Source organism: Paenibacillus pini JCM 16418 (assembly GCF_000576305.1).
In the GTDB taxonomy this organism is placed as follows: Bacteria; Bacillota; Bacilli; order Paenibacillales; family Paenibacillaceae; genus Paenibacillus_AQ; species Paenibacillus_AQ pini.
Map to the genome: position 1 here is coordinate 56,656 of NZ_BAVZ01000001.1, position 230,686 is coordinate 287,341.

General features: G+C 42.0%; 194 protein-coding genes, 4 tRNA genes, 23 pseudogenes, 1 riboswitch and 1 other annotated feature (1 of these 223 cut by a window edge). Of the genes and pseudogenes, 173 read left to right on the forward strand and 48 right to left on the reverse strand.

The annotated features are described in order from the left end of the window. Positions 1–21 precede the first annotated feature (21 nt). On the reverse strand, positions 22–945 hold the full coding sequence (cysK, locus tag JCM16418_RS00310; protein ID WP_036645070.1) for a cysteine synthase A: 924 nt from the start codon (positions 943–945) through the stop codon (positions 22–24). Between the two features lie 83 nt (positions 946–1,028). Next, positions 1,029–1,757: a YwaF family protein gene (locus JCM16418_RS00315; protein WP_036645076.1), complete on the reverse strand. Its 729-nt coding sequence runs from the start codon at positions 1,755–1,757 to the stop codon at positions 1,029–1,031. A gap of 188 nt (positions 1,758–1,945) precedes the next feature. Between JCM16418_RS00315 and JCM16418_RS00320 the strand changes: the two genes are divergently transcribed. The 4 genes from JCM16418_RS00320 (at position 1,946) to JCM16418_RS00335 (ending at position 7,824) form a co-directional block, all read left to right on the forward strand. Next, complete coding sequence (locus JCM16418_RS00320) at positions 1,946–2,830, forward strand: DUF72 domain-containing protein (protein WP_036645078.1); 885 nt, start codon at positions 1,946–1,948, stop codon at positions 2,828–2,830. A gap of 253 nt (positions 2,831–3,083) precedes the next feature. Next, the gene (locus tag JCM16418_RS00325; RefSeq protein ID WP_036645080.1) at positions 3,084–5,975 is read left to right on the forward strand and encodes a 2-oxoglutarate dehydrogenase E1 component; all 2,892 of its coding nucleotides are present in this window, start codon (positions 3,084–3,086) and stop codon (positions 5,973–5,975) included. 5 nt (positions 5,976–5,980) lie between these two features. After that, positions 5,981–7,258 (forward strand): 2-oxoglutarate dehydrogenase complex dihydrolipoyllysine-residue succinyltransferase, encoded by a 1,278-nt coding sequence (odhB, locus tag JCM16418_RS00330; protein ID WP_036645082.1) that lies wholly within the window; start codon positions 5,981–5,983, stop codon positions 7,256–7,258. 179 nt (positions 7,259–7,437) lie between these two features. Beyond that, entirely contained in the window at positions 7,438–7,824 is a 387-nt protein-coding gene (locus JCM16418_RS00335; protein WP_036645085.1) for a rhodanese-like domain-containing protein, read from the forward strand. Positions 7,825–8,022: 198 nt separating this feature from the next. Here the strand turns inward: JCM16418_RS00335 and JCM16418_RS25270 are convergent, their stop codons facing one another. After that, positions 8,023–8,181, reverse strand: coding sequence for a hypothetical protein (locus JCM16418_RS25270; protein ID WP_162832466.1), 159 nt, complete (start codon positions 8,179–8,181; stop codon positions 8,023–8,025). Positions 8,182–8,295: 114 nt separating this feature from the next. On the opposite strand from JCM16418_RS25270, the gene JCM16418_RS00340 reads away from it, so the two are divergent. From JCM16418_RS00340 to JCM16418_RS00355, 4 genes are all read left to right on the forward strand, one after another. Continuing rightward, positions 8,296–8,937 (forward strand): NUDIX hydrolase, encoded by a 642-nt coding sequence (locus JCM16418_RS00340; RefSeq protein WP_242403664.1) that lies wholly within the window; start codon positions 8,296–8,298, stop codon positions 8,935–8,937. Between the two features lie 70 nt (positions 8,938–9,007). Beyond that, positions 9,008–9,940 (forward strand): AEC family transporter, encoded by a 933-nt coding sequence (locus JCM16418_RS00345; protein ID WP_036645087.1) that lies wholly within the window; start codon positions 9,008–9,010, stop codon positions 9,938–9,940. Positions 9,941–10,101: 161 nt separating this feature from the next. Next, complete coding sequence (locus JCM16418_RS00350) at positions 10,102–10,392, forward strand: DUF6509 family protein (protein ID WP_036645089.1); 291 nt, start codon at positions 10,102–10,104, stop codon at positions 10,390–10,392. A 44-nt stretch (positions 10,393–10,436) separates the two neighbouring features. After that, positions 10,437–10,973, forward strand: coding sequence for a hypothetical protein (locus tag JCM16418_RS00355; protein ID WP_036645091.1), 537 nt, complete (start codon positions 10,437–10,439; stop codon positions 10,971–10,973). 84 nt (positions 10,974–11,057) lie between these two features. On the opposite strand, the gene JCM16418_RS00360 is transcribed toward JCM16418_RS00355, so the two are convergent. Then, complete coding sequence (locus JCM16418_RS00360) at positions 11,058–12,065, reverse strand: RluA family pseudouridine synthase (protein WP_036645093.1); 1,008 nt, start codon at positions 12,063–12,065, stop codon at positions 11,058–11,060. Between the two features lie 201 nt (positions 12,066–12,266). Here JCM16418_RS00360 and recQ point away from each other — a divergent pair, with 201 nt between their 5' ends. Together recQ and JCM16418_RS00370 are read left to right on the forward strand one after the other, a co-directional pair. Continuing rightward, a complete protein-coding gene (recQ, locus tag JCM16418_RS00365) occupies positions 12,267–14,132 on the forward strand; it encodes a DNA helicase RecQ (protein ID WP_036645095.1) in 1,866 nt (621 codons plus the stop codon). A 16-nt stretch (positions 14,133–14,148) separates the two neighbouring features. Continuing rightward, positions 14,149–15,927 (forward strand): B12-binding domain-containing radical SAM protein, encoded by a 1,779-nt coding sequence (locus JCM16418_RS00370; protein ID WP_036645097.1) that lies wholly within the window; start codon positions 14,149–14,151, stop codon positions 15,925–15,927. Positions 15,928–16,104: 177 nt separating this feature from the next. On the opposite strand, the gene JCM16418_RS00375 is transcribed toward JCM16418_RS00370, so the two are convergent. From JCM16418_RS00375 to mnmL, 4 genes are read right to left on the reverse strand one after another with little or no spacing between them, the layout of a single operon-like run. Beyond that, positions 16,105–17,055, reverse strand: coding sequence for an alpha/beta hydrolase (locus tag JCM16418_RS00375; protein ID WP_036645100.1), 951 nt, complete (start codon positions 17,053–17,055; stop codon positions 16,105–16,107). A 60-nt stretch (positions 17,056–17,115) separates the two neighbouring features. Further along, on the reverse strand, positions 17,116–18,084 hold the full coding sequence (locus JCM16418_RS00380; protein ID WP_036645103.1) for a type I phosphomannose isomerase catalytic subunit: 969 nt from the start codon (positions 18,082–18,084) through the stop codon (positions 17,116–17,118). A gap of 48 nt (positions 18,085–18,132) precedes the next feature. Continuing rightward, entirely contained in the window at positions 18,133–18,714 is a 582-nt protein-coding gene (mnmM, locus tag JCM16418_RS00385; protein WP_036645105.1) for a tRNA 5-(aminomethyl)-2-thiouridylate-methyltransferase MnmM, read from the reverse strand. Position 18,715: 1 nt separating this feature from the next. Continuing rightward, positions 18,716–19,672 (reverse strand): tRNA modification radical SAM protein MnmL/YtqA, encoded by a 957-nt coding sequence (gene mnmL / locus JCM16418_RS00390; RefSeq protein WP_036645107.1) that lies wholly within the window; start codon positions 19,670–19,672, stop codon positions 18,716–18,718. Positions 19,673–19,957: 285 nt separating this feature from the next. Between mnmL and JCM16418_RS00395 the strand changes: the two genes are divergently transcribed. Further along, positions 19,958–20,155 carry a hypothetical protein gene (locus JCM16418_RS00395; RefSeq protein ID WP_036645110.1) on the forward strand — a complete coding sequence of 66 codons (198 nt, stop codon included), beginning with the start codon at positions 19,958–19,960 and terminating at the stop codon, positions 20,153–20,155. A 190-nt stretch (positions 20,156–20,345) separates the two neighbouring features. Further along, a pseudogene (trmB, locus tag JCM16418_RS00400) lies at positions 20,346–21,088 on the forward strand (tRNA (guanosine(46)-N7)-methyltransferase TrmB). Positions 21,089–21,115: 27 nt separating this feature from the next. Here the strand turns inward: trmB and JCM16418_RS00405 are convergent. The 3 genes from JCM16418_RS00405 to JCM16418_RS00415 form a co-directional block, all read right to left on the reverse strand. Beyond that, on the reverse strand, positions 21,116–22,249 hold the full coding sequence (locus JCM16418_RS00405; protein ID WP_036645117.1) for a UDP-N-acetylglucosamine--LPS N-acetylglucosamine transferase: 1,134 nt from the start codon (positions 22,247–22,249) through the stop codon (positions 21,116–21,118). A gap of 51 nt (positions 22,250–22,300) precedes the next feature. Further along, positions 22,301–22,828 (reverse strand): phosphatase PAP2 family protein, encoded by a 528-nt coding sequence (locus JCM16418_RS00410; protein ID WP_036645118.1) that lies wholly within the window; start codon positions 22,826–22,828, stop codon positions 22,301–22,303. A gap of 483 nt (positions 22,829–23,311) precedes the next feature. Next, positions 23,312–24,085 (reverse strand): LytTR family DNA-binding domain-containing protein, encoded by a 774-nt coding sequence (locus JCM16418_RS00415; protein WP_036645120.1) that lies wholly within the window; start codon positions 24,083–24,085, stop codon positions 23,312–23,314. A gap of 574 nt (positions 24,086–24,659) precedes the next feature. On the opposite strand from JCM16418_RS00415, the gene JCM16418_RS00420 reads away from it, so the two are divergent. From JCM16418_RS00420 to JCM16418_RS00490, 15 genes and pseudogenes are all read left to right on the forward strand, one after another. Beyond that, the gene (locus JCM16418_RS00420; protein WP_036645121.1) at positions 24,660–25,142 is read left to right on the forward strand and encodes a thioredoxin domain-containing protein; all 483 of its coding nucleotides are present in this window, start codon (positions 24,660–24,662) and stop codon (positions 25,140–25,142) included. Further along, positions 25,126–26,916: an ATP-binding cassette domain-containing protein gene (locus tag JCM16418_RS00425; RefSeq protein WP_036645122.1), complete on the forward strand. Its 1,791-nt coding sequence runs from the start codon at positions 25,126–25,128 to the stop codon at positions 26,914–26,916. The genes JCM16418_RS00420 and JCM16418_RS00425 overlap by 17 nt, the downstream gene beginning before the upstream one ends. Positions 26,917–26,918: 2 nt before the next feature. Continuing rightward, entirely contained in the window at positions 26,919–27,314 is a 396-nt protein-coding gene (locus JCM16418_RS00430; RefSeq protein WP_036645123.1) for a hypothetical protein, read from the forward strand. After that, positions 27,311–27,832, forward strand: coding sequence for a MauE/DoxX family redox-associated membrane protein (locus tag JCM16418_RS26795; protein WP_036645125.1), 522 nt, complete (start codon positions 27,311–27,313; stop codon positions 27,830–27,832). Before JCM16418_RS00430 ends, JCM16418_RS26795 begins: the two co-directional genes overlap by 4 nt. Beyond that, a complete protein-coding gene (locus JCM16418_RS00440) occupies positions 27,825–28,235 on the forward strand; it encodes a hypothetical protein (protein WP_036645126.1) in 411 nt (136 codons plus the stop codon). The genes JCM16418_RS26795 and JCM16418_RS00440 overlap by 8 nt, the downstream gene beginning before the upstream one ends. Positions 28,236–28,263: 28 nt before the next feature. Then, positions 28,264–28,656: a hypothetical protein gene (locus JCM16418_RS00445; protein ID WP_148298712.1), complete on the forward strand. Its 393-nt coding sequence runs from the start codon at positions 28,264–28,266 to the stop codon at positions 28,654–28,656. Between the two features lie 434 nt (positions 28,657–29,090). Beyond that, a complete protein-coding gene (locus tag JCM16418_RS00450; protein WP_036645130.1) occupies positions 29,091–30,329 on the forward strand; it encodes a glycosyltransferase family 2 protein in 1,239 nt (412 codons plus the stop codon). Positions 30,330–30,598: 269 nt separating this feature from the next. Beyond that, the gene (gene infC / locus JCM16418_RS00455; protein ID WP_036645131.1) at positions 30,599–31,096 is read left to right on the forward strand and encodes a translation initiation factor IF-3; all 498 of its coding nucleotides are present in this window, start codon (positions 30,599–30,601) and stop codon (positions 31,094–31,096) included. Between the two features lie 18 nt (positions 31,097–31,114). After that, the gene (gene rpmI / locus JCM16418_RS00460) at positions 31,115–31,315 is read left to right on the forward strand and encodes a 50S ribosomal protein L35 (RefSeq protein WP_036645133.1); all 201 of its coding nucleotides are present in this window, start codon (positions 31,115–31,117) and stop codon (positions 31,313–31,315) included. Positions 31,316–31,346: 31 nt separating this feature from the next. Continuing rightward, complete coding sequence (gene rplT, locus JCM16418_RS00465; protein WP_036645135.1) at positions 31,347–31,706, forward strand: 50S ribosomal protein L20; 360 nt, start codon at positions 31,347–31,349, stop codon at positions 31,704–31,706. Positions 31,707–32,133: 427 nt separating this feature from the next. Then, positions 32,134–33,153 (forward strand): BMP family lipoprotein, encoded by a 1,020-nt coding sequence (locus JCM16418_RS00470; RefSeq protein ID WP_036645137.1) that lies wholly within the window; start codon positions 32,134–32,136, stop codon positions 33,151–33,153. A gap of 119 nt (positions 33,154–33,272) precedes the next feature. Beyond that, a pseudogene (locus JCM16418_RS00475) lies at positions 33,273–34,807 on the forward strand (ABC transporter ATP-binding protein). Beyond that, complete coding sequence (locus JCM16418_RS00480) at positions 34,807–35,886, forward strand: ABC transporter permease (protein ID WP_036645139.1); 1,080 nt, start codon at positions 34,807–34,809, stop codon at positions 35,884–35,886. The pseudogene JCM16418_RS00475 and the gene JCM16418_RS00480 overlap by 1 nt, the downstream one beginning before the upstream one ends. Beyond that, positions 35,887–36,849, forward strand: a complete 963-nt coding sequence (locus tag JCM16418_RS00485) for an ABC transporter permease (RefSeq protein ID WP_036645142.1) — start codon at positions 35,887–35,889, stop codon at positions 36,847–36,849. Positions 36,850–37,001: 152 nt separating this feature from the next. Continuing rightward, positions 37,002–37,382 carry a hypothetical protein gene (locus JCM16418_RS00490; RefSeq protein WP_036645144.1) on the forward strand — a complete coding sequence of 127 codons (381 nt, stop codon included), beginning with the start codon at positions 37,002–37,004 and terminating at the stop codon, positions 37,380–37,382. 15 nt (positions 37,383–37,397) lie between these two features. Here the strand turns inward: JCM16418_RS00490 and JCM16418_RS00495 are convergent, their stop codons facing one another. Continuing rightward, entirely contained in the window at positions 37,398–37,841 is a 444-nt protein-coding gene (locus JCM16418_RS00495) for a GNAT family N-acetyltransferase (RefSeq protein WP_036645146.1), read from the reverse strand. A 591-nt stretch (positions 37,842–38,432) separates the two neighbouring features. Between JCM16418_RS00495 and ilvB the strand changes: the two are divergent. From ilvB to JCM16418_RS00570, 15 genes and pseudogenes are all read left to right on the forward strand, one after another. Further along, positions 38,433–40,174: pseudogene (gene ilvB / locus JCM16418_RS00500) on the forward strand (biosynthetic-type acetolactate synthase large subunit). 2 nt (positions 40,175–40,176) lie between these two features. After that, complete coding sequence (gene ilvN / locus JCM16418_RS00505; RefSeq protein ID WP_036645148.1) at positions 40,177–40,662, forward strand: acetolactate synthase small subunit; 486 nt, start codon at positions 40,177–40,179, stop codon at positions 40,660–40,662. Positions 40,663–40,809: 147 nt separating this feature from the next. After that, positions 40,810–41,802 carry a ketol-acid reductoisomerase gene (ilvC, locus tag JCM16418_RS00510; RefSeq protein ID WP_036645150.1) on the forward strand — a complete coding sequence of 331 codons (993 nt, stop codon included), beginning with the start codon at positions 40,810–40,812 and terminating at the stop codon, positions 41,800–41,802. A gap of 112 nt (positions 41,803–41,914) precedes the next feature. Then, positions 41,915–43,456, forward strand: coding sequence for a 2-isopropylmalate synthase (locus tag JCM16418_RS00515; protein ID WP_036645152.1), 1,542 nt, complete (start codon positions 41,915–41,917; stop codon positions 43,454–43,456). 294 nt (positions 43,457–43,750) lie between these two features. Beyond that, a complete protein-coding gene (gene leuB / locus JCM16418_RS00520; RefSeq protein ID WP_036645154.1) occupies positions 43,751–44,830 on the forward strand; it encodes a 3-isopropylmalate dehydrogenase in 1,080 nt (359 codons plus the stop codon). Positions 44,831–45,100: 270 nt separating this feature from the next. Further along, a complete protein-coding gene (locus JCM16418_RS00525; protein ID WP_036645156.1) occupies positions 45,101–45,649 on the forward strand; it encodes a peroxiredoxin in 549 nt (182 codons plus the stop codon). 217 nt (positions 45,650–45,866) lie between these two features. Further along, the gene (locus JCM16418_RS00530; RefSeq protein ID WP_036645158.1) at positions 45,867–46,274 is read left to right on the forward strand and encodes a hypothetical protein; all 408 of its coding nucleotides are present in this window, start codon (positions 45,867–45,869) and stop codon (positions 46,272–46,274) included. Between the two features lie 325 nt (positions 46,275–46,599). Beyond that, complete coding sequence (locus JCM16418_RS00535) at positions 46,600–47,718, forward strand: ATP-binding protein (RefSeq protein WP_036645159.1); 1,119 nt, start codon at positions 46,600–46,602, stop codon at positions 47,716–47,718. 122 nt (positions 47,719–47,840) lie between these two features. Next, complete coding sequence (locus tag JCM16418_RS00540) at positions 47,841–49,379, forward strand: leucyl aminopeptidase (protein ID WP_052019949.1); 1,539 nt, start codon at positions 47,841–47,843, stop codon at positions 49,377–49,379. Positions 49,380–49,600: 221 nt separating this feature from the next. After that, a complete protein-coding gene (locus JCM16418_RS00545) occupies positions 49,601–50,572 on the forward strand; it encodes an aldolase catalytic domain-containing protein (RefSeq protein ID WP_242403665.1) in 972 nt (323 codons plus the stop codon). Between the two features lie 201 nt (positions 50,573–50,773). Next, positions 50,774–52,873, forward strand: coding sequence for a bifunctional diguanylate cyclase/phosphodiesterase (locus JCM16418_RS00550; RefSeq protein WP_036645164.1), 2,100 nt, complete (start codon positions 50,774–50,776; stop codon positions 52,871–52,873). Positions 52,874–52,984: 111 nt separating this feature from the next. Beyond that, a tRNA-Pro gene (locus JCM16418_RS00555) sits at positions 52,985–53,058 on the forward strand. 9 nt (positions 53,059–53,067) lie between these two features. Beyond that, a tRNA-Gly gene (locus tag JCM16418_RS00560) sits at positions 53,068–53,141 on the forward strand. A gap of 400 nt (positions 53,142–53,541) precedes the next feature. Then, positions 53,542–54,504 carry a helix-turn-helix transcriptional regulator gene (locus JCM16418_RS00565; protein WP_036645166.1) on the forward strand — a complete coding sequence of 321 codons (963 nt, stop codon included), beginning with the start codon at positions 53,542–53,544 and terminating at the stop codon, positions 54,502–54,504. Positions 54,505–54,590: 86 nt separating this feature from the next. Continuing rightward, positions 54,591–55,219: pseudogene (locus JCM16418_RS00570) on the forward strand (type 1 glutamine amidotransferase family protein). On the opposite strand, the gene JCM16418_RS00575 reads toward JCM16418_RS00570, so the two are convergent. After that, positions 55,199–55,501, reverse strand: a complete 303-nt coding sequence (locus JCM16418_RS00575; protein WP_036645169.1) for a hypothetical protein — start codon at positions 55,499–55,501, stop codon at positions 55,199–55,201. The pseudogene JCM16418_RS00570 and the gene JCM16418_RS00575 overlap by 21 nt on opposite strands. 500 nt (positions 55,502–56,001) lie before the next feature. On the opposite strand from JCM16418_RS00575, the gene JCM16418_RS25525 reads away from it, so the two are divergent. From JCM16418_RS25525 to JCM16418_RS00595, 5 genes are all read left to right on the forward strand, one after another. After that, positions 56,002–56,310: an ATP-binding cassette domain-containing protein gene (locus JCM16418_RS25525; RefSeq protein ID WP_242403666.1), complete on the forward strand. Its 309-nt coding sequence runs from the start codon at positions 56,002–56,004 to the stop codon at positions 56,308–56,310. After that, the gene (abc-f, locus tag JCM16418_RS00580; protein ID WP_242403667.1) at positions 56,307–57,767 is read left to right on the forward strand and encodes a ribosomal protection-like ABC-F family protein; all 1,461 of its coding nucleotides are present in this window, start codon (positions 56,307–56,309) and stop codon (positions 57,765–57,767) included. Before JCM16418_RS25525 ends, abc-f begins: the two co-directional genes overlap by 4 nt. Positions 57,768–57,928: 161 nt before the next feature. Further along, positions 57,929–58,204: a binding site (T-box leader), on the forward strand. 63 nt (positions 58,205–58,267) lie between these two features. After that, positions 58,268–59,302, forward strand: a complete 1,035-nt coding sequence (pheS, locus tag JCM16418_RS00585) for a phenylalanine--tRNA ligase subunit alpha (protein WP_036645172.1) — start codon at positions 58,268–58,270, stop codon at positions 59,300–59,302. Between the two features lie 24 nt (positions 59,303–59,326). Further along, positions 59,327–61,780 carry a phenylalanine--tRNA ligase subunit beta gene (gene pheT, locus JCM16418_RS00590; RefSeq protein WP_036645175.1) on the forward strand — a complete coding sequence of 818 codons (2,454 nt, stop codon included), beginning with the start codon at positions 59,327–59,329 and terminating at the stop codon, positions 61,778–61,780. Between the two features lie 112 nt (positions 61,781–61,892). Beyond that, the gene (locus JCM16418_RS00595; protein WP_036645177.1) at positions 61,893–64,154 is read left to right on the forward strand and encodes a cell division protein ZapA; all 2,262 of its coding nucleotides are present in this window, start codon (positions 61,893–61,895) and stop codon (positions 64,152–64,154) included. A 130-nt stretch (positions 64,155–64,284) separates the two neighbouring features. Here JCM16418_RS00595 and JCM16418_RS00600 read toward each other — a convergent pair whose 3' ends face one another. Then, on the reverse strand, positions 64,285–64,671 hold the full coding sequence (locus JCM16418_RS00600) for a cupredoxin domain-containing protein (RefSeq protein WP_036645178.1): 387 nt from the start codon (positions 64,669–64,671) through the stop codon (positions 64,285–64,287). A 217-nt stretch (positions 64,672–64,888) separates the two neighbouring features. On the opposite strand from JCM16418_RS00600, the gene JCM16418_RS23425 reads away from it, so the two are divergent. Next, the gene (locus JCM16418_RS23425; protein WP_052019950.1) at positions 64,889–66,007 is read left to right on the forward strand and encodes a GGDEF domain-containing protein; all 1,119 of its coding nucleotides are present in this window, start codon (positions 64,889–64,891) and stop codon (positions 66,005–66,007) included. Positions 66,008–66,104: 97 nt separating this feature from the next. On the opposite strand, the gene JCM16418_RS00610 is transcribed toward JCM16418_RS23425, so the two are convergent. Next, a complete protein-coding gene (locus JCM16418_RS00610; RefSeq protein ID WP_036645181.1) occupies positions 66,105–66,455 on the reverse strand; it encodes a phage holin family protein in 351 nt (116 codons plus the stop codon). A 154-nt stretch (positions 66,456–66,609) separates the two neighbouring features. On the opposite strand from JCM16418_RS00610, the pseudogene JCM16418_RS00615 reads away from it, so the two are divergent. The 3 genes and pseudogenes from JCM16418_RS00615 (at position 66,610) to JCM16418_RS00625 (ending at position 70,074) form a co-directional block, all read left to right on the forward strand. After that, positions 66,610–68,975: pseudogene (locus JCM16418_RS00615) on the forward strand (endonuclease MutS2). A gap of 25 nt (positions 68,976–69,000) precedes the next feature. Next, on the forward strand, positions 69,001–69,420 hold the full coding sequence (locus JCM16418_RS00620; protein WP_036645183.1) for a DUF350 domain-containing protein: 420 nt from the start codon (positions 69,001–69,003) through the stop codon (positions 69,418–69,420). Positions 69,421–69,522: 102 nt separating this feature from the next. Further along, positions 69,523–70,074, forward strand: coding sequence for a hypothetical protein (locus JCM16418_RS00625; RefSeq protein ID WP_052019951.1), 552 nt, complete (start codon positions 69,523–69,525; stop codon positions 70,072–70,074). Between the two features lie 79 nt (positions 70,075–70,153). Here JCM16418_RS00625 and JCM16418_RS00630 read toward each other — a convergent pair whose 3' ends face one another. Next, positions 70,154–71,407: an NAD(P)/FAD-dependent oxidoreductase gene (locus JCM16418_RS00630; protein ID WP_036645189.1), complete on the reverse strand. Its 1,254-nt coding sequence runs from the start codon at positions 71,405–71,407 to the stop codon at positions 70,154–70,156. Between the two features lie 153 nt (positions 71,408–71,560). Here JCM16418_RS00630 and JCM16418_RS00635 point away from each other — a divergent pair, with 153 nt between their 5' ends. The 14 genes and pseudogenes from JCM16418_RS00635 (at position 71,561) to JCM16418_RS00695 (ending at position 81,318) form a co-directional block, all read left to right on the forward strand. After that, complete coding sequence (locus JCM16418_RS00635) at positions 71,561–71,797, forward strand: hypothetical protein (protein ID WP_036645191.1); 237 nt, start codon at positions 71,561–71,563, stop codon at positions 71,795–71,797. Positions 71,798–71,821: 24 nt separating this feature from the next. After that, on the forward strand, positions 71,822–72,217 hold the full coding sequence (locus JCM16418_RS00640) for a spore coat protein (protein WP_036645193.1): 396 nt from the start codon (positions 71,822–71,824) through the stop codon (positions 72,215–72,217). A 181-nt stretch (positions 72,218–72,398) separates the two neighbouring features. Next, positions 72,399–72,899 carry an Lrp/AsnC family transcriptional regulator gene (locus JCM16418_RS00645; RefSeq protein ID WP_036645196.1) on the forward strand — a complete coding sequence of 167 codons (501 nt, stop codon included), beginning with the start codon at positions 72,399–72,401 and terminating at the stop codon, positions 72,897–72,899. Between the two features lie 22 nt (positions 72,900–72,921). Further along, positions 72,922–74,126 (forward strand): annotated as a pseudogene (locus JCM16418_RS00650) (aminotransferase class I/II-fold pyridoxal phosphate-dependent enzyme). A gap of 118 nt (positions 74,127–74,244) precedes the next feature. Further along, positions 74,245–74,508, forward strand: a complete 264-nt coding sequence (locus JCM16418_RS00655; protein ID WP_036645198.1) for an aspartyl-phosphate phosphatase Spo0E family protein — start codon at positions 74,245–74,247, stop codon at positions 74,506–74,508. A 93-nt stretch (positions 74,509–74,601) separates the two neighbouring features. After that, complete coding sequence (locus JCM16418_RS00660; protein ID WP_052019952.1) at positions 74,602–75,138, forward strand: type 2 periplasmic-binding domain-containing protein; 537 nt, start codon at positions 74,602–74,604, stop codon at positions 75,136–75,138. Between the two features lie 24 nt (positions 75,139–75,162). Next, a pseudogene (locus JCM16418_RS00665) lies at positions 75,163–75,734 on the forward strand (cob(I)yrinic acid a,c-diamide adenosyltransferase). Further along, positions 75,731–76,705, forward strand: coding sequence for an RluA family pseudouridine synthase (locus tag JCM16418_RS00670; protein WP_036645200.1), 975 nt, complete (start codon positions 75,731–75,733; stop codon positions 76,703–76,705). Before JCM16418_RS00665 ends, JCM16418_RS00670 begins: the two are co-directional and overlap by 4 nt. Before the next feature lie 57 nt (positions 76,706–76,762). Beyond that, positions 76,763–77,122, forward strand: a complete 360-nt coding sequence (locus JCM16418_RS00675; protein WP_036645202.1) for an arsenate reductase family protein — start codon at positions 76,763–76,765, stop codon at positions 77,120–77,122. A 130-nt stretch (positions 77,123–77,252) separates the two neighbouring features. Continuing rightward, complete coding sequence (locus tag JCM16418_RS00680; protein WP_036646016.1) at positions 77,253–78,113, forward strand: 5'-3' exonuclease; 861 nt, start codon at positions 77,253–77,255, stop codon at positions 78,111–78,113. Further along, the gene (locus JCM16418_RS00685; protein WP_036645205.1) at positions 78,113–79,225 is read left to right on the forward strand and encodes a phosphodiester glycosidase family protein; all 1,113 of its coding nucleotides are present in this window, start codon (positions 78,113–78,115) and stop codon (positions 79,223–79,225) included. Before JCM16418_RS00680 ends, JCM16418_RS00685 begins: the two co-directional genes overlap by 1 nt. A gap of 55 nt (positions 79,226–79,280) precedes the next feature. Further along, a pseudogene (locus JCM16418_RS00690) lies at positions 79,281–80,161 on the forward strand (ROK family protein). 151 nt (positions 80,162–80,312) lie between these two features. Continuing rightward, complete coding sequence (locus JCM16418_RS26535; RefSeq protein WP_306304732.1) at positions 80,313–80,441, forward strand: hypothetical protein; 129 nt, start codon at positions 80,313–80,315, stop codon at positions 80,439–80,441. Position 80,442: 1 nt separating this feature from the next. Further along, positions 80,443–81,318, forward strand: a complete 876-nt coding sequence (locus JCM16418_RS00695; RefSeq protein WP_306304733.1) for an HRDC domain-containing protein — start codon at positions 80,443–80,445, stop codon at positions 81,316–81,318. 96 nt (positions 81,319–81,414) lie between these two features. Here the strand turns inward: JCM16418_RS00695 and corA are convergent, their stop codons facing one another. Beyond that, positions 81,415–82,350 carry a magnesium/cobalt transporter CorA gene (gene corA / locus JCM16418_RS00700; protein ID WP_036645208.1) on the reverse strand — a complete coding sequence of 312 codons (936 nt, stop codon included), beginning with the start codon at positions 82,348–82,350 and terminating at the stop codon, positions 81,415–81,417. Between the two features lie 445 nt (positions 82,351–82,795). Next, a riboswitch (SAM riboswitch) is annotated at positions 82,796–82,927 on the forward strand. Positions 82,928–83,053: 126 nt separating this feature from the next. Here corA and metA point away from each other — a divergent pair. The 20 genes and pseudogenes from metA (at position 83,054) to JCM16418_RS00800 (ending at position 105,836) form a co-directional block, all read left to right on the forward strand. After that, positions 83,054–83,988, forward strand: a pseudogene (gene metA, locus JCM16418_RS00705) (homoserine O-acetyltransferase MetA). 41 nt (positions 83,989–84,029) lie between these two features. Further along, positions 84,030–85,220, forward strand: a complete 1,191-nt coding sequence (locus tag JCM16418_RS00710; RefSeq protein WP_036645211.1) for a PLP-dependent transferase — start codon at positions 84,030–84,032, stop codon at positions 85,218–85,220. After that, positions 85,213–86,394: an aminotransferase class I/II-fold pyridoxal phosphate-dependent enzyme gene (locus tag JCM16418_RS00715; protein ID WP_036645214.1), complete on the forward strand. Its 1,182-nt coding sequence runs from the start codon at positions 85,213–85,215 to the stop codon at positions 86,392–86,394. Before JCM16418_RS00710 ends, JCM16418_RS00715 begins: the two co-directional genes overlap by 8 nt. Before the next feature lie 164 nt (positions 86,395–86,558). After that, positions 86,559–87,691, forward strand: a pseudogene (gene mqnC / locus JCM16418_RS00720) (cyclic dehypoxanthinyl futalosine synthase). A 212-nt stretch (positions 87,692–87,903) separates the two neighbouring features. After that, complete coding sequence (ytxC, locus tag JCM16418_RS00725; RefSeq protein WP_036645216.1) at positions 87,904–88,809, forward strand: putative sporulation protein YtxC; 906 nt, start codon at positions 87,904–87,906, stop codon at positions 88,807–88,809. Between the two features lie 401 nt (positions 88,810–89,210). Continuing rightward, positions 89,211–91,151 carry a threonine--tRNA ligase gene (gene thrS, locus JCM16418_RS00730; RefSeq protein WP_036645218.1) on the forward strand — a complete coding sequence of 647 codons (1,941 nt, stop codon included), beginning with the start codon at positions 89,211–89,213 and terminating at the stop codon, positions 91,149–91,151. A 419-nt stretch (positions 91,152–91,570) separates the two neighbouring features. After that, entirely contained in the window at positions 91,571–92,086 is a 516-nt protein-coding gene (locus JCM16418_RS00735) for a 3D domain-containing protein (protein WP_242403695.1), read from the forward strand. Between the two features lie 163 nt (positions 92,087–92,249). Continuing rightward, the gene (locus JCM16418_RS00740) at positions 92,250–92,438 is read left to right on the forward strand and encodes a hypothetical protein (RefSeq protein ID WP_036645222.1); all 189 of its coding nucleotides are present in this window, start codon (positions 92,250–92,252) and stop codon (positions 92,436–92,438) included. Between the two features lie 185 nt (positions 92,439–92,623). Further along, a complete protein-coding gene (gene liaF, locus JCM16418_RS00745; protein WP_036645224.1) occupies positions 92,624–93,754 on the forward strand; it encodes a cell wall-active antibiotics response protein LiaF in 1,131 nt (376 codons plus the stop codon). Between the two features lie 5 nt (positions 93,755–93,759). After that, positions 93,760–94,791, forward strand: a complete 1,032-nt coding sequence (locus JCM16418_RS00750) for a sensor histidine kinase (RefSeq protein WP_036645226.1) — start codon at positions 93,760–93,762, stop codon at positions 94,789–94,791. 25 nt (positions 94,792–94,816) lie between these two features. Then, positions 94,817–95,475: pseudogene (locus JCM16418_RS00755) on the forward strand (response regulator). Between the two features lie 144 nt (positions 95,476–95,619). Continuing rightward, on the forward strand, positions 95,620–97,251 hold the full coding sequence (locus JCM16418_RS00760; RefSeq protein WP_036645228.1) for a S1C family serine protease: 1,632 nt from the start codon (positions 95,620–95,622) through the stop codon (positions 97,249–97,251). A gap of 133 nt (positions 97,252–97,384) precedes the next feature. After that, the gene (locus tag JCM16418_RS00765) at positions 97,385–98,074 is read left to right on the forward strand and encodes a response regulator transcription factor (protein WP_036645229.1); all 690 of its coding nucleotides are present in this window, start codon (positions 97,385–97,387) and stop codon (positions 98,072–98,074) included. 2 nt (positions 98,075–98,076) lie between these two features. Continuing rightward, positions 98,077–99,534 carry a sensor histidine kinase gene (locus tag JCM16418_RS00770; protein ID WP_036645230.1) on the forward strand — a complete coding sequence of 486 codons (1,458 nt, stop codon included), beginning with the start codon at positions 98,077–98,079 and terminating at the stop codon, positions 99,532–99,534. Positions 99,535–99,581: 47 nt separating this feature from the next. Continuing rightward, a pseudogene (locus JCM16418_RS00775) lies at positions 99,582–100,531 on the forward strand (4-hydroxy-3-methylbut-2-enyl diphosphate reductase). A gap of 252 nt (positions 100,532–100,783) precedes the next feature. Next, positions 100,784–101,842, forward strand: a complete 1,059-nt coding sequence (gene aroF / locus JCM16418_RS00780) for a 3-deoxy-7-phosphoheptulonate synthase (protein WP_036645231.1) — start codon at positions 100,784–100,786, stop codon at positions 101,840–101,842. A gap of 252 nt (positions 101,843–102,094) precedes the next feature. Beyond that, on the forward strand, positions 102,095–103,519 hold the full coding sequence (gene glnA, locus JCM16418_RS00785) for a type I glutamate--ammonia ligase (protein ID WP_036645232.1): 1,425 nt from the start codon (positions 102,095–102,097) through the stop codon (positions 103,517–103,519). Positions 103,520–103,708: 189 nt separating this feature from the next. Then, positions 103,709–104,797, forward strand: a complete 1,089-nt coding sequence (gene serC / locus JCM16418_RS00790) for a 3-phosphoserine/phosphohydroxythreonine transaminase (RefSeq protein ID WP_036645233.1) — start codon at positions 103,709–103,711, stop codon at positions 104,795–104,797. 136 nt (positions 104,798–104,933) lie between these two features. Beyond that, positions 104,934–105,398 carry a tRNA (uridine(34)/cytosine(34)/5-carboxymethylaminomethyluridine(34)-2'-O)-methyltransferase TrmL gene (gene trmL, locus JCM16418_RS00795; RefSeq protein ID WP_036645234.1) on the forward strand — a complete coding sequence of 155 codons (465 nt, stop codon included), beginning with the start codon at positions 104,934–104,936 and terminating at the stop codon, positions 105,396–105,398. Positions 105,399–105,581: 183 nt separating this feature from the next. Continuing rightward, the gene (locus JCM16418_RS00800; protein WP_036645235.1) at positions 105,582–105,836 is read left to right on the forward strand and encodes an AbrB/MazE/SpoVT family DNA-binding domain-containing protein; all 255 of its coding nucleotides are present in this window, start codon (positions 105,582–105,584) and stop codon (positions 105,834–105,836) included. Positions 105,837–106,110: 274 nt separating this feature from the next. Here the strand turns inward: JCM16418_RS00800 and JCM16418_RS00805 are convergent, their stop codons facing one another. Together JCM16418_RS00805 and JCM16418_RS00810 are read right to left on the reverse strand one after the other, a co-directional pair. Continuing rightward, positions 106,111–107,178, reverse strand: coding sequence for a phosphodiester glycosidase family protein (locus JCM16418_RS00805; protein WP_036645236.1), 1,068 nt, complete (start codon positions 107,176–107,178; stop codon positions 106,111–106,113). After that, positions 107,175–107,582, reverse strand: a complete 408-nt coding sequence (locus JCM16418_RS00810) for a uroporphyrinogen-III C-methyltransferase (RefSeq protein WP_036645238.1) — start codon at positions 107,580–107,582, stop codon at positions 107,175–107,177. The genes JCM16418_RS00805 and JCM16418_RS00810 overlap by 4 nt, the downstream gene beginning before the upstream one ends. 294 nt (positions 107,583–107,876) lie before the next feature. Between JCM16418_RS00810 and JCM16418_RS00815 the strand changes: the two genes are divergently transcribed. Together JCM16418_RS00815 and JCM16418_RS00820 are read left to right on the forward strand one after the other, a co-directional pair. After that, the gene (locus JCM16418_RS00815) at positions 107,877–108,545 is read left to right on the forward strand and encodes a response regulator transcription factor (RefSeq protein WP_036645239.1); all 669 of its coding nucleotides are present in this window, start codon (positions 107,877–107,879) and stop codon (positions 108,543–108,545) included. Between the two features lie 115 nt (positions 108,546–108,660). Next, positions 108,661–109,882 (forward strand): annotated as a pseudogene (locus JCM16418_RS00820) (aminotransferase-like domain-containing protein). On the opposite strand, the gene JCM16418_RS00825 reads toward JCM16418_RS00820, so the two are convergent. After that, positions 109,879–110,649 carry a DUF2161 domain-containing phosphodiesterase gene (locus JCM16418_RS00825; protein WP_052019953.1) on the reverse strand — a complete coding sequence of 257 codons (771 nt, stop codon included), beginning with the start codon at positions 110,647–110,649 and terminating at the stop codon, positions 109,879–109,881. The pseudogene JCM16418_RS00820 and the gene JCM16418_RS00825 sit on opposite strands and share 4 nt — an antisense overlap. A gap of 316 nt (positions 110,650–110,965) precedes the next feature. On the opposite strand from JCM16418_RS00825, the pseudogene JCM16418_RS00830 reads away from it, so the two are divergent. The 4 genes and pseudogenes from JCM16418_RS00830 to JCM16418_RS26190 all read left to right on the forward strand — a co-directional run bounded on the left by JCM16418_RS00830 (position 110,966) and on the right by JCM16418_RS26190 (position 115,207). Beyond that, positions 110,966–112,860 (forward strand): annotated as a pseudogene (locus JCM16418_RS00830) (PrkA family serine protein kinase). A gap of 214 nt (positions 112,861–113,074) precedes the next feature. Next, entirely contained in the window at positions 113,075–114,082 is a 1,008-nt protein-coding gene (locus JCM16418_RS00835; RefSeq protein ID WP_036645240.1) for a globin-coupled sensor protein, read from the forward strand. Between the two features lie 115 nt (positions 114,083–114,197). After that, on the forward strand, positions 114,198–114,749 hold the full coding sequence (locus tag JCM16418_RS26185; protein ID WP_256203018.1) for a LacI family DNA-binding transcriptional regulator: 552 nt from the start codon (positions 114,198–114,200) through the stop codon (positions 114,747–114,749). A 50-nt stretch (positions 114,750–114,799) separates the two neighbouring features. Next, positions 114,800–115,207: a substrate-binding domain-containing protein gene (locus JCM16418_RS26190; protein ID WP_256203019.1), complete on the forward strand. Its 408-nt coding sequence runs from the start codon at positions 114,800–114,802 to the stop codon at positions 115,205–115,207. Between the two features lie 89 nt (positions 115,208–115,296). Here the strand turns inward: JCM16418_RS26190 and JCM16418_RS00845 are convergent, their stop codons facing one another. Both JCM16418_RS00845 and JCM16418_RS00850 read right to left on the reverse strand, forming a co-directional pair. Further along, positions 115,297–116,733: a SpoVR family protein gene (locus JCM16418_RS00845; RefSeq protein WP_036645241.1), complete on the reverse strand. Its 1,437-nt coding sequence runs from the start codon at positions 116,731–116,733 to the stop codon at positions 115,297–115,299. 100 nt (positions 116,734–116,833) lie between these two features. Continuing rightward, positions 116,834–117,718 carry a TetR/AcrR family transcriptional regulator gene (locus tag JCM16418_RS00850; RefSeq protein ID WP_036645243.1) on the reverse strand — a complete coding sequence of 295 codons (885 nt, stop codon included), beginning with the start codon at positions 117,716–117,718 and terminating at the stop codon, positions 116,834–116,836. Positions 117,719–117,899: 181 nt separating this feature from the next. On the opposite strand from JCM16418_RS00850, the gene JCM16418_RS00855 reads away from it, so the two are divergent. The 3 genes from JCM16418_RS00855 (at position 117,900) to JCM16418_RS00865 (ending at position 120,527) form a co-directional block, all read left to right on the forward strand. After that, positions 117,900–119,390 carry an MDR family MFS transporter gene (locus tag JCM16418_RS00855; protein ID WP_373280682.1) on the forward strand — a complete coding sequence of 497 codons (1,491 nt, stop codon included), beginning with the start codon at positions 117,900–117,902 and terminating at the stop codon, positions 119,388–119,390. A 183-nt stretch (positions 119,391–119,573) separates the two neighbouring features. Beyond that, positions 119,574–119,963, forward strand: coding sequence for a PH domain-containing protein (locus tag JCM16418_RS00860; protein ID WP_158442398.1), 390 nt, complete (start codon positions 119,574–119,576; stop codon positions 119,961–119,963). 111 nt (positions 119,964–120,074) lie between these two features. Beyond that, positions 120,075–120,527: a UPF0158 family protein gene (locus tag JCM16418_RS00865; RefSeq protein WP_081765277.1), complete on the forward strand. Its 453-nt coding sequence runs from the start codon at positions 120,075–120,077 to the stop codon at positions 120,525–120,527. 102 nt (positions 120,528–120,629) lie between these two features. On the opposite strand, the gene yhbH is transcribed toward JCM16418_RS00865, so the two are convergent. Next, positions 120,630–121,790: a sporulation protein YhbH gene (gene yhbH / locus JCM16418_RS00870; protein WP_036645246.1), complete on the reverse strand. Its 1,161-nt coding sequence runs from the start codon at positions 121,788–121,790 to the stop codon at positions 120,630–120,632. A 519-nt stretch (positions 121,791–122,309) separates the two neighbouring features. On the opposite strand from yhbH, the gene JCM16418_RS00875 reads away from it, so the two are divergent. From JCM16418_RS00875 to JCM16418_RS00980, 25 genes and pseudogenes are all read left to right on the forward strand, one after another. Further along, positions 122,310–123,269, forward strand: a complete 960-nt coding sequence (locus JCM16418_RS00875) for a copper amine oxidase N-terminal domain-containing protein (protein WP_242403668.1) — start codon at positions 122,310–122,312, stop codon at positions 123,267–123,269. 5 nt (positions 123,270–123,274) lie between these two features. Next, positions 123,275–126,547, forward strand: a complete 3,273-nt coding sequence (locus JCM16418_RS00880) for a DUF5704 domain-containing protein (protein WP_036645248.1) — start codon at positions 123,275–123,277, stop codon at positions 126,545–126,547. 526 nt (positions 126,548–127,073) lie between these two features. Then, a complete protein-coding gene (locus JCM16418_RS00885; RefSeq protein WP_052019955.1) occupies positions 127,074–128,270 on the forward strand; it encodes an ROK family transcriptional regulator in 1,197 nt (398 codons plus the stop codon). Positions 128,271–128,284: 14 nt separating this feature from the next. Beyond that, positions 128,285–129,282, forward strand: a pseudogene (locus tag JCM16418_RS00890) (asparaginase). A gap of 163 nt (positions 129,283–129,445) precedes the next feature. Further along, positions 129,446–131,098, forward strand: coding sequence for a peptide ABC transporter substrate-binding protein (locus JCM16418_RS00895; RefSeq protein WP_242403669.1), 1,653 nt, complete (start codon positions 129,446–129,448; stop codon positions 131,096–131,098). Between the two features lie 106 nt (positions 131,099–131,204). After that, a complete protein-coding gene (locus JCM16418_RS00900) occupies positions 131,205–132,140 on the forward strand; it encodes an ABC transporter permease (RefSeq protein WP_036645250.1) in 936 nt (311 codons plus the stop codon). Between the two features lie 4 nt (positions 132,141–132,144). Next, positions 132,145–133,071: an ABC transporter permease gene (locus JCM16418_RS00905; protein WP_036645253.1), complete on the forward strand. Its 927-nt coding sequence runs from the start codon at positions 132,145–132,147 to the stop codon at positions 133,069–133,071. Positions 133,072–133,087: 16 nt separating this feature from the next. After that, positions 133,088–134,095, forward strand: coding sequence for an ABC transporter ATP-binding protein (locus tag JCM16418_RS00910; RefSeq protein ID WP_036645254.1), 1,008 nt, complete (start codon positions 133,088–133,090; stop codon positions 134,093–134,095). Next, the gene (locus JCM16418_RS00915) at positions 134,095–135,102 is read left to right on the forward strand and encodes an ABC transporter ATP-binding protein (protein ID WP_036645257.1); all 1,008 of its coding nucleotides are present in this window, start codon (positions 134,095–134,097) and stop codon (positions 135,100–135,102) included. The genes JCM16418_RS00910 and JCM16418_RS00915 overlap by 1 nt, the downstream gene beginning before the upstream one ends. Before the next feature lie 20 nt (positions 135,103–135,122). Continuing rightward, positions 135,123–136,331, forward strand: a complete 1,209-nt coding sequence (locus JCM16418_RS00920; RefSeq protein WP_306304734.1) for a Sapep family Mn(2+)-dependent dipeptidase — start codon at positions 135,123–135,125, stop codon at positions 136,329–136,331. Continuing rightward, complete coding sequence (locus JCM16418_RS26540; RefSeq protein WP_306304735.1) at positions 136,328–136,567, forward strand: M20/M25/M40 family metallo-hydrolase; 240 nt, start codon at positions 136,328–136,330, stop codon at positions 136,565–136,567. The genes JCM16418_RS00920 and JCM16418_RS26540 overlap by 4 nt, the downstream gene beginning before the upstream one ends. Positions 136,568–136,613: 46 nt before the next feature. Beyond that, on the forward strand, positions 136,614–138,071 hold the full coding sequence (locus JCM16418_RS00925) for a leucyl aminopeptidase family protein (protein WP_036645259.1): 1,458 nt from the start codon (positions 136,614–136,616) through the stop codon (positions 138,069–138,071). Beyond that, positions 138,068–138,761: pseudogene (locus tag JCM16418_RS00930) on the forward strand (copper homeostasis protein CutC). Before JCM16418_RS00925 ends, JCM16418_RS00930 begins: the two are co-directional and overlap by 4 nt. Before the next feature lie 19 nt (positions 138,762–138,780). Further along, positions 138,781–139,782: an ROK family protein gene (locus JCM16418_RS00935; RefSeq protein WP_242403670.1), complete on the forward strand. Its 1,002-nt coding sequence runs from the start codon at positions 138,781–138,783 to the stop codon at positions 139,780–139,782. A 194-nt stretch (positions 139,783–139,976) separates the two neighbouring features. Continuing rightward, positions 139,977–141,038: an SIS domain-containing protein gene (locus JCM16418_RS00940; protein WP_036645261.1), complete on the forward strand. Its 1,062-nt coding sequence runs from the start codon at positions 139,977–139,979 to the stop codon at positions 141,036–141,038. A gap of 28 nt (positions 141,039–141,066) precedes the next feature. Further along, positions 141,067–141,873, forward strand: a complete 807-nt coding sequence (locus JCM16418_RS00945) for a DeoR/GlpR family DNA-binding transcription regulator (protein ID WP_036645263.1) — start codon at positions 141,067–141,069, stop codon at positions 141,871–141,873. Positions 141,874–141,887: 14 nt separating this feature from the next. Beyond that, positions 141,888–142,865 carry an ROK family protein gene (locus tag JCM16418_RS00950; RefSeq protein ID WP_036645264.1) on the forward strand — a complete coding sequence of 326 codons (978 nt, stop codon included), beginning with the start codon at positions 141,888–141,890 and terminating at the stop codon, positions 142,863–142,865. Positions 142,866–142,909: 44 nt separating this feature from the next. Next, positions 142,910–143,776 (forward strand): class II fructose-1,6-bisphosphate aldolase, encoded by an 867-nt coding sequence (gene fba / locus JCM16418_RS00955; protein ID WP_036645266.1) that lies wholly within the window; start codon positions 142,910–142,912, stop codon positions 143,774–143,776. Between the two features lie 186 nt (positions 143,777–143,962). Next, positions 143,963–144,418: a hypothetical protein gene (locus JCM16418_RS23430; RefSeq protein ID WP_052019957.1), complete on the forward strand. Its 456-nt coding sequence runs from the start codon at positions 143,963–143,965 to the stop codon at positions 144,416–144,418. Positions 144,419–144,437: 19 nt separating this feature from the next. Further along, positions 144,438–145,070 (forward strand): DUF4349 domain-containing protein, encoded by a 633-nt coding sequence (locus tag JCM16418_RS23435; protein ID WP_242403671.1) that lies wholly within the window; start codon positions 144,438–144,440, stop codon positions 145,068–145,070. A 154-nt stretch (positions 145,071–145,224) separates the two neighbouring features. Then, entirely contained in the window at positions 145,225–145,911 is a 687-nt protein-coding gene (locus JCM16418_RS00965) for a Na-translocating system protein MpsC family protein (RefSeq protein ID WP_036645268.1), read from the forward strand. 101 nt (positions 145,912–146,012) lie between these two features. Continuing rightward, positions 146,013–146,414, forward strand: coding sequence for a response regulator (locus JCM16418_RS00970; RefSeq protein ID WP_036645270.1), 402 nt, complete (start codon positions 146,013–146,015; stop codon positions 146,412–146,414). Positions 146,415–146,644: 230 nt separating this feature from the next. Continuing rightward, positions 146,645–147,385, forward strand: coding sequence for a delta-lactam-biosynthetic de-N-acetylase (gene pdaA / locus JCM16418_RS00975; protein WP_242403696.1), 741 nt, complete (start codon positions 146,645–146,647; stop codon positions 147,383–147,385). 153 nt (positions 147,386–147,538) lie between these two features. Beyond that, positions 147,539–147,670: a hypothetical protein gene (locus tag JCM16418_RS26195; protein WP_256203020.1), complete on the forward strand. Its 132-nt coding sequence runs from the start codon at positions 147,539–147,541 to the stop codon at positions 147,668–147,670. Positions 147,671–147,755: 85 nt separating this feature from the next. Continuing rightward, positions 147,756–148,901, forward strand: coding sequence for a phosphodiester glycosidase family protein (locus JCM16418_RS00980; RefSeq protein WP_036645276.1), 1,146 nt, complete (start codon positions 147,756–147,758; stop codon positions 148,899–148,901). Between the two features lie 93 nt (positions 148,902–148,994). Here the strand turns inward: JCM16418_RS00980 and JCM16418_RS00985 are convergent, their stop codons facing one another. Both JCM16418_RS00985 and JCM16418_RS00990 read right to left on the reverse strand, forming a co-directional pair. Then, the gene (locus JCM16418_RS00985) at positions 148,995–149,852 is read right to left on the reverse strand and encodes a DegV family protein (RefSeq protein WP_036645278.1); all 858 of its coding nucleotides are present in this window, start codon (positions 149,850–149,852) and stop codon (positions 148,995–148,997) included. 65 nt (positions 149,853–149,917) lie between these two features. Next, complete coding sequence (locus JCM16418_RS00990) at positions 149,918–150,373, reverse strand: hypothetical protein (RefSeq protein WP_052019959.1); 456 nt, start codon at positions 150,371–150,373, stop codon at positions 149,918–149,920. Between the two features lie 174 nt (positions 150,374–150,547). On the opposite strand from JCM16418_RS00990, the gene JCM16418_RS00995 reads away from it, so the two are divergent. Continuing rightward, positions 150,548–150,928, forward strand: coding sequence for a DUF423 domain-containing protein (locus tag JCM16418_RS00995; protein ID WP_081765280.1), 381 nt, complete (start codon positions 150,548–150,550; stop codon positions 150,926–150,928). An 83-nt stretch (positions 150,929–151,011) separates the two neighbouring features. On the opposite strand, the gene JCM16418_RS01000 is transcribed toward JCM16418_RS00995, so the two are convergent. Next, positions 151,012–151,545 (reverse strand): hypothetical protein, encoded by a 534-nt coding sequence (locus JCM16418_RS01000; protein ID WP_036645284.1) that lies wholly within the window; start codon positions 151,543–151,545, stop codon positions 151,012–151,014. Positions 151,546–151,753: 208 nt separating this feature from the next. On the opposite strand from JCM16418_RS01000, the gene JCM16418_RS01005 reads away from it, so the two are divergent. Further along, a complete protein-coding gene (locus JCM16418_RS01005; protein WP_373280683.1) occupies positions 151,754–152,062 on the forward strand; it encodes a YunC family protein in 309 nt (102 codons plus the stop codon). Positions 152,063–152,268: 206 nt separating this feature from the next. On the opposite strand, the gene JCM16418_RS01010 is transcribed toward JCM16418_RS01005, so the two are convergent. The 3 genes and pseudogenes from JCM16418_RS01010 to mtnK form a co-directional block, all read right to left on the reverse strand. Further along, positions 152,269–152,871, reverse strand: a complete 603-nt coding sequence (locus tag JCM16418_RS01010; RefSeq protein WP_242403672.1) for a hypothetical protein — start codon at positions 152,869–152,871, stop codon at positions 152,269–152,271. A gap of 212 nt (positions 152,872–153,083) precedes the next feature. After that, entirely contained in the window at positions 153,084–154,166 is a 1,083-nt protein-coding gene (gene mtnA / locus JCM16418_RS01015) for an S-methyl-5-thioribose-1-phosphate isomerase (RefSeq protein ID WP_052019960.1), read from the reverse strand. Further along, positions 154,163–155,385: pseudogene (gene mtnK / locus JCM16418_RS01020) on the reverse strand (S-methyl-5-thioribose kinase). The gene mtnA and the pseudogene mtnK overlap by 4 nt, the downstream one beginning before the upstream one ends. 280 nt (positions 155,386–155,665) lie before the next feature. Here mtnK and JCM16418_RS01025 point away from each other — a divergent pair. The 7 genes from JCM16418_RS01025 (at position 155,666) to JCM16418_RS01055 (ending at position 162,827) form a co-directional block, all read left to right on the forward strand. Continuing rightward, positions 155,666–156,133 carry a Dps family protein gene (locus JCM16418_RS01025; protein WP_036645290.1) on the forward strand — a complete coding sequence of 156 codons (468 nt, stop codon included), beginning with the start codon at positions 155,666–155,668 and terminating at the stop codon, positions 156,131–156,133. A gap of 655 nt (positions 156,134–156,788) precedes the next feature. Then, entirely contained in the window at positions 156,789–157,571 is a 783-nt protein-coding gene (sufC, locus tag JCM16418_RS01030) for a Fe-S cluster assembly ATPase SufC (RefSeq protein ID WP_036645293.1), read from the forward strand. Between the two features lie 26 nt (positions 157,572–157,597). Continuing rightward, the gene (gene sufD, locus JCM16418_RS01035) at positions 157,598–158,902 is read left to right on the forward strand and encodes a Fe-S cluster assembly protein SufD (protein WP_036645296.1); all 1,305 of its coding nucleotides are present in this window, start codon (positions 157,598–157,600) and stop codon (positions 158,900–158,902) included. 7 nt (positions 158,903–158,909) lie between these two features. Continuing rightward, a complete protein-coding gene (locus JCM16418_RS01040) occupies positions 158,910–160,118 on the forward strand; it encodes a cysteine desulfurase (RefSeq protein WP_036645299.1) in 1,209 nt (402 codons plus the stop codon). After that, on the forward strand, positions 160,108–160,536 hold the full coding sequence (sufU, locus tag JCM16418_RS01045) for a Fe-S cluster assembly sulfur transfer protein SufU (RefSeq protein ID WP_036645302.1): 429 nt from the start codon (positions 160,108–160,110) through the stop codon (positions 160,534–160,536). The genes JCM16418_RS01040 and sufU overlap by 11 nt, the downstream gene beginning before the upstream one ends. A gap of 17 nt (positions 160,537–160,553) precedes the next feature. Then, on the forward strand, positions 160,554–161,957 hold the full coding sequence (sufB, locus tag JCM16418_RS01050; protein ID WP_036645305.1) for a Fe-S cluster assembly protein SufB: 1,404 nt from the start codon (positions 160,554–160,556) through the stop codon (positions 161,955–161,957). A 294-nt stretch (positions 161,958–162,251) separates the two neighbouring features. Further along, positions 162,252–162,827, forward strand: coding sequence for a TMEM175 family protein (locus tag JCM16418_RS01055; RefSeq protein ID WP_036645308.1), 576 nt, complete (start codon positions 162,252–162,254; stop codon positions 162,825–162,827). A 290-nt stretch (positions 162,828–163,117) separates the two neighbouring features. On the opposite strand, the gene JCM16418_RS01060 is transcribed toward JCM16418_RS01055, so the two are convergent. The 3 genes and pseudogenes from JCM16418_RS01060 to JCM16418_RS01070 form a co-directional block, all read right to left on the reverse strand. Further along, a complete protein-coding gene (locus JCM16418_RS01060; RefSeq protein WP_036645311.1) occupies positions 163,118–163,354 on the reverse strand; it encodes a hypothetical protein in 237 nt (78 codons plus the stop codon). A 124-nt stretch (positions 163,355–163,478) separates the two neighbouring features. Further along, positions 163,479–164,536, reverse strand: a pseudogene (locus tag JCM16418_RS01065) (HD-GYP domain-containing protein). A gap of 88 nt (positions 164,537–164,624) precedes the next feature. Then, a complete protein-coding gene (locus JCM16418_RS01070) occupies positions 164,625–165,353 on the reverse strand; it encodes a molybdenum cofactor biosynthesis protein MoaE (protein WP_036645314.1) in 729 nt (242 codons plus the stop codon). Between the two features lie 130 nt (positions 165,354–165,483). Between JCM16418_RS01070 and JCM16418_RS01075 the strand changes: the two genes are divergently transcribed. The 11 genes and pseudogenes from JCM16418_RS01075 (at position 165,484) to JCM16418_RS01125 (ending at position 177,120) form a co-directional block, all read left to right on the forward strand. Further along, positions 165,484–166,920 (forward strand): bifunctional metallophosphatase/5'-nucleotidase, encoded by a 1,437-nt coding sequence (locus JCM16418_RS01075; protein WP_036645317.1) that lies wholly within the window; start codon positions 165,484–165,486, stop codon positions 166,918–166,920. A gap of 26 nt (positions 166,921–166,946) precedes the next feature. Beyond that, positions 166,947–167,774 carry an undecaprenyl-diphosphate phosphatase gene (locus JCM16418_RS01080; RefSeq protein ID WP_036645320.1) on the forward strand — a complete coding sequence of 276 codons (828 nt, stop codon included), beginning with the start codon at positions 166,947–166,949 and terminating at the stop codon, positions 167,772–167,774. 124 nt (positions 167,775–167,898) lie between these two features. Then, positions 167,899–168,984, forward strand: a complete 1,086-nt coding sequence (locus JCM16418_RS01085) for an HD-GYP domain-containing protein (RefSeq protein WP_036645323.1) — start codon at positions 167,899–167,901, stop codon at positions 168,982–168,984. Positions 168,985–169,021: 37 nt separating this feature from the next. After that, positions 169,022–171,253, forward strand: coding sequence for an MMPL family transporter (locus tag JCM16418_RS01090; protein WP_036645326.1), 2,232 nt, complete (start codon positions 169,022–169,024; stop codon positions 171,251–171,253). A 115-nt stretch (positions 171,254–171,368) separates the two neighbouring features. Then, positions 171,369–172,502 carry a radical SAM/CxCxxxxC motif protein YfkAB gene (gene yfkAB / locus JCM16418_RS01095; protein WP_036645328.1) on the forward strand — a complete coding sequence of 378 codons (1,134 nt, stop codon included), beginning with the start codon at positions 171,369–171,371 and terminating at the stop codon, positions 172,500–172,502. A 70-nt stretch (positions 172,503–172,572) separates the two neighbouring features. Next, positions 172,573–173,874, forward strand: a complete 1,302-nt coding sequence (locus JCM16418_RS01100) for a hemolysin family protein (protein ID WP_148298714.1) — start codon at positions 172,573–172,575, stop codon at positions 173,872–173,874. 11 nt (positions 173,875–173,885) lie between these two features. Next, the gene (ytvI, locus tag JCM16418_RS01105) at positions 173,886–174,911 is read left to right on the forward strand and encodes a sporulation integral membrane protein YtvI (RefSeq protein WP_036645331.1); all 1,026 of its coding nucleotides are present in this window, start codon (positions 173,886–173,888) and stop codon (positions 174,909–174,911) included. A 195-nt stretch (positions 174,912–175,106) separates the two neighbouring features. Beyond that, positions 175,107–175,337 carry a spore coat associated protein CotJA gene (locus JCM16418_RS01110; protein WP_036646044.1) on the forward strand — a complete coding sequence of 77 codons (231 nt, stop codon included), beginning with the start codon at positions 175,107–175,109 and terminating at the stop codon, positions 175,335–175,337. After that, the gene (locus JCM16418_RS01115; protein WP_306304736.1) at positions 175,330–175,647 is read left to right on the forward strand and encodes a spore coat protein CotJB; all 318 of its coding nucleotides are present in this window, start codon (positions 175,330–175,332) and stop codon (positions 175,645–175,647) included. Before JCM16418_RS01110 ends, JCM16418_RS01115 begins: the two co-directional genes overlap by 8 nt. A 52-nt stretch (positions 175,648–175,699) precedes the next feature. Beyond that, a pseudogene (locus tag JCM16418_RS01120) lies at positions 175,700–176,268 on the forward strand (manganese catalase family protein). Between the two features lie 168 nt (positions 176,269–176,436). Next, positions 176,437–177,120: an HAD family hydrolase gene (locus JCM16418_RS01125; protein ID WP_036645332.1), complete on the forward strand. Its 684-nt coding sequence runs from the start codon at positions 176,437–176,439 to the stop codon at positions 177,118–177,120. 95 nt (positions 177,121–177,215) lie between these two features. Here JCM16418_RS01125 and JCM16418_RS01130 read toward each other — a convergent pair whose 3' ends face one another. From JCM16418_RS01130 to JCM16418_RS01150, 5 genes and pseudogenes are all read right to left on the reverse strand, one after another. Beyond that, positions 177,216–178,310, reverse strand: coding sequence for a YheC/YheD family endospore coat-associated protein (locus JCM16418_RS01130; RefSeq protein ID WP_036645333.1), 1,095 nt, complete (start codon positions 178,308–178,310; stop codon positions 177,216–177,218). A 42-nt stretch (positions 178,311–178,352) separates the two neighbouring features. Next, positions 178,353–179,480: a YheC/YheD family endospore coat-associated protein gene (locus JCM16418_RS01135; protein WP_036645334.1), complete on the reverse strand. Its 1,128-nt coding sequence runs from the start codon at positions 179,478–179,480 to the stop codon at positions 178,353–178,355. Continuing rightward, positions 179,477–180,852: pseudogene (locus JCM16418_RS01140) on the reverse strand (YheC/YheD family endospore coat-associated protein). Before JCM16418_RS01140 ends, JCM16418_RS01135 begins: the two are co-directional and overlap by 4 nt. Beyond that, positions 180,849–181,982, reverse strand: a complete 1,134-nt coding sequence (locus tag JCM16418_RS01145; RefSeq protein ID WP_081765281.1) for a YheC/YheD family endospore coat-associated protein — start codon at positions 181,980–181,982, stop codon at positions 180,849–180,851. The pseudogene JCM16418_RS01140 and the gene JCM16418_RS01145 overlap by 4 nt, the downstream one beginning before the upstream one ends. A 15-nt stretch (positions 181,983–181,997) precedes the next feature. After that, complete coding sequence (locus JCM16418_RS01150) at positions 181,998–183,365, reverse strand: YheC/YheD family endospore coat-associated protein (protein ID WP_036645335.1); 1,368 nt, start codon at positions 183,363–183,365, stop codon at positions 181,998–182,000. A 200-nt stretch (positions 183,366–183,565) separates the two neighbouring features. Between JCM16418_RS01150 and JCM16418_RS01155 the strand changes: the two genes are divergently transcribed. The 3 genes from JCM16418_RS01155 (at position 183,566) to JCM16418_RS01165 (ending at position 185,719) form a co-directional block, all read left to right on the forward strand. Further along, complete coding sequence (locus JCM16418_RS01155) at positions 183,566–183,910, forward strand: YlbF/YmcA family competence regulator (protein WP_036645336.1); 345 nt, start codon at positions 183,566–183,568, stop codon at positions 183,908–183,910. Positions 183,911–184,001: 91 nt separating this feature from the next. Then, the gene (locus JCM16418_RS01160) at positions 184,002–184,286 is read left to right on the forward strand and encodes a hypothetical protein (protein ID WP_036645337.1); all 285 of its coding nucleotides are present in this window, start codon (positions 184,002–184,004) and stop codon (positions 184,284–184,286) included. Between the two features lie 98 nt (positions 184,287–184,384). Beyond that, positions 184,385–185,719 carry a DRTGG domain-containing protein gene (locus tag JCM16418_RS01165; RefSeq protein WP_036645338.1) on the forward strand — a complete coding sequence of 445 codons (1,335 nt, stop codon included), beginning with the start codon at positions 184,385–184,387 and terminating at the stop codon, positions 185,717–185,719. 62 nt (positions 185,720–185,781) lie between these two features. On the opposite strand, the gene JCM16418_RS01170 is transcribed toward JCM16418_RS01165, so the two are convergent. From JCM16418_RS01170 to JCM16418_RS01180, 3 genes are all read right to left on the reverse strand, one after another. Further along, on the reverse strand, positions 185,782–186,084 hold the full coding sequence (locus JCM16418_RS01170; protein WP_036645340.1) for a YtpI family protein: 303 nt from the start codon (positions 186,082–186,084) through the stop codon (positions 185,782–185,784). A 61-nt stretch (positions 186,085–186,145) separates the two neighbouring features. After that, on the reverse strand, positions 186,146–186,634 hold the full coding sequence (locus JCM16418_RS01175) for a sporulation membrane protein YtrI (protein WP_036645341.1): 489 nt from the start codon (positions 186,632–186,634) through the stop codon (positions 186,146–186,148). Between the two features lie 4 nt (positions 186,635–186,638). Continuing rightward, positions 186,639–186,965, reverse strand: coding sequence for a YtrH family sporulation protein (locus tag JCM16418_RS01180; protein WP_036645345.1), 327 nt, complete (start codon positions 186,963–186,965; stop codon positions 186,639–186,641). 160 nt (positions 186,966–187,125) lie between these two features. Between JCM16418_RS01180 and JCM16418_RS01185 the strand changes: the two genes are divergently transcribed. The 25 genes and pseudogenes from JCM16418_RS01185 to JCM16418_RS01305 all read left to right on the forward strand — a co-directional run bounded on the left by JCM16418_RS01185 (position 187,126) and on the right by JCM16418_RS01305 (position 215,197). Continuing rightward, positions 187,126–190,839 carry a DNA polymerase III subunit alpha gene (locus JCM16418_RS01185; protein WP_036645347.1) on the forward strand — a complete coding sequence of 1,238 codons (3,714 nt, stop codon included), beginning with the start codon at positions 187,126–187,128 and terminating at the stop codon, positions 190,837–190,839. Between the two features lie 135 nt (positions 190,840–190,974). Next, on the forward strand, positions 190,975–191,481 hold the full coding sequence (locus JCM16418_RS01190; protein ID WP_036645348.1) for a phosphatidylglycerophosphatase A family protein: 507 nt from the start codon (positions 190,975–190,977) through the stop codon (positions 191,479–191,481). 132 nt (positions 191,482–191,613) lie between these two features. Then, positions 191,614–191,802, forward strand: coding sequence for a hypothetical protein (locus tag JCM16418_RS01195; protein ID WP_036645350.1), 189 nt, complete (start codon positions 191,614–191,616; stop codon positions 191,800–191,802). Between the two features lie 81 nt (positions 191,803–191,883). Further along, positions 191,884–192,777, forward strand: coding sequence for an acetyl-CoA carboxylase, carboxyltransferase subunit beta (gene accD, locus JCM16418_RS01200; RefSeq protein ID WP_036645351.1), 894 nt, complete (start codon positions 191,884–191,886; stop codon positions 192,775–192,777). Further along, positions 192,778–193,782, forward strand: coding sequence for an acetyl-CoA carboxylase carboxyltransferase subunit alpha (locus tag JCM16418_RS01205; RefSeq protein ID WP_036645354.1), 1,005 nt, complete (start codon positions 192,778–192,780; stop codon positions 193,780–193,782). A gap of 93 nt (positions 193,783–193,875) precedes the next feature. Then, positions 193,876–195,300, forward strand: a complete 1,425-nt coding sequence (gene pyk, locus JCM16418_RS01210; RefSeq protein WP_036645357.1) for a pyruvate kinase — start codon at positions 193,876–193,878, stop codon at positions 195,298–195,300. A gap of 157 nt (positions 195,301–195,457) precedes the next feature. Further along, positions 195,458–195,982, forward strand: a complete 525-nt coding sequence (locus JCM16418_RS01215) for an acyl-CoA thioesterase (RefSeq protein ID WP_036645359.1) — start codon at positions 195,458–195,460, stop codon at positions 195,980–195,982. Further along, complete coding sequence (locus JCM16418_RS01220) at positions 195,975–196,367, forward strand: FxsA family protein (protein ID WP_036645362.1); 393 nt, start codon at positions 195,975–195,977, stop codon at positions 196,365–196,367. The genes JCM16418_RS01215 and JCM16418_RS01220 overlap by 8 nt, the downstream gene beginning before the upstream one ends. A 225-nt stretch (positions 196,368–196,592) precedes the next feature. Then, on the forward strand, positions 196,593–197,705 hold the full coding sequence (citZ, locus tag JCM16418_RS01225; protein ID WP_036645365.1) for a citrate synthase: 1,113 nt from the start codon (positions 196,593–196,595) through the stop codon (positions 197,703–197,705). A 38-nt stretch (positions 197,706–197,743) separates the two neighbouring features. Beyond that, positions 197,744–199,038: pseudogene (gene icd / locus JCM16418_RS01230) on the forward strand (NADP-dependent isocitrate dehydrogenase). A 15-nt stretch (positions 199,039–199,053) separates the two neighbouring features. After that, positions 199,054–199,995, forward strand: coding sequence for a malate dehydrogenase (gene mdh / locus JCM16418_RS01235; protein ID WP_036645367.1), 942 nt, complete (start codon positions 199,054–199,056; stop codon positions 199,993–199,995). A 135-nt stretch (positions 199,996–200,130) separates the two neighbouring features. Next, positions 200,131–200,556: a hypothetical protein gene (locus JCM16418_RS01240; RefSeq protein WP_036645372.1), complete on the forward strand. Its 426-nt coding sequence runs from the start codon at positions 200,131–200,133 to the stop codon at positions 200,554–200,556. A gap of 201 nt (positions 200,557–200,757) precedes the next feature. Beyond that, complete coding sequence (locus tag JCM16418_RS01245; protein ID WP_036645373.1) at positions 200,758–201,627, forward strand: SDR family oxidoreductase; 870 nt, start codon at positions 200,758–200,760, stop codon at positions 201,625–201,627. A 174-nt stretch (positions 201,628–201,801) separates the two neighbouring features. Then, positions 201,802–202,812, forward strand: a complete 1,011-nt coding sequence (locus JCM16418_RS01250) for a bile acid:sodium symporter family protein (protein WP_081765282.1) — start codon at positions 201,802–201,804, stop codon at positions 202,810–202,812. A gap of 56 nt (positions 202,813–202,868) precedes the next feature. Then, positions 202,869–204,665: a two-component system histidine kinase PnpS gene (gene pnpS, locus JCM16418_RS01255; protein ID WP_036645375.1), complete on the forward strand. Its 1,797-nt coding sequence runs from the start codon at positions 202,869–202,871 to the stop codon at positions 204,663–204,665. Between the two features lie 130 nt (positions 204,666–204,795). Beyond that, positions 204,796–205,530, forward strand: a complete 735-nt coding sequence (locus JCM16418_RS01260) for a response regulator transcription factor (protein WP_036645377.1) — start codon at positions 204,796–204,798, stop codon at positions 205,528–205,530. Between the two features lie 122 nt (positions 205,531–205,652). Then, the gene (locus JCM16418_RS01265) at positions 205,653–206,801 is read left to right on the forward strand and encodes a methyl-accepting chemotaxis protein (protein ID WP_036645379.1); all 1,149 of its coding nucleotides are present in this window, start codon (positions 205,653–205,655) and stop codon (positions 206,799–206,801) included. A gap of 160 nt (positions 206,802–206,961) precedes the next feature. Then, a complete protein-coding gene (gene pstB / locus JCM16418_RS01270) occupies positions 206,962–207,717 on the forward strand; it encodes a phosphate ABC transporter ATP-binding protein PstB (RefSeq protein ID WP_036645381.1) in 756 nt (251 codons plus the stop codon). 52 nt (positions 207,718–207,769) lie between these two features. Next, complete coding sequence (gene phoU / locus JCM16418_RS01275; protein WP_036645382.1) at positions 207,770–208,429, forward strand: phosphate signaling complex protein PhoU; 660 nt, start codon at positions 207,770–207,772, stop codon at positions 208,427–208,429. A gap of 297 nt (positions 208,430–208,726) precedes the next feature. Continuing rightward, on the forward strand, positions 208,727–209,362 hold the full coding sequence (locus JCM16418_RS01280; RefSeq protein ID WP_052019961.1) for a T6SS immunity protein Tdi1 domain-containing protein: 636 nt from the start codon (positions 208,727–208,729) through the stop codon (positions 209,360–209,362). A 145-nt stretch (positions 209,363–209,507) separates the two neighbouring features. Further along, positions 209,508–212,174 carry a DNA polymerase I gene (gene polA / locus JCM16418_RS01285; RefSeq protein WP_036645383.1) on the forward strand — a complete coding sequence of 889 codons (2,667 nt, stop codon included), beginning with the start codon at positions 209,508–209,510 and terminating at the stop codon, positions 212,172–212,174. Between the two features lie 69 nt (positions 212,175–212,243). Then, on the forward strand, positions 212,244–213,074 hold the full coding sequence (mutM, locus tag JCM16418_RS01290) for a DNA-formamidopyrimidine glycosylase (RefSeq protein WP_036645385.1): 831 nt from the start codon (positions 212,244–212,246) through the stop codon (positions 213,072–213,074). Positions 213,075–213,213: 139 nt separating this feature from the next. After that, entirely contained in the window at positions 213,214–214,023 is an 810-nt protein-coding gene (locus tag JCM16418_RS01295) for a manganese efflux pump (RefSeq protein WP_036645387.1), read from the forward strand. 14 nt (positions 214,024–214,037) lie between these two features. Next, the gene (coaE, locus tag JCM16418_RS01300) at positions 214,038–214,634 is read left to right on the forward strand and encodes a dephospho-CoA kinase (RefSeq protein WP_036645390.1); all 597 of its coding nucleotides are present in this window, start codon (positions 214,038–214,040) and stop codon (positions 214,632–214,634) included. Beyond that, on the forward strand, positions 214,631–215,197 hold the full coding sequence (locus JCM16418_RS01305; protein ID WP_036645392.1) for a lytic transglycosylase domain-containing protein: 567 nt from the start codon (positions 214,631–214,633) through the stop codon (positions 215,195–215,197). The genes coaE and JCM16418_RS01305 overlap by 4 nt, the downstream gene beginning before the upstream one ends. A gap of 82 nt (positions 215,198–215,279) precedes the next feature. Here the strand turns inward: JCM16418_RS01305 and JCM16418_RS01310 are convergent, their stop codons facing one another. Then, positions 215,280–215,501, reverse strand: a complete 222-nt coding sequence (locus JCM16418_RS01310) for an alpha/beta-type small acid-soluble spore protein (RefSeq protein ID WP_036645394.1) — start codon at positions 215,499–215,501, stop codon at positions 215,280–215,282. 118 nt (positions 215,502–215,619) lie between these two features. Here JCM16418_RS01310 and nrdR point away from each other — a divergent pair, with 118 nt between their 5' ends. From nrdR to JCM16418_RS01325, 3 genes are all read left to right on the forward strand, one after another. After that, a complete protein-coding gene (nrdR, locus tag JCM16418_RS01315) occupies positions 215,620–216,096 on the forward strand; it encodes a transcriptional regulator NrdR (protein WP_036645397.1) in 477 nt (158 codons plus the stop codon). Between the two features lie 303 nt (positions 216,097–216,399). Then, positions 216,400–216,475: transfer RNA gene (locus tag JCM16418_RS01320), tRNA-Ala, on the forward strand. 8 nt (positions 216,476–216,483) lie between these two features. Further along, a tRNA-Lys gene (locus JCM16418_RS01325) sits at positions 216,484–216,556 on the forward strand. Positions 216,557–216,694: 138 nt separating this feature from the next. Here the strand turns inward: JCM16418_RS01325 and JCM16418_RS01330 are convergent. The 7 genes and pseudogenes from JCM16418_RS01330 to JCM16418_RS01355 form a co-directional block, all read right to left on the reverse strand. Then, positions 216,695–217,879 carry a TerD family protein gene (locus JCM16418_RS01330; protein ID WP_036646055.1) on the reverse strand — a complete coding sequence of 395 codons (1,185 nt, stop codon included), beginning with the start codon at positions 217,877–217,879 and terminating at the stop codon, positions 216,695–216,697. 195 nt (positions 217,880–218,074) lie between these two features. Then, positions 218,075–219,276: pseudogene (locus tag JCM16418_RS01335) on the reverse strand (MFS transporter). A 25-nt stretch (positions 219,277–219,301) separates the two neighbouring features. After that, positions 219,302–219,883, reverse strand: a complete 582-nt coding sequence (locus JCM16418_RS01340) for a TetR/AcrR family transcriptional regulator (protein WP_036645400.1) — start codon at positions 219,881–219,883, stop codon at positions 219,302–219,304. A gap of 174 nt (positions 219,884–220,057) precedes the next feature. Further along, on the reverse strand, positions 220,058–221,737 hold the full coding sequence (locus JCM16418_RS01345) for a type 2 periplasmic-binding domain-containing protein (RefSeq protein ID WP_036645402.1): 1,680 nt from the start codon (positions 221,735–221,737) through the stop codon (positions 220,058–220,060). A gap of 99 nt (positions 221,738–221,836) precedes the next feature. Continuing rightward, the gene (locus tag JCM16418_RS01350; RefSeq protein ID WP_242403673.1) at positions 221,837–222,934 is read right to left on the reverse strand and encodes an AraC family transcriptional regulator; all 1,098 of its coding nucleotides are present in this window, start codon (positions 222,932–222,934) and stop codon (positions 221,837–221,839) included. A 61-nt stretch (positions 222,935–222,995) separates the two neighbouring features. After that, positions 222,996–223,451 (reverse strand): response regulator, encoded by a 456-nt coding sequence (locus JCM16418_RS25530; RefSeq protein WP_242403674.1) that lies wholly within the window; start codon positions 223,449–223,451, stop codon positions 222,996–222,998. 1 nt (position 223,452) lies between these two features. Next, a complete protein-coding gene (locus JCM16418_RS01355) occupies positions 223,453–225,267 on the reverse strand; it encodes a cache domain-containing sensor histidine kinase (protein WP_036645404.1) in 1,815 nt (604 codons plus the stop codon). 143 nt (positions 225,268–225,410) lie between these two features. Between JCM16418_RS01355 and JCM16418_RS01360 the strand changes: the two are divergent. The 3 genes and pseudogenes from JCM16418_RS01360 to JCM16418_RS01370 all read left to right on the forward strand — a co-directional run. Beyond that, positions 225,411–226,359: pseudogene (locus tag JCM16418_RS01360) on the forward strand (ABC transporter permease). Positions 226,360–226,374: 15 nt separating this feature from the next. Further along, the gene (locus tag JCM16418_RS01365; RefSeq protein ID WP_036645406.1) at positions 226,375–227,247 is read left to right on the forward strand and encodes a carbohydrate ABC transporter permease; all 873 of its coding nucleotides are present in this window, start codon (positions 226,375–226,377) and stop codon (positions 227,245–227,247) included. 97 nt (positions 227,248–227,344) lie between these two features. Then, positions 227,345–230,686, forward strand: partial view of a GH36-type glycosyl hydrolase domain-containing protein gene (locus JCM16418_RS01370; protein WP_036645408.1) — the 5' portion only. Its footprint extends 3 nt past the window's final position; 3,342 of the gene's 3,345 nt are visible here — the first part of the coding sequence; it begins with the start codon at positions 227,345–227,347; the stop codon falls past the right edge of the window.

The window sequence follows — 230,686 nt, forward strand, 5'->3', positions numbered from 1 at the left end:
TGGAAGCCTTTTTATACAATTTCAAAAGATATCCATGCTCAAATATCTTTCACCTGTATCCGGTGCAATGCAGAGTACACGCTTGCCAGGACCTAGCTTACGTGCAACTTGAAGTGCAGTCCAAACAGATGCACCTGAGGAAGGACCAACAAGAATTCCTTCTTCGCGCGCTAATCTTCTTGTTGTTGTAATAGCGTCTTCATCTGAGACTTGATAAATTTCATCATACACATCTGTGTTTAATATGGTTGGGATGAAGCCCGGGCTCGTTCCCACAAGCTTATGGGGACCTGGTTCACCGCCAGATAGTACAGGTGAACCCTTCGGCTCAGCCACATAAATTTGAATGCCAGGAATCCGCTCACGAAGTACTTCACCCGTTCCCGTAATCGTTCCACCCGTGCCTGCGGTAGCAACGAAGGCATCTAAACGTCCATCCATTTGTTCAATAATTTCAATTGCGGTTGTTACGCGGTGGATATCAGGATTGGCTTTATTCTCAAATTGCTGCGGAACGAAGCTATCTGCAATTTCCGCGTGCAATTGTTGAGCTTTTTGAATAGCTCCCGGCATACGCTGTGCGGAAGGTGTGAGTACGACTTCAGCTCCATATGCTTTAAGCAAATTGATCCGTTCCTTAGTCATATTGTCTGGCATGATCATAATTGCACGGTAGCCTTTGGCAGCAGCATTCATTGCTAATCCAATACCGGTATTCCCACTGGTCGGTTCAATAATAGTAGAACCTGGTTTAAGTAGGCCATCACGTTCTGCCTGTTCAATCAAGTTAAAAGCAGCTCGATCCTTCACGCTACCACTTGGATTAAAAGATTCTAGCTTCACATATACTTCTGCGTCTTGTTCACCAGTCAGGCGATGAAGCCGAACAGCAGGAGTATCTCCGATTAACTCCGTAATATGATTAACAATCTTGTTGTGACTCATAAGGGATAGGCTCCTTTTTCAATAATCTATTAAACCTATAGGGTTGTAGGAATATTATAAGCGTTGTTGAATATGATCTCAATTCAAACATTTATTTGTTTAGGTCTTTGTTTTCTCCTAAGTTGACTAGGTATGACGAAGAATAGGAGATACATGAGTACAAAAATGAATCCAGCGAGGAGCTCTTCTACAAATAAGTAATAAGGATAGGGTCCCAGGAAATCAAGAATAGAAGGGGTATCTGGCTTGGACATTAGAAACATGTAGTTAGATCCTAAGAGGTAATCAGCCGTACCAATAATAACGGCTAGGATGTTGAGGAATATCATCGTGAGTCCAATCGATTTCCATGTTGGCCTGTATCCTTCAATCCAAGTCATATAAAGGGAGGCAAGTACGATAAATATATGTGCGATGAAAAACTGTAGAAAGCGAAAATGTGGGTATCCGTAACCGATATTCGGTGTAATTAGTGCTTGCAGCGCACCGCCAATCCCAGCAAAGAAAAGAATTTGATATAATATATGGTTGCGTGTAATCATCATGACGATGGATAGCAGTAGAGAGATACTGCACAATTCAAGGGGAAGAGTATAGCGGATGCTCCAGCTTCCGTTTAGAATATTCCATCCATCTAGACCGATTTCAGACAACATAAGAATGCCAATTATTGTATAACGTAGTGTTCTTTTAGCAATAGAGCTATGTTGAATGATGGATTTGAAAGTGAGCATGAATACCGAAACCAATAGCAGTGCAAGAAGAAAAACCAGATGAGGTGTGGAGAAAAGCACGAATGAATTCGTCGTCATGGTACGACCTCCCGTGGCTTGAGCAATTTTATTCCAATTATAGCAAATGCTAATGATAACGGGATACACTTAAATATGATATTTGAATAGATACATAAGTGCTTTTGTGTGTATACCTAACGTATATAGGTTAAGAGTTAGATAGAGTCCAAATAGGTCATAATAATAGGACAATGGAGTCGATTGAAATGAATCAAGAAAATTTATTTAACGGACATGTTCAGATTGGATTAACGGGTTGGGGAGACCATGACGATATTTATCCAAAAGGGATTAAATCTGGACAGAAGCTCCATGACTACAGTGTTCAGTTTCCTTTAGTAGAATTGGACAGTTCTTTCTATGGTATTCCATCTCCTGAGCGGATGCTTAACTGGAGCTTACAAACGCCAGAGCACTTTGGATTTATTGTAAAGGCTTATCAAGGAATGACTGGGCATGCGCGAGGTGAAAGTCCATATCCTGATTCTAAAACGATGTTTATGCGATTTCGTGAGTCGGTAGAAGTTATGCAGCAACAAGGGAAACTGAAAGCCGTCTTATTTCAATATCCACCGTGGTTTGATTGTCAGCATAAACATGTGGATATTCTTCGGCGTACACGAGAGTGGATGAAAGGCTTGCCGCTTGCTCTGGAATTCCGCAATCAGAGCTGGTTCAGTGAAGATATGCGTGAACGTACGCTTCTTTTTATGAGGGAAGAGGAATGGATTCATACCATTTGCGATGAGCCTCAGGCAGGGGAAGGTTCGGTGCCAACGGTGCTCGTACCTACACGTGATGATATCACGTTAGTACGTATGCATGGAAGGCATACAGCAGGTTGGCATGCTAGTGGACAACCTAACTGGAGGGAAATCAGATACCTGTATCGTTATAGCGAGCAGGAGCTGATAGAGTGGAGAGACCATATACGCGAATTACTCCGTTCAACTCGGGAATGTTGGGTCGTTTTTAATAATAATTCGGGAGGCGATGCTGCTTCCAATGCAAGACAGCTTATGTCGTTGCTTGGAATGGAACTGCCTCAGCTCCCGCCGGCCCAATTATCTCTTTTTGATGATCATAATTAGAGAAAAACATGAATTCAGCTCTTTTTATAGAGATATTTATCTTGATTGATCTGTTTTTTAGATCATAACTATATTAAATGGTTATTTTAGGTATGGTGACGTTACGTTTATAATAGAGGATGAAGCTGCTTGCAGTTTTGTGGAACGGCTTACAAGATCCTTATTCTGATTGTCCGTCTAACAGCTGTAAATTGAACGGATTATTCATTTCATATGACTATTAAAAAATCTATGCGGAGGTATCACGTTAACGATGATAACCAATAAGCAAGACACGAAGCAAGACACACAAGCGCAAGGACAATGGGAAAATTATTACGGTCCCAATTTGGGTTATGTTCAAGAGCAGTACGAACGTTTCGTAAACGATCCTCAGTCTGTTGATGAGGCGTACCGCAAAGTCTTTACACTTTGGGGAGCTCCCCCTTCAGATACGACTGTTGCATCTGTACCGGTAGCCCCAGTCAGCCAACTGCAAGCAGATAGTAATCTGCTGAAGAAGGGCGTTGATGCCGGGAAACTGGTATGGAACATTCGGGCTTATGGACATTTAGCAGCAGACATTGATCCAATTGGCATTATTCCGGCTGCGGATACACGTTTGCTTGAACCTGAGCAATACGGTCTGAGCCAATCAGATCTAGCAGCATTCCCTGCATCCATGATCTGGGATTTAGCACCTGATGATGTACAAACAGGTTGGGATGCTATTCAGAAGTTGCGTCAAATTTATACAGGCACGATTGCCTATGAATTTAGTCACGTACACGAAGTAGAAGAGCGGATCTGGCTTAATCGCAAAGCAGAATGTGGAACGACTCCTGCACCACTTGATGCTGGGGAGAAGAAAGCTCTGCTTGAAAGACTTCTTGAAGTTGAACAGTTTGAAGAATTCTTGCATCGTACATTTGTAGGACAGAAGCGTTTCTCCATTGAGGGTAACGATGTTCTTGTACCAATGCTAGATGAAGTTGTACGTAACATGATTGATGGCGGAGCAGAGCATGTCCTGATGGGTATGGCGCATCGGGGTCGCTTGAATGTTCTAGCTCACGTTTTAGGTAAACCATACGATAAGATTTTTGCTGAATTCCAGCACTCCCCTAACAAGAAGCTGTTCCCATCTGAAGGTTCAATGGGTATCAATTTCGGATGGACAGGGGACGTGAAGTACCACTTAGGCGCTAAACGCGTATTTAAAGACGGTAGTGAAATTCAGGCTCGTATTACACTGGCTAATAATCCGAGTCACTTGGAATTTGTTAATCCTGTCGTTGAAGGATTCGCTCGTGCTGCGCAGGAAGATCGTACGCAGCCTGGTTACCCTCTACAGGATGTAAACAAAGCTGCTACGGTTCTGATTCATGGCGATTCAGCATTCCCAGGTGAGGGTATTGTTGCTGAGACCTTGAATTTCAATAAACTGGCAGGATTCCAGAACGGCGGAACCATTCATATTATTGCCAATAATAATATTGGTTTTACAACAGAAAGCAGAGATTCACGTTCTACGCATTATGCAAGCGATTTGGCTAAAGGTTACGAGATTCCAATTGTTCACGTAAACGCGGACGATCCGGAAGCTTGTATTACGGCGATGCGGATGGCAAGTGAATATCGTAATAAATTTAAGAAAGACTTCTTGATTGATCTTGTGGGATACCGTCGTTACGGACACAACGAAACAGATGATCCAGATACAACTCAGCCTTTGATTTATCAGAAGGTGAAGAATCATCCGCGTGTTGCGAGTATTTATGCGGACTCCTTGAAGAAGGAAGGTTCTGTATCTAAGGAGCAAGCAGATCAGTTGCTGCAGGAAGTTCAGACTCGTCTTAAAGACGCTTACGATTTAATCAAGGACAAGGAACAAGAGCCAGCGAGTACGAATATCCAGACGCCTAGTGGTGAACGTGTTGCTGCAATTAAGACAGCCGTGTCACTGGATAAGCTACGCGAAATGAATACAGAGCTGCTTAAACGCCCTGATTCATTTAATGTATATCCGAAGCTGCAACGTATTCTTGAGCGGCGTGAAGGTGCGCTTAATGAAGGCGAGAAGGTGGATTGGAGTTTAGCGGAGACATTGGCTTTCGCTTCCATTCTGGCAGATGGCAAACCTATTCGATTAACAGGTCAAGATGCTGAGCGTGCAACGTTTGCACATCGTAACTTGGTGCTTCATGACACTGAGAATGGTGGAACATACTGTCCTTTGCATAAATTGCCGCAAGCTCGTGCTTCCTTTGCAATCTATAACAGCCCATTATCTGAAGCGTCTGTGCTCGGATTTGAATATGGCTATAACGTATATTCACCAGAGACTATGGTCATCTGGGAAGCTCAATTCGGAGATTTCTCCAACTGTGCACAGGTTATTACGGATCAGTTCATCTCGGCAGGTCGTTCGAAGTGGGGTCAGAAATCTAGCTTGACTATGCTACTACCTCACGGTTATGAAGGACAGGGACCAGAGCATTCAAGTGCTCGTCTGGAACGCTTCCTACAACTCTGTGGTGAAGAGAACTTCACGGTTGCTAATGTAACGACTGCCGCGCAGTATTTCCATTTGCTCCGCCGTCAGGCTGCATTAACGGAAAGTGAAGATGCTAGACCACTAATTGTGATGTCTCCGAAGAGCTTAATTCGTAATCCACGTGTTGCTTCAGATCGCTTGGCATTTAGTGAGGGTGGATTCAAGTCTGTACTGGAACAGCAAGGAATGGGTGAGAAAGCTAAGCTCGTAGAACGCATTGTATTGTGTAGTGGTAAAATTGCTGTAGAACTGGAAGAGGCGCTGGATAAAGAAGAGAAGAAGGGCTTGAATTGGCTTCACATTATTCGTGTGGAACAATTGTACCCGTTCCCTGAACAAGAAATCAGCGATATCTTAGCCCGCTACAGTAATTTGAAAGAAATTTTGTGGGTTCAAGAAGAACCTGAAAACATGGGTGCATGGCGCTATGCTGAATCAAACATTCGTAAAATTGCTCCTAAAAATGTAGCAATTAACTATAACGGTCGCCCAGAACGTTCGAGTACCGCTAGTGGTTTTTCACAAGTGCATAGTTTCGAACAGAATCAAATTGTTTCAACAGCTCTAAATCAAAATTCTATTCAACATAATATTACCTTGGGGAGGTAGCCGCATTGAGCGACATTACAGTACCAGCAATGGGAGAGTCCATTACAGAAGGAACAATATATAAATGGCATGTACAGGAAGGTGCAGCTGTCAGTCAAGGAGACGTACTTTTAGAACTTGAGACAGATAAAGTAAACTTGGAGATCAGTGCAGAACAAGATGGAGTTATTCAGAAAATCCTTCGTCAAGAAGGAGATACTGTTCTCATCGGTGAAGTGATTGGTCGTATCGGAGCAGCGGGTGAATCAGCTGCTGCGCCTAAGGCAGAAGAAGCTCCTGCTCCGCAGGCGGCACCAGCTTCAACTCCAGCACCATCACCAGCTCCAGTAGCTGCTGCTGAACCAGCGCGCACCTCGGATCAAGGCGACTCTTTCTTGGCTGCTTCACCAGCAGCTCGAAAGCTTGCTAGAGAACATGGTATTGATCTTGAGCAAGTATCAAGCCGCGATACAAAAGGCCGTATTTACCAAGAAAACGTGAAGAACTTTGCTGAAGGTAAAGCGGAGCCAGCTCCTGCGCGTCCTGCGCAAACACCAGCTCCAGTAGCTTCAGCTGCTTCGCAGCAAGCAGAAGTTCCAGGCAAACCAGCGGAACGTACGAAGATGTCTCGTCGTCGTGCAACGATTGCTAAGCGCTTGGTAGAGGCTCAGCAAACAGCAGCGATGCTTACGACATTTAACGAAGTTGACATGACTGCGATTATGGATGTTCGTAAACGTCGTAAAGATTCTTTTAAAGAGAAGCATGAGATTGGTCTTGGCTTTATGTCATTCTTCACCAAAGCAGTTGTAGGTGCGCTGAAGAAATTCCCGCATCTGAATGCTGAAATTGATGGGGAAGATATTATCGTCAAGAAATACTATGATATCGGTATTGCTGTTTCTGCTAAAGAAGGACTCGTTGTTCCTGTTGTGCGTGACGCAGACCGTCTCGGATTTGCAGGTATTGAGAAGGAGATTGCTTCTTTGGCTGGCAAAGCTCGTAACAACTCGCTTGCATTGTCTGAGCTTCAAGGCGGAACCTTCACAATTACAAACGGAGGTACATTTGGTTCGTTGTTATCTACTCCGATCCTAAATGCTCCACAAGTTGGTATTTTGGGAATGCACAAAATTCAACTTCGTCCTGTAGCCATTGATGCAGAACGTATGGAGAATCGTCCAATGATGTATATTGCTTTGTCATACGATCACCGTATTGTTGATGGTAGTGAAGCTGTTCGCTTCTTGGTAGCTGTCAAAGAAATGCTGGAAGATCCAGAATCACTATTACTTGAAGGTTAATCTTTCAATATAACGAATGATACTAGAAAAGCTAAACGTTCAATTGACGTTTAGGCTTTTCTTTGGTATGTAAGTAAATGATGAACATAGAGAATGTTTGACTTGGAGAGCAAATTGAACTATTCTTTACATATATAATATACCCCATAGGGTATATTGAGTGCGGGGGAGGAAAATGAGTGAGTACTGGAACAATCGTAAATATATTGTTAGTGCTGTTTGTAGTCTGGATGTTGTATAGGATGTTTGCACCGATTAAAGGTCTCAACCAATTACAGGACGAGCCTTTTCGAAGTAAAATGGAGCAGTCTAAGAATAAGCAACTGATTGATGTAAGAGAAGTACATGAATTTAAGAAAGGTCACATTTCTGGCGCTGTGAATATACCGTTAGCGCATATTGAGGGCAGATCTGCGGATATTTCCAAAAATGGTGATGTGTTCGTGTATTGCCAAAGTGGCATGAGAAGTAAGCAAGCAGCAAAGATTTTGTTGAAGAATGGTTGTAAGGAAGTGAATAATCTGAGTGGAGGTATATCCTCTTGGACAGGCTCACGTAATAAATAACAAGCTATTGATTTGCTAATCCTGTTTCTTCTACGCAACTATAAGAAGCAGGATTTTTTAATGTGTATCAAGAAGAAAGAGAAAAAGTACTGAAAAAACACAAAAAAGATGGAATTCAAGCTCGCCATCTTTTTAAAATACGGTAATCGTGTTTATATATATGTGTACTTACAAATGTTTAAATTATGTTATAGCCTATTAGCAAAGCGACGGATGTGTTGACGAATTATTCAATCTTTCGAGTTTGCGCATAATTTCTTTCTGCCATTTGATGTCTTGTAGTTCTTTTGCAAGATTAAGCAAATCTAGATAATCATCAACGCGCAGAGAAGCGTATTGAGTTGGGGCTTTCACCATGGTCGTCGACTCCTTATTCGTATGTTATGAATAGTATTGTATCACATTCTCTTTCTAATTGATAATGTTTCTCATTATTTTTTTATAAATATAATTCACAGAGGAGAAATTATAATGAAATTAAATATGGACGTGAGGGAACCTGTGCGTTGGCTCGAATGGGCTAAACAAATACAGGCTATAGCTCAAACGGGGATAACTTATACTGCTGATGTCTACGATCAAGAGCGGTATGAGCAATTACGTGAATTAAGCGTAGAAATTATGGAGCAATATACAAACGTAAATGATAGCAAGCTTACGGAATTGTTTGCGAGTGAACGAGGTTATGCGACTCCGAAGGTAGACGTTCGCGGCGTGATTTTTCGCGGTGAAGATGAAATTTTATTAGTTCGTGAAAAGAAAGAAGGCGTATGGTCGTTACCGGGGGGATGGGCTGACATTGGATTTTCTCCATCGGAAATTGCAGTTAAGGAAGTTCATGAGGAATCTGGCTACGAAGTAAAGCCCTTACAACTTCTTGCTGTTCTTGATAATCACAAGCATAATCCGCCAGGACCTTATCAAGCGTACAAAATGTTTATTTCATGTGAAATAACGGGTGGACAAGCTAAGATTGGAATAGAAACGAGTGGGGTGCAATTTTTCAAGGAAAATGATTTACCGAAGCTTTCTCAGGATCGAAATACCGATGCACAGATACATATGATGTTTCAATTGAAGCGTCAACCCGAACAGATCCCATTGTTTGATTAATGGAATGATTTTGAAGACCACTGCGTACGCAGTGTTACCAAACCAGACATCCAGAAAGTAGTGGTGTAGGATGCTCCAAACATTCATTTCAACGGTTTACCATGTTTTTTTGCCTATTTCACTTCCAGTCATAGGTGGGGCATTGATCAGAAAGTTTAAGAAGATAGATACAAAACCACTTTCCGTTCTCTCACTTTATATACTCAGCCCAGCACTTATTTTGGATACATTATTAAAAGCTAATATTACGTATGGTGATGTGACTCAAACCACACTATTCTGCATCATTAATTTATTGTTACTGTGGGGAATTTCAACAGGTGTAGGAAAGATATTGTCGCTGCCTCCAGCAGAACGATCTGGACTTACACTGATCACACTGTTTACGAATTGTGTAAATTATGGGCTGCCGCTTGTCTTACTTGCATTAGGGCAGGCAGGGCTGGATAAGGCCTCGGTATACGTCATTATTCAAATTATTATAGTGAATACGATAGGCGTTTACTTTGCTGCTAGATCTCATTTCTCTATGAAGCAAGCGACGCTATCCGTTTTTAAGCTCCCATCGATTTATGCTGCTGCAATAGCTATGATCCTTAGGATGACAAATGTAGAGTTGCCACAAGGCTTAGATCAAGGCGTTTCGATGTTAGCTGGGGCTTACGCTTCAATGGCACTTATTGTGCTGGGAGCCCAAATGGTAAGTGCGAACAAACAGGAGTCAGCAACATTAACGTCTTCTATGAATAAAGCCTTTTACGCGGGTCTCGTACTGCGGATGATTCTATCACCACTTGCTTCTGCTCTTATTCTATACATTATGGGAGTGCGAGGGATCTTGTTTGATGTTCTCCTCATCTTGAGTTCAATGCCTGCCGCAGTAAATGCAGTCATTTTAGCCGAACAGTTTGATGCTGCGCCGAAGGTCGTGACGAAGTGTATCTTGTGGACGACGCTTGCTTCTTTCATCATGCTGCCATTGATGATAGGTTGGATGCAGTAAATCACAATTACTTGGGGAATACATATATAATGAATCCATATATGAGGAATACATATCAAGATGTTATCTGTTAGAATAGAAGTGATGGAAATACTGTTATTTCGGTATGACTGTAGTGCAGAATGTACATACTTTTGAAGCAGATAAGAAGGGACGAAATTATGCTAATCATTAATGAATATCAGGTGGAGGCTGTTAAAGATCCTTTTCATATTTTGACAGGCGACCGCTACGAATTTACACTTCAAATTGAGGTTGCAGAAGATGATGAGATATTTACAGAGAATGGACTATATGTGAGAGTAATATACCGTGTGGAAGATGACAACTTCGGTATTGTGAAGTATGAGGTGTATGAGAAGGGTACAGATAAGTACCAGGATCTAGAGTTAGAAGATGATGAAATTGCAATGATTGATCTATTTTGTAAAGAACATCTGTCTGACGAATAGTTTGCAGTTAACCGAATGACATTGCTTAGGAGGTGGAATGTTACATGAGACATCAAGTTCAGTCCGTACCTTTCGGATACAAGCCTCCAGCAGCAGAGAAGAACAGAGGCACACTAATTTTTTATGACACGTTTGAACATACATCGGATGCTGAGTTAGATGCTGCTATGCTTTGTGCAGAGAAGCTCACGTTTACCAAAATGGTGCTGTATCCTCTTCATGAAGAAACCGTAAGGCGTATGATGAAGGAGCCTGTAAGTGCTCTGTATAAACGTGAGAAGCGTTTGTTGGAATGGATGGAGGAGCATGAGGGTACCGGGCGTGTTCCGGTAGTTATGGAAGGTTGGGAAAGTAAAAGAAAGAAGTATACCCCGATCGATACCACCTTGCGGTTCGTTACGGAGAAGTACGCTTCACCATACTTTTTATACGTTACACCCGACATGGCTAATCTCTTTGCATCATTTGCTTCGTTTGAAGAGTGGATCGTGAAAATCAGGCTTGTGCTCTCTGAGGAACCAGCTGCTTCAAGGCTCCATCCCAAGCTTCAACAATATAGCCACCGCTGGCAAGTAAGTTAGGAAAGCCATGAGTAATAATGAGCAATAAAAAGCGATAGCCACTGGATATGGGAGAATATTGACCCGGTTCCAGCGGCTATCGCTTTATTTAGATTCTTCTGGTTGTGATGATTTTAGAAAAGATTTAGGCGCAGGGATTTCAAACCGCATCGGTTGGCCTGTAACAGGGTGTTCAAATGCGAGAACGGCTGCGTGAAGGCCGAGTCTGTTGACCATCTTCGTCTGTGCACCATATTTTTTGTCACCGGCAATGGGATGCCCCATATCCTGCATATGGACGCGGATCTGATTCTTTCGTCCTGTTTCGAGCTGGACTTCAAGTAAAGAGAAATTACGATTGGACTGAATTGTTTTATAGTGAGTCACAGCTTTCTGGCCGTCGTTTTCGTGATGACTGGAATACATTTTGAATGTACTCGTTTCCTTGAGCCATGAGGTGATGGTATTCTCGGGTCTCTTCACCTTACCTTCAACGAGGGCGATATACGTACGTTCATGCACCATGTCCTGCCAGTTGCTCTGAAGTTTCTGTTGTACTTCTTCGCGCTTGGCAAACATCATCACGCCAGAAGTATCGCGATCTAGCCGATGAACCACAAAAATGCGTTGCTTCGGGTTGGATTGACGGACATGTGCAGTTAACTGGCGATATGCTGTGATTTCATTTTCATCTTTTGTCGCAATAGATAACAATCCCGCATCTTTGGAGATTACGATGACGTCGTCATCTTCATATAGAATGCTAAGTCCAAGCAGTGGCGTTTCCTCAACAATCTTTTCCTTGCTTACCTTTACGATTTGCCCCGGCTGAAGGGGATGATTATATGCAGTAACACTGCTACCATTCACGGAGATTTGTCCCCGAGCTAACATGGATTTAAGGGCATTACGTCCTTCGCTAGATACATGCTTGATCAGGAAGGGCAGCAATTCGCCCACTTCCAACACGGTGTAGTCTTTGGACTTATCTTTACTCTCATGCGGCGCAGTTGGATTTCCTTTGGAATGGCTTCTTGGTGTAGCAGAACGATTACCGGAAGTACGTTTGCTATACGATGCCTGTCCTTGCTTAGGACGCGGTTTGTTCGTCATGTTTCTTAATTCTCCATCCTGATTAGTATTTGTTCAATATACCATGAGTGAACAGGTATTGCCATGAATCTACGCTCTGCTAAATCCAAACGAGTTCTATAAACTTATGGCTGTGGTTGCCCATTTAGACAAAGGCCGTTAAACTTAGAAATAGTGAAAATGTACATGTGATAAAGAGTTTGTAGTAAGGAGCCAATTGTAATGAATATGGAAGCTTTAACATTGGATCAAGCACAGCATATGCTGCAAAAATATTACGGTTATCCCGATTTTCGGGAAGGTCAGAAACATATTGTATCTAGTCTGCTAGAACAACGGGATACGCTTGGCATTATGCCGACAGGCGGAGGTAAATCCGTCTGTTATCAGATTCCGGCATTATTATTACCAGGATTAACGCTAGTTGTTTCCCCACTTATTTCACTCATGAAGGACCAAGTGGATGCACTCACCACGATGGGAATAGCTGCTGCTTACATTAATAGTACTCTCAGCGGCAAAGAAGTAAATGATCGAATTCGTGCAGCCAAACGCGGGGAGCTCAAGCTGCTCTACGTTGCGCCAGAGCGGTTGGAACTAGACTGGTTCCGTGATGAAATGGCGACACTGCCAATCTCCTGCGTTGCCGTGGATGAAGCTCACTGTGTATCGCAGTGGGGACATGATTTCCGCACAAGTTATCTGGCCGTGGCACCATTTGTTGAAGGATTGCCTCAGCGTCCTATTGTTGCGGCTTTTACCGCGACAGCTACGCCAGAGGTCACGGACGACATGCTTCGACTGCTGCGTTTGCAGGAGCCGCAGGTCTTTGTTACAGGCCTCGGGCGTGACAATTTAGCCATGTCTGTACTGCGTGGGGAGAATAAACGGGATTTTGTGAAGAGTTATATCTCATCCAACAGCCATCAACCTGGCATTATTTACGCGGCTACTCGCAAAGATGTAGATGACCTCTACCAGCGGCTTAGTGGAGCTGGAATTGCGGTTGGCCGTTATCACGCAGGCATGAGTGATCATGAGCGGGCAGCGAGTCAGGAAGGTTTTCTATATGATGATATTCGGGTGATGGTTGCTACAAATGCATTTGGGATGGGGATTGATAAGTCCAATGTCCGTTATGTCATCCACTACAACATGCCTAAGAATATGGAGGCATATGTACAAGAGGCTGGGCGTGCAGGACGTGACGGGGAGCCCAGTCAATGTATTTTGCTGTTTAGCGCACAGGATATTATGACCCAGAAATTCCTACTTGAGCAGAATCCATTGGAGTCAGAGCGTAAACATAACGACTACCGAAAGCTCCAGCAAATGGTAGACTATTGTTATACGACACGCTGTCTTCGTAATGCAATGCTCGATTATTTTGGAGAAGAACATACGGACGAGCCATGTGGAATATGCAGTTCCTGTACGGATGAACGTGAGTTAATTGATATGACCGTTGATGCTCAGAAAATTTTCTCATGTATACACCGAATGCGAGAGCGCTTTGGGGTATCGATGGTAGCATCCGTTCTCAAAGGATCACGTAACAAAAAAGTACTTCAATACGGATTTGATAGCTTATCTACCTATGGAGCCATGGCGAATCGCACAGAGAAAGACATTTCTGAAATCATCAATGTGATGGCCTCGGAAGGTTATTTGTCCCTCTCAGAAGGACAGTATCCTGTACTACGTCTTCAGCCACTAGCGGCTGATGTGCTGAAGGGTCAGAGACAAGTCATGCAGCGGATGGTCCGTCCATCGGCATCAGGATCGGGGACATCTGCACGCTCTAGAGGAACACGAGGTGGAGATCACTCACCATCGGCTGTGAATGAGACTGTATTCGAGCAACTTCGCCTTATTCGGCGTGAGCTTGCGGGGAAGGAGCATGTTCCTTCTTACATTATTTTCAACGATGCTACTCTGCGTGAGATGAGTGTGGTATGCCCACGTACAGAATATGAAATGCTGAATGTAAAAGGCGTCGGCGAAGTGAAGTTCCGCAAGTACGGCCAACCGTTTCTTGATTTCTTCACCCAACAGAGCGATGACAGCTATGACGGTAATTATGAATAGAAGAAGGTCGTGACCCATGAAGGTTATTTTATCTACACTAAATGCCAAGTACATCCATACTTCCTTAGCCATTCGTTTATTAAAAGCGTATAGCCAGCATGAGTTTGATATTGAACTTACAGAGTACACGATTAAAGATCCTGTAATGAATATTGTTTCGGATTTGTTCCAACGCAAACCTGATATGATTGGTTTCTCTTGTTATATTTGGAATATCGAAGAGACGATTAAAGTGATTGAAATTGTCAAAAAGGTAATGCCCGAAGTTACCATTGTACTTGGTGGACCTGAGGTGTCCTATGACACCTATGAATGGATGCAGCGTATCCAAGGCGTAGACTTCATCGTCATGGGTGATGGGGAAGAGACTCTTCATCATCTGATGCAGGTCATGAATGGTGAACAGAAGTATCACTTTGTTTATGGAGTTGCTTACCGTAAAGAGGGAGAAATCATCATTAATCCTCCTCGGCCGAAAAGTGAGTTGGACTCGCTCCCGACCCCCCACCGTTTTGCCGAAGATATTCCGGATCTTGGTAAACGAATTGTTTATTTTGAAACGAGCCGCGGCTGTCCTTTTCAATGCCAGTTCTGTCTATCCAGTATTGAATCTGGCGTACGGTATTATGATATAGAACGTGTGAAAGCGGATATTACGTATCTGATAGACCATGGCGCCAAAATCATTAAATTCTTAGATCGAACTTTTAATATAAACCGCACCTATGCGATGGAGATGTTTGAGTTCCTCATTGAGCATAACCGTGGTTGTGTGTTCCAATTTGAAATTACGGCGGATATTATGCGGCCAGAAGTGCTGCAATTTTTGGCGGATAATGCACCTCCGGGTATCTTCCGTTTTGAAATTGGTGTTCAGTCTACGAACGATCCAACCAACGTACTTGTGAAACGCCGTCAAAACTTTGAGAAGCTGTCTCGTACCGTTAATATTATCAAGAACAGCGGCAAGATTGATCAGCATCTAGACTTGATTGCGGGTCTGCCAGAAGAAGATTATGCTACATTCCGTAAAACGTTTAATGACGTATTTGCGCTTGGCCCTGAGGAACTTCAGCTTGGGTTCTTAAAAATGTTACGTGGTACTGGTTTACGTCGAGATGCTGAGAAGTATAATTACACCTATATGGATCAGGCTCCGTATGAAATTTTAGGGAGTCATAAGCTTCCGTTCGGAGATATTGTACGTTTGAAAAGGCTTGAGGACGTCTTAGAGAAGTATTGGAATGCACATCGAATGGACCACACGGTTACTTATTTAATTAAGTATGAGTTCGAATCTCCATTTGATTTCTTCCAGCAGTTCGGTGATTTCTGGGAAGGTCAAGGCTGGCAGAAGATTGGTCATCAGTTAGAGGATTTGTTTACGCGTCTCACGGCGTTTCTGCATAATAGGGAAACCACAAATATGGAGATCATACTAGGCTTGATGAAGCTGGATTACTTCATGAATCACAAGTACAAGCCACGTAAGATTTGGTGGGAGGAACCCCTTCGTAAGGAGGAGTGGAGTGTATGGATGAAGAAGCTAGCTGAGAACCCTGAGCAGGTATCGACTTCTTTCGCAGCGCTTGGTTTGAGTGAACGTGATCTCCAGAAGCATGCTGTGTTAGATGTGCTTCCGTTCTCACTGGATCATATGATAACCGACTCTGATATAGACACGTCTATCCCAAAGGCATCGAGTACACTACTTATCGTCTTGTATCAGCAGCAAGAGAACGGACAGCCGATTTACTTCACAATGAAGCTACAACAAGCAGTTAGTTTGTTGTAGAACATAAGTCCGTAAACATGAAGAAGGGGCCGCGATTACAAACTGGATTAACCTTCTTTCATATCAAAAAGTCACCGTATCTAATAGATGATGGAATCATCTGTTAGGCTCGGTGACTTTTTTGTTATACATCTATGGGGAGAGATGCTAATATGCCGCGATGTTCAACCGTTGTCATTACTCCTCTAAGATGACATCTGTTCTCAGATGCCGATCCAGCCAATCTATAACATCATTGGTGACCTCATCACGATTAATTTCATTTAGCATTTCATGTCGACCTTCGGGATATAGACGGCATTCGACATCCTCGATAGATAAGTCTCGGTAAATGGATTCAAGTCTGCGCACACCTTTACCTGACATGCCGACAGGATCCTTTTCTCCGCTGAACATATAGATTGGTTTATTTCTAGCAATACGTGAACGAGTTTCAACTTGTTGTATATCTTGCAGTAGACCGAAGAAGTCTCGGAAGAAACCAGCTGCGCAGATCGCGCCGCAGTATGGGTCTTCGATGTATTTATCTACTTCCTTAGGATCACGGGATAGCCAGTCAAAGTCGGTGCGAGAGGGAGAGAAGCTGCGATTAAAAGCACCAAAGACGAGACCATTCATCAGCAGACTACGATGGCCTTCCCCGAGCATTCGGGCTTGGAGCCTAGCAAGAGACTTGCCAAGCATCAGCCTACTTTGCGGACCATTGGTTCCGGAAAGGATGAACCCATCGTATTTGTGACTACCCTGCATGCTCATTACTTTTTGTACTAAAAAAGATCCCATACTATGGCCCATTAAGAATAGTGGAACATTTGGATGCTGTTCAGCAGCGAATTCACCTAGCTGAATAATATCGGTAGCCATTCGGTTGAAACCATCCACGCCGGCATTACCTAGTTGACTGAGGGAGCCTGCTGTAAGTCCATGACCTCGCTGGTCATGTGCATAAATAGTATAACCGGCAGAAGTAAGCTTTTCTGCGAAGCGAGTATATCGTTCGGCTGTCTCGCACATCCCATGAGCGATTTGCAGAACGCCCTTAATGGCTACGCTGGAGTCCGGAAGCCATTGATACACGTGAACGTGAAACCCCGTAGGGTCGGTCATGATAAATGATTGTTCAATCAACTTCCGATCACTCCTCAATGTAAACAAGAAGATATGAACCTACAAATATATATTCGTATATTATGGCAAGTATGAACGAAGCACTGTGGAGTGTCCTTCTAGTTGATATTGTCCCAGATTAGCAGGGAGAAGGAAGCATTGGCCGGCGGAGTATGGCATGGAACCACCTTGCCATTTCAGCATTCCGCTCCCTTCACAAATGACGAAGATTGTAAAACTGTCAGGTGTTGTTGCCATTGACCAACTACCAGAGACGATACCTTTTTCCACGATGAAATAAGGTGATTGGGCGAGCTGTAACCATTCACCAGGCCCAATATGATCCGTCTTCATCATCGTGGCACCTGAGCCATCATAAGCAGTTACATTAAGAGAATCCTCAATATGTAGTTCGCGTGGCTTTCCATCAAGACCTGGACGATCGTAGTCATAGAGGCGATACGTAGTATCTGAGTTTTGCTGAATTTCGGCAACAACAACGCCGGCACAAAGCGCATGTACCGTACCGGCAGGAATATAGAAGGTGTCCCCTGCTTCAACAGTGACTTCGCGTAGGCTATCCATCACAGTCCCTTGTTCAATAGCTTCCTGCAGATGCGCTCTTGTGACTCCATCGTTTAAACCATATATGATTTTAGCTCCCGGTTTTGCATCGAGCACATACCACATTTCGGTTTTGCCAAGCTCACCTTGCGGAAGGCCCTCATATTTGTCGTTAGGATGGACCTGAACGGATAGATTATCGTTACAATCTAGAAGTTTGATCAATAGTGGGAAGCGATCGTTCTTCTCCAAGGAGACTTTACTGCCGAACCATTCTGCACCGTATTGCTTTCTAATTTGGTCTAGACCTTGTCCTGCTAGTTCACCATTTAGGACGCTAGTTGTGCCATTGGGATGATCGGCAATCATCCAGCCCTCCCCGATATGGCCATCAGGAATATCGAGACCAAACTGCTCTAATGCACGGTCTCCCCATACACGTTCTTTAAATTCAGGTTGGAATTGTAGTGGATATGATTGTGTCACTTCTGCATCTTCCTCTCATCATTTTGCTGGTGGTATCAGTATATGGATCTATCTTTTTTCGATAGCAATTACATAAGGTGCGTCCATTCGTTGCAGCTGTCTGTACACAATGGATTGAGCTTGAACTTGGGGTAAAGATGTAGCCCACTCCGTAACCGCAGTCGCTTCCAAATCTCCACCGGCATGTCCAGGATAGAGTACGGCTGTTATAATACCGCGCGGTTTAAGGAGCGAGAGAGCTACTTCTAACGCTGCGAGCGTACTACTGCTCTCTGTGATCGTGCTTCGGTCTGAGCCTTCCGTGGGCAAGTAGCCCAGATTAAACATAACCGCAGCAAGGCGGCCATAAATGGCTGCTGGAAGGTAGGCCTGCATTTGGTCATGGCTATGGTGAAGAAGGGAAAGGGAGGCCAAGGGTACATCCTGTTCCCGAGCTAAGCGGGCTTTAGTAAGTTTCAGAGCCTCTTCCTGCACATCGAAAGCATACACATGACCTTTTCGTCCTACCTGTTTAGCGAGAAATAATGTATCTATACCGGTTCCCGCAGTTGCATCCACAGCATGATCACCGGGCTGTATCCGCTCGGAAATCAGATGATGCGCAAAGCTGAGCACTGATAAAAACCCCATATTATGACTTCCTCCAATATTTTCCTTGCCAAGTATCTCGGAATTTTAATTCATAATCAATGGCATTGAGTACTTCCCACTTCTTGAGACTCCACATCGGACCGATGAGTAAATCACGCGGAGCATCCCCAGTTAGGCGATGAACAATCATCTCAGGCGGTAGCATTTCGAGCGTATCAACAATTAGTTTTACATATTCATCTTTCTCTAGGAAGCGCAGCAGACCGGCTTCATACTGTTGTACCATCGGTGTCTTGCGCATTAAGTGAAGCAGGTGGATCTTAATACCTTGTACATCCATATTGGCAACTGCACGGCCAGTTTCTAACATCATTTCATGTGTTTCTTGTGGAAGACCATAAATGATGTGGGCACAGACACGAATATTATGCTTGCGAAGCTTCTCCACTGCATCAAGGAAACATTGAGTATCATGGGCACGATTAATGAGTTCTGATGTGCTATCATGAACGGTCTGAAGTCCCATTTCTATCCATAAATAGGTTCGCTCATTGAGCTCAGCCAAATATTCGATGACATCATCAGGTAGGCAATCGGGACGAGTAGCAATAGATAATCCGACGACACCAGGCTGCTCCAAAATAGTTTCGTAATGTTCACGAAGCTCTTCTACTGGGGCATACGTGTTCGTGTAGGCTTGGAAGTAGCCAATATATTTGGCATTTGGCCATTTTTGATGTTGTTTCTCTTTAATCGTATCGAATTGAGTAACTAGGTCATTATGACGTCTGCCTGCAAAGTCACCAGAACCTCTAGCGCTACAAAACGTGCAGCCACCTCTTGCAATAGAACCGTCGCGGTTGGGGCAGGTGAAACCTGCATCCAGCATAACCTTAAAGATTTTATTGTTAAACTGTTCATGCATTTCGTAGTTCCAGGTATGAAAACGTTTATCTTTCCACAGTTGTGGAGAGGATAATGTTGGATTATTTTTCATGTGATGCAAAGCTCCTCTTATATGAACATCTGAAGCGGTAAGTTGTTATAATCTTATGCAAGGCTTATTGTAACAAAAAATACTGTTAAAAGGTATGCAGAGTAGGGCAGTGGGAGTTAATCGCTGCTTTTACAGGCTTATGTTCTCTTGAAATAACTTACACGAAGCGTTATATTTAAAATATAAATCAAACCGTTTCATACCTAAAAATTTAGGGTAATACGGTTTATAGAATTCAGCATAATATTGACGAATACCCACATAATAACCCGTGAGGTGGTAATCATGAATTCTTGGGAACGTAACATTGAAGCAAAGAGTACGATTTCTGTTCAACTGACTCCTGATGAGGCATTGGCATTGACAGGCGTGAAGTTTAATGGGAATGCGGAAGTAGGAGCGACGGCTCGTCGTAAAATACGTGCCGCCTTTGAAAAGAAATTTGATTTTCAGCATCAAGATAAGGTAGACTATCAACAATGAATCCGTTGGACCCCAATTCCAAATAGATTATGAAAAAGAATTTTAAGCTCTATCTCCATTTCGAGATAATGCCTGAAATTCTTTTTCTGTATGTCCTCTTTACATTTGGACAAGGTTTCGGCACAATATTGTAGTTGCCGTTTTATTGAGAACCTAAACGGCTTTAAGTATAAACATGCGGAGGTATGAGATGCGTTTACGCGGTAGAAAAGGAATTCGAGAAAGTATAGAAGGGCAGCAAGGCTTTGTCATTCTAGACCCTCGGTCGTATAAAGGGAAATGGTCTACATTATTTGGTAATGACAATCCAATTTATGTTGAATTCGGTATGGGTAAAGGCCAGTTTATTAGCCAAATGAGTGTTCGCAATCCTAATATTAATTTTATAGGCGTTGACATGTATGACGAATTAATTCGCAGAGCTAGCGACAAGGCTCATCTAGCTTGGGCAGAGCAGAATGGGGACACTCCACCTAATTTAAGGTTGGCACTGGCGAACATTGATTATGCAGAAGAGGTATTTGAAACGGGAGAGATTGAGAGAATATTTCTTAACTTCAGCGATCCATGGCCTAAGAGCAAGCATGCTCGTCGCAGATTGACCCATCCACGTTTTCTTGATAAGTATCGTGGACTTCTGAACACAAACGGCGAGATCCATTTGAAGACTGACTCACAAACGTTATTTGAATTTTCATTGAATTCATTTGCAGATTATGGGCTCCAGATGACGAATATTTCATTGAACCTTCATCGTGAAGGTGTGAATGAAGAACATGTTATGACGGAATATGAAACGAAGTTTGTCGGAAAAGGGGTTAATATTCATGCTGTGAAGCGATTGTCGGAGAGCAGGCACTTCAACGGTATAACGAGCACCGTCTTGATGCTTACCGTATGGCTGAGAAGCCCGCAGCTATGGATGAAAATTAGATAGTTAAAATAAATAAAGTGCCTTCCTTAGGAAGGCACTTTATTTGTTTCTAACATATCAACGATGACCTGTGCACTCTGCATAGGGTGATACCGAGCGATGCTGTCCAGATGTTCTTGCCGCATTCGTTTTATATCTGCGTGTTCATTAATCAGCTTGTTCATCCACCTAATTATCACATCTAGCGAAGATATGGGTTCTCCCAGCCCCATCGCTGTGAAATAGTGGCAGTTCTCCTCTTCCTGACCAGGTAGAGGGTGATGGAATAGCATCGGCATACCCTTGGCCAAGCCCTCCGTACAAGTCATTCCACCAGGTTTTGTAACGAGCAGATCCGAAATCTCCATAAGTTTATCGATTTCGCGAGTGAAGCTAATTAAACGAATATTGGGATGATTATAACGGGAATCTTGTTCCAGTTTACGAAGAATTTTATCATTGCTGCCCACACAGAAAATGATCTGAATTTCATCACTCCACCGCGTAAGAAAGTTATTAATGACCTCATCGCTCATCATTCCCCACCCACCGCCCATGACGAGAACAGTAGGTAAATCCTTAAGGTGGAGCTTTTCTCTAATCTCTTCTTTGCCAGGATGCTCCCAAAAATTTGGATGAATAGGAATACCGGTTACATGGATTTTGGAGACGTGAACCCCTCGCTGCATTAGCTTATATTTCACCTCGGGGGTGGAGACCAGAAAACGATCCACTTCCGGGCTAATCCATGTACCATGAGCATCGTAATCTGTAATCACAGTACACAAAGGTGTATCCACGCCAAGGCGCTTGAGTCTGGATATCACAGCGCTTGGGATTGGATGCGTGCATACGATAATATCAGGGCGTAGCTGATTAACAACATTTTGGGTATGAGTATAGAAAATTCGATGAAGTGCGAGCGTTGTAAGTCGATTAAGCGATTTTTTATATTGATGTCGGTACATCATCCCAACCAGCCTCGGCTGATTGAGGATTGTTTTTTTGTATGCGGTAATAATCAAAGGAGCTACTTTAGGATTCAGAAAACTTCCGAGTTCAAGTACTTTTGTCTGTATGTTCGGCGAGAGTTTTCGTAAATGGCTGGAGAGTGCGTATGCTGCTTGAGTATGCCCTGCGCCGAAACCTTCAGATAATAACAATATCCTTTTTTTACTCAACTGGCATCTCACCTATCCTGCATGTTTTTCCGTATCTTCAAGATATCGACTTTAGCTCCATAATGCAACTGTTGCAGTTGCGACTGAGCTACCGATTACGGCTCCCGCAAGCACATCGGACGGATAATGAAGTCCCAAGTAAATGCGTGAGAAGCCCACAATTAAACTGAGTGGCAAAAAGAGTGCAGCCCATTCTGGATGTGCCATTATAAATGGTAGTGCCAAAGAAAACGCTGCCGTGGTGTGCCCTGAAGGGAAAGAATGGTCACTCAGTGGATTGCGGAAGGTATTGGTTTCTGGCATCGCCATATACGGGCGAATACGCGGATACAGTTTTTTAGCAATCGCCACGGGAATATGACTTACAGCCAGCGCTACAGCGGCTTGAGCTCCTGCAACACGCCATGACTGAGAAGCAAGTATCCAGCAGAGTAGGCTTGTGCATATCGTAAATGTAGCTCCGCCTAAATGAGTTAGATAATATAGGCAAAAATTCAGAAAACGGTTATGAAGACTTCCGTTGATCCATTGAAAAAGCTGCCGGTCCCATAATTGTAATTTAATGAACAAACGTATCACTCCATCCTCCGGTAATGCCGGCACAAGGAGCGGCCGGGCAGGCTGAATTTTCGGGTATTTCAATTATGTCCTTAATTCATCATATTTTTAATCGTAAATGATTTCAAGGGCTGTTACTAATAACACTCTAACAAAAAAATGAAATCGATTAATTTAATAGCAATAGTCTTTTTTATTAATAAAAAAAGAAAAGAAAAACATTTGAACATTCCGTAAGAAGGTTGTATAACCAATCCAACTTGGGAAATGACAAATGCATAACTAGTATACCGATTTTTTATTTAATTTACCATAGCAGTAATCTCGCTATTCTAGAAGTAAATAAGCGATGCAAGGCAGTACTTATTATTAAGTTTACTCAACCATGTATCAAATTTGCAAATAACGTTGTTCTTCATTTTTGTGCTATTAAAGCCTAAATTAATAGGGATAATTCTCTGAACCTTATGTGTCCAGAGAATTATCCCTATTAAAAAACAATTTTTAATTAAATGTGCCAATAGATTTAAGAATGTTTCTTGCAACAGTAAAGTGAGGGAAGAATCCCTTTGAGAGAGGAATGTTAAGTTCATTCTCCAATGTAATAAGATGAGTATTACATTCACTCGGTGAAATTGACTTTATATATTTAATGTTTACTAAAAAGCTCTTATGAGATTGAAAAAGTAAGGGAGATGACTGATTAACTATTTCTTTTAAATTTGAAGTGCTTTGAATTTTATTATTATTTGATAATGTTATATCAACCGAATTCTTACTTACCTTTTCCACACATTTAATGAGATTTTCAATAATTATAAGATTTTTATTATTATATTTCAAAGTTAGATAATTCATAGTTGTTAGTTCTTTTTCAGCAATTTTCGCTAAATATTTTTCGATAATTCTTTTTGTTGCTAATTGAATAGAAGTTAGTAAAGTTTCATACTTTGAAAAGTGTATAAAAAAGGGATTTGTATTTGCGTGAAAAATCGTTTTCTTTAGAAGTTCAGCGTCAATTTGATTATTACAAAGAAAGATCAAATGAGTATCGGATTCTTTTTTAGATAGCTGTGAGAAGATCGCCTGGAGCTGACACACAATATTATTTGTTAACTCTAAAATAAGTACTAAACCATTGTTTTTACTAGCGGCTTCTTGCAATTGTTTAATGTTCTTTAAATTAAAAACTCTATTGTTTCTAAAATGAGGCAATAAATCCGCTATTAAAGAATATTTTGTAGTATAAATAGCGATATCTGGATAAAAAGATAACAAAGTGTATAACCTCCTCTTTGGTTGTATAAATATGATCATACACTATATAACCCTAAATACTGGAATAAGTGACAATATAATAAAATAAATTATGATATTTTACATTTTGCTTGGTTAATACCAAGATATCCCTTAATTTTGATATCTTACTCCTAAATTTACATTTTTTTTAAGAATTACAGTAAGATGATTCTTGTAGGTGCTTACTTATTGCCTGGCCGGCAAAAAAAAAGGAGGTTTTTAATATGGTATGTGCAAATAATTGTCCAAGTGGAATGACAGGTGGTTCTCCTCAACCAGGTGCTGATAGCGGATGTGCGTCAAGCAGTGATTGCGTTAGAACTCGTTATCTTACTCAATACTATACGCCATGTTCTATGAACGGAACTATTCAGGTATGGAAATACTGTAACTCTTCTTGGGGAGCATGTTGCTAATAATTCTCAAAGGTGCCCAAATTCTTGGGCACCAAATTTAAGTATTGAATTAATTGTGCGCCCCTTGGGCGTTTATTTTTCTATATTGGTGTTATTAATCCCTTTCTTATTAAATTAACGAAAAGGAATGAAATGAAATGGAAGAAAAACAGTACATGAAATTTCTTAAAAGGCGGCCCATATCTCAATTACCGATTGGTGAAAGGATGAGTAATGATTTCTTAATCGATCGAACTGATAAGAGAGTGAACATAGAATACGGATCGACAGGTACTATTGTATTTTTTATGAGTAAAACATGCGAAAAATGTGATTTCACAATTATTAGTCAATATTCTAAAATTCTTTATTTTAAAACATATATCTTCCTAGATGCTGATGAACAATTCGTTAATGATATTCAACAGCAGTTCCCTTCTTTTCAGATCCAAAAATCAAATTTAACAGTTTTAAATAAAGAATTAAATGTTGAGGCTGTTCCAATGGTTTACGCCTTAAATAAAGTGGGGCAAATCGTAGGTGCAGGTATATTTAATACCTACGATAGTTTGCTAAGAAAAATATCCCCATTAGTAGAGGTTTTTGGAACAGGGAGACTTTCTCATGAAAGCATTTCTTAAAGGATTCAACCTATTTGTTTTTTCCTTTAAAGAAGTTTGGAAGGTAGATAAAAAGTATTTTTTATTGAATTTAATGCTGCTCATTGTAACGCCTATTCAATTAAATGCCTCGATATATTTAGGTTCAAAGTTAATTAACAACCTGTCAACTATGTCCTTTAAGCTGATGGATGTGGTTCAACTATTACTTATGATAATTAGTATTGAACTATTGATTACAATATTTACTCAAATACAAGTAAAACATAACCTTTCTTTTACAGAAAAATTTAGCATAAGACAAAATAATAGATTGTTAGATTACTTTTACGGTATGGATATGGTGGAGAAAGAAAACCCATCTTTTCATGGTAAAGCCAATTATAATGAGTTTGCTTTATCCAAAATTGAAAGTAATTATCAATCATTCTTAACTTTGGTTTCCGTATTAATCAGTATTAGCTTATCTATAGCTTTACTTCATAAATTGAATATTCTTGTAATAGTGGGCTTATTAATATTATGTATGCTAAGAGGACTTCTCGAGTTGAGAACAATTCGCAATCGTGTCGAGGTAACTAACATATTGCAAACTTCTCATCGTACACATGGTTATTTATTTCAGATGTTAAACAACTTTTCTGTTCATAAAGAACTTATGATTAATCAATCTTTTGAATTCTTAAAAAAACTTTGGATTAAAAAGAAACGTCATGCTTTTGAACTGCAATTTAATCTTGAAAAGAAAACAATTAATTATATTACCATAAGTAAAATCTTATCAGCTGGATGCAAACTATCTCTTTCTTTATTTTGTATTTATTATATTTATAAAGGAAATTTGACGATCGGTGATTATATGGCTATCACAATGGCAGCGCCACTTATTGAATCGAATGTTTTAAGTCTGTTTAATGTGTGTGGAAAATTTTACGAAAATACTAGTTATTTAAAATTTGCAAATGAAATGTTATCTAATGAAATTAATGAAAATGATTCCACTAGGGATGAAATTTCGGAGATAGACAGCATTGAGGTTAGGAATCTTTCGTTTAAATATCCTAATAGAGATAAAAATGCCTTGAACCATATTAATTTAATGATTAATAAGGGCGAAAAGATTGCAATTGTTGGTGACAATGCTTCAGGAAAAACTACACTTATTAAGATTATTTTGGGATTATACCAATCAGAACAAAGCGATAACGTATTTTACAATGGAAAAGAAATTAAGGATATTGACTTGCATTCTCTTTGGAGGAAAACTAGTGTGATTTTTCAGGATTTCACTAAATTCGAGCTTGATATTAGACATAATATTGCTATGTCCAATGTATCAGAGATTAATAATGATGAGAAAATTAATAATGTTATTAAGCTTTTCGGTGTCTCGAATATATTAAATCCAGAAAAAGGCCTTGCTACTGAATTAGGTTATCTTACCGATGAATCAATCAATCTTTCGGGTGGACAGTGGCAACGGATAGCTTTGGCTAGGGCATTATTTAAAGAAGCGTCGTTAGTTGTTTTAGATGAACCTACTTCAGCTATTGATCCTAATAGTGAATTAGATCTGTTGAAAAATCTTATCGAGGTGTCTGATGATAAAACCTTAATAATTATTACTCATAGAATTGGTATAGCAGCTAATGTTGATAAAATTATTGTTATGAAAGAAGGAGAAATAAAGGAAATAGGCACTCATTATGAATTAGTTAAATCCAGAGGTTATTATTTCGAAATGTGGACTCAACAAAAAGAATTATATAATAAGCAAGAAGTGGAGGCTGTATAAATATGCAGGGAATGAATGAATACAAAGAAGTAGTTGATTTTAAGGGAAATAAGATTGAATTTCCAAGTAATCAGGTACAATTATTTCTCTTTGTCTCTTTATATTGCAATCATTGTGTAGAATTCTTACCCCAAATAAATGTTTTGCGAAGTAAAGTTCCTAACATACAGTTAGTTTTATTCTGTAATGGAGATGAAGAAGAACATCAAGATCTAAGTGATTATTTTCATTGGGATTTTCCAATTGTTTTTATTGAACCGGAGAATGCCACTTTGACGTATGATATTGAAACATTTCCATACATGATCTTAATCAAACAACATCAGAAAGTATTTGCTACTTCCTTAACAGAGTGGGAGAAATATGAAGAACTATTGATTGCGGAGTGTGCGGTATGAATTTACCTTTTATCGCGCAGCTACTACTCGCTTTAATATTTCTAGTATCGTCCATATCAAAATGTCTGGAGATTAACGATTTTCGGTCTAGCATACGAGAATTTGGGATAATGAAAAATAATTATCTAATTAAAATAAGTGCTATTCTAATGATTTTCATTGAGATGACTACTTCATTATTAATTATATTTTTCTTCCAACACTTATTTACCAGTTTAATTGCAATTTGTATGATGCTTTTATTTATTGGAATGTTTATTAAGGTCTCTTTGGAGAAGAAAGAAATACGTTGCAATTGTTTTGGAAAAAGTAATAAACCTACCAATAAGTTATACGCTATTATAAGAAATATGTTGATTATAGCTCTAACTATGTTTGCCTGGTATTATCGAACAGATAATCATCAATTTATTATTTCTGAGAAAACGATGCTATTTACTATTCTAATAAACTCAGCATTTTTTATACTTTTAGTTAAAGAGCAATGGTATAAAAGGAGGCAGGCAGTGTATGCATAACATACTAAGCTATATACTTTGCTTTACCTCACTTGTACTCATAATAATATGTTTAATGAAGTTCAAACAAAATAATGTTCTTGAAAATATAATTAGTGTTATTGAGATAATTAATAACAATCAAATAAAAATTACTGAATTAGGAAGCTCTTTCAACCTAATTTTTCTTGATGCCGAATCAGAGCAAGCATTTTTGAAAAATGTGAAGATAATTAATTCAAAAGATAAGTCAATAATTTTCTATCGTGCACCTGAGTATAAGATTAAAATGTTCGAAAAAAAAATTCCTGAGAATATGGTGGTATGTTTAGATAATGATCTAAGCAAAATGATAAATATAACTAGATATCCCAGTTTGTTTGAACTAAATTATTTGAAAAAAACTATGAAAAAAATAGATTAAGGGTGATCAAATGAAAACTTCCTGTTTTATGGTCGATAGTTGCGAAATACAACAGTCAGAAAACGAGAAAAAACTCATCTATTCTTCACCTATAACCTCGTTGAATGTTGAAACTCTTCCTTATGTCAGTAACATTAATGTTGTTGTGCACCTAAAGGATATTAAGATTAACGATACAATTATGATCGAGTTACAAATCTTCAATGAAAAAGGGGAGATTATTGCCTTCACTGAAAAAAATAGCATTGTTGCTAACAAGAATGAATTGAAGACGTATTGTAAAATACAAACCGTTCATTGTAGTGAAGGTGAGTTTAGAATGGTTCTTTTTTGTAATGGTGAACCAAGCTTTGAATTTAATTACATTGTTTTGTGTGAAGATAAGAATATCTATTTTGATGAAATTTCTATACCAGTTTGATAGACGAATATATAAAAATTCGGACCCATATAAGAGTTGCCTTCTAAGTAGAGAGTAACACTTTTACAGGTCCATTTTATATTTATTAATAGAATATTTAGATTTAGGAAAATTAAGTTTTTTGACTTCGATATAAGAAGAGATTAAAATGATTCAAGGGAGAAATTGTGGGTTAAAAAGTTTTATATAAAAAAACTTGTTCATGTTCTGTTTTTTAACTTATTATAAATTTTTTAATTAAAAGATCATAAATAAGTAAAAACTAAAACTAAAGTCAGATGATAATTCAAATAACTGTCTTTTTATTGACGTCGATATACTTCTAACTTAAGTTGAATTTTTTCAAATGCCGATAAAAAAAGAAAACGGCATGCATCATAATTGAAAAGGGATATATTGTATTAAAAAAGGGTTACAGGGGGTTAAAAAGAGAAATGTTTGATAAAATTATGATTGTTCTTCAAGTTTTTTTTGGGCTTATTGGATTGTACCAAGTAGTTCTTTCGTTTTTTGGATGGTATAGAAAAAAAGAAAATGTGTCTCATTCGCCACAAAAAACATTTGCAGTTCTTGTTGCTGCCCACAATGAAGAAGAAGTTGTTGGGGCGCTATTGGAAAATTTGCAAAAGATGAAGTATCCACGAGAAATGTATGATATTTTTGTTATTTGTGATAATTGTACGGATAAGACAGAGGCTATCTCAAGAAGTTATGAAGGAGTTACACCTTGTGTTAGAACAAATCCTGAAGAAAGAGGCAAAGGATTTGCTTTAGAATGGATGTTAAATAAGCTTTGGGAAATGCCTAAGTCTTATGATGCTGTAGTTGTATTTGATGCTGATAATTTAGTTGATGTTGAGTTTCTACAATACATGAACAATGATCTTTGTAACGGAACCAAGGTTATTCAAGGATATCTAGATACTAAAAATCCTGGTGATTCATGGATTAGTGCATCTAATGCTATTAACTATTGGTTCTGTAATCGTTTGTGGCAGTTACCCCGTTACAACTTAGGACTTTCTAATTTTCTTGGCGGTACAGGTATGTGTTTCGAGAGTAAGCTTCTGAAAGAAATGGGTTGGGGTGCTACAAGTCTTGTCGAAGATTTAGAGTTTACAATCCGTTGTATTCAACGTGATGTTTATCCTAAAATTAATTTCGATGCTCGGGTCTATGATGAGAAGCCTCTTACTTTTAGAGCTTCAGCAAGACAACGTCTAAGATGGATGCAGGGACATTTTGAAGTAACTAGAAAATTCCTCTTTCCACTTATTAAACAAGGAATTAAGGAGAGAAGTTTGACTAAGATTGATGCAGCTTTGTATGTTTTCAACTCATACAATTTCTTATTCGGCTTCTTATTGACAATTATATACTACATCAATTTCGTCCTTCCAATGGATATGAATATAACTTCGCTATATGGATACTTCCCTTTATGGGTGGCAATTCCATTATCGATTTATGGGGTAGCACAGCTACCACTTGCAATGTACTTAGAGAAGGTTCCGTTGAAAATGTACTGGAGAATAATCACCTATCCTATATTTCTAATATCTTGGTGGCCGATTACTGTGCATGCATTTTTTACGCAGAACAACAAGCAGTGGAGTCATACCAAACATACTCGTGTGGTTCGTTTGGAAGAGGTCCAAAGCAAACAAGTTTAATTTGATTAAAATAGTTGACAAATTCAATTGGATATGTTAAATTATTTGAGTGTGTTAAACATGAAATGGATTCAAAGCAGGAGCACCAGCTTCTCACCTGTTCTGACGAAAGTTAGCGGGTTGTTGATCCAATGATTTATGAATGTAATTACTTCATGAAGAATTGATCATTAGGGATGCTGGGTGATAAATCCAGTATCCCTTTTTATTATTGTATTGCAAGGTATTACAATTAGCTCTGGAGGTGGACGGTTATCAGTAAGGAACATATGATTAATGACGAAATTCGGGCTAAAGAGGTTCGTTTAGTTGGTGCAGAAGGTGAGCAAATTGGTATCACACCAATTCGTGAGGCTCTGCAAATGGCAATAGATCTTAATCTTGATTTAGTTAATGTAGCACCACAGGCAAAACCGCCGGTATGTCGCATTATGGATTATGGTAAATTCCGCTACGAACAACAAAAGAAAGACAAAGAAGCCCGGAAGAACCAGAAAATCGTTGATATTAAAGAAGTATGGTTCCGAGCGAACATCGACGAGCATGATTACCAGACTAAGCTTCGCAATGTCGTCAAGTTTTTGAAAGAAGGCGACAAGGTTAAATGTTCCGTTCGTTTCCGTGGCCGTGAAATTGCACATGCAAGCATCGGTCAAAAGATTCTGGAGCGTGTGAAGGAAGAAGTTGCTGAGCACTCCAGTATCGAGCGTTTTCCAAAACTGGAAGGACGCAGTATGATAATGATTTTGGCTCCAAAAGCCCAATGAACCTGAGGAGGAAGTACAATGCCTAAAATGAAAACACATAGCAGCCTTAAAGGCCGCTTCAAAATTACCGGAACTGGTAAAGTAATGCGTTATAAAGCTTACAAAAACCATTTGCTTTCACACAAGTCCAAACGTGCTAAGCGCGTATTGTCTGGTAATCCGGAGATGGCACCAGGGGACGTAAAACGCTTGAAACAAGGCTTAGCTAACTTGAAATAGTTAACAACACAATTTTGGGAGGTTTATTATTATGGCAAGAGTAAAAGGCGGATTCGTTGTTCGTCGTCGACATAAGAAAGTATTGAAACTTGCAAAAGGTTATTTCGGTTCGAAACACCGCATTTTTAAAACAGCTAATGAGCAAGTAATGAAATCATTGGTATATGCATACCGTGACCGTCGTAACACGAAACGTAACTTCCGCAGATTGTGGATTGTTCGTATTAACGCTGCAGCTCGTTTGAATGGCTTGTCTTACAACAAAATGATGCACGGCTTGAAATTGGCTGGTGTAGACATCAACCGTAAGATGCTTGCTGATCTAGCTGTTAATGATATTAACGCATTTAACTCTATCGCAACTGTTGCGAAAGAGAAAATTAATGCTTAATTAATTTCATCTATTATACACATTTAAAAAACCGCCCTAACCCGGCGGTTTTTTTGAGGGAAAGAATGATGAAGTTATCATGAATTAGTGATACACACGCATATATTGCATAATAATGGAATTATTTTGCAATAATATGAATATAAGAAGAATGTTTACGTGAAGAATGTGACAATAAACATAACATGGTAATAACAACTTATGTCAACTGTCTTTGGATAAAGCGCTTTCTTTGTTGTTTTGAAAGTTTTTGTGTTTTCAGTGGAATTCCTCTGGATTTTGACGAGGGTAGAATGTATAATCTGTTCAGTGGAGTGTCCAACATCTAGATGAGCTTCAGAATTGCAATTAATTGACCATAGATCAATTGCTAAAGAGTCTTGTTTAGATGAAAGGATATAATTCATCCGTAGGGGGACAAAAGATAATGAAAAAGATAGTAAAGCTTTCACTAGTTACGGTTTTGGCGTTTTCAGTAGTACTAGCTGGTTGTGGTAAGAAAGAAGATACGAATGCATCCGGTGGCGATGTAGCTAAGTCGAGTGTTAAAGTAGGTCTGGTAACTGACGTAGGTGGAGTTAATGATAAATCATTTAACCAATCGGCATGGGAAGCTTTGGAAGGCCTTCAGAAAAATAAAGGAATTACTGCTAAATATCTACAAAGTAAATCCAAAGAAGACTATGTTCCAAACTTGAACAAATATGTTAAAGATAAATATGATCTGACTTGGGGTATTGGTTTTGACCTTGGCGAAGATATAAAAACAGTAGCTAAACAGAATCCGGATGCTAAACTGGCAATCATTGATGCTATTGTAGATGAACCAAATGTTCATTCCGTTACATTTGCTGAGAACGAAGGAGCATTCTTAGTAGGTGTTGTTGCTGGATCTATGACTAAAACAAACAAAGTTGGTTTTGTTGGTGGCGCTGAAATCCCAGTTATCAAACGTTTCGAAGTTGGTTTCAAAGCAGGCGTTCTAGCGGCTAATCCTAAGGCTGAAGTAACAATTAACTATGCAGGTGCTTTCGATAAGCCAGACCAAGGTAAAGCGTTGGCAGCTAGCTTGTACAATGCCGGAAATGACATTCTTTTCCACGCATCAGGTCAAACGGGTACTGGTGTATTTAACGAAGCTATCGATCGCAACAAATCCGGTAAAAAAGTATGGGTAATCGGTGTGGATAAAGACCAATCTCTTGAGTTCGGCGACGATGTAACTTTGACTTCAATGGTTAAAGGCGTATCCACTGCTGTTGATAAAATTACGAATGAAGTAATCGATGGTACATTTAAGGGTGGATCTGAGACTCTTGGATTGAAAGAAAATGGTGTGGGTCTTGCAGATACTTCTAGCAAAAACGTACCAGAAGATGTTCTTAAAAAAGTTGAGGATTACAAACAAAAAATCATCAGCGGAGAAATTAAAGTTCCGACTGAATAATAGGTATCCGTTTATTTAAATGGAATAGTTAGAGGTAGCAAACGGCAAGGCTGGTTGATATAACTAGCCTTGTCTTACGTTCTGGCCAGAGGCCGAAAATATGATATAAGGGTGATCTTATGGATGCAGCAACCCCTGTCGTTGAGTTGAAGCAAATTACGAAGCGATTTCCAGGTATCGTGGCCAACGACTCTATAAGCTTGAAGCTGCACAAGGGTGAAATACTTGCATTGCTTGGTGAAAATGGTGCAGGTAAATCAACTTTGATGAACATCGTTTTTGGATTATACCAGCCTGAAGAAGGTAGTATAGAGGTCAAAGGAAAACCTGTTGTGATTGACAGTCCAAACAAAGCGATCGAATTGGGCATTGGAATGGTGCATCAGCACTTTAAGTTAGTTCAACCTTTTACAGTTACAGAAAATATCATTCTGGGCATGGAGCCTAAGAAAATGGGAGCGCGTATTGATTACAAAACTTCGGTTGCGAAAATCAAACAGCTTTCGGACCAATATGGTTTGAAAGTGAATCCCAATGCGAAAATTCATGATATATCTGTAGGGATGCAGCAACGCGTCGAAATTTTGAAGACGCTTTATCGTGGCGCAGATATTCTTATTTTTGATGAACCTACGGCTGTGCTGACTCCTCAAGAGATCGGTGAACTTATGGTCATTATGAAACGACTTGTGGCCGAAGGAAAGTCCATTATTCTGATTACGCATAAGCTTAAAGAAATCATGCAAATTTCTGATACCGTTACCATCATCCGTCGAGGTAAAGTGATTGACACACTTAAGACAGCCGAGACGAATCCCAATGAATTGGCAGAAAAAATGGTTGGACGTAGTGTAACTTTCAAAGTGGACAAGCAGGCTTCAGTTCCTAAAGAAATCGTACTCGATGTGAAAAATCTGGTTTCTAAGAACAAAGAGGGAATCTCAGTTCTGAGTGGTCTTAATTTGCAGGTTAGAGCTGGAGAGATACTGGGTATTGCAGGTGTTGATGGAAACGGTCAGAGTGAATTGATTGAGGCAATAACGGGCCTTCGTAAAGTTGATAGTGGAATTATTGAGGTTAGAGGCAAAGATACCACCAATAAGAATCCGCGTCATGTTACGGAAAGTGGGGTCTCCCATATTCCAGAAGATAGACATAAACATGGTTGGTATTAGACTTTTCAATGAGCGAGAATATGGTTCTTGAAACTTATTATAAGGCACCATACAATAAGGGCGGATTTTTGAACAAAAATGCAATCGACAAGCAAGCAGAGCGATTGATTAAGCATTTTGACGTTCGCACACCGAGTATTGAGACAAAAGCTCGTTCTTTGTCAGGCGGTAACCAACAAAAGGCAATTATAGCCCGGGAAATAGACAAAAATCCAGATTTACTGATTGCTGCCCAGCCAACCCGCGGCCTTGACGTAGGGGCAATTGAGTTTGTGCAAAAACAACTGATTGCACAGCGTGATCAAGGGAAAGCAGTTCTGTTGATTTCTTTTGAACTTGATGAAATTATGAATGTTTCTGACCGTATAGCTGTTATTTATGAAGGACAAATTGTTGGTGAGGTACTCCCTGAAGAGACGAATGATCAGGAATTGGGTCTAATGATGGCGGGAAGCAAGCGCACAGGAGGTACAGCATAATGAATAAGTTTTTCAAAATATTCTCGTTTAATAGCCTTGTAGTTCCGCTTGTTGCCATCCTTTTCGGTCTCATTGTAGGTGCCATTATTATGTTGATTGGAGGATATAATCCTCTACTCGCATATAGTTCTTTGTTTAGCACTGTTTTCGGAAATTTATATGATTTTGGTGAGGCGATTCGTGAAATAACCCCATTGATTATGACAGGACTAGCGGTTGCATTTGCTTTCCGCACGGGTCTATTCAACATTGGTGCTGAAGGGCAGTACATTATCGGTATGACTGCTGCTTCTGTTGTGGGTATTAAGGTCACGGGTCTTCCTATTGTCGTTCATGCTGTAGTTGCTATTATAGCTGGAGGAGTCGCAGGGGGACTATGGGCTGGTATTACGGGTTATCTCAAAGCCAAGCGGGGAGTAAACGAAGTTATTATCTCGATCATGCTTAACTGGACAGCTCTATATTTCAGTAACTATATCGTGAGAAACTTCTTGCTTATTAAAGGTCAGCAAAGATCTGAGGATATTCAAGATACAGCTTCCATATCCATTGGCTGGTTATCAACCATGTTCAGTGATGCGCGTATGCACTGGGGAACGTTAATAGCGGTGCTCGCAGCTGTATTCTTTTATATTTTCATGTGGAAGAGTAAGCAAGGTTATGAACTTCGTGCAGTTGGGCACAATGGTGACGCAGCGAAGTATGCAGGGATGAATGTGAAGAAAAATATTATAAAAGCCATGTTTATCAGTGGTGTTTTTGCAGGATTAGGTGGAGCATTCCAAGTACTTGGGGTATTCCACAATCAAGCGTTATTTACGGGATCTCCAGGGGTAGGTTTTGATGGAATCGCTGTAGCGCTTATTGGTATGAATCATCCATTTGGTATTCTGCTATCAGCTATTTTGTTTGGTACTCTAACTTATGGTTCAGCAGGAATGTCCTTTGGTGCAGATGTACCACCGGAAATTATTCGAATTGTTATTGGTTCAATTATATTCTTCATCGCCGCACAAGGAATTGTGCGCTGGGTGCTTAAGCCTTTTTATCTCAAGCGCAAGAAAGAGAAGGTGTTGTAAATGGATTGGATAACAACGATCGGCCAGCTAATTAATACGACGCTGGTATTCTCAACTGCGCTCATATTTGCAGCCATGGGCGGCATCTTCTCTGAACGTTCTGGTGTTGTAAATATTGGTATTGAAGGTCTTATGACATTTGGTGCTTTTGCAGCTGGAGTTGCAACCTATTTTGCTGAGCAAGCAGGAATGGGAGCAGCCTCTCCATGGATTGGCATGCTGGCCGCATTAGTTATGGGGATACTCGCATCACTCATACATGCAGTGGCATCCATAACATTTAAAGCAGATCAAGTCATAAGTGGTGTAGTTATTAACTTTCTGGCAACTGGAAGTACGCTTTACATGGTTAAATTGATTTTTGACGGTGCTGGAGAGACCACACTACTGAAAGAATCATTTAGCAAATGGGCAATTCCATGGTTATCGGAAATACCAATTATTGGGTTTGGATTGTTTACTAACTATCCAACGACCTATGTCGCAATTATATTAGTGTTTGTATCATACTTTGTGCTGTTTAAAACTACATTCGGTTTACGACTGCGTTCGGTGGGCGAGCATCCGAGTGCTGCAGATACGGTCGGAATTAAAGTAGTTCGCATGCGTTATATCGGTGTTTTGATCAGTGGAGCACTGGCTGCGTTGGGTGGAGCTACCATTACTCTAACTACGACAAGCATGTTCTCTCATAATACAATTTCAGGGCAAGGTTTTATCGCTATTGCTGCGATGATCTTTGGTAAATGGAATCCACTTGGTGCGTTTGGTGCGGCGGTATTCTTCGGATTATCTCAAGCAGTAGGTAACTATTTTCAATTATTTGAATGGTCCAAAAGTATTCCGCAGGAATTTATTTACATGCTACCATATGTACTCACGATTATTGTTCTCGTAGCTGCGGTTGGTCGCTCGTCAGCTCCATCAGCACTTGGTGAAGCATATGATCCAAGTAAGCGTTAATTTCATGAATTTGTATTGGAAAAAGCAGCATTCCTCTTAGGAATGCTGCTTTTTAAATTTCACCCATCTTCCTCTTCTAGCGGGCTATGGAACAAGCGACCCTTACTCTCAGAGAATAGACTGTCATGAGTACATGTTGGAGGAGGGATAATATGCATAAAACAGTGACTCGAAAACAGGCTGAGGCATTGGTGGGACAACATATCGTCGCTGCGAAGAAAGATGGAAGTGTCGTCACTGGTACACTGGTTCGGATATCCGGTAATCGTTTGATTCTTCAGCGTAGCAAAGGTAAGAATGTACACACAAAGGCCATTATACCTCTCGTATTATTTGACCTGCTTGCCATTGGAACGGCGCCATTTGCTGGAGGATTTGGATTTGGTGGATTTGGTGGCGGATATGGTGGGGGTCAACCCCCGAGACCAGGAGGTTTCAATGGTGGTTACGGTGGATATGGTGGAGGATACGGTCCCGGACCTGGATATGGACCTGGGCCAGGTGGACCTTACCCACCTGGGGGATTCTACTAAATATTTGTTGTTGAATTAGAAATGTTTTTCTAGTTCGTAGCACTGATTTAGCGCATGATATCTCAAGTTTGCGTACCCCAACTTTTGATAAAATGATAATCCTTTATTGTTACCAGAATCAACCATGACTTTGGACCGTTTGCACCCACGTGAGGCAGCAAAACGCTCTGCTTGAAACATAAGCATGTTACCCCATTTTTTGCGCTGTGCTTCGGGTGCAACGGCCAGCATATCAATATATAGCAGGTCACCATGAAGCATGCAATGAACAAAGCCTATGGGGTCTTCTTCATAATTTTTTGAAGCAACGAGTGTCACCCCGCTCCTTAATCTTTGAGGCATTTCCTGTCTGATATGATCCAGTTGGTCATTGCCTAAATGGGACAATGGGACCAACTGGGTTTCAATTAATTTCCTGATAACAGTATCATCTTGTTTAGGTCTGCGATACCTGATCATGATGTCTGTCCTCCCTTCATACATAAGGTTCAAGCAGAGGTGAATGTATGTCATCATATGTTGAAGAGGGAGGGTGATGTTACAGTTACAGACATACTTTAACTATTCCAAAATAGGAACCTTCTTAATATTTATTCCAACATGGGTATTGACTATCGTTTGGATGAATCATATAATGTGTCTAAACATTTTAACGAGTTATACAATGATCAGCTATGAAGAGGACGAAGTTTAAAGGGCCCTTTTGCTCAGAGAGTGGTAGGATATATTGCTGTAACCTCCACCAAAATCCCTTTTATACGAGCTCACCTCGGAGCTGTTCTCCTGAAAAGCGCTAAAGCTTATTAGGGAGAATCGTAAGAGTCCACGTTACGGACTGAAGGTATGGAAACGGCTGCATTTATAATCTGCCGATATACATTTCTGTACCTAATGAGGCTCTAGATTGCGAAATGTAGAGCAAACATGGGTGGTACCACGGAAGCTTAAACCTTTCGTCCCTCACACAGAATTATTCTGTGATGACGGATGGAAGGTTTTTTTGTTATATCAGCTTTGGAAATGGATGTAAATTTGAGAGGGGGATGACTGATGAGTGCGCAAATTCCTGAAGTGCGGTCTACAGAACAACTACGTGAGAAATGGATGAAGCCGGAAGTCATTACCGGCTCGGAGATTTTGCTTCGCAGCCTACTACTTGAAGATGTTGAATGTGTTTTTGGATATCCTGGGGGAGCAGTACTTTACATTTACGATGCAATGTATGGTTTTGAGGATTTCAAACATCTCTTAACAAGACATGAACAAGGAGCCATCCATGCAGCAGATGGATATGCACGTGCAAGTGGTAAAGTTGGCGTCTGCATAGCAACATCAGGACCAGGAGCAACCAATCTGGTGACAGGTATCGCCACCGCTTATATGGATTCCGTTCCATTGGTTGTTATTACTGGCAACGTGGCCACGACGCTAATCGGAACAGATGCTTTCCAAGAAGCAGATATTACAGGAATCACAATGCCGATTACGAAGCATAGCTATCTGGTAAGAGATGTAAAAGATCTTCCGCGGATTATTCATGAGGCATTCCATATTGCTAATTCGGGCCGTAAAGGACCAGTTCTGATCGATATTCCGAAGGATGTATCGGCAGCGACAACATTGTTTGAACCAGGTAATACCATTAATCTTCGGGGATATAACCCTTGTAAGGTACCGAATAAATTACAATTAGATAAATTGGCAAACGCGATTAATGAAGCAGAACGTCCTTTCATCCTCGCAGGAGGCGGAGTTATTTATTCCGGTGCTCATGAAGAGTTACATGAATTCGTTAAGAAAACAGGTATTCCAATTACGACAACGCTTCTTGGACTAGGTGCTTTTCCAAGTGGAGATGACCTTTGGACAGGGATGCCGGGAATGCATGGTACGTATACATCAAACATGGCCATTCAACAAGCAGACCTACTGATCAACATCGGTGCACGATTTGATGACCGTGTAACGGGGAACTTGAAGGGATTCGCACCACATGCCAAAATTGTTCACATTGATATTGATCCGGCAGAGATCGGTAAAAATGTACCTACAGATATTCCAATCGTTGGCGACGTTAAAACAGTACTTCAAATGATTAATAACGATGTTCAATATGCATCCAAAGCGGATGATTGGAGAGCACAGCTTCTACAGTGGAAAGAAGAACAGCCTTATAAATATGTTGATTCGGATACAGTACTCAAACCGCAATGGGTAATTGAGCTATTGAATGAAACAACTAAAGGCGAAGCATTGTGACTACGGATGTAGGACAGCATCAAATGTGGGCAGCGCAATATTACAAATTTAATCAGCCACGCTCATGGGTCACTTCTGGTGGACTTGGCACAATGGGATTCGGATTACCATCAGCAATTGGCGCTCAAATGGCAAATCCAGATCGACTCGTTATTTCAGTTAACGGTGACGGCGGTATGCAGATGTGCTCCCAGGAGTTAGCAGTATGCGCTATCAATAATATTCCGGTCAAAGTCGTCATCATTAACAATCAGGTACTTGGTATGGTACGTCAGTGGCAGGAGCTCATTTACGAAAACCGTTACAGCCACATCGACCTGGAAGGAAGTCCTGATTTTGTCAAACTGGCTGAAGCATATGGAGTGAAGGGTCTACGGGCAACAAACAAAGAAGAAGCGCGACTGGCATGGCAAGAAGCGCTCGATACTCCGGGACCAGTAGTTGTTGAGTTTGTGGTTAACAAGGGAGAAAATGTATATCCGATGGTTACTCAAGGCTCAACGATTGATCAAATGTTGTTAGGGGATGCGTAACTATGAGTATCAGACATACCATTGCCGTACTAGTAAATGACCAGCCGGGCGTATTGCAGCGAGTTTCTGGATTATTCGGGCGACGCGGCTTTAACATTGAGAGTATCACCGTTGGACAATCTGAGGAACTCGGTCTTTCACGTATGGTCATCGTTACCATCGGGGACGAACAGACACTAGAACAAATCGAGAAGCAGCTCTATAAGCTTATCGATGTTATCAAAGTTACTGATCTTGGATCAAAACCGATGGTTGGACGGGAACTGGCTTTGATTAAAGTAAGTGCAGGACCAACAGAGCGCCCAGAAATTATGGGCGTGGTTGAAACGTTCCGAGCATCTGTAGTAGATATTGGAAGTACCAGCCTTATGGTTCAAGTTGTAGGTGATACCGATAAAATTGATGCAATGATCGAACTCTTAAAACCTTATGGTATTCGTGAATTATCACGTACTGGAGTCACTGCAATGATTCGCGGAAATGCATAAAAATACAAAAATCATTTACTGAAATGCCCCGTAAAGAGCGGGGGTTTGAGAGGATCATACTTCTGATTTTTTAGCCATAACAGGGTCTTCTGAAACACCCGCTCTTTATGAAGGTTCTTTTTCAAAATAAAAGGAGGATTTATTAACATGGCAGTTACAACTTATTACGAGCAGGATTCAGATCTAAACGTACTTAAAGGTAAAACAATCGCAGTAATCGGATACGGTAGCCAAGGACATGCCCAAGCGCAAAACTTGCGTGATAGCGGAATTAACGTCGTTATCGGTCTTCGCGAAGGTAAATCTTTCGATAAAGCTAAAAACGATGGCTTTGAAGTTCTGTCGGTTGCTGACGCAACTCGTAAAGCTGATGTTGTACAAATCTTGATGCCTGATGAAACACAAGCTTCTGTATACAAGAATGACATTGAACCAAACCTTAAAAAGGGTGCAGCTTTGATGTTCTCTCACGGTTTCAACATCCATTTTGGACAAATCAATGCTCCGGCTGAAGCAGACGTATTGCTTGTAGCTCCTAAATCCCCTGGACACATGGTTCGTCGTACGTATGTTGAAGGATTTGGCGTACCTGGTTTAATCGCTATCGAGCAAGATGCTACTGGTAATGCGAAAGCAATCGGTCTGGCATATGCAAAAGGTATCGGTTGTACTCGTGCAGGTGTTATCGAAACTTCATTCCGTGAAGAAACAGAAACGGATTTGTTCGGTGAACAAGCTGTTTTGTGTGGTGGTGTAACTGCATTGATCAAAGCTGGTTTCGAAACATTGACTGAAGCAGGATATGCTCCGGAAATGGCATACTTTGAATGTTTGCACGAAATGAAGCTTATCGTAGACATGATCTATGAAGGCGGTATGGCTAACATGCGTGATTCAATCTCTAACACAGCTGAGTATGGTGACTATGTTACTGGACCTCGCGTTGTAACAGATGAGACGAAGAAAGCAATGAAGGCTGTATTGTCTGACATTCAACAAGGTAAATTCGCTCGCGACTTTATCCTTGAGAATCAATCCCATGGTGCATTTATGAATGCAACACGTCGTAACGAAGCTAACCACCCAATCGAGGTTGTTGGAGCACAATTGCGTGAAATGATGCACTGGATTAAGAAATAATATATAATTTCTAGCAAATTTTATGATTGATTTATCCAATGCGGCCGTGCTTATGCGTGAGCCGCATTGGAATTTTATACGAGTCTATGTATGTTGAGGGAGGTACTTGAACTTGCGGAAAATCTATGTTTTTGATACAACGCTGCGTGATGGTGAACAATCTCCAGGTGTGAATTTGAATACGCGTGAGAAATTGGAGATTGCTTATCAACTGGAGAAACTAGGTATTGACCGGATGGAAGCTGGCTTTCCTGCTGCTTCTCCTGGCGACTTGGCTGCAGTCAATGCAGTAGCAAGAGCAGTTAAGAATGCAACAGTCATCGGATTGTCCCGCTCACGTGAAAATGATATTGATGCTGTTCGAGAAGCTCTGATTGGAGCACAGGACCCTTGCATTCATATCTTTCTTGCCACGTCCCCGATTCACCGTAAACATAAATTGCGGATGGAGAAGGAACAAGTACTGGAAACTGCGAAATCAGCTCTTCAGTATGCTAAAAAGTATTTTTCAAAAATCGAGTTTTCGCTTGAGGATGCCGGCCGGACTGAGTATGATTTCATCGCTCAAATGGTGTCTATGGCCATTGGCGAGGGTGTAAATGTAGTTAATATTCCGGACACCGTAGGTTACTTGAATCCTGCGGAATATGGTGCGATTTTTAAATATGTGAAAGAAAATGTACCTGATGTTGAAAAGGTGCAGCTTAGCGCTCATTGTCATAACGATTTGGGTATGGCAACGGCTAATACACTTGCAGCGATCCAGAATGGTGCAGATCAGATCGAGGGTACGATCAATGGTATTGGTGAACGTGCTGGTAATACGGCGATCGAAGAGATTGCAATGGCACTTGAGACACGTCAAGAATTTTTTGGAGCCAAAACGTCGCTTAACCTTTCCGAAATTTCACGTACCAGTAGGCTTGTCAGCAAGCTGACCGGTATGGTTGTTCCTGGTAATAAAGCTATCGTTGGAGCGAATGCTTTCGCTCATGAATCAGGAATCCATCAAGACGGGATGCTGAAAGAAAAAACGACCTATGAAATTATGACACCTGAAACGATTGGCCTCAAAGAAAGTAAATTGGTTCTTGGTAAACATTCAGGTCGTCATGCATTCCGTGAAAGATTAATTGATCTGGGATATGAGCTAGAGGATGAGCTACTAAATCAAGCCTTCGCTCGTTTTAAAGATCTTGCGGATAAGAAAAAGGAAGTTTCGGATGATGATATCTTGGCTTTGATCGAAGAGAAGCTTGTGAGTACGCCTGGAGTTTTCGAACTTGAAACCATTTATGTCACTTATGGTAATCAATCCGTTCCAACAGCCAAGGTACGTATTATTAAAGAGCAGGATCAAGCTATTGAGGAAGATGCGGAAGGTAACGGTTCAGTTGATGCCATCTATAATGCTATAGATAAGGCTACTGGAGAAGAAGTGACCTTGTCTGACTATTCCATTAAGTCCGTCTCTCGTGGTAAAGATGCACAGGGCGAAGTACATGTTGTACTCACGCAAAATGATGTATCTGCTCAAGGAAGAGGTCTAAGTACGGATATTCTTGAAGCCAGTGCAAGAGCTTATGTTGATGCAGTTAATCAATTGATTGAGAAGCGGAAAACTTATAGTAACCGCGAACGTGTGAGCCTTTAGAACAGATTGGCTGGCAAGGACATGAATACAGTAGACAATAAAGGCAGGCCCACTTGTGGACCTGCCTTTTTATCGTCATATTTACATTATTATTCTATAGGTTTTGGTCTAGTCAGTAAATGGAGGCGGGAGAGTGTAGAATTATAGAAGCTGATTCTATTACTCTACAATCAACTTATAGGTATAAACTATTAAGGTCATAGATTCTATATCTTGGTCATTATGGGCCAGGTATGTTAAAACATTATATATAAGATAAAGTCAGTGAAGATATTAGAAGGAGTGACAATATATATGGCAGACGTTAAAAAGATTGCAGTGATTGCCGGGGACGGTATAGGTCCTGAGGTTGTGGCTGAAGCGGAGAAAGTCTTAAAGCGTACAGAAGAGCTATTCGGCTATTCTTTTGAAACAGAGCATGCACTTTTCGGAGGCATTGCAATTGATGAGAAAGGAACTCCTCTTCCAGAAGAAACTTTGGAAGTATGTAAGAGAGCAGATGCCGTCCTACTAGGAGCTGTTGGTGGACCTAAATGGGACAGCAATCCGAAGGAACTTCGTCCGGAAACAGGATTGCTTGGTATTCGTAAAGCACTTGGATTGTTCTCTAACCTACGTCCTGCCGTCGTGTTTGATTGCTTGAAGGATGCTTCAACACTAAAGCCGGAAGTACTAGAAGGTACGGATCTGATGGTCGTTCGCGAACTGACTGGAGGCATCTACTTCGGAGACAAGCTTAGACGCCAAGGTGAGCACGGTGAAGAAGCCGTTGATACTTGTGTATATAACGTGATGGAAGTGGAACGAATTGTACGGCAAGCATTTGAAATTGCTCAAATTAGACGTAAGAAGCTAGCTTCGGTAGATAAAGCTAATGTACTTGAAACTTCGCGTTTGTGGCGTGAAGTTGTGAACCGTGTTGCTCCTGATTATCCAGATGTTGAAGTAGAACACGTGCTTGTAGATAACTGCGCTATGCAGCTTTTGCGCCGCCCTTCAAGCTTCGACGTCATTGTTACAGAGAACATGTTTGGTGACATCCTAAGTGATGAAGCAGCAATGCTAACGGGTTCCATTGGAATGCTATCCTCAGCTTCAATGGGTGAAGGAAGCTTTGGACTCTTTGAACCGGTACACGGCTCAGCACCTGATATTGCAGGACAGAACCTAGCGAATCCGATTGCAACCATCCTATCACTTGCTCTAATGTTCCGCATGACCTTCGGTTATAGCGATGCAGCGGATGCAATAGAGGCAGCGGTTGCTGAAGTACTTAACGCAGGTCATCGTACAGGTGATATTGCAGTAGATAAGAGCAAAGCGATTGGCACAACAGCGATGGGCGATCTCATCGTAGCAGCTATTCGTAAATAATAAAAAGGGCACGGCTCGCTGAATTGGAGTCGTGCCTTTTTATGGGAAAATATTCGTGTTTCTTCTATTAAATAATTAAAATTAAGACAGTTGAAAAAAGTTCACTTAAAATTACTATTTATAATTATTATAAATAAATAACTGATATAATGTTGACTTTGATTTGCACGGATGATACCATTTATAATGTAATAGAGATTCGACAATATAACTATTTAAACAAGAAAAACTTTAGTTTTTCTTTCATATTTTAAAGGAGGATTTTAAGACATGGCAGAACGTTTAGTAGGTAAACCAGCTCCAGATTTTACAATGGAAACAGTAACTGGTGATGGTGCTGATTTCAGTAAAGCAAGTTTGACAGATTACCGCGGTAAATGGTTGGTATTCTTCTTCTATCCTTTGGATTTCACATTCGTGTGCCCAACTGAGATCACTGCTCTGAGCGACGCTTACGAACAGTTCAAAGCTCTTGATGCTGAAGTTCTGGGTGTAAGTACGGACTCCGTACACAGCCACAAAGCTTGGATCACTACTCCTAGAGATTCGAACGGTCTAGGTCAAATTAATTTCCCACTGGCTTCTGATATTACAAGAACCGTTGCTAAAGACTACGGTATCTATATTGAAGAAGAAGGCGTTGCTCTTCGTGGATTGTTCATCATTAATCCAGAAGGCGAACTTAAATATCAAGTGGTTAACCACAATGATATTGGACGTAGTGTTGAAGAAACAATCCGTGTATTGCAAGCATTGCAATCCGGTGGTCTATGTGCAATGAACTGGAAACCAGGCGATAAGAACTTGGTTACTAACTAATTTAATTTGAAATTTGGACAAGCCCTTGGCCTTATGTTATGTTACTATGACATACTTGGCCGAGGGCATTTTTATTAGATTGAGAACAAACGTTTTAAAATGAAAAAATAAGGTTGATATATAGCATAGAAGTTGGGAATAAAAAAAGGAATCGCAATCCTTCAAAGCGAATACATTATTTTATAATACGGTGGAGAATCAAGGAGGGTGAACTGGTATGAGTTATTGCTGTGGAGCGAGTATGGTAGGTACGAAAGGAACGTTAAAACATTATCGCACTCAAGTCCATAATGTTCCCCTGTTGTTCTGTCCTGTGTGCCACCGGGTAGAAGTTCATTATAAGGTTGAGAATGAATATGAAATTTTAGCCGAATATGCGCATGGAGACGGAGCACCAGAGGTTGATTTTCAGGATTATGTGATTGAGGATGAACAGTCAATATTTGAGAATGTAGTGAATTGCGAGAATGAGGATCCAAAGGATATTGTTCAGAATCAGATTGATATGGCTCTTGATTTACTTACGGTGGCTAAACAGATCAGAGATGAGAAATGGGAAAGTGAATTGAAGAAAAGACTTGCAGTTATGAGTCAGCGCCGTCTACGTTTACAGCATAAAGCTTAATTTATTTTGCAATGAGCTACCCCAGATGGGATAGCATGGATTTGGATATAAGACAGTGATTATGACTGGTTGATGATATAGTGAGCGCCCTGAATGATTGGGGTGCTTTTTTTTGATTTAAAAAGTTGTAGTATCCAGCGATTTATTAGTTATTTAGGCATTTAAAATGTTAAGAACGCCGATACCAGCTTTTTCGACAGTTTCTCTGATTGACGTTGTCCGCTTACCATCGCTATGATTAAGCTAATCTATCTAAATTCCAAACAATGGAATATTTAAATAATGTAAGCATGCGATTGGAATCACCACGCAAAGGAGGAGAATCGTGTCTAGCGAAATTCAAGAAACATTGTTACAATCCGTCGAGGCTTTTCATTCTTCACAACTTATCAAAAATAAGTATGAAAATATTTTGGAGCATCTTGATAGCGGTATTATCCTGTTTGATCGGGAAGGTGTTTTGACATTTATTAATGTTCAGATGGCAAAGTTGTTGGAGGTTTCCCGGAAATCTTTGACTGGATGCACTCTGCAGCAAATTTTACGACATCCACAGCTCAGTCGATTTAATAAAAAGAAGATACTTCGCATATACCGTGAAGCGATTTTTCATCGTAAAAAATATCATGAACTAAGTGATGAATCAGGACGGCAGTGGCTGCTTACCGTTACGTATGGGGAACAAATGGATGGTGATTTCTTATTTAGCGTTAAGGATGTATCGGATTTTAAGCAAATCGAACAGACCGCATATCGTAACGATAAATTAGCCATGCTTGGTAAAATATCTGCATCCATTGCCCATGAAATTCGTAATCCCCTCACCGCCATTCGGGGCTTTATCCAGCTGCTCAGACCTCACCTCGTTAAACTCGGAAAAGATGAATACGCTCGCATTATTCTAATGGAGATTGATCGTGCGAATGATATTATCTATGAATTTTTAAACTCGTCTAAGCCCTCCGCTCCGCAGACTACCGTGATTGCTGTATCTTCACTTCTAAAGGAAGTCGTCTTACTCACTGAAAGTGAAGCGCTTATGAAGGGCTGTGAAGTTGTTCTACATGATGAGGCTAAACCTTTACATATATCGGTTGATGTGAAACAAATTAAACAAGTTATTCTTAATATTATAAAAAATGCGATGGATGCAATCGAGGAACTTGGACCTGAGCATGAGGGAATTATTGAGATCAGAACGCGTGCAGATCAGAACAGTGTGAATATTCAGATTTCAGATAATGGCAAAGGAATGGATCATAATACGTTGACAAGACTATTCGATCCGTTCTTTACGACAAAAGAAAGCGGTACGGGGCTCGGCCTCTCAGTCAGCTACCGAATCATTAAAAATCACAGAGGTTATATTTCAGTAGATAGTAAATGTGGCTATGGAACTCAGTTTATAATATCTCTGCCAACGGTCGAGGCGCAGGAAGGATAATAATTGTTATTTCCATAAATTCATAGGCAGACGTTTTTTGTCAAAAGAGTTGCTTCCGGACAATCGTGGAATAATATATACGATTAAGTCCGCAAACTTCATGACAAAGGAAGAGGCTGCCTATGGAAGGACAAAACGTATCCGTTATCTGGAAAGATAATACGAAAGTAAAAGATATAAGTGCAGATGCACTGATTATGTTGATATCGCAAAGTGATTTGGCAACAGGGAGCTATTCGAAGGAATGGACCCCCATTCTGAAGCAATTGAGTGAACGAAAGTTATTTAATGCGGAATCTTCGCAAATTCATGCTCTTCCTTTACCGGGAAACGGAAGCGGCTCTCAACGTACGGTTATTCTGGTTGGTACGGGTGACAGACCGATGTCATCGGAGGAACTGCGACATGCCGCAGCTAGTGCTGCTAGGGCTGCTCTGAAAATTCAAGCCAAACAGCTTGCATGGGAAGTTCCCTTAACGATGCAAAAGTTTACGATGGAGCAAAATACTGTAATTGCTGCACAGGCAATTAGTGAAGGCTTTATATTGGGATCATATCGTATGAAGCATTATAAACAGCATTCCAGTCCCTATAAGGGGATTAAACAGCTTCTGTTGTTCCGAACAGACGCAGCTGGGGCAGTCGAGTCCGATAGGTGGGAGCAAGGCATTAAGCAGGGCTTAGCCTATGCTGAAGCGACGTGCTTAGCTCGTGATTTGACGAATATGCCAAGTAACATGTTGGTGCCTGGAGATTTAGCTCAGGCTGCACTTGAAGTGGCTGAGAAGTATGGAATGGAATCCTCTGTACTCGATGAAGAGGAACTGAATAAGTTGGGCATGGGCGGTCTTCTTGCCGTAGGAAAAGGTAGCATTCATCCACCGCGTATGATTGTAATTAAGTATCAGGGAACCGAGCAATGGGATGGTGTTATCGGACTGGTAGGTAAAGGAATTACATTTGATACCGGAGGCATTTCACTTAAGAAGCGGCAAGGGATGGAGGACATGATTAGTGATATGGGAGGGGCTGCAGCTGTACTTGGAGTTATGCAGGCTCTCGGAGTACTTAAACCGTCCATTAACGTGGTAATGGTTATTCCAACCGCTGAGAACATGCCAGCGGGCAATGCCTATAAGCCTGGAGATGTGATTACGACGCTCAGCGGACGTACTGTTGAAGTATTGAATACGGATGCTGAGGGTAGGGTCGTCCTTGCCGATGGTCTTACCTATGCTAAACAGCTAGGCGCTGAAAGACTGTTAGATGTGGCGACCTTAACCGGTGCGGTGTTATCAGCCTTGGGAGATGTTGCCACTGGTTTAGTGACGAATGACGAAGTTTTGCAACAGGAATTTATTCTCGCTTCCAAACGTTCTGGGGAAAAGGTATGGCCGTTTCCATCCTATGATGAGTACTGGGATTTGCTAAAAAGCGATGTGGCTGATTTACGTAACAGCACAGGCCCGAAGGGAGCCGTTATTACGGCAGGTCTCTTCATCGGAACGTTTGCTGAGGGAGTACCGTGGCTCCATTTGGATATAGCCGGCACGGCCTTTCTACAGAAAGAACGCGGCGTCAATCCTAAAGGTGCGTCTGGGGTTATGGTTCGTACGATTCTAGAGTGGATTCTTGCTCAAGAAGCTACGAAGTCCCACTAGATATCCCGTTTAAAAAGCAATGTCCCTTTATGGGGACATTGCTTGTTTTTAACTGATTAAATATAAGCTTAGGTTACGAATCCATTGAATCCAATGTTGAGGGGGAGGTCAGGATATTTATAAGTTGAATCGAAATTAATTTGTATGAACAATATTCTTTACTTTTGCTTAAACCTTCAAGTATGATGAAATAATATAAATTTATGTCGGAAGGAGTAATAATGATGAAAACAAAAATAAATCCTTGTAAAATTGTGGATTGTACAATTCGTGATGGCGGACTGGTGAATAATTGGGATTTCAGCGTCGAATTTGTACAGAATTTATATGCCGGACTAAACGAGGCTGGCGTTGACTACATGGAAATCGGCTATAAGAACTCTCCTAAGCTGTTAAAAGGTGCTGATCAAGCGGGTCCATGGAGGTTTCTAGATGATAACTTCTTACGTGAAGTGATTCCTCAGAAGGGTAAAACCAAGTTGTCCGCTCTGGTTGATATTGGAAGAGTGGATGAGAACGACATTTTGCCACGTGAAGAAAGCATGCTTGATTTGATTCGTGTTGCTTGTTACATCAAAGATGTGGACAAAGCTCTGGAATTGGTACAAACGTTCCATGATCGCGGATATGAAACAACAATAAACATTATGGCCCTTTCCAATGTAATGGAGAATGAATTAATTGAAGCATTCGAAATGATTAAGGATAGCGTGGTTGATGTTGTATATATCGTAGATTCCTACGGAAGTTTAGACCACAAGGACTTTGAATATTTAGTCGCTAAATTCAAAAAACATCTGCCAAATAAACGCTTAGGGGTACATACGCACAATAACATGCAGCTTGCCTTCTCTAATACGCTAACTGCTGCTGAGTTAGGTGTTGAACTGCTTGATGCATCTGTATATGGCATGGGTCGTGCTGCGGGAAACTGTCCAACAGAATTACTCGTTACGCATCTGAAGAATACGCATTATACGCTTCGTCCTGTACTGGACATTATTGAGCGTTATATGGTGCCGTTGCGTGAGAAAGAAGAATGGGGATACCTCATTCCCTATATGATTACAGGCGCTCTTGATGAGCATCCACGATCTGCTATGGCACTCCGTGCTACGGATGACAAGGATAAGGTTGTTGAATTTTATGATAAATTAACAACGCCTGAAGTGAACTTCGATTCAAATAAATAGTTGCATATAGAAGCGTACTTACATTCATGTGGGTACGCTTTTTTGATGTGAAATCATAAGGGAAATGGGGAATGTCGAACCATGCCATTTCGTGCAAAATTAATTGTCTGTATCTAGCAGGAATATGACAAGATTTGTGGAATAATTTAGCACAGATAGCTTCATATTCAATTTGGATAAAACCCGGAGGTTGACTGGCTGATGCAAGCAAGAGTAGAAGAGAGACGTACTATCAAGGCAGCCTTATCAGGGTTAACTATTTTTATTGCCATATTTTTATTTCGCGGATTCATTTCAGAAATGTTTGGAAAAGATGGCTTCGAGCCCATGTATGTGCTTGTGGGTAGTGTCTGTGTAGCTATTAGTTTCGCTATTTTCAGCCAAGGATGGCTTTTATTCTCTCATAAGTTATCGAGGCATAGGCTGTACACAGCGGCGTTATGTCTTTGTCTTGCTGTATTTAACTTAATGCAGATGTTTAGTTTTATGAACGTATCATTGTTCGGTATACATATGAGTCAGGATGATGCAGTATGGTTGCTGTTGATTACCCAGATATTAAGTGTGATCGGAATTCTCATGATTTACAGTCTGAAAGATAAAATGGTGAGCGTGGCAAATAAGAGTATTGTGTTTATAACCACCTCTATATTGCTAGCGATGGGTGTTACTGCATTCTTATTCTGGCATGGTATGCTCCCCTCCTTGCTCGCGCAAGGGGATTTAAATATGCTTAAGAAGGCATGTGATGTAGGAGTTATTATGATCTGTCTCTCCGGGATGGGAGTCATCATGTACAGGGGACGCAAGGAGCGTGCTCCTTCTTTATTAATTATTATTAGAGCGCTAATATACTCGGCCCTTGGTCAGGCGCTAATGATGAATGCAGATCGTGTGCAGGATATTAACTATCTATTGGGCACTATAAGCTGTGGATTTGCCTATTATTTAGTACTTAAAGGTGTGTATCGGCTAACGATTGAAGATCCGTTTCGTGAACAACAACGAGTTGAAGCTAAGATGAATTATTTAGTATTTCATGATGATTTAACAGGGCTCCCTAATAAACGTCGTCTAACTCATCAGATAGAGAAGCTGATTCAATCTTCTCCAACTGGGATTGCAGGGGTTGTTGTTTTTAATGTAAACCGATTCAAAACTATTAATGATTCTCTGGGACACCAAGCGGGGGACAGGGTGTTACGCATAGTAGGAGATCGCTTAAAGCGTAATTCTTTACCTAAAGAAGAGGTATTTAGTATGGGAGGAGATGAATTTGCTCTCATTCTTCCATATTTAAACAGTATTGAGACGGGGATGAGTCGGGTTAGAGAATTAATGGAATTGTTCGAGACGCCCATTGTTATCGAAGAGTCCGATTATCACATTACATTGAGCGCTGGAATGGCCATTTATCCTTATGATGGTGATAAGGCTGAGCAATTGATTCAACATGCCGATACGGCAGTACATCATGCCAAAGATTTTGGACTTGACGTCCGCCATTTCATACCATCAATGCAAATGAAAGCGAAAGAACGCCTCAAGCTTGAGAATGACCTACGTAAAGCTCTTGAACGTGGTGAGTTTCATTTAGAGTACCAACCGCTAATTAATCTAGAGACAAATGAACTAGTAGGTATGGAGGCACTGCTTCGCTGGAAGCATCCGAAGCGCGGTAACGTGCCGCCACAAGAGTTCATACCGTTGGCAGAAGAGAGTGGACTTATTGTGCCGCTGGGTGAGTGGGTTCTGCGCACGGCATGCATACAGAATAAAATGTGGCAAGAAGCGGGATATAAGCCGATTTGTGTTTCCATTAACTTATCGATGCGTCAGTTTATCCAGCCGCATTTGGCCGAGCAAATCGGAATTATCTTGGCAGATATCGGTCTTGATCCAAAATATGTCGAACTTGAGATTACGGAGAGTATGACATTCGATAAAGAGACGGCATTTGATCAATTGAGACGTTTGAAGGACTTAGGTGTTTTTATTAGTATTGATGATTTTGGTACAGGTTATAGTTCACTTTATTATTTAAAAAGCTTACCTATTGATCGTCTTAAAATTGACCGTTCCTTTGTACATGAGGTTATGAGTGATCATAATGACGCGGCGATCGTTTCAACGATTACTTCCATGGCTCACCATTTACATCTTAAAGTGACTGCGGAGGGAGTGGAGAATGCTGAGCAACTTCATTTTTTGAGAGAACAACGTTGTCATGAGGGACAAGGTTATTTCTTCAGCAAACCGATATTACCAGAGGAGTTCGAAAAGAACTTTTTGGTTCACTGATGCATTATATTTAGATTCTCAGAATTTTTTTGAGGAGAAAGGTTGCAATTCATTCTCAACCATGGTATATTATTTCTTGTCTTCATAAGAGCGTTATTGTTCATAAGACGACGGGACGTAGCTCAGCTTGGTAGAGCACCTGGTTTGGGACCAGGGGGTCGCATGTTCAAATCGTGTCGTCCCGATACGATAACGCGGGTGTAGTTCAATGGTAGAACTTCAGCCTTCCAAGCTGATAGCGTGGGTTCGATTCCCATCACCCGCTCCAATTATTAAATTCAAACCTTGCCTCTGGTAAGTTTTTTTGTTGCAATAGGATTTAATTTGCTGAAATCAGCGTTGCAAAAAAGCCCCAAATTAATTTGGGGCTTTCATTCTGTCTATATCCTATGTGAAAGCTCTTTGAACACACAAATTCTTAGCGACGGCGTCTTCCGCCGAAGAATCCCAAAGCGCCTAGAATGACAATAATAATAATAATCCACATTAATGTACTCATGATATCAACTCCTTTTTTTAACTTATTTCTCAGCTGTTCATTATTACCCACATAAATGAGAAATGAACAACAAGAATGAGGAGTTGGAAAACATTATGTTATTATTATAAAGTGATTCTTATACTAATTTTTAGCCATTGGTACTAGAGTGAATACGAGGTGAAATCTGATGTCTAAAATTGATAATATGATGGCGATTCTGTGGATGTTAAATTCAGGAAGTAAAATTACCGCAAAACAAATATCTGAAAAGTTAGAGATTAATATTAGGACTGTATACCGTTATATGGATGCACTTTCTGTCAGTGGTGTGCCGATTATATCTGACACAGGTCATAATGGGGGGTATACCCTGTTAAATCATTTTATTGAAAGCCCTCTTTTTTTTGATGTTGATGAGCAAACTGCATTACTTCATGCTGCTGTGTTTGCAAAAGAAGCTGGTTATTTTTTAAGCGAGGCATTAAACAGAGCGACATCGAAGTTACAAATGTATTCAAATCAAGAGCAGGAAAGATTGCTCAAGCAACACTTAGAAGGACTTGAAGTAATAAATCCAATTGGGAGATCCTCTATAGAGCCAATATTACAGGAATTGGAGCAAGGTAGAGTAAACGAAGCTTCTGTCGAAATCGAATATCGTACAAGTCGTGAAGAGCAATCCAAGCGAAGGATTATTGATCCATATGGAATGATTTATTGGAACAATAACTGGTATGTCATTGCATTTTGTCATCTAAGGAGTGAAATCCGTAGTTTTAGAGTGGGGAGAATTAGCGGTATTATTCAAACCGAAATTACCTTCAACCGTCCAACGTTTTTTTCAGCGGGTGAATTTTTTATGAATACCTTACTTCCAGAAGTAGAAGGTAAGCAAGGACTTATCCCTTTAGTTATTTGTGGTAAAACAAGTGCGCTGGATAACTTATGCCAGCATTGGTTTTTAGGACATCATTTCAAAGAGCGGACTTCAAAGGAAGTGACATTTCTGCTAGAAGAAGAAGCAATTCATACATATATACCGTATTTACTATTACCCTATGGCAAATCTATTCAAGTTATTGAACCCGTCAGTTTGAAGCAAAAACTTATTGAAGTTCTATATGACTTAATTCATTATTATCAAATTTAAAAACTTTACTGACGGTAGATGTCAGTAAAGTTTTTTTATACTAAAGTATATCGACTAATTATAAAAAGAAAAGGAGTGTGTATGTTATGCATACTAAAAAAGTGTATCTTTATATATTTGATACGATGTCAGACTGGGAGGTGGGTTATTTAATAGCTGAACTAAACTCGGGAGGTATTTTAAAAAAGAATTAGCTCCTTTAGAGGTAATTGCAGTAGGCGTTGATAAAAATTCGGTTACTACAATGGGTGGACTTAAAGTCCTACCAAGTCTTTCGGTTGATGAGTGTATTTTGCAAAGTACTGATGTTTTAGTTCTTCCAGGGGGAAATACTTGGACGGAAGCAATTCACGAACCTATATTAAAAAAAGCTTCTACATCTTTAAAAGAAGGAGCTGTTGTTGCGGCGATTTGTGGTGCAACAATGGGACTTGCAAAGATGGGATTGCTGGACTCAAGAAGGCATACAAGCAACAATTTAGAATATATGAAAATGATTTGTCCCCATTATATTGGAGAATCCTATTATGAAATGGAGCCAGCAGTAACGGACGGGAATTTAGTTACTGCATCAGGAATAGCTCCGTTGGAATTTACGATGCATGTATTGAAGGTGCTAGATGTATTTGCGCCAGAAACTTTACAATCATGGTTTAATCTTTATCAGACCCATGAACCAAGATACTTCTTCGAGTTAATGAGTACGATTAAATAGCTGATGTAGCGTATTTAGGGCGATATCTAAGGTGATTTTATTGGATACTTCATAGGCTAAAATCTCATTCGTTTCCGCAAGGTTGAATTCATGAGGATCATGTACATCTTTAGATGTATTTGTAGGTTGATCGTATATTGATACGGACTTTTCAAAAGCTAAGAAATTTGATAATATAACCATAAGTGTTGCATCAGATTCGCTAATTTGGTGATCTTGCAGGGCTATGCATTTTATTCTTATGAAAAAAGAGGTAACCACACCGCCGATGAAGTAAGCCAACTATTCTCTGGAACTGCATGTTTGTGAACGGGCAGTCTCTACGTAAAGTAGGGGAGAGGATAGCTGTGTCCAATTCAGATGATACGTGTGTAAAGCTTTTGCGTCTAAAATAGGCGGGAACATGCTTTATTTCACCGTATAGCGCTTGTGGTACAACAATTTTGTTGTCCCTGCTTTTTCTGATATACACATCCATCATTCAACCCTACCGTAGGCCGTCTGCCTGCGGTTTTTTGTATTCAAAAAAAGGCTCAAATTCATAATAAGTGCTTGGATAAAATAGAAATAAACGCTGATCGTATCGGAGAGGATGGTATTGTCTTGGAGAAGCGTAGCGGTCGCCTTTGCCCCTGAATTTTCTCCGCATAGAGCGGTAGATTTAAAATTTGGGGGCAACAGCGATCGGAAGGACAATCCATCCGCGTAGCGGACGCTCATCAACTTGATACATGTATCAAGCACTGATTGTGGTATTGAGCTTTAAAAAAGGGTGATGACTTATGAAAACGATCGTGCGAGGAACCGAATTAGCTAAGGATTGGAATGGGAAAACCTGCTTTGAGCAGGTCCATATTGAGATCTACGAAGGTGAACGTTTAGCATTATTCGCGGAAAATGGGGCAGGGAAGACAACACTATTGCAGATGCTGATCGGGCAATTAGAGCCGGACCAAGGCACTGTTGAGCGAAGGCTGCCACTTACGCAATGGGGATATATGAAGCAAACCGCTGATTTAGAAATGGAACTTACAACGCTTGAACCGCTGGCTATGACAGTGGAGAGTTATGGCAGATCAAGAGCAGAATGAAGCAGTTGGAGCTTGAGATGAGTACTGCTTCCTCTAACGACAGTACGAAGCTTATTGAGAATTATGGACAATTGCTCGAAAGATATGAAGTATTGAATGGGTTTGAGTGGGAGACGGATGTTGAGAAGCATTTAACGAAACTCCATGTAGGTACAGAGCTATGGGATCGTCCATTCGCCGATTTGAGTGGTGGCCAGAAAACGAAAGTGAGGCTGGCTTCACTTTTACTTCAACGTCCTGCCTTTCTGCTCTTAGATGAACCGACAAACCATTTGGATGAGGAAAGCATGGGCTGGCTTGAGGATTGGCTGAACAGATATGAAGGAACGGTGCTGCTGGTATCTCATGACAGAACTTTTCTAGACCGGGTCGTCACGGGGATTTGTGAGTTAACGTCCAATGGGCTGAAAAAGTATAAGGGTGGATATTCAGATTATCGCCGTGAAAAAGAGCGGGAGCTACGCGAGCAAGAGGTGCTCTATAAGAAGCAGAAGCAAGCCAAAGAAGCACTTGAGGAATCGATCCGTAGATATCAGGAGTGGTTTGTTCAGGCTGAACGGTCGGCTAGTACGAACAATGAAGTGAAAATAACGACTAGCTTTTACAAAGCGAAGGCTTTGAAGAATATCTCCAGATACCATGCTAAGCAAAAAGAGCTGGAGAGGCTCGAAAGTGTAAGTGTACAGAAACCGAGGGACGGAGCGAAGCTCAATATGAAGCTGACCGAAGGCAGTTTCACTGCTCGGGTTTTGCTGAGGCTGGAAGATGTAAGCTTCGGATATGATGATCAGCAGCCATTGTTTGATCAGCTACATCTGACTCTATCTCGAGGAGACCGCCTAGCGGTCAGAGGGGCTAACGGAGCGGGAAAATCAACGCTTCTCAAATTATTACTTGGACAGCAGGAGCCATACGAAGGAAGGGTATGGCAACATCCGATGCTGAACATCGGATATTTCTCACAAGAATTAGAAGGGCTAAGAGAAGAGGAAACCTTGTTAGATAGCTTGCTACGTCTTCCGTCCATGACAGAGACGCATGCAAGGACGATTCTCGGCTGTTTTCTATTTTCGCGAGAAGCGGTCTTCAAGAAAATTGGCGATCTCAGCATGGGTGAGAAATGTAGGGCGGCCTTTATTCAGCTGTATTTCAGCGGAGCCAATTTGTTAGTGCTGGATGAACCGACGAATTATCTGGATATTACGACGCGAGAAGTCATTGAGGATGCGCTTGGAGCATACCCGGGGGCACTCGTGGTCGTCTCACACGACCGTATGCTGATTCGTAAGCTAGCAGGGAGGTTGCTTACGCTTTCAGCCGAAGAGAAGCCGCAGATTTTCGAAGGAACGGTAGAGGAAGAAGAGCAACAAATCATCAGACATAAGGGAATGCTTAAAGAAGATGCATCTCTAGAAAATGTACGACTTGAGATCGAGTTTGAGGTCGCCAGATACTGAGTGAGGATTCTGGAGATGAAGAAAAGAATAATGAGAGAATACAGGAAATCCGCAAATTAAGAAGGAAACTTGAAAGTCTATAATCCATGAAGCGAATGTCCCCCGAGACTTGCCAGTACAGCGAAATTTGCATATAATAATGGTCTATAGTAACTATTTATTAAAATGCCATGATGGAGATAAGTAAGCAGTACATCTTTACAGGGAGGAAGCGCCTTAGATTGAGAGCGATTCTACTGAAACAGACTGCCGAAATTCCCTCCGGAGCAGTTCCTTGAACCGTTTCGCCGCGTTATATTCATATGAAGACGTAGCGAGATATGATTAGAGGATACCGGTTCTCGAGCCGTTATTTCGATTTGAGTGAGAAATATGGGCCTTCTAGGGAAGGCATGTTTTTCTAACAAGGGTGGTACCACGGTCTTTTCGTCCCTTTCCGGGAGAGAAGGCCTTTTTTATTTGGCTAAGAGCTTGTATATGATGAAGGAGGCAGTATACCGATGAAAGAAAAGCTGCAAGCATTAAGAGAAGAAGCACTGGCTCATTTGCGTGATGTAGCGGATGTGCAGGTTCTGAATGATCTGCGTGTTAAGTATTTAGGTAAAAAGGGAGCTTTAACAGAAATTTTGCGAGGCATGGGTTCGCTTAGTGCTGAGGAACGCCCAGTTATAGGTCAAGTCGGCAACGAGGTTCGTGGTGCGATTGAAGAAGTCATTGATGCGAAGCAACAGGAATTCCAAAAGGCTGAAACTGCGCAGCGCCTGCAAGCTGAGAAGGTGGATGTAACCCTTCCTGGCCGCAAAATGACACAAGGCGGTATTCATCCGTTGAACAAGGTTATTCAGGATATCGAAGAAATCTTTATCGGTATGGGCTATCAAATTGCAGAAGGACCTGAAGTTGAAACGGATTATTTTAACTTCGAGGCATTGAATCTGCCTAAGAACCATCCAGCACGGGATATGCAGGATACATTTTACATTACAGAAGAGCTATTGATGCGTACGCAAACGTCACCTGTACAGGTGCGTACAATGCAAAGCATGCAAGGTGAAGTTCCTGTGAAGATCATTTGTCCGGGTAAAGTATACCGCCGTGATGATGATGACGCGACTCACTCTTTCCAATTCAACCAAATCGAAGGCCTTGTCATTGGCGAAAATATCCGCATGAGTGACCTAAAGGGAACGCTTCTTCAATTCATGCAGGAGATGTTCGGACCGGATACGCAAATTCGCCTTCGCCCAAGCTTCTTCCCGTTCACAGAGCCAAGTGCTGAAGTTGATGTTACTTGTGTGAAATGCGGCGGCAACGGCTGCCGGATCTGTAAACAGAGCGGATGGCTTGAAATTCTCGGCTGCGGTATGGTGCATCCTAAGGTGCTTGAAATGGGTGGCTATGACCCTGAGAAATATAGCGGATTTGCCTTTGGTATGGGTGTAGAACGCATTGCGATGCTGAAATATGGTATTGACGATATTCGTCATTTTTACAATAGTGATATGGCTTTCTTGAAACAATTCGCAACGATCTAATCTAAGTAGAAGGAAGGGAATTCCATGAAGGTATCAACAGAGTGGTTAGCGGATTACGTGTCCCTTGAGAATGTGCAGGCTGAAGAACTAGCTGAGCAGATTACACGTGCAGGGATTGAAATAGATGATATTGAGAACCGCAATAAAGGAATTAATAAAGTAGTTGTTGGTTATGTGAAGAGCAAAGAGAAGCATCCAGATGCAGATAAGCTGAACGTTTGTATCGTTGATGCAGGACAGGAAGAGGACTTACAAATCGTCTGCGGCGCAAAAAATGTAGATGCGGGTCAACATGTTCCTGTCGCTCTTGTTGGAGCAAAAATGCCAGATGGTATGGAAATCAAGAAGGCGAAACTTCGCGGTATGGCATCCCACGGTATGATTTGTTCCGCTAGAGAGCTTGGCATGAATGATAAGCTGCTTCCGAAGGATCAACAGGAAGGTATTCTGGTTCTTCCAGCAACCGTAAAAGTAGGCACACCTATCAGCCAAGTCCTTGGACTAGATGATCAGGTCCTTGATTTTGATTTAACACCTAACCGATCAGACTGTCTAAGTATGTTCGGAGCTGCTTATGAAGTGGGGGCAATTCTAGGACGTGATGTGACGCTGCCTTCTCCGGAAAAAGAACTTGTTGAAGTTGGTGATCCAGCAGTGGATCATATTTCAGTGACAGTAAGTACGCCAGAACACTGTAGCCACTATGCAGCGCGTTATATTACGGGTGTGAAGATTACCTCTTCACCACTTTGGATGCAGAATCGTCTGATGGCGGCTGGCGTTCGTCCGATCAACAACATTGTGGATATTACGAACTATGTCATGCTTGAGTATGGACAGCCACTGCATGCGTTTGATGCTGATAAGCTAACCAATGGTAAGATTGATGTTCGTCTTGCTAAAGATGGAGAGACGCTAGTGACATTGGATGGACAGGAACGCAAATTAGAGTCTCATATGCTGCTGATTACAGATGGCGTGAAGCCTGTAGCCCTTGCTGGCGTGATGGGTGGCGAGAACTCAGAAGTGACAGCAGATACCGTTAATATTTTGCTGGAGTCAGCTAAATTTGATGGTGGAACGGTTCGTAAGACCTCCCGTCAGCTTGGATTACGTTCGGAAGCAAGTCAACGTTTCGAGAAGGAAGTAGACCCAGGAGCAATCATTCCAGCACTGAATCGTGCGGCTTTGCTTATCTCTCGGCATGCAGAAGGCACGGTGCATCCAGGGATTGTAGAGTCGGCTTCAGCTCAAGTTGAAGAGCAGACGATAGTACTTTCGCTTAACAAATTGAATCGTTATTTGGGCACAGATTTATCTATGCTTGAGGTTAAAACCATCTTTGCTCGTCTGCACTTCGCTTGTGCTGACACAGCGCAAGGTGTGATTGAAGTTAGAATACCTACGCGTCGCGGTGATATTATGTGTGACGTCGATCTCATTGAAGAAATTGCTCGTTTGTACGGTTATGACAATATTCCAACTACAGCCATTGAAGGCCCAACTACGCCAGGTGGCTATACTCGACCTCAGGCGCTGCGTCGTGATATTCGCAGATTAATGACGCATGGAGGATGGCAGGAAGTTATTAGCTATTCCTTCACTCATCCAGCTTTGACAACACTTTTCCCTACGCTTAAATCCGAAGGAGGCCACGCGGTTAAACTTGCGATGCCAATGAGTGAAGAGCGCAGCGTACTTCGTACGAGCATCATTCCTCAGCTTCTGGATACAGCAGTATATAATGCAAATCGGAAACAGTATGATTTGTCTTTGTTTGAGATGGGAAATGTGTTCTTCTCGGAAGAAGAGCAGTTAACAACTCAGCCTAATGAGCTCGCGGTACTTGCGTTGCTTCTTACAGGCAATAACGGACAGAAACAATGGAATGTGACTCCGCAGAAGGTAGACTTTTTCGATCTGAAAGGCGCTCTTGAAACGGTATTCGAACGTCTTGGTCTTCAGGAATCCATCACATATGTGGCTAACCAACCTGAGGGCTATCACCCAGGTCGTTCGGCATCAATTTATCTTGAAACAAATAGCGGTAATAAGCATTTAGTGGGTACCCTTGGTCAAATCCACCCTGAGCTTCAGCAGGAGCGTGATTTGAATGACGTATATGTAGCTGAGTTGTTGCTACAACCACTTTATGACTACACGAACTATGAAGTCAGTTATAAAGAATTACAACGTTTCCCAGCGGTTGAACGTGATATTGCTGTAGTCGTAGATAGCAGTGTGGAAGCTGGAGATCTTCTGGCTACCATTCGCAAAGCGGCAGGTGAATTACTGCAATCCGTTCAAGTATTTGATGTCTTCACGGGAAGTAAGCTTGGCGAAGGCAAGAAGAGTATTGCCATTGCACTTCAGTATCGCCATCATGAGCGTACACTCACCGATGAAGAAGTTACAGCAGCCCATGCGGATGCCGTTGCTGCACTGGAGCAAACTTTTCAAGCTGAATTGAGAAAATAGCAGGAATTAAATCCAGTCACATCGAATCCATAAAAATAGAGATTCGATGTGATTTTTTTTGCAGAGAATAGGACACCTAAGAGTCAACACAGATATGAAGGAGGGCATCACTGTGAATTTACCTGATAAAGCACGTGTCACCGTAGATATTTACGGGACTTCTTATAAACTTGTAGGCAGCAGTTCCGATTACATGAAGAAAGTCGCTAGTTACGTCGACGAGCGTATGAATACCATTTCGAAGAGCCATTCACGTCTCGATACGACAAAGCTTGCCGTCCTTGCGGCTGTACACATGGCGGAAGAAGCCGTGCAGGTTCAGGAGATCCGTACCGAGCTCAAGATGCTAACAGGAGAGCGTAGCGAACTACGCACAGAGCTGACAAAGTTGCAGGATTTGCAAAGTCTGCATCAGGAACACCTAGACAAACAGCAGCAGGATCAAAATCGTTTACGTTCTGAGAAAGAAGCAGAGAAGAAACAGTGGGAAGAAGAACGTGCATCTTTACTGAAGGAACTCGAGCAAACCAAACTGAATTTAACCCGAGAACTCGAACAAACGAAAACTTCTTTAAGTAAAGAGTTGGAAACGACACGTACGACGCTTACGAAAGAGCTTGAGATAAGCCGCGCATCCTTATCTAAGGAGAAAGAACAGAACCAGTCTCTTCTCCAAAAAGCGAAGCAGGTTGAAGAGCAGTCCCTTCGTGACAAGCAAGCACAAGAACAACGTCACAAGAATGCCCAGCAGGAGATGGATCAGAAGCACCAAAAGACGGTTCAGGAGATGCAGAGAACCGTTCAGGAGCAGCAGAAGACACTCCAGGAGATGACTCAGAAGCATACTAAGAAGATTCAGGAGCTAGAAGAGAACCATACCCAGACAGTGAAAGAGCTCGAGCAAAAGCACAATAAGACAGTGCAAGAGCTCAATCAGAAGCACAGTTCAATGGTGCAAGAGCTCGAGCAGAAGCACAACTTCACGATGCAAGAGCTCAATAAGAAGCACAACTCCACGGTGCAAGAACTTAACCAGAAGAATAAAGCTGCGCTAGATATAGCTGAGCAGAACAGATCTTCTTCAGTAAAAGAGCTCAATGAGAAACACACGAAGACCTTGCAAGAATTGACTCAGAAGCACAACGGAACAGTGCAAGAACTGACTCAGAAGCACAACGCGACAGTGCAAGAACTGAACCAGAAGAACAAATCTGCATTAGATACAGCTGAACAGACTCATACGACTTTCGTAAAAGAGATGAAGGACAAACATCAATCATCGATTCAAGAACTTCAGAAGCAGCTCGCTGAGCTTCGCACAAGTAGTAGTCAATTACAGACCAAGCTTCAAGGATCTGAGCAGGAAATGAAGCATACAAAGGATGTATTTGCTAAGCTACAGGATCAGCATCAACTGGTTGTGAAACGTGAAGCAGCTCTCAAAGCGGAGCTTCATACCATTAAGGGACAGCATGGTGAATTGACTCAGCAAGTAAGTCAAATGAAGCAGGAGGCAACGACTGCTGAAAATGAATTACGGCGTTTACATCAACTGCTTGAAGAATACACGGCTACTTCGAAGAGACTGCAGCAGGAGATTGCTCAAGCTACTGCGGAAACTGACACTTATCGCAGTCTATGCGATAAGCAGAAGGAAGAAATTAACGATTTGGAATTGAGAATTCTTGAGACGGATGAGCAGAATGAAACGCTTGAGACAGGATTGAAGGCGTTACATGATGAACTTAGTGTACTGAAAGAACAATCAGATGAAGAAAGCACACAGCGTCTGGCCGTTGAACAAAAGTACACGGAGCTGAATCGTCAGCATCAAGAAATTCAGAATCTTAATGCAGAAATGAAACGTCGTCAAGAGGATGCAGAACTTGAATATATGATGCTTCAGGATGAGAAAGAGAATGCAATTGCCAAACTGACTGAACTCTCTAGAAAGCTAGATGAATCCGTAAACCGGGAGTCTGAGCAACAAGAACAGCTCCGCAGCATTGAGCAGTCTCTGTTAACCTATCAGAGTAAGGTTAAGGATATGCTTGCGGCACAGGAAGCTTGGAGTAGCAAAGAACAGGAACTTCAAGAGGAATTAGAGATCTGGCAAGAGCAAATTGCCGCAGGTGAACAACAGTTGGACCAAATTCAGGTAGATAAAGAATCAGTGACAGCCGAGCTGAAACAGGTTGGTGAGAGCTATGAGCTCGTGGTACATCAGCACCGCTTGTTACAAGTTGAGCATGAGCTTCAGCTTGAGAAGACAGAGAAACTGCATGAAGAACTTCTACAGCTTCAGGATGAATATATGAAACTACAGAATGAATACAATGAATGGATAGAGCTTATCGAGCAGGATCAGAGCTAACCTCGCCCTGCTAGATGCTGTCCAAGCTTATAAGAAACCCCCTCTTAACATCAGTAGGAACGAAGGTTCCATTGGACTGAGGTTAGATGAGGGGGTTTGTTTTTTTAATAATATTAATATGAGTTATATTCTATTCGTCTACAATGACCTTAGCTAGCATAGCTGTATGGCCTGTACCACAGAAGACGGAGCAAGCAAGCTCGAATTCTCCCGCTTTGTTTGGGGTTACCACTTTGGAAGGGTGTTCGCGATCTAACTGAAGTTCAAGTCCAGGAATCAGAACGCCATGGTTACCTTCAGCATTATCAAAGGTGATTTTTACAGGAACGCCTTTTTTAAGATGGTACTCTTGTTTATCAAAAGCATAGTTTGTCGCTTTAATAACTAGTTCTTCACTGGGAGCCACACCTGTCTCAGTTACACCGCTATCGGCCGTTGTCTTATCATTTGTCGATCCACACGCTGAAAGAACAAAAAGAAGCATGCAGGAGATCATAAATCCAAGAGTCTTTTTCAAAATAACCCTCCTCATTTTATAGAATATTGTGACAATTCTAATAGCATCATAACTCAAAAATAGTACTTGTGTGAGCAGCTGTTTTGAAAGATTGGTGAACGGCTCTATTTTTATTGAAATAGATATTGCTGGATAAAAGGATGTAAATGTCTTGTAATTAAGATATACTTTACATGATAGTCATTACGTTATTTATTATTCTTGCCAAAAGTAGGGGATGGACATTCGAAACGACAAGAACAGTTTTATTCTGGATGACCTGTGGCACCGCAAAATATTTAATGCATACTGGATTATGACGATTATGTTTTTTGCGGCTCAAGCCGTTTTTTTACTATTAAATATGAATGAGATGACTTTAAACCTCAGGTCGCTTATATCCAATGGATTGATTCTTGGAATGATGCTAGTTGTGGAATGTTGGCTTCGCTTTTGGGACGAGAAGTATCTTAAACAGGTGATTGTTGGTTGCGGATTTCTAATGTCGTATCTATTCTATTTCATTATTGAACCTACAGTTGACGGAGCACAGATGGCTTTGTTACTCCCTGTATTGATCTCAGTTGTTTATTTTAACCGGAGAATGGTATATGGATTTGGTATAGTTACGATCTTTATGTATGCACTTATTTATTTTACGATGGAACGCTCCTTGTACCATAAACCATTCCAAGAATTTATTCAGACTGAAAGTATATTTATTGTTAGTTTGCTGATCGGCCGAACTATTCTCATCCGAGTTAAAGAGTTTATGGTTCATTTGGAATCTGTGGTAAAATCTGAACAGCAGCTCATGGTCGAGAAGACGATTTCAGACAAAATGATTAAAATAGATGCACTGACTGGTCTGTATAACCACAAGACGTTTCATGAGTATTTGGAGGTTCTACTGGAACATTGTGAGAAGAATGATCTATTTCTACAGGTTGCAATTATGGATATTGATAATTTTAAAAAAGTGAATGATACATATGGTCATTGGGTCGGTGATTTAGTTCTTAAAGAAGTAGCGGCTAAAGTATCATCTCTTATCACACCTAATGATTTCGCTGCACGTTATGGGGGCGAGGAATTTGCTGTTATATTTGCAGATAAGACATTGGAAGAAACGGAGATACTACTTGAATCCATACGAGAGGAAATATCGCTTCTAGAACATTCTCATATGATGGGTAAACCAGTTACAGTGAGCATTGGATTATGTGCTTATCACATAGGAGATGCGAAAGAGGCTCTATTCCGTAAGGCTGACAATGCACTGTATATAGCTAAGCGAACAGGCAAGAATAAAGTAGTTACAGCAGATGATATTGAGGGTAAAAAGGTAACAGTATGACAAAAATCAACCCCTGTTCAGCTGAACAGGGGTTGATCTCATTTCATTTCAGTAATCCCATAGGGATTTGATGTACGTTGTACTCTAATCTTAAGTTTTAGTCCCGACCTGCACTGAAAGGTGTGGATACCGGTATGAAAAGATCGATAATACCGATAACCAAAGCTGCCAGTAAAGCACCTAGGATTGTAACAGAGACGCCACCAACGATAAATTGGGCTACGTAGATAACGAGCGCGCTCACTATAAAACCTACGATACCTCTGCCAAAGGGCGATACGCTTTTACCAAATATGGCTTCAACGACCCAACCCAATAGAGCGATGACGAGCGCCAACAGAAGGGCACTCCAGAAACCTCCGACTGAGAACTGTGGTACGAGCCAACCTACCACAAGCAGTACAAGCGCCGACACTATAAACCGTACGACATGACCTAGAAAATGCATTTAAATGGCCTCCTTTTACATGAGTACTAGTTATTCCAATGTTAGTGTATTCAATAAACACACGGTTATGTATGGAATGTTTTTCGTACATGGCGAATCGATTATCGTTTCGCTATAATTAATATCAACAATGAGAGGAGTAGTGAAACATTTGTTGGATGATAAAATTTTGCAAACGTTGGAGTATCGCAAGATTTTAAATACATGTGCAAACTATACGCAGACTTCAATGGGGCGGCAGGAAGTGGAGCAACTTAGACCTGTAACTGATCTGGAATCGGTCAAAAGACTCTTACAAGCAACAGACGAGGCGTATACGGTAGATCGGTTGAAGGGTGGTCCATCATTTGGAGGGATCAGCGATGTATCTTCACCGCTTAAACGTGCCCGTATTGGGGGCACCTTGAGCCCACATGAGTTACTTGCGGTAGGTAATACAGCTTATGGCGCTCGTCGTATCAAACGGTTTATCGAACAGATTGGCGAAGATACAGATATCCCTTTACTTACAGGAATTACTGAGAATATATCAGAGCAAAAAGAACTTGAGAATGCGATTAAGTCATGTATCGATGAAAGCGCGGAAGTTATGGATTCAGCCAGTCCGGAGCTGGCTCATGTTCGCCGTGAACTACGTTCAGGTGAGGTGCGCATTCGAGAGAAGCTCGATTCGATGATCCGCTCTTCTTCTGTAGCGAAGATGCTTCAAGATCAATTAATTACGATTCGGGGAGATAGGTTTGTTATTCCTGTAAAAGCGGAGTACCGTGCGCATTTTGGCGGAATTGTGCATGATCAATCGGGATCAGGTGCAACGTTGTTTATTGAACCAGAATCTATTGTGGCGATGAACAATAAGCTGCGTGAAACTCGGTTAAAGGAAGAGCGAGAAATCGAAGTTATTTTGCAAAAATTGACAGCATTAGTTGGAGATCAAGCCGACCTGATTCTGTTTGATTTGGACTTGCTCGGTAATCTCGATTTCATCTTCGCGAAAGCGCGGATTGCTCACGTCATGAAAGCATCCCAGCCAAGAATGAATGATCGAGGATATTTCAAGCTCAAAAAGGGTCGTCATCCTTTAATTGATATGGATAAGGTCGTCCCGCTTGATGTCGAGCTGGGCAATTCATATACTTCTATTATTGTGACAGGGCCTAACACAGGTGGTAAGACGGTAACCCTAAAAACCATTGGACTTTTAAGTCTCATGCTATGTCGGGATTGTTCGTACCTGCAGAAGAGGGAAGTCAGCTGTGTGTATTTGATGCCATTTATGCCGATATTGGTGACGAGCAAAGTATTGAGCAAAGCCTAAGTACATTCTCTAGCCATATGACTAATATTATTCGGATTCTGAAGCAGATGACATCCAAGAGCTTAGTGCTGCTCGATGAAGTTGGAGCTGGTACAGATCCTGCGGAGGGTTCTGCGCTCGCTATTTCCATTCTGGAACATATTCATCGGACAGGTTGCCGAATGATCGCTACGACACATTACAGTGAGCTAAAGGCGTATGCATACGAACGCAAATCGGTTATTAATGCAAGTATGGAGTTCGATGTGAATACGTTAAGTCCAACATATCGTCTATTGGTTGGTGTACCAGGACGAAGTAATGCATTTGCCATTGCTGAAAGACTGGGACTTCCAACAAGCATACTGGATTATGCTCGCGGAGAAGTAAAAGAAGAGGATCAGCGTGTTGAGCATATGATCGCTTCACTTGAAGAGAATCGGTTAGGTGCAGAGAATGAACGAGAACAGGCGGAGAAACTTCGGCAAGAAGTTGAAACTCTACGCACCTTGCATCAACAAGAGCTTGAGAAGTTGGAGCAACAGCGGGATAAGCTGATGGACAAAGCCAGTAAAGATGCCAAGGAAGTTATTGCTAAGGCTAGACGTGAAGCTGAACAAATTATTGGAGAGCTGCGCCAGCTGGCCAAAGAGGAAGGCGCCTCTGTTAAAGATCATAAGTTAATTGCTGCCCGTAAGCAGCTGGACGATGCGGAACCTACGCAGAAAAAGAAAGGCCCAACCAGAAATAAATCGAATGAGCCGCGAGCAATTGGACCAGGAGACGAAGTGATGGTATACAGTTTGAACCAAAAAGGGCATGTCGTTGAACTTTCTGGTTCTAAAGAGGCCATGGTTCAGCTAGGTATTATGAAGATGAAAGTAAGTCTTGATGATCTGGAGCTTGTTAAAGCGAATTCAAACGCAAATAAACCAGCTCAGCGAGTAGCGACTGTTGTTAAACGTACAAGAGATGAGCATGTCCGTAGCGAGCTTGATTTACGTGGTTCAAATTTGGAGGACGCTATAATTGAAGTAGATCGATTTATTGATGAGGCGTTTCTTGCGAATCTAGGTCAGGTGTATTTGATCCACGGCAAAGGAACAGGGATTTTGCGGACGGGGATTGCGGAATACATGCGTAAGCATAAACATATCAAGAGTTATCGCCTAGGTAATTATAACGAGGGCGGGGCAGGCGTTACAGTTGCCGAGTTGAAGTAACATTTCCGAACAGGATGTGAGAATAATGAAAAGTATGGTTGATCAAATGCTTTCTCATCCCCTTGGGATTCTGGTTGGATATTTTTCTGTAGCGATTGTAGGTTTAATCGTGTTTCTCTCTTGTTTTGAGCTGGTAGCTCGTTATAAGTGCTGGAATGAGATTGGTCGAGGAAATATCGCTGCAGCTTTGGCGACAGGAGGCAAAATTTTTGGGATATGCAATGTCCTTAGGTATAGTATCGAAGCCAAAACATCTGTTTTTGACACGATGAAGTGGTCACTTTTTGGATTTGTTCTGTTATTTATTGCTTATATTTTGTATGAATTTCTAACTCCAGTCTTCTCTGTTGACAATGAGATTATAAAGGATAATCGTGCCGTAGGACTCATTTCGATGTTCATCCCGGTTGCCTTATCTTATGTCATTGGGGCATGTATTTTTTAGGGGGAACCGATGAAGAATCTGGTAAGAATATTATTTGCTGCTGCTGTTGTTTTTTTATTTGTAGGCGTTATTTATTTAATGAAACATTAGGAGATGGAACATATGGAAACAACTTTATGCCCATGGTGTCAAACCGAAATTGTATGGGATGAGGAGATCGGCCCAGAAGAAGAATGTCCGTATTGTCACAATGAGCTAAATGAATATCGCACCATTAGTATTCCTCTGCAGCCTGATGCAGGACAGTCTAATTCACCAGCAGAAGTGGTAGCTGAAGAGGAACAGGATGCGGAAGAGGATGACTGGCAAGATGATGACGTGCAAACCGTCCCAGCCTTCCCTTCATTGAATCAGTATGAGAATAGTCATGATTTGCTTCATTATGAGGCGTCTGTTGAAAAAGTAATGGAAGAACAGCTTGAGGTTCCAGAGTGCCCTCATTGCCGTCATTATATGTTCCTAGCAGGAACTCAGCAGGTAAATGAGCAAATGTTTATTCCAAAAGAATATGCTGCCATACAAGCTCCAATGTTAGAAACACCTTTTGAGCTGAATATGTACATTTGTTCAGGGTGTTTCCAAGTTCAATATAACTTGGCTGACGCAGACCGTTTACGTATTATTGAAAATTTAAGTCGTAATCTGGAGGAATAGTCATTCCCAGATGTTCTATTTGAATTCAAATACCCCTAGCCAGCGCTAGGGGTATTTTTGTAACACATCAAGCATGATCTCACTGCTTGGCAGGTATATTGTTCTCTGGCTTAGGGGGAGAAGGCTTAGAGGTACGTGTTAACGAGAACATTTCCATTTCAGGACGATGAGTACCTGTTACTTCATCTGCAAGCAGCTGAGCAGCCATCATACTGTATACCGTTCCGTTGCCGCCATAACCCTCAAGAAAATAGCAATTAGGGTATTTCGGGTGAGTGCCGATCATCGGAAGTCCGTCATGAGTCGAGCCAAATATAGATGACCAAGCGTAGTCTATTTTCAAATCTTTATAATTAGGAAATAAGGATTGAATCTCCTCGAGAAGAAGCTCACTTCGGCGTATAAGTCGGATTTCGCGTTCTTCTGGTGTGCGTAGAGTCTCGTCCAATCCTCCAGCAACAATCCGTCCTTCGGGCGTCGTTCTGATATAGAAGTAAGGTCGCTCTGTTTCCCAAATCAGACAACGCTCATGCCATTCGGATAAATCCTCAACGGGATTCGTAACAATGGCATAGGTTGTTTCCAAAACCGCATTTCGGTCTGTTTTGAACTCCTGTGTCTCATATCCCATGGCAAATATGACGCGTTTCGCATGAATACGGTTGGATTTGGTATGACAGATGACTCCATCTTCAAGATATTCATAGCTTACGATTTCAGAATGCTCATAAATTTTCACGCCTTTCTGAGCAGCCGTCGCGCTTAGAGCGTGAACCATACGATAAGGATTAACCTCCGCATCACCATGTGTATAGAGCGCAGCACTTTTTGAGAATGGAAAAGCTGACTCGATTTTCTCCTTATCCCAATATTCCGCATCAAATCCATATTTCACTAGGTTATCGTATTCTGCTTTGAGCATGGGAACATCTTCTTCTGTGGTAGCGAAATAAAGGCTGCTGCGAGGGATTAGCTGCGGGTCCAGAACAAGTTTGTCTTTGACAGCAATGAGCTCAGTCATGGCGTCACGGCATAATTTGTAAAAGCTGACAGCAGTCTCTTCACCAAACGTATTGATTAACGCAGTTAATGACTTGTCATTGGAAAATTGGAGCAATCCTGTGTTCGCTGATGAACTGCCATTCCCTACTTCATTCTTTTCCACCAAGACAGTGTCAATATTTCGTTCCGATAGAACATGTGCTAACAACGCGCCGCCCATACCGCCGCCTATAATTAGACAATCGCATGACAAATCCTCTTCGAGTTCGGGATATTGTGGAGCAGGGTTTAGTGTGTTTGGCCAAGCCAAATTACCGTTATTGAGAATCATAATGAACTACACTCCTTCGTGTATATTAGTATTGGTATTGATGCGAATTCAGTAACAGGAAATTCAAGGGATAAACTTACGTTCTTTACATAAAAGAAATATGCCCGGACATAATACACTCCGTGTTCATTATTTCTTAGGAGGGATTTCCTTATGCAATCTATGCAGATGCAGGCCATCACAGGTAAGGAACTGGAGTATATTGTCGATTCAATCTCCAATGAGGATTTGTTAATTAAACAATGCGCAGCATCAGCAGCTACCACACAAAATGTTCAAATTCAACAAGCGCTGCAGAAATACATCCATACCCTAGACCAGCATTTGAATATGTTGACTCAGGCAATGCAGCAACATCAGCCATTGGCACCTGCGCAGCCACAACAATAAGCGAAGCTAAGGAGGCAGAAACGAATGAACATGACTCAAAACAACTCAGCTTTCATGCAGGATGAGGATTTACTGTATACTATTTTGGCTGACCTGAAGCGAACCGTTAGAGAGTATACGACGGCGACCACTGAATCTTCTTGTCCTTCTATACGTCAATTGTTTACTCAGTTGACCAACGAAACATTAACAATGCAGGGTGAATTGTTCAATTTAATGAAACAGCTGAATATGTATTCAACGTCTTCTAGTGCGCTGCGTCAAGATATCGATAAACAAATACAAGACGCCAAAAACACCATGCAAAAAACGAATCAATTCGTTTCACAAAAGTTAAGTTCAATTGGGAATGGGAGCTATAACCCTTCTTTCCATATTCCTGAGCAACCCAATATTCATCAAAACCATACTTTGAATTAACCGTAGTTTCGGTGTAATGAAGCATGGACCCAGTCAACCGTCTCTATTTCGGCCCACGCCGAAGAGACGGTTTTTCTTTGCATGCTACTTAAATTATTGTAGAATTAGTAATAATCTATTTTTGCAGGTAGATGTAAGAAAGGGATAACATTGGCCTGCGAGATGAAGCTGGAGGATGTTTATGAGAGAACTTACTGATTTGAAAATGAAAGTATTGGATCTTTTGAATGAAGATGCACGGCGGTCTCCAGCGCTCCTGTCTACTCTCTTGGGTGTTGGAGAAGATGAAGTTAAAGCAGTAATCGCAGAGCTAGAGGAAGATCATGTTATTGTAAAATATGCTGCCGTTGTCAATTGGAGTAAGATTGAGGATGAAACGGTTACGGCACTGATTGAGGTGCAAATCACACCAGAGCGTGGACGTGGATTTGAAGGTATTGCGGAGCGAATTTATTTGTATCCACAGGTTAAATCCGTATATTTGATGTCAGGTGCTTATGATTTGTTGGTTGAAGTGGAAGGACGTAACCTGCGTGAGGTTGCTAATTTCGTTTCAGAGAAGCTCTCACCTATCGATTCTGTGTTATCGACGAAAACCAATTTTATATTAAAGAAATATAAACAAGACGGCATTATTTTTGAGGAACATGAAGAAGATAACCGTCTCATGATCTCACCGTAAAGGAAGATGTGTCATGAACGTGATGAATGAACAAACCAAGTCCCAAGACGTTAAGTCAATGAATTCTTATTTAGCTCCACGTGTTAGAGATATACCACCGTCTGGCATACGTAAATTTTTTGATTTAGCGAGCGGTAATAAAGATGTGATTACCCTTGGTGTAGGGGAACCGGATTTCGTTACCCCTTGGCATGTGCGTGAAGCCTGTGTATTTTCACTTGAGCGGGGGCGCACGGCTTATACATCGAATGCAGGGATGATTGAACTTCGGGAAGCGATTGCCTCATATTTATATGACAGTTTTGCAGTCTCTTACGATGCTAAGGATCAAATTCTAGTAACGGTAGGCGGTAGTGAAGCTATTGATTTGGCTTTAAGAGCCTGATCGCTCCTGGAGATGAAATTCTGATTCCTGAGCCTTGTTATGTTTCGTATTCTCCTATTACCTCAATTGGAGGCGGAGTTACGGTTGGTATCGAGACATTCGCAGAGGATGATTTCAAGCTTACTGCTGAAATGCTAGAAGCTAAGATTTCGCCTAAATCCAAAATACTGATTCTTTGTTATCCGAGTAATCCAACCGGTGCGATTATGACTTATGAAGATTGGCTTCCGATCGCTAAGGTTGTTGAGAAGCATGATTTAATTGTAATCGCAGATGAGATATACGCTGAGCTTACGTATGGACAGAAGCATGTAAGCTTTGCCTCTATACCTGGAATGATGGATCGGACAATTCTAGTAAGCGGCTTTTCCAAAGCTTTTGCAATGACTGGATGGCGTATGGGATACGCTTGTGCACATCCTGACCTCATCGCAGCCATGTATAAGATTCATCAATACACAGTAATGTGTGCACCGGTTATGGGCCAAGTCGCTGCTCTGGAAGCTCTCACGCCTACGGGGCTAGAAGAGAAGGATCGCATGATGGAATCGTATAATCAGCGTCGGCGTCTTATCGTTCAAGGGTTAGAGCAAATTGGACTTACTTGTCACGAGCCTAAAGGGGCGTTCTACGCTTTCCCAAGTATAGTGTCTACAGGGCTATCATCGAATGAATTTGCAGAACGTTTACTTCTAGAAGCTAAGGTAGCAGCTGTGCCAGGAACCGCATTTGGTTCTAGCGGAGAAGGGTTCCTTCGTTGTTCTTATGCGACTTCTGTAATTCAGTTAAATGAAGCATTGGATCGAATTGGGCAATTTGTGAATAAACTGAAAAATGGCTAATTTATGAATTATCTTGTTTTTTTGTGTTAATTGGAAAAATTTTCACTTTTATTTATTATTTTGTATGCTATAATTCTACTTTAGAAGCTAGATCAGAATCTTCAAGGAGGGAATGCCTTTGTTTTGTGCTGGATATGATTTACCTACGTACCGCGGTAGCTATACCGCCGAAGGCAGTAACCAAGGTAGATGGACAACCAAAACAGAAAATGCTGTAAAAAATATCTCCCTGGAAGATGAAATTTTGATGCTTCGTAAGAAGATGGAACAAATTTTTATGCAAGAACAATCCTTTACTTCTGAGATTGTCATTGAAATTAGTAGTCTTCTTGATCTGAAGATCAATGAATATATGAAATCAAATCCAAAGAAAAAATGCTAAATGATTTTGAATTGACCCCAGTAGGGGTCTTCTTTTTTTTCATGTGCTTGGTTATGATATATTGAATGTATCATACATAAGGGGGAACCGCGTTTGAAGCAATGGATGAAGCTGTTGATGGTGTTTGCGGTTGTATTACTAGTAGCGGGCTGCGGACAAGATGATGATAAACGGACGGTGTTTATGATCGACGAACATTCGGATCCGGTACAGGCATATAAGCAGATTGAGGACAAGATGCAAGATAAGCTTGGCACAACACTTAAAGTAGAGGTATCAGCGAGTCCAATGTACAATCCTCAGAAATTAATGGTAGAATACGCTGCTGGCGGTCATAGTATCGTTATTTTGCCTGAAGAGGATATGAAGAATTATGCCAAGCTAGGTGGACATTTGCCGCTTGATAAATATTTTGATCCTAAGAAATATCCAGATGGCGTGTTTGCTAGTAATGAGGTTAGAGATGACAAAACGGTAGATACTACAGAGCATTTATACGGTATCCCCGTTAAGCAAATGAAGCTTTTTATAGATGCTAAATATACGCCAGAGCAATTGTATGCGACGATTCCCGTTGCAGCGCCTTCGGTTGATGATGCAGTGAAGATGCTTAAAGCATTAACAGAATAAAAGATAGAGGTGGGTTTTACTCAGATGAAAGTATATACTCGTACAGGCGATAAGGGCGAAACATCTGTCATTGGTGGACGCGTGTTAAAAGACGATGATCAGGTAGAAGCCTACGGAACCATCGATGAACTAAATGGTTTTGTCGGACAGGCCATAAGTATGATGGATGATGAACATTTTGCAGACCTGAAAGCAGAGTTACTTGAAATCCAACATGAGCTGTTTGATTGCGGGGCTGATCTCGCATTTGTTACTTTAAGTGAAGGTAAATTTAAAGTGCATCCTGAGATGGTCGAAAGGTTGAACAGTGGATGGATATACATGAGGAAGGTAACCCAGCGCTTGAGAAGTTTATTCTTCCTGGAGGATCATTATTGTCGTCCACACTTCATGTATGCCGTACAGTTTGCCGCCGCGCCGAACGCCGGGTGGTTACGCTTGGTCAACATAAAGAAATTAACGCTGATGTGACACGTTATCTGAATCGCCTCTCAGACTACTTCTTTGTCATCGCTCGTACCGCCAATGTCCGTAGTGGAGTGGCTGATATTGAGTATGTTCGTAGTCAGAATGTATTTAGCAGCAAGAAGAAATGAGTAACTATTATGCACCAATCTCATACGTAGTTTCGGAGGCAGAAGATGGCTGGCTGCTCAAAACGGTATTAAATCGCAAACTAGGTGTCTCACGTAAGCTGCTCTCTCGTATTAAGCAAACGGAGAAAGGGGTCACTTTAAACGGTGAGCGCGTCTACATTAGCGTGTCTGTGACATGTGGAGATGTAGTGGAAATCCGCATGGAGCGCGAAGTGTCTGATGATATTTTGCCACAGCCTATTCCATTTGAAATTCTATATGAAGATGAACATATTCTAGTTGTGAACAAAGCTGCGGGTATTATCGTACACCCTACTCAAGGACATTACACGAACACATTGGCGAATGGCGTTGTGCATTATTGGGCGGAAAAAGGTGAACGATTTCGCTTCCGTGCCGTGCATCGGTTGGATCAAGAAACGTCGGGCGTACTGGTAATCGCCAAAAATCCTTATGTGCATCAGCACATTTCTGAGCAAATGGCGGAGAATAAAGTGGATAAAATATACAAGGCTTTTGTTCATGGAACGCCTTCTCCTCGGGAAGGGATCATGAATGGCCCTATTGATCGCGATCCTGATGAGCCACATCGCCGAATTGTAACGCCTGATGGGTATCCATCCGTGACGCATTATAAGTTGTTGCAGCGCTTCGTATCTGCTTCTTGTGTACAGCTGAAGCTGGAGACGGGCAGAACCCATCAGATCCGTGTGCATATGACAAGCCTTGGCTGTCCGCTTATTGGGGATACATTCTATAAACATCCACTCTATGCAACTAGCAATGATGGTAATGCTACTGAGCTGGAATCTATAGTGAAGCTAGATTGTCTAATTTCTAGGCAGGCACTACATGCTTCACAGCTATCTCTACAGCATCCCATTACGAAAGAAGAGATGACGTTCCTTGCCCCTCTTCCGGAAGATATGCGTCATTTGCAGGAGAAATTAAGCCCACTAGCTGAGGAATAGTATGGTAGATATCTATATCTAAAGAGAGATTTAATCAATAGGAACGGAGAAATCAGTATGAGTCATCTAAAAGTATATCAGTACCCTAAATGCAGCACATGTCGAAATGCTGTCAAATGGCTTCAGGCTCATGGACATGAGCTGGAGCTGCAACATATTGTGGAACAGCCTCCGCTAGCTGAAGAATTGTCAGAACTTATTGATAAGAGTGGACTGGAATTAAAGAAGTTTTTTAATACGAGCGGGGAAGTATACAAAGAATTAGGCCTTAAGGATAAGTTGCCCGGTATGAACCGTGACGAACAGATTCGTTTATTAGCATCGAACGGGAAGCTCATCAAGCGTCCTATAGTGACGGATGGTAAGCAGGTAACGGTAGGCTTTAAAGATGAACAATACCAGAATATTTGGGGATGAATTCCATCACCCAATCCTGCTACACGAATGTGCTATACTGGACGTATTCGTCGTTGATTGATGAGGACGAGTAACTGATAGACAAAGGGAGAGAATTAAATTGATATCTAATAATCAGCGACAATCGGTGATGCTGGTCGACGGAATGGCATTATTGTTTAGAGCTTATTTTGCTACGGCTTCTGGCGGTTATATTCGCAGAACGAAATCGGGAGTACCTACAAATGCGATTTACGGATTTATCCGTTACTTTTGGGATGCAGTGCAACGCTTTGAACCAAGCCATGTCGTGTGCTGTTGGGACTTGGGAGGGAAGACCTTCCGTGGAGATCATTTTGCCGCATATAAGGGAAACCGCCCACAAGCACCAGACGATCTAATTCCACAATTCTCATTAATTCTTGAGGTTATGGAGAGTTTGGGAGTTCCGAATATTAGCTCTGAAGGATACGAGGCAGACGATTGTATCGGTACGCTCTCTGATCAGTTTAGTCGTGATATGGATGTGTTGATTTTATCAGGTGACCATGATTTGTTGCAGCTTGTGAGCGACCGGACGACAGTCATCATGATGAAAAAGGGACATGGCAATTATAAAGTATATACTCCTAATTCCTTATACGAAGAGAGACAGCTCCTGCCACGTCAAATTATCGATGTTAAGGCTCTTATGGGAGACGCTAGTGACAATTATCCTGGTGTACGCGGAATCGGTGAGAAGACAGCTATGAAGCTTGTACAAGAATACAAATCCGTGGAGGGTATCCTTGAGAATTTGGATCAGTTGACAGCGAATGTACGCGGTAAAATTGAGGCTGACTTAGAGATGCTGCATGTTTCAAGGAAACTTGCCGAAATACATTGTAATGTACCCGTAGCTTGTGCACTGGATATATGTGAACTGGTACTTAACGAGGAACAGGTTATTTCCAAATTTGAAGAACTTGAAATGAAAAGTTTATATCAGTGGATGGGAGTTGCTTCAGTTTAATGCAAACACATGCACAGCGTTCTTGGGGTAAATGGGGGCTGAGGGTGCTGGCGATATTAACGTCAGTGTCCTTTTTGCTACTCTCGCAACCCGAGACATCCAAAGTATTTGCTGCGCCTAGTATTACAAACGAGGTCAAGAAGGTCGCTGTAGGCAGCCGAGCATATACCGTTCAAATACTCAATATTCCAAAAGGTACGCCAGTGACCGTAGGCTTAGCTAAAGGTCAAGTAGGTCAAACGCAGGATTTAAAATCTATTGTTAAAAAGTACAATGCTCAAGCAGCAATTAACGGAGCTTTCTTCGAAGCCTATCACGGTGTTCCAGACCCTTATGGTAATTTAATTATCAATAATAATATTGCTCATATTGGACGTTATGGTACAACGGTTGGTTTTAAGAAAGACGGAACAGTTCTAATGGATTCACTTTGGGTTGGTTTGACAGGCAAGGTGACGCCTACTGGTGGATCTTCTCAGGGTTGGTATGCAACTTTCATTAACCGCACACCTGCGGAAGGGTCAAATGTAAGTATCATATACAATTCGTACCGCGGAGATCGCGTTGGTTTCAAGGGAGGTACAGCCATAACCATACGTAATGGTATCGTTATGAATAGTGTTCCGAATCATAATGTTCTTATTCCGAAGGATGGATATGTGCTTGTATGTATGGGAACGGAACAATCCATGGCAAAACGTTTTGTGAATGGAGCAGCAGTAGAACTTAATGTTACATATGCGGATGATCATGGTAAAGCTCTGCCATGGGAGGATGTTGTAACCGCAGTAGGAGCTGGACCGCGCCTTGTTAAAGACGGAAGCGTCGCCCTTAATCCTGCAGCAGAAGGCTTTAAAGATCAAAAAATATTAACAAGTAGCGCGGCACGTAGCGGTATTGCTATTAAGGCAGATGGCTCAGTGATGATCGCAACCGTTTCGGGAGCCACGATGAAGGAATGGGCAGCCATTATGCAAAAAATGGGTGTAAAGCAGGCGATGAATTTGGATGGCGGGGCCTCCTCTGGTATGTTCGGATCAGGAAGAACGCTTACAAATCCAGGTAGATTACTTAGTAATACACTTGTTTTCGGAAGTAATGTAAATCCTTAATTTGAAAGAAAATCATTATAAATCATACATCTAGATTCAGGAGGGGTTTATTGTAATGAGTTTATTAGGAGCTATTGAAGCCGGCGGGACTAAATTTGTATGTGGAATTGGAAAAGAAGATGGAACCGTTCTGGAGCGAATCAGTTTTCCTACTACAACACCTGAAGAGACGATGGCGCAAGTCGTTTCGTTTTTTGAAGGTAAGGGTGTGGAGGCTATTGGAGCCGGTTCTTTTGGACCGATTGACCTGTGAAGGGAAGTCCGACCTATGGACGAATTACAACGACACCGAAGCCACATTGGAGCCAGTTTGATATGGTGGGTTACTTGCGCTCTCATTTTAATGTTCCTATTGAATTCGATACGGATGTAAACGGAGCTGCTCTTGGAGAATATACATGGGGAGCAGCTAAAGATGCGGATAGCTGTCTGTACATTACCGTAGGGACAGGTATCGGAGCTGGAGCCGTCGTTAATGGCGAGCTTGTACACGGATTATCTCATCCTGAGATGGGGCATATTATGGTTCGCCGTCATCCAAAAGATTCATATGAGGGAACCTGCCCATATCATGGCGACTGTCTTGAAGGTGTAGCAGCCGGTCCATCGCTATCCAGACGATGGGGAGTTCAGGGTGCTGAGCTTACGAAGGATCATCCTGCTTGGGAAATGGAAGCATACTATTTGGCACAGGCTTTGATGAATTATATTTTAATTCTTTCCCCACAAAAAATTGTGATGGGAGGCGGTGTTATGAAACAATTGCAACTGTTCCCGCTTATTCATTCGCAGTTGCAGCAGCTGCTTGGTGGATATCTTCAGCTTGATGAAACCAATGCTAACATTGCAGACTATATCGTTCCACCGCAGCTTGGAGATAATGCAGGTCTATGCGGAGCTTTGGCACTTGCTAAGAAGGCATTGGCAGAGGCATAAATGCGTCGTAAAAAGGCATTGACCGTTTTACAATATATGGTACAATTGAAGGCAACAGCATAATATCGTGGATTTGAGGAAGCACCTCTCTTTTAACAAAGAGAGGTGCTTTTTTTGTGTTGTGCTGTCCAATATGAAGGAGGTTAATTAAATGCAAATTGTATTTATGAATCGTCTTATGAAGGGAATTGGGTGTCCAGAGGAAGCGTACGCACAAGTGTGGATCGGAGAGGATGAGGGAGTATGGCAACTGCTGGAGAGATTTTCTAAGTGGAGATGATGTGCTTGATTCCAGCTGGTATGAAGGATCCTCATGGAATGAAATGTTATGTATTTACCGTCATGAGCTTGCTATTAAACTTGGGGAGGGATTTAGGCCTCTGATCGATGGTACATTTCATGAAGAGAATGAGTTAAAAGGGCGTAATCATGTGGCCCAGAGGCTGTATTGTTATAGCGAATTACATACGAATGAGGAATTATATGCTGAGCTGACCTCTTGGCGTCGTAAGAAGGCGGCCATCGAGCGCAAAGCCCCTTATTTTATAGGCAGCAATCGATTACTTCGTTTAATTAGTGCTTTTGTTCCTCAGTCTCTAGAGGAGCTGCTTCAACTGCCTGGATTTGGTGAGAGTAAAGCGGGTGAATACGGATCAGAAATCCTTGAAATTAGTTGTAGGTCAGAGCGGGAGAAGGGTTTTCCTTTAGATTGGGTGCCGCAGCAGGTGAGCAACGAAGAGTACATGGCGTGGTTATACAAGCAGAAAGAGCAGAAGTATAAGCATGATTTAGAGCAGTACAGGACGAGACGAATGATGCTCAGAGGTATTGCAGACGGGAAGAACCTGCTCCAGTTAGAGCAAGAATGTGAACTTTCACGACGAGACTTGCTAGAAATGATGGAGAATCTGGAGAAAGAGGGATATGATACTGAACCACTAATTATGTACGAGCTTCAGGAGATGTCAGAGGAAGAGCAGAAGCGGGTTTGGTCCGCGTACGAAGAGCTCGGTGATGGGTATTTGAAACCTGTGCTTCAGCAGGTATATGGTACGGATACAGTCTCAGGTGCAGCGATGGAGCTACTGTACGAACGTATCCGTCTGATCCGAATTCGGTTCCGTCGAAGTGTAGAGAGCAAGCAGAGCGTGGGATAAATAACCACAATGACATAAAAGGACGAAAGGCATACACGATGATTTGTGAGTGCTTTCCGTCCTTTAACTGTGGATTAATATGATATTTCGTTGTGTTCAGATCCAGTCCTTCTTGCGGAATACGAAGAACATACCGATCCCTAAAGATATCATTAAACCGATAATGGAGATGTATCCGTACTTCCAATGTAACTCAGGCATGTCATCAAAGTTCATTCCGTAAATGCCTGTAATGATCGTAAGAGGCATGAATATGGTGGTCATGGCTGTAAAGACTCTCATAATTTCATTCGCTCGATTAGCGATACTGGACTGATAAGCCTCACGTAAGTTACTCATTAGGTCGCGATAAGTTTCAAATGTTTCAGAAATTTTAACCGCATTCTCGTAAATATCACTAAAATATTTTTGCAGCTGATCATCGATCAGTCTGAGATCTTTTTTATTCAGTGTATTGATAACTTCCTTTTGTGGACCAAGAACCTTTTTCAGCCATAAAATCTCACTACGCAAGCCGATAATCTCGCTCAGGTGTGATTTTTTCGTATGCATCAGAATATCTTCTTCAAGCTTTTCAATTTTGGCCTCAATTCGATCACCGACAGTAAAATAGTTATCCACAACTAAGTCAACTAAAAGGTAAAGGAAACGGTCAGGTCCGCTAACTTCCTGCTCCCAGAGCATTGGTTTTAAGGAACGAATCTCATTAATTTTTTGATTTGTTACCGTAATAATAAAATGTCTTCCTAGAAAAATATTAAGGGCACGCAGGAATATTTCTTCGTCGTCAAAACGAATGCTATTGACCACAATAAAGTAATGGTTCTCATAAATTTCAATCTTCGGACGTTGCTCCTCATCACTTAGACAGTCTTCAACTGCCAGATCATGTAGGGAAAATAGAGGCTGCAACTCTGTCAAATCGTCGACATCGGCGTCGATCCAATAGAATCCGGCTTTTGGTGCTGATAGTGCGGTTTGAATATCATCGATAGGCTCAAATACGCCCTCGTTCACCAAGCGAATCTTCATATCATTTCACTCCTTCATCCTTTGCCGAATTCGTGTTCGGTAAGGAAATGCATTATTTATGCATAGGAAAGAAATCAGCTTTGCTGGTTCGAGGGAGACCCTGAGTATAAGCTACGGAGTTAGTGACTTTTGGCATGAAAATGTAGTCTTCCCTCGGCCGGCAAGCTGATGTTCAAACTATGCGGTTGTGTTTTCAGCTTCGGGCTCGGGTCGCCGTCCATCTTCATTCACCTCAGTCATTTCGGGTTTAAACACTTGTCTAGTATAACGCCGGATAATCGTCCTTACAAGAAAAAAAGTAGCGTTACATTTCCCCTTACAGCCTATGGTTTTTAATGGGAATGGGTGAATGGATTGCTGCTAATCGAGTCCAATATCTTGACGAAGAGTGGTGTAATGATTTAAAGTAATGAACAAGCAACAATAATCTAATTGAATACAGCGAATCTTATCAAGAGCAGGTGGAGGGACTAGCCCGATGAAACCCGGCAACCGGCGTGTGAACGCACGGTGCTAATTCTTGCAGGAGACGGCTTCTTTTATGTATGACTTAAAGAAGCTACCTGACAGATGAGAGAGGCGCATATATAAGTGCGATTATGACCTTTCTCTTTCAGTATGGGAAAGGTTATTTTTGTATACCTTTCTCTCCAAATTCTTGATGATTTCGCCGGCTTCATAACTTAAGGGAGTGTTGTTAACCATGCCGATTAAAATTCCAGATGCCTTACCGGCAAAAGAAGTCCTCACAGGAGAAAATATTTTCGTTATGGATGACAGCCATGCCTATCATCAGACATCCGCCCACTACGGATTGCCATTCTGAATTTAATGCCGACGAAAGAAACAACAGAAACTCAAATTTTACGACTGCTAGGAAACTCACCGATTCAGGTGGAAATTGTATTGCTTCATCCGGGTTCTCATACGTCGAAGAACACACCTGCCGAACATTTGGAATCATTCTATAAAACGTTCGAGGAGGTCAAACACCGCCGTTTCGATGGAATGATTATTACGGGTGCACCAGTGGAGCAATTAGATTTTGAAGAAGTGAATTACTGGCAAGAGCTTGAGGAAATTATGGATTGGACCAAAACGAATGTAACCTCGACAATGCATATTTGTTGGGCATCTCAAGCTGGACTGTATCATCATTATGGTGTTCCGAAATGGGATTTAGAGAAGAAATGCTTCGGTGTATTCCCCCATACCTTAAACCACAATAATGTGAAACTGCTTCGGGGCTTTGATGAAGTATTCTACGTACCTCAATCTCGTCATACAGAGTGTCGCCGCGAGGATATTGAACGCGTTGACGAACTGGAGATTTTATCGGAATCCGAAGAAGCTGGTGTATACCTTGTCGCTACGAAAGATGGCAAACAGATATTTGTAACGGGGCATTCCGAGTACGATCCAGAGTCGCTTAAGTGGGAATATGAACGAGACGTTAATAAAGGCATGGATATCGATATTCCAAAGCATTATTATCCACAAGATGATCCAAGCCGAGTGCCTCCAGCTGTCTGGCGCGCCCATGCAAACTTATTATTCGCTAATTGGCTCAATTACTATGTATATCAAGAGACACCATATGATATCGGAGAACATTTTGAGGTTTGGCCGCAAATCTAAAGCAATTACATGAATATTAAATGCAAATTCAGGGAGGATTTATGGACAAGAACACTCGTTTTAAAATTGAAAGTCGCTTAGCACAAATTGGCTCAATCGAAGAACCGGTAACAGGCGCTATTAATTTCCCCATTTATCAAGCAACAGCTTTTCGTCATCCTCAGCTTGGCAAGAGCACAGGTTTTGACTATGCCCGTACTCAAAATCCGACTCGTAAAGTGTTAGAGGAGGCAGCAGCAGAGCTAGAGTCTGGCGATGCGGGATTCGCTTGTAGCTCAGGAATGGCAGCACTACAAATTGTTTTCACTCTATTTGGTCAAGGTGATCATTTAATCGTTTCCCTCGATCTATATGGAGGTACATATCGACTATTAGAGCGTATACTTTCTAAATTCGGAGTTAGTGCTACTTATGTAGATACTAATAATTTAGATGAACTAGAACAATCCAGACGTCCAAACACCAAAGCGGTGTTTATTGAAACACCAACGAATCCACTCATGATGATTACGGATATTGAAGCCGTTTCGAATTGGGCACAACGTCACAACTTACTTACTATCGTAGATAATACACTGCTTACACCTTTCTTCCAGCGTCCACTAGAGCTAGGTGCTGATATTGTGGTCCATAGTGCTACCAAATATTTGGGTGGGCATAACGATGTGCTCGCGGGTCTAATTGTGACAAAAGGTACTGAATTGTCAGCAGAAATTGCTTTCCTTCATAACTCCATTGGTGCTGTCCTTGGACCAACAGACTCCTACCAATTAATGCGCGGCATGAAGACACTAGCACTTCGCATGGAACGCCATGAGAGTAACGCGACCGCAATCGCTAAATTCTTGCTTACGCATTCAGCGGTCGCAGAGGTATTCTATCCGGCGCTGCCAGACCATCCCGGGTATGAGATTCAGAATAAGCAGTCAAGCGGTAACACGGGTATTTTCTCTTTCAAAGTAAAGGATGCTCGTTATGTGGAACCTCTTCTACGTCATATCCGTCTGATTGCATTCGCAGAAAGCTTAGGCGGAGTAGAATCGTTAATGACATATCCAGCTGTACAAACGCATGCCGATATACCTGAAGAAATACGTCAGGCAGTTGGGGTTGATGATCGACTACTGCGCTTCTCAGTAGGTATCGAGCATGTAGATGATCTAATTGCAGATCTTGGCGGGGCACTGGATGCAGCAGTCGAGGAGATTGAAGGGGGAGCAAAACATGAGTAGCAGAAATGAACAGGATTCTAATCAAGAAGTAGAAAAATTAAAATTCGCGACAAGATTACTTCATTTCGGTTCTGAGATTGATCGTAATACAGGAGCTTCCAGTGTTCCAATCTATCAGGCTTCTACTTTCCATCATGAAGATGTTTTTAATCCACCACTATACGATTACAGTCGTTCTGGTAACCCAACAAGGCAGGCACTAGAGGATTATATTGCATTGCTTGAGGGTGGTGCACGTGGCTTGGCTTATTCCTCTGGTATGGCAGCGATCTCTAGCACATTCATGCTTCTGTCAGCTGGGGATCATATGATTGTAACCGAAGATGTATATGGCGGAACATACCGCTTACTAAGCAGCATATTAAGTAGGTTTGGAATTGAGAGTACATTTGTGGATATGACTGACTTGGAGCAAGTGAAGGCTGCGTTGAAATCAAATACCAAGGCTGTATATATGGAAACTCCATCCAATCCTACACTTAAAATAACGGACATTGCAGCGGTCACCAACTGGGCAAAAGAACATAACTTATTAACGATGCTCGACAATACCTTTATGACGCCTTATTACCAACGTCCGATTGAAATGGGTGTTGACATTGTTCTGCATAGTGCTACTAAATTTTTGGGTGGACATAGCGATGTACTAGCGGGACTAGCTGTAGCTCGCACAGAGAGTTTAGGAAGACAATTAAAAGTACTGCAAAACGGATTAGGAACGGTACTTGGTGTGCAGGACTGCTGGCTGTTGATGCGTGGTATGAAGACATTGCAGGCGCGTATGAGAGCTAGTGAAGAAAGTGCAGCGGTTCTAGCCGCATGGCTGTCAGGAAGAAAAGATATTACAGGTGTATATTACCCTGGTCTTATTGATCATCCTGGTAGAGAAATTCACGAGAAGCAATCCACTGGGTATGGTGCTGTGGTCTCATTTGATGTAGGTTCAGGAGAACGTGCTAAGCAGGTGCTGAACCGAGTGAAACTTCCGTTAGTTGCGGTTAGCTTAGGAGCAGTAGAGAGTATTTTATCTTATCCAGCAATGATGTCGCATGCGGCTATGCCACCTGAAGTGAGAAGTGCTCGCGGAATTACGGACGGTTTACTTCGCTTCTCTGTTGGACTTGAAGATATTGATGATCTTATTGCTGATTTAGATCAGGCATTTGCGATTTAATTCACATAGTATACAAAGTGTTAGACGCATATGTAACAAGTAACACAGCATCACTATTCATAGTGGTGCTGTGTTTGTGCCTAAATTATGTTAATATGGTTACGTTGGTTTCGAAATCAGGAAGACAATATATATACCAGCATAGTTGAAGGAGGCTGCGAAATATGAGTGCGGTAGACCGGATATTGGATAAAAGACTACGAGGCGAACGCCTTGATTTAGAAGATGGCGTACGATTATTTGAAAGTGATGAAATTGAGAAGTTAGGTCATGCGGCAAATATCATGATGCAACGGGTTCATCCGGACCCGATTACAACTTTTGTTATTGGACGTAATGTCAACTATACGAACGTGTGTGATACATTCTGTACATTCTGTGCTTTTTACCGTATTCCAGGTTCAAGTGAAGGGTATTTACTCCCTGACGAAGTGATTTTCCAGAAAATCAAAGAAACTGAAGATGTCGGTGGTACTGAAATATTGATGCAAGGTGGAACGAATCCTACTTGCCGTTCAATTACTATACAGACTTACTCCGTAATATTAAGCTTCGCTTCCCAAATATAACGATGCATTCATTCTCACCAGCTGAGATTCGTAAAATGCAGGAGGTTTCAGGTCTGTCGCTTGAGCAAGTAGTACGTGAGCTTCGCGAAGCAGGTCTTGACTCCCTTCCTGGCGGCGGTGCAGAGATTCTAGATGACCGTATCCGTAAACAAATCAGTCGTCACAAGGGAACTTGGCGCGATTGGATGGATGTTATGCAGATGGCACATAAAGTGGGTCTGAACACTAGTGCGACGATGGTTATCGGTTTTGGTGAAACGATGGAAGAGCGTGCGTTACATATGCTTCGCATCCGTGATGCGCAGGATCAATGTATCGAGAATAAATATGATTCCAAAGGTTTCTTAGCCTTTATTCCGTTCACATTCCAGCCTGATAACACAGGTCTTAAACGTGAACGCGAAACGCCAGAAGCTTACCTTAAAACAGTAGCAATCGGCCGACTTATGCTTGATAACGTTCCGCACTTACAGTCTTCGTGGGTTACCATGGGACCTGAAGTGGGTAAATTATCACTAAGCTATGGTTGCAATGATTTTGGTAGCACCATGATGGAAGAGAATGTGGTTTCTTCTGCTGGAGCTGTCCATAAAGTGAATATCAATTCAATTCTCGAGTTGATTCGTGAAGCCGGTAAAATTCCAGCCCAACGTAATACTCGTTACGATATTCTTAAGGTATTTAAAGATGGAACACAAGTAGAGCGCGATTTCGTTATGCAGAACTAATTCTATTTTTTTTTTTGTGATAAGCGGGGTCCCAAAAGCCACCCCGAAAGTTTCCAAGGTCTAAAGGGAATGTCTCATTCGTAGAAAATCTACGTACGGGACATTCCCTTTTTATAATTGAGAAATGTTAGCCTGTTTTCCATGAACCCCTTCCGTATATCCCTTCCTCATCAACATATACTTAAGGAGTGATACAGAAAGGAGTGATCTCCATGGAGCTGTTCTGCATTTCAGTACAAACAGCCACCCCGCTTGAGGTGGAGCGTTATAAACAACTTGTGAGTGCCACAAATCAAGATTTACATAGAACGTTCAAGACGTTGAAGACTCGATGTACAGTTCATGAGGAGCGTTCCGTCTGGTTTTGCAGTATAGATGATACACGAGTATTGCAGTCAGATGGTCTTCGGGCTATTTATCATATGGCTGCCGAAGCTGTAGGTTCGTTTATTTTGGAAGCAAAAGAACAGCAACTTGTTGAACATATGCTTGATGATCACTTTGACTTCTCAGATCCGAAGGAAACTGGAAAAATTGTAGCTCATTGTATGCAGATGTTGGTAAAGGGTTCACCTAAGCCTAATGAATCATGGAATCGCCGTTTGAGGTTAATAACGAAGAGTTTAACGGAATGCCTAGAAGGGAATTCGCAGCTAAACGTAGAGGGTTTCCTGACTTTTCGCATGAAGGAATACGGTACAGAGCTTCGTGAAATTGTAGAATATGCGGTTGACGAATTCTTGATGGATCGGCAATATGAAGAATTCGTCGGTCTTCTCAAATATTTTGTATATTTTCAGGAACCAAAGGTGCCTTTAGTTCATATCGTTCATAAGGGCGGACAGGAATTAATGTTGCTTGATGAACACATGAATACGCTGGAGTACAGACATGAAGAAGGGTTAATTATCGAACGGCTGGATCAGCAGGATATGGCTATGGAAGATGCTGTCGTGAGCACTCTTATTTCCATTTCACCCGCTAAAGTGATTATTCACACTCGAGAACCACAAATGCCCGTCATCATGACGCTGCTACAGATCTTCGATGAACGTATTGAAATATGTGGTTATTGCCCAGACTGTAATTCCTATTTCAGAGAAACGGGTAAGATTTGACTTGACGTTCCTGAGAGAGGGACTTATAATAACTCATAATTCGTCAAAAGCTTTGACAAAGACATGATCCAAAGATTCGGACAGTACAGAGAGAGGAAACATGTGGCTGTAAGTTCCTCCTGATTCCACCTTTGGTTTACCCCTTTGTAGCTGCGTTTTTGAAACCTGTTCATTGTATGATGAGTTAGGACAGTAAGAATCGCCGGATCATTACCGTTATCTAATGCTGATGAAGGATATGCTACTATGCTTGCGGTGCTATAATTTGCAAGTGGTACGCAATATTGAATTTGGGTGGAACCACGGGTGATAACACTCGTCCTTACCAGGGATGAGTGTTTTTTTGTGTCTATTGTTGCAGAATGTGAACGAAGAGCGTATACAAGGGAGGAATCATCAACATGGCAGTTAATATTAAATTACCAGATGGATCACAAAGGGAATATGCGGAAGGAAGTACTATAGAGGACGTAGCCGCATCCATTAGCAGTGGACTGAGAAAGAATGCAGCCGCAGGGAAAATGAACGGTGTCGTGGTGGATCTGAATTCGAAGCTTGAAGAAGGTGCATTAATAGAGATCGTTACTCTGGATTCTCCAGAAGGTCTAGAAGTTATGCGTCATAGTACAGCTCATCTTATGGCACAGGCGGTTAAGCGCTTGTTCGGAGCAAATGAAGTTAAACTCGGCGTAGGACCTGTCATTGAAGATGGTTTTTATTATGACATGGACTTAGAGCACCCTCTTAATCCTGAAGATTTGCAAAAGATTGAGAAGGAAATGGAACGCATTATTAACGAAAATTTGCCAATCACACGTAAAGAAGTTAGCCGCGCAGAGGCACTAGCCTTATTTACTGAAATGGCTGATCCATATAAAATTGAATTGATTGAAGCTCTACCAGAGGATAGTGTTATCTCCCTCTACGAGCAAGGTGAGTTTGTCGACTTATGCCGTGGACCGCATTTACCTTCTACATCTAAGATTAAAGTATTCAAACTGATGAACGTAGCGGGTGCATACTGGCGGGGGGACAGCAAGAATAAAATGCTGCAACGCATTTATGGTACTGCATTTATGAAGAAGGATCAGCTTGCTGAGCATCTGCATCTTCTGGAAGAAGCTAAGAAACGTGATCACCGTAAATTAGGTAAAGAGCTTGAAATTTTCACTTTCTCTCAGCTTGTTGGACAAGGCTTACCCATGTGGTTACCTAAAGGTGCTAAGCTACGTCGTACATTAGAACGTTATATCGTGGACCTTGAAGAAAGCTTGGGATATCAGCATGTGTACACACCTGTACTTGGTAATGTGGAGTTGTACAAGACATCTGGACACTGGGAGCACTACCAAGATGATATGTTCCCGAAAATGGTACTGGATAACGAAGAACTAGTGCTTCGTCCGATGAACTGCCCGCATCACATGATGGTCTATAAGAGTGACATGCACAGCTACCGCGATCTTCCGATCCGTATTGCTGAGCTTGGCATGCAGCACCGTTATGAAATGTCTGGTGCATTAACAGGCTTACATCGTGTACGTGCAATGACACTGAATGATTCCCATATCTTCTGTCGTCCGGATCAAATTAAAGAAGAATTCATGCGTGTTATCCAGCTCATCACTAAGGTGTATGATGACTTTGGTATTAAAGATTTCCGTTTCCGTTTGTCCTATCGTGATCCAGCAGATACAGAGAAGTATTTCCCGAATGACGCGATGTGGGAAATGTCTCAGCGTATGCTGCGTGAAGTTGTGGAAGAAGCCGGTATCCCATTCTTCGAAGCCGAAGGCGAAGCTGCCTTTTACGGTCCGAAATTGGACGTGCAGATCCGTACTGCATTAGGCAAGGAAGAAACATTGTCTACTGTACAATTGGACTTTTTGCTTCCTGAACGTTTTGAGCTTGAGTACGTAGGTGATGATGGACAGAAGCACCGTCCAGTCGTTATTCACCGAGGCATCTTGGGTACAATGGAACGTTTTACTGCCTTCTTGCTTGAGAATTTTGCAGGTGCCTTGCCACTATGGCTTTCTCCAGTACAAGTTAAAGTGATTCCAGTTTCTACTGCGTTTGAAGATTACGCTAAGCAAGTTGCAGAGAAACTGCAGTTAGCAGGTATTGCCGTTGAAGCTGATTTACGCAATGAGAAGATGGGCTATAAGATCCGTGAAGGACAATTGGAAAAGATTCCATATATGTTCATTATCGGTGAGAACGAAATGAATGATTCCAGCGTGTCTATCCGTAAACGCGGCGAAGGCGATATTGGTGCAGTTAAGTTAGATGAAGCTGTATCACGCCTTAGACAAGAAATTTCAGAGCATGTTATTTTTTAAATAACGCTGCTTAAATAAGGTTTAATGCTAGTAAATAAATCCTCTGCAGAAGTGACGGTGTTCACTTCACATGTATAAATGATTGGTCATATGGACATCCTCGCTAGTAAGGGGGAGGTATAAATATGATTCAATCTAAAACATGGCAGAGGATTTTATTATGGGTGTTTCTTTTCGGTATGGTTATTCTCATAGGGAAACAACCGACTTTACATGCATCAGCGTCATCGTTTACTTCGGTGCTAACATATGGCAGTCAAGGGGATAAGGCTGTAAATACGATGGCAAGTGCGCAACAGGATTATGCAATGAAGCCTTTGAAATATGCGCTAAGTCCTGTAATGTTTAAGATTTCAGAAAAGAAGAAGTCAGAGACGGTTCAGAGTTCTGATTTTGTTATGAAAGCCGCACCCAAGTATATGATTAATACAGTCAAGCCTAAAGCAGCAGTGAAAGACCCGCGGAAAACCTATGGCCCATCAGTATCGGTTATTGCTCCGAACCATACTCAGGTCATTCGGACTGTAAAAGTGATGGCAACTGGCTACACAGCGGGATACGAATCGACAGGCAAACGCCCCACACATCCGCAGTATGGTATCACCTATTCCGGTGTGAAGGTTCGTCGAGACAAGAATCAAGTGTCCACGATTGCAGCAGATCCGAAGTATTTCCCACTCGGAACGATTTTGTATATCCCGGGATATGGTTATGGTGTAGTTGCCGATACAGGTTCAGCTATTAAAGGACATAAGATTGACTTGTATTTTGCCACGACCAAGCAGGTGTTTAAAGAATGGGGCAAAAAAGAGGTTGAAGTGCTTGTTGTTAAGCATGGTAACGGCAAATGCGATGAGAAGCTTATAAAGACTTTAGGAAAAGCTATTCAAACCTATAAGACACTTCCATCTGAATTATTGGAAAAGGTCATTTAAATAAAGCCTGCTCCTCCCTTTCGATATTGAATGGGCGGGGGCAGGCTTTTTCTTTCAACATACTGTATAGATTTAAGCCAATGATCACATAATACGGACTGGGGGAAGAAGCACCCCGCTTCAAGTTTGCCAAATTGCCAAGCTTAAAGGGAGGTGAATCCACATGCCAAAACAAAAGAAAGTACAGGACAACTACTCAACTCCGAATGAAAAGTACAATGAAGAATTTGGTGAAGAGAATTCTGCAACCAATGCTAGCTCGAATGGAAGCGCGAAGGCTCAAAACTACAAAACACCGGATGAGAAGTTCAATGCTGAATTTCAAGAAAAAAACTCCGGGTCCAACAAATAATAAAGTTCTATAAACAAAAATGTCCGCCTATTGGCGGGCATTTTTGTGTGTACATAATCCATAAAAATCCATTTGTCTCCGTCTCTAGACCGAGGACGAAATCCATCCCGCGCCGCTGTTTAAAGCGTAGCTTTGTATTGTACACTGAACGTAACAATGAAAGTAGCTAAAGGGGAGTAGACGTTATGCAGAAAAAATGGGCGGATCGGTTGTTTGGCGGATTGCTACTGATCGGTGTTGGAGTCCTATTTATGCTGGATGTGCTAAATGTAATTGATATCAGTATCGGTGATATATTTTCAACCTACTGGCCTCTGATCCTGATTCTGCTGGGAGTTCGTGAATTGTTAAAGGGTCGGAAAAATTTCGCAGGAGCTGCGGTCTTGATTCTAGTCGGAACTTATTTCTTAGGACAAGAACAGGGTTGGGGATTTAGTGTAGGGGGATTATTCAAAATTGCACTTCCCGTACTACTTATTATTGGTGGACTTAATGTGTTATTTAAGTCGAATGACTCTAGACCTTCATCACCCAAAGTGAAACGTAAGGAAGATATTGAGATTATACCTGATCCACCTGAGCCTGTAGATATGACGGCGGAGTCCACGCTAGATCAGCAATTTGAAGAGAAATTTGGAATTCCTTTTCAAGAAAGAGCGAAAGATAAAGAACATATAAATGTTCGTCCAAAGCGCGAATTCATTAACTTGGATAAAGAGGATTATCATCCATTCGCCGAGGATGATGACTACGACGAGGACGATGATGATTTCCATGACATGAAGAAACGTTTGAAAAAACAATATAAAGAAAATTACAAGTCACACTACAAACGTTTCAAGCATGAAGCTAGAGAACATAGACGGAATGGGCGTCCAACCGTCACGGTTGATTGGGATGACAGCGATTATGGACCAGGTCATGAACGTGAGGGTGGGAGTACAAATCGCTCTTCCTTCATTGGCGATATTCATGTGGGCCGTGAATACTTCCAGCTTAAGAATACGAACATATCCCAATTTATTGGTGATTCGGTACTTGATCTAACAAATGCTCAAATTCCATACGGAGAAACAAAAATTAACCTATCTGCCTTTATTGGAGACATTAAAGTATACGTGCCGCATGATGCTGATTTAGGAATACGCGTGAATTCAAGTTCTTTTATAGGTGATATGACCATTATTGGTGAAACACGTAGTGGATTTATGAGTAACGTGGATATTAAAACACCTTATTATAAAGAAGCAAGTAAAAAAATTAAAATTAATGTCAGTGCATTTATTGGCGATATTAAAGTGAACAGAGTAGGTTAGAGCGGATGAGTATATTTAAAAATACAAAATGGGCGCTATGGATCTACTTTGTAGTCATGGGACTGATGATGAGCATCATGCTTTACATCGGTAATGATACCGGATATCTAACTATTCATGGAACCTGGGTCTGGGTATATCTCAGCTTAGGTTTCCTACTGTTTTCTATTATTGTGGGATACATGGCTGGTCAGCGGATTCAACGGCAGATCGATGTGCTGGAACTAAATATGCTTCAGGTAGCCAAAGGGAACTTATCCGTGCGTATTATTGAATCTGATGATCCTACATTTACACGTGTATACCATGAATTCAACAACTTGATGGATGCCATGGAGAATAAGATGAAGCTCCTTCAGCGTCTTGGTGAACAGGAAGTCGTTGAACAGGAGAGAGCAGCCGAATCAGCTGTGTTGGAAGAACGTAGACGCATGGCAAGAGACTTACATGATACGGTTAGTCAGCAGCTTTTTGCTATACATATGTCGGCTTCTTCACTTCCTAAGGTGCTAGAGAAGAATGCGGATCAAGGTCGAATCGTTCTTGAACAATTAATTACGATGTCTCAAATGGCGCAGAAGCAAATGCGCGCACTCATCGCTCAGCTTCGTCCAGTGGAACTTGAAGATAAGAGTTTGGAAGAAGCGCTTGAAGTATGGTTCCCGGATTATTGCCGCCAGAACGGGCTGAAGGGTATGAAAGAAGTCGAGCTACAAGGTGAAATGTCGGAAGCGATTGAACATCAGCTGTTTCTCATTATTCAGGAAGCAGTCGCTAACATTGTAAAGCACGCAAGTGCACGCCTTGTAAGTATGTCGCTTCGCGAAGAAGCTAAACAGGTCGTACTTAGCATCAGTGATGATGGTCAAGGCTTCGATATTGTGCCTCATAAGCAAGGATCATATGGTCTTTCAACCATGAGGGAACGTGCCGAAAAACTTGGAGGACAGGTCGAAGTGTTAAGCAAACAGGGATCAGGAACGACGATTCGTGTACATATTCCCAAGTTTGATCAGGGAAAAGAAGAACAGAAGTAAATGCTAGAAAGGGAGAAGGCTACCTATGGAAGGAACCAATATTAAGGTACTCATAGTAGATGATCATGACATGGTGCGGATGGGGCTTAAAACATATTTGATGCTAGAGCCTAAATTTGAGGTTGTTGGTGAAGCTGAGCATGGCGGTAAAGTGATGGACTTGCTTCGTGATGCTGCTCCGGATTCTTTTCCTGATTTGATTCTGATGGATTTAATGATGCCAGTGATGAACGGAGCGGAGACCACACGCGCGGTACTTGCACAATATCCAACCATGAAAATTGTAATATTAACAAGTTTTCTGGAGGATGAACTGGTTGTTGATGCAATTGAAGCGGGAGCCTAAGCTATGTACTTAAAACGGTATCTGCTGAGGAGTTAATTTATGCGCTTCAGGGGGCATATCGTGGAATGCCTGTGATGACTGGCGACGTATCTCAGGCATTAACGCGTGGAATTAGGCAACGAACGGTTAAAGGCGATAATACAGGTCTTACAGAGCGGGAGAAAGAGGTTATTTTACTCATTGCAGAAGGAAAGAATAATAAGGATATTGCCGAGGAACTCCACATAAGTATTAAGACAGTCAAAACACATGTAAGTAATTTGCTGATGAAATGTGAGCTTGAAGATCGTACGCAATTGGCTATTTATGCCCATCGTAAGGGATGGGTTCTTAACTGAAGATACATTCTAGTATATTTTGCCTATGTTTTATCTCCTTTTTAATTGTTTTTAATCTGTCATTAAGGTTTATAGTACATGATATAAACAGTTAAACAATATCCCTTGGCAAATACGTGTTTTAAGGGACAGGAGGCATAAATTATGGATGAAAGAAATACTAGATCCGGTGAGCCGGACAATCAGTTCGAGAATGATACAGTTAAACGCCGTGAGTCTTCAGAATCAGGTTCATCATATTACTCCTACGGTCCCTTCAAATCTTTAGATTCACAAAACACAGAACAGCATGGTATTGACGGATATGAACCACAAACACCTGAGGTCGAAATAACACCGCCTCAACCTGTAAAAACCTTGCCAGCTGTTAGTCGTTTTCAATCCGGTGGTGACTCCGGTAATAACGGAAATGGTTCAGGAGGTTCTGGTAATGGGGGCAAGGGGAACTGGCAATATAACGACCGCCCTAAGAGCTCAGTGAAAACAATTTTAATTTCGTTCCTAGCCGGTATGGTCGTGATCACGGCTTTGATGATTACATCGGATCGCATGAACTTATTTACGCCAGATACAGCACTCAGTTCCAATAATCAACCAAGCACCACGGTATCGGCTCAGCCCGATACGAGCACTAGCAGTAAAACCGCTACAACATCCTTGCCACTCTCTAAACCTACCGATGTATCGGGTGTTGTGAAGGAAGCTGGACCAGCGGTTGTGAAAATTGAGACTCTTGTGAAATCTGGAAAGAACTCAAGCTCGCAGTCTAATCCGTACTCTAATGATCCATTCTCATATTTCTTCGGGAATCAGTCCGATGGAAATAGCAATGGGGGTTCATCAAATTCCGGATCGGATTCACAGTCTGATTCCTCCAAACTTGTTCCTTACGGAATTGGCTCGGGTTTCATCTATGATAAAGCGGGATACATTCTGACGAATGAGCATGTTATTGAGAATGCGGATGTCATTCAAGTAACGATTGAAAATGATAAGAAGATCTATGAAGCAAAATTGCTCGGTTCAAGTAAGGAACTCGATCTAGCAGTTCTGAAAATTGAGGGTACTGATTTTCCAACCGTTCCTCTTGGTAATTCAGCTAATGCCAAAGTTGGTGAACCTGTTGTAGCGATCGGTAACCCACAAGGCTTTGACCATACTGTAACCTCTGGGGTACTGAGTGCGAAAGAACGTAGCATCGATATTAGCGAAGAGTCCGGTAGCGGCACACGTAAATATCTACATTTGTTACAAACCGATGCTTCTATTAATCCAGGTAACTCTGGAGGACCTCTACTTAATTTGAATGGTGAAGTCATTGGTATGAACGTGGCAGTAAGTGCAGATTCCCAAGGGATCGGATTCGCCATTCCAACCAGTACCATTAATGAGGTAGTAGATAAACTGAAGAACAATCAAGAAATTCCGAAAGAACCATCTCCTTTCCTCGGTGCAAGTCTTATGACGCTGACGGATGAAGTTGGTAAGCAAATGGGTACGACGGTGAAAGAAGGATCTGTTGTTGCAGAAGTATTATTTAAATCACCTGCTTACGAGGCGGATCTTCGCCCATACGACATTATTACAGGTGCCAATGGAACAGCTTACAAGACGAACACGGATCTGATTGCTTTTGTACAGAAGCAAAAAGTTGGAGACAAGGTAACTTTAAATGTCGTTCGTAATAATAAAAAGCTTGATCTTGAAGTTACGATTGGCGATAAGAATAAATTTACAGAAGTATCAACAGGTACCAATGGTAATTCAGGTCAATAATTAGAATGGTTTGAATAACAGCGGAAGGGAACTCCCCTTCCGCTGTTATTCGTAAAGATGGATTAGTAAAATTAAACGAATACAATATATACTATAATTTAGAGAAACCAAAGCGATAAAGGAGCAACTATCCATGCGATCAACCATTCTAATTATTGATGATGACGAGAAAATTATTTCAATGCTACGACGCGGACTTGCTTTTGAAGGTTATGATGTTGTGACTGCAAGTAATGGTGCGGAAGGTTTAAAAGCAATTCTAAGCGGCGATCCCGATTTAGTCGTTCTTGATATTATGATGCCTCAGGTGGATGGCTTTGAAGTCTGCCGCCGCCTGCGTGAAGCAGGGAGCCGGATGCCTATTCTGATGCTTACAGCAAAGGATGAAATTGAGCATCGTGTAAAGGGTCTGGATATGGGAGCGGATGATTATTTAGTGAAACCGTTCGCACTTGAAGAATTGCTTGCGCGTGTCCGGGCATTGCTTCGTCGTAAGCCAGAACAAAATGGAATGGAAGATCAGCGTCTCATGTATGAGGACGTCGTGCTTGATGTTGATTCACGTGAGGTTCTGCGTAGTGGGAAGAGAGTTGAGCTAACAGCTAAGGAATTTGAACTCCTTCACTTGTTTATGCAGAATCCCAAGCGTGTTCTCTCCCGCGATTTAATTATGGACAAGATATGGGGCTATGATTATAGTGGAGAGTCAAACGTACTGGAAGTATATATTGCGATGCTTCGTCAGAAAACCGAAGAACATGGAGGCAAGCGTCTAATTCAGACCATCCGTGGAGCGGGATATATCCTTAGAGGGGACTTATAAATATGTCCATACGTTTACGATTAACTGCGTGGTATACGGCGATCTTAGCAATGACTATGATTTTATTCGGCTCGTTAATTTATGGAGTCATTCATTTCAATACGTATAACGAAGTTAAAAAACGACTTATTCTACAATCTAATAAAATTGAAAAGCCTTCGATTCAAATTAATTTACCTCAAGGAACATTAGATCTAAACATCGTGTTACCTAGTGATTTTTTAGCAGCACAAATGTTTGTCCAACTTCATAACTATACCAATGGCGAGACAAAGCTCACCAATAATCTAATTGAAATGAAGACAAAATTACCTATTCCAAATATTAAAGATGTAGATCAGGCCGTAGGCTTTAAACAGGTAATGATAAAAAATAATCCTTTTATGGTTTATCAAAAATCGTTAATTTTAGAAGGTCAAACGGTAGGCTTCTTACAAGTGGCAGCATTTACCGGTTCGGAAGCAAGTTTGTTAACAAGACTTCGAAATATACTGGTTCTGGGTTCGACAATGATGGTTATTATTGCATCGACATTAGGCTTGTTTCTTGCCCGGAAATCGATGAGGCCTATAGAGAATGTTATTGAAGCAGCAAGCCGGATTCAGAATGGATCGGATCTTAGTGTTCGTATTGAATACGATGGACCTCAGGATGAGATTGGACAGCTGATTGATACTGTTAATAGCATGCTTGGGCGTATGGAGGGCTTTTATAAAGAATTAGAGGACTCTTATGCGATGCAGCGTAGGTTCGTATCTGATGCTTCACATGAGCTGCGAACGCCACTCACGACTATTCGTGGTAATGTGGATCTATTGCAAAAGATGTGGTCTAAGGACGGAGACGAACGCCCGAATCTAGATGAAGAGACTCTGAATCAAATGTCACTGGAGGCTGTAAGTGATATTGCGGATGAATCGAAACGAATGACCAGACTTGTCGCCGATATGCTCTCACTTGCTCGTGCAGATACGGGAAGGACCTTCGAGAAAGAGCCTGTACCTTTAGAAATTCTTGTTGAAGAAGTGGCACGGCGTGCGAATCTATTACCACATGAAGCGGAGTGGGTCACGGGAGATTTTTCAATTCTAAATGGAATTTATGTAAGTGGTAACAAAGATTATATGCAGCAGATGCTATTTATATTTATTGAGAACGCTTTTAAATACACACCAGAGGGTAAAGTAACGTTCGATGCCTTCATTTATAAAAATCAGGTCGGTATTCGTGTCGCTGATACGGGGATTGGTATGAACAAGGATGAGGTTCCGCATATCTTTGATCGGTTCTATCGTGCAGATCAATCTAGAGGAATGACCGAAGGAATTGGCCTAGGATTGTCCATAGCTAAATGGATTATTGATGAATTACAGGGTTCTGTGGAAGTGGTTACAACGATGGATGAAGGTACAACCTTTATTATATGGCTTCCGATTGTCTTTCCCGTCCCTCTCGAATAGGGTATAATAGTGAGAGTTTGAAGCATCAAGAAAGCAGGTGTATACCCATGGAAGTCGTTAAAATTTCGCCGCGGGGCTATTGCTACGGTGTAGTTGACGCGATGGTGCTTGCGCGCCAAGCAGCTCAGAACCTAGATTTACCCCGGCCTATATATATTCTTGGCATGATTGTTCATAACAGCCATGTGACGAACTCTTTTGAAGATGAGGCATTATTACGCTTGATGGCCCTAATCGATTGGAAATTTTGAGTCAAGTCGAGAGTGGTACAGTTATCTTCACTGCTCATGGAGTGTCTCCTGAAGTGCGGAAGCTTGCTCGTGACAAAGGACTTACGACAGTGGATGCTACATGCCCTGACGTGACGAAGACACATGACTTAATTCGTGATAAGGTGGCTGAGGGATATGAGGTCATCTATATCGGTAAGAAAGGTCACCCAGAGCCTGAAGGGGCAATTGGCATTGCACCAGAGCATGTTCATTTGATCGAGAAGGAAGAAGAAATTAGTAAGCTGAATATCACTGCTTCACGTATCATCATTACGAATCAGACGACAATGAGTCAGTGGGATATAAGGGTAATCATTAAGGGACTACTTGAACTCTTTCCGTCCGCAGAGGTTCATAATGAGATTTGCCTTGCAACACAAATTAGACAAGAAGCTGTTGCTGAACAGGCTAATCAAGCTGAATTAGTAATTGTTGTCGGTGATCCCCGCAGTAACAATTCGAATCGTCTAGCTCAGGTATCAGAGGAAATTGCTAATGTTCCTGCACACCGGATATCGGATATAAGTGAACTAAACCGGGAATGGCTCGAAGGCATTACGAAGGTGGCTGTAACCTCGGGTGCTTCGACGCCTACACCACTTACGAAAGAAGTAATTACCTATCTCGAACAGTATGATCCTGCTAACCCAGATACATGGGAACTGAAGCGTACTGTGAATATGAGTAAGTTATTACCTCCAGTTAAAGCAAAGAACAAAGTCTAAATAAGGACACAAATGAAGCGGGCCTCTCTTAATGAGTGGCTTGCTTTTTATATTTGGATGAAGTAAACCTTGACGCGGATTAAAAAACCGTGTATATTTACTTTAGTTATTAAAAGCATAGAAGCACAAAAGCTTAAAAGCGAACACGCGTCTAAGCAATGTGGTACTGACTGTCATTATGTACTCATGCGCTTGAATTAAATTTATGATGAACGTATATATTTTGTTTTTATAAAGAAGGGAATGGTCTAAATGATCGTCATTACATCAAATTCAACACCAGAAGAGCAAATTCAGGATATCGTCCGGTTTATCGAAACACATGATTTGAAAGCCTCAGTTTCACGCGGGACAGATCGCACAGTCATCGGACTAGTAGGAGTAGTAGATCCTAAAATAGGGGAGCATTTGCGTCAAATGAAGGGTGTGGAGAACGTCGTTAAGATTACAAAATCATATAAACTTGCCAGTCGGGATTTCCATCCGGAAAATACAGTCATTGATATTAAAGGGATTAAAATTGGCGGAGATGAGTTAGTCGTTATGGGCGGACCTTGCGCCGTGGAATCACCAGAACAGATTGATGAGATAGCTGCACTTGTAAAGGCAGCAGGTGGTCAGGTACTGCGGGGTGGGGCATTCAAGCCGCGTACAGGACCATATAGCTTCCAAGGAGTAGGCGTTGAAGGTCTGATTATGATGGCGGAAGCAGGAAAGAAACATGGTCTGCTTACGATTACTGAAGTAATGACACCTGAATACGTAGATATATGCGCTGAGTATGCAGATATTTTACAAATCGGTACACGTAATATGCAAAACTTCGATTTGTTACGTAAATTAGGAACATGCGGAAGACCTGTACTTCTTAAACGCGGATTCAGTGCAACCTATGATGAACTGTTAAATGCTGCCGAATATATTCTTGCAGGTGGAAATCCTGATGTCATGCTGTGTGAGCGCGGTATCCGGACATTTGAAACCTATACACGTAACACACTCGATTTGACTGCAATTCCTGTCTTACAGCAGCTGAGCCATCTACCTGTAATTTCCGATCCAAGTCATGGTACAGGACGTCGTGAGCTCGTTGAGCCGATGTGCAAGGCATCAGTGGCTGCAGGAGCAAATGGATTAATCGTTGAAATGCATACCGATCCAGACAACTCGATGACTGGTGATGGAGTTCAATCTTTATTCCCTGATCAATTTGCTGGGTTACTCAAGGATTTGGAGAAATTGGCTCCGATTGTGGGTCGCACCTTTAATACAGCTAAAGAACCAGCCGAGTTCTTTCCCGGCCGTCCTTAAAGCCTAAAATTGTTCGGATTATGAAAAACCCTTAATTTCGGTCAAAAAACCGATTATTTAGGGTTTTTTTGGCATATATGACCTGATAACAATTAAAAAATGTAAGGATACCTAACATCAATTACAAAAATACCTGACATAGATATTGACGATGTCAGGTTTGGCGTTTTATAATGACGACATAAATCATTAGATGCTGAACGTTTGCGCGATGTATACGGCTTAATGTTCGGAAATTGGGAGGAAGAGAGCATGTCGGTTGAAAAAGTACTAAAAACAATTCAGGATAACAAGATTGAATGGGTGGATTTTCGTTTTGTAGATTTGGCTGGTCGTGCGCACCATATTTCTTTACCTGCTAGCGAAGTAGATGAAGAAACGTTTGTTAACGGGGTAGCATTTGATGGCTCTTCCATTGCTGGTTTCCGTGGAATCGAAGAATCCGACATGGTTATGATGCCTGATCCGACTTCGGTTTTTATCGATCCTTTCACAGCACACCCTACTATTAATATTATGTGTAATATTTATACACCGGACGGCGAACGTTATGAGCGTGATCCACGCAGCATCGCGGCAAAAGCTGAGGAATATTTACAAACAACTGGCCTCGGAACTGCAGCTTACTTTGCACCTGAATCCGAATTTTTCATTTTTGATGATGTACGTTATGAGAGTGGTATGAATAGTTCTTCTTTCTTCGTTGATTCTGAGGAAGCAGCTTGGAATACGAACCGTAAAGAAGAAGGCGGTAACCTTGGATTCAAAATTGGTGTGAAGGGTGGCTATGTTCCAGTAGCTCCAATTGACACACAACAGGATATCCGTAGCGAAATGTGCCGTTTGTTGGAAGAAGCAGGGCTGCGCATTGAACGTCACCATCATGAAGTGGCAACAGCAGGTCAAGCTGAAATCAATTTCCGTTTTGATACACTTAAGAAAACAGCAGACAATCTGCTGCTATACAAATATATTGTTCACAACACAGCACGTCAGTATGGGAAAGTAGCTACGTTCATGCCGAAACCAATTTTTGGTGATAACGGAAGTGGTATGCACGTTCACCAATCCATCTTCAATGGCGACATTCCTTTGTTCTATGAAAAAGGTGGCTATGCTAATCTTAGCGAGATGGCTCTTCATTACATCGGAGGTATCTTGTACCATGCTCCCGCACTCCTTGCGATGACGAATCCTTCTACAAACTCATTCAAACGTCTAGTACCTGGATATGAAGCACCTGTTAACCTTGTATTCTCTAAAGGAAATCGTTCTGCAGCTGTACGTATTCCAGTGGCTGCTGTAACGCCTAAAGGCTGCCGCATAGAATTCCGTACACCAGACTCAACAGCTAATCCATATCTAGCTTTCTCAGCGATGCTGATGGCAGGTATTGATGGTATCAAACGTAAAATTGATCCAGTAGAGCTTGGTTATGGACCAATGGACACGAACATTTACGAGCTAGCAGAAGATAAGAAATCACAAATCCGTAGCGTTCCTGGTACGCTAGATGAAGCACTAGATGCTTTGAAAGCTGATTACGAATTCCTGCTTGAAGGTGAGGTTTTCACCAAAGAATTTATCGAAAACTTTATTGAACTTAAGCGTGGAGAAGCTAAAGCAGTAGCTATTCGGGTTCATCCGCACGAGTATGGTTTGTACTTCGACTGCTAATCTGAAGTTGATGTGCTAAAGCTATAGTAGGCAATCCCGCAGGTCAGAAATGGACCTAGCGGGATGCCTTTTTGATTTTAGTTTGCATGAAAATAATACTTTGTGCTTTTTGGTACTTGATGCACCCTAGGTTTACTGCTATCATTGCCATAATATATTTAGATTCAGAGAGAGGATGGGGAGTTAATCATGACGAAAAGAGCTTATAACTTTAATGCAGGACCGGCAGCATTGCCACTAGAGGTTCTAGAACGTGCACAAGCTGAAATTGTAGATTTCCGTGGGACAGGCATGTCCATTATGGAGATGTCTCATCGCGGTAAAGTATACGAGGAAGTGCATAATGAAGCGCAAAGCAGACTGCTATCTCTTATGGGTAACCCGAAGGGTTATAAAGTTCTGTTCTTACAAGGCGGAGCAAGCACTCAGTTTTCTATGATCCCTATGAATTTTCTGACTGAAGGTAAGACCGGAAGCTATGTCATTACGGGTAGCTGGGGAGCTAAGTCCATCAAAGAAGCGAAGTTATTTGGTGAGACTCACGTTGCAGCATCAACTGAAAATGACAAATTCATGTCTGTACCTGATCTAAAGAGTATTGAAGTTCCAGAGAATGCAGCATATTTGCATCTTACTTCTAATGAGACGATTGAAGGAAATCAGTTCCAGCAATATCCATCAACGGGTAATGTTCCACTTATTGTGGATATGTCTAGTGATATACTTAGCCGGAACATTGATATCACACCATTTGGCATGATTTATGCAGGAGCGCAAAAGAATCTTGGTCCGTCAGGTGTCACCGTTATCATCGCTCGTGAAGAACTAATTGCAGAGTCACCTAAGAATATACCAACGATGCTTCGTTACGATACACATTATAGCAACAACTCACTCTACAATACACCGCCATCCTACTCTGTATATCTGGTTAACGAAATGTTGAAATGGATTGAGGAGCAAGGTGGGACAGCTGAACTTGAGAAGGTAAACCGCAAGAAAGCTGCGCTTATTTATGATACAATAGACAGAAGTGAAGGCTTCTTCCAGGGGCCAGTACATCCAGACAGCCGTTCAATCATGAATGTTACCTTCAAAATCGGCTCCGAGGAATTGGAGAAGCAATTTATTAAAGAAGCTGAGCAAGAGGGCTTCGTTGGTTTGAAGGGTCATCGCAGCGTTGGCGGATTCCGTGCCTCGATTTACAATGCCGTCCCGTATGAGAATTGCAAAGTTCTGGCTGAGTTCATGACTCATTTTAAGCAAAAACACGCTTAATGCCAGTTGATTATGCATTCGTTAACCGGATGCTTGGCCTTCGCCCTTTAAGGGTGGAGGCTTTTTATATGTTGAATAATATCCACCCTGGAAGTTTAAGCTGAAAAAGAATACGAAATGGAGTGTGTATACACATATGGCATTACATATTGTACTTGTCGAGCCAGAAATTCCGGCGAATACGGGGAATATTGCCCGAACCTGTGCAGCAACAGGAGCTCATTTGCATCTAGTGCGTCCACTGGGATTCCGTACAGATGATGCAACGATGAAGCGTGCGGGGCTTGATTACTGGTATGCGGTTAACATTGAATATCATGATTCATTTGCTGAGGTTCAAGAGAAGTATGCCGGAAGTCGCTTCTTTTACGCAACTACGAAGGCTGATAAAAGATATAGTGATTTCAAATTTCAGGATGAGGACTTTTTAGTGTTCGGAAAAGAAACAAAGGGTCTACCTCCAGAACTGATTGCAGCTAATCCGGAGACCTGTATTAAGATGCCAATGAGTGATAAAGTTCGCTCACTGAATCTGTCAAATTCAGCAGCTATCATGGTCTATGAAGCGTTACGTCAGTTGGATTTTCCAGGAATGGAATGATAATTTGTCACCTTTTAAAATAAAATGTTAAAAATAAAATCGATTAGCAGGATTCGACATCCTCACATCGAACTATTATTAAAGACCCATATTTTGAGGATTTGAAGGTATTTTGAAATATCTGTGGAGTACTTTCTAATCACTTACGCATTGGAATAGCTAATAGGAGAGGTGTACTTCTTTATGAAACCTGCTGGTGTTGTACGCAAGGTAGATCAGCTGGGGAGAATTGTCTTACCCAAATCTTTAAGAAAAAGGTATCAAATGAACGAGGGGGATCCTGTTGAAATTTTAGTTCAAGGGGATCATATTATTCTGGAACGTTACCGCCCGAAATGTGTTTTCTGTGGATCAATGGAAGAAGTTAGCGAATTTAAAGATCGTTATATCTGTGGACAATGTCAGTCAGATATGATTTCGCTTCAGAAGCACGCATAATAAGGTCATATGCGGCATTGCGATATAATCGTAATGTCGCATATTTAGTTTTGTAACCAAAAAAGAGGCTTCCTACTTGAGGAAGTCTCTTTGCCATTACAGCCCTTTGGTTTTATCTTCGTTGTAAGATGCGGTGAAGATGCCGGTAAGGAAGAGAACGAGAACCAGCGTAATAATCCAGAACGTTAATGAAAAAGACATCAAATCCACCTCCTGCTTACTTATCTCTATTATTATACCCAGAGATTGCAAAAAAATAAATGAATATCTGATCTTATTTATAAAATACGAAATGTGTAGGAACTGGTCTTAAGTTTCCGTCGGAAGGCTTGTTCACAACTCTTCCGTTGAGGATTAGAGAAGATGAGCCTCCTCCATCTAGATTGTAAGCATCAGAGACGCCTAACCCATACATTTTGTCCTGTAGCTCTTGTAGTGTCGCTCCTGAACTTCCGTTCTCATTATACCCATCTGCGACGATGATTAGCAGCTGATCATCCTTATAATTGCCAATGACAGTTCGTGGAGCTCTTAACGGTGACACTTTCCATTTTTCAGGAATGCCCATCTTTTGTCCACTCTTCAGAAGAACAGGAACAAACGTAGCGCCGAAACGGGGCTGTAGACTATCCAGTTCTTGCTTATTATAAAACTTACCGCCGATTAGCTTTCCCGTTTTATCGAGTCCTACGAATGATAAGTCTTTGAAGCTAGACTGAAAGCCGGTAAGATACTGTCCATTCAAGACGGTCGTGCTAAGTGGATACCGTTTATTCCCATCATCGGCAAATCCGCCTGCGTTAATGCCAGCTGTCGCTCCCAGTCTCTGCACCGCTTGCATAGTTGTTTCCGCTCCGCCGAGGTTATCTTTGCCAAGGCTCATTTGCATGGCGGAAGGGTCTTTAAGCTTGACTTTCATCGCATACCCTTTATAACTTCCCGGATTTACTTTGTATAATTCAATACGAATACGCTTCGTATTAATCTGTTCATAAGGAACGCCAAGACGGTTTGTAATTCTACGATTATAAATAAGTGCTGGTCGTTCTGCCTGTACTTGAGCTGTAGTTACAATGGATGACATGGTCGATGTCGTCTGTTTATAAAGTGTAGACGTCTTGCGAATCGATGAAATGGTTACTTTGGCGGTCTTGTCCGCTTGTTCCAACTGTTCTTTAATCAATGCAGTTTCGCTTTGAAGCGTCTTGCTTGGCACCAGCTGTTCTCCGTTTAACGGAAGTTTCGGAGGCTGGTGAAAGATGAGCATAAATAAGAAAAGTCCTATAAAAGGTGCAGTTGTTAGCAGGAAAAAACGATTCAATTGTTTGATTTCCATACTCATTTCAGCAAATCCATCTGTTTCTGCAGTGTATTGAGTTGCTTCTTGACCTCACTCAGCTGCGTATATAGCTTATTGCTATTATCTGTTTTATTTGTAGCATTATCCTTCGTGAAAGTAAGTAGTTCGTTAAAAGACTGTACTTTATTCTCGAGTTCCTGCACCTCTGCTGAAAGCGTGGTAAGCTTCGCTTCATAACTTTTCTTAAGAATGCTTATTTGTTGGCGGTTATCCGCCTGAAGTTGCTGGAGCATGTCCTGCTTCATATGATTGCTATACCAATAGGCAGCGCTTATGCCAAGACCAATCAGCACAATCCATACGAGCAGTACCCATTTTACGGAAGGCCCCTTCCTCGTATTGGTTGATGCTCGATAGGGTTTGGAAGTCTCCGTTGAAGATTGCATGTCATCACCTCGGTATTACACTTATTTTTTTCCAGTCACCATTCTAACATTCCCCTATCATTTTCGCAAAAATGAATCTAAAGTCACAGAAAATACTAAAAATAGATTGCATCGTATAGAAGCGTTAGGATACAATCTTTTTAGATTTGTTCAATAGATGTATGTGTATTAGAAATCCGTCGGCATTTATACAATAGAAGAAACGTCATTAAACAAGCATTTGACGCGTGAACCTATGCAGATGTGCATCTCTTATGCACGTATTCTAAACTAAAGCAGGAGGTTTCAATTGAAATGACGAAGGTTTGGCGGGTCGTGATTATGGATAGTCAGCCCACAAGTATGCTGGGAACAAAGTTGATTTTAGAGGAGTGTGATGATCTTAAAGTCATGGGTCTTGCTTCTTCCTGGGATGAAGCTATGGAACTGGTTAAACTACATACACCCGAATTGGTTCTGCTTGATTACAGCATGCCAGACGGTACGGCAGAAATTTTATTAGAGAAATTGAAGCAGGAAAGCTCAGCAAGCCATGTGATTATTCTAACAGAATATGATGGGCTTAAGCTGTTACACCCAATGATTCATCTAGGGGCTAGTGGAATATTGTCCAAGCAAGCCTCTGCTTCACAATTAATGATTATGATTGACGCTTTACGTGAAGGCTTGGCAACGCTTCCTCTAGATTGGCTTACGAATGGGATATGGCGGGTTGCTGTTCCTGCACCAACGGAGGGCTTTCTGGACTTGACAGAAACGGAAATATTCATAATGGAACGAATTGTTCAAGGAATTACATACGATAAAATCGCTTTGGAGATTACGGTTAGTCGGCGGTCTATCGATAACTATTTGCGCAAAATATACGTGAAGCTTGGTGTATCTACTCGGGCGCAGGCGATCGAGAAATTCGCACTTTATTCTCGTCAGAACAACCCATTGTATTTGAGTAATCTATCATAATTTCGTGAAGCATTGATATCTTATTCATATTTAATGCCTCTGAAGAATACCTTGAAGGGGTCGAGAAATAAGAATAGGATGGGACTATACAAAGAGAAGTATAGGAGGAGATACGATGCAGTATTCCTTTGCTGCCCGAACCAAAATCATGCTGTCTTCACCGTTACATTTAATGAGATCCTTATCAGAACGAAATTCCTTTATATCGCTTGCTGAAGAGCTTCCTGCGGAGGAGCTATTCCCCTTATCCTCACTGGAAGCTGCAGCGGCGGCAGTTATCTCAAAGAGTCCTACGGCACTGCAATATGGCGAGCCACAGGGCTATTTGCCGTTACGAAAATGGCTGGCAGGGGATTGGCGGACCTTCAAGCAGATAGATGTACAGGAAAATCAGATTCTTCTTACGACAGGTAGCCAGCAGGCTATGGATTTATTGGCTCGAGTGTACATTGAAACAGGTGATACGGTGCTGGTTGAGCATCCTACATCACCTGGATTTTTGCAGATCCTGAAGATGCAGGGAGCCATTATTGTTCCCGTCGAGGGGGACGCAGAAGGATGATACCGGAGAATGTAGTGAAACAAATCGAGAGATGCAGACCAAAGCTACTGCTCGTTTCTCCTAATTTTTCAAACCCGACAGGAATACTTTGGAGTCTTGAGCGCAGGCAACAAGTTTTATCTATATGCAAATCCGAGCAAATATTAATTGTTGAGGATAATTCATATGGCGATTTGCATTTCGACGGGCGAACCGAGGAAGATTTCATAGAACGATATCCTTCGCTGTTTGCCTTGATGGATCTGGTGCCGGAGATCAAGTACTATATATCGGTTCATTTAGTAAAACAGTTGCCCCTGCACTACGTACAGGCTGGGCTGCAGGCAATCAAAGTCTAATTTATGCTATGGTTGCGGCAAAGCAGCTTGCGGATTGGCAATCTAGCAATCTGAATCAGCGACTTCTTCATTATATGCTCGAATCCTCTTCTTTCGATATTCATGAGCATATCAAACTACTTAATCGTGAATATGAAACAAGGCTGAAACTTATGCTTGAGTTACTCAAAAGGCCTGCATGGAAGGGATCCAGCTTTGATGCTCCCATCGGCGGAATGTTCGTCTGGGTGAAACTTCCGGAAGGTCTGGATAGCATTGCCCTACTCAAGTGCTCATTAGATAAGGGTGTATCCTTCCTTCCCGGCACACTATGTTACGCTGAGAATGAGGGGAAAGATAGCATACGTCTTAATTTTACTCACCCCGGACGTGATGAATTGCTTCTTGGCATGAACCTGATCAGTGAAGCGATAACTGAATTTACTGCGCGCAGTTAATTCTTAACTGACGGATCGGGCAAAGTGTCAGGCTTGTCTGCTGACTCAAAGGAGGTAGTTCCCACCTCAAGTATGCTGGAATATTGCTCTAAGGCGGCAATCCCTTCGCGTGTAAGGTTATAACGTCCACGGGCGATGCGTTCGAACCAGCCGTAATAGTTCTTTTGTAGGATGGAGGCGGTGCTACCAATGCCGCTAACGTCGCGAAGAGCTGCTGGGGAAGCTCCAGCAGTTGAGGAGCCAGAGAGGGCTAGAGCGACGCGCAGCGCCTTCTCACGGTATGCCGTCATCAGCTTCGCCCTAGTGCTGCCACCAACGTTATAATCTCCACTACGTTCGCGGAATTCATTCAGTAGGCGAGTTTTGCGTGATTTCAATTTTCGCTGCGCTTGAAGAGGTGATCCCGGTTCGCAGATGACTTCAACAAAGGGCTTCTTTGACTTATAAAAGGTTACGGTCATTAGCCCTAGTCCCAGCTTGCTGCAAAGAGTGGCTATTTCACCCCAGCGCTGATTTACGGCTCCACGCTTGGCACGGCTTCGTTCAACAGCTAAATAGACATGATTACTTATCTTAAGACGTTCCATTCCCTGCAGTAGCAGTGAAAGATTGAACGTTTTTTTCATTTCCACAATGAGAGGTTCTTCCTCATCCGCAATGATCCCTACTAGATCGCAGTGACGAACCTCTCCCTTGATTTCATATCCCCTTTGTTCGAAAAAAAATTTAAGCGGATCGTACAGCTCCGTTTCATGTCGTACGCTCATGTTCTCATACTCCTTTATGGCTAAGCGGTATACATCAATATTTTTATTATATCATTCAAAAAGACAGTCTTTCTGAATCGAAAAAATAGGTCAACTAATGACCTGCACTCGCATAGGTATGTAATACACTTTTTGAGTTAATCAGAAAACTTAAGTTTGTTCTACAAGTTGCCCTGATTAACCTTAAGAAACGCGCTTGTCTATACAGGGCTGCGTAGCCGTTTCTTCTGGATCGATGGGATGTATTAGACCCTTGACGCATGTATAGGAGTGCTTGCCAATTTATATTCATAACCTAGTCATAGGAGGTACTTGCATGGATATTTTCAAGCGTGTGGCAGCGTATCGGGCAGAGAGCGATCAACTGGCGTGGAGTGGCACATTTAAAGATTACATTGCACTGCTAAGTCAAGACCCATCTCCTGCAATAACAGCTCACGCCCGTGTGTATGACATGATCAAATCATATGGCGTGGAAGAGGTCAACGGACATAAGCACTACAAATTCTTTGAGCAGGAATTGTTCGGTTTGGAACGACCGATCGAGAAACTGGTCGAAGAATACTTCCATTCATCGGCACGTAGACTGGATGTCCGTAAACGGATTCTGTTGCTAATGGGACCTGTGAGTGGAGGCAAATCAACGCTCGTGACCTTATTGAAGCGTGGGCTAGAAAAGCATTCTAGAACACAGCAAGGCGCGGTATATGCCATCGATGGATGCCCTATGCACGAAGAGCCGCTACATTTAATTCCGCTTGACTTAAGACCGGAGCTGGAGCGTGAGCTTGGTGTGAGAATTGAAGGGAACTTATGCCCTTCTTGCCAAATGCGTCTAAGAACAGAATTTGATGGCGATATTGAAAAAGTTCCTGTAACAAGAGTTCAGCTTTCAGAAGACGGACGTGTTGGGATTGGGACTTTCAGCCTTCAGATCCGAAATCACAGGACATTGCCGATTTAACGGGAAGTATTGATTTTTCTACGATTACAGAATTTGGTTCGGAGTCTGATCCACGTGCGTATCGTTTTGACGGGGAGCTGAATAAAGCGAATCGTGGTATAATGGAGTTTCAGGAAATGCTGAAATGCGATGAGAAATTTCTGTGGAATTTGCTTTCATTAACGCAGGAAGGAAATTTTAAAGCTGGACGATTTGCCTTGATATCAGCGGATGAGCTTATTGTTGCTCATACCAATGAGTCTGAATATAAGGCGTTTATTGCCAACAAAAAAAATGAGGCGCTACAATCTCGGATGATTGTGATGCCAATTCCATATAATCTGAAGGTCTCAGAAGAAGAGAAAATTTATGCGAAATTGATTTCACAAAGCGACATGAAGCATATTCATATTGCTCCGCATGCACTTCGGGCAGCTGCCATCTTCTCTATCCTAACTCGTCTCAAGGAAACCAAGAAACAGGGTATGGATTTGGTGAAGAAGATGCGCATGTACGATGGTGAGGAAATTGAAGGGTATAAGGAAGCGGACTTAAAAGAAATGCAGTCGGAATATTTGGAAGAGGGCATGTCGGGAGTTGACCCACGATATGTTATAAACCGAATTTCAAGTGCACTGATTAAGCAGGATTTCGAATGCATTAATGCATTGGATGTGCTTAGAGCGATTAAGGACGGACTTGATCAACATGCTTCGATTACGAAGGATGAGCGGGAGCGGTATCTCAACTTCATCGCGGTTGCGCGTAAGGAGTATGATGAATTAGCGAAGAAAGAAGTGCAGAAAGCCTTTGTGTACTCTTTTGAAGAGTCTGCCAAGACGTTGTTTGAGAATTATCTCGATAATATCGAGGCATTCTGCAACTGGAGCAAGCTTCGCGATCCGCTGACTGATGAAGAGATGCATCCTGATGAGAGACTGATGCGTTCAATAGAAGAGCAAATTGGGATATCTGAAAATGCGAAGAAAGCCTTCCGAGAAGAGATTCTAATTCGCATATCTGCATACTCACGCAAGAACAAGAAGTTTGAATACCATAACCATGATCGTTTACGTGAAGCTATTGAGAAGAAACTGTTCACAGATTTAAAGGACATTGTCAAAATAACAACCTCCACCAAAACGCCAGATGCCAACCAGCTTAAACGCATGAACGAAGTTAGCAGACGTTTAATTGAAGGTCATGGATACTGCCCTGTATGCGCGAATGAACTTTTAAAATATGTGGGAAGTTTACTAAACAGATAATGATTCGTTTATAGAAATAACGACCTCGTCTAAGGGGTCGTTATTTTGCTGTTTCGTAGTAAAAATGCTGATAAGAACGTATATTTAATGATATGAGTTTAATCACAACATCTAATATTTATATATTCATGCGTTAACAAAACGACTATAATATACAAAGTTCTACAATTTATATGGATGATAAGTTTTTTTAGAAAGAGGGAGTAAATTACGTATGATTAATGTATCTGCTGAAAGACAACGGCAGTTGAATTATATTGGACTCACTGACAAGGATCTCCAATTACTCGCTGCTCATCAAGATGTTTTTGCTAGTGTCGTAGAAGAGGTAGTGGAGCATTTTTATGCACGGATAACGCTTGAACCAGAACTAATGCAAATTATTGGGAGAACGTCAACGATTGAGAGATTGAAGGATACACAGCGTGATTACTGGAAGTCTCTCGCTTCAGGCAACATTGATGATAACTATCTGGAGCAAAGAATTGCAATTGGACTCGTACATTCTCGTATTGGATTAAGTGCAGATTATTATCTTGGTAGCTATATGGTTTATCTAGATATTGCTAGCCAGACATTAAAGAAAGCGGTGCCGAGTGGTTGGATCGAAATCATTCATGCGCTGAGCAAAATGTTCAATCTGGATTCTCAGCTCGTACTTGAAGCTTATGAAATGAAAGAAAAGAACAGATTGGTAGATCTCGCTACGGATAAAGAGCATGTCCTCAAAGCGGTTACGGAGGTAGTTCAGCAGCTAACGGGAATGATTACAGAGCTGAATGAAAGCACCGAGCAAATTGCGGAGACAGCTAAGGTCACTGCAGCTTCGCAAGATACAGCCACTGTACTGATGGGGGAACTTCATGAGGATGTTCGTCAAATCGAAAATATGGGTGGACTTATTAAAGGAATTGCAGATCAGACTCACTTGCTTGGTCTGAATGCTGCAATTGAAGCTGCGCATGCGGGAGATGCTGGAAGGGGCTTTACCGTAGTAGCAGGTGAAGTACGTAAGCTAGCATCTCATTCTGGTGAAGCATTAGCAGCCATTCAAGACAAAGTTTCGAGTATTATGGTTCGTCTGGATAGTGTGCAACGGGAAACGCAGCGGACTTCTGTTCATGCTCGTGAGCAGGCCTCGCGTTCGCAGGAACTAGCTAGTTTTGTGAAAACGATTGAGAAGCTTTCACATGATTTGGCCAAGATTCAGGATAACCATTAATCTTTCTGTTCCTGTTACACTTTTTCAGGTATAATGATTACAACATCATGAATTTATTCCATAAATTTACTTTAATGTCAAACCTAATGCGTTTGTCAGGCTGAGGTGATCTGTTTTGGTTTCCATTCATGATGTAGCTAGAGAAGCTGGCGTGTCCGTTGCCACGGTTTCTAAAGTCATTAACCATTATCCGGATGTAAGTGATAAGACAAGGAAGAGAGTTAAGCTTGCGATTCAGGCACTTCGATATCGACCGAATGCGATTGCAAGAGGATTGGTTACAGGAAGATCATGGACGGTAGGCGTGCTTATTAACAGTCCGTTTAGCAATCCGTATGTTGCGGAATTACTTGAAGGGATCAAGACTGCGTTAGAGAACAGTGGCTACGACTTGATGCGCCTATCACCAAGGCTCAATGATCCCGAATATTCTTACATTGACCATTGCCAAAGTCGTAATCTAGATGGAATTGTTGTGTTTGGCCTAGAACATGACCATGAAAGTATGGACGAGCTGATTCAATCAGACATTCCTACGATGTTTGTAGATATTGATGTAACGGAAACTGGGCATCGCACAGGTTCAATTACGACGGACAATCGGAATGGAATTCAAATGGCTGTTCAGCATGTTTATGATTTAGGGCATCGTAAGATCGCTTTATAGCAGGTACATCAGGCAATATCGTAGCTGATCGACGGCTTGAAGGTTATCATATGGGTCTGTCGACCTTAGCCATTCCTTATGTCGAAGATTATGTTCAGATTTGTGATTATTCGTTCGATGGCGGCATACTAGCGATGCGAAACTTACTTGAGCTCGAAGATCGTCCAACCGCAGTTGTGTGTACTTCGGATATGGCGGCATTTGGTGCGATTCATGAGATCGAAAAGTGGGGGCTACAGGTTCCAGGTGATATATCGGTCGTAGGTTTTGATAATACATATTATGCTCAGGTATTCAAACCGGGGTTAACGACGATTAATCAAAATATTCATTCGATCGGCATTAAGACCATTGAACATTTGATTAAAATGATCGAACAATCCGAGTACTCACCACCTGTGGTTACGGAGCCCTCTAGTCTGATTGTGCGTCAATCAACAGCGGAGATTAAGAAGTAGCAATAAACAAACTTTACATGGATGTAATCTAAAATCAAGGCCCGGAGTCTTACTGCTCCGGGCCTTGATTTGTTTGTGTAGACTCTTTTTTATACAAAAAGTCGTGTCATCTTCTTACCATCATAGGAAAAGCGGATCTTCTTATCCTCAAGCATGGTTTCCATGTGAACAGGGCGGCCCCAGAGCTGATAGACATAAGGAAGCGTGCGCTCCATATACTTCAGATCCAGCTCAATGCCTTCGTATTGATGTTTGATGAGGAGTTCACCATTGCGATCATAGTCGCCATCTTCAACGACAAGATAAGGACTGCCGCCGTTTACGCGAGTGAACACGAGTTGGTCACGGATGTTCATCCATGTCTTATCGGTGATTTTCCACTCAGGCCCTTTTTTCTCAAACACATATAGATCCAAATCTTCGGTTAATTGTTTGGTTAAATAATTGCGAAGGAAGGAAGTATCGGATTCAACTTCACGTACCTCAAACATTTTTTCACGCCCAAGGCCAGGCTTTCTTCGATCTCGTTCTTGCTCTTCTGGTGTGGGATGATCCCAGCGCCGCTCAATATCCTCGAAGATCTTCAGACCTAGATAGTAAGGATTGAGACTATTCTTAGAGGGCTGAACGACAGATGAATTGAGTTTGGCAAACTCAATGGTTTCTTCGCTGGTCAAATCCAGCTCACGAATGATGCGTTGATGCCAGTAGGAAGCCCAGCCTTCGTTCATGATCTTCGTCTCCATCTGAGGCCAGAAGTATAGCATTTCCTCACGTAGCATGCTCATGATATCCCGCTGCCAATCCTCTAGATTGAGAGAGAACTCTTGAATAAACCAAACAATGTCCTTCTCCGGTTCAGGCGGGAATTTATGTGGATCATGAACATCTTCGGTATCTGCAAGATCATTCTTGTCTAGATTCCATAAATCATCATAGACGCCTGCTCGCGTTACACGATGAGCATCTTCTTTGTGTGTTTTAACCTTCTGCTGCATGTAACGTTGTTTATCCAAGTGACGCGGCTTAATGAGCTGTGGATCAACATGTTCCTGAATGCTAAGCACAGCATCAATAAATTGTTCAACGACCTGCGTACCAAACTCCATCTCATAGCTTCGCACCCGCTCGGCGGTAGCGGACATACTCTCTACCATATTGCGGTTGGAGGCGGAGAAGCGGAAGTTGTTTTTGAAAAAGTCGCAGTGTGCCAGTACATGCGCGACGATCAGCTTGTTCTGGATCAACGAGTTACCGTCGAGGAGAAAGGCATAACACGGGTTCGAGTTAATAACCAGCTCGTAAATTTTACTCAATCCGAAGTCATATTGCATCTTCATTTTATTGAAGCTTTTTCCGAAGCTCCAGTGACTAAACCGAGTCGGCATACCGTAAGCACCAAAAGTGTAAATGATATCCGCCGGACAAATCTCATATCGCATCGGATAATAGTCTAGCCCGAATCCATCAGCGATCTCCATAATTTCGGCTATTGCATACTCTAACTGCTTAATCTCGTCGCTCATGGGTCATGTAATCCTCCCTTGATACCTTGAATAACATCAATCCATTCGGGTTGGTATTTATGTATATTCAGCGAATAGGGGGATATGTGAGGAGATTCATTTACGAATAGTTAATGACAAGCTTCTCCAATTGTTTCAAAATATCTTTAAGATGAGACTCTTTTTCCAAGAAAACGATCAGAGCGCGAACGATAACAATTTTCGGATTGTCACACTCCATTTCTTCTTGGATGAGGAGGGTAGCTTCTTGAAGTTCCGTTTTCTGTGCGTTCGGTACAGGAAGTTCTTTGATGGTTGATTGTAGTCGTTGAATGAGATGAAGGATCTGTGTCATATCGGGAACCTGCTCACCTTGCATTCCACATTGTATATATTCACTCATATCAGACTCTTTTAAGAGCGAAGGTCGTTTGTGAGCTATAGTGTTATTCGCCATATCCTCCATACATTGCACAATAAATACTGCTACCTCTTGAGTAACCAGCGACTTATGATCAAAAATAGTTAAGAAAATAAACTCACGCATAATCCCATTGTAAATGGTCACGAGATCCCAAACATTGGGTTTGATATCCTCTCCAAAAATTCGAATGAGGCTGTCCCGGTTGTATTTTAATAAATTAACCCTAGAACGTGATAGAAAAGGGGCGATTTTGCCATCCGGAAGCATGAGTTTTTTCATTTCCTGCATAATAAAGCTGTGCTTTAAGAAGAACTCGATTTGACATACGGTTTCCTGAATGAAGACATCTTTGATAGAAAATTTGGGATTTGCACGAATGTGTTCAATTTCTTCCGTCATCTTCCGTTGCTGCATCAGTAACACATCGATAAATATATCTTCTTTGGAGCTAAAGAAATTGTATAAAGAACCCTTCGCCACGCCACAGTCGTCAGCAATGTTCTGTATAGAAGTAGCCAGGTATCCCTTTTCCAAAAAGAAACGCATGGCTGAATCCAAGATTTTCTGCTTTGTTAAACTCAAGGAGTATTCCCCTCTTTTCAAGAAATAGTTTGACTTTATTTAAAAAGTAAGTAAAATTAGTTTAACATTTGACCGTGTAGTTTTATTAAAAACCATATGGTCATCGTACGATTTAATTTATTTCTCGTCAAGAACGAGGAGAATTTAAACAGAGAAGGACGAATAGGAGAGGATTAACAGAATGTCTATGCAAAAAGCATCAGCTGTACCGGTGGCGGAGTTTTCGATTAAAACGCTCATTCCTCCACTGATGGCTGTTATCTTAGGGATGATTATGGTCATCCTAGACAGCACCGTGATCAACGTGGCTGTGCCTAACTTACAACAGTATTTCGGCACCACATTGAAGACGATACAATGGACGATTACTGGATATACGTTAGCTCTTTCGGCTGTTATCCCACTCGCGGGATGGATGACAGATAAATTTGGAGCGAAACGGATATTTCTGATTACGATTACGTTATTTACGTTAGGATCGGTGCTTTGCTCACTGGCTCAAACGTCGGAACAACTTATTATTTTCCGCATTATTCAAGGACTTGGAGGCGGTATGGTTGCTCCAATCGGGATGGCTATGGTATTCAGACTTGCTCCTGCTGACAAACGGGGTGCTGTTATGGGTATGCTAGGAATTCCGATGCTACTTGCTCCTGCATCTGGACCGATCTTATCAGGTTGGCTTATAGACATTGCCTCATGGCATTGGATATTCCTGATTAACCTACCAATCGGCATAGCAGCAGTTATTGTAGGAATGAAGTTCCTTCCTACTTTTGAGAATAAGAAAGTTCCTTCGCTCGATATTTTAGGGATGATTCTGGCTCCGATTGCATTTGCCATGCTAGCCTTTGGGGTAAATGAGGCTGGAACGAGCTGGACATCTACGAGTACGTTAACTGGACTTATTATTGGTGGAGCTGCACTCATACTATTTATCTTTGTAGAACTAAGACAGAAAGAACCATTGTTAGAGCTTCGCGTATTTGCCTCTTCTGATTTCACACGTGGTGTCATTTTGTCTTGGATGTTCCAGGTCGCCATGTTCGGTGCGATTCTAATGATTCCTTTATATTTACAAAATGTAAGAGGCTTTACTCCGTTAGAAAGTGGTTTTACTACACTTGCACAAGCACTGGCTTCCATGCTCTTTATGCCTTTTGGTGGTAAGTTATTTGATAAGTGGGGAGCACGACCACTCGCTCTGGCGGGTCTGACACTGGTATCCATAGGATTGTTTATATTGTCACAAATCAGCGCAGATATGGCCATGGGTATAATCATTTTTGCACTAGCTCTCATGGGAGCAGGTATGGGTCTAACGATGATGCCACTCAATACACATATATTGAACTCAGCGCCACGCAGACTTGTAAACCGTGTAACTCCTTTAACATCGGCAACGCAGCAGGTTGTTACATCTTTTGCGATTGCTGGGTTAACAGGTTATTTAACGTCCAAAATTTCTCATTACATGTCAGCTCCAGATACTGCAGGTAACATATTGACAAGCTCAACTTCTGCATTCGGAGATACGTTCTTAATTACGGCTTGTATCGCTGTTGCAGGCATAGTGCTAAGTACAATTCTACGCAAACCTCGAGTGAAACCAGGGGATGAGCTTTCTGGAGATGGAGAAATGCCAGACCCGAAGACGATGATTTCACATTAATTTCTCGTTTATTAAATGAAGAGGATGTCCCTGTAGCCTATGAGATAGGCTGAGAGACATCCTTTTTTTATTTGTTGAGACTAGAATATGACATGGTATATTAAAATTCCCTGTTTTATATTTACTATGACAGGTACTTATGTAAGTATAGTAAAGAGTACGGATATTTTAGGGGGAATGAACTTGTCTACAACAAAAGGAAATTTGATTTGGGAAGGCAGAAAACGCACACTGTTTGGCTTGCCTTTATCTTTTACAAAATACATGCTCTATGAGAAAAAATTAATTACACGTATTGGATTTTTAAACATTAAAGAAGATGAATTAGACCTGTATAAAGTTGCAGATAAAAGCTTGAATCTACCTATTTTCCAGCGTATGTTTGGCTGTGGAACGATCAGTCTTACCGCTTTGGATTCAGACACTCCGCAGAAGGTGCTCCAGTCTGTTAAAGCACCACGTGATGTTATGGATAAATTAGATGAAGCCGTGGAGCTTCAGAAGAGTCACTACAGAACACAGAGCATGTCGATGATGGGCGCGGGCGGAGAGTTTGCTCATTTGAACCATTAAGATAGAAAAGGAATAAAGATTGAATTTGATGGAAATCTCCTAGGATTTGTATCGCTTTGGCTCGTTGGAGATGATATGATGGGGCTTGCCCATCGTGGCTAGGAGGATGAGATGATGCAGAGGGAATTACATGTAACGAAGTTTCAGTTGGATGAAATCGTGAGTACTTACAATATTCAGGTTGAAGTCATGAGACATTACTTGAATATGAACAATGGGGAAGTAGTTCGGGTACCTATTTATAATAAAAATAAAGATGATAAGGAGCTTGCTAAGATCATTAAGGACGGTCTGAATGAGCACTATTTTCTTATCCCACATATAACTTCAAGTGAAGGCTCTAGTGATATTTATGATTTTACGGAAACGGTATCGAACCCCGAGCTAAAAGATAAACTGTCAAACGTGTTAAAAGGGAGTCGGAACGTATTTCGAAAATATAATGATCTGTTATTAGCTGATTTCGATGAGTCCCAACGATATTATACTTTTGTTCAAGAAAGCAATCGTAATCGCGTGCTCAAATGGTTGGAATCTATTGATATTAAGTTAATCGTCGATTGAAATCATGAACCAATTCAGATGAAAAGTCAGGGCAGCCACAAAGGATAAGATGGCTCCCCTGATTTTTTTGTGGACTGATGCTCAACAAGCTTGTTAATTAACTTATGGAGTCAGCACACCATCCTGCTTGCGGAAAAAGGTCCGAAGTGCTTGGTAAACCTCGCCTTTTTCCTTGATTACATAATACATGAACTGATCTAGCTTAATGTTACGGTAGGCCGACATAAGCGTACTGCTGCGGTTGTACTGATTAACCTCACCATAGCCGAACATGTTACTCACCTTAAGCAATTCTCCGATGAGTCTTACGCATCGCTCGTTGTCAGAAGTCAGATTATCACCATCTGAGAAATGGAATGGGTAGATGTTATATTTGGCGGGTGGGTAGCGACGATCGATGATTTCGAGAGCCTTCTGATACGCGGAGGAACATATCGTTCCGCCGCTCTCCCCACGTGTAAAGAAATCCTCCTCCGTGACTTCCTTGGCTTCCGTATGGTGAGCAAGGAACACGATATCCACATTTTCATATTGGCGACGCAAGAAGCGAGTCATCCAGAAGAAGAAGCTACGTGCGCAATATTTTTCGAAAGAACCCATACTCCCGGACGTATCCATCATCGCAATAATAACTGCACTGGATTGGGGTACGATAATGTCGTCCCAAGTCTTGTAACGTAAATCATCTGGACTGATGTGATGAATGCCAGGCGAGCCCGTAGTCGCATTGCGTCGTAAATTTTCTAAAATCGTACGTTTCTTATCGATGTTGGACTGCATCCCTTTTTTGCGAATGTCATTAAAGATAATTGATTCTGTTTCGATGTCCTGCTGTTCTTTCTCTTTCAGATGGGGAAGCTCAAGTTCGTCGAATAGCATGTTCTCCAAATCTTCAATGCTGACCTCGGCCTCGATAATGTCATCCCCAGGTTGATCTCCAGCCTTATCACCTTTACCCGGCTTTTGCGCGGGATCACGCCCGAGTACGTCCCCTACCTGACTATCGCCGTCACCCTGCCCGACATGTTTCTGTTTCTGATAATTATAAATAAAACGGTATTCATCTAGACTGCGGATAGGGACCTTGATGATCTGTTTACCGTCCGACATAATAATGTTCTCTTCCGTAATGAGATCGGGCAGGTTTTGCTTAATGATTTCTTTGACTTTTTCCTGATGGCGGATCTGATCCTGATACCCTTTACGGTGCAGCGACCAGTCTTCTTTGGACACAACGAACAGCGCATGATCGTCAGATGGCATCTTCAGGCACCTCCCATGTACACGTACTCGGCACACTTATTGTTTGCTATGTACCAAGTATATTCACGGCGAGGGACGTTATGTGATAAGGCATAAGAGAAAATGGGGCATTGGTGTGTACCACGTCCATGTGTCATACAAAATATGCAGTTTAATATGACAATATATGACAAATAATTCAAAAATTATATAGTATACTTCAATTGTCCTAGTCTATTAGGATGAGCAAAATACATAATTAGGTCGAAATGAACTGATGAAGCACACGGCATTTAACCTTAGGAGGTGCGTAAGCGTCAACCTTTGCGTGGACAAGCAGTCTCGTAAAATAGGGCATGGGAAGTGAATTGTGAAGAGGAAGACAAGGGAGTTCGGTTTAGGAATACATTAAGGATTGTATTAATTAATCAGTCAATAAGAATAAGGGTTGGCTATAAGAAAGTTAAACTGAAAGGCTGTTAACAGAGCGCATCAGCAAAATAGGAAAACTTATATCGTAGCTAATAGGAGGAAGAAACAATGAAATATATGAAAAAAGTAAAGCTCTCTATTCTTACGAGTGTCCTTGCGGTGGGATTAACAATTGGTGGGACTGTAGGAAATGTTCATGCGGCCGAGAGTAAAGGGAATATTGAGGTCTTACTCAATGCAAAAAAAATTAGCTTCCCAGATGCAAAGCCATATCAAGATAGTCAAGGTAGCGTTATGGTTCCGATTCGATTTGTTTCAGAGGCTTTAGGTGCAGAGGTTGGCTGGACGAAAGCCAATGGCCAATTGACTGTAGAATTAAAAAATACAGAGCATACCGTAAATATGACAGTAGGCAAAGCTACAGCAACCATTGATGGTAATGAAAAAAGCTACGGTACGAAGATAGTATTACAGAAGAATCGAACGTTCGTACCTCTTCGATTAGTAAGTGAAGGGCTCGGTCAAACGGTAGAGTGGGATAAGATAAGCCGGTGGGTTTGGATAGGGAAGAAGAATGCATTAACGTTAGAGGAAGCTGGATTAAAACCGGTGAGTCTTGATCCTTATAGGAAGTGGTTTTCGAAGGCAAAAGACCTTCTGAAGAGTCCACGTGAGGATATAAATTTTAATGAAGTCTTAATATTTAAAGTTTCCGATCTCCCCACCAAGTTTTTAAGGGAAATTTATAGTGTTGAGTTATATTCTGAATCTAAAACAAATGCTTCTTATCTCAAGGTAAGAGCCAAAACGTCCTCCGGATCAGGTGATATATTTTACCTCACGAAGAAGAATGACATTCGTTACCGAAATCCAATGAGTTCTTTGACTATTAATAATGGAGATGGAACAAAATATTGTTTTTATAAAATTTGGTCACCTGCTGACAAGACTCTAAATGGCATAGTTGATCAAAGTCCTTTAAAAATTCAGGATATTGAGTATATCGGTTTTTATGGTGGTACTCAAAACTACATACCTCTTATGATAAACCCTTGGAAAGGAAATTAAAATTCATGGGACGCAGATTGAAACACAATGTAGCGATATTAATGGTGTGGATTCTGTTCTTTTTGCAATGTCCCCTTTTTCCTTTTCAAGTGAATGAGGTTCAGGCAGCGAATGAAAACACTCCCCTGAAATACTATAAAGATAGTAATTATCGTTATTTTGTCGGTATGATGTATTACGAAATGTGGAAGGACACGGCAGGAAACTGGACGGATGGAGGAAGGCAACCGAATAAGGGGATGCGTGGTGAGGCGGAATTCACTTATAAATTTCAGTTTCCAAATCGTAAAATCAAAAGCGTGAATGCACGGATTTATACACCAAGTGACCCGCTGGTATACTTTGAGGAATCCCGGTCAGATTCGTACGATGAATATAAAAAGTCCATAAGTTTAGGTACTACAAATTCAGACATTAGACCTTTTAATAAACAAGGCATAGGAACGGATACCACTATCATACCGATTACCATAAATATGCTTCTGAATGCTGAGCGTCCTCACGATGTAAAAGGGGAACAATGTCCCAACTGTGCAGCTAATGTAGAAGCTTACCGGATATATGTTCCGATGCTATTTAAAATCGAACTGCAATCTCAGCTGAACGTAAAATACTACGACACGGATGGACAGTCACTAAATAATATTTTTACTCCCATAGTAAACGAAGAATTAATTGCGGGAAAAGAATATACCTTTACCCCACCGACCAATGCGGATTTTGAATATGTAGGGTTTAAAAAATCAACGACTGACGAATTGCCGCATGGTAGCATCAACTCGGGATCGGCTAATTCTTTCAAGTACGACGGTTCCTTTGAGAAATACACCTTATTTATGTACTATAAAAAGAAAGATGATAATACCACAATCCCATCGCCAGGTCCTTCAGGCTGCACAGTTCCTGTACCTGCAGAATCCATTGAAGGGAAATATATGGATCCTGTTGTAACAGCCAAGATCAGAGCAGATGAGCGTGGAAGTGAACAGTTTGACGTGCTTCAGGGTATTCCTACATCGGAAAGTTTGTACGGCAATGTGTTAGCACGAGATCATCTGTATAAGAATAAATTTGTGCAGATGACAGGAACTTGTACATTTTCAATTAATGTAACCAAGGTATATACACTTAAATGGGATCCAGGGAAAGAAGTGACTAATGCAAATGGAAGTGGTACACATACTGAACCAGATCCGCAATCTCAGCCGGAACCTAAAACTTATCAATACATAATTGAACGGCCATATAAGTTCTGGAAAATTGATAATTTAGAGGTATACAAAATAAAGCAATCCATATTAAAAAATTACGCATTACCAGGGGACCAGATTACAATTCAACCAAGCGGGTATACGCCGCCTAACTTTACAGCATCGACGAATGGAAACTATTATCCACCAACGCCGCCAAGTGAAGTCGAAGCACCTGGATCAACTATTTCGGGTGGTACCACTAAGCCTTCTGTACCAAACGAGGACTTAAAGGGATTAGCTGAGCGGGCAGTCCAAAAAGTTAAAGTTGAAAATGATACGCTGATATTTAAGGGACAAAAGATCATGGATAGTCAACGAGTCGATGAATTAGGGCCTAGACCAGTACAAATTCCTGAGCCACTCCATATCGGAGATAATGTTCTGTACAGCTCAGGTAATATGATTAGCAGTAACAAAGAGAACAGAAAGGATACACCTAGTACCGGTGAAATTTTTTATGACTTAATGTCGGGAAACATCAATGGTGGAGAGAATCAAACGTTTACAATCTTTGGTATCAACACCGTCACTGTACACACGCCTGTCGTTGACTATTCGTCTATTTCGGATGATCAGGCTCACAACCAGAAGACAAATCCTAACATGCAGCGATCTGCACTGATTCTGGAGCGTCCTTTTATTGTAAAGATTCCAACAAGTGGGCAGCACACGAACTATTTGGGTTATGGAAACAGAGACTATGCCAAGTATTATCGGACTAAACAGGTAAAGTTTCCATTCGACGTGTACACCGGGGATCGAAAAACATTTATTCCTAAAAAGACATGGGTTGATGTTCCTGTCGGACAATTGACCACGACTTTTTATCTGCCAGTATGGGTAGATGAGGGAGATTATCAGGTATCCTTCCGAAATATAGCAGAGAATGCACCATCATCGTACACTGCACAGGATGATGCGAATACGAACCTCATACACCATGCGGCGGCTGACGAGGTTTCGGTTGAGGTCATTGGACGGCTATACGATTTTCACATTACAGATATTTCTGATTATAACTGGGAACGGGTTTTTCGGACGAAGGCAGGAACGGCTCTGCAAACGGGTGTGTCTTATTGGGTAGGGCAAAATAAGATCGACGGTGATCCGAGGGGGAATTCCTCCACCTATACATTGCCAATTCGTCCTGGAAGTAACCCGTTACAAGGGTATAAAAATGTGGCCGTAAAAACTGGATATCATTTTAAATTTGATTTTCTGACAAAAGGCAATATGTTTGGTCCGCTTGATGGCATTCGTATTACCCCTCGGTTTTACTATGTGAGAAAAGACGGGAAAGCGATAAATAATAAAGGTGAAACTCGCGTGCCTGTAGACTTATACTACCATACGAATCAGAATCAGTTTGTCAAAATCGGTTCGAAACAGGATCAAGTTAAACGTTACGTCCTTCTTAATGACAGGCTGCGGAATGTGCCGGTAGAAGAATTGAGTGATACGGCCAGCTACAAGTTTAATCACTATGGACAAGCAGGTAGTTTAAACATGCAGCAGTTTATCTCCTACTACACGAGCAAGTTTACGAAGCAAAAGACACCAGTCGGCGCCTACGATCTATTACTTTTACCTGAACAAATACGTACGTTCCTGCGGCTGAAAGATACGATACCAAGCTCAGTGGATCAGGAACGGGCCAATGTATCCATTCAGAAATGGTATGGTGAATATAGTCTGCCGGCAGCAGCATACGTTGTTGAAGCGGGATTGAATGTTGCAGAATATGGACGAACACATGGCGGACTGGATGAGAAATCAGCTATTTTTCTAAAAAATGGTTATGTCGTCGTGAACTTCAATATCGAATCAATTCAGGAGGGGAATCTGAAAAAGCCTCATCTGCAGTATATGAATGCCCCGCTTATGAATCAATGGAATATGGAAGGGTTTAACCGAAATATTCAAGATGCTTATGGCAATCGGTTTACATTAAAGGATGGCGATGTGTTGTTCTACAATGCGGATCAGTCGAGTCGGGATGACTTTAGCTCGCAAGTTCCACATTAAGAGCATTTAGTTTATTGGTTTGTGTGACCGTTGTGAGCGCTAAGAAAAAGATCTCTTATTTTCATAAGAGGTCTTTTTTCATATCTATTTTCCGTAAGGTATAGATTTCATCAAATGATTAGCTTATTAAAAGCGATCCATTATCGTTTTTTCTTTCTTTTAAAAACATCCATTAACAAGGATTTGTATATAAAAATTCTTCGAACCTTACATGAAATGTTACAAAATTAGAAAAACTGTTTTTTTATGAAAGAAAAATGACTTATATCATTTTATTTCATGAGGAAAAGTTCCTATCACGAAGCAAATTCTTTTTAATTATAAAAACATGACATCAATATTGACATGGCTCACGAATTAAACTAAAGTTTCTATTAATAACATCACTGGAGAAATTAAATAGATTTATTAAGAGAATGAAACGACTTCCTAGCTTTTTCCACTATTTTTATTCGTTTTCCAGATATTATCATGTGAATTTTAACCAAGGGTGAAATTAATTATTGCGGGAGGCGAAAATCGCTTTATGCAAAAGCATGATCAGGATTTCATTAGGAGAAAGAATCGGATTACCGTTTTTGAACTCATTAAGAATAGTTCACCCTTGTCTCGTGCTGAAATAGCTCGTTTGACCGGAATGAGTCCTACGACGGTAAGTCGAATTGTTTCTGAATTACACAGTCAGAGCTTTATGAGAGAGATTGAACAAATTACATCCAGTGTAGGAAGAAAAGCAGTTTTGTTACAGGTTAATCCAAGGTCCGTTCTATCTGTTGGCGTTGAAATTGATAAATCCAGTATTCGAATCGGTATCGTCGATCTCGATGGAAAGATTATTAGTGACAAGCAGATGGAACGAGCAGGTAATGAAGACGCTTTAATTACCCTTGAACGTATTGCTAAAGGCCTACTCGTGCTCTTGGAGCAAGAGGGTTTGGATAAGCAGAATGTTGTTGGAGTAGGTGTTGGATTACCGGGGATTGTTGATTATTCGACAGGCACGGTGTTGTTCTCTGCTCAGCTTGGATGGAAGCGTACCGAGATTAGTAGCGTGCTACAGAAGCTGACAGGACTCGAAGTGGCTGTGGATAACGAACTAAAAGTGAAAGCGTTGGCAGAGCATTTGTATGGGTCAGCCAGAGGCTCTAAAAGATCAGTACTTATCGGTTTTGGTAGCGGTGTCGGATCTTCTTTAATTATTGATGGTGAGGTATACAGGGGAGAAACGAACAGTGCAGGTGAGATTGGTCATACGGTTATAGATCCAAATGGGATTCTATGTGAATGCGGTAAAGTAGGCTGTTTGCAGACGTATATAGCTGAAGCATCTTTAATTGAGCAAGCCAATAAAGTCAAACCAATTACTACATTAGAGGAACTATTTCAAGCAAAGAATAACGGAGATTTCTGGGCTGCGAATATACTCGATCGGGCTATGACCTTCGTGGCGGTTACTGTAAGTAATATCGCATGTATGTATAATCCGGATACAGTGATTTTAAGCGGAAAGCTCGTTGAAAGATTCGCTGAAGTTAGAGAATTCATTGCTGAGAAATGTATGGGACAGTTCGTTTGGGAGCCACTAAGAGGTACTTTTCAGATCGTCTATTCTACTCTTGCAGGTGACGGTGTCGTTATTGGCTCAGGTCTACTCGCACAGAATTTGTTCCTTGATATTGATAGGCAGCTAGAACAAGCTGATCATCTAACATTAAATCATTAAGGTGGTTATGAAACATGAGTTATAAAGCATTGGTTGAGGAATTTCGAGGTGGAGTTCTTGAGAATGTACATCTTGGCGCACTGTGCGGAGTCAATGATAAGGGAGAGGTTATCTACGAGGTAGGTAATGCAGAGCACATGACCTTTCTCCGGTCGCAGCGAAACCGTTTCAAGCTATTCCAGTCATGAAGCAAAATATTGCTGAGACTTACGGACTTACTGATCAAGAAGCTGCTATGTTCGCTGCCTCACATCGGGGAGAAACGTATCACATTGAAGCGCTCGAGTCGATCATGCGTAAAACTGGGATTACCGAAGAAGAAATTCTCTGCTGCCCAACATTACCGCTAAATGACGAGCCAAAATTTGCTTGTATGCGTGAAGGCATAGCGCCAAGAAAACTCTATCATAACTGTTCTGGTAAACATCTAGGTATTATTGCAACTGCTAGAGAACTTGGCTATCCAACGGATACCTATTGGGAACCTTCTCACCCAGTGCAGCAGGATATTCTCAATACACTGGCTTATATGGCTGATTATCCAGTTGATCAAATTGAAATTGGAATTGATGGTTGTGGATTTCCTATTTTCGCACTTCCACTTAAAAATATCGCCAATGCTTATCTTAAACTAGCTTGTCCTGACATGATCAGCGATGAAGCAACAAGAGAAGCAGTCAAGCGCATGACCCGCTATATGCACGCATCACCAGATAGCATCGCAAGTCATAATTTTATATGCTCAGAGCTACTAAGAGACTCCAATATTGTAGCAAAAGGTGGAGCTAAAGGCGTATATTGTTTCTCTTTAATTCGGGAACGCGTTGCCTTTGCACTTAAAGTGATTGATGGTTCAGAAACTCCTTGGCCTATTATCGTGGCATCTATTTTGGAGCAAATTGGATATAGCAATCAAGAGACTATTGATCGTCTATACACGGTAGTACCTAAGGAAATTAAGAATGATAACCATATAGTTGTAGGTGAACGTCAAGCTGCTTTTAAACTGTAAAATCTCTATCAAATTCAACAGTAGAGGTGGCAATATCGTCACTTCTCAGAATGTGTTTAATAGTCAACTTCCTGTTTATTGATTCAACTCAGCAGCAGATTCGTTTGTCATTTCATTTAGATATGGCGATGCAATCATACACAATTCAAGGGGACATAAGGGAGTGAAGAAAGTGTTGAAGAAGAAGAAAGTTAGTTTGCTGGCAATGATGATGGCTGTGACGGTTGTTTTTACGGGTTGTTCGTTCTCGGGCGACAGTAAAGATGCTGGTAGTACTACAGGTACGGGGGATACCGCTACCACAGGGGCAAAGGAATTAAAGCTGTATGTTGAGACTGAAATCAAGGATATGAACCAATGGCTCGCATCTGATGATGTTTCGTTTACAGTGCTGAATAACGTTGGCGAAGGATTGTATCGCCTTGATCCAAAAAATGAGCCACAACCAGCGATGGCTGAAAAGGTGGATGTATCTGCGGATAAACTAAAATATACATTTAAACTGCGTGATGATGCGAAGTGGAGTGACGGTACTCCAGTTACAGCGGCAGATTTTAAATTTGCATGGCTTCGTGAGATTGACCCGAAAACCGGTACAAACGGTTATTCATTTATTATGACAGACTACATTGTTGGTGCTGCTGAATATGCTGAGGGTGGTTCGGCGGATAAAGTAGGAATCGAAGCAACTGATGACAAAACGCTGACCATTTCATTGAAGCAACCAACGCCATACTTCCTACGTTTGACAACGCTTGCTCCGTATTTCCCAATGAAAGAAGAGTTTGTTAAGGCTAAGGGCGATAGCTATGCTTTGACTCCTCAAAATATGCTCTTTAACGGACCATACACCATGACTTCTGTAGATGCAGCTAGTGGTGCGACTCTTGAGAAAAATGCAGGCTACTGGGATGCAGCTAATGTAAAAGTAGACAAAGTAGATTTGAAAGTTATTAAAGAGAAGAGTACAGCTCTGAACGCTTACAAAGCTGGTCAATTGGATCGTGTTCTATTGGCTTCATCTGATGTGAGTGCAGCGAAGTCTGAACCTGGTTTTGCAACAGGTATTAACTTCAAAACAACGTACTTGCAGTTCAATACAAAAGCTGATGGCGTAAGCAACGTGAACATTCGTAAAGCATTGGAGCTTGGTTTCGATTCGAAACTATTGGCTGACCAAGTGCTGAATAACGGATCTAAAGGTGCTACAGGATTGATTCCAGATGAAATGAGTGCTGTGGAAGGTAAATCTTTCAGAGAAATGCAGGGCGATTTAATCAAGCCTGATGCAGCTCAAGCTAAAGCTTTCTGGGATCAAGGTGTTAAGGAACTAGGAAAAGCTCCAAAGATCACCATGCTAGTTGCAGATACTTCTGAAACAAAAGACGTTGCAACCTTCATACAAAGTGAATTGAAAAAATCACTTGGTATTGATCTTGTTCTCGATACGAAAACAAGTAAAGCACGTGGACAGTTGATGGATAATAGTAAATATCAAATGGCGATCACTGCTTGGGGCGCTGACTATGATGATGCAATGACTTATCTTGATTTGTGGACAAACCACACGCCTTACCGTGGTAACTACGAGAATCCTAAATATGACGCTCTAATCATGAATGCTAAGAAAGAAACAGATGAAAATAAGCGTATTAACATGATGCTTGAAGCTGAGAAAATGCTAGTTACTGAAGATGCTGTAGTTGCTCCAATTTACTTTGGTGGATATTCATTCCTTCTGAACTCGAAGGTTGAAGGTCTGGATTATCATCCGTACGGCAACCCTGTAGACTTCAAATACGCAAACGTTAAATAATTGCAAAACTTAAATCCAGGATAGGAGAGAAGCTTTGCTTCTCTCTTTCCTTTATTAATGCATGTGCTAAGAAAATGAAAGACCCCATTCTGCTGGGAGGTGCAATATGAAACGGTATATCGGAGTTCGACTTATTTATTTAGTGTTAACCTTGTTTATCATTACAACAGCTACCTTCTTTCTAATGAAGGGATTGCCAGGTACACCGTTTGATGAAGAGAAGTTGCAACAACTTCCTACAGAACAGAGACAGAAAATTTACGCTAGTTATGGACTCGATAAGCCCGTGGTCACGCAATATGTGAACTACTTAGGTAATATTGTAAAAGGTGATCTAGGAACTTCGTTCTTCTACACGGGACAAAAGGTAACGGATATTATTTCAGGACGTATTGGTCCTTCAGCTCTTATTGGTCTTCAAGCTGTTCTGTTAGGACTAGCTATTGGATTAATTCTAGGTATTATAGCTGCTTACAGGCATAACACGGGATGGGATTATGCGACAATGATTATTGCGGTACTTGGTGTGTCGGTCCCGAACTTTGTCCTCGCAGCACTGATGCAGTACTATATGGGGCTTAAATGGGGATGGTTCCCTGTAGCCTTCTGGGAGAGCTATTCAAGCTCAATCCTTCCATCGGTTGCGCTAAGTGTAGGTGTTGTAGCACTTATTGCTCGATTTGTACGTACAGAAATGCTGGAAGTGCTTGAACAGGAGTATATTACGACAGCCAAAGCTAAAGGGCTTGGTTTTATAAGAATTATGTTTCAGCATGTTATTCGTAACTCACTGATTTCTGTCATTACTGTACTAGGTCCGATTGTAGTCAATTTATTGACCGGTTCCCTTGTTATTGAGAATATCTTTGGTATTCCTGGTATTGGTAGCTTGTTTGTAGATTCAATTAAAATGAACGATTACTCGACAATTATGGGCATTACGATTTTTTACAGTGCGTTTTATGTACTAGTTATGCTTGTCGTAGACTTGCTGTACGGATTGGTAGACCCACGAATCCGTTTTGCTTCAGGGAAGGAGTGAGCATATGCCGAAGGAAACTCAAAATTTGGATGCACTGTTTAAACCAGCAGCAGCCAGACCGGATGATAAAGAGAAGATTACCCGTGAATCACTAACTGCTTTTCAAGATAGCTGGAGACGGCTTCGCAAGAACAAAGCAGCCATTATCAGTTTGGTTATTCTAGTCATCATGGTTGTGCTTGCTATTATTGGACCATGGATTGGACACCACAATTATTATGATACGGACTATTCAGCGGTGTATCAGAAGCCAAGCGCTGATCATTGGTTTGGAACAGATAAATTTGGCCGAGATCAATGGGCGCGCATTTGGCAAGGTACAAGTGTTTCACTCATGATCGCTGTCCTCGCGGCTGCGCTTGATTTGGTCGTTGGTGTTATTTACGGTGCTGTTTCTGCATTACTTGGCGGTAGAGTTGACAATGTTATGCAACGGATTATTGAAATCTTGACAGGTATTCCGAGCTTGATCATTATCATACTGCTCATGATGATCATGAAGCCCGGAATTATAACCATTATGGTGGCGATGTCCATTACGGGATGGGTAAACATGGCGCGTCTTGTACGGGCACATATTATGAAATTGAAATCTCAGGAATTTGTTCTTGCAGCGAGAACACTGGGGACATCTAATGGTCGTATTATTTGGAAGCATCTAATTCCGAATACGATTGGTATCATCGTTATTAATACGATGTTTACGATTCCATCTGCAATTTTTACAGAGGCATTCTTAAGTTTCATCGGGCTTGGTCTTCAATCGCCTATGGCATCACTTGGTGTACTGATTAACGACGGCTTTGCCTCGCTTAATTCACAAGCTTACTTGCTATTATATCCTTCAATTATCATCGTGCTTCTTATGGTAGCGTTTAATATTTTAGGTGATGGTTTGCGCGATGCACTTGATCCGAGAATGCGGAAATAGGGGAGGGGATGACCATATGAATCATTTGCTGGAAGTTAAGAACTTACAGGTCAGCTTTTTCACATATGCCGGTGAAGTCCAAGCGGTGCGTGATGTAAGCTTCACCCTCGCCAAGGGTGAGACGCTTGCTATCGTTGGAGAATCGGGTTCAGGAAAATCCGTAACTTCCAAAAGCATCATGAGGTTGCTGACCCAAACTGCAAAAATAAAACAAGGATCTATAATGTTCGAAGGTAAGGATCTTGCATCCTTGCCGGAGAAACAAATGCAAAATATCCGAGGTAAAGATATATCGATGATCTTTCAAGATCCGATGACTTCACTCAATCCGACGATGACCATTGGACGTCAAATCACGGAAGTACTTCGCAAGCACCATCAAATGAATGGAAGCGAAGCATCTCGAAGAGCTCTTGAACTACTGGATCAGGTGGGAATTCCTAACCCTGAGAAGAGATTAAAGCAATATCCGCATCAATTATCAGGGGGTATGCGTCAACGTGTAGTTATCGCAATTGCACTGGCTTGTGATCCGCAAGTTCTGATTGCAGATGAACCTACAACTGCTCTTGACGTTACCATTCAGGCTCAAATTCTTGAGCTAATGAAAAGCTTGCAGCAGAAGTTTGATACATCCATTGTTCTGATTACTCATGATTTGGGTGTAGTTGCAAATATGGCTTCACGTGTCGCTGTTATGTATGCAGGTAAAATCGTAGAAACAGGCTCAGTTGATGAGTTATTCTATCAACCTAAACATCCATATACCTGGGGATTGCTTGATTCAATGCCTAAACTGCATGAAAAGACGGAAGAATTACATGCTATTCCGGGTACTCCTCCAGATTTGGCAGATCCTCCAATCGGATGTCCATTCGCTGCGCGTTGTCCTTATACAATGGACGTTTGTTATGATCATATGCCTCCGTATACGGAGCATTCAGATACGCATCGTGCGGCTTGCTGGTTGCAAGATAGCCGTGCTCCGAAGATTGATCGTCCGCAAGCAGGAGGTGAACGGTAATGAAGACAGATCAGAATCCATTGGTCGTAGTTAACCATTTGAAGAAGCATTTTAACGTAGGTAAGGGACAAATTCTTAAAGCCGTTGATGATGTAAGCTTTGAAATATATCCAGGTGAGACATTTGGTCTGGTTGGTGAATCAGGTTGTGGTAAATCAACACTTGGACGTACGCTTATTCGCCTTTATGATGCGACATCAGGCGAGGTCACTTTTGAAGATAAAGCGGTGCATGGACATAAATCCAAAGCAGAGCTTAAACAGCTCAGCCGTAGCATTCAAATGATCTTCCAGGATCCGTATGCATCACTGAACCAGCGGATGACGGTAACCGACATTATTGCTGAAGGTATCGACGCTCATGGACTAGCGAAGAACCGTAAGGAACGTTTGGAAATGGTCTATGCCTTGCTGGAAACGGTAGGTCTTAACCGGAATCATGCGGAACGTTTCCCTCATGAGTTCTCTGGTGGACAACGTCAACGGATCGGAATCGCACGGGCGCTTGCTGTGAATCCTCGCTTCATTATTGCAGATGAACCTATTTCTGCACTCGATGTGTCTATTCAGGCGCAAGTCGTGAATCTAATGAAGAAATTGCAAGAAGAGCTCGGCTTGACGTATCTCTTTATCGCCCATGACTTATCCATGGTTAAGCATATCAGTGATCGTATTGGTGTGATGTATTTGGGAAGCATGGTTGAGCTTTCCGAGAGTGATGAGTTGTTTGAAAACCCGCTTCATCCCTATACGAAATCGTTGTTATCCGCGATTCCAATTCCGGATCCGAAGCTTGAGCGTAGCAGAGAACGTCAAGTGCTTCATGGCGATTTGCCAAGTCCTATTAATCCACCAAGTGGCTGTCGCTTCAGAACACGTTGTCCGTTTGCTATGGATGTGTGTGCTTCTCAGACGCCTGAATGGAAAGAAGCAGAAAAAGGTCATTGGGTAGCATGCCATTTATATGATGAGAAAAACGAGGCAGTGTCCTTAAGCAAGACGATATAGGTAATAAGGGAGACTTCACAATGAATTGGCACCAAAAAGCACTGGATAGCGAAGAAGCGCTGCTACATGATTTAAGCGGTTTATTGCGTATCAACAGCGTGTATGACCCAGAAACAAGCGAGCCGGGACAGCCCATGGGGCAAGGTGTTGCACATGCACTGGAATATATGCTGGATCTATGTGCAGCCGAAGGATTCAGAGTTTGTAACCATGATGGTTATGTGGGTTACGCTGAGTATGGCCCTGAATCCGCTGAACATTATGTGGCTGTGTTAAGCCACCTTGATGTGGTACCGGTGTCCGGTAGTTGGACGACACCCCCCTTTGAACCTACCATCCGAGATGGAAAAATATTCGCTCGTGGAGCGATTGATGATAAGGGGCCTTCCATGGCTTCCTTTTATGGTCTCAAGATCGTAAAGGATTTAGGTCTTCCTTTAAAACATCGGATTCGTCTTATTTTTGGAACAGATGAAGAGCGGACCGGTCTATGTATGAAGCGATATCGTGAGGTTGAACCGATGCCGTTATGTGGATTTACGCCTGATGCGGATTTTCCTATTGTACGTGCTGAGAAAGGTCAGATCAACACCAGATTAATGTTCCAAGCTCCAGTTCAAACCGTTGATCAATCAGCGGTTAAGCCAGATCTACAACTGAGATCTTTTGTAGGTGGAGGCGTAGCTAACATGGTGCCTGAAGAGGCGCGGGCTGAAATTTCTGCCATAGTCGATTCAAGTATAAGTATAAAAAGTTTAGTCGAAGCTTTTGCATCCTACTGTGAAGCAGAGCAGCTTAAGGGAACCGCCCATTTTAATGGAGACGATGTAATCCTTCTATTAGAAGGCAAGCCTGCTCATGGAATGGAGCCTCACTTAGGTATCAATGCAGGTCTGAAGCTCATTCATTTTCTAAACGTATATTCATTTGATCATCCAGCTGCACATTTTCTTCAGACCATTGAGACACTACTTTACGATGATGTGTACGGTGAAGGCTTCGATATTCGGATGTCTGATGACATGAGCGGTCCTTTAACAATTAACTGTGGGATTATGCAGTACATGCCAGAAGGAGAGTCATTCTTTCACCTAAATTTACGCTTTCCAAGCTGTGGAACCTGTCAAGGCATTCTAGATCAAATCGCAGTGAAGGCTGCTATGTATGGACTGGATATTGATCCACCCAGCTTGAAAGATCCCCATTTTGTACCGGATGAGCATCCATGATAGAGGCTCTTCAGCGAATCTATGAAGAGGAAACGGGCGAAGCGGCAGAACTGCTTTCAACGGGTGGCGGAACCTATGCGGCAGCTATTTCAAATGGAGTTGCTTTTGGGCCTATTTTTCCAGGGATGCCTTACACGGCTCACCAAGGTGATGAATATATGGATATTTCAGTGTTAATGCGCTCGACTTCTATATATGCTCGTGCAATTTACGAACTGGCTAATCTGGACCTTTAAATCTAAAGCTTAATCACAAAACTTAAACCAAAGGAATGTATAGCTGATGGAGTTTATAACAGGCGCAGGGCAACAAGCAGACGTATTCATTTGTCCAGTATATACAGAAAGCACAGGTGCGGAATGGGATGTTGAACTTCGTCCCGAAATGAAAAAACGCGGTGCAGTAACTTGGTTCTATGGCCGCGGTCAAGAACAGGATATGCTGTTCATAGGTATGGGTGAGGTTGGTAAGTTCAATCTTGAGGTACTGCGTGATGCTGCAGGAAATGCAGGGCGTGAAGTAAGTGCACATGAGGCGAAAGCGGCTTCAGTGTCGCTTGCATTCCTAGAGTCATCAACGTATAAGAACTGGACAGAAGAACTATTAAGCGCATGGGTAGAAGGTTGGCTACTGGGTACGTATGTCTTTGATAAATATAAGAGTACTAAACGCCCAGCAGATTTAGATTTTCTATATTTCGAAGGTGAAGTGGATAGCTTCTTAGAGGGAGCTGTCAAACGCGCCCAAATTCGCGCATCGGCAACTTCTTTTGCAAGGGATTTATGCAATGAAGCTCCGAATGATCTGCATCCACTAAGTTTTGTTGAGCGGATTATCACTCATTTTGCAGACCGAGATGTAACGGTTCGGGTTTATAAAGGCGAAGAATTGAAGCAGCGTCACATGAACGGATTGCTGGCCGTAGGTAGTGGAAGTCAGTATCCTCCCGCGCTCGTAGAAATTGAGTATGTTGGAGATTCAGAAGCTCCTTTACTTGCTCTGATTGGAAAAGGGATTACCTTTGACATGGGTGGTATGAATGTTAAGAATGGCCGTGACATCAGTGACGCTCGCTTTGATATGGGCGGTGCTGCGGCAGTTATTGGCGCTATGGATATTTTGACTAAGATGGAAGTTAAGACACGAGTAACTGCGCTGATTGCGATTGCTGATAATGCGCCTGATGCTAAGGCCTTCCTTCCATCTGACGTTGTCCGCTATCCGAATGGTTTATCGGTTCAAGTTGTGAATACGGATGCCGAGGGACGTCTGATTCTTGCGGATGCGTTGCTTCATGCTAAGCGACTTGGAGCAGAAGAAATGATTGATATTGCTACGTTGACTGGAAGTGTAGGACATGCGCTTGGCCTTCGAATCGCTGGCATCTGGGGAGACAAAGGTTTCTCGGATCAGATGATTTCAATTGGTGAACAGAATGGAGATCCAATATGGTCATTGCCACTTGTGGATGAGGACGAAGAACTGTTGAGTAGTCCTTATGCTGATTTGGCTAATCTAGCTTCAAGTCCATACGGTGGTGCGAACATGGCTGCATTGTTCTTGCGAAATTTTGTATCGCCAACGGCGCGTTGGTGTCACATCGATATGGCTAATACGGTGCAAGTACCTAGTAATCGGGGCTACAGAGTAACGGGAGCCACAGGATATGGTGTTAGACTGCTTGCAGATTTTGTTTGTGCAAAAGTATTTGATAAACAAAAGGCAGGTGAATCGTTATGAAATTAGAAGTCATTGCAACGAATCTATCTGACGCATTACTTGCTCAAAACAATGGTGCGGATCGCATTGAATTGGTTACAGGAATTTTGGAAGGTGGATTAACCCCGAGCCCAGCTCATCCGTCAAGTCGTGAACGCGGTTGAGATTCCTGTCCATGTGATGGTGCGTCCGCATAGTCAATCATTTGTATATGATGAACATGATGTGACAACCATGCTTGACGATATTTCATTTATTCGTGAGAGTGGGGCTGCTGGGATTGTACTTGGAACATTAACAGATGATGCCAAAGTAGATACCAAAACCCTTGAAGTTTTACTTCAAGCTGCGGGCAGTATGAATGTGACGTATCACCGAGCATTTGATGAAATTGCAGATCAACATGAGGCACTACAAGTGCTTTCAGCTTATCCGCAAATCAATCGAATTTTGACTTCTGCTGGGCCACGTTCTGCGCTTCAATCGGTAGAGGAAATGAAGGCTCTAGTGCATGCATCAGCTCATACACAAATAACCATTCTTGCTGGTGCTGGTCTGACCGTGCCAGGACTTGCGGCATTTGTGGAACACACTGGCGTGAAGGAGGTCCATTTCGGATCGGCCCTACGTAAGGACGGCCAATATTTACGACCTATTGAACCAGAAAAAGTGCAGGCAGCTGCAAAAATTATTGCTTCTTTCGAGAGGTAGCTTCACATAGTGTATGCTTTTGGACGACAAATACAGAGATATTGTGGTGAATGACAACTTGGAGAATAAACAAAAGTATATAGTGGGTGTAGATCTCGGTGGTACGAAAATTGCTACAGGATTGTTTGATAATCAAGGTCAAATGCTCAGTCGCACTCAGAGAGCTACCGCTGGACTTCAGAGCGCCGAAGATGTCATTGCAACGATTGTAGAGACGATACGTGAAGTGAGCGGTGATCATAAGATTGCGGGTGTAGGGGTAGCTTCTCCAGGTGCTATAGATAGTCGCCGCGGTATGATTCTGAATGGGATTAATTTACCGGGTTGGAGTAACATTCCTCTACAGGCTGAGCTAGAATCACGCCTTGGAACAGAGGTAAAACTCGTGAATGATGCTAATGCAGCTGCTTGGGGTGAGTTTGTATACGGTGCAGGGCGTGGATCACTTAATATGATTTACGTGACATTCAGTACTGGAATTGGTTCTGGGCTTGTACTCGACGGTCAATTGTTTCTAGGGTCTAATTCCTTTGCTGGTGAACTCGGACACACGGTTATTGATCCGCATGGTGCGGTTTGTGGCTGTGGTCGTCGGGGGTGCTGGGAGACCTTTGCATCAGGTACGGCAATTGGCAGAATGGGGCAAGAGGCGGTCGCTGAGGCCGGAGGCATTTCTCTCATGTCAGAATTAGCTAGTGCTGAAGACTTGCCTGTAATGGCAACCCATGTGTTCCAAGCCGCTGCGGCTGGAGATGTTGTTGCATGTGATACGCTTGCGAATGTAATTCATTATACTGGTCTTGGACTCATGAATATTATTCATAGTTTCAACCCAGACTGTATAGTCATTGGTGGGGGAGTAAGCCGTGCAGGCTCAGCATTCTTTGAGCCCCTAATGAAACAAACGGACGAGCTTGTAATGGAACCTTATCGCGGGACGTTCAATTTGAAGCCTGCTGAGTTAAAAGATGATGTAGGCGTTATCGGTGCAGCGGCCTTATTTAAGGACAATGTTAATTGATATCGCTATGATTTAAATTGAGGATGGCAGATGATCTGTCATCCTTTTTTTGCATTTAATGACACGGTTAATCAAAGTAATGTATTCGTCTCCACTCTTAAATGAAAATTATGATCATTATAATGATTGAATTTTTCAATATATTGAAATATAATGTCAATATATTATCAAATACTTCATAGGAGTGGATAACGTTGACTCAGAATTATGGTGAACTGACCTATCCGGAAATTGCAGGACAAAGTGAAGCTCTACAGGGTGCATGGGAACAGTTAGGGAAACAACAAGAATTTATAACGAATTACCTTGGTAATAAGAAGTATGAGGAAGTCGTTTTTATTGGATCAGGAACTTCATATTATTTGGCATTATCGGCAGCATCGACATTCCGTAAATGGACTGGACGAAGCGCATCTGCTTATCCATCCTCAGAAATATATCTATTCAGTGAGCAAGCGGTAGCTGGGAATAAGAACAAGCTACTCGTAGGCATATCCCGTTCGGGAGAATCTTCTGAGGTCATTCTGGCACTAGATTCGGTGAAAGGTAAGCCCGAGTGGACGACTTGTGGTATAACATGTGATGTAGAAAGTACGATGGCGAAGAATGTTCCGTGTCTAGTTTCGCCCCTTGGCAAGGAGAAGAGTACGGTCATGACGAAATCCTTCAGTAGTATGACCTTTATGCTTCAAGTAGCTATTGCTAAGGCTGGAGGCCAGCAAGGATATGTCGCTGAGCTTCAGCAGGTTATGTCACTGAGCGCAGATACTGTGACACGTGGTCAAGTTGAAGCGAAGAACATGATTGATACTCATTCAGAGCTGAATAAATTTATTTATCTCGGTATGGGGACATATAATGGTTTAGCACATGAAGCATGTCTTAAGCTAAAAGAGATGTCTTGTGTATGGACAGAAAGTTTTGGAACCTTAGAATTCAGACATGGTCCTAAATCGGTTATTGAACCAGGTACGATGGTATGTGTGCTTTTATCGGAAAGTGCTAGAGCCTTTGAACTTAAGGTTGCGGAGGAAATGCAGGCATATGGCGCCTATGTGGTGCTCATTACCGCTGAGAAGGGCGAGGATACATCCTTTGCTGATCTTGTATTCGAAGTTGGAGGAAGCTCACTTAGTGACGAAGCTAGAGCCGTATTATATATGCCGCTTGTACAATATATTGGATATTACACAGCGCTGCGGGAAGGAAGAAATCCAGATAGCCCGCGGAATTTGACCCAGGTAGTCAAAATTTGATCTGCTGTAACTAAAGGGAGAGAGTGTTTTGCGAGAACAGAATGGATCGAAAGAAGAACGTCATCAACAGATATTAGATCATCTAATGCAGTACGATTCTATTTCTTTGCAAGAGATACTGCAGCGTTTCGGATGTTCAGAAGCTACAGCAAGACGTGACCTTGAAGCATTAGAGAAGAGTGGAAGGTTGATCCGAACTCTAGGCGGAGGCGCGAAGTATTCCGGAACAGCATCAGGCAGAGAAATTCCATTTCATGAGAAGCAAAATAAACTTTATCCTGAAAAAGAAAGCATCGCTGCCAAAGCGGCCTCGCTTGTTGAGGAAGGCGATGTCATCGGATTAACAGGTGGTACGACCACCTACTTAATCGCTCGTGCGCTAAAGAATCATCGTAACATTACCGTGGTTACGAATGCAGTTAATATTGCTATGGAGCTGTCCGCGAATGAGGATATTCAAGTTGTATTAACGGGAGGAATGCTGCGGAGCAAGAATTTCGAACTCTGCGGTCCTCTGGCCGAGCGTACACTGGAAGCCATAAACATCCATACGATGTTTATGGGTATAGATGGCTTCTCCGCAGATCAGGGTGCAAGCACCTATTCAGAGCTCGAAGCCAACACAGCAATGTTGATGATGAAACGTTCTGCAAGGACGATTGCTGTATTTGATCACACTAAGGCAGGACGGAATTCGCTCTTTCAGATAGCTCCCGTTCAATCACTGTATGGGATTATTACCGATCAGGAACTGGGGCCGGAGCTACGCAAACAACTAGAAGATGCACAGCTAAATATGTATGTAGGGTCTGGCTCTTTACATTCTAGGGAGTAGGGCAGGTGTAAGACATGGAAGTGTATGCGGGTGTTGATGTGGGCGGTACCAATATTGTATGCGGAATCGTTTCTTCTGCGGGAGAGGTGCTTCATACGATTAAACGGCCGACTGAATCTTCACAGGGTCCAGAAGCCGTATTAGAACGAATTGCGGTTATGATTGAGGATACGCTGCAAATTATAATGGATCAAACATCGTCGATCGTCGAAATCAAAGCTGCGGGCATTGGTTTGCCTGGGTTAGTGGATCCAGAAGAGGGTATTGCACGTTTCTCAGGCAATCTAGGTTGGAGAAATTTGCCTGCAGTGAATTGGCTTCAGAATCGGTTGAAACTTCCCGTATTCATAGATAACGATGTTAAAACCTACGTATATGGGGAAGCCATGTATGGGGCAGGCCAAGGAACAAGGCATGTCTTAGGAGTAACTGTGGGAACAGGAATTGCTTCAGCCATGGTTAACGATGGCAAGCTCTTCTATGGTTTTCGCAATATGTCAGGAGAAATAGGCCATATTGTGATGGATGGATTGGATGATCGATGTCCTTGTGGCCTGCAGGGCTGCCTTGAGACATATGCATCAGCCTCAGGTATGGTGCGACAAGCAAAGAAGTTAATCCTTGCTGGAGAACGGAGTATTCTAAGAGATTGGTTTGAGGGAGATCGTCTTGCTGAGCTGTCAGCTGCCGACTTATCGCGAGCTTACGATCAAGGGGATTCGCTAGCAATAGCGGTCTTAGAGAAGGCAGGCAAGCTACTCGGACGTGCGCTCTCCTATGCGGTTTCAATAAATAGTCCAGAAGTTATCATTATTGGCGGTGGTGGAGCATTAGCGGGAGAACGGCTGCTCGGCCCACTTAAGCAAGAGCTCCTACAGCATATCTTGCCTGATTATCGAGAGCATTTGAAGGTGGTTCCAGCTCAGAATAATGACGAAGCTGGTGTAACAGGTAGCGCTATGTATGCCAAAGAAAAATATTCTAGCCTCTAACAAGCTCTAATTACATTTGATCTCATTATAAAGGAGAAATTGCTATGTCACTCGTTTCATCTACTGCATTATTGCAAACAGCAAGAGCTAATAAATACGCGATAGGTGCATTTAACGTCCATACCCTAGAGATGTTACAAGCAGTTGTGGAAGCGGCCGAAGAAGCCCAATCTCCGCTCATTATTCAGTCTACTGTAGGAACAGTTAAACATTTGGGTGCTGATTATATTGCAGCAGCTGCTACTGTCGCTGCCAATCGCTCTAGCGTGCCGATTGCCCTCCATCTGGATCATTGCTCCGATTTCTCAGTCATTATGAGCTGTATTCGCGCAGGCTACACTTCTCTCATGATTGATGCTTCACATTCACCTTTTGAAGACAACGTTGCTATTACTCGAAAAGTTGTTGAAGCGGCTAATGCGATTGGCATTAACGTTGAGGCTGAGCTTGGTAAAGTAGGTGGTGTTGAAGATGATATCGTCGTTTCCGAACGTGATGCTCTGCTTGCAGACCCAGATGAATGTGCAGAATTTGTAGAGCGTACTGGTGTTCATACGCTTGCGCCTGCTATCGGTACGGCCCATGGTATTTACAAGGGTGAGCCGAACATTGACTTTGATCGTATTGCAACCATTGCAAGTAAAGTAAGCGTACCCCTTGTGCTTCATGGCGGTTCAGGTATCCCTGATGAGCAAGTGAAACGTGCGGTTTCGCTTGGTATGGCCAAAATGAATGTGGCAACAGAGCTGCGTATTATTTTCTCAGATGCAATTAAGCAAGTATTTGCCGAGAACCCAGATGAGAATGATCCACGTAAATATATGGTTCCCGCTAAACAGGCCCTCCGCTCAGCAGTTCTAGCTAAGATGGAATTGTGCGGCTGCGCGGGTCGCGCACGTGATTTCCGTTAAGCACTTATTAGCGTAATATAATTAATAAATTAAACCCAAAGCGCCCTACCGATAAATATCGGTAAGGCGCTTTTGTTTGCAACATTATAATTACTTTTAACGTCGGTTTAGTAAATAAAGGAATTTATATCACAAAATAGATAATGTGAAAATTCCTTAATTAAATTCTTATCAGGGGGAATATGTATGCTTAGGCGGGGGTCAAAGGGTCTGATTTGTATGTTTATCACTATAGCTATTCTACTTGCGATGAGTGGGTGTGGTTCTTCAAAAAATTCAACAGAGAACTCAACAGAGAGTAAAGCGGCAGACAGTGATGGAGCACCCATGATGACTGAAATGCTTAGCTCAAAGGATAAAGGTACGCATGATACAAGCGAAGTGGCAAAGGCAGAATTAGGCAGCAAAACGAATAATTCGGGCAAAGCGACAGATAAGGCTTTACAAAAGGCAGAACAGACAACGGCTATTGGAGCAGGATTCAACGCTAACCAATTAAGTGCCGGTCTTAACAAAAAGTTAATCTATAAAGCAAATGTAGTGATGCAAATAGGGGATTACGCTTCGGCTCAGAATGAAGTACGAAACTTAGTAACTATCGGGTGGTTACATTGTCAACTACACAGAAACACAGTCGGCTAACGAACAAGGTGGAACCTTCGTGATGAAAGTTCCAGCTGACGGTTTCTCTTCTTTCCTAGGAAAGATAGAGAAGATTAAGCATAAAACAATACAACGGAGCATGGAAGGCCAAGACGTTTCCGAAGAATATGTTGATTTGGAATCTCGTCTGAAGGCAAAGCAACTAATGGAAGAGCAGTATACTGCATTTATGAAAAAGTCTACGAAGACGAGTGATCTTGTATCCTTCGCGAATGAGCTAGAGCGGATTCAGACCGAGATTGAACAAATCAAAGGAAGAATGCGATATATTGACCAAAATGTATCTTTTTCAACCGTTGAGCTGCGTTTATATCAGTCAGAGAAAGACATTAAGAATACCAATGAAGTCACGCCAGAGGATCCACTGTCTACAAGAGCCTCCAATGCTTTACAGGGATCACTTACCGTACTTATCGATGTACTTCAATGGACCGTTATTATTCTATCAGGGGCTGTGCCTGTTCTTATCCCTATCGCAATCATTCTTATTATTGTACGGCTTATACGGCGTTCCAGACGTAGTCGGAAGGAAGAGGCTGCAGAGAGAAGAAGAACACTGAATCAGCAGAGTTCTCCTATGGTGAATCGCCCTGAACTTAATCAGGAAGAAGATACAAAGGATGAGCAGTAGAAATAATGCTAAATTTAAGAACTGGTGCGGATTGATTCCGTCCAGTTCTTTTGTGGGTATATAGGATTACATAACCTTGAATTCGATGTTAGAGCATAGGAATATTCATTGCTTTAACAATCGCTTTGCACTATTATTATAAGGAGAGATCTTTATGTTGAACACGGTTGATCAAACCAATCAGATCGCCGCCTTTACGAGTAGACTGTTACGTGACCGGTTTGGCAAAGGTCCTGAATCGGTACATGTATGTATCGGCCAGCAATGTATCTCCATACATATTCGTAATTTTATTGGACCTGTAGAGAAATTTTTATTGAACAAGAAGGAAGAAAAGACGTTTCGTTACACTAGAGAACTACTGATGCAATCGTTGCTTCCAGAATTGCTGGAGTTTCTAAAGCAAGAGATGGATATCACCTTAGATATAAATGAACTATATTATGACTGGGGTTTACATAACGCTTCAGGTATTATCGTGGGTCTATTGCCGTGTCATACACATTCATCGGAATTATATACTGGACGTGATGAGCTGCATAATCAGATTATACGAGTGACTGGAACCGTTCAAAGAGAACCCGATTTTATATATTCTTGGTGGATGAATCCCAAGACATTAATTGTTGTACGTGAAGGTCTTATGATTTTACTGGAGAAGGAATTGGTTCAACTCGGATTTGATGAAGTTTTGAGAACAACAAAGAGAAAGCTTGAGAAGAGATATCTAGAGGAAGAGACTTCTAACGATATGATTGCTGGTAAACGAGTGGCTGATCTTTATGTGGACTGGAACTTCGAACAGGATAAAAGCGTTATTGCCTACACGTTTTTTGAGTAAGATTGGTAGTAGTGAGTCGAACATGGAGTGACCATGAGTCGAACATGAGCCAAAGATGGAGCACATTGCTCCTTCTTTGGTTTTTTGTATTGGAGGGAATAATGGAGAGAGAGCACTATACTATTTTATGTGTTGAAGATAATTCAATGAACATGACGTTGATGCATCATATTTTCAAAAAGATTCCTTATGTTACTTTATGGGAAGCTGTGTCTGCTGAAGAAGCATTGGATATGGTCTATAAAGAGCAACCGGATATCATTCTTACAGATATTCAGCTGCCGGGTATGGATGGTTATGAATTTCTAAACATACTAAAGAGTGATCACAGAAATTGTAACATTCCAGTTATCGCTGTGAGTTCTTTTGCAATGGAATCAGATATAGCGAGGGGCCATGAAGCTGGTTTTAGCGAATATATTACGAAACCCATTAAATTAAAATCATTCTTGCTGGTTATAGATACGGTAATAGGACAGCTTATTAAGCAAACAGAGTACTGACGTATTCTCAAATCATTTTAGTGAAGAAGGAACGGAACTGGCTAAGCAGCTGGATACGTTCTTTTCTTTATTTTAAATTTCATGGCTAGATTTTTGATTGCGAAATCACATAACTTTGTGTGCATGGTGGCATATTACCAGTAGTTTGTTAATCAGACAATCTATACGCGTATAGGGGTGACTTTCCAATGAAAAATTTTGCTATGGCAGCGTTAGCAGCAATCGTACTCATGTGCGGCGTTAGTCAGGTGGCTGAAGCAGCAGATACGGACAAGCCATATCATTTTGGGTTTAAGAAAAGTAAGAACGGACAGCTTCCATCAATTAATGAGGAAGGTTTTAAGCCGATTTTGCAAAAGAATGGAGCCATCTTTCTCGGAGATACGTCACGAAAGGAAATCTTTCTAACCTTCGATAACGGTTATGAGAACGGATATACTTCAGGCATTCTCGATTTGCTTAAAGCCAAGAAGGTGCCGGCTATATTTTTTATAACAGGTCACTATTTGAAAGATCAACCTGAGCTCGTTATCCGTATGGTTAACGAAGGGCATCTAGTGGGAAATCATTCGTGGTCACATCCAGATATGACTCAGATACCAAACGGACGTTTGAAAGAAGAGCTAGATCAAGTGAAAGATGGAGTGAGCCAACTTACGAATCAGAAACGTATGGATTTTGTCCGTCCTCCGAGAGGGATCTTCAGTGATCGTACGCTTGCTGCGGGACGAGCTGACGGGTATGCAAGTGTATTCTGGTCGGTAGCTTACAGGGACTGGGATCCCAAGAGTCAAAAGGGCTCTTCTTACGCTTATCAGCAGGTGATGGCCCAGCTTCATCCTGGGGCGGTTATTCTGCTACATTCGGTATCTAAGGATAACGCACAGGCGTTATCACAAATTATTGATGATGCTCGCAAACAGGGATATACTTTTTTAAGTTTAAACGACATGAAACTTAAGGTTTACTGATTCTGTCCTTTAGTAGCATTATATATCTTAAAAACCGCCAGCCCTAGGGCTGGCGGTTTTTGGCTTCTCAGTGATCAAAGATAGGTTCCGATTCCCAATGGGGTGTCTTATAAGAAAAAGTAGAGTTTACATAGAACAAAAAATATTCGGCATATGGTCGTACACGCGCTGCTTTCCGCACTGCGGGCTTTTGGAGTGGGGATGGTGCTGAGCCATTTATTCTACCGGGATCGACCGTTCGTTACTTTAGATCGTGGTAAAAAATTGAATAAGTTGTCGATATAAGGAAGATTACAGAAACTTTACCCAATAATTTCACGTCTATTATACTATTGGATTGTGAAATGAAAGATATGGGGGAAATAAGACAATGGAGCAAGCATCATTGCCAAAGCGTTCAACATTAAGAAATAACAATAATCCTAAAACGACGAATTCTAAAAAAAAACATAAGAAACGTAAACGAGGGTTTATTCGTTTTTTTACACAACTTGTATGGACTGTGCTAGTGCTAGGAGCATTAGTAGCGGGGTGGTTGTTTTTGACCACATCAGGGAATAATTTTCGGTTTCTTGTTGCGGATACGCTCATAACAACGCAGCATCGCTATTTGGCGAAATATATTATTGGTCAGGCGGAACTCGATAAGCGTGTCGTTGAATACAATGCTCGGTTTGAGGAAATGGGGAATGAGAAGGATACCCATAAAATACAAAGGCCTGTTCAATCTGTTGCTGAAGAAAAGAAACCCCTTGTTGAAATTGAGGAAATTTCCGGTACAGGTTATCGTGGATATGTAATGATTGTTAACGATCCCACCAAAATTAGGCTTGGTATTCCTAAATCCAAGGGAAAAGGGGAAACGGTTTCTAATATGGTTAGTAGGACCGGGGCCATCGCAGGCGTGAATGGCGGTGGTTTTGATGACCCCAACTGGAAAGGGAATGGTTTTAAACCCATTGGTGTCGTGATTTCACAAGGAAAACTATATTATAATGGTCTTGGCAAAAATCGATCTACGCAAATTGTTGGTATTGATAAGACAGGTAATATGATCGCGGGGCATTATTCTCTTAATGAATTAAAGGATATGGGGGTTCAAGAAGCCGTCACGTTCCAACCAAGAATTATTGTAAACGGAAAAGGTTTGATCAAGAATTCTAAAGAAGGCTGGGGCATTGCTCCACGTACAGCTATGGGACAACGGGAAGATGGAGCTATCATTTTCGTTGTCATCGATGGTCGACAGCCTACGTATAGTACAGGGGCGAATCTCTACGATGTCCAGCAGATTATGTTAAAGCATGGCGCAGTGATTGCCGCAAACTTGGATGGGGGTTCTTCTACTGTACTTGTGAAGGATAATCAGATCGTGAACAAGCCTTCATCCCAATATGGAGAGCGGTATTTACCTACAGCATTCCTTGTATTTGAACATCCCGAACAAGTCAATATTCCAAACGTATGGGCAGGATTGAATGCGAGTGATATTGATGGTGGTAAGAAGAAAAAATAAGGGATTGCAGCATAATGCACATTATGACCTCATTAAAAGAAAGACCATTCACAATGCGAATGGTCTTTCTTTTAATGGTTTGTATAGTGCTAGTTACGCACGTATTTTCTTAGTATACATAAGACCAATGGTTTGTGGACCGCAATGGCTGGAAATAACGCAGCCTGCAGTAGATAGCAAGACTTCACGAGCTCCAGTTTGCTCTTTAAGAGCCTGTTGAAGGAATTTAGCTTCTTCCTCTGCAAATGAATGAACAACAAATATGAGATCATTATCCATCTGTTCTTTTTGCTCAACAGCACGTAATAGGAGTTGCTCAAGTGCCTTTTCCTTCTTACCTCTAACTTTGTAGGCCGGTGTCATTTTACCATCAATAACTTTAATCACCGGACGAATTTTGAGCAGGCTAGCTACGAGATTCTGCATACCGGAGCAGCGTCCACCCTTGTGAAGATACTCGAGTGTATCAATTACAAATTCAGTTTCAACCTCAGGCCGGGTCTGTTCAAGCATGTTTAGGATATCATGTATATGCTTACCCTCCTGAACAGCTTGCACGGCTTTCATAACGAGGAGACCGATAGCACTTGATAGATTTAAAGAATCAAATACGCTTACTGCACCTTCTGGAAATTCAGCTGCGGCAATGAGAGCATTTTGATACGTTGCGGATAACTCAGACGACAGACTGATATAGAGGATCTTATCTCCTTCAGAAATAACAGGTGCAAAGGCAGACATGAAGTCAGAAGGAGAAGGAGCAGCTGTTTTAGGCAAATTCTTGAATTCTTCTACCTTACGATATAAATCTGCGGTTGTGATATCTACACCATCTTTGAGCTCTTCTTTTCCAAATATCACGTATAAAGGAACAATCCCGATTTGATATTGATCAATAAGGGAACGAGGCAAGTCACTGGTGCTGTCTGTAAATATTTTAATAGTAGACATGAACATCTCCCTAGACATTTATTATTGAATAACAAGCAGAATGGATAGTTAGTGGGCCACAACCATTATAATGCTGTGGAGTATATCAATGCGAATACAAAAAATCCTCCGATACCTAATACAATGAAGGAATTGAGAATTAGCCCAATGACGGCGAAGAATCGTTTCCGCTGCTTCATGACCGTACCTACAATACCAAGCACAACGCCTACAATATTAATGACGACGAATGCTAAGATAATGATTACGACAACACCAATGCCGAAGACCGATTTTGAGTCAGGGGATAACGTGTTATCTCCATTGATATAAGGGGCAATAATAGATCCCATAACAGCAACGCTGATGATGTAGCCAAGAAGAGTCACCAGACTAATAACAAAGGATGCTAAACCTGGGCCAGAATGTTTAAGTACGATAGGTGGAATAAACGTTGAGTAAGGGTGCTGTAAATCCGTCTCTTGAAACGCCTCTTGTGACACATGTTGAGGTGTTTCATCGGGAGGCAGATTAGGGTCCATAATGAATTCTCTCCTTTAAATTTAAATATGTATGGTTCTTACTCTTCCATAAGATGAGTTAAAAATCAAGCTTCTTTCAGGACAAGCGTGAGATGGTGGAAATAAGAGGCTCAAATAGGTTAAGATATAACTTAGATTGTTACAAGTTTAACAAGCATAAAGGGGATGGAAGCCTTGCAACGCAAGTTTATGATTTTAGGAACGCTCATGGCCATGCTTTCCGTAGCTATTGGAGCATTTGGAGCTCATATGCTTGAGCCTATCGTGGGTAAATCGGCAGTTGAGGTATATGAAACAGGTGTTCAATATCAGATGATGCATGCATTAGGTCTTATTCTGATCGCTTTTGCTGCTGGTTCTTGGGGAGATTCACGCAGACTGAACTTCGCAGGGTGGCTACTATTCGTGGGCATCATCCTATTCTCAGGAAGTCTTTATGCGCTTACGATTTCAGGAGTTAAGATACTTGGTGCAATCACTCCTATAGGTGGCGTCGCTTTTATTATAGGATGGCTGTTATTTATGATCGAAGCTTATTCAAGAAAAAAACAGTAAATATTAGTTTGTTTTAAGTTTACACAAAAAAAACCCGCTCTAGGCTGAAAATTAGCCGAGAATCGGGTTTTTTGTTGTTCATTTTAAATGAATTCGTCGACTTCATTTAAGCTAAAAGTGTAAACTTGTTTCTCATCAACATGATATACATTTAAAAGTTGCTTATCTTCATCAAAGTTTAAAATGCGGCAGGGCATACTAATATGCTGGCCATTGCGGTTAGCAGTCAGACGAATTAATCGGTTATCGCGAATATAAACGCGAATCCATTCATTAAGCTCGGTTCCTTGATCAGCGCGATTGTCATCGTTTTTAGCCTGAGGCAATGTAGGTTTTAAGGGTATATCGACTTTGGCCTTGATTTTCTTAACCTCGGCTGCTGGGGAAGAAGAGGAAAGTCTTGATTTTGAAATCAGGGACTTACGTTTTTCTTGAAGCATTACGTCTATAATTTGTCCCAATTCCATGCCTGATTTAATTTTGAAATCCGCAATTTGATGATGTCCGCTTAACATTTCTAGCAACGCTTGCAATGCCAAAGCATTAGTACTGTTTGTGATTAGAATGTCGACATTGAATAAAAAGCCAGTGTCCTCATGTGTTTGTTTCTTGTCCATAGATCCTCCAGCCTATTACGAGCAAAAATGTTTCGTAAGCTTAATAAATAATATCATGAACGCGAATACATTCATAGTCCTAATGTCGTGGGAAAGAGCAACTTTATTCCTATATATATTTGACTATTTATTAGCAATCGCCTACACCAAGGTCATCAGACAAGAATACACTTTATCGACAGAAATGATTTTCACGATAAGGAGGTATATGGCATTGGTAACGATGATACCTATACAGATCGGGGAGCATACGTTAGTAGGCGTTGAAGTAAAGTTGCCTAAAACAACGTTGCTTACTATTAATACCTCAAAAGGTTATATTATGTGCGGAGCTCTAGATATAGGACTATTGAATGAGCGTCTAGCTGATCGTAAAATTATAGCGGGCAGAGCTGTAGGTGTTCGTACGCTTCAAGAATTGTTAGATGCACCCCTTGAATCCGTTACAGTCGAAGCAGAGCTAATGGGAATAAGGGCCGGTATGGCAGGACACGAAGCACTTCTTCATATGTTGTAAGAAATCTTTGTCTATGTTTATTTCGTTTTCATGAAAATAATCAATGGAAGACATGCTTATTGACCTATTAGCTATATCTTGGTTTTCGTTACTAAATACTAGAGGATTATGTTCAAAATTAGAGCATAAATCCTCTCTTTTGATTTAAACAATATCTACTATATAGAAACGAGATCGCTTAACCAATAGTGAACATGTATTATACGTTAGTCAGCCCTTAAAATGATTTCATTGATTTCAGTGCCAATCAAATTATTTTCAAAGGGTTCTTTGAACTTTCTGAAGATGAATTCCATACCAGAAATATCATCAGGTAAAGGTGGAGATATGACGTAATTATGAGATGAGTGTCCAGAGGTACTTGTTCCACTATCCATTCGACAGTCGTATTCTTCTCCTACATACAACTCAAAATAAATGGGGATATTGGAATGTGTCGAATGGTCTCTTGTTATGTCCCAATCCATATTAAAGGTAATTACGCTTGCATTACTATATTGCCGAACAGAGATTAACGAATAGAAAAACCCCCCATATTCCAAGGATTTTAGAATAGGAATGTGCTTTCTGAATCCTTGTGGCTCAATAACCGGTTTATAAAACTCTTCGCTTCTAAAAGCACCGAATACCTCTTTTAAATAATCCTCATACAGGCCGAAAGAAATGGACCATTTCTCAATATACTCGAATGGTGGATAACCTGGATTATTGTTCGAGATTTCCTTGCGTTGTTTAAGTAATTCACAAATCTGCTCATCTATATGGAGAATTCTCTCATCATAATGCTGGGTTGGACGTTCAAATGGCATCCGTTTCATCATACTCCTCCGTATTCATCATTGCATTCGAAATAAGAATTATTAGGAATGTGCTTCTTCGTCTTTATCCTCTTGTAATCTCTTGTTGTGTACTTAACGCAATGAAGCGAGATAAAGTTATTGAAATTTTTGAATGTAGCTTGTGCACAAAAAGGACGATACCTATTCGCGAGTGAAATAGATATCGTCCTTTTTCATTTTGTTTAAAATAAAGATGCTAGATTTTCAGGGAAAGGCGCACGTACAATCCCTTTTTCAGTGATGATTGCAGTGACATATTCATTTGGCGTGATATCGAAAGCTGGATTGTATACCTTAATGCCTGCTGGAGCTGTACGTTTACCAAAGCTTTCGGTAATTTCATCCCCTGAACGTTCTTCAATCGGGATGTCATTTCCCGTTGGTGTATTGAGATCTATCGTTGAGAGTGGGCATGCCACATAAAAAGGGATACCATGAGCTTTAGCTAATACGGCTACACTGTAGGTTCCAATTTTATTGGCGACATCGCCGTTAGCTGCGACACGATCCGTACCGACAATAACCGCTTGAATCCAGCCTTTAGCCATGATCATGCCGGCCATGTTATCACAGATCAGGGTGACATCAATACCTGCCTGCTGTAGCTCAAAGGCTGTTAGCCTTGCTCCCTGCAGCACAGGTCTCGTCTCATCGGCATACACTTTCAGGTGTATGCCGCTCTCGTGAGCCAAATACATTGGTGCAGTAGCAGTACCGTATTTGGCTGTAGCCAGCCCACCAGCGTTGCAGTGGGTCAGCACACCCATTCCATCTTGGAATAAAGGGAGTGCGTTCACCCCAATGAGACGGCATACCTCCTCATCCTCTGCTTGAATTGCAGAAGCCTCAGCTAGTAAAGATGCGTTTAGAGCTGCTATCGTACCGCCCTCACTGACAAGTTTCTGAGCTGTATCTTTCATTCGATCCAGTGCCCAGAATAAATTCACAGCTGTGGGCCGAGATGTTGCTAGGTAAGTACAAGTGTCTTCAACTTGCTTCATCCATTCATTAGGTTCTTGAGCTGCATACTTTCTAGCGCCGAGCACAACCCCATAAGCGGCGGCAATGCCTATTGCTGGCGCGCCGCGAACCTTCATCGAATGTATCGATTCCCAAACTTCTTCTGAATGATATAAATCCAATAAAACAATGGATTCCGGTAGCAGTCGCTGATCCAGAAGAATGAGATGCTCGTCCTCCCATTTCACGGATGAGAGGGGCTCATTATTTTCTTTTATATCGGATCTAATAGTGTCTAAACTCATAGCGAAACTCCTTTAAATGTGGTTGCCATGTGAATCAAAGATATGAAATCTGCACCTGACTGAAGACCACGATGGTTGAGTACAAGCTGTTTACCAATAGCTAGTGCCTTGCGCTGTGCCGCTTCACGGGCTTGATCATCGGCAATGGTCTCTATGTCTGCGACATGCGATAGACCTACGATTCGGCGAATCATCTTGCAACCCGCAAAACCCACAGTATCGCGAAGGACTTTGGTAACGTAAATATCCTGATATCCAGCGTCTTAGCCATGTGATCCTGTGTATTGGCATTCCAGAGGGAACGGAAACGAGATTCAAACTCATTCCACACATCGACAACCATTTGTAGTAAACGATCCTCTCTTTCTTGCCTTACTTCTTCATTCGAACTTAATCCAGTCTGTGCTGCAAGGTTTAACAATAAATTAGCTATAACTGCACCAATATCAAAGCCCATCGGTCCGAAATAGGCGAACTCTGGATCAATAACTTTAGTTGATTCTGGTGTTGCGAAAATGCTTCCTGTGTGCAGGTCACCATGTAGCAGTGCTTCTGTACGTGTTAAGAAAGCTTCACGTAATAAGGCAACCTCAAGATGCAAAGCTGTATCTTCACGGAGTGCTTTGGCTTCATCGGCAATGACATCTGCATAATTATTATTATCCGATAATCGATAGGGGTCCTCAAAGATGAGGTCTTCAGTAATTTTACATAGATCAGGATTAATGAAGTTTTTGACGAGATTCTTCTTTTCTATAGGACCGATTGCGAGATCAGAAGTAAAGAACAAGGTTCTTGCCAGAAACTCACCAATGTGAGCTGCAAACAAAGGATATGATTCTCCTTCAATTAAGCCTTTACGCATAATCGTATAGTCACTGAGATCTTCCATTGCCGTTATGGCGAGAGCTTCATCGTAGGCATACACTTGGGGTACAAGCCCTGGGCAAACACGATGCTGCTGTTGAAGAGCTTCGCGTTCAATGCGTGCACGATCAAGTGATAATGGCCATGATTCGCCTACAACTTTTGCATAAGGCAGAGCTTGTTTGACAATGATACTGTTAGTGCTGTGCTTATCGGTAATATGAAACACTAAGTTTAAATTGCCATCGCCAATTTCCTGACATTCTAGCTCTGCATCTGCTGGGAAGTGATTAGGAATATTCAGTGCATAAGCAATGGCCTCATCGACGTTTAAAGGATGATAAATGGGCATAAGTCACCTCCGAAATTGATAACGTTACATTAGAAAAGCCAACTTCTTTACTTGGTATAAAACAGTATATCGGATAAGGGAGGCAAGTTGTACCTTTTTTTGTATGATAATCGAACAAATTTGTTTCGGCTGAGGATGCCATGGGTAATAAAAAGCAGAGGCGGACGGGCACTTACATAGGCCAGTTTAGCACAGAAAACTCTCTAACTTCGGATACACTCTATACTCACCTGAGTATAGAGAAAATTCTAAAATAATTAAAAAAAAGGACGGGATTATCATGGCAAAAACAACATCCAAATCTAAAACATCAACTTCTACACTTGAACAGTTACTAAATCAAGAAGTAGCTAACTTAAATGTACTGTACGTCAAAATTCACAATTATCACTGGTATGTAAAAGGTAATAACTTTTTCACACTTCATGTGAAGTTCGAAGAATTATACAATTTCGTTACTCTTAAAATGGACGAAATTGCTGAACGTCTCTTGACCATTAAAGGTCAACCCGCTGCTACAATGAAAGAATATCTTGAGCTTTCCACCATTCAAGAAGCAGATGGTAGTGAGGATGCATTGAAAATGGTTCAAAATTTGGTAGAAGATTTCGCAACGGTTGCTGAAGGATTGCATGAAGGCATTCAATTGGCAGAAGAAGCAGAAGATCAGCCTACTTCAGATCTTTTGACAACGGTTAAAGGTGAACTAGAGAAGCATATGTGGATGCTTCGCACTTACTTGGGTTAATTATTAAGAGCCAAGAAGATAAAGTGTTAGTAGTTGAGAAAACTGCACCCTCTGGTGCGCTGGTCTCCAGCGCACTTTTGTGGTGTCAGTATAGCTGGTGTATGTTGGCTAGACCATCAAAGACATGAATTGGCATATGGAAAACTGGATATCACTGCATTTATACAATGACGTATGGGAGACAGGGTTCGCTTCCTACGGGTGTCTTACCTTATGCTAAGCGTCTTCGCCAGTTGAAGAAACCCGCTGCAGAGTTTGCGATAGGGTTCACATTTCAGTCCCATGGAAAAAATAGAATGATAAATCTGGAAATCATATGCATTTCAAAATAACCGTTGGGTGACGAGCGAGTACGCCGGTACCGGATGATGTTAGAAATACGTTCTGTTTTTCAGATTTATCAAGGCAAACACAGCAGATAATGAAAACAGGCTTGGCTGAAAATACAGCTAAGCCTGTTTTCCATAAGCAAAAGTATAGCTAATACAAAAATAGGCAGGTTGATATGATCTGATATTTGTTATAAACTTAATGATAATCAATGAGAATCAATTTAGACTTATTACAAGTTAATACTTATTATGATGCCGATTGAAATCTGGGGAGCTACCCCATTCAAATTTAGGTAAAACAATTAACGGAGGGAATAACGAATATGGCTACGAATTTCACCATTGAAGGACTTAAAGCATCGATCGAAGGTAAGGAAATATTGAAGGGGATTAACCTTGAAATGAAAGGCGGAGAAATCCACGCCATCATGGGACCAAACGGTACGGGTAAAAGTACTCTTGCTTCCGCATTAATGGGTCACCCTAAATATGAAGTAACAGAAGGCGTAGTAACGCTAAACGGCGAAGACGTGCTGGATATGGCTGTTGATGAGCGTGCTCGCGCAGGTCTTTTCCTAGCTATGCAGTACCCAAGTGAAATTACAGGCGTAACGAACTCTGACTTCTTGCGTAGCGCTATTAATGCTCGTCGTGAAGAAGGAAGCGAAATCTCCTTGATTCGTTTCATCCGTCAAATGGAAGCAAAGATGAAGGAACTTGACATGAATCCTGAATTTGCTCATCGCTATTTAAATGAAGGATTCTCAGGCGGCGAGAAAAAACGTAACGAAATTTTGCAAATGATGCTGATCGAGCCAAACCTAGTTATTTTGGATGAAATTGACTCCGGTCTTGATATTGATGCACTTAAAATTGTAGCTAGTGGCGTAAACGCTATGCGTAGCGAAGACCGTGGTTTCTTGATTATTACCCACTATCAACGTCTACTTAACTACGTTAAGCCAGACTTTGTACACGTAATGATGCAAGGACGTATTGTGAAATCAGGCGGACCTGAGCTTGCTGAGCGTCTTGAAGCAGAAGGTTATGACTGGGTTAAAGAAGAACTTGGTATCGAAGACGAAACTGTAGGACAAGAAGCGTAAACAAACGGAAGGAGGAGAACCTAAAAATGACAACACAAACCATTCTTCCGGTAAACGCTGAAGGTCTGAGTGAACTGTCCAAGCGCAGTAATGAACCGGCCTGGCTCACGGAAAAACGTCTGAATGCTTTGGAAATGGCAGCAGAGCTTGCTTTGCCTAAGCTTGAGAAGATGAGAATCGAACGTTGGGATATTCAAAACTACGGTAGTCACAAGGTAAGTGATGCTGTAACTTCTTTGAATGATGTACCAGCTTCCATTCAAGAATTGGTCAAAGATAAAGAAGACGCAAGTCTTGTGATTCAACGTAACTCGGGTACAATTTATACTAAACTTTCTCCAGAACTTGCTGCACAAGGGGTTATTTTCACAGATCTCCAAACTGCAGTTAAAGAACATGAAGAGCTGGTTAAAGCTCATCTGTTTACGGTTACGACACCGGAAGAAAGTTCTGTAACTGCACTTCATGCAGCTCTGTGGAATGGTGGAGTATTCCTCTATGTTCCTAAGAATGTTGAAATTTCAGTTCCACTTCAAGCCGTTATGCTTACGGATGAAGAGGATGCAACATTTGCACCGCATATTCTAGTTATTGCTGATACAAACAGTTCTGTCACTTATGTTGACAATTATGTATCCGGCGATAGCACGAAGGCTATTGTTCATAACGGTGCAGTTGAGGTGTTCGCTAAAACAGGTGCTAAGGTTCGCTATGCAACCATTCACCAATTAGGGGAGCATGTTACAGATCTTAGCTATCGTCGTGCTGTTTTAGATAATGACGCGTCTATGGAATGGATCGTTGGCGAAATGAACAGTGGAGATACGATGAGTGACACGAATTCTATTCTTAAGGGTAGCGGGTCAACATCGGATTCCAAGATTATCGCAATCGGTTCTGGTTCTCAGAAACTGAACTATTCGACTCGTGCGGTTCACCATGGTAAGAACACTTCAAGTCAAATGATTACACGTGCGGTTATGCGCGAACATGCGACAGCCATCATCAATGGTATTACGAAGATTGAGAAGGGTGCTACGAAATCAGATGGTCAGCAAACGGAAAAAGTGCTGATGCTGAGTCCGAAAGCACGTGGGGATGCAAACCCAATTCTTCTAATTGATGAAGATGATGTTACCGCAGGTCACGCGGCTTCTGTGGGTCAAGTTAATCCAGAACAAGTGTATTACTTGATGTCACGTGGTATTTCACGTGAAATAGCAGAGTCCCTTATCATCTATGGCTTCCTAGCTCCTGTAGTTTCTGAGATTCCTCTGGAAGGATTGCAGACACAGCTTCAATCCCTGATTGAAAGGAAGTTAGGACAATGAATCAAGCATTCTCGAGCAGTTTCCCATTCTAAAGCAGGAAATAAACGGTCATCCTTTGGTATACCTCGATAGTGCGGCAACTTCTCAGAAGCCACGAGTCGTGATTGAGGCACTCCAGCATTATTATGAATTTGATAATGCCAATGTTCACCGTGGTGTGCATACACTCGGTAGCCGTGCAACCGATGCTTATGAAGGCGCGCGAGAGAAAGTGGCTAAGTTCATTCACGCCAAGAGCACGAAGGAAATCATTTTCACACGTGGTACAACCACTGCTTTGAATATGGTTGCCGCTTCGTATGCTCGCTCGGTTTGCAAAGAAGGCGATGAAATCGTCCTAACACCTATGGAGCATCACAGTAATCTCATTCCGTGGCAGCAGGTAGCGAAAGCTACCGGCGCTACGCTAAAATATGTAACGCTTCAACCGGATGGCACGGTTACCTTACCTGAGGTTGAAAAAGTAGTGAATAGCAATACTAAGGTCGTATCGATGGCATATGTGTCTAATGTAATGGGCGTAGTCAATCCAGTGAAAGAAATTGCTGCGATTGCTCACCGTCACGGGGCCGTTATGGTTGTCGATGGTGCACAAAGTACACCTCATATGAAAGTGGATGTACAAGATTTGGACTGTGATTTCTATGCCTTTTCAGGTCATAAAATGTGTGGTCCGACCGGTATCGGTGTATTGTACGGCAAAAAGGCGCTGCTTGAATCCATGGAACCGGTAGAGTTTGGCGGAGAAATGATTGATGAGGTAGGCCTGTATGATTCAAACTGGAAAGAGCTTCCTTGGAAATTTGAAGGTGGCACCCCGATTATAGCGGGAGCGGTAGGTCTTGGTGCTGCTATTGATTTCCTTGAGGAAATTGGTATGAACCAGATTGAAGAGCATGAGAGTAAACTGGCCATGTATGCAATGGATCGGTTATCTGAAATCAGTGGCCTGAAATTGTATGGACCTCGTGATCGCAAAGTAGGACTTGTAACATTCAACTTGGGCGAGGTACATCCACATGACGTAGCTACCGTGCTAGATGCTAGCGGAATAGCTATTCGTGCAGGACATCACTGCTGTCAGCCTTTAATGCGCTGGCTTGAAGCCAGTTCTACCGCTCGTGCCAGTTTCTATCTCTATAATACTGAACAAGATGTTGACCGTTTGATCAGCGCCTTAATCCAGACAAAGGAGTACTTTGGCGATGCAACTTGATGATTTATACCGACGTGTCATTATGGATCATTATAAAAACCCACGTAACCGTGGTAAATTTGAAGATGGAGCCGTTACAGTGGATTTAAACAATCCAACTTGCGGTGACAAAATTTCATTACAGCTTAAAGTGGAAGATGGAATTGTGAAGGACTGCAAGTATACAGGTGATGGCTGCTCCATCAGTATGTCTTCAGCATCAATGATGACGGAAGCTGTTAAAGGCAAAACCGTGGAAGAAGCACAAGATTTGGCTTTGCGTTTTTCTTCGCTAATGCAGGGAGAAGATGTCCAGTTTGACGATTATGAAGATATTGAAGCCCTCTCTGGAGTAAACAAGTTCCCAGCTCGCATCAAATGTGCAACACTGGCTTGGAATGCGCTGCGCAAAGGAATTAATGAAGAAGAGATTCACTAAATAGGGAGGTTTTACCCATGGCTAAGAAATCGCCAGAAGTTGTTGAAGAAGAATATAAATACGGGTTCCGTGATGAACATAAATCCATATTTCAAACAGGTAAAGGCTTGACTCGTGAAGTTGTAACTGAAATTTCCAAAATCAAGAATGAACCGCAATTCATGCTAGACTTTCGTCTAAAGGCATTGGAGCAATTTGAGAAAATGCCTATGCCGAAGTGGGGCGGAAATATGGATGACCTGGATTTCGAAGATATCCAGTACTATGTTAGACCGTCTGAGAAGCAAGGGAAGACATGGGAAGAGGTTCCTTCTGAAATCAAAGAAACGTTTGATAAATTAGGTATCCCGGAAGCTGAACAGAAATTCCTAGCAGGTGTATCGGCTCAGTATGAATCTGAAGTCGTTTACCACAGTATGCAAAAGGAACTAGAAGATCAAGGCGTTATCTTTACAGATACTGACACAGCACTAAGAGAATATCCAGAGCTGTTCAAGGAGTATTTTGCAACGATCGTTCCTCCTTCTGATAATAAATTTGCAGCTTTGAACAGTGCAGTTTGGTCAGGTGGAAGTTTCATTTATGTTCCTAAAGGCGTCAAATGTGAAGTTCCACTGCAAGCCTATTTCCGTATTAACTCGGAGAATATGGGTCAGTTCGAGCGTACATTGATTATCGCTGATGAAGGAAGTTTCGTTCACTACGTTGAAGGTTGTACAGCTCCAATCTACAGCACGAACTCCCTGCATAGCGCAGTTGTTGAGATTATTGCTCGTAAAGATGCTCGTGTTCGTTATACAACGATCCAGAACTGGGCTCCTAACATTTATAACTTGGTTACGAAGCGTGCTGTTGCAGAAGAAAATGCAACGATGGAATGGGTTGATGGTAACATCGGTTCCAAACTGACGATGAAATATCCAGCAGTTATCCTAAAAGGTCGCGGCGCTAAAGGTATGGTATTGTCAATTGCTGTTGCAGGTAAAGGTCAGCATCAGGATGCTGGTGCTAAGATGCATCACTTGGCTCCAGACACGACTTCTACAATCGTATCCAAATCGATTAGTAAGCACGGTGGTAAAGTAACGTACCGTGGTCTTGCATCCTTTGGACGTAATGCAGAAGGTGCTAAAGCCAATATCAAGTGTGATACACTGATCATGGATAATGAATCAACGTCAGATACGATTCCTTACAATGAAATCATGAACGATAATATTACGCTTGAGCATGAAGCTACAGTATCCAAGGTTTCAGAAGAGCAATTGTTCTATCTGATGAGCCGTGGTCTTACGGAAGCAGAAGCTACGCAAATGATCGTTATGGGCTTTATCGAGCCGTTCACGAAGGAACTTCCAATGGAATACGCCGTCGAAATGAACCGTTTGATCAAGCACGAAATGGAAGGCAGTATCGGTTAATACGCCACAAATGTTGGTACAACAACGTTTGTAAGCTGAAATTATAAGAGAAAACTTGGGTCGTGCCGAATTCGTGCCGATTCAGTTTTCTCGCTTTGTGTAGGAGGCGAACTTTTTAAGTTCGTCTTTTATTTTTTGTTAGTTATATCGAGATATGTGTCCACTTCTTACTTAAGATCTGTTGGAATATAAAATTTCACTTCGTGAAAGTTTTACTTGAAAAGATGAAGGATTGTGTTAATTTATTGATATTGCATTGATTAAAGAGCGCGAAGCGAGAAAAGGTGAATTACTCTGAAAGCGAATCGGATGGAAGCGTTCAGCGATGGTGTGTTGGCAATCATTATTACGATCATGGTGCTGGAATTTAAAGTTCCGGAAGGTCATGACTGGCATGCATTGATCGAACTTGGCCCAAAGGTTATTAGCTACATCTTTAGTTTTGTATATGTTGGCATCTACTGGAACAATCATCATCATCTGCTGCACATGGTTCGAACGATGAGCGGTCGGTTGATGTGGCTTAACCTATTGCTACTTTTCTGGTTATCCCTTGTGCCGTTCACGACAGCTTGGATGGGGGAGAACCATTTTGCTGCCACACCAACAGCGTTATACGGTATTGTTTTATTACTTGCAGCGCTTGCATACTGGCTGCTTCAGCGCGCGATTATTAACCAACATTCGAGTGATTCCTCATTTGTTCTAGCGATGGGCAAAAACTGTAAGGGAAAATTATCTCCCTTACTCTACTTGATCGCGGTCTTGACAGCATATGTTAGTCCTTGGATATCCGGCTTCTTTTTTGTACTTGTTGCTGTGATCTGGTTCTTGCCAGATAAGCGAATCGAGTATATCTTGCGAGACTGAGGATGCTAAAATCGATTTGCTTGAGGGTGCACTAACACTTACGACAAGCACATTGAGCCAACAATTAATAATTGTTGGTTTTTTTCTGTCGTTTCTGCACGCATAGGCGCAATAATGACAGCACCCATTGAGCTTGTGAAAAGATATAAAGCATGGGTTAATTAAGCATGACATGGAAGGCAGTATCGGTTAAATTAATACCACACTTCTAAATATAGTCAATAAAAAGGACTCTGCAGAACTAGCAGAGTCCTTTTTATTGTAAATATTGAGCTAGCTTACTGGCTCGATTACATCGATTCAAGAATTTCTATAGCCTCTTCTACGTTATCAACTTCACCAACGGCTGATTTTTGTAAAATTTCTTGATCACATGTTGCGCAATCTACATGTACTTCACAGTATCCTAAACCATCATCATTTACTCCATCGGTCCACCAAAGATTAACGTTCGCAGCTTCTTTTTGACATTGATTGCAGTACAAGTCATTATCTGTTGTATTGATTTGGCTGGATGCAATGATCATTTTATGTTCACCTCTTATTTGACTTAGTATCATCATTCCCGAACTTTTGTTATTTATTTGCGTTATCTCTATAAGGATAGATTAAAAAACAGGTCCCCTTGAAGGAGACATGCTATAGCCGTTGTTACATGTAAATTTGTTCAATTGAAATTTCACGTTCGGTAGATAAGTTAGCAAACCGTTCATCAGTTTGCACCAATGGACGGAAGAAATCGGCCGGATTGGTCATAACGATAATACCATTCTCACCTGAAGTTAGCAGTACTCTCTTGCCAATAAAGTTCGGAATCATATGTCTAATAAAGATTTGAGTAGGTTTAGCGCTCAGTTTGCCAAAGCTGAGGCCATACAGCTCCCGTAGAACAGCTAGTAATTCCTGCTTGGACTGATATACACGGTTTGTAGTCATGGCACTAAATACATCGGCCACTGCGGTGATTTGGGAAAATGGATGGATATCATTCTCTCCGCGAGCATTCGGATAGCCACTACTGTCGCCACGTTCATGATGCTGAAGTGCGACGAGAGCGGATACCTCATCTGAAGTGGAGTCCCGTATAATATCATAGCCGTAGACGGTATGACGTTTCATTTCTTTATATTCTTCTGCTGTTAGTTTGCCTGGCTTATTTAGCAAGCTTCCGGGAATCATACATTTACCAACATCATGTAGATAACCTGCTCTCCCTGCCGCATAGGCTCATTCTTGGAGTAACCGAGCCATGTAGCTATGTAGTAAGATAGTATGCTTACCTGCATGGAGTGGTTGTACGTATAGTCGTCCTCATGGTTAAAAGCGAGCATTAGTGATACAACGTCTTTCTGTTCTTTCAATTGGTCGATGAGAGGTTCTAAGATGTCATCAACGACTGTGTTGTTAAATTTTCCAGTCGCTAATGCTTCAATAAAAAGAGACTCAAATCCGTTTACAGCGTTTTCGAGATGAGGTTTGGTTCTGAGTAGTAATTCCTGCTGAAGAGGATGGATGTCAAAAGAACGATCAGCTTCTTCAGCGATGAAAGCAGTCTCTATGTCAACATAATTCACTCCGTGCTGCATCAGCTTACTGATTTCTTCACTTTGTAGATAAGTGCCCTTCTGCAATACATGCAGTCCTAACTCATTATAGGTGTCTGTCTGCAGAAGATCCCCTGGCTTCAAATCCGTGACATGCACTTTCAAGCAAAAGTCACCTCGTTCTTTCAAAATTCGACATGGTTTATGTCAAATATCATAACAAGAAAAATTTGGATTTACAACGCCAATATTGTTATATAACAGGATAAGTGGTTGGGTCCCAAGGCCCAGTCTGATGACCTTTCCATTCGGAGCCATCTTCCCATATTTCTTTTTTCCAAATAGGGACTGTATTCTTGAGTTGTTCGATTGCGAAACGACTAGCTTGATAACAGGTATCTCTATGTCCTGTTGAGACGGCTATGATTACACTAATTCCTTGAATATCGACTGTGCCAATGCGATGAGAAATCGCACAAATCGCGTCAGGCCAGCGTTCTTTGAGTTCTTTTCCTATCGCTTGTAGCTGTGCTAATGCCATAGGAATATATGCTTCATACTCTAAATGAACGGTGCGTTGAGCTCCGGTCATTTCACGTGTCGTGCCGATAAAAGAAAGTGTAGCTCCATGGTTAGAATGAAGGACTTTAGACGTCACTTCTTCAATTGACAATGGTTCTTCCGTAATGGAATACAGACCGTCTTCCGATTGAACGGTTTTGTTGTCTTGTCCATCTCCTCCTGAGACGGGTGGGATTAGGGCAATTTCATCATTTTGCGTAATAAGCGTCGTAGCAGGAGCATATTCCTGATTGACGGCGAGGAAAGAGACAGCGATCTGTGCCGTTGCCTCTGGATAAGCTTCGGAGAGCTTTATTTTCAACTGGTCGGCTTGGATTGACGATTCTTCTATAGTAAAGTTGAGTACTGATGTTTGAAGCCGTTCTGCAAGACCGGCAAATAATTGAATACGTAATTGCATTTTTTCCACCTCGGACATGGTTGTTTTTAGGTCTTCAATATACCATAATCGGTATGAAAATGTTATGCTTATGCCTTAGTGACAAGAAGTAAAGCAGCAGGTTAAACGTGGAGAAGGGGAGGATACAATCATGCGGTTGGATCAGCCGAAGTCTATTACGATATTGCATACCAACGACATTCACAGCCATTTTGAACAAGTGAGTTCAATCGCTGCTCTGATTACCCACGAAAGGGAGCAAGCTAAAGGTAGTCCTCTACTTGTGCTAGATATTGGTGATCATATGGACCGAGCCGCTGTCGAAACCGAAGGTACTATGGGTGCCGTTAACGTTGATATATTGAACCTTAGTGGATATGATGCTGTAACAATCGGGAATAATGAAGGGCTTACCCTCACACCTGAAGTACTATCGAATACTTATGCGGGTCTTATGGCCCCTATTATATGCTCTAACATCATAGAGCAAACCAGTGGTGAGCCTCCTTGCTGGATGAAGCCAAATGCAATCTTAGAGCGAGACGGTATCCGTATTGGAATTACAGGAGCAACCGCACCATATGACACGTTTTATCAATTAATAGGTTGGAGTTCATTGGATCCTCTTGAATCGATACGTACTCAGGTTGAATGGTTACGACCTCAAGTGGATATTGTGATTGTATTATCCCATTTAGGACTTACAACGGACGAAGGGCTTGCGGAGAATGTGCCAGGAATTGACCTCATTCTGGGCGGACACACGCATCATCTTCTAGAAGAACCACTCTTAATTGGACAAACTACGGTCTGTGGTGCTGGGAAATTTGGACAATATGTAGGCAAAGTGGTGATGCAGCAACAGTCGGATGGATTGTTCAAGGTTATCAAAGGCGAGTGTTTGCAAGTAAATACAGATATACTTGATGAACAAGTGAGCAATGCACTTGTAACGCATCGTATAAGAGCAGAGGAATCGCTTGGTGATGGTGTAGTCATCACAGAACAGCCTATTTCCATTCGTTATGATGAAGAATCACCTTTTGGCAATCTGTTAGCACAATCGGTACGGCAATTTACCCAAACAGACCTGTCCATTGTTAATACAGGTCAGCTACTGGGAGACTTGCCTTCTGGGGAGATCACGACAGGGCTGCTCCATCAGTTATGTCCTTCTCCCATTAATTCTTGTGTCATTTTTCTGAAGGGGCATGATATAAAAGCGACATTGGAACAGAGTTTACTCGAAGAATATCAACAAAAAGAGATTCGAGGATTTGGATTCCGAGGCGAAATACTTGGTAATATTGCTATTGACGGTATGGAAGTCTTGTATGATTCCAGTAGAATCCCTTATGATAGAGTAGTCCAAATCACACTGAATGGAACTCCTCTGCTTATGGAGCAGGCATATGAAGTCGGAACTCTAGATATGTTCACGTTCGGGATTGGTTATGAGAACATATCAAAAGGAAGGGATGCTGCATTTTTTCTTCCGGAATTTATAAGGGACTTACTTCGTCTAGAATTGCAACGCCCAGGTAGTCTGGATCAAATTCAGCAGAAAAGATGGATTGAAGTTAGATAAGAAGATGTTATTTTGAGGAGGAGAACATGGACACACTTACGTCTATAATTTTGGGCATCGTAGAAGGCATAACGGAATTTATTCCAGTATCTTCAACCGGCCATATGATTTTGACATCTAAATTGTTAGGGTATAACGATCAAGACCCAACGATGAAGACATTTGAGATTGTTATTCAGCTTGGTGCAATTCTGGCGATAGCGATTGTGTATTGGCGTCGAATTTTGGACCTACTCGGCATTAAGAAAAGCCAGCGAACTCATGGGGGATTATTCCCAGCGAAAAAATTGAACTTGCTTCACATTATTATTGGTATTGCTCCTGCACTGATCGTAGCGTTTTTTGCTAGGGATTTCATTAAAAGTTTATTTAGTGCAAGTACAGTTATTTGGGCACTTGTAGTAGGCGGCTTGTTTATGATTTTCGCAGAATGGTTTAATAAATCTAAGGCTAGAATTACAGCTGAAGAAATGGATGACCTTACCTATAAGCAAGTGTTTATGATCGGAATTTATCAAATTTTGTCTGTTCTATGGCCAGGCTTCTCTCGTTCGGGAGCAACCATCTCTGGAGGTATGCTTAGCGGAGCTAGTTATAAAGCTTCGGCTGACTTCTCTTTCTTGATTGCTATTCCTATTATGTGTGCCGCAGCAGGTTATGAGCTCTTAGACTCTTATAAGTATATGACAAAGGATACACTTGGCATGTTTGTCATCGGTTTTATTGTCGCTTTTGTTGTGGCTTATGTGGTCGTTAAGATTTTCATGAAATTTATTCAAAAGATCAGATTGACCCACTTTGCAATTTATCGGTTTATACTTGCGGCTGTTTTCTGGTTGTTTATAATGCGTTAATGCTGCTGTGACGATATAGTTAAATGGATAATTTCTGTCTCTCGAAGGATGTTGGCATACTTGATATTGATAGACAGCTGTTAGGCCAATACTCAAACGAGATTAAAGGCAGGAGAGGATTTATTTGCGTTTGTTACCTGTGCAGTTGCTTCGTGAAAAAATGAAAATAGGTAAAAAAATATACAATGATGAAGGTGTTATTCTGCTAGCGGATGGTGTCGAATTAACACCACATCTGATTCGTCGTCTCGTGGAACTGGATATAGGTTATGTATACATAGAGGATCATCTGTCTGAAGGCATACATATTCCAGAAATGCTACAGGAGGAGACGCGTCGAAATGCTCTTCAGAAATTACGTCATAACTTTCAACGACTATCAAGCGCATCTTCTATTACGAAAGGTTATCACCACTTAGGTAAGGAATTCTCTGGAGTGATGGAGTCTATCATTGAAGATATTAGCTCTCAAGAAGACTCCATGATTATGTTAATGGATATGAATACAACAGATCACTATCTGTATAAGCATTCTCTTAACGTATGTGTGTATACACTCGTTTTGGGGATCGCGGTTGGTTATTCCAAAGATCAGTTGATGGTGCTTGGCTTGGGATCACTTTTGCATGACATTGGTAAAACACAGATTCCTCAAAAATTATTGTTCAAGCCACAAAAGCTTGATGACGAAGAATATCGGCAGATGCGTGCCCATGCGGAAATTGGTTTTCGCATCTTAAAAGATGAGCCTAACGTTCCACTTCTTGCTGCTCACTGTGCGCTGCAGCATCATGAACGTTATGATGGATCTGGTTATCCCCGTGGTTTAAAAGGTAGTGAGATTCATGAATATGCTCAGCTGCTGGGACTTGCTGATTCGTATGATGCTTTAACTTCGCACCGGATCTATAGGCCAGCAATGCTGCCGCATCAAGCAGTAGAGGTTCTTTATGCAGGTTCTGGTACGTTATATAGTCAGCGTATTCTTGAAATTTTTCGCGACAAAGTAGCCATTTATCCACCTGGAATTATGGTGAATTTGAGTACAGGTGAGATGGGGGTTGTCGCAAGGATTAATTCGGATACACCACATCGTCCAGTTGTACGTGTTATTACGAATCCATCAGGAGAAACTTTACAAGTTCCTTATGAATTGGATCTCGCTAAATCCTTGTCGGTCATTATTACCGGAGTTGAAGGAGTAAAGTGAGCTAGCATTTCTCTACAGGGGACAAGGGGGCAGATCCATGAAACAACGACACAGAGAAAATGTTCGGTCATGGGGGAGTGTGATGTTCCGCTATCGCTGGGCGGTCGTTGTTTTATGGATCTTTTTGTTATGTTTTCTAGCTTTGTTCGCGTATCGTACACCTTCACTTCTTCATGAAAATGGCTTTGCTCCAAAAGGCAGTTCCTCTGTCTTAGGTATTGAGGTATTGGAGAAGCAGCTAGGTATGTCCTCGGCATCCATTGAAATTGTGATGGAGAGTATCAAGGGTGAAAATTTGACAACAACGGCATCTCAGCAACGGATTTGGTCGGAACTGTCTTCATTACGAAGCAAGCCATTTGTGAAGGACATGTATACAAGCATCGTAACTCGCAAGGCTGGCGAGGACGGAATTACAGCAGTAACCGTTCTTCTTAACCTTACGCCTTCCGAGGCCCTTCAGCAGTTTGACACCATAAGGGCGGCTGTACCTCAAGTTAGTGGAACGAATACATACATTGCCGGCAATACAGCGGTATATAGTGACTTGAATATGGCTGTCAAGCGTGATATAGTCCATGCGGAAATCTGGGGGATTCCCATCGCTCTGCTGATCCTTCTGTTTATATTTCGAACGCTACCGGCGGCATTGGCGCCCCTTATTATCGGGTTATCCAGTGTTACCATCACGATGGGCATTCTTTATTTTTTTGCGCTTGCTGACCATTCTATAAGTAATTTCACACCAAATATGGTGACCATGCTAGGTTTAGCCGTTGGTATTGATTATGCTTTAATCATGGTAAGCCGTTTTCGTGAAGAGCTACAGAGTAAAAGTACCGAAGAAGCTCTGGTTAACACATGTAGGTCTGCTGGAAAGGCAGTTCTTTTCTCTGGCCTTGCTGTTTGGGCAGGGCTATTTGCTCTAAATGGCATCCGTTTGCCCGTATTTTATTCCCTATCTCTAGGTGGAATGCTGGTAGTCATGGTTTCTGTACTGGCAGCTTGTACGTTACTTCCTGCATTGTTAGGTATTATGGGACATCGAATCCATGCTTTGCCAATAAAATTATTAAGAGGACCATCACGCTTGGGAGCAAAACGTGGTGATTTGTTTGGCCGTGCAATCCATCTTGTAATGGCTAGGCCAGTTGTGACAGTAATGCTGGTCATGGTGGTTCTTGTGGCAGCAATGCTTCCTGCTGCGAATATGAAGCTTGGGATACCTTCGTCTGAAATGCTTCCTCCAACATATGAATCACGTTACGGTACAGAGCTTATGAAAAAGGTGTATGAAGTCAAAGAAATAAACTCGATTCAAATTGCTGCTGTACTTAGCCAATCATTTGATGATCCCCTTAGTGTAAAACAAGTAAAGGCCTATATGTCTTCTCTGCGAAAACTTCCGAATGTGAACAGAGTAGAGAGTTATGCAAGTCTCATTACGGGTTCTAAGTCTGTGGATGAGGCATTGACGCCAGGAGTTCGGCAGCAAATAGAGAGCAGACATGTAGCAATGGGAAAGGCTATCGTAGTCGCTGTGGTTCCTGAGTATGGGGAGACAGATGAACGTACGATGAAACTAATAAAGGAGATACGCCGCATTCAGCCAGAGGGGATGAACATATTTGTTACCGGTTCACCTGCCTATAAATTGGATATTATGGATCGAATTCTTACAGGACTTCCCTTTGTAATTGGCTTCGTGTTCGTAACGACATATCTAATATTGTTCGCTGCTTTTCGTTCCGTGCTTCTGCCTCTAAAAGCGGTCCTTATGAATGTCCTTAGTCTTGGAGCCAGCCTCGGTATCGTTGTGCTTGTGTTTCAGCATGGGTATGGGGCAGACTTTTTTCAAGTTAGTTATACCGGAAGCGTATTTGCACTTCTTCCTGTTTTAATATTTTGTGTAGTGTTCGGCATATCTATGGATTATGAAGTGATGATGCTCTCGCGTATTATGGAAGCTTACAAGCGCACTGGAGATAATGAACGAAGTACCATAACAGGTTTGCAACAAACAGGAGGTATAATTACTGGAGCAGCATGTATCCTTGTTGCCGTTGTCGGTGCTTTTATTTTTACAGATAATGAAGTGATGAAAGCTATTGGCCTTGGGCTAACGACGGCCGTTATCATTGATGTTACGATTGTCAGAATGATGTTGGTGCCAGCCTTAATGAAGCTGCTCGGAAATGCCAATTGGTGGATGCCAAAGTTCTGTTCAGCACCAGAGGAACGCGAAAATAAGCAGGTTGAAACTCCTTAAGCTGGTGCGCTTTAGAAAAGAAGTCATGAGTGGCAGAGGTGATTTCATCGACTTCGTGGTATGATATAGAGTAGTTCATTTATTTGGTTTAAATAAAGAAGTAAGGTGAGGAAATATGAATACTGTGAATACAAAGTCATCATTAACACCTATTACCCCTAGATTTGATCCATGGGACCCGATCGATTCTCTTCGTACATATGGTCAGCATGTGCTAACTAGTGTCGAAATGACTGTCACTCATTTATGTAATATGCGCTGTGAGCATTGTGCTGTGGGCGATATGCTTGTGATGAAAGAAGCGGAGTTTCTGCCGCTGGATTTAATGATGAAGCGTCTTGACGAAGTGGAGCACCTTCAGACGATCAGTTTAACTGGAGGAGAACCCTCTTTTCGTGAAAAAACAGTGGATGAGGTTATCGTACCTCTGCTTCAGTATGCCAAGAAACGGGGTATTCGTACTCAGATTAACTCTAATTTAACGCTGGATATTAGCAGGTATGAAAAGTTGCTTCCTTATTTGGACGTGATGCATATTTCATTTAATTATTTGAATGGCGACGACTTCCATGAAGTTGGTTTTGCTAATACGCTTCACCCAGTTCCGAAAGAGACGGCTTACCGCCTTTACGATACTATGATGGAAAATTCGCGTAAACTCAGTGAGGCCGGGATGTTTATATCTGCAGAATCGATGATTAATTATCGCACGCATACGAAGCTGGGTGAAATCCATAAACTAATCAAAGAGATGGGCTGTAAACGCCATGAAGTTCACCCTATGTATGCATCTAACTTTGCCTCGAAGCTCCCAGTGTTATCTCTTGGAGAAATGAGACTTGCGATAGACCATTTGCTTGATTCGCGTGATCCGGATATTTGGATGTTATTTGGTACACTTCCTTTCTACGCCTGTAACGATAATGAAGAAGACTTACGATTGATCCGTCGTTTATCGAATGAGCGTAATGTAACGGTACGCAACGATCCAGATGGACGTAACCGTGTTAACGTAAATCTATTCTCAGGTGATGTATATGTAACTGATTTTGCGGACATCGCCCCTTTTGGAAACATTCAGAGCCGTGGGCTGGATGACATTTTTACGGAATGGCAAACAGGACATCCACTAAATCAAACCGTTAATTGTCATTGTGATGCAGTGGGATGCTGTGGACCCAATCTGTTGGTAGCCGATATGTATTATAAAGATCTTAATTTTACCATAAGGAAAGCAAACACATTATAGGAATGGGGAGTTCATATTGGACGGGGAGATTGAGATAGGAAAACTTTTTCTAAACCTCTTTTTGGTTCTAATGCTTGTATTTTTTAACGGGGTTTTTGTCGCAGCGGAGTTCTCACTTGTGAAAATGCGTCAATCCCGGCTTACGCAAATGGTTAGTGAAGGAAATAAACTGGCTGGTTATGCCCTGAAAGTGAACAATAAGCTGGATGCCTACTTGTCTGCTACTCAGTTCGGTATAACATTGGCTTCACTCGGTCTAGGCTGGGTAGGGGAGCCTGCTATTTCTGAACTACTAGTGGAACCAATTATGTTTCGAATGGGAATTACCGACACAACTCTCATTGGCACAGTTTCCGTAATTATCGGTTTCTGTATCATTACCTTTTTGCATATTGTACTTGGAGAGCTTGCACCTAAATCACTTGCAATTCAAAAAACGGAGGGAACGGCATTACTTTTGTCTGCTCCTTTAATGATTTTTTATAAAATATTTTTCCCATTCATTTGGGTTCTGAACGCTTCTGCGAATGGATTACTTCGTCTTGTTGGTGTTCAGCCTGCGAATGAATCAGAAGCTGCGCATTCTGAAGAGGAAATCCGCATATTAATGAATCAGAGTGCTAAAAGTGGAGTGATCGACAAAGATGAGATGAAGCTAATGGATAACATCTTTGAATTTTCGGACTTGCTGGCACGCGAAATTATGCTGCCACGTACGGATATGGATTGCTTGTTTACGAATAATACGCTCGAAGAAAACCTGAAGATTGTTAATGATACGAAGCATTCAAGGTATCCTGTTGCTGTAGAAGACAAAGATCAGATTCTTGGTTTCGTTCATATTACGGATCTTCTACTCGCAGATAGGGTACAACAGGAAGATCTGATTTCACTCATTCGTCCGATATTGAATGTTCCGGAATCCATGGAGATCAGTCAGGTTTTACGCTTGATGCAGAAGAAGCATGCCCAGCTCACGCTTGTTGTTGATGAATATGGTGGAACAGCAGGGATGTTGACGGCAGAAGAGATTCTGGAGGAAATCGTTGGTGACTTATACGATGAGTTTGAGGACGAGCGCCCAGATGTAGAGATTCAGGAAGATATCATCTCGGTCGATGGACGAATGCTCATTGAGGACGTTAACGATCTAACTGGTGTCATCATCGAGGATGATGAGGTCGACTCCATCGGGGGTTGGTTGTTTAAGGAGCTGGAAGGAAATCCTATCAAGGGTAAAAAGGTTCAGGTGTATAACTATATATTTGAAGTGGAAGAATCCACCCGTTTACGTATTACACGTGTTAATATCCACCGCGTTGTCGATAAGGATATAGTCAGCGTAGAGGAAGTAACGGGCAACGAGGATTAAGGAAGTGAGCCATGACAGTAAAGCAGCTGCTCTTTATCGGCATTGGGCTTGTGCTGCTGTACGGATTATTTACTGTAGGAGCACCGTTCTTGTTAGCAGCCATCATTGCGATCTCTTTAGAACCGATTAACGGATTATTCATTCACAAGTTGGGATGGAAGAGGGTCACTGCGGCTTCTCTAACGAGTACGTTGTTCCTACTACTCGTTGTTGTCTTAGTTTATTTGCTGGGTTTACAGATGTTTGAGCAGTTTCTGGAATTCTGGAAGAGCGCACCCTACTATTTCTCAACAGCAAATGAATTTGTACAAAACACGGTGGTACAGGCTCATGGGGCGTTTGATCGATTACATCCGGATTTAGCGGATGGTCTTCGCGGATTGTTCTCTAACCTGACATCTTACACTGTGTCGCTGATCAATTCGTTATCCTCTACATTTTTATCGTTTGCAAAAGGTTTACCAAGTTTATTTGTGTTTTTTATGGTCTTTTTTGTTGCGGTTTACTTAATGAGTTACAGTCTAGAGACGATGCGTTCAACATTTCTGTCCTTCTTTAGGGAAGGGGCGCGAAGTCAGATTGATGAAGTCCTGGTTAGCTTGAAGAAATCAGTATTTGGCTTCTTACAGGCACAAATCATATTAAGCGCATTTACTTATGTTGTTACCTTAAGTGGACTTTTGATCCTGCATATCCATTATCCGCTTGCCATTGCAATGCTCACGATGGTGGTCGATATTTTGCCGGTGCTGGGTGTTGGAATGGTTTTCATTCCATGGGCATTATATTTATTTATTGTGGGTGACACATACACAGCGTTAGGGCTTGTTCTACTCTTTATCTTTATTACGGTAGCAAGGCGTATCATTGAACCGAAAATTGTGGCTAATTCAGTGGGGATTGATGCACTATCTGCATTGGTGAGCATGTACGTTGGATTTAAGGTTGTGGGCATGATCGGCTTCTTGGTGGGACCTATGGTTGTTATTATTTACGCAGCATTACGCAGAGCGGGGCTTTTCCAGTTTCGCTTATAATATGAATATCATGAGGCTCCTTTACGGTAAATGTGAACATTTGCTAAAAGGAGTCTTTTTTTGTTCTTAAGGAGTTCAATTTTTGGGCTATCATCATATCTTATATATGTAGAGGTATCATGCTATCAGTTTTAGTTGCCGACGACTTACATCCGGTATTACCGGAGAAGGAGGAACCGCGTGAATAAGTCACCGATGTCACAAGTGCGAGTGTATAAACCATTTATTGGTCCTTTTGATCCCTGCCCACCGCAATATTACAAAACATATGTCGTCCCCCCAAATCAATATCTCGTTTTCCAGCCGCTGGATTGGCCGCAGTACAGTTTACCGGAAGCATTAAAGCTCGGTACACTTTGGCCCAATCTGTACAGTCCGTATACGCCCACAGGCAAAAGAACAGAGGAGGCGAAATCGGGTGAGTGACAATGCAAATGCAAATATTAACACAAATGCGAATGCAAATTTTAATGCAAAGCCTTGCGATCAGAGGTATTACGAGCTGTTAGAGAAGATTCAAATTATAGATTTTGCCTTGGTGGAGTTGAATTTATTTCTGGATACCCACCCAGATGATTTGAAAAGCATTGAACAATTTAACCAACTTGCTCAGCAGCGCATCCCATTTGTAAGAGAATTTCAGGAGCATTATGGGCCACTGCTTAATTTCGGTCATGCTTTTTCTAAATTTCCATGGGAATGGTCTAAGAGCCATGGCCATGGCAAGTGTAAGTAGCGGAATGAAGCATCATGCAATAATAAATGGTTAAAGGAGGCGTTTTAAACGCATGTGGGTGTATGAGAAAAAGCTACAGTATCCTGTCCGGGTAAGCAAATGTGATCCCACCATGGCAAAATACTTAATGGAGCAATACGGTGGAGCCGATGGAGAACTGGCTGCAGCTCTGCGATATTTAAATCAGCGTTATACGATCCCTGATAAGGTTATTGGCTTGTTAACTGATATTGGTACAGAAGAATTTGCCATCTAGAGATGATTGCTACGATGATTTATAAACTGACCAAGGATGCAACGCCGGAACAGATGAAAGCCGCAGGTCTAGGAGCGCACTATGCAAGCCATGATAAGGCTCTTTTCTATGAGAATGCATCAGGCGTCCCATGGACGGCCGCATATATTCAAGCCAAGGGTGATCCGCTTGCGGATCTGTACGAGGATATCGCCGCTGAGGAGAAGGCACGGGCTACATATCAGTGGATGATTGACTTAACTGATGATGTAGATTTACAGGATGGTTTGAAATTTCTGCGTGAGCGGGAAATTGTTCATGCTACGCGTTTCCGTGAAGCGGTCGAAATCATTAAAGAGGATCGGGAAACACAGAAGGTGTTCTAGAGATAGAGCATCGTAAGTAAGAGAGGCATCTCAATACAATTGAGATGTCTTTTTTATGGATCGTAATAAGTGACTTACAATTCCTTGTTATTTCCTATATCATAGGTCTGTAAACAATTCGACCGAGCAATGTTCTTCACCACGGAACTGATGAAAGGAACGAGAAAGATGGAGAAAGCGTCTGTACTGATTAAACCCGAAGCAATGATTTTTGACATGGACGGTACCTTATTCCAGACTGAAACCGTCCTACTTCCTGCGTATCACAAGCTGTTTGCGATTCTAAAAGAGGAAGGGCTCTATACGGCGCCCACCCCACCAGAAGAACGTATCCTCGGTAGCCTGGGGATGCTGCTTGAAGAAATATGGAAGATTGTCATGCCCGATGGAAGTGACCAAGCACGGAAACGAGCAGATGAACTATTACTACAATTGGAACTTGAAGGTCTTCAAAATGGGAATACACTGCTATATCCAGGAGTTAAGGATACACTTCATACGCTTAAAGAAAAGGGAGTTCGTCTTTTTATAGCAAGCAATGGACTTGAGCATTACGTTAAGGGTGTAGCAGCGGCTCATGGCATTCTAGAGCTCTTTGACGCTGTATATAGCGCTGGGGAGCATGGCACGGTAACTAAAGTGCATTTGGTTAAGTTGTTACTTGAACAAGAACATGTGAAAACGGCATGGATGGTTGGAGATCGATCCTCAGATGTCGAGGCAGGTAAAGAAAATCAGTTGAGTGTTATTGGATGTGCTTATGCGGGTTTTGGTGACGGTGAGGAGCTTTACGGATCGGATGCGCTTATTCGTTCTTTCACTGAAATTCAGGATCTGTATGAAGATGCATAGCATGTTTAATATTAGCTTTATTTACAAAGCTACATAATGCAATGAAACACCAAACCGCTATATAAGCGGTTTGGTGTTTTTTGAGTTGAACCCTGCTACTGCTGTTGATACAACCAAAGAGCATACTCCATAGGTCTCACAATGGCATCTCGGTACGTTTCCGCCTCGCCGCTCTGTGAGAATACTTCTCTAGCTGGTTTTGGATTTACCTCAAGGAGATAGATGTCACCATACTTATTTATAGCTAAATCTAAAGCGAGTTCACATAAAGCTCCGTATGTTTTCTCTAAATAAGCTGCGGTTTCTAGTCCAAATTTCTCCGCTTTTAGGCTTACCTGCTTACGTTTAGTAGGGTCAGTAATCCACTTCTCAAGTAGCGTATCCGCAGGTACAGCTTTACCGCCTCCATGGAGATTGGAAGTTACACTTCGGGGAGCACCGATTCTGCCGGCCATGCCCGTAAATTGCCAAATTCCTTCTTTATTCTTCTGTACGAGCATGCGGTAGTCATGAACACGTCCGTCGGGTAGCTCGATAGAGATACCTTCTTGAACAATATAGGAGTCATTCAATTTCCAGCTATTCAGAACGGATCCGAGTCTTGATGCATGAAGTTTGCGTGGCGTAATAATTTCCCGCTTTTGATTGCGACCTTGAATAACGTACTGAGATGGTGCTTTGAGTTTCTCGATTCGCAGAATTCCCCGACCACCTGTTCCATTGATGGGCTTCACATAAATGACAGTGTGGTTTTTTAGCATAGCGTATACATCAGATAGACTGCTATAAAATCGGGTCTCAGGCAAAAAAGGCCTAAACTCAGATTTGTGGGACATGACCTCATGTATCGTCCACTTATTGCGTAACGGCCGGTTCAGAAAGAGTAAATGCCGATAGCGGCTTCTAAACTGTAGCAACTGCTTGAAGCGGGAGCTCTTCTGAATCCGGCAACGATCATAAATCATATTCGGAAAACTACGCCATTTTCGTGTCCAAATTGATTCGGTTGGATCATACTCCAAGGCGTATATCTTCTTCTTATTGTGATCTACATCCGCGGGTGTAAAGACAAATACATCAAGTCCGATCTTCTTACCTTCCGAAATCATCTTTTGATAAACAGGTTTCTCTTCAAGATGTTTACGGTCATTTAAATATAAGGTCAATATGCCTAATACGGGTAGCGTCATGGCTACTCACCTTCTTGAATGAGAGTGGTTGCATACTTGAAGTTACTTCTTCACTGTGTCCGTTTTATGCTGCCTTGCGAGGTACTGACAATAATGAAAAATTCGTTCTAATGAACGCTTGCGAATATGAGGTTCGTCAAATTTCATGGGCTTCGCATTGGCTTCAAAGAACCATAAGCTTCCGGTATCTTCAATACCTAGATCCATGGACATTTCCCCGTGGATATAACCGGAGCCCTTCTCGATTTGCCGCGCAATAATAATGGCTGTCGTTCTTACACGGTTCAGGATTGAAGAAGAAGCTTCGGCACCAAATAATGTCGATAGCAGTTTTTGCGGATCTTCAATCGTTCCCCCGCGTGGCACATGGGTTGTTATGCTCTTAAGACCTGCCATGCGTGCACCAACCCCAGTAACACCCCATTGTCCTGACCCTGTTTTCTGAAGCAAAATACGAAGATCAAAAGGTCTGTTATTAATCGATGCTAGTTCGATCCCTTGCTGCATAATATAAGGAGTAGCTCCAGTTTCATGATGAATACGAGCCCATAAGCGGCGGATGCTATTAGCTTTGTAGGTTGTATTCGTTTTTTGATTCTGAACCTTTAATCGGTAAGGGAGCAGTTTACCTCGCTGATATTTTAGCATCATAATACCTTTGCCTGCTTTGCCACTCTCCGGTTTCAGATAAAGGAAGGGGAATCTCTCTAGCATACGCTGAAGTGATGATTCTGTTGTTAGACGTTTTGTCTTAGGAACCAAGTGCTGCGTTGCTTTGGACACTTTTAGCCATTCGAACAGATGCCATTTATTGAAAAAATGTGGATTATATAATTCAATAGAAGGATGGAGCAGACATTCTTTGATTTTTCGTCTAACATTCGGCTTTAGTTCATCTTCACGCTGCGGGATTCGGTTGTAGATGACATGAGGAAGCGGGAAACTTTGTTGTTCCCACATATTCTCATGATTAAGGCTGTAACCCACCACAGTTTCTTCAGTTAGCTTTAAATCTTTAGCCGTAACGACATAAACAAGAAAGCCCATTTCTTGTCCTGTTCTGATAATGTCTCGAAAGTTAGCTTGATTTCCTCTGAAATAACCACATGCATCCGGCATGGTTAATATTGCTACTATGGTTTTAGATTCTTCTGAGTTTCTGCTGTTCACTCGCTATCCCTCCTGTGGAATTTACTCAAGTACAGGCAGTGTTCCAAGATATGTTCCACAGAAGCTTTCCCTTCCACTTTGAGGGATGGATGACTGAAGATGGAGCGTCCGGGTTTGGCATTCGCCTCGAACATCCATACCTTCTCGTCTTGATCAATCCCGATATCAAAGCCAATTTCACCAAGTAAATGTTGGTGATGAAATTCAATTCCTTCTGCAAGTGTGATTGCTATTTTCTTCGCATTTTGCAGCACTTCTTCGGATCTTGATCCAAACGTTCGGCTAAGCGCCTGCCCCGGTGTTAATAGAGATCCACCGTTTTTAAGATGAGTGGTTACACTCCCACGTCCAGCCTTCTTGGCACCAATACCGACGACTACCCATTTGTTGTTCCCGTTCTTGTGCATGTGAAACCGGAAATCAATAGGGCAACTGTCAATTTCGACAAGCCGTATCCCCTGCTGAATGACATAGGTTTCAAGCGAGCGCCCATGTCTGGCCTGAAGCATACGCATTAGGCTGTTAAACGTAGTAAAACGCAGTAGTACGTTACCATTACCTTTGCGATATCTTGCAAAATACCCCTTTTTAGGTAGATAGGTCAGACGATATATTCCTTTGCCTAAGCTGCCACCAGAGGCTTATAATATAAAAATTGATGGCGTTCTAACATATCTTTAATGATCTCAGTGCTAGGATTCATATGGGATTCAGGAACATAACGATTGACTGTGTTATCATGTTCAAGCAAACGGTAGATATCGGATTTATTAAAGAAACTCCAGTTAAAGAAAGGAATTTTTTTGCGTGATAGCCGGTCTCTAAGTTGATTAATATACGCTGTTGTTTCTGCTTTGCGGCTCGGAAGTCTGTTATACACTACATCTGGAAGTGGGACCGTCTTTCGGTAGAACGTACCGCTGTTACTAAGGAAATATCCATTTACGCTTTCACGCTGCCAATTAATATCTTTAGGGGTAAAAGCGAAGATGTAACAATTCTTATTTCCTTCACGTAGCAGTTGCTTAATGAATCCAGTTCGTGAGCTGAAAGGTTGGGCAGCGGAAGTGGAGGGGCCGTCAGACAATATGCCTACCAATGGACCGAGCTTTATCTCCTCATCCTCAAAACTGTGTATCATGATCCCACCTGCTGCTGGAACTTTTATGGCATCACGGACGCCAGTTCCAAGATAAATATGTTTGCCAGCCTTCTTTATCGATTTAATCGAAGCACGGATCGAGTCTTTTCCCAAACGTAACTGAATGTTTTTTTTGCCAGACAGCTTTAGGCTTTTCATTAGCGTATCGGAAACATAAACCACTTTATCGGGCTGCTGCGAAAAATGAACATTGCAAAAAGTCAAACTCATGAATTTACCCTCCTAAGTTGTCGAAGCAATAAATAACGGGCATACCGGAGCGGGTTTTCTGCTGCGAGCAAGGCACTGTCTGGGTCATCAATTTGCCGAAAGGAGGTGCGTCCCGGCTTGGAATTGACTTCAAGTAGCCAGATGTTTCCGTTCATATCCATCCCGAAATCGATGCCCAACTCGCCGAGACGACCGTAGTGACTTTCCAGTATCTCCGGAATAACTTCTGACAGTTGATGAAGTTCGGTTGTTGTCTGTTCAGCCTGGGTGATCCCGAATTCCTTGGTCAGAAAAGGAAGCACAGTAACCGCACGGCCACCGCCATGCAAATTGGAAGTAATGCCTCCCTTTTTGCCCCGCCTAACAGCCATGCCGGTATGCGTCCACTGGCCGGATTCATTCTTTTGCATCAGCACTCTGATATCAAAGGGGTATCCTTCCCGGCTCTGTAGATGAAGATAGGGTTGAATTAAGAAATTACGTTTTCTAGTGAAGTGTTCAATCCAAGGGATCACCATAGAGCTGTGCGAAAGCTCTTTTGTAAATGGAGTATTATTTGCGCTTCGCCCTTGAATAAAGTAGGAGTGCTGGAGCGGGTCATACTTGATATAGAGCGTATGCTTACCTTGGGAACCGGATTGCGGTTTGAGAAAAACCTCGTTCCCATAAGCTGCTAAATTTTGTTTGAGCGACGCTGCTCCTTGATATAGAGATGTTGGTGGAAGATAAGGGAGTAGGCGTATATCTTTTTTTAGCGTACGGTAGATCTGCCATTTCCCTGGAAGTCCTCGTGACCATACGATCCAAGGTTTATGCTTAGAGACCTGGGACATAAGCTTCGCTGCTGCTCTTAAATCTTCATCTTTTCGAAACAAGCATCGGTCATATACGATATCCGGGAAGGGGACAGTGACATTAACCCATTGCCCTTGTTTGTAGACATAAGCCTGGATCTTAACTTCTGTATTGAGGACATCCTGGGGACAGAACGCAATGATGTTAAGGCCATATTTAGGCGCAACTAGACTTAGGCGACGACAGAATCCCTCTTCCGAAAGCGGAGGAGTTCCAGGTCTACTGCAGCACATGACACCCAATGTGCCAATCGTTGTTACTGTCATTGAAGTCATGGACACAGACCTCCTCTAGAAGCCAGATAAAAAACTACAATATTCCAATAGTCTTCGGACCGAAGGCCGAATTTTCTGTTCATTGAGCGGTGTGTTGTCGTTTTTGGATGGTTTGGAATTCACTTCGAGCAGCCAGATACGCCCATTGGTATCCATGGCCAGATCAACGCCAAGCTCGCCAAAATGAGCAGGAATGGAAGCATCCAATCCTTTGGCGATTTCGAGAGAAGCAAAATTCAGTTTAGCTTGAGCTGAATTTTTAACTTCGGTAGGGAGCATGCATTTGTTTACTGCGTCCTTTACAGTGCTGAGGCTTCCACCACGCGCCAAGTTCGATACGAAATGATTGCCCCCAGCGATGCGAGCGACGATGGAGGTTACGCTCCACTTGCCTAGACTATTCTTTTGAACAAGTGCTCTGAAATCGACGGGGCGCTTGCCCTGATCGATAAGCGTTAGCCCTTGCTGAATCTGATAGCGTGTGCTTTTCATTTTTCCAGATAATACGGCAAATAACTTGGTTAGATTGCTATAGGTCTGTTTACGCGGGCCTCCAACGGTTGTGGATAAAGCGATATAGCTGCCATCAGGTTGTTTAGAGACACGAATGATTCCTTTACCTAAACTTCCACGTACTGGTTTAAGAAAGACGACGGGATACTGGGCGCACATTTTTTTGAGAATTGTAAAGCTGCTGAGTAGATGTGATTCTGGCATGAAGCGAGTGAGTGCTGAATTGGTTTTGAGTGTATCAAACACTTCATGCTTATCAAGGAACTTTTCGTTGAAGATGTGGCTTCCGAAGCGGGATTTTACTTCTTTCATAAAATACTGTACGCTAGGTTTATTCTCCATTTTGCGTGTGGTTAGTCGATTGTTGATGACATCTGCAATTGGCATTTGTGTCTGGCGCCATTCCCCGTCATACACCCATCCTTTGATATGTTCTGCTTCCTGAGTGATGTGTTCCGGGGTGAAGAAATATACATATGCACCTTGTTTCCGACAGGCATTGACAAGCTCACGGCAGAATAGCGTGATCGAGCCAAAAGGTTTCTCAGGCATTTCAGGGTAATCCCGACTGATCAGAACGCTGATAAGTGGACCAAGACGAAGTGTACGGCTCTTGGCATTGTAAGCTATTCTGAGAACAGGGCTCGCGGATAGGCCCATTTCGCGGGATAACGTATCACTAATCCGTAGACTCGTAGCCTTGGGTACGGAAATAACGGTGATCTCCTGTCTGAAGGAACCAAAGGACAGCTGCAGAGGACGGTCGGTTGGAATTTTCCACAGTTTGACGAGCCTCGCGCCGAGCATAATGTTATTTTCCTGCACAATGCCCGGACTGAACGTTTGGACCGATATCTTTTTGTTGGACATCGTGGATCTCCTTCCAGCAACAACTTGATGTCTAGAGACAGATCGAACTGAATCTTGAACATTGCATGTAACTCATCATATGAGGACATATATCCCTTGGTGATTGACCCACTGGTTTAAAAAATTAAGGGGTTGGATAAATTTCACTGCACCTAAGCATAAGGTCAGTAAATCTATGAAAATTAAAGGAGTAGATAACGATGAGTATTTATGATAAAGCCCATGAGCTAGCTAAAGAGTTAAGAGAATGCCAAGAGGTTAATGAGATCAGTTCAGCGATGAAATTGGTTGATGCTGATCCTGAAAGTAAACAGATGCTCGAAAATTTCCGTGAACGTCAAATGGAAATTCAGCAGCGCATGATGTCTGGAGATATGCCTCCACAAGAAGAAATGGAGAACATGGAGAAGCTATTTGATGTTCTCAGCTTGAATTTGAATATTCGTCGTTTGTTTGATGCGGAGCGCCGTTTAAGCACCATTATCGAGGATGTAAATAAGATTATCTCTGACAGCTTGCAGCACCTATATGGAGACAAGCTATAAATATATGAATGTTTAAAAGTTTTCTCATATTTTCGCAGCCTTCCTCATAGATTAGAAATATAGATGAATGAGTGAAGGAGCTGCAAATGAAATGAAGAAAACAAACAAATTTAAGCATGTTGTGTATCTGCTGCTCGCGCTGGCGATGCTACTGTACGCTCTGCCCCGTATTTCTTTTGGACCGGGAGCAACCTGGACTTCCATATTCGGTATCGTATGGGCAGTGTTTGCATTCTTGGTCATTGGCGCACATTTGCATCATATTCTTGGTGTTGATGAGGAGAAACAGAAAGCATTAGATCGAGTAAGACAAGCTAAACTGCAGCAATGGCAGATGAAATGGCCAGAAGAACCTGAACGTGGACAAGGACTCTGAAATGCATCTATTCGAAAGGCTGGGCAGCGGATGCTGCTTAGCCTTTTGTGCTATAATAGGTACAGGGTAGTACAGTTTGGAGTACGGAGGTGTAACAGTTGGAAGGGCGCGACGAAACGATTACAAAGCACGAACAGCTACTTCAACATATTGAGGGACTGAAAATTGGGACTAAGATTTCAGTTCGGAAGCTGGCTCGAGAAATGGCTGTTAGTGAGGGAACCGCATATCGTGCGGTTAAAGATGCGGAGAATCTCGGAATTGTAGTAACCAAGGATCGAATCGGAACGGTCAGAATCGAGAAGAAACCGCGGAATATTTCTGAACAGCTAACCTTTGCAGATGTAGTCGAAATTGTCGAAGGACATGTCCTCGGCGGAGCAGAAGGCTTACATAAAAATTTATATAAATTTGTAATCGGAGCCATGAAAGTAGATGCTATGGTGCGTTATATTGATGCCGGTAGTTTACTGATTGTAGGTAACCGGGATAATGCGCATATTCTTGCGCTGGAGCAAGGTGCAGGAGTTTTAATAACAGGAGGGTTCGGTACCAGCCGTGAAGTTAAGGCGCTCGCAGATAAGCTGAGTTTACCTATTTTCTCTTCACGGCATGATACTTTTACAGTTGCCTCATTAATAAATCGAGCAATCTTTGACCGATTAATTAAGAAGAAAATAATGATTGTTGAAGATATTGTCGGCAGTAGACCCAAAATACATGCTCTGAAATTGTCGAATACGGTGGGCGAGAGTCTGGCATTAGCCGAACGAATTGAAGAAGAGCGTATACCTGTCACAGATGAATGGAACAGGGTCATTGGTATCGTGAACCGTCGTGACATGACTGATCTTCCAGAAGATCAGAGCATTGAGAAGGTGCTAATCCGAAATCCAGTAACCGCAGCGCTACAGACGTCTCTAGCATCAGCTGCACAAATCATGATGTGGGAAGGTATTGATTTCTTACCGATCGTGGATCGCAACCGCAAGCTCGTTGCAACCGTTACACGCAAAGAAGTTTTGCAGGCCATGCGTGATGCTAGAGCACAACCTCAGCTTGGCGAAACCTTCGATCATCTCATATGGAATGGTTTCGCGGATGAGCGCGATGAGGAGGGACGCTTGTTCTTTCATGGATTCATTACGCCGCAAATGGCAACGGAACTTGGTACAATCTCAGAGGGAGTTCTTACGACGGTCATGAGTCAAGCAGCTGTAAAGGCAGCGAAGGATATTACGGGTAATGATTTTGTACTCGATAATATGACCACGTATTTCCTTCGTCCTGTCCAAATTGAAGACCCCATTGAAGTTCTGCCGAAATTGCTCGAAACAAGCAGACGTACATGTAAAATCGAGATCGTCATTATTCATGCTGAAAATCTGGTTGCTAAAGCGGTGATGACGCTGCAATCAATTGAGCATGGTTAGCACGGTCCCATATAAAAGAAGCCGGGGCCCCGTTTAACAGGTCTCCGGCTTCTTTCCATTTCTTATGTTTGAGAAGATTTCATACGACTGAAGTAGCTCCGATTGCGCAGACCCGCAAAAACGTTGAAGGCGCCCAATACTAAAAATAAAGCTTCTATAATGATCGCTACTGTTGATCCGCGGAAGATAAACATGAAGATCAACGAAAGTACGATCAGCATGATGCCCATAAAAATGTTCATTTGAGCACCGTTTATTCCCTTCTCTAACGGATCAGAAGTACGACGCGAGCGGTAGCTGTAAAATGCCGAGCTTAGACATGTTATAACCAGCAACGCGAAGAGAAGATACTTAATAACAACCATCGAAATGTTGCAGCTCCTTTGGAAACACTGATATTGGCTTTATTGTAGCATGATTCACGAATCAGTGCACTTTTGGCACAACAATGTTGACCCATATTTGCAGCATTCCATCCATCACGAGCATGGTTTTAATTTGGATCGCATAATCCTTGTCACGAACCTTATATGTTTTCTGATTTAGCAGTGATCTCGTTATTTTGCTATCTTTATCAATGTCATACACATTTTGGCCGCGGAGTACTTCTAGGTCACTACCTAATTGCTGGAGAAGAGCTTTAACGACAACCGTATCTATCGGCGGATCTTGCTGTTCTGAACGGATTTTAATTTCTTTAATGACGGTTTGCTGCGTGTTGTATTTTTTTAGCGTTTTGATATCTTTTTGGTATTGCTGAATTTGTAGCTCTAATTCTTGATTGGACATCCAGAGCAGATTGTAAGTTGAATGGAAAATAGAGTTATACAGTACACTGCCGACGATGATTCCGAGTACAAATACAGCTGACATCTGCATAAACCGACGGTAACGCTGAAATGGAGGTAATCGCATAGAGTTACTCCTTACTGCTGCATACCCATTTAATAAGTTCACTTCCCATATGCGCGCCTAGGAAGGCGAACAAGAGAAATAAAATTTGTTTAATAACGGGTGATAAATTCCCACCTAAGAAGTTGCTTTCAATAACACGCATCGGATCAATCGTACCACCGACAGCTGCAGCAAGTGCCCAAATTTTAATGCGATCTGCTACGTCTAGCATTGTCTGTGTGGGAGGTTGAAGCGAGAGGACAGCGCCAACACCGCCGACCATAGCCCCTCCGAGTACGATGCCGAATGCTATGAAGAAATCCAGGATGGCTTTGGATATAAATGTGGTCATGAATTTCAGTCCTTTCGTGGAGGAGCACGGTAGTGCCGCCTGTCCGATTTAATCTTAATCTCATTCTATGGGCGGTTACCTATGGATTATGATAAAATAAATATAAAGAGTTGAAGGTTTACATTATAAAAATATGCAGCGGCGAAAAGGAGAAGAGATGATGAGTTCATTTGTACATTTGCATGTGCATAGCGAATACAGCCTCCTGGATGGAGCGGCACGGATCTCGGACCTTGTCCGCCAAGCTGCGGAATTCGGAATGAAAGCGCTGGCGCTCACAGATCATGGTGTTATGTATGGGGCAGTACCTTTTTATAAAGCTTGTCTTACCCATGGCATCAAACCCATTATCGGATGTGAGGCTTACTTGACGGCAGGCTCGCGTAAAGAACGAGGTACTCGTAAGGATCAGCCTATTTATCATCTGATTCTGCTGGCCAAGAACGAGACAGGTTACCGAAATTTGATGAAGTTATGCTCTATAGGCCATCTAGAAGGCTTTCATTATAAACCACGGATTGATATGGATGCGCTTAAAGCCCATCATGAAGGCATTATTTGTATGAGCGCATGCCTCGGCGGTGAAGTGCCGCAGCATTTATTGCATGGAAAAGTAGAAGAAGCTAGAAAGGCAGCGCGCAGATATCAGGACATTTTTGGTGAAGATTTTTATTTGGAATTACAGGATCATGGACTGCCTGAACAGAAGCGGGTCAATCCACAGCTTATCGAACTGAGTGAAGAATTGGGTATAGCTCTGGCAGCAACCAATGACGTACATTATTTGATGCAAGAGGACGCTGAAATGCAAGATGTGCTGATTTGTATCGGAACGGGAAAGACCGTTGAGGATGAGGAGAGACTTAGAATTCCTACCAATCAACTGTATATGAAAAGTGGAGACGAAATGGCTCGGGTGTTCCCGCATGTGCGTCAAGCGCTGGAGAATACGGCTCTGATTGCCGATAAATGCGATCTGGAGCTGGAATTTGGCAAATATATTTTGCCTGAATATCGACCGATTCCTGAAGGTTTCTCGTCTGAAACCTATCTACGCTCGCTTTGTGCTGAAGGGCTTACTCAGCGCTATGAAGGCACGGATCGTTGGGAGACGGAAGAGACAAGGAGAGAACTTGAGCAACGCCTCTCCTACGAGCTTGGAGTCATTGAGAACATGGGATTCAGTGATTACTTCTTAATTGTTTGGGATTTTATCACCTATGCCCATAAGCAAGGCATTGCTACAGGACCGGGACGGGGATCATCTGCGGGTAGCTTGGTCGCTTATGTCCTTCGTATTACAGATGTAGACCCGATGAAATACCATCTGCTCTTTGAACGTTTTCTGAATCCGGAGCGTGTGACCATGCCGGATATTGATATTGATTTCAGTGATGAGCGGCGTGAAGAAGTCATTGCGTATGTTGCTGACAAATATGGATTTGCACATGTGGCGCAAATCATTACCTTTGGTACGATGGCTGCTCGAGCGGCAGTAAGGGATGTAGGTCGAGCCTTAAATGTTCCATATGGTGAAGTGGACAAGGCTGCCAAACTCATCCCCAACCAGCTGGGTATTACGATTCAGCGGTCTTTAGAAATTAGTGAAGAGCTGAAGAAATTGTATGACCATGGCGGCAGAACGAAGGAACTGCTGAATATGGCAATGAAGGTCGAAGGAATGCCTCGTCATGCCTCCACACATGCTGCAGGCGTCGTGATTTCACGTGATCCGCTTACTGATGTAGTTCCTCTACAGGAGGGGAGCGAGAAGACGGCGCTAACCCAGTATTCGATGGAGCATCTAGAGAGTATTGGACTACTCAAAATGGATTTTTTGGGGTTACGCACATTATCTATTATCGAACGTTGTATGCGCTGGATTGGAGAGGATGAGGGACAAGTCCCCGACTTTCATAACATCCCGGACGATGATCCTTTGACCTATGACATGCTGAGTAGCGGAGAAACGACAGGCATATTCCAGCTGGAATCTGCGGGCGTTCGGCGTGTACTTAAGGACCTGAAGCCAACCGTCTTTGAAGATATTATTTCGGTGGTCGCTTTATATCGTCCGGGTCCGATGGATTTCATACCGAAATTTATTCAATCGAAACATGGAGAGGTTGAAGTCGAATATCCGCATCAGGATTTGGAGCCGATTTTAGCGGACACGTATGGAATCATTGTATATCAGGAGCAGATTATGAAAATTGCTTCTCAGATGGCGGGTTTCTCACTTGGAGAGGCCGACCTGTTGCGCCGTGCGGTATCCAAGAAGAAGCGGGAAGTCCTAGACCATGAGCGAAGCCACTTCGTTGAAGGTAGCATAGAGCAAGGATACCTCTATGAGGAAGCGAACCGAGTCTATGATATGATTGTGCGTTTCGCAAATTACGGATTTCCGCGCGCGCATGCTGCGGCTTATGGTGTGCTTGCTTTCCAAACGGCTTATCTTAAAGCCCATTATCCTGTGCAGTTTATGGCATCCATGTTAACGGCAGTCATGGGTAGTCACCGAAAAGTGGCGGAATATGTCTTAGAGTGCAGGCGAATGGAGATTAAAGTATTACCTCCTGATGTTAACGATAGTGGTGTGCTGTTCACACCCGTCACAACCAAAGATGGGGAAGGTGACAACAAATTAGGTCCTGGGAATGTACGTTTTGGACTGGGAGCTGTTAAGAACGTCGGTCATCTGGCTGTGGAGAACATGATCGCGGTTCGTGAAGAAGGCCCATTCGAAAGCTTACTTGATTTCTGCCGACGGATTGACTTACGTGTATGTAACAAGCGGGTCATTGAATCACTAATTCAGGCGGGTGCCTTTGATACTTTGCCAGGTCACCGCGCACAACTGCTTGCCATGCTAGATGAGACCGTTGAAGCCGCGGTCAAATGGCGTAAAGAGCGCGAAGATTTACAAATTCAACTGTTTGATTTTGTCGAAACGCCGAATTGGGATATTGAATATCCGAACATACCGCAATTCTCGGCGAGTCAGCAGTTAGAGCTAGAACGAGAATTATTAGGACTGTATCTTTCTGGGCATCCATTAGATGATTTCAATCAAGATCTAATTCAGAGCGGGGTAGACCGGCTAATGGATTTGGCGAAAGCGCCTGATGAGAAACGGACGGTTGTTGCGGGAATGGTTGTCTCGGTGAAAACAATTACGACCAAACAGGGCAAAGCGATGGCTTTCATGGATATGGAAGATCAGATTGAACGATGTGAGGTAGTTCTTTTTCCAGAAGTATGGAAGCGGAGTGCTCCACATATTGAAAAGGGTGCTTTGCTCGCCGTGCTTGCCAAGGTGCAGCAGCAAGATGAGGGCTTTAAGCTGCTCGCTGAAGAAGCTGTACCGCTGGACAGCGCGGCGCTTCAGCAGCTTGTGCGGCGCGTTCAAGCGCCACAAGGCGGCCGTAGTGGTGCTGTCAGGCCGCGCAGTGCGGCGCCAGTCCGTCCAGCTAGCGGCGCGAAGCCTATGCCGTCAGCCCAGGCTGGAGCGCGTCCTGCCGCCACCAGTATGGGCGGCGCAAGCCCCACTGCCGCGTCTAGCGGAAGTGCTTCCACGCATACGCCAGTTACGGCTAGGCCAGATAGCGCCGCGAAGGTGAACGATACGCAGCCCGAGCGTGCCACCGAGCAGCGTGTGTTCGTAAAAATTACGCAGAAGGCTGAAAATTCAGATCTGCTTGCACGTCTACAGATCCTGCTACAGCAGCATCCTGGACCCGTGGCGACCGTTCTTTTTTATGAACAAAGTCAGAAACTCCTTGCCCTCAGTGATCAATACAGAATCGAACCTTCGGTTATTTTGTTCGAGATGATGGAAACAATGTTGGGTGAAGGGACAGTCCGAATGAAGTAATATATCTTAATGTAAAATGAATGAACATATTTTAATTCCTCCGCATACAATTAGGAGCACCAAAAGACAACATTTGAACGTGCTACCCGGCCTTTCCCCAATAAGCCGGGTCTGCGCATTGCGGAGGAAAAATAAATGTCATACGATGCAGCTATCGACCTGCTGAATAGCAGGGGAGTTACCGTAGAAGATATTGCGGATATTGTGTATCAGCTTCAACTTGTATATCATCCGTTATTGAAATGGGATGAATGTATTGAGAGTGTAAAAGCCGTACTGAGTAAACGCGAAGTGCAGTATACTCTGTTTACGGGGATTGCGCTGGATGAGCTAGCTGAGCGTAAGATGTTACCCCAACCGCTTCAGGCAATTATGGAAGCAGACGAACCGCTCTATGGAGTGGACGAGACCTTGGCTCTTGGCATTACCAGTGTTTACGGTATGATAGGTTTAACAAGTTTTGGATTTTTAGATAAAGAAAAAACAGGAATTATTCATGAATTAAATAATAAGAAGAATCAAGTGCATGTTTTTATGGATGATTTGGTAGCGGGACTAGCCGCAGCAGCATCTGCGAGAATAGCCCATCGATTTAAGGGGGCAAAAAAATATACGCATCTGACTGAAAATAATGGATCTTAGAACCTAAAATTGCTGTTTTTTTGCTCTATTTAGTCTCTTGTAACCTGAGCCCTTTGTTGCGGTAAAAAAGCGAGTTATGTTATCATTATTCCATTATACGGGCTCAGAACTTGAGATTAGGGGGCTGAAGGAATGTGGACGGTCATCTATATCGCACCTACCGCCAAGGTAGCGGACATGATCACAACCAAATTAACGGAAGAAGGATTTTTGGTTAAAAGCCGTCCTGTCAACTTATCCAAGCAGCAGTTTGAAATTTTGGTTCCCTCTGGCGAGCTAGAGGAAGTCCAGGAAGTGCTCAATTCCATTTTGCATCCTTAATATTAATGGTCAGCAAAATGATGTTTATAGAGTTACGAGTGAAGATGCGGCCAACAAATCAACGGCTGGAGAGGTGTAGTTGTGTTTAAAGACTTATTTCAGAAAAAGAGAAAGTATGCGACCATTCCTTCGGAGCGTGTAGGAAGAGGTAGCCTGACCGGAGACGGTGAGCGTCCGAAACGGGAAATTCCCGAAGGACTTATGAACAAGTGTGCGAAATGCGGGATAATTCAGTACAGCAAAGAGCTGGAGAAGAATCTAAAAGTATGTCCGGCTTGTGGCTATCATATGCGCCTGAATGCAATGGAACGGATTCAAATGACTCTGGATGAAGAAGGATTTGAGGAATTCGACAGCGGTATGGTGTCCGTCGATCCACTACAATTTCCAGGGTACGGAACAAAACTTGAGCAACAAACGATGAAATCGGGTCTACGTGAGGCTATTATTACTGGACAAGGTACTCTAATGGGCATACCTGTAGTTGTTGGAGTGATGAGCTTTGACTTCTTCACGGGAAGCATGGGTTCAGTAGTTGGTGAGAAGATTACACGTGCAGTTGAGATTGCTACTGAAAAACAATTACCGCTTATTTTATTCTCCACTTCAGGTGGAGCACGGATGCAGGAAAGTATACTTAGTTTGATGCAGATGGCAAAGACCAGTGCTGCTTTAGCAAGATTTAATGATGCAGGTGGTCTGTATATTTCTGTTATTACTGATCCTACAACGGGTGGTGTTTCGGCTAGTTTTGCTTCACTTGGAGATATTAATATTGCGGAGCCTGGAGCTGTATTTGGTTTTGCTGGCCGTATTGTTATTGAGCAGACGATCCGTCAAAAGCTGCCTGATGATTTTCAAACAGCAGAATTCAACCTTGCGCATGGCCAGTTAGACCTTGTAACACACCGTAAAGAACTACGTTCGATGCTTTCCAGATTACTCGCGCTGCACAGCGTGGAAGGGGGACATTAAGTGGCAGGAGAATTGCCTTTTGAGAAACCCCTTGTGGAAATGCGTCAAAAGATCAATGAATTGAAGCAGTTCGGACAGGACAAGGGTATTGATTTTTCGGATGAAATCACGAGATTAGAACAGCGCTATACTGAGCTTGAAGATGAAATATATTCAAATATTTCTGCCCCACAAAAAATGCATTTGGCCCGGCATCATCAGCGGCCAACATCGCTTGATTTGATTCAGCTTATATTCAGCGATTTTATAGAATTACATGGTGATCGTCTATTTGGTGATGATTTAGCCGTTGTTGGCGGTATTGCCAAATTGGATGGGATTCCTGTGACAGTAGTTGGTCAACAGCGTGGTAAGGATACGAAGGATAATATTGCTCGTTTCTTCGGAAGCGCGCATCCCGAAGGATTCCGCAAAGCCATGCGACTCATGAAGCAGGCTGAGAAATTTAAACGCCCGATTATTACATTTATTGATACAAAAGGTGCCTACCCCGGCAATACGGCAGAAGAGCGGGGACAATCGCAAGCCATTGCCCAAAATTTACGGGACATGGCCGTTTTGAGTGTCCCGGTTATTTGTGTGATTATCGGCGAAGGTGGGAGTGGTGGTGCGCTTGGCATGGCGGTTGGGAATCGGATCCTTATGCTGGAGCATGCTATTTATTCAGCCATATCCCCGAATGGAGCAGCCTCTATTTTGTGGAAGGATGCTACCAAAGCTGATCAGGCAGCTGAAGCTATGAAGATAACTGCCAAAGATTTATTAGATTTTGAAGTCATTGAAGAGATCGTACCTGAGCCTAAAGGTGGAGCACATCGCGATTATGAATTTACTGCTGATACCATCAAACAGGGCATAATTAAACACCTAAATGAATTATCCCAAATGGATAGTAATGAATTAAAAGAAGATAGATATCGTAAATTCCGTAAAATCGGTAAGTTTGCTTTCGAACAATCCGAGAAGCATGAGAGCCTAATTTCCGAATATACAAATAATGATTAATATGACAAAGTTCCTATACAAAACTTTAAATTTGTAGTAGATTTATTTTTTGGATAAAGATTGTAATAGAGAAAAAAAACGGAGGAAACCCAAATGCGTAAAACAAAAATCGTATGTACAATCGGACCTTCCAGTGAGTCGTTGGAAAACACTAAAAAACTGATTATGGCTGGCATGAATGTTGCTCGCTTAAACTTCTCACATGGTGATTTTGAAGAGCACGGGAACCGAATTAATAACATTCGTGAAGCTTGTCAAGAGCTTGGCAAAACCGTTGCAATTCTACTGGATACCAAAGGACCTGAAATTCGTACAGGTAAGCTTGCTGTTGAACCGATTGAATTGGTTCAAGACGAGTATATTACGCTGACTACGGAAGAAATTTTAGGTGACAAAGACCGTATCTCAATTACGTACAAAGATCTTCCAGGTGATGTACAAGCTGGTTCTACAATTCTAATTGATGATGGTTTGATCGGACTTTTGGTTGTAGGAGTTGAAGGCACTGAAATTAAATGCCGCATTATCAATGGTGGTACGATTAAGAGCAAAAAAGGCGTTAACGTACCAGGTGTAGCTATTTCTCTTCCAGGAATTACAGAGAAAGATGCTAACGATATCATTTTCGGAATCGAACAAGGCATCGATTTTGTTGCAGCTTCCTTCGTTCGTAAAGCTAGCGATGTGCAAGAAATCCGTGAATTGCTTGAGAAACACAATGCAAGCCATATTCAAATTATCTCTAAAATTGAAAACCAGGAAGGCGTAGACAACCTGGATGAAATATTGGAAGCTTCTGACGGCTTGATGGTTGCTCGTGGTGACCTCGGCGTTGAAATTCCTGCTGAAGAAGTACCTTTGGTACAAAAACGTATGATTGAAAAATGTAATGTTGCGGGTAAACCAGTTATTACTGCGACTCAAATGTTGGATTCCATGCAACGTAACCCACGTCCTACACGTGCTGAAGCAAGTGACGTAGCGAATGCGATCTTCGACGGTACAGATGCAATTATGCTTTCAGGAGAGACAGCAGCTGGTAAATACCCAGTTGAATCTGTACTCACAATGTCCCGTATTGCTGAAAAAGCTGAATCTGCTCTAAATTACCGTGAAATGTTCTTGAAGCAAAGAATTGCTCAAGATACATCGGTAACTGAAGCGATCAGCCAATCTGTTGCAATTTCTGCACTGGATTTGAATGCAAAAGCGATTATTTCTTCGACAGAAACAGGTCACACGGCACGTATGGTATCCAAATACCGTCCACAATCTCCTATCATTGCTGTAACGACGCAAGATCGTACACTGCGCCGTCTAGCTCTAACTTGGGGTGTAATACCGATTAAAGGGGAGACAGCTTCGTCTACGGATGAGATGTTTGACTTCTCTATTCGTGGTGGTCTGGAATCAGGTTTGGTTAAACCAGGTGATTTAGTTATCATCACAGCGGGTGTTCCATTGGGACAATCGGGTTCAACTAACTTGGTGAAAGTAAGCCAAATTCCTCACGTTTAATTCGTTCGATAACGTTATAAATAAATAGGATTCACCAAAAAGCAACGGCCATTAGAGGCCGCTGCTTTTTGGTTTATGTACTGAATTCGAGACTTAGGTTATCCCTATGATATAATTGCAAGAGATGAACAATTATCGTCGAAAGGAACAGACATATATGGGCAAAGAGCTGCAAAAGTTAGAGATGAGCCGCTGGTTTACAACAGACTTGCGTGTGCGTTATCAGGAAAGTGACCAAATGGGCGTTGTCTATCATGCTAATTATTTAAACTGGTTTGAAATTGGGCGTACGGAAATGATTCGTGAACTCGGGATCACATATCGAAGTATGGAAGAGCAGGGGATTCTGCTTCCTGTCATTGAACTGGACATGAAGTTTAAGCAGCCAGCTCGATATGATGATCATATTACGATCTTCACCCGAATAACCAACTTTACTAAATTAAGGATCAGTTATTCCTACGAAATTCGCAGATTAACACCTGATCAATATACACATATACAATCATCTGCTGGCAAATGGCTAGGGGATGAGCTGCCGGGCGACCTACTTGTAACAGGAACGACGGGGCATGTCTGGTTAAATCGTGAGTGGCGGCCTATACGACTAGATTCCGTGGCTCCTAATCTGTATAACGCTCTTGCTCAATCATTGGCAAATGGGGGTAATATAGATGTTTAAATGGTTGTTTGTCATTTGCATTGCAGTATTTGTTGGTGAAATCTATAGTTTTCAACTCGTTGCTGAGCAAGTAGGAGGATTTAACACTTTCGTACTTACAATTATTACTTCAGCCATCGGTTTCATTATGATGCGTTTTGAAGGGCGCAAGGTATTAGAGGATTCTCGTGCAAGGATGAACTCGGGTCAAATACCTGGAAGAAGCATGATCGACGGATTATGTGTTTTTATTGGTGGAATGCTACTTGTTCTTCCAGGTTTTTTAACGGATATCATTGGGTTTACGATGGTTTTCCCACTTACTCGTCCTTTATATCGTTTGATCATACTAAAATGGCTTGAGCGTAAAATGAAGAATGGGCAAATCAAGTTTAATAAAAGATAGGAAAAAATGGCCAAAAAAAAAGTTTATGTAGCCGATAAAACAATTTGATGTTTAAAACGCCTCTGTCATTGTTCACATATCCGTCAAAATACTTTATGATATTAGATGATTGGATACTTGACGTAGCAATGTCAGGAAGAATGATGGCCTTGGCGCCTTTTTATCTTTTGAAAAATGTAAAATTTTCACTTTAAGAAATCTAGCTTTACAAAGGAGAGATGTATAGTGACAGCAACTAAAGGTTTAGAAGGAATTGTTGCAGCTTCTTCTTCCATCAGTTCCATTGTGGATGGTGTGCTTACGTACCGTGGTTATGATATTGATGACCTAGCTGTGAACGCAAGCTTTGAAGAAGTAGCATATTTGCTTTGGTTTGGTAAGCTGCCGAATGCAGCTGAACTACAAGAACTTGAACGTGACCTCAGCGAATACGCACCAATTCCAGACTCCCTAATTGAACAAATGAAATTATATCCTCCAGATACGAATACAATGGCTGCACTTCGTTCAGCAGTATCGGCTCTTGCTTTGTACGATGAAGAAGCGGATGATATGAGCCGTGAAGCAAACGAACGCAAAGCAATCAAACTCCAAGCTCAGCTCCCAACAATCATTGCTGCTTTGGCGCGAATTCGCCAAGGAGAAGAGCCAGTAGCTCCTCAAGCGGGTCTTTCTATTGCTGAGAATTTCCTGTATATGCTTAGAGGTGAGAAGCCTGAAGAAACATCAGTGAAAGCTTTGGACCAAGCACTTGTGCTTCACGCTGACCATGAATTAAATGCTTCCACTTTTGCAGCGCGGGTAACTGTGGCTACGCTTTCAGATATTTATTCCGGTGTAACTTCTGCAATTGGCGCTTTGAAAGGTCCTCTGCATGGCGGGGCAAATGAAGCTGTTATGAAGATGTTGAAAGAAATCGGAAGTCTAGATCAGGTGGATTCTTTTATTCAGCAGAAGCTAGACAACAAGGATAAGATCATGGGCTTTGGTCACCGAGTTTACAAGAATGGTGATCCACGCGCGAAACATCTACAGAAGATGTCGAGTGAGCTAGGCGAAATGAAAGGTGATATGACTCTTTACGATATGTCTGTTCGTATCGAAGAAATTGTAACCGGACAAAAAGGCTTGAAGCCAAATGTTGATTTCTATTCTGCATCGGTTTACACTCAACTGGGTATTGAGCACGAACTGTTCACTCCAATCTTTGCTATAAGCCGTGTTTCTGGATGGGCAGCGCACATTCTAGAGCAATATGAGAACAATCGGATTATTCGTCCACGTGCCGAATATGTTGGTTTGACAGATCAAAAATATGTACCTCTCGAACAGCGCTAACATGTGAATCGAGAAAAATATGAAGGAGGAAATTATAAATGTTTAAATTAGAAAAGTATGCACTACCTACTGAGGGCGACAAAATTGAAATTAAAGACGGAGTATTGACGGTTCCTAACAACCCGATTATTCCTTTTATCGAAGGTGACGGAACTGGCCGTGACATCTGGAAAGCGTCTAAGCGTGTATTGGATGCAGCCGTTGAGAAAGCATACAGCGGATCTAAGAAAATTGCTTGGTACGAAGTATTTGCCGGCGAAAAGGCTTTTGATACTTACGGAGAATGGTTGCCAAACGATACACTTGAAGCAATTCGTGAATATATCGTAGCTATCAAAGGACCTTTGACTACACCAATCGGTGGCGGTATCCGTTCCCTGAACGTAGCATTGCGTCAAGAGCTTGATCTATACGTATGTCTGCGTCCTGTTCGTTATTTCAATGGTGTTCCTTCACCTGTTAAACGTCCTGAACTTGTTGACATGGTTATCTTCCGTGAGAACACTGAAGATATCTATGCTGGTATCGAATATCAAGAAGGTTCTGATGCAGTTAAGAAATTGATCGGATTCTTGCAAAATGAAATGGGAGTTAACAAAATCCGTTTCCCTGAAACTTCTGGTATCGGTATTAAGCCAGTGTCTGAAGAAGGTTCTAAACGTCTAGTACGTGCAGCAGTCGAATATGCTATCGAGCATGGTCGTAAGACTGTAACTCTAGTACACAAAGGTAACATCATGAAATTTACTGAAGGTGCTTTCAAAAACTGGGGATATGAAGTGGCTGAGCAAGAGTTTGGCGACAAAGTCTTCACTTGGCACAATATGATCTAATCAAAGAAAAAGACGGTACAGATGCTGCTAATGCTGCTCAAACAGCTGCTGAAGCTGAAGGTAAAATCATCGTTAAAGATGCAATTGCCGACATCGCTTTGCAACAAGTTCTGACTCGTCCAACGGACTTTGATGTTATTGCAACATTGAACTTGAATGGTGACTACTTGTCCGACGCTCTAGCAGCTCAAATCGGTGGTATTGGTATCGCTCCAGGAGCGAACATCAACTACGTGACTGGACATGCTATCTTTGAAGCTACGCATGGTACGGCTCCGAAATATGCTGATAAAGACGTGGTAAACCCAGGTTCTGTAATTCTTTCAGGCGTTATGTTGCTTGAGCATTTGGGATGGAAAGAAGCTGCTGATCTGATTTATAAAGGTATGGAAAGCTCTATTAACAGCAAAACGGTTACTTATGATTTCGCACGTCTAATGGATGGTGCAACAGAAGTTAAATGTTCTGAGTTTGCCGACCACGTTATCAATAACATGTAGGGGAGAGATCTACTCATGGCTTTGACACGTAAAAAAATCACTGTCGTAGGTGCCGGTTTCACCGGCGCTACTACAGCTTTGATGCTGGCACAAAAAGAACTGGGTAACGTCGTACTACTTGACATTCCACAGCTTGAAAACCCAACTAAAGGTAAAGCTTTGGATCTATTAGAAGCAAGTCCAGTACAAGGCTTTGATAGCCAAATCACGGGTACTGCTAACTATGAAGATGCTGCTGATTCTGACATCGTGATTATTACAGCTGGTATTGCTCGTAAACCAGGCATGAGTCGTGATGATCTTGTTAACACAAATGCAGGAATTATTAAATCAGTCTGCGAAAATGTTAAAAAATATGCTCCAGAATCTATCGTTATCATACTTAGTAACCCAGTTGATGCTATGACTTATGCCGCGTTTGAAACGCTTGGCTTCCCTAAAAACCGTGTTATCGGTCAATCTGGTGTATTAGATACGGCTCGCTATTGTACATTTATTGCTCAAGAGTTGAACGTATCTGTTGAAGATGTACGCGGATTTGTACTTGGTGGACACGGGGATGATATGGTTCCACTTGTGCGTTATTCTAGCGTTGGTGGGATTCCGATCGATACCCTGATCTCTGCTGAACGTATTCAAGAAATTGTACAACGTACTCGTGTAGGTGGTGGCGAGATTGTCAACCTATTGGGTAACGGTAGTGCATATTATGCGCCAGCAGCTTCTCTTGTTCAAATGACTGAAGCTATACTGAAGGACAAGAAACGGATTATTCCGGTTATTGCCCGGATGGAAGGCGAATATGGTTATAACGATATTTTCTTCGGCGTACCTGCTGTTCTTGGTGGCAATGGTATCGAGAAAGTATTTGAACTTGAATTAACTGTAGAAGAGAAAGCGGCTTTGGATAAATCTGCTGAATCTGTAAAGAATGTCATTTCGGTAGTTAAGGTATAATATATCTTAAAAGTGTCAAGAATTCGAACAGGAAACCTCTTAAAGTGATGCAACTTTGGAGGTTTTCTTTTCTTTTCTTTTGGTTAAATAGTATAATAGATGTAATATATATCACGTAATGGAGGGGTTTTTGTAATGTATCAAGTTATGATATTCGTACATATTTTAGGGGCACTTGCCTTGGGTTTCTATCTTGTCCTGCCTTTTGTGGTTGGAAAAGTAACCAAGCTGTCTCTACCTGCACAAGAAGGTAGTGCAGCTGCAATCCGTAGTTTGAACACATTTGCTCAGTTCGCACTCGTTATTCAGCTACTCACAGGTGGTTACTTGATGAGTAAGGGTGACTACTCTGTGCCTTGGATGATCGTAGTCGTGGTGTTGCTTGTAGCGATTGGAGCCATTGGTGGGATCATGGGTAAACCACTTCGCCTTGCAATGGATGGTATTCAGAAGAAACGTGATATTTCAGTTGAAGCTGGAAAAATCCGCACGCTTAGCGCACTACTTGCTATTTGTGTGTTGATTATGACTTTCTTCATGGTTTACAGAGATATCATCTAATTGAAGTTTAAGACTTGAATAAAATCGGCATTCTCTTACTTGTTAAGAGAGTGCTTTTTTTGTGTTTGTTTAATCTATTTAGAAATGTGGTAAATAAGGAACTGTAAGAAGAATAATCATTCTGCCTTCTGCCATCCTAACGTGGAAGGTGGGTCACTCTAGAATGGAACGTTCAAACTAGTATTGAGAGGAGAATGACTCATGTCAGGAAACGAGCAAACGAAACAAACACTACCCCCACAACATCAGAATCAACAGCCAGGAATAGAGTCTGAGATGCATCCGCGCCCACAGTACGAGTCCAAAGATTATAAGGCTGCAGGAAAGCTACAGGGTAAGCATGTTATTATAACGGGTGGGGACAGCGGTATTGGACGAGCCGTAGCTGTTACTTTTGCCAAAGAGGGCGCAGATATTACAATTATCTACTTAAATGAACATGAGGATGCCAAGGAAACAGAGCGTTTAGTTAAGGAAGAGGGGCGCAAATGTTTGCGTATAGCTGGAGATATTGGCGAAGAAAGCTTTTGTCAGAACGCAGTCAAGCAGACCGTTGAGGCTTTCGGTTCTCTTGATATTCTTATTAATAATGCAGCGGAGCAGCATCCACAGCAACGAATTGAAGATATCACCGCAGAACAGTTTGAGAAAACATTCCGTACGAATATTTTCGGCATGTTCCATATGACCAAGGCAGCGATGCCTCATTTGAAAAAGGGAAGTGCAATCGTCAATACGGCGTCGATCACCGCGTATCGCGGGAGTCCAACGCTTATCGACTATTCAGCTACTAAAGGTGCAATAGTCAGCTTTACACGTTCACTATCCATAAACGTAGCTGATAAAGGGATACGTGTGAATGCAGTCGCTCCAGGACCGATCTGGACACCGCTCATTCCTTCCACCTTTGATGAGGAACATGTGAGTGAATTTGGCGCTACTCAGCCCATGAAACGCCCGGGACAGCCAGAAGAATTAGCTCCTGCTTATGTGTATTTGGCATCAGATGACGCCTCTTATGTAAGCGGACAAGTGATTCATGTCAATGGTGGCGAAGTTGTTAACGGATAATTGAGTGAAGGCTTACAAAGAAGGATCATTCCGAGGGTATCTTGGGATTATCCTTCTTTTTGTGTTTTTTGAGAAAGTCCAGCTTGTAAGAATGTGCTATGATTAGACTCACAATGAATGAGAGATATTTCTACATAATTGCAGTAATTCTTTATAAGAGAGGAGGCATAATTGATGAGGTCATGGGGTTTATCTTTTGCTGAATGGTTTGAAAAATACATGTTTGTGTTGATTCCCGGCTCACTTCTGCTCGGATTTATGCTGTCCTCGGTCATGCTACCCTACGTTTCTTATATCCCTTATTTATTCGGTTACATAACGTTTATCATGGCACTTGGATGTGGAAGAACTCATCTGAAGCAGGTTGTAATGCGTCCGGCTCCCATACTACTTACGTTAGTTCTTGCTCATGTGTTAGCTCCAATATTTGCATATGGATTGGGCTCAATGTTATTCGGCATGGATTCTGATTACACCATTGGATTGGTCTTGTTTGCGATCATTCCCTTAGGTGTATCCTCTGTGCTATGGGTAGGTCAATCCCATGGAAACGTGACGCTCATGCTAGCGATGGTTGTATTGGATTCAGCATTAAGTCCGTTCGTTGTGCCAGGTCTAATCGAAGTATTCTTCGGTACGTCGATTAAGTTTGATAGCTTAGGGTTGATGAAAGATTTAATGATAATCGTGGTGGTTCCTACTCTGGTAGGAGTTGGGCTACATGATCTATCAGCAGGCCAATTGAAACAACAGCTGGCTCCGGTTGCTGTTCCGTTATCAAAGATTGCGTTCTCACTTGTCGTTATGTTAAATGCAGCAGCTATTGCACCTCAAGTGTCGAAGCTGAAACACGACATGGTAATAGTTATTCCAGCAATTATCGCGGTGGTTGGTTTATATTATGCTTTAGGTTATTTTGGTTCGTATGCTCTTCGCAGACCTCTGCGTGAAATTAGAGTTACCGTAGCTTATGCCTCGGGCATGCGTAACATTTCGCTAGGCATGGTATTAGCCATGTCTTACTTCTCCCCCAAAGCATCGGTGCCAGTAGTGCTAGGTATTATGGTGCAACAGCCGATCGCTACGATATTTCATGCGGTGGTCAAAAAATGGGTTCCTTTGGAGCCAAAAGGAGATATGACTGCAACTTCTGCTGGCAAAAACGGTTCATTCAAGATAGGATAGGATAAGTTAGCGAGGCCTTATAAATCTATGAATCCTATTCGAAAAGGAAGTCGATGATGAAACCGTTCCGTGTCAGATTGACCATTATTTTAATGATCATGATTGGTATTTCCATGCTTGGAGCAGGCATTACGATGGCTCAGGTATTTAAAAATTCGCATATAACGGCACTAGAAGAAAATATGACCCGGGAAATAAAGCTACTCAGTAGTACATTTGATTTTCGTCCTAGTCAAAATGAAGAATCGATTGCTTACTACACGGGTGAGGCCAAAAAGCTGGGTGCTCTTATGGAATCTAGGGTCACTTTTATAGCGAAGAACGGTCAAGTCATTGGAGATTCCGAAATCGATCCACTTCAAATGGATAATCATATTGGGCGTGAGGAGATTAAATCAGCAATTCATGAGGGTGTGGGACATGCTATTCGTTACAGCTCCACGCTTGGCGAAAATATGCTGTATGTCGCAGTACCTGTCGTTTCAGGCGGGAATTATGATGGATTTATACGAATCTCCGTCAGCCTAGAAGCAGTTGATATGGGTGTGCGTAAGGGCTGGACATTAATGGGAACAGGCTTAATTATCTTGTTTGTGATTGCTGCCTTAATTAGCTACCGTGTAGCTGCTAGCTTGACTTCGCCGCTTGAGAAGATCACGAAGGTTGCTAGACGGATCTCAAGTCTAGATTATGATGCAAGGGTGCAGGTAACCCGTAAGGATGAGATTGGTCAGCTTGCTAAAGCGATTAATGCTATGGCTGACAGTCTTCAGATGCAGCTTCGGACGATTCGAGATAATGAGAATTTGCTCCAAAGCGTGCTTGATAACATGACAGGTGGCATCGTGATGGTCAATGAAGAAGGGAAAATTGCACTTCTGAATCCGGCCGCAGAGAGTATGCTGAATGTGAAGAGTTCACAAGTAACGGGACATTCCTATCTAGAGCTGAAACAACATTATGAGCTCTCTAAGCTAATTAAAGAGGGAATTGAGCGACGTGAAGCACTGCATGAGGAACGAAGTGTATACAGTCCAGAAGAGAAGCGGCTTCAGTTAGATGGATTGTTGATGCAAAATGAAGATCAATCTTATATGGGTATGTTATTCCTTTTACAAGATGTGACTGCATACCGCAGATTGGAGAATATGCGTAGTGAATTTGTTGCAAACGTATCTCATGAGCTGAAGACACCGGTTGCTGCGGTAAAAGGGTTTGCGGAGACGCTTCTTGGTGGCGGTGTAACGGACGAGAAGACGGCGCGTTCATTCCTACAAATTATTTATGATGAGAGTGAGCGGCTGAATCGTTTGATCAGTGATATTCTTGATTTATCGAAGATTGAGTCTAAGCGATCACCTATGGATTTTGCACCTGTACATGTTTCCTCGTTTTTTGCTTCCATGCTTGAAACGATGAGAACAGTAGCTCAGAAGAAACGCATTACATTGCATGGTGACATACCGGATGAACTTTTCCTTGAGGCAGATGAAGACAAGCTAAGACAAATTTGTATTAACTTGTTATCGAATGCGGTAAGTTACACTCAAGATGGAGGACGTGTAGAATTTATCGTGCGTGATAAGCTGGACGAAGAAGGCAATGAGAAGGTAACCATTACCGTATCAGATACGGGTATTGGCATACCTAGGAAGGATCTTCCGCGTATCTTTGAACGATTTTACCGGGTGGATAAGGCCAGATCAAGAGGATCAGGCGGAACTGGACTTGGTTTGTCTATCGTGAAGCATTTAGTGGAACTGCATCATGGAACAATTAGTGTAGAAAGCGAGCTTAGTATTGGGACATCGTTTACGGTAGAACTCCCGCTTATGCAAGAATCCGAAATGTAATCAATGAAATTCGTTGAAGTCGGCAAATGTTTGTAAAAAGAATGCTTCTTTTACACACAGTTAACATTAAGGTGATAAGATAAAGCTTGTCAGTAATGTAGGTTCGAACAGAAAAGGGGGTACCTGTAGGATGGCTCAACGGTTGTTGGTAATTGAAGATGAACCGACTCTGGCCAGATTGCTCTCTTATAATTTGACGCAAGAAGGCTATGAAGTCACCATAGAAGATCATGGGACAGCAGGTTATGAACGTGCTGTACGTGAAACGTACGATTTGATTGTTCTAGACTTGATGCTACCGGGAATGGATGGTTTTGAAATTCTGGGTAAGCTGCGTGGTAAGGGAATTGTAACACCTGTCATTATACTTACAGCGAAGAATGCAGAAGAAGAAGTCGTTCAGGGCTTGAAATTAGGTGCGGATGACTACATTACGAAGCCTTTCGGCGTATCGGAACTTTTGGCACGTGTGAACACTGTTCTTAGACGTATTTCAGGTCAGACGGAAGAGATAAAGACTATTCCAGAATCGCCAACATCGGCAATAACCTTAGGACAGCTCGAAATTTATCCAGAGAAATACGAGGTAATGCTCGGAAGTACAAGTATTAATTTACGCCCCAAAGAATTTGAAGTACTGCTCTATCTTGCCCGTAAGCCGGGGGTCGTCCTCACTCGAGATGATTTAATGAATGCAGTGTGGGGATTTGACTATATTGGTGGACAACGGACGGTTGATGTTCATGTCAGCTCATTACGTAAAAAGCTGGAGCTGGACCCCGAATCGGTTCATATTGATTCCATTCGCGGTGTAGGCTACAAATTGGTCGTTAATAAGAAAAGAAGCTCCCATCTAAGCTCTTAGGATGGTAGCTTCTTTTTTTTATATATACGAGTATATATTACACTCCATTAACGAGATCCGAACATTCGGAAAACACATTTACGTTATGATGCGGCTAGAGAACAGATGAGGGGGAGAACGATATGGGTTTACTATTTGCAGAACGCATCATTGTAAATGAGACAAAAAAAATGGAGCATGAGATGTATCCACCCCAGCAAGTACGAGATTCTCGCATTACTGCTCGCGACTATTGCCGTCCGGTACCCGCATTACATGGTGACCTTTCTTGTAGGGAAGTTCTTACTTTATTAAGGCAGCAGCCGCTCATTCCTTGCATGGTTGTATGTGAAGAAGGAAGCAAACCTGCGGGTTTAATTATGAGAGATACATTCTATCGCAAGCTGACAGGACGTTTTGCCGCTGAAATATATTATTCGCGTTCCGTAGATTTATTTGCGGATATGGACGCGCTTATGATTGATATCAACACCGCTCCCCATACCATTATTGAACTCGCTTTGAAGAGGCCAGAAGCATTATTCTATGACTGCGTTATTTTAACGGAACATGGCAAATTGAGTGGTGTGATCACTGTACAGGATTTGATGATCATGTCCGGTGAGCTACAGTCTGATGCTGAGAAACAGCGAACACTCACCATTCAAGGGAACTATACCCATGTGCATGAGATGGAAGTTTCTCTACAAGAGGTGACTGTCGCAGCTAAGGAAACGTTAGATGAATGTCATCGAATGAACGAATGGACACGCAATGGTAGAACGAAGCTAGATGAAGTTGGGCAATCGTATACAAAAGTCGTGGAAAATATGCATGAGCAACAGCAACAAGTAACTAAACTAATTGACGACGTGGACTCGATCTCTTCACTAACAAAGGGAATTACGGAGCTTGCGGATAAAAGTGGATTGTTAGCCATCAATGCTTCGATTGAAGCCGCTCATGCTGGAGAGCATGGTCGAGGCTTTCAGATTGTGGCAGCAGAGGTACGAATGCTTGCTTCACAGACGCGAAAGTTTGCAGAGGATATAACTAATCTGCTTGGGAACATCAGCCGCCTCGCGACAGAGACTGGAGAGCTGACGATTTTAGGGGTTGCTGAGATTCACGCAAGTGCTGCCTATGTTTCTGAAGGTGGCAAGCTGTTCGGAGAGCTTGAGCAGGCAGTTCGTCATGTGGAGAACACAGGTGCTTCGGTACACAGACTTGCTGAGAACACTGCGAAACAGGCCGCTGATGTAAAAAAAGAGCTAGGTTCGGGTCTATCATAAGTTCCTAGAAGACTTTCTATCACATTTTACATAGAATTTACAATTATGGGACACAGCATTTACATATGAACATTAAAATTAAATATAGTTGTTGTTTGTAAATAATTTAGTAATAATCCGGCTGAATATCCCATTGTATAATAAGGAGACAAGATAGTTAATGGAAGACATTATTGATATCGAGCAGTTAAACTTATACTATGATCAATTTCACGCCCTGAAAAATATAAATTTGGATATTCCTGAGAAGACCATTACTGCATTTATCGGACCTTCGGGTTGCGGAAAGTCTACACTGCTTCGCACGCTGAATCGGATGAATGACATGATTGCGGGTACTCAAATTGATGGATCTGTAAAAATTAGCGGTAAAGAAATTTACAGTGATGACGTTCATGTTGAAGCACTCCGTAAACAAGTGGGAATGGTATTCCAACAGCCGAACCCTTTTCCGAAGTCAATCTATGACAATATCGCTTATGGCCCCCGTTTGCATGGGATTCGCGATAAGAAGACACTAGATGAAATCGTCGAACAAAGTCTGCGTCAAGCCGTTTTGTGGGATGAAGTGAAGGATTACTTGAAACGGTCAGCTCTTAGCCTTTCCGGTGGACAACAGCAGCGTTTATGTATCGCGCGTGCACTTGCAGTGCAGCCTGATATTCTATTGATGGATGAAGCTACCTCGGCACTAGATCCAATTTCTACACTTAAGATTGAAGAGCTAGTACAAGAATTGAAAGAGCAATATACCATCGTCATGGTTACTCATAACATGCATCAGGCAGCTCGCGTATCTGGTCGCACGGTCTTCTTCTTGAATGGTGAAGTTGTAGAAGCAGATGATACGAAGGAATTGTTCACGAACCCGCATGATTCGCGGACCGAAGATTATATTTCTGGACGTTTCGGTTAAGCGATCCGAATAGCATTAGCAAAATGACTTGATTAGGGGGACAATAATAGACATGATTCGGAGAAAAGAGTTGGATCAGGACCTAGAAGAACTGCGCTCCTTGCTTCGTCAGATGGGGCAACACGTTGTTCATGCACTCGAAGAAGCTGTCGAGAGTCTGAAGACGCTGGACGCGGTGAAGGCACAGGAAGTGGTTAAGGATGACGTTAAACTCAATGCGATGGAAGAGCAAATTATGGAGATTGGTTCACGTCTGATTGTGACGCAGCAGCCAGTGGCAAAGGATTTGCGTAGAATCATCGTTGCTTTTAAAATTTCAAGTGATTTGGAAAGAATGGGCGATCTTGCGCTAGATGTAGCCAAAGTTACATTGCGACTGCAAGGCCAAGAGCTTATCAAACCACTTATCGATATCCCGCAAATGGCGAATATTGTTAAAATAATGATCGAGGAATCGATTACGGCTTACCTTGATGAGAATACAGATCTTGCTTATAAAATGGCTCAAGATGATGATCAGGTCGATCATCTATATAGCCAGATCATTACGGAATTATATTCCTATATGACGAACAACCCAGAAACATTATCGCAAGCGATGTTGCTTACATTGGTAGGACGTTATATCGAACGTATCGCTGACCACGCGACGAACATTGGTGAAAGCGCCGTTTACCTCGTAACCGGTCGTCGTCCTGATTTGAATCAGTAATTATTATTCATATTAAAGAAGCGCCGGGAAGTTATCCGGCGTTTTTTCTATTTGTAGGTAGCTGCGTCAACAAGATATAAAAATGAATATAGCAAAGATTCAGTTCCTACAGGAAAGGATGTAGATCACACTGTTGATTTGCAACTTCTAGGTTAGGATAATGTAAGTTGAACATGAAAACCTTTAGATCAGAGTGTTAATCGTAGTTTTCGGAACACAAATCCATAATCAAATTAAGATCTATAAGTATGGTACAAAATTCAATGATTTTTATATTAGTGATTGGGGAGTGATTAAATGTTCGAGCATTTCGTAAATTTCTTTGGTGCTTTTCAAGTAACGAAGTCCAATGAAATTAGTATTGATAAATTTAGTAGTTTACAAAGAAATACAGATGGATTTATTGAATTATTTAACTCACACAATGCTGAATGTTTTGGAAAAGGATTATACAGACTTCATGACTTATCGAATATTGAATATTGGAACGGTATAATTAGTGATGCATTTCCTGAGTTCTCTGATAGAATATCTTGTTTTGGATATGACTGGATGGGAAGGCAATTCACTCTTGACATGAAACGAATAGTAAATGGTCAGCCTCAGATATTGATGTTTGAACCTGGAACAGGAGAAGTATTGAGAATACCATGTAATTTTATCGATTTTCATGATGATGAGATTCCTAATTACCATAATGATTGTTTAGCTTCAGATTTTTACTTCAGTTGGAAATCACAGTTTAACGATAATCTTGAAAAAGATGAATGTGTTGGATATAAGGTAATATTATTCCTAGGAGGAGAAGATGTTGTTGGTAACTTAGAAAAAAGTAATATGGAGGTTTATTGGGATATTTGTGGTCAGTTAAGAACGCAGACAAAAGATTTGTCTGAAGGAACATTAATTAATATTATTAATATTGATAAGTAAATGCTGACCGGAGTAGTTGTATATTTGATAAAGACAATGAATAGCATTTTTAGACTCTAAAGAAACCACATGCGCTCCCATGTGGTTTCTTTGCGTCCTTATGGTATCATGAAAGCAGATCGTTTTTGAAAAGGGAAGGTGCGAAATGAACAAACTGATTCTTATAGATGGTAACAGTATTATTTACCGGGCATTTTTTGCAATGCCACCACTTACAAATACAAAAGGGTTACATACGAATGCCGTATACGGGTTCACGAATATGCTCCTACGTTTGATTGAGGATCATAAGCCAACGCATATGATGGTCGCTTTTGATGCGGGCAAAATCACATTTCGTCATGAAGGCTATCAGGAATATAAGGGTGGCCGTGAGAAGACTCCACCGGAGCTGTCGGAACAGTTCCCTCTATTAAAAGAGCTGCTGCGTGGATTGGGTATTGCTCAGTTTGAACTCAGTGGTTATGAGGCCGACGATATTATCGGTACGGTATCCAAGCTAGCAGAAGAAGCAGATAATCAGGTCCTCATCGTTTCGGGTGATAAGGATATGTTACAGCTGGCTTCAGACAGAGTACAGATTGGATTGACCCGTAAAGGGGTAACCGAGATTGAAGCTTATAATCCAGAGCAAATCATGGAGAGATATGGTCTTACTCCACTGCAGATTATTGATCTCAAAGGACTCATGGGTGATGCCTCAGATAACATCCCAGGGATTCCAGGGGTAGGAGAGAAGACGGGGCTGAAGCTCTTGCATCAGTTCGGTTCTGTGGAAGAAGTGCTCGCGAATACGCATGAATTAAAGGGCAAGATGAAAGAGAAGATTGAGGCGCATTCCGATGACGCAATTCTGAGTAAGAAGCTGGCGACGATTTTCCGTGAAGTGCCACTGGACAAGTCTTTTGATGAAATGGTGTTTGATGGACTGAAGGAAGAAACAGCTGGACCTGCGCTAGCGCATCTTGAATTTAAATCACTCTTAGAGCGGCTATCATTCGATGCCAAGGGTGGGGTGGAGAATGGTGACGATACACCAGATGTTCCGGCTAGGGAACTCGAGGTTAAGATTATAGATGAAGGTAATATCAATGAACTGGCTACTGTTTTAGATAAAATAGAAGTTATGACTGCGGAGACATACGGTGATAATCCTCATCATGCAGAAGTGGTAGGACTTGCTTTTTCTTCGCAGGAGGCTCATTACTTTGTACCGTTTGATGTACTGAAGACAGAGGCAGCAGAGCCACTTCGGGCATGGCTTGCAGAGCCAACCGCACCGAAGAGAGGTTATGACTTACATCGGGTTGATCTTGCCCTTCACTGGCATGATATCCCGTTTGCAGGAGCCGCTTTTGATGTGCAGTTAGCAGCTTATTTACTTGATCCTACGGAAGCGAATCAGAACATTAATGAATTGGCTTCAAAATATGGTTTAGCTGGACTTGCGTCTGATGAGATTGTGTATGGAAAAGGTGCGAAGTACAAGCTTCCTGATACCGCTGTGCTGAGTGAACATCTAGCGGGTAAGAATGCAGCGCTGCTTGAAATGATTCCTATGCAACAGCAAGAGCTGGATAAGAATGAAATGAATGAGCTTTTTCATGATTTGGAGATGCCTTTGTCACGGATATTGGCAGACATGGAGAAGCAAGGCATTGCTGTGAATAAAGATGATTTGATGAAGCTGGGTAAGGAATTTGAAGCTCAAATCAAAACCTTAGTGGATGAGGTTTATGAAATTGCAGGTACAGAATTCAACCTCAATTCACCGAAGCAATTGGGAGAAATTCTATTCGTTAAGCTAGGGCTCCCTGTCGTTAAAAAGACGAAAACAGGCTATTCCACGGATGCTGAAGTGCTGGAGAAGCTTGCGCCTTATCATGATATTGTTCGTCTTATTTTGCAGTATCGGACACTCGCGAAGCTGCAATCGACGTATGTGGAGGGGCTACTTAAAGAAATTTCACCGAAGACAGGTAAAGTCCATACGTACTATCGTCAGACGATTGCCGCAACCGGACGATTGAGCAGCCAATATCCGAATTTGCAGAATATTCCGATTCGACTGGAGGAAGGCCGCAAAATTCGCAAAGTCTTTGTGCCTTCAGAGCCAGATTGGTATATTCTTGCTGCCGATTATTCTCAAATCGAGCTTCGCGTGCTCGCTCATATCTCAGATGATCCAGGTCTGAAGGAAGCCTTCGTGCATGATATGGACATCCATACCAAGACAGCTATGGACGTCTTTGGTGTTCAGGCCGAGGATGTTGACGCAAACATGCGCAGATCAGCGAAAGCCGTTAATTTCGGCATCGTATACGGTATTAGTGACTATGGATTATCGCAGAACCTGAATATCACCCGTAAGGAAGCCGCGAAGTTTATCGATAATTACTTTGATGCATTTATCGGCGTGCGCCGCTATATGGATGATATCGTTAAGGACGCGAAGCGGGATGGTTATGTAACTACACTGCTTGAGAGAAGAAGATATCTACCTGAAATTAACGCGAGTAACTTCAATCTCCGTTCTTTTGCGGAAAGAACCGCAATGAATACACCGATACAAGGTACGGCTGCGGATATCATTAAGCTTGCTATGGTTCATATGGATGCTGCTCTGGCGCGCGAAAAACTGCAAAGCCGTATGCTGCTTCAGGTACACGATGAATTGATATTCGAAGTGCCGGAGTCAGAGCTTGAGATTATGAAGAAGCTGGTACCGGAAACGATGGAGAAGGCACTTAAACTGTCTGTTCCATTGAAAGCGGATGTCAGTTATGGCCTCAATTGGTATGAAGCCAAATAAAGGACTAAATTAAGGACCCCGAAGTCCGCTAATTTCCGTTATAATACATGGAGAGAGGTGGAATACATCATGCCAGAATTACCAGAGGTTGAAACGGTAAGAAGAACATTAAATGAATTAATCGCAGGCAAAAAAATAGACCGAGTAACTGTAAATTTGGCGAGAATTATTCAGCGCCCTGATGATATAGAGCAATTTGCGTTTTTGCTTGCAGGCCATACGATTCAAACGGTCGAACGTCGCGGTAAGTTTTTGCGAATCCTGTTAGATGGGGTCGTGCTTGTTTCCCATTTGCGGATGGAGGGACGGTACGGTCTGTTCCCCGCGGATGAACCTGTGGAGAAGCATACACATGTCATTTTCCATTTCGATGATGGAACGGAGCTTAGATATAAGGACGTTCGTCAGTTTGGAACGATGCATTTATTTCAGCCGGGCGAAGAATTTCAGTCTCCACCATTGTCCAAGCTAGGACTTGAACCACTCGATGCGGATTTTACATTCGATAAATTCTCAGCAACACTGGCTGGCAAGAAGACGAAGATTAAGTCAGTCCTTCTTAATCAGGCATACGTAGTCGGTATCGGGAATATCTATGTAGATGAGTCGCTGTTCCGTGCAAAGGTCCATCCGGAGCAGACAGCAAATACTTTGACTGATGAACAGCTACATGCTTTATATGATGCTATTATTGCTACGCTTCAAGAATCTGTTGAAGCTGGGGGTTCATCCATTAAATCCTATGTAAACGGTCAAGGTGAGATGGGCATGTTCCAGCATCAGCTCCAAATTTATGGACGTCAATCAAAGCCTTGTGTTGAGTGTGGTAGCGTTATTGAAAAAACGGTCGTAGGTGGGCGTGGAACTCATTACTGCCCATCCTGTCAACAGGTAAATTAAATAGTAGTGGGCGTGCACCCATGATTTGTTCCCTCCATATACTAGGATAGAATATCCAGCGGAAACGGCATGAACGGATTCCATATGGTGTGGTTTTCGTTCAAAACGCAAAACCGTTTCGGACAGGGAGGGAACAAGGGTGCTCAGTCACGTTGTTACACTGCTCTTGCTTGCATTTGCCTTAAGTTTGGACAGTTTTGGTGTTGGCATTACATATGGTCTGAGGCAAATGAAAATAACGCCGCTCTCGGTTATTATTATTTCACTTTGTTCGGGTGTTATTATTTATTTGTCGATGCAGGTTGGTGTATTGTTAGCTAAAGTTGTCGCCCCAAATGCAGCTTCGGCTGTCGGTGCCATTATTCTGATTATTATGGGATCATGGTCGCTTATTCAGCTCAGGCTTCAGAAGGAAAAAGGCGAAGAGGATGGATTGACGGAGAAATGCAATGACGATCAGGAAGAGCATGATCAAGCGTATGATCTGGAAAAGCATGAGCATGCAAATGATGCAGATTCAGATCCAAATGTAGGTCCTGAACAGATGGACGGAGCAGCATCCATTGCTTTGCACTTAGCTCCAACCGAAATGATAACTGCACCTGAGCAGACGGTGTTCTCATTTGAGATACGTAAACTTGGTTTGGTCATTCGAATTCTTCGTACGCCTTCATCGGCGGATGTCGATCAGTCAGGAAGTATAACGGGGCTTGAAGCGATGTGGCTTGGGATTGCACTATCACTAGATGCTTTTGGAGCGGGGCTTGGATTAGCTTTACTTGGGTTCTCACCCTTATGGACTGCAATGGTCATCGCTTTGTTCAGCGGATCTTTCCTAGTTATGGGGATGAAACTTGGATTTCGGTTCGCCTCAAAGACATGGATGCGCCACTTTACGGCCATGCCAGCAATATTGTTAATTATGATGGGAATAATAAAGCTGTTATGAGGTGATTAGAACACATGATTATCGGTTTAACCGGAGGAATAGCTACTGGAAAAAGCACTGTATCCTCGCTCTTACATCATAAAGGAGCCTTGATTATTGATGCCGACGTGATTGCCCGGGAAGTTATGCTTCCGGGCCACCCGGTTTTGGCCGAAGTTGTGAAGCATTTTGGACAAGCTATTTTATTGCCAGACGGACAGCTTAATCGAAAAATGTTAGGTGAGATTATATTTAATCAGCCAGGCGAGCGAGAGAAACTGAACCAAATCACCCATCCTGCGATTCGTCAGGAAATGTGGGATCGAATGCATTTTCAAAGTAAGGAATGTCCTTCCTGTTTAATCGTTGTAGATATTCCGTTATTATATGAGTCGGGTCTACAAACTATGTTTGAGCAGGTGCTTGTTGTATACACTCCTCGTAGCGTTCAGCTTCAGCGTCTAATGGAGAGGAATCAGCTCACTTTGGAAGAAGCCGAATCTCGGTTACATGCACAAATGGATATTGAAGAGAAGAAACAGCTTGCAAATCTGATTATTGACAATTCAGGAACCTTATCGGAAACAGGGCATCAAGTAGATCAATTGTGGCAAGACTTGAGGTTGTTATGACATTTTTACGTAAAAAGAGAGTGTTGCTTGTCCTATTCATTACGTTTGTTGTTTTGCTGTTTTTTACAACGAACTGGATGACCTTATTTTATCCCATACATTATAAAGAACATATTAAAGAGCAATCTGAGATTTACGAGGTGGATCCATTCCTTGTGGCTTCCATTATTCGAGTCGAATCCAATTATAAGACAGGTCGAGAGTCCAGAAAAGGAGCTCTTGGGATTATGCAATTAATGCCGGAAACGGCTAAGTGGGCTATGGAGATGGCCAAGCTGTCTGAAGTGACCATGGAGAATATTAAACATGAACCGAAGGCCAACATTCAAATTGGAACATGGTACATTAATAGCCTTTCTAAACAATTTAAAGGCAATCGTTTTGCAGTTATTGCCGCGTATAATGCTGGCCCAGGAAATGTAGAGAACTGGCTTAAGAAGGGTACTTGGGATGGGAGAGAAGAGACCATCAAGAATATCCCTTTTGGTGAGACAAGGCATTATGTACAGCGTGTAATCCATTATTATGATCAATACATGAGTATCTATGGTGGACAATTTTAATTCAGTTTATGGGCACTCATCCTAAATAAAAAAGTATTGGAGCAGCAGTAACCGCTGGCTCCAATACTTCTGATATTAAACATTATTTGAATTGGCCTGCTAATTGCTGTTCAGCCAGGGTTACCAGACGCTTCGTGATATATCCCCCGATCGAACCGTTCTCATAAGAAGTCATGTTACCTTGGTATCCATCTTGTGGAATGCTGATACCAAGTTCTTGAGCAACCTCATATTTCATTTGGTTGAGGGCTGCAGATGCTTTAGTTACTACAAGATTGTTGGAGTTGTTGTTGGATGAGCTCATTGCTGTTCACCTCCTCGCGATTTGTAAAAGTATTATGTGTCAAAGACGCCAACTTCATCACAAAATTTACGTTTATTTAATTGGAAATTATAGCTAGTACAAAGGAAGTGAGAAAAGTATGAAATGTCCCTACTGTGATTACATAGGTACTAAGGTGTTGGATTCACGTCCAGCTAATGATAATAAGTCAATTCGTCGTAGGCGTGAATGCGAACAATGCAGCCGTCGTTTCACTACGTTTGAGATGGTTGAGGAGACTCCGCTCATTGTTATTAAAAAGGATGGCAGTCGTGAAGAGTTCAGCCGTGATAAAATTCTACGTGGGCTCATTCGCGCCTGCGAGAAGCGTCCTGTATCGGTAGAACAACTTGAAGTGATTGTATCCGAAGTCGAGAAAGCATTACGTACCACTGCTGTAGCGGAGGTAGAGAGCCGGCAAATTGGTGAACTAGTGATGGAGCAGCTATATCCAGTAGACGAAGTGGCTTACGTCCGTTTTGCGTCCGTGTATCGTCAATTTAAAGACATCAATATGTTTATGAAGGAACTGAAAGGCTTGTTGTCTAAGAGCCCAAACGATGAAGAGGCGCTATAAAGGAATGAAACTAAAGAAAAGTTATGCCTTAGGCATAACTTTTCTTGCTTTTATGTATGATAAGGATGTACAAATGCTTGAATTTATTCTTTCGTATGAAAGCCATGGAGTCTATCCACAGATTTTCCTTCTTTAAAGATCATCAACACGGGCATACTCATAATCCGGTATTGAACCGAAGTTTTTAAATTGCTGCCAAATTGAAGCTAATCATGGATTGTGATATACATAAAATAAAATTGTTTAAAATAATTGACACCCTTAATTATTTTTGATAAGATATTAAATGTCGCTGAAACATATGGGGTCTTAGCTCAGCTGGGAGAGCGCGTCGCTGGCAGCGACGAGGTCAGGGGTTCGATCCCCCTAGATTCCACCAAGATATATGGACTCTTAGCTCAGTTGGTAGAGCAGTAGACTCTTAATCTATTTGTCCAGGGTTCGAGCCCCTGAGAGTCCATCATGATTTATGAAGAAACCACCTTTTATAGGTGGTTTTTTTGTTGTAGGAGCCCCTTATATTTAGGGGGCATCCCGGATTACCAGCGCGGAACGCAGCATAAGCGGAGGAGCAAGGCGACTGTAATTACCGCTAAACTTAGGTTTTAAACTCTACGGGTCCTACATCCATTTTAAAGGTACCATCTGGATAGAGGAGCGGACTTTGTTCAACTCCGCTGCGTGAATATTTCTCAACATGACTGACCTGCATCTCATTTTCACTAGTGAAGTCGATTTGTGCAATAGCTACCCAGTAAGCAAAATTATTCTTTTGGTGAAGAGGAGCCGTAACAACTTGACCTTGATGGTTATCTACGACTGCACGGGCTTTCATCTTCTTAAAACTACCGAAACCATTACTGATTGCGCTATAAGCTGCAAACATAACGTATTTGAGTTCTTCTGGTCGATGAATTTGTATGGTTTCCTTACCTTGAACTTGTGCATCGCCATCAAGCTGGATGAAGGGTGTTTTATTAGGCGAACCAAGATTGCGGTAATATATTTTACCAACCTTATCATTTTTGGTTACATAGAAGCAGTATAAGTCGAGATCTTTTTTTGCTTCCCATTCCAATGTCGCTGTAACCTTTGCTGATTTTTGAATCTTAACACGTTCTTCTTTTTTTAATTCTAATTTAACAAAATGGATGGGTGCTGCCGGAGCAGGAATGTCAGGAACAGGAACTATTGTCTCATTTGCTACACTCACTTCGGCTTGTACATCCTCTGACACATCGAGTCCAAAGCTTTGAACAAGAGCCATCAGACCACCATTAAACCCGCTCCCAATAGCATTGAACTTCCACTCCCCATTATGTAAGTAGAGCTCACCTATAACAATTGCGGTTTCATCACTAAGTCCTTGTCCAAAGTTAAACTGGCCAATCTCTTCCCCATTCTGATAATTATAGATTCGGCATACGGCATTCTGAACCTTTGCAAATGAATGGCCGTTAAGCTCTCCTTCATGAATGGTTAGTGTAATGGCAACTTTTGAAATGTCATCCGGGACCTGCGCTACAGTAATATGAATGCTTTCTCGGTCACCATGTACTTGTTCGGAATGAATGACTGCATTTAACCTACTGGTTGTTTGATTATAAAAGATCATATCCTCGTCACGGCTGCATATTCCATGTTCATTTAATAGAAAAGCAGATGCATTAATATCAATCTTGAGATCCTCAGTCTGCCAAATAAGTCCAATTCCGATCTCTGGGATGGTTCTCCCTTTTGTTACCTCTACTTTCTGGCCCTTTGTAATGATCAACGCAATCACTCCTTGAGAATGGAAATACATTCCTATATGTGACTTGAGTATAGCATAGGGATAATGAATTCGAGAAGGGCGCTTCTCTACGATCTCCATTACTCCATACTTCTTAAGGATTCCATCATAGATGTATCGGGGATTTGTTACAAACACACAAAAACACGTCAAATGTGGCGTGTTTTTGTGTGTTTAGTGAAGTATTTATTTCCCCAAGCTATAATCTGCTTGTTTTGCTTTCCACATCATTGTAATGACAAGACCAATGAACATAATGACAGCAGCAAAGAGATAAGGATAGTTGATGTTAACATCAAATAATATACCGGCTAACGCGGGCCCGGCAATATTGCCCAAGCTTGTATAAGTTGAGTTCATTCCGGCGATAAATCCTTGTTCTTTTTCGGCACTTTTTGATAAATAGGTCGTTAATGCGGGTCGTAGCAAGTCAAATGCGAGAAAGATGAAGCAAGTTACTAGCAAAATGGCTACATAACTTGAGATCATGGTGGATGCAACTGCTAATACGACGCCAGTAATTAAGCATATCTGGATGAGTTTCTTTTCACCGAGTTTTTGTACCATTTTACCAAACATAAAGACCTGAACAACAACCCCGAATATTGAGCTTAGTGTAATTATGGTAGCGATATCTCGCGGTGTGAAACCAAATTTATGATCAGAATACAGACTAAATACAGTTTCATATTCTGATAAACCAAAGGCCAGTACAAACACAATAATAAAGGCAATCAAATATAGTGGCTGGAATGAGCGTTTGATATCACTTAGAAAGTTTGTATCTTTTTTAAGCTGTGCCATTTCCAACAACTGCTGTTTAGTTTGTGGTTCTTTTAGAATAAATAGAGATGAAATACATGTGAATAATGCAAAGCCACCCGCAAAGTAGAATGGTGCGCGTATACCCAGCTCAGCAATAAAACCTCCAATGCCTGGACCAATAATAAAACCGAAACTAATGGCGGCAGAAATATAGCCCATCGCTTTTGGTCTTTCCTCTACTGATGTAATATCAGCAACATAGGCAGTAACGGCTGGCATAATAAATGCACCACTTATACCTCCTAGAATTCTAGAAAAATAAAGAATGGATACATGTGTCGCTAACCCAAAGATTACCTCTGATACACTGAAGAGGAGTAAGCCGATGATAATCATTTTCTTTCTGCCATATGTGTCAATCCAACGTCCTGCTAGGGGAGACATCAGTAATTGTGCAAACGCAAAGACCGCCATAAGATAACCCATTGCTTGGCCTGATAAATGCATCATGTTCATAAAGGATGGCATAACAGGAATGATGAGTCCGACGCTAGAAAAACAATGAATATGTTACTTAATAAAATGAGTAAGACTGTTTTTTGTTCTTTCAATGGTTTCTTCATGATGTAATACCTCTCTTTTGTAAAATCATCGCTGTGAAATACCTCTCCAAAATACGGTCCAAGAGGCATTTAGTTTATCGTTTAGCCGTTTTTCATTATTCCCATATGCAAGCTCTAACATGATTGAATCAACTACACCTAAGAAGGCAAGAGTAGGAGTGGAGGCGGTATCCTCCATGATGGCCTTAGCATCGATCCAATCTTGAAATTTGCTTTCTAGAATGGTTTGTATCTTTATTTCCGTATCTTTGACTTCCTCATTAATCGCTGATGCCAAATGGAGAGGTGGGAAGAATGATATACGCAGCCAGAACTTTAACTGCTCATTCTTCTGAAATAAATCAATGACCAATTGCAAATATCCAAATAAATCCCCTTTGGGATTAAGGGTATCCACGTTACTCAAATATTGTAGTATCGATGAGATTTCTGCTTCTTTGGCATCTTGTAAAACTTGTAGAAATAGATCATCTTTTCCTTTGAAATGGGCATAAAGAGACTGTTTTCTCATACCTACATCTTCGGCAATTTGAGACAGAGAGGCTCCCTCATACCCATGAATGGTAAAAAATTTTAAAGCGACGTCTTTAATCTCCTTACTTTTCATTAGCATCACCTCAATATTAACGAACGTTCGTCAGTTATTTTAACAAATTTAAATTTTTTATACAAATGTCAATTGCTCACATTGGATAGACATATGAAACTTATCCTTTACAACTTACAGAAAATCAAACAGGCTACAGATCATTTGCGATGATCTGTAGCCTGTTTGAAAGTATTATTTTGCAGATACGGACTTGAACCATTCATTTACTTCTTTAGTAATTTGGTCACCGCCATTAGCTTTCCAGCTAGTAACGAATTGATCATATGCATCAGCAGGGAGCTGGCCATAAATAATTTTATTGAACGTTTCCATCTCAGATTGACGTAGAAGATTCCATTTCGTAATCATCGTAGGAGTTGCTGCACCTGTGAAATAGTTTTGCTTACGAATGTCCATTTGGGACATAACAATTTTGGCAGCTGCCCAGTTTTCTGGCTTACGGAACTCAGCCATTTGCTTCTCATAAGGTGTTTCTGGTTTCTTACCGTCTGCAAGTTTAACTAATGTCTCCATGTACAAACTAGGTATACGTGCTGGTCCTGTTAGGAATGGGAACTCATTGGAGAAACCTTTGATCTTCTCTTTATCACTCGTAGGTTTTCCATCAATGACATCCCAGTCATACCCTTTTGCAAAACCATATTCATACGGACTACCGGCTTTAGGATTAGCTAAATTGTCTAACAAGTAGTTGTAATATAGGAAGATGGCTTCTGGATGCTTAGCATCTTTATTGATCATGATACTCGCATTTACACCGGAATTTTGCCATTTTGTACCCATCAATCCATCGGGTCCTGCTGGAACTGGATAAGCCTTGTACTTCGCACCTTTGACGTTCTTAATCAAGTCGGGAGCAGGCCAATCCGGAACCCAGTTTGCTCCTGGCAGAACGCCAGCTTGCCCTTTTGTCCAGCTCTCGGCTGACTTACCTTCATCCCATAGAGCAGCATCAGTATGGATATAACCTTTGTTCATCCATTCATTCAGCTTGGTAAGGGCTTGCTTAGCACCTGGATTGATTGAACCATACTCCAGATTGCCATTGGCATCTTTGTTCCATTGTTCTTCAATGGTACCATAGGCTCCAAACAACCAATCGAGTCCACCCATCCATGTATTCGTATTATTCTTTAAAGAGATAGCTAGAGGGAATACATCTTTAGGAGCCAGACCATCAGGGTTTTGGTTTTTAAATTTATCCATAATATTTTCTAGATCGGCAATGGTTTTTGGTGCTTGAAGATTTAGTTTTTCCATCCAATCTTCACGCAGCCATAACAAGGTATCATCGTTATCTGTGTACTCCATGATAGGCAAGTTATATTTCTTACCATCTTTGGTGAAAGGGTACCATAGTTCAGGATGTTCTTTCGCATGGTCTTTCAGCGTCTGATTGGCATATTTCTCAAACAGATCATCAATTGCAATGAATTGGCCTGAATCAATTAATTGATTTGTTAACACGGCATTCGTTGGTACGGAAACGAAGTCAGGCATTTTCTCGCCAGATGCAATGGACAGCTGTAGCTTTTGTCTATATTGATCATCGCTTGCAGGATACCATGTATCTTTATGCTTAATGCCCAGTGTCTCAAGCATCCAACGGTCATGTACGTTATTTTCCTTCGTATCGCCTTGAACATATTTCTTAGGCATTAGTACGGAGCTAATCTCAATAGGTGGATCATATTTTCCTTTAGCGAAGGCTGCATCGGCTTCAGAGCTGCTAGCATTTTTTGAACCGGTATCACCTGTTGCTGCGGTATCTTTGGTCGATCCGTTACAGGCTGTGAGTGTAATCATTGTCATGATCATGAGAAAAGACCCTATTTTTTTAAATTTGACCATTTTTATTCCCCCTACTTGTGTATGTCTTAGCATGATGTAACTGTATCAACGATTGGGGGAGTGCATCTATATGAGTTTATTAGTTTTGATAGGACTCTATCATGTTATATGTTTACCGTCCCTATATTCTTGAGGTGTAACTCCAAACTGACGTTTAAATACTTTGATAAAATAAGCCGGGTCCATATATCCGATATCCATGCTGATTTCATACACTTTTTTACTTGTTGTCTTAAGCTTATGACAAGCTCGTTCCATACGAAGACGAGAGACATATTCGCTTATGCCTTCACCTGTTTCAATCTTATAAATTTTAGATAAATGGGTTGGGTGCAGATTGACATGGTCAGCGAGAACACGTAAAGAAACATCTAGATGTAAGTTGTCATGGGTGAATTGTTGAATCTTTTTAACGTATAGAGAACGGATATCTTTGATTTCATCTGAAGTTCCATCTTTGAGCTTATGGAGCATGCTAAGAGACCATTTTCGTAGCTTATTAATGGATGAGAAGGCTTCTCCGCTTTGTAATTCTTCAATATCCGTGCCAAGCAGTTTTGCAAGCGAATGACCGTTTCGATGTGCAAGATTGGTAAAAGAAGCGCAAATTAAAAAGCCTGCCTCCATACAGTGCTCCCATGATTCGGGCCACTTGTCATCTAGTTCGGCACATACCGCTACCAGCTTAGCTTCGGCGGCTTCCCAGTGACCTGCCTCAAGCATATTTAACAGAGAAGGTGGGGTATACAGCGCATCTAATGGTCCTTGGGCAGGGGTATGTTCTAATTCACTGACCCGCATGATGAATTCCTGTTCATCTCCTACAATCTGGCGGAAATAAGAGGTCGCTTGCCGGAAGCGTTCTGGTAGCTGCTGCGGGAATTCAAACCATTCCGTGAAGACAATGGACAGTGTACCTTTGAGAAACTGCTTTACCTTATACTGAAGCTGAAGAGAAAGCCGCTCAAGCATATTTTCGACGCTAATGTCAGTGCTGTTCTTCTTGAGCTGTACTAGAAATACAAGGTATCCATGTTCCTCCTTGACACCCCATACCTCCATAAATTCGCCCATGATTTCTTCGGTCATATTCATGATGGCATATTCGATTAAGGGCTGCCCATTGTTCTTGTATTGTCCGAACTCTTCCTCGAGCCGTATAAGCATTAGAGCGCAGCCTTTTTGGGTGAATGGCAAACCATAATCGCTTAGTTTTCGCTCCCAATCCTCTGTAGATAGCCTGTGACCATGCAAAGCATCAAGCAGAAGCTGTCCACGCAGAATCGGTAGGTTCTCCCGAAGTATGTTGAGTACGTTCTAGTGAACTAATCAGTTCCCATTCGTTTTTCAGTTGCGAGATCGCGGTTTCAACGGCGCTGAATAATTCAAGGTCTGTTGGAGGCTTTAGTAAATAATCTACGGCATTATGCTGTAGAGCTTTCTTGGTAAATTCGAAATCAGAATGCCCGGATAAAATGATGCATTTAATTTTTCGATTCTTTATTTTAATTTGTTCAATTAACTCAATGCCTGACATTTCAGGCATTTGGACATCAGATAGTACAATATCAATGGGATGTATGTCAATAATTTGAAGCGCTTCCATGGCAGAATAGGCTTTATGCACATATTCAATTCCAAGGGTACCCCAAGGTTTATTCATGGATAAATTATCTACCCAGTGAGCTTCATCGTCTACTATGATCATCTGCATGTTATTCGTTCTCCTTGTTGTGTGAGTAGCTGATGTGTTCATGATCCGTAGAAATCTCCCAGATCAATTCTGTACGAAGTCCGCCGAGTGGAGATTTTGTGAACAGAAGAGAAGACTTCGCTCCGAATTGATGGACAACTCGTTGATTAGTATTCCAGAGACCGCAGCCCATTTCCTCGCGAAGGGGCTCATTCATTTTCAAATTCAATGCTTCTTCCTCGTCCGGACTAAGCCCAGGTCCATCATCATCAATATATACCTTGCAAAAGCCACTGGAAATCTCGCCGCTGATTCGAATTTCGCCCGACGAATAAGATTTCGAAACCCCGTGAATGACGGAATTCTCCACAATAGGTTGCAGCATTAAGCGAGGTACGATCAGGCTTAGCATGTCCTTAGGAATATCAATATGATAATCAATTCTTCCATTACGCAGCTTTTGAATGTCCAGATAGTTGATAAGTAGTTTAATTTCGTCATCAAGACTTGCCGTGTCACGTTCCATTCGGGTTGTATACCGATAGTAAGCGCTTAAATTATAGGCCATCGAAACAACGGCTTCCTCTTCTTTCATCTGTGCCATGTTAATAATATAACCCAGACAATTATAAAGGAAGTGTGGATTGATTTGAGCCTGTAGCTGCTTCAACGTAGCTTCACGTGCTCGAATTTTTTCATTAAACACATTCTCGATTAAGTCTTGAATTTGATGTGACATATGATTGAAACGCTGAAAGAGAAATGAAAATTCGTTGTGATCCTTGGTATAGAGACGTACAGTATAATCTCCTCGCTCCACGCGCCGCAAACCCTTGACCAATTTTTTGATGGGACTTTGAACGTTTCTATACAGTAAAACGGATGAAGAAATACCAACAACAAATAATAGGCACATCGATAAATAGAATAGATTGCGACTAAAGGATATCGGTCCTAGAATCTTATCTAGCGGAACAACATCGACCAAATCCCAGTCCAAATAAGAAGATTTGACCGAACTCACTAAATAGTTTTTGCCGTCCAATTTCACGACATGCTGAGATGCACTCTCTGGTGAATGCTTATTTAAATAACTCATGAGCTCACTCGATAATTGAATGTTAGCGGTGCGGTTAAGTATAGGAGAATCACCTTTGTGATAAAAGAAGGGATCGCCTTGTCCTCCAGCCTTATACGTATCTAGCATATTCTGAATATTCTCGTAACTGAAGCTAGCTTCAATGACCAAACTGCCCCCTGTCAGCACGCCTTGCTGTGCCAAAGAATCGGTATAGAACCAATAAAAGGACTTTAAGGCGTTGCTAGAGTTTGGATCACCATCACCATAAGTCCATTTTCCACTCATATTTCTTTTTAAATAATTCTCATTGTAGACAGTGGATACATTGCTATTCGAAATGACATCTTTATTCTGCTGTGAATATACAGCATATTTCGTTGGCCATATATCGGTCACACCCGATTGAAGCACCATCTTCTCCTGAATGACATACCTCGTTTGCATCTGGTCATAACGGTCTTCCCATATGTTTAATCCATTGAACTTTCGAACATTTGGATCTCTAGAAAAAACAAGGCTGAAATCCATCATCTGATTAATCCGTGAATCAATTTGACTGGATAAGAAGGTGAGCTGCTTCGCGTTAGACGTCTGGAGCTCCTTGCTTACAACATTAAAGGTGACGTCGTTTGAATACGTATACACGATAATAATGGGTACAAACAGAACGATAATTAAGCAGTTCATTCTGGCAAATAGACTGAATCTGGACCAAACTTCCCTGATGTTAAATAATGAACCTCTCTCTAGACTCATAAATGTCTCCCCCAGACGCATGCCCTAATAAAACACTATTCAAGCCTAACAATGTACTATAGTCAAACTTGAGAAATGCTTGCTACTATTTATAACAGAGAAAAACATAACACACAAAATATTTTTTTGAAGGGGAGAGAGCTATGGAAGTCAGCACGGTGCAGCAGGTGAACCCTGGGGATATCAAACACAAAAAAAGAAAAAAAGGCTATAAGCAGCCGTGGGTGCTCCATTTTATGGTTTTACCAGCGGCTATTCTTGTCTTTATATTTTCTTATATACCGATGACGGGTATTATTATGGCTTTTCAGGATTATAAGCCAGCACTTGGCGTATCCGAATCGCTTGGGTCGGCCTAAAGCATTTTCGATACATGTGGGAAAACGATTATTTCCTGCAAATTACTTGGAATACGCTTTTCTTTGCTTGTTCAAAAATCATTATGAACTTAATTATCCCGTTTATCTTTGCTTTATTGCTCAATGAAGTTCGAAAAATGGGTCTTAAAAGATCGATCCAAACCTTGGTATACTTGCCTCACTTTCTTTCATGGGTAACACTCTCAGGAATCTTGATTGATATGTTGGCTCAAACGGGTCTTGTTAATCAATTCCTTACAGCTGTCTTTGGTATTAAGCCATATTTTTCCTTGGCGATGGTAGCTGGTTCCGCTTCACGATTATTTTCAGTGATGTTTGGAAGGAATTTGGATTTAATATGATTATCTTCCTTGCAGCACTTGCAGGCATTAATCCTTCTCTCTATGAAGCAGCAGAGGTGGATGGAGCGGGGCGCTGGAAGCAAACCATGTACATTACAATTCCATCCCTTATCCCTATCGCAATTGTGATCACCACTCTGGCTTTAGGAAATGTATTAAATGCTAACTTTGACCAAGTGTTTAACTTGTATAGCCCTCTAATTTATCAACAAGGAGATATTATCGACACATTTGTGTATAGAGAAGGTCTTCTGAGCGGACAATTCAGCTTCGCGACCGCAGTCAATTTATTCAAATCCATGATCAGCTTAATTTTAATCGTAATATCTTACCGTCTTGCTTATCGATTTGCAGGCTACAGAATCTTCTAGAAAGGATGATAAGCGATGTACCATAAAACACTACCTTACCGGATATTCAGCATGTTCAATAATGTATTTCTGTTGGTTATCTCCATACTTTGTTTGCTACCTATGTATCATTTACTGATGGTTTCTCTGAGCGCAACGGCCCCGGCGAATGCTGGCTTAGTAACATTCTGGCCAATCGGATTTAATGTGGACGCTTATACGAAGACGTTTCAAAATGTTAACTTCCTTTCATCCTTATGGGTATCGGTACAGCGGACAATTATTGGGACGGGACTTGCTTTGGTTGTAAATGCCGTTGCTGCCTATGCACTTTCTAAAGATACGCATATCTTTCGTGCCCGTAATATCTACCTGTGGTATTTTGTCGTGACGATGCTATTCAGTGGCGGCCTCATTCCTGGATACATTCTTATTCTCAAACTCGGACTCATGAACACGCTATGGGCGCTAATTCTTCCAGGATTGGTTGCTGTATTTAATATTATTTTGCTCTTGAACTTTTTCCGTACGGTGCCAAAAGATCTCGAAGAAGCCTCTTTTATTGATGGTGCAGGTCATTTCCGTACCTTCATTAGTATTTATTTGCCTGTCTCATTACCTGTCATAGCAACGGTTGCTTTATTTATGATGGTAGGTCATTGGAACGCGTATTTTGACGGGATTATCTATATTAGAGATGCTGAGAAATTACCGCTTGCAACATTTATGCAGACGATTATTGTTCAGGCTGACTTGTCGAAGATTGATCCTTCAGCAATTGTCAATAAAACGCAGCGGACACTAAGGGCTTCTCAAATTTTTATTAGTGCGCTGCCTATTCTGCTAGTCTATCCATTCTTACAACGCTTCTTTGTAACAGGTATCGTTGTAGGGGCGGTTAAGGAATAGCCGTCCGTATGTGGAGGCTACACATTGATGTATAAGAAGACGATCATAAATGGGTCATAGAGAACTAACTTTATAGATAGACAGGAGTAGAGAAATCATGGTAATGGAGAATAAGAACATGCTTACATTGAACGCTGGAAGTTTAACGTTTAAATTCCTGCCTAGTGGAGATTTATTTCAGGCCAGCTGCGGCACGACGATGATTAATCAATGGCTATCCAATTCAATCGATGGCTCGTTAAACAATATCTATCTTCGCATATACCAAGATTCTGAGATCGTAGCGTACCCACTAATTGGTGTCCGTTCTCAGAGCCGTGTTCGGAGGTTTGATGATCGACTTGTATTTGAGGGTGAAGTGGCTGATGTCCGTTATCAAGTGATGTTCACGCCAACGGAGCAGGGCATTTGGTTCTGGGACGTTAAGGTTGAGGGAATGGACAAACAAATTGATATCATTTATGGACAGGATCTAGGTATCGGTAACGTAGGTGCTATTCGTAGTAACGAAGCCTATATATCCCAGTATATTGACCATAAGGTATTTGAGGATGAGCACCTTGGTTACGTTGTATGTTCACGGCAGAACCAGCCGCAAGGCGAAGCGTTTCCGTACATCCAGCAAGGTTCTTTAACCAAAGCTAGCTCCTATTCAACAGATGGCTTTCAATTCTACGGACTAACCTATAAAGAAACGAATATTCCCGCATGCTTAAACCAAGCAAGCCTAGCAAATGAAGTATATCAATATGAATTCGCCTATACAGCGCTGCAATCGGAACCAACAAAACTAGATGGAGAAGCAAGCTTTGTATTTTACGGCCTGTTTAAGGAAGACCATCCTACTGCGGTTTCATCATTAGAGTTTGGCGAGGAAATGGCGTCGGCTCATCAGGCTATTGATAGCCTTGGATTCGAGGGAGGAGAGCCTCTGAACCCTGTAACTCGATTATCCAGTCTAGGTGATCCGTTACAAACGTTAGATTGTAATATGGAAGAAATCGATCGCTTGTTTCCTAATCGTAAGCAAGAGGAAGTCGAAGGGGACACGCTGCTGTCATTTTTCACAGATCGTTATGAACATGTGGTCCTGAAGGAAAAAGAGCTGAGAGTAGAGCGTCCTCACGGACATATTCTTATGAGCGGTAATAACGTAAAGCTGAACAATCCAGTCATCACAACGACTTCATTTATGTACGGGATCTTTAATGCCCAGCTTGTGGTTGGCAACACCAACTTTAACAAAATGATGAGCAATGCAAGAAATGCACTAAATGTGCCTAAGACATCGGGTCAACGAATTTATGTGGAGATCGAAGGAATATACCGTTTATTGACGATGCCATCCTTGTTCGAAATGGGCTTTAACTATGTACGTTGGTACTATAAAACGCAGCATGACCTTTTGATCATTACGAATTATACAACGGTAGATTCACCAGAGGTTCGACTACATGTTCGTTCGGAACAGGGTAAAGCATATCGTTTTCTGGTAACGAATCAATTGACGATGAATGCGAATGAATATGAACTTCCATATCAAATGGTCAAACAAGGGGAGAGTTTATCGTTCCATGCGGATGCTTCGGCACTTAGTGCTGAATTCTATCCGAAATTGGAGTATCGCCTTCATATATCGGGGACAACGATGACAGTATCTGATGAGCAGAAGCTTATAAGTCATGCTGAGACAGGGGATGCGTCGCTACTTGTCTTAGAACTTGAACCTAGTAGCGAATGGACGATGACGCTGCAGGGGTTGCTGCATGGTGAGGAATTACCAGTAGTAGATAGACCAGTTGAGGCGGAAATCGAACGTTACCGGTCATTCTTAAGTTCTGTGATGAATGGATTTCACTTGTCGGCAGGAGACGGAAATGTAGCAGAGCTGTTTAAAGTCAATGGACTGGCTTGGTGGTACACGCATAATATGCTCGTTCATTATTCGGTACCGCACGGTCTTGAGCAATATAGCGGTGCAGCTTGGGGAACGCGTGATGTCTGCCAGGGACCGATTGAGTATTTTATGGCAACTCATAATTACGATCAGGTACGCGCGATATTATTAATTATATTTTCTCATCAATTTGAAGAAGACGGGAACTGGCCGCAATGGTTTATGTTCGATAAATACTCTAAGATTCAGCAGGAAGAAAGCCATGGCGATATTATTGTGTGGCCACTGAAGGTGCTAGGAGATTATCTGAGCGTTACGCAGGATTATAGCATTCTGAATGAACAGGTTCCTTATACCACTAAGGAGCGTGGATTTGATTTCACGACGGAGACAGCTTCTATATTGGATCATGCGTATAAAGAAATCGAATATATTAAGCATCATTTCCTACACGGTACACACCTCTCTTCCTACGGAGATGGCGACTGGGATGATACGCTTCAGCCGGCGAATGCTCAGTTGAAACAATTTATGGTCAGTAGCTGGACGGTGGCTCTAACCTATCAGACCTTCAATCAGTTCTCCAAAGTCATGGAGAATGTGGATTCCAAGTCCGCAATAGAATTGCGAAATCTTGCGGATGGCATTCAGAAGGATTTCAATGACTATATGCTAGATACCGAGGTCATTCCGGGGTTCTTGTATATGGAGAATCCAGAACAAGTCAAATTAATGGTACATCCAAGCGATACGAATACGGGTATCCATTATCGATTGCTACCGATGACACGAAGCATGATTAGTGAATTATTAACACCTGAACAAGCAGCATCCCATTATGAAATCATTCGTGAGCAATTGTTCTGTCCGGATGGGGTTCGGCTTATGAATCGACCTGCTCCATATGATGGCGGAGTTAGTCATCACTTTAAGCGTGCGGAGCAAGCAGCGAACTTCGGACGTGAAATTGGTCTACAATATGTGCATGCACATATTCGTTATGTGGAGGCTATGGCTAAGCTAGGTAAAGTAGACGAGGTATGGAGTGGGCTTGCGCGGATCAATCCAATCGGAATTCAAGAGATTGTTCCTAATGCCGAGCTTCGTCAAAGTAATGCGTACTTTAGCAGCTCAGATGGCAAATTCAATACGCGTTATGAGGCAGAAGAAAGATTTAATGAGCTTAGAAGTGGCAAGATACAGGTGAAGGGTGGCTGGAAAATTTATTCAAGCGGGCCGGGGATCTATATGAACCAACTGATCTCTAATACACTAGGTATTCGTCAAGAGGCAGGCGACCTTGTTATTGATCCCGTGTTACCACAAAATTTAGATGGACTACAATTTAACTATACTTATGCGGGAGTTCCGGCCCGATTTGTATATCACTTAAATCATGGTGAGGCACGCGTTCGTATAAATGGTCAGGATGTGAAAACGGAAACCACAACGAACCGATACCGTACAGGTGGATTACGTATTTCCCAAGAAGAGTTCGATCGTGTGCGATTAACGGATGCAAACCGAATTGAAATTTATATG

Bases quoted from the DNA above. Each gene is read 5' to 3' on its own strand.
- cysK (WP_036645070.1), bottom strand. From the start codon at position 945: ATGAGTCACAACAAGATTGTTAATCATATTACGGAGTTAATCGGAGAT.
- JCM16418_RS00315 (WP_036645076.1), bottom strand. From the start codon at position 1,757: ATGACGACGAATTCATTCGTGCTTTTCTCCACACCTCATCTGGTTTTT.
- JCM16418_RS00320 (WP_036645078.1), top strand. From the start codon at position 1,946: ATGAATCAAGAAAATTTATTTAACGGACATGTTCAGATTGGATTAACG.
- JCM16418_RS00325 (WP_036645080.1), top strand. From the start codon at position 3,084: ATGATAACCAATAAGCAAGACACGAAGCAAGACACACAAGCGCAAGGA.
- JCM16418_RS25270 (WP_162832466.1), bottom strand. From the start codon at position 8,181: ATGGTGAAAGCCCCAACTCAATACGCTTCTCTGCGCGTTGATGATTAT.
- JCM16418_RS00340 (WP_242403664.1), top strand. From the start codon at position 8,296: ATGAAATTAAATATGGACGTGAGGGAACCTGTGCGTTGGCTCGAATGG.
- JCM16418_RS00345 (WP_036645087.1), top strand. From the start codon at position 9,008: ATGCTCCAAACATTCATTTCAACGGTTTACCATGTTTTTTTGCCTATT.
- JCM16418_RS00350 (WP_036645089.1), top strand. From the start codon at position 10,102: ATGCTAATCATTAATGAATATCAGGTGGAGGCTGTTAAAGATCCTTTT.
- JCM16418_RS00355 (WP_036645091.1), top strand. From the start codon at position 10,437: ATGAGACATCAAGTTCAGTCCGTACCTTTCGGATACAAGCCTCCAGCA.
- JCM16418_RS00360 (WP_036645093.1), bottom strand. From the start codon at position 12,065: ATGACGAACAAACCGCGTCCTAAGCAAGGACAGGCATCGTATAGCAAA.
- recQ (WP_036645095.1), top strand. From the start codon at position 12,267: ATGAATATGGAAGCTTTAACATTGGATCAAGCACAGCATATGCTGCAA.
- JCM16418_RS00370 (WP_036645097.1), top strand. From the start codon at position 14,149: ATGAAGGTTATTTTATCTACACTAAATGCCAAGTACATCCATACTTCC.
- mnmM (WP_036645105.1), bottom strand. From the start codon at position 18,714: ATGGGGTTTTTATCAGTGCTCAGCTTTGCGCATCATCTGATTTCCGAG.
- mnmL (WP_036645107.1), bottom strand. From the start codon at position 19,672: ATGAAAAATAATCCAACATTATCCTCTCCACAACTGTGGAAAGATAAA.
- JCM16418_RS00395 (WP_036645110.1), top strand. From the start codon at position 19,958: ATGAATTCTTGGGAACGTAACATTGAAGCAAAGAGTACGATTTCTGTT.
- JCM16418_RS00420 (WP_036645121.1), top strand. From the start codon at position 24,660: ATGGAAGAAAAACAGTACATGAAATTTCTTAAAAGGCGGCCCATATCT.
- JCM16418_RS00425 (WP_036645122.1), top strand. From the start codon at position 25,126: ATGAAAGCATTTCTTAAAGGATTCAACCTATTTGTTTTTTCCTTTAAA.
- JCM16418_RS00430 (WP_036645123.1), top strand. From the start codon at position 26,919: ATGCAGGGAATGAATGAATACAAAGAAGTAGTTGATTTTAAGGGAAAT.
- JCM16418_RS26795 (WP_036645125.1), top strand. From the start codon at position 27,311: ATGAATTTACCTTTTATCGCGCAGCTACTACTCGCTTTAATATTTCTA.
- JCM16418_RS00440 (WP_036645126.1), top strand. From the start codon at position 27,825: ATGCATAACATACTAAGCTATATACTTTGCTTTACCTCACTTGTACTC.
- JCM16418_RS00445 (WP_148298712.1), top strand. From the start codon at position 28,264: ATGGTCGATAGTTGCGAAATACAACAGTCAGAAAACGAGAAAAAACTC.
- JCM16418_RS00450 (WP_036645130.1), top strand. From the start codon at position 29,091: ATGTTTGATAAAATTATGATTGTTCTTCAAGTTTTTTTTGGGCTTATT.
- infC (WP_036645131.1), top strand. From the start codon at position 30,599: ATGATTAATGACGAAATTCGGGCTAAAGAGGTTCGTTTAGTTGGTGCA.
- rpmI (WP_036645133.1), top strand. From the start codon at position 31,115: ATGCCTAAAATGAAAACACATAGCAGCCTTAAAGGCCGCTTCAAAATT.
- rplT (WP_036645135.1), top strand. From the start codon at position 31,347: ATGGCAAGAGTAAAAGGCGGATTCGTTGTTCGTCGTCGACATAAGAAA.
- JCM16418_RS00470 (WP_036645137.1), top strand. From the start codon at position 32,134: ATGAAAAAGATAGTAAAGCTTTCACTAGTTACGGTTTTGGCGTTTTCA.
- JCM16418_RS00480 (WP_036645139.1), top strand. From the start codon at position 34,807: ATGAATAAGTTTTTCAAAATATTCTCGTTTAATAGCCTTGTAGTTCCG.
- JCM16418_RS00485 (WP_036645142.1), top strand. From the start codon at position 35,887: ATGGATTGGATAACAACGATCGGCCAGCTAATTAATACGACGCTGGTA.
- JCM16418_RS00490 (WP_036645144.1), top strand. From the start codon at position 37,002: ATGCATAAAACAGTGACTCGAAAACAGGCTGAGGCATTGGTGGGACAA.
- JCM16418_RS00495 (WP_036645146.1), bottom strand. From the start codon at position 37,841: ATGATCAGGTATCGCAGACCTAAACAAGATGATACTGTTATCAGGAAA.
- ilvN (WP_036645148.1), top strand. From the start codon at position 40,177: ATGAGTATCAGACATACCATTGCCGTACTAGTAAATGACCAGCCGGGC.
- ilvC (WP_036645150.1), top strand. From the start codon at position 40,810: ATGGCAGTTACAACTTATTACGAGCAGGATTCAGATCTAAACGTACTT.
- leuB (WP_036645154.1), top strand. From the start codon at position 43,751: ATGGCAGACGTTAAAAAGATTGCAGTGATTGCCGGGGACGGTATAGGT.
- JCM16418_RS00525 (WP_036645156.1), top strand. From the start codon at position 45,101: ATGGCAGAACGTTTAGTAGGTAAACCAGCTCCAGATTTTACAATGGAA.
- JCM16418_RS00530 (WP_036645158.1), top strand. From the start codon at position 45,867: ATGAGTTATTGCTGTGGAGCGAGTATGGTAGGTACGAAAGGAACGTTA.
- JCM16418_RS00540 (WP_052019949.1), top strand. From the start codon at position 47,841: ATGGAAGGACAAAACGTATCCGTTATCTGGAAAGATAATACGAAAGTA.
- JCM16418_RS00545 (WP_242403665.1), top strand. From the start codon at position 49,601: ATGATGAAAACAAAAATAAATCCTTGTAAAATTGTGGATTGTACAATT.
- JCM16418_RS00550 (WP_036645164.1), top strand. From the start codon at position 50,774: ATGCAAGCAAGAGTAGAAGAGAGACGTACTATCAAGGCAGCCTTATCA.
- JCM16418_RS00565 (WP_036645166.1), top strand. From the start codon at position 53,542: ATGTCTAAAATTGATAATATGATGGCGATTCTGTGGATGTTAAATTCA.
- JCM16418_RS25525 (WP_242403666.1), top strand. From the start codon at position 56,002: ATGAAAACGATCGTGCGAGGAACCGAATTAGCTAAGGATTGGAATGGG.
- abc-f (WP_242403667.1), top strand. From the start codon at position 56,307: ATGAAGCAGTTGGAGCTTGAGATGAGTACTGCTTCCTCTAACGACAGT.
- pheS (WP_036645172.1), top strand. From the start codon at position 58,268: ATGAAAGAAAAGCTGCAAGCATTAAGAGAAGAAGCACTGGCTCATTTG.
- pheT (WP_036645175.1), top strand. From the start codon at position 59,327: ATGAAGGTATCAACAGAGTGGTTAGCGGATTACGTGTCCCTTGAGAAT.
- JCM16418_RS23425 (WP_052019950.1), top strand. From the start codon at position 64,889: ATGGACATTCGAAACGACAAGAACAGTTTTATTCTGGATGACCTGTGG.
- JCM16418_RS00610 (WP_036645181.1), bottom strand. From the start codon at position 66,455: ATGCATTTTCTAGGTCATGTCGTACGGTTTATAGTGTCGGCGCTTGTA.
- JCM16418_RS00620 (WP_036645183.1), top strand. From the start codon at position 69,001: ATGAAAAGTATGGTTGATCAAATGCTTTCTCATCCCCTTGGGATTCTG.
- JCM16418_RS00625 (WP_052019951.1), top strand. From the start codon at position 69,523: ATGGAAACAACTTTATGCCCATGGTGTCAAACCGAAATTGTATGGGAT.
- JCM16418_RS00630 (WP_036645189.1), bottom strand. From the start codon at position 71,407: ATGATTCTCAATAACGGTAATTTGGCTTGGCCAAACACACTAAACCCT.
- JCM16418_RS00635 (WP_036645191.1), top strand. From the start codon at position 71,561: ATGCAATCTATGCAGATGCAGGCCATCACAGGTAAGGAACTGGAGTAT.
- JCM16418_RS00640 (WP_036645193.1), top strand. From the start codon at position 71,822: ATGAACATGACTCAAAACAACTCAGCTTTCATGCAGGATGAGGATTTA.
- JCM16418_RS00645 (WP_036645196.1), top strand. From the start codon at position 72,399: ATGAGAGAACTTACTGATTTGAAAATGAAAGTATTGGATCTTTTGAAT.
- JCM16418_RS00670 (WP_036645200.1), top strand. From the start codon at position 75,731: ATGAGTAACTATTATGCACCAATCTCATACGTAGTTTCGGAGGCAGAA.
- JCM16418_RS00675 (WP_036645202.1), top strand. From the start codon at position 76,763: ATGAGTCATCTAAAAGTATATCAGTACCCTAAATGCAGCACATGTCGA.
- JCM16418_RS00680 (WP_036646016.1), top strand. From the start codon at position 77,253: ATGCTGGTCGACGGAATGGCATTATTGTTTAGAGCTTATTTTGCTACG.
- JCM16418_RS00685 (WP_036645205.1), top strand. From the start codon at position 78,113: ATGCAAACACATGCACAGCGTTCTTGGGGTAAATGGGGGCTGAGGGTG.
- JCM16418_RS26535 (WP_306304732.1), top strand. From the start codon at position 80,313: ATGCAAATTGTATTTATGAATCGTCTTATGAAGGGAATTGGGTGTCCA.
- corA (WP_036645208.1), bottom strand. From the start codon at position 82,350: ATGAAGATTCGCTTGGTGAACGAGGGCGTATTTGAGCCTATCGATGAT.
- JCM16418_RS00710 (WP_036645211.1), top strand. From the start codon at position 84,030: ATGGACAAGAACACTCGTTTTAAAATTGAAAGTCGCTTAGCACAAATT.
- JCM16418_RS00715 (WP_036645214.1), top strand. From the start codon at position 85,213: ATGAGTAGCAGAAATGAACAGGATTCTAATCAAGAAGTAGAAAAATTA.
- ytxC (WP_036645216.1), top strand. From the start codon at position 87,904: ATGGAGCTGTTCTGCATTTCAGTACAAACAGCCACCCCGCTTGAGGTG.
- thrS (WP_036645218.1), top strand. From the start codon at position 89,211: ATGGCAGTTAATATTAAATTACCAGATGGATCACAAAGGGAATATGCG.
- JCM16418_RS00735 (WP_242403695.1), top strand. From the start codon at position 91,571: ATGATTAATACAGTCAAGCCTAAAGCAGCAGTGAAAGACCCGCGGAAA.
- JCM16418_RS00740 (WP_036645222.1), top strand. From the start codon at position 92,250: ATGCCAAAACAAAAGAAAGTACAGGACAACTACTCAACTCCGAATGAA.
- liaF (WP_036645224.1), top strand. From the start codon at position 92,624: ATGCAGAAAAAATGGGCGGATCGGTTGTTTGGCGGATTGCTACTGATC.
- JCM16418_RS00750 (WP_036645226.1), top strand. From the start codon at position 93,760: ATGAGTATATTTAAAAATACAAAATGGGCGCTATGGATCTACTTTGTA.
- JCM16418_RS00760 (WP_036645228.1), top strand. From the start codon at position 95,620: ATGGATGAAAGAAATACTAGATCCGGTGAGCCGGACAATCAGTTCGAG.
- JCM16418_RS00765 (WP_036645229.1), top strand. From the start codon at position 97,385: ATGCGATCAACCATTCTAATTATTGATGATGACGAGAAAATTATTTCA.
- JCM16418_RS00770 (WP_036645230.1), top strand. From the start codon at position 98,077: ATGTCCATACGTTTACGATTAACTGCGTGGTATACGGCGATCTTAGCA.
- aroF (WP_036645231.1), top strand. From the start codon at position 100,784: ATGATCGTCATTACATCAAATTCAACACCAGAAGAGCAAATTCAGGAT.
- glnA (WP_036645232.1), top strand. From the start codon at position 102,095: ATGTCGGTTGAAAAAGTACTAAAAACAATTCAGGATAACAAGATTGAA.
- serC (WP_036645233.1), top strand. From the start codon at position 103,709: ATGACGAAAAGAGCTTATAACTTTAATGCAGGACCGGCAGCATTGCCA.
- trmL (WP_036645234.1), top strand. From the start codon at position 104,934: ATGGCATTACATATTGTACTTGTCGAGCCAGAAATTCCGGCGAATACG.
- JCM16418_RS00800 (WP_036645235.1), top strand. From the start codon at position 105,582: ATGAAACCTGCTGGTGTTGTACGCAAGGTAGATCAGCTGGGGAGAATT.
- JCM16418_RS00805 (WP_036645236.1), bottom strand. From the start codon at position 107,178: ATGAGTATGGAAATCAAACAATTGAATCGTTTTTTCCTGCTAACAACT.
- JCM16418_RS00810 (WP_036645238.1), bottom strand. From the start codon at position 107,582: ATGCAATCTTCAACGGAGACTTCCAAACCCTATCGAGCATCAACCAAT.
- JCM16418_RS00815 (WP_036645239.1), top strand. From the start codon at position 107,877: ATGACGAAGGTTTGGCGGGTCGTGATTATGGATAGTCAGCCCACAAGT.
- JCM16418_RS00825 (WP_052019953.1), bottom strand. From the start codon at position 110,649: ATGAGCGTACGACATGAAACGGAGCTGTACGATCCGCTTAAATTTTTT.
- JCM16418_RS00835 (WP_036645240.1), top strand. From the start codon at position 113,075: ATGATTAATGTATCTGCTGAAAGACAACGGCAGTTGAATTATATTGGA.
- JCM16418_RS26190 (WP_256203019.1), top strand. From the start codon at position 114,800: ATGGGTCTGTCGACCTTAGCCATTCCTTATGTCGAAGATTATGTTCAG.
- JCM16418_RS00845 (WP_036645241.1), bottom strand. From the start codon at position 116,733: ATGAGCGACGAGATTAAGCAGTTAGAGTATGCAATAGCCGAAATTATG.
- JCM16418_RS00855 (WP_373280682.1), top strand. From the start codon at position 117,900: ATGTCTATGCAAAAAGCATCAGCTGTACCGGTGGCGGAGTTTTCGATT.
- JCM16418_RS00865 (WP_081765277.1), top strand. From the start codon at position 120,075: ATGATGCAGAGGGAATTACATGTAACGAAGTTTCAGTTGGATGAAATC.
- yhbH (WP_036645246.1), bottom strand. From the start codon at position 121,790: ATGCCATCTGACGATCATGCGCTGTTCGTTGTGTCCAAAGAAGACTGG.
- JCM16418_RS00875 (WP_242403668.1), top strand. From the start codon at position 122,310: ATGAAATATATGAAAAAAGTAAAGCTCTCTATTCTTACGAGTGTCCTT.
- JCM16418_RS00880 (WP_036645248.1), top strand. From the start codon at position 123,275: ATGGGACGCAGATTGAAACACAATGTAGCGATATTAATGGTGTGGATT.
- JCM16418_RS00885 (WP_052019955.1), top strand. From the start codon at position 127,074: ATGCAAAAGCATGATCAGGATTTCATTAGGAGAAAGAATCGGATTACC.
- JCM16418_RS00900 (WP_036645250.1), top strand. From the start codon at position 131,205: ATGAAACGGTATATCGGAGTTCGACTTATTTATTTAGTGTTAACCTTG.
- JCM16418_RS00905 (WP_036645253.1), top strand. From the start codon at position 132,145: ATGCCGAAGGAAACTCAAAATTTGGATGCACTGTTTAAACCAGCAGCA.
- JCM16418_RS00910 (WP_036645254.1), top strand. From the start codon at position 133,088: ATGAATCATTTGCTGGAAGTTAAGAACTTACAGGTCAGCTTTTTCACA.
- JCM16418_RS00915 (WP_036645257.1), top strand. From the start codon at position 134,095: ATGAAGACAGATCAGAATCCATTGGTCGTAGTTAACCATTTGAAGAAG.
- JCM16418_RS00920 (WP_306304734.1), top strand. From the start codon at position 135,123: ATGAATTGGCACCAAAAAGCACTGGATAGCGAAGAAGCGCTGCTACAT.
- JCM16418_RS26540 (WP_306304735.1), top strand. From the start codon at position 136,328: ATGATAGAGGCTCTTCAGCGAATCTATGAAGAGGAAACGGGCGAAGCG.
- JCM16418_RS00925 (WP_036645259.1), top strand. From the start codon at position 136,614: ATGGAGTTTATAACAGGCGCAGGGCAACAAGCAGACGTATTCATTTGT.
- JCM16418_RS00950 (WP_036645264.1), top strand. From the start codon at position 141,888: ATGGAAGTGTATGCGGGTGTTGATGTGGGCGGTACCAATATTGTATGC.
- fba (WP_036645266.1), top strand. From the start codon at position 142,910: ATGTCACTCGTTTCATCTACTGCATTATTGCAAACAGCAAGAGCTAAT.
- JCM16418_RS23430 (WP_052019957.1), top strand. From the start codon at position 143,963: ATGCTTAGGCGGGGGTCAAAGGGTCTGATTTGTATGTTTATCACTATA.
- JCM16418_RS00965 (WP_036645268.1), top strand. From the start codon at position 145,225: ATGTTGAACACGGTTGATCAAACCAATCAGATCGCCGCCTTTACGAGT.
- JCM16418_RS00970 (WP_036645270.1), top strand. From the start codon at position 146,013: ATGGAGAGAGAGCACTATACTATTTTATGTGTTGAAGATAATTCAATG.
- pdaA (WP_242403696.1), top strand. From the start codon at position 146,645: ATGTGCGGCGTTAGTCAGGTGGCTGAAGCAGCAGATACGGACAAGCCA.
- JCM16418_RS26195 (WP_256203020.1), top strand. From the start codon at position 147,539: ATGGTCGTACACGCGCTGCTTTCCGCACTGCGGGCTTTTGGAGTGGGG.
- JCM16418_RS00980 (WP_036645276.1), top strand. From the start codon at position 147,756: ATGGAGCAAGCATCATTGCCAAAGCGTTCAACATTAAGAAATAACAAT.
- JCM16418_RS00985 (WP_036645278.1), bottom strand. From the start codon at position 149,852: ATGTCTACTATTAAAATATTTACAGACAGCACCAGTGACTTGCCTCGT.
- JCM16418_RS00990 (WP_052019959.1), bottom strand. From the start codon at position 150,373: ATGGACCCTAATCTGCCTCCCGATGAAACACCTCAACATGTGTCACAA.
- JCM16418_RS01000 (WP_036645284.1), bottom strand. From the start codon at position 151,545: ATGGACAAGAAACAAACACATGAGGACACTGGCTTTTTATTCAATGTC.
- JCM16418_RS01005 (WP_373280683.1), top strand. From the start codon at position 151,754: ATGGCATTGGTAACGATGATACCTATACAGATCGGGGAGCATACGTTA.
- JCM16418_RS01010 (WP_242403672.1), bottom strand. From the start codon at position 152,871: ATGCCATTTGAACGTCCAACCCAGCATTATGATGAGAGAATTCTCCAT.
- mtnA (WP_052019960.1), bottom strand. From the start codon at position 154,166: ATGAGTTTAGACACTATTAGATCCGATATAAAAGAAAATAATGAGCCC.
- JCM16418_RS01025 (WP_036645290.1), top strand. From the start codon at position 155,666: ATGGCAAAAACAACATCCAAATCTAAAACATCAACTTCTACACTTGAA.
- sufC (WP_036645293.1), top strand. From the start codon at position 156,789: ATGGCTACGAATTTCACCATTGAAGGACTTAAAGCATCGATCGAAGGT.
- sufD (WP_036645296.1), top strand. From the start codon at position 157,598: ATGACAACACAAACCATTCTTCCGGTAAACGCTGAAGGTCTGAGTGAA.
- sufU (WP_036645302.1), top strand. From the start codon at position 160,108: ATGCAACTTGATGATTTATACCGACGTGTCATTATGGATCATTATAAA.
- sufB (WP_036645305.1), top strand. From the start codon at position 160,554: ATGGCTAAGAAATCGCCAGAAGTTGTTGAAGAAGAATATAAATACGGG.
- JCM16418_RS01060 (WP_036645311.1), bottom strand. From the start codon at position 163,354: ATGATCATTGCATCCAGCCAAATCAATACAACAGATAATGACTTGTAC.
- JCM16418_RS01070 (WP_036645314.1), bottom strand. From the start codon at position 165,353: ATGCAATTACGTATTCAATTATTTGCCGGTCTTGCAGAACGGCTTCAA.
- JCM16418_RS01075 (WP_036645317.1), top strand. From the start codon at position 165,484: ATGCGGTTGGATCAGCCGAAGTCTATTACGATATTGCATACCAACGAC.
- JCM16418_RS01080 (WP_036645320.1), top strand. From the start codon at position 166,947: ATGGACACACTTACGTCTATAATTTTGGGCATCGTAGAAGGCATAACG.
- JCM16418_RS01090 (WP_036645326.1), top strand. From the start codon at position 169,022: ATGAAACAACGACACAGAGAAAATGTTCGGTCATGGGGGAGTGTGATG.
- yfkAB (WP_036645328.1), top strand. From the start codon at position 171,369: ATGAATACTGTGAATACAAAGTCATCATTAACACCTATTACCCCTAGA.
- JCM16418_RS01100 (WP_148298714.1), top strand. From the start codon at position 172,573: ATGCTTGTATTTTTTAACGGGGTTTTTGTCGCAGCGGAGTTCTCACTT.
- ytvI (WP_036645331.1), top strand. From the start codon at position 173,886: ATGACAGTAAAGCAGCTGCTCTTTATCGGCATTGGGCTTGTGCTGCTG.
- JCM16418_RS01110 (WP_036646044.1), top strand. From the start codon at position 175,107: ATGTCACAAGTGCGAGTGTATAAACCATTTATTGGTCCTTTTGATCCC.
- JCM16418_RS01125 (WP_036645332.1), top strand. From the start codon at position 176,437: ATGGAGAAAGCGTCTGTACTGATTAAACCCGAAGCAATGATTTTTGAC.
- JCM16418_RS01130 (WP_036645333.1), bottom strand. From the start codon at position 178,310: ATGACGCTACCCGTATTAGGCATATTGACCTTATATTTAAATGACCGT.
- JCM16418_RS01145 (WP_081765281.1), bottom strand. From the start codon at position 181,982: ATGACTTCAATGACAGTAACAACGATTGGCACATTGGGTGTCATGTGC.
- JCM16418_RS01150 (WP_036645335.1), bottom strand. From the start codon at position 183,365: ATGTCCAACAAAAAGATATCGGTCCAAACGTTCAGTCCGGGCATTGTG.
- JCM16418_RS01155 (WP_036645336.1), top strand. From the start codon at position 183,566: ATGAGTATTTATGATAAAGCCCATGAGCTAGCTAAAGAGTTAAGAGAA.
- JCM16418_RS01160 (WP_036645337.1), top strand. From the start codon at position 184,002: ATGAAGAAAACAAACAAATTTAAGCATGTTGTGTATCTGCTGCTCGCG.
- JCM16418_RS01170 (WP_036645340.1), bottom strand. From the start codon at position 186,084: ATGGTTGTTATTAAGTATCTTCTCTTCGCGTTGCTGGTTATAACATGT.
- JCM16418_RS01175 (WP_036645341.1), bottom strand. From the start codon at position 186,634: ATGCGATTACCTCCATTTCAGCGTTACCGTCGGTTTATGCAGATGTCA.
- JCM16418_RS01180 (WP_036645345.1), bottom strand. From the start codon at position 186,965: ATGACCACATTTATATCCAAAGCCATCCTGGATTTCTTCATAGCATTC.
- JCM16418_RS01185 (WP_036645347.1), top strand. From the start codon at position 187,126: ATGAGTTCATTTGTACATTTGCATGTGCATAGCGAATACAGCCTCCTG.
- JCM16418_RS01190 (WP_036645348.1), top strand. From the start codon at position 190,975: ATGTCATACGATGCAGCTATCGACCTGCTGAATAGCAGGGGAGTTACC.
- JCM16418_RS01195 (WP_036645350.1), top strand. From the start codon at position 191,614: ATGTGGACGGTCATCTATATCGCACCTACCGCCAAGGTAGCGGACATG.
- pyk (WP_036645357.1), top strand. From the start codon at position 193,876: ATGCGTAAAACAAAAATCGTATGTACAATCGGACCTTCCAGTGAGTCG.
- JCM16418_RS01215 (WP_036645359.1), top strand. From the start codon at position 195,458: ATGGGCAAAGAGCTGCAAAAGTTAGAGATGAGCCGCTGGTTTACAACA.
- JCM16418_RS01220 (WP_036645362.1), top strand. From the start codon at position 195,975: ATGTTTAAATGGTTGTTTGTCATTTGCATTGCAGTATTTGTTGGTGAA.
- mdh (WP_036645367.1), top strand. From the start codon at position 199,054: ATGGCTTTGACACGTAAAAAAATCACTGTCGTAGGTGCCGGTTTCACC.
- JCM16418_RS01240 (WP_036645372.1), top strand. From the start codon at position 200,131: ATGTATCAAGTTATGATATTCGTACATATTTTAGGGGCACTTGCCTTG.
- JCM16418_RS01245 (WP_036645373.1), top strand. From the start codon at position 200,758: ATGTCAGGAAACGAGCAAACGAAACAAACACTACCCCCACAACATCAG.
- JCM16418_RS01250 (WP_081765282.1), top strand. From the start codon at position 201,802: ATGAGGTCATGGGGTTTATCTTTTGCTGAATGGTTTGAAAAATACATG.
- pnpS (WP_036645375.1), top strand. From the start codon at position 202,869: ATGAAACCGTTCCGTGTCAGATTGACCATTATTTTAATGATCATGATT.
- JCM16418_RS01260 (WP_036645377.1), top strand. From the start codon at position 204,796: ATGGCTCAACGGTTGTTGGTAATTGAAGATGAACCGACTCTGGCCAGA.
- JCM16418_RS01265 (WP_036645379.1), top strand. From the start codon at position 205,653: ATGGGTTTACTATTTGCAGAACGCATCATTGTAAATGAGACAAAAAAA.
- pstB (WP_036645381.1), top strand. From the start codon at position 206,962: ATGGAAGACATTATTGATATCGAGCAGTTAAACTTATACTATGATCAA.
- phoU (WP_036645382.1), top strand. From the start codon at position 207,770: ATGATTCGGAGAAAAGAGTTGGATCAGGACCTAGAAGAACTGCGCTCC.
- JCM16418_RS01280 (WP_052019961.1), top strand. From the start codon at position 208,727: ATGTTCGAGCATTTCGTAAATTTCTTTGGTGCTTTTCAAGTAACGAAG.
- polA (WP_036645383.1), top strand. From the start codon at position 209,508: ATGAACAAACTGATTCTTATAGATGGTAACAGTATTATTTACCGGGCA.
- mutM (WP_036645385.1), top strand. From the start codon at position 212,244: ATGCCAGAATTACCAGAGGTTGAAACGGTAAGAAGAACATTAAATGAA.
- coaE (WP_036645390.1), top strand. From the start codon at position 214,038: ATGATTATCGGTTTAACCGGAGGAATAGCTACTGGAAAAAGCACTGTA.
- JCM16418_RS01305 (WP_036645392.1), top strand. From the start codon at position 214,631: ATGACATTTTTACGTAAAAAGAGAGTGTTGCTTGTCCTATTCATTACG.
- JCM16418_RS01310 (WP_036645394.1), bottom strand. From the start codon at position 215,501: ATGAGCTCATCCAACAACAACTCCAACAATCTTGTAGTAACTAAAGCA.
- nrdR (WP_036645397.1), top strand. From the start codon at position 215,620: ATGAAATGTCCCTACTGTGATTACATAGGTACTAAGGTGTTGGATTCA.
- JCM16418_RS01340 (WP_036645400.1), bottom strand. From the start codon at position 219,883: ATGAAAAGTAAGGAGATTAAAGACGTCGCTTTAAAATTTTTTACCATT.
- JCM16418_RS01345 (WP_036645402.1), bottom strand. From the start codon at position 221,737: ATGGTCAAATTTAAAAAAATAGGGTCTTTTCTCATGATCATGACAATG.
- JCM16418_RS25530 (WP_242403674.1), bottom strand. From the start codon at position 223,451: ATGCAGATGATCATAGTAGACGATGAAGCTCACTGGGTAGATAATTTA.
- JCM16418_RS01355 (WP_036645404.1), bottom strand. From the start codon at position 225,267: ATGAGTCTAGAGAGAGGTTCATTATTTAACATCAGGGAAGTTTGGTCC.
- JCM16418_RS01365 (WP_036645406.1), top strand. From the start codon at position 226,375: ATGTACCATAAAACACTACCTTACCGGATATTCAGCATGTTCAATAAT.